This is a genomic window from Frigoribacterium sp. Leaf164 (assembly GCF_001423665.1).
Taxonomy (GTDB): Bacteria; Actinomycetota; Actinomycetes; order Actinomycetales; family Microbacteriaceae; genus Frigoribacterium; species Frigoribacterium endophyticum.
In genome coordinates, this window is the sequence record NZ_LMOX01000001.1 from 1,422,167 (window position 1) to 1,614,763 (window position 192,597).

Annotated in this window: 179 protein-coding genes and 1 tRNA gene; 77 read left to right on the top strand and 103 right to left on the bottom strand. The window is 73.6% G+C overall.

What is annotated here, in order from left to right:
- The coding region (locus ASF82_RS06395) for a biotin transporter BioY (RefSeq protein ID WP_156369981.1) at positions 1-445 on the bottom strand (445 nt) is incomplete at its 3' end.
- A 147-nt stretch (positions 446-592) separates the two neighbouring features.
- Between ASF82_RS06395 and abc-f the strand changes: the two genes are divergently transcribed.
- A complete protein-coding gene (gene abc-f / locus ASF82_RS06400) occupies positions 593-2,191 on the top strand; it encodes a ribosomal protection-like ABC-F family protein (protein ID WP_056054864.1) in 1,599 nt (532 codons plus the stop codon).
- 30 nt (positions 2,192-2,221) lie between these two features.
- Here the strand turns inward: abc-f and ASF82_RS06405 are convergent, their stop codons facing one another.
- The 3 genes from ASF82_RS06405 to ASF82_RS06415 are packed head-to-tail and all read right to left on the bottom strand — an operon-like array spanning position 2,222 to position 3,713.
- Positions 2,222-3,088 (bottom strand): SURF1 family protein, encoded by an 867-nt coding sequence (locus tag ASF82_RS06405; RefSeq protein WP_056054867.1) that lies wholly within the window; start codon positions 3,086-3,088, stop codon positions 2,222-2,224.
- Positions 3,085-3,330 (bottom strand): hypothetical protein, encoded by a 246-nt coding sequence (locus ASF82_RS06410; RefSeq protein ID WP_056054870.1) that lies wholly within the window; start codon positions 3,328-3,330, stop codon positions 3,085-3,087. Before ASF82_RS06410 ends, ASF82_RS06405 begins: the two co-directional genes overlap by 4 nt.
- Positions 3,330-3,713 (bottom strand): DUF3099 domain-containing protein, encoded by a 384-nt coding sequence (locus ASF82_RS06415; RefSeq protein ID WP_082514359.1) that lies wholly within the window; start codon positions 3,711-3,713, stop codon positions 3,330-3,332. The genes ASF82_RS06410 and ASF82_RS06415 overlap by 1 nt, the downstream gene beginning before the upstream one ends.
- A gap of 146 nt (positions 3,714-3,859) precedes the next feature.
- Between ASF82_RS06415 and fabG the strand changes: the two genes are divergently transcribed.
- Positions 3,860-4,570 carry a 3-oxoacyl-ACP reductase FabG gene (gene fabG / locus ASF82_RS06420; protein WP_056054876.1) on the top strand — a complete coding sequence of 237 codons (711 nt, stop codon included), beginning with the start codon at positions 3,860-3,862 and terminating at the stop codon, positions 4,568-4,570.
- A gap of 39 nt (positions 4,571-4,609) precedes the next feature.
- Here the strand turns inward: fabG and serB are convergent, their stop codons facing one another.
- Both serB and ASF82_RS06430 read right to left on the bottom strand, forming a co-directional pair.
- A complete protein-coding gene (gene serB / locus ASF82_RS06425) occupies positions 4,610-5,248 on the bottom strand; it encodes a phosphoserine phosphatase SerB (RefSeq protein ID WP_056054879.1) in 639 nt (212 codons plus the stop codon).
- 88 nt (positions 5,249-5,336) lie between these two features.
- Positions 5,337-6,578, bottom strand: coding sequence for a glucose-1-phosphate adenylyltransferase (locus tag ASF82_RS06430; protein WP_056054881.1), 1,242 nt, complete (start codon positions 6,576-6,578; stop codon positions 5,337-5,339).
- Positions 6,579-6,625: 47 nt separating this feature from the next.
- Here ASF82_RS06430 and glgA point away from each other — a divergent pair, with 47 nt between their 5' ends.
- The 3 genes from glgA to ASF82_RS06445 all read left to right on the top strand — a co-directional run bounded on the left by glgA (position 6,626) and on the right by ASF82_RS06445 (position 8,974).
- Complete coding sequence (gene glgA, locus ASF82_RS06435) at positions 6,626-7,810, top strand: glycogen synthase (protein WP_056055913.1); 1,185 nt, start codon at positions 6,626-6,628, stop codon at positions 7,808-7,810.
- A 10-nt stretch (positions 7,811-7,820) separates the two neighbouring features.
- A complete protein-coding gene (locus tag ASF82_RS06440) occupies positions 7,821-8,606 on the top strand; it encodes an ABC transporter ATP-binding protein (RefSeq protein ID WP_056055915.1) in 786 nt (261 codons plus the stop codon).
- Positions 8,607-8,725: 119 nt separating this feature from the next.
- Positions 8,726-8,974: a type B 50S ribosomal protein L31 gene (locus ASF82_RS06445; protein WP_043594989.1), complete on the top strand. Its 249-nt coding sequence runs from the start codon at positions 8,726-8,728 to the stop codon at positions 8,972-8,974.
- 147 nt (positions 8,975-9,121) lie between these two features.
- Here ASF82_RS06445 and ASF82_RS06450 read toward each other — a convergent pair whose 3' ends face one another.
- Complete coding sequence (locus tag ASF82_RS06450; RefSeq protein WP_156369929.1) at positions 9,122-9,934, bottom strand: 3'-5' exonuclease; 813 nt, start codon at positions 9,932-9,934, stop codon at positions 9,122-9,124.
- Between the two features lie 9 nt (positions 9,935-9,943).
- On the bottom strand, positions 9,944-11,683 hold the full coding sequence (gene treS, locus ASF82_RS06455) for a maltose alpha-D-glucosyltransferase (protein ID WP_056054884.1): 1,740 nt from the start codon (positions 11,681-11,683) through the stop codon (positions 9,944-9,946).
- 81 nt (positions 11,684-11,764) lie between these two features.
- On the opposite strand from treS, the gene ASF82_RS06460 reads away from it, so the two are divergent.
- From ASF82_RS06460 to ASF82_RS06470, 3 genes are read left to right on the top strand one after another with little or no spacing between them, the layout of a single operon-like run.
- Positions 11,765-12,670 (top strand): alpha/beta fold hydrolase, encoded by a 906-nt coding sequence (locus tag ASF82_RS06460; protein ID WP_235491175.1) that lies wholly within the window; start codon positions 11,765-11,767, stop codon positions 12,668-12,670.
- Positions 12,667-13,734 (top strand): glycosyltransferase family 1 protein, encoded by a 1,068-nt coding sequence (locus ASF82_RS06465; RefSeq protein ID WP_056054887.1) that lies wholly within the window; start codon positions 12,667-12,669, stop codon positions 13,732-13,734. The genes ASF82_RS06460 and ASF82_RS06465 overlap by 4 nt, the downstream gene beginning before the upstream one ends.
- A gap of 53 nt (positions 13,735-13,787) precedes the next feature.
- Entirely contained in the window at positions 13,788-14,168 is a 381-nt protein-coding gene (locus ASF82_RS06470) for a hypothetical protein (RefSeq protein ID WP_056054890.1), read from the top strand.
- Between the two features lie 52 nt (positions 14,169-14,220).
- Here the strand turns inward: ASF82_RS06470 and ASF82_RS06475 are convergent, their stop codons facing one another.
- Both ASF82_RS06475 and ASF82_RS06480 read right to left on the bottom strand, forming a co-directional pair.
- On the bottom strand, positions 14,221-14,862 hold the full coding sequence (locus ASF82_RS06475) for a histidine phosphatase family protein (RefSeq protein ID WP_056054893.1): 642 nt from the start codon (positions 14,860-14,862) through the stop codon (positions 14,221-14,223).
- Positions 14,863-14,887: 25 nt separating this feature from the next.
- Positions 14,888-15,727 carry a Sir2 family NAD-dependent protein deacetylase gene (locus tag ASF82_RS06480; protein WP_056054896.1) on the bottom strand — a complete coding sequence of 280 codons (840 nt, stop codon included), beginning with the start codon at positions 15,725-15,727 and terminating at the stop codon, positions 14,888-14,890.
- Between the two features lie 99 nt (positions 15,728-15,826).
- On the opposite strand from ASF82_RS06480, the gene ASF82_RS06485 reads away from it, so the two are divergent.
- Positions 15,827-16,663, top strand: a complete 837-nt coding sequence (locus ASF82_RS06485; RefSeq protein WP_056054898.1) for an RNA methyltransferase — start codon at positions 15,827-15,829, stop codon at positions 16,661-16,663.
- Positions 16,660-17,901: a D-alanyl-D-alanine carboxypeptidase family protein gene (locus tag ASF82_RS06490; protein ID WP_156369930.1), complete on the top strand. Its 1,242-nt coding sequence runs from the start codon at positions 16,660-16,662 to the stop codon at positions 17,899-17,901. The genes ASF82_RS06485 and ASF82_RS06490 overlap by 4 nt, the downstream gene beginning before the upstream one ends.
- Here ASF82_RS06490 and ASF82_RS06495 read toward each other — a convergent pair.
- Positions 17,898-18,686, bottom strand: a complete 789-nt coding sequence (locus tag ASF82_RS06495; protein ID WP_056054904.1) for an SGNH/GDSL hydrolase family protein — start codon at positions 18,684-18,686, stop codon at positions 17,898-17,900. The genes ASF82_RS06490 and ASF82_RS06495 overlap by 4 nt on opposite strands.
- 170 nt (positions 18,687-18,856) lie before the next feature.
- Between ASF82_RS06495 and ASF82_RS06500 the strand changes: the two genes are divergently transcribed.
- The 5 genes from ASF82_RS06500 (at position 18,857) to ASF82_RS06520 (ending at position 24,514) form a co-directional block, all read left to right on the top strand.
- A complete protein-coding gene (locus ASF82_RS06500; RefSeq protein WP_056055921.1) occupies positions 18,857-19,996 on the top strand; it encodes an acyl-CoA dehydrogenase family protein in 1,140 nt (379 codons plus the stop codon).
- A gap of 107 nt (positions 19,997-20,103) precedes the next feature.
- Complete coding sequence (gene dinB / locus ASF82_RS06505) at positions 20,104-21,474, top strand: DNA polymerase IV (RefSeq protein WP_082514361.1); 1,371 nt, start codon at positions 20,104-20,106, stop codon at positions 21,472-21,474.
- Between the two features lie 77 nt (positions 21,475-21,551).
- Entirely contained in the window at positions 21,552-23,342 is a 1,791-nt protein-coding gene (locus tag ASF82_RS06510; RefSeq protein ID WP_056055923.1) for a DEAD/DEAH box helicase, read from the top strand.
- A gap of 55 nt (positions 23,343-23,397) precedes the next feature.
- A complete protein-coding gene (locus tag ASF82_RS15895; RefSeq protein WP_056054907.1) occupies positions 23,398-24,234 on the top strand; it encodes an MSMEG_6728 family protein in 837 nt (278 codons plus the stop codon).
- Positions 24,235-24,259: 25 nt separating this feature from the next.
- Positions 24,260-24,514, top strand: a complete 255-nt coding sequence (locus ASF82_RS06520) for a hypothetical protein (protein WP_056054910.1) — start codon at positions 24,260-24,262, stop codon at positions 24,512-24,514.
- On the opposite strand, the gene ASF82_RS06525 is transcribed toward ASF82_RS06520, so the two are convergent.
- The 6 genes from ASF82_RS06525 to ASF82_RS06550 form a co-directional block, all read right to left on the bottom strand.
- Positions 24,463-25,002, bottom strand: coding sequence for a hypothetical protein (locus ASF82_RS06525; protein ID WP_056054913.1), 540 nt, complete (start codon positions 25,000-25,002; stop codon positions 24,463-24,465). The genes ASF82_RS06520 and ASF82_RS06525 overlap by 52 nt on opposite strands.
- Positions 25,003-25,123: 121 nt before the next feature.
- Complete coding sequence (locus ASF82_RS06530) at positions 25,124-26,140, bottom strand: glycine betaine ABC transporter substrate-binding protein (RefSeq protein WP_056054915.1); 1,017 nt, start codon at positions 26,138-26,140, stop codon at positions 25,124-25,126.
- Positions 26,140-26,901: an ABC transporter permease gene (locus ASF82_RS06535; RefSeq protein ID WP_056055925.1), complete on the bottom strand. Its 762-nt coding sequence runs from the start codon at positions 26,899-26,901 to the stop codon at positions 26,140-26,142. Before ASF82_RS06535 ends, ASF82_RS06530 begins: the two co-directional genes overlap by 1 nt.
- Positions 26,902-26,921: 20 nt before the next feature.
- Positions 26,922-28,232: an ABC transporter ATP-binding protein gene (locus ASF82_RS06540; RefSeq protein ID WP_082514363.1), complete on the bottom strand. Its 1,311-nt coding sequence runs from the start codon at positions 28,230-28,232 to the stop codon at positions 26,922-26,924.
- The gene (locus tag ASF82_RS06545; RefSeq protein ID WP_056054917.1) at positions 28,219-28,869 is read right to left on the bottom strand and encodes an ABC transporter permease; all 651 of its coding nucleotides are present in this window, start codon (positions 28,867-28,869) and stop codon (positions 28,219-28,221) included. Before ASF82_RS06545 ends, ASF82_RS06540 begins: the two co-directional genes overlap by 14 nt.
- Before the next feature lie 281 nt (positions 28,870-29,150).
- On the bottom strand, positions 29,151-30,539 hold the full coding sequence (locus ASF82_RS06550) for an LLM class flavin-dependent oxidoreductase (protein WP_056054920.1): 1,389 nt from the start codon (positions 30,537-30,539) through the stop codon (positions 29,151-29,153).
- Between the two features lie 79 nt (positions 30,540-30,618).
- Here ASF82_RS06550 and ASF82_RS06555 point away from each other — a divergent pair, with 79 nt between their 5' ends.
- Entirely contained in the window at positions 30,619-31,893 is a 1,275-nt protein-coding gene (locus tag ASF82_RS06555) for an MFS transporter (RefSeq protein ID WP_235491176.1), read from the top strand.
- Positions 31,894-31,972: 79 nt separating this feature from the next.
- Here ASF82_RS06555 and ASF82_RS06560 read toward each other — a convergent pair whose 3' ends face one another.
- From ASF82_RS06560 to ASF82_RS06575, 4 genes are all read right to left on the bottom strand, one after another.
- Positions 31,973-33,361: an NAD(P)/FAD-dependent oxidoreductase gene (locus ASF82_RS06560; protein ID WP_056054922.1), complete on the bottom strand. Its 1,389-nt coding sequence runs from the start codon at positions 33,359-33,361 to the stop codon at positions 31,973-31,975.
- Between the two features lie 91 nt (positions 33,362-33,452).
- A complete protein-coding gene (locus tag ASF82_RS06565) occupies positions 33,453-33,668 on the bottom strand; it encodes a hypothetical protein (protein WP_056054926.1) in 216 nt (71 codons plus the stop codon).
- Positions 33,669-33,749: 81 nt separating this feature from the next.
- Complete coding sequence (locus ASF82_RS06570) at positions 33,750-34,727, bottom strand: aldo/keto reductase (protein WP_056054929.1); 978 nt, start codon at positions 34,725-34,727, stop codon at positions 33,750-33,752.
- Between the two features lie 220 nt (positions 34,728-34,947).
- Positions 34,948-35,032, bottom strand: a tRNA-Leu gene (locus ASF82_RS06575).
- Between the two features lie 98 nt (positions 35,033-35,130).
- Here ASF82_RS06575 and ASF82_RS06580 point away from each other — a divergent pair.
- The 5 genes from ASF82_RS06580 (at position 35,131) to ASF82_RS06600 (ending at position 40,683) form a co-directional block, all read left to right on the top strand.
- Positions 35,131-36,468 (top strand): M20/M25/M40 family metallo-hydrolase, encoded by a 1,338-nt coding sequence (locus ASF82_RS06580; protein WP_056055929.1) that lies wholly within the window; start codon positions 35,131-35,133, stop codon positions 36,466-36,468.
- A 27-nt stretch (positions 36,469-36,495) separates the two neighbouring features.
- Positions 36,496-37,338: an undecaprenyl-diphosphate phosphatase gene (locus tag ASF82_RS06585; protein ID WP_056054933.1), complete on the top strand. Its 843-nt coding sequence runs from the start codon at positions 36,496-36,498 to the stop codon at positions 37,336-37,338.
- Positions 37,335-38,594, top strand: coding sequence for a cysteine--1-D-myo-inosityl 2-amino-2-deoxy-alpha-D-glucopyranoside ligase (gene mshC / locus ASF82_RS06590; protein WP_056054935.1), 1,260 nt, complete (start codon positions 37,335-37,337; stop codon positions 38,592-38,594). The genes ASF82_RS06585 and mshC overlap by 4 nt, the downstream gene beginning before the upstream one ends.
- Before the next feature lie 68 nt (positions 38,595-38,662).
- A complete protein-coding gene (locus tag ASF82_RS06595; RefSeq protein WP_056054938.1) occupies positions 38,663-40,000 on the top strand; it encodes a sensor histidine kinase in 1,338 nt (445 codons plus the stop codon).
- Positions 39,997-40,683 carry a response regulator transcription factor gene (locus ASF82_RS06600; protein WP_056055931.1) on the top strand — a complete coding sequence of 229 codons (687 nt, stop codon included), beginning with the start codon at positions 39,997-39,999 and terminating at the stop codon, positions 40,681-40,683. The genes ASF82_RS06595 and ASF82_RS06600 overlap by 4 nt, the downstream gene beginning before the upstream one ends.
- A 25-nt stretch (positions 40,684-40,708) precedes the next feature.
- Here the strand turns inward: ASF82_RS06600 and ASF82_RS06605 are convergent, their stop codons facing one another.
- On the bottom strand, positions 40,709-41,629 hold the full coding sequence (locus ASF82_RS06605) for a proteasome assembly chaperone family protein (protein WP_056054942.1): 921 nt from the start codon (positions 41,627-41,629) through the stop codon (positions 40,709-40,711).
- A 113-nt stretch (positions 41,630-41,742) separates the two neighbouring features.
- On the opposite strand from ASF82_RS06605, the gene ASF82_RS06610 reads away from it, so the two are divergent.
- From ASF82_RS06610 to lnt, 9 genes are all read left to right on the top strand, one after another.
- Positions 41,743-42,435: an HAD family phosphatase gene (locus tag ASF82_RS06610; RefSeq protein ID WP_235491177.1), complete on the top strand. Its 693-nt coding sequence runs from the start codon at positions 41,743-41,745 to the stop codon at positions 42,433-42,435.
- A gap of 74 nt (positions 42,436-42,509) precedes the next feature.
- Entirely contained in the window at positions 42,510-43,577 is a 1,068-nt protein-coding gene (locus tag ASF82_RS06615) for a tRNA (adenine-N1)-methyltransferase (protein ID WP_056054945.1), read from the top strand.
- 94 nt (positions 43,578-43,671) lie between these two features.
- Complete coding sequence (locus ASF82_RS06620; RefSeq protein ID WP_056054948.1) at positions 43,672-44,598, top strand: hypothetical protein; 927 nt, start codon at positions 43,672-43,674, stop codon at positions 44,596-44,598.
- 75 nt (positions 44,599-44,673) lie between these two features.
- Positions 44,674-45,717: a YafY family protein gene (locus ASF82_RS06625; protein ID WP_056054950.1), complete on the top strand. Its 1,044-nt coding sequence runs from the start codon at positions 44,674-44,676 to the stop codon at positions 45,715-45,717.
- Complete coding sequence (locus ASF82_RS06630) at positions 45,714-46,706, top strand: YafY family protein (protein ID WP_056054953.1); 993 nt, start codon at positions 45,714-45,716, stop codon at positions 46,704-46,706. The genes ASF82_RS06625 and ASF82_RS06630 overlap by 4 nt, the downstream gene beginning before the upstream one ends.
- A gap of 62 nt (positions 46,707-46,768) precedes the next feature.
- Entirely contained in the window at positions 46,769-47,023 is a 255-nt protein-coding gene (locus ASF82_RS06635) for a twin-arginine translocase TatA/TatE family subunit (RefSeq protein ID WP_056054956.1), read from the top strand.
- A gap of 75 nt (positions 47,024-47,098) precedes the next feature.
- Positions 47,099-47,854, top strand: a complete 756-nt coding sequence (gene tatC / locus ASF82_RS06640) for a twin-arginine translocase subunit TatC (RefSeq protein ID WP_056055936.1) — start codon at positions 47,099-47,101, stop codon at positions 47,852-47,854.
- A gap of 4 nt (positions 47,855-47,858) precedes the next feature.
- Positions 47,859-50,375, top strand: coding sequence for an RNA helicase (locus ASF82_RS06645; RefSeq protein ID WP_056054959.1), 2,517 nt, complete (start codon positions 47,859-47,861; stop codon positions 50,373-50,375).
- A 64-nt stretch (positions 50,376-50,439) separates the two neighbouring features.
- The gene (gene lnt / locus ASF82_RS06650; RefSeq protein ID WP_082514366.1) at positions 50,440-52,101 is read left to right on the top strand and encodes an apolipoprotein N-acyltransferase; all 1,662 of its coding nucleotides are present in this window, start codon (positions 50,440-50,442) and stop codon (positions 52,099-52,101) included.
- A 120-nt stretch (positions 52,102-52,221) separates the two neighbouring features.
- On the opposite strand, the gene ASF82_RS06655 is transcribed toward lnt, so the two are convergent.
- The 4 genes from ASF82_RS06655 to ASF82_RS06670 all read right to left on the bottom strand — a co-directional run bounded on the left by ASF82_RS06655 (position 52,222) and on the right by ASF82_RS06670 (position 55,118).
- Positions 52,222-52,587 (bottom strand): RNA polymerase-binding protein RbpA, encoded by a 366-nt coding sequence (locus tag ASF82_RS06655; RefSeq protein WP_056054962.1) that lies wholly within the window; start codon positions 52,585-52,587, stop codon positions 52,222-52,224.
- A gap of 87 nt (positions 52,588-52,674) precedes the next feature.
- On the bottom strand, positions 52,675-53,463 hold the full coding sequence (locus ASF82_RS06660; RefSeq protein WP_056054967.1) for a glycerophosphodiester phosphodiesterase family protein: 789 nt from the start codon (positions 53,461-53,463) through the stop codon (positions 52,675-52,677).
- Entirely contained in the window at positions 53,463-54,623 is a 1,161-nt protein-coding gene (locus tag ASF82_RS06665; protein ID WP_082514367.1) for an SPFH domain-containing protein, read from the bottom strand. Before ASF82_RS06665 ends, ASF82_RS06660 begins: the two co-directional genes overlap by 1 nt.
- A gap of 12 nt (positions 54,624-54,635) precedes the next feature.
- Entirely contained in the window at positions 54,636-55,118 is a 483-nt protein-coding gene (locus ASF82_RS06670; RefSeq protein ID WP_056054971.1) for an NfeD family protein, read from the bottom strand.
- Positions 55,119-55,263: 145 nt separating this feature from the next.
- Here ASF82_RS06670 and ASF82_RS06675 point away from each other — a divergent pair, with 145 nt between their 5' ends.
- Both ASF82_RS06675 and ASF82_RS06680 read left to right on the top strand, forming a co-directional pair.
- Positions 55,264-56,031, top strand: a complete 768-nt coding sequence (locus ASF82_RS06675; protein WP_056054976.1) for an SDR family oxidoreductase — start codon at positions 55,264-55,266, stop codon at positions 56,029-56,031.
- 10 nt (positions 56,032-56,041) lie between these two features.
- Complete coding sequence (locus ASF82_RS06680; RefSeq protein WP_056054980.1) at positions 56,042-56,500, top strand: NUDIX hydrolase; 459 nt, start codon at positions 56,042-56,044, stop codon at positions 56,498-56,500.
- A 131-nt stretch (positions 56,501-56,631) separates the two neighbouring features.
- On the opposite strand, the gene ASF82_RS06685 is transcribed toward ASF82_RS06680, so the two are convergent.
- A complete protein-coding gene (locus ASF82_RS06685) occupies positions 56,632-58,119 on the bottom strand; it encodes a cryptochrome/photolyase family protein (RefSeq protein ID WP_056054983.1) in 1,488 nt (495 codons plus the stop codon).
- A 41-nt stretch (positions 58,120-58,160) separates the two neighbouring features.
- Between ASF82_RS06685 and ASF82_RS06690 the strand changes: the two genes are divergently transcribed.
- From ASF82_RS06690 to ASF82_RS06705, 4 genes are all read left to right on the top strand, one after another.
- The gene (locus ASF82_RS06690; protein ID WP_235491178.1) at positions 58,161-58,673 is read left to right on the top strand and encodes a hypothetical protein; all 513 of its coding nucleotides are present in this window, start codon (positions 58,161-58,163) and stop codon (positions 58,671-58,673) included.
- A gap of 93 nt (positions 58,674-58,766) precedes the next feature.
- Entirely contained in the window at positions 58,767-59,354 is a 588-nt protein-coding gene (gene folE, locus ASF82_RS06695) for a GTP cyclohydrolase I (RefSeq protein WP_056054986.1), read from the top strand.
- Entirely contained in the window at positions 59,347-60,258 is a 912-nt protein-coding gene (folP, locus tag ASF82_RS06700; RefSeq protein WP_056054988.1) for a dihydropteroate synthase, read from the top strand. Before folE ends, folP begins: the two co-directional genes overlap by 8 nt.
- A gap of 8 nt (positions 60,259-60,266) precedes the next feature.
- Complete coding sequence (locus ASF82_RS06705) at positions 60,267-61,076, top strand: pyrimidine reductase family protein (RefSeq protein ID WP_056054994.1); 810 nt, start codon at positions 60,267-60,269, stop codon at positions 61,074-61,076.
- 68 nt (positions 61,077-61,144) lie between these two features.
- Here ASF82_RS06705 and dhaM read toward each other — a convergent pair whose 3' ends face one another.
- The 3 genes from dhaM to dhaK are packed head-to-tail and all read right to left on the bottom strand — an operon-like array spanning position 61,145 to position 63,550.
- Positions 61,145-61,831: a dihydroxyacetone kinase phosphoryl donor subunit DhaM gene (gene dhaM, locus ASF82_RS06710; RefSeq protein WP_235491179.1), complete on the bottom strand. Its 687-nt coding sequence runs from the start codon at positions 61,829-61,831 to the stop codon at positions 61,145-61,147.
- Positions 61,828-62,493 carry a dihydroxyacetone kinase subunit DhaL gene (gene dhaL / locus ASF82_RS06715; RefSeq protein ID WP_056054997.1) on the bottom strand — a complete coding sequence of 222 codons (666 nt, stop codon included), beginning with the start codon at positions 62,491-62,493 and terminating at the stop codon, positions 61,828-61,830. Before dhaL ends, dhaM begins: the two co-directional genes overlap by 4 nt.
- Positions 62,494-62,548: 55 nt before the next feature.
- Positions 62,549-63,550: a dihydroxyacetone kinase subunit DhaK gene (gene dhaK, locus ASF82_RS06720; RefSeq protein WP_056055000.1), complete on the bottom strand. Its 1,002-nt coding sequence runs from the start codon at positions 63,548-63,550 to the stop codon at positions 62,549-62,551.
- A gap of 258 nt (positions 63,551-63,808) precedes the next feature.
- Here dhaK and ASF82_RS06725 point away from each other — a divergent pair, with 258 nt between their 5' ends.
- Positions 63,809-64,486, top strand: coding sequence for an MIP/aquaporin family protein (locus ASF82_RS06725; protein ID WP_056055941.1), 678 nt, complete (start codon positions 63,809-63,811; stop codon positions 64,484-64,486).
- A 101-nt stretch (positions 64,487-64,587) separates the two neighbouring features.
- Positions 64,588-66,105 carry a glycerol kinase GlpK gene (glpK, locus tag ASF82_RS06730; protein WP_056055003.1) on the top strand — a complete coding sequence of 506 codons (1,518 nt, stop codon included), beginning with the start codon at positions 64,588-64,590 and terminating at the stop codon, positions 66,103-66,105.
- 153 nt (positions 66,106-66,258) lie between these two features.
- On the opposite strand, the gene trpD is transcribed toward glpK, so the two are convergent.
- Positions 66,259-67,314 carry an anthranilate phosphoribosyltransferase gene (trpD, locus tag ASF82_RS06735; RefSeq protein WP_056055009.1) on the bottom strand — a complete coding sequence of 352 codons (1,056 nt, stop codon included), beginning with the start codon at positions 67,312-67,314 and terminating at the stop codon, positions 66,259-66,261.
- 105 nt (positions 67,315-67,419) lie between these two features.
- On the opposite strand from trpD, the gene ASF82_RS06740 reads away from it, so the two are divergent.
- The 4 genes from ASF82_RS06740 to ASF82_RS06755 are packed head-to-tail and all read left to right on the top strand — an operon-like array spanning position 67,420 to position 71,704.
- Complete coding sequence (locus ASF82_RS06740; RefSeq protein WP_082514370.1) at positions 67,420-68,064, top strand: heme-copper oxidase subunit III; 645 nt, start codon at positions 67,420-67,422, stop codon at positions 68,062-68,064.
- Positions 68,065-68,085: 21 nt separating this feature from the next.
- On the top strand, positions 68,086-68,901 hold the full coding sequence (locus ASF82_RS06745) for a c-type cytochrome (RefSeq protein WP_056055014.1): 816 nt from the start codon (positions 68,086-68,088) through the stop codon (positions 68,899-68,901).
- Positions 68,902-68,936: 35 nt separating this feature from the next.
- A complete protein-coding gene (locus tag ASF82_RS06750) occupies positions 68,937-70,004 on the top strand; it encodes a ubiquinol-cytochrome c reductase iron-sulfur subunit (RefSeq protein WP_056055016.1) in 1,068 nt (355 codons plus the stop codon).
- The gene (locus ASF82_RS06755) at positions 70,001-71,704 is read left to right on the top strand and encodes a cytochrome bc complex cytochrome b subunit (protein ID WP_056055019.1); all 1,704 of its coding nucleotides are present in this window, start codon (positions 70,001-70,003) and stop codon (positions 71,702-71,704) included. The genes ASF82_RS06750 and ASF82_RS06755 overlap by 4 nt, the downstream gene beginning before the upstream one ends.
- Before the next feature lie 1,187 nt (positions 71,705-72,891).
- Here the strand turns inward: ASF82_RS06755 and ASF82_RS06760 are convergent.
- The 5 genes from ASF82_RS06760 to ASF82_RS06780 form a co-directional block, all read right to left on the bottom strand.
- On the bottom strand, positions 72,892-73,308 hold the full coding sequence (locus ASF82_RS06760) for a cytochrome c oxidase subunit 4 (RefSeq protein WP_056055023.1): 417 nt from the start codon (positions 73,306-73,308) through the stop codon (positions 72,892-72,894).
- 7 nt (positions 73,309-73,315) lie between these two features.
- Complete coding sequence (ctaD, locus tag ASF82_RS06765; protein WP_056055027.1) at positions 73,316-75,058, bottom strand: cytochrome c oxidase subunit I; 1,743 nt, start codon at positions 75,056-75,058, stop codon at positions 73,316-73,318.
- A gap of 12 nt (positions 75,059-75,070) precedes the next feature.
- Entirely contained in the window at positions 75,071-75,958 is an 888-nt protein-coding gene (gene coxB / locus ASF82_RS06770; RefSeq protein WP_056055030.1) for a cytochrome c oxidase subunit II, read from the bottom strand.
- A 230-nt stretch (positions 75,959-76,188) separates the two neighbouring features.
- Complete coding sequence (erpA, locus tag ASF82_RS06775; protein WP_056055034.1) at positions 76,189-76,572, bottom strand: iron-sulfur cluster insertion protein ErpA; 384 nt, start codon at positions 76,570-76,572, stop codon at positions 76,189-76,191.
- Positions 76,573-76,680: 108 nt separating this feature from the next.
- Entirely contained in the window at positions 76,681-78,096 is a 1,416-nt protein-coding gene (locus tag ASF82_RS06780; protein WP_056055037.1) for a dipeptidase, read from the bottom strand.
- A 39-nt stretch (positions 78,097-78,135) separates the two neighbouring features.
- Here ASF82_RS06780 and ASF82_RS06785 point away from each other — a divergent pair, with 39 nt between their 5' ends.
- Positions 78,136-78,714, top strand: coding sequence for a DUF3043 domain-containing protein (locus ASF82_RS06785; RefSeq protein ID WP_056055041.1), 579 nt, complete (start codon positions 78,136-78,138; stop codon positions 78,712-78,714).
- Between the two features lie 100 nt (positions 78,715-78,814).
- Here the strand turns inward: ASF82_RS06785 and ASF82_RS06790 are convergent, their stop codons facing one another.
- From ASF82_RS06790 to hisD, 3 genes are all read right to left on the bottom strand, one after another.
- A complete protein-coding gene (locus tag ASF82_RS06790) occupies positions 78,815-79,858 on the bottom strand; it encodes a quinone-dependent dihydroorotate dehydrogenase (RefSeq protein ID WP_056055044.1) in 1,044 nt (347 codons plus the stop codon).
- Positions 79,855-80,337, bottom strand: a complete 483-nt coding sequence (nrdR, locus tag ASF82_RS06795; RefSeq protein ID WP_056055048.1) for a transcriptional regulator NrdR — start codon at positions 80,335-80,337, stop codon at positions 79,855-79,857. Before nrdR ends, ASF82_RS06790 begins: the two co-directional genes overlap by 4 nt.
- A 66-nt stretch (positions 80,338-80,403) precedes the next feature.
- Complete coding sequence (gene hisD, locus ASF82_RS06800; RefSeq protein WP_056055051.1) at positions 80,404-81,714, bottom strand: histidinol dehydrogenase; 1,311 nt, start codon at positions 81,712-81,714, stop codon at positions 80,404-80,406.
- Positions 81,715-81,785: 71 nt separating this feature from the next.
- On the opposite strand from hisD, the gene ASF82_RS06805 reads away from it, so the two are divergent.
- Positions 81,786-82,304, top strand: a complete 519-nt coding sequence (locus tag ASF82_RS06805) for a flavin reductase family protein (protein WP_056055055.1) — start codon at positions 81,786-81,788, stop codon at positions 82,302-82,304.
- A gap of 6 nt (positions 82,305-82,310) precedes the next feature.
- Here ASF82_RS06805 and dnaE read toward each other — a convergent pair whose 3' ends face one another.
- The 21 genes from dnaE to ASF82_RS06910 all read right to left on the bottom strand — a co-directional run bounded on the left by dnaE (position 82,311) and on the right by ASF82_RS06910 (position 106,865).
- Positions 82,311-85,775, bottom strand: coding sequence for a DNA polymerase III subunit alpha (dnaE, locus tag ASF82_RS06810; protein WP_056055946.1), 3,465 nt, complete (start codon positions 85,773-85,775; stop codon positions 82,311-82,313).
- A gap of 98 nt (positions 85,776-85,873) precedes the next feature.
- A complete protein-coding gene (locus ASF82_RS06815; protein WP_056055058.1) occupies positions 85,874-86,797 on the bottom strand; it encodes an RluA family pseudouridine synthase in 924 nt (307 codons plus the stop codon).
- Positions 86,794-87,414, bottom strand: coding sequence for a signal peptidase II (gene lspA, locus ASF82_RS06820; RefSeq protein WP_235491180.1), 621 nt, complete (start codon positions 87,412-87,414; stop codon positions 86,794-86,796). Before lspA ends, ASF82_RS06815 begins: the two co-directional genes overlap by 4 nt.
- A 4-nt stretch (positions 87,415-87,418) precedes the next feature.
- The gene (locus tag ASF82_RS06825; protein WP_056055061.1) at positions 87,419-88,231 is read right to left on the bottom strand and encodes a DivIVA domain-containing protein; all 813 of its coding nucleotides are present in this window, start codon (positions 88,229-88,231) and stop codon (positions 87,419-87,421) included.
- 160 nt (positions 88,232-88,391) lie between these two features.
- Positions 88,392-88,682: a YggT family protein gene (locus ASF82_RS06830; RefSeq protein WP_056055064.1), complete on the bottom strand. Its 291-nt coding sequence runs from the start codon at positions 88,680-88,682 to the stop codon at positions 88,392-88,394.
- Between the two features lie 78 nt (positions 88,683-88,760).
- Positions 88,761-89,297 carry a cell division protein SepF gene (locus ASF82_RS06835; protein ID WP_056055069.1) on the bottom strand — a complete coding sequence of 179 codons (537 nt, stop codon included), beginning with the start codon at positions 89,295-89,297 and terminating at the stop codon, positions 88,761-88,763.
- 38 nt (positions 89,298-89,335) lie between these two features.
- Positions 89,336-90,034: a YggS family pyridoxal phosphate-dependent enzyme gene (locus ASF82_RS06840; protein ID WP_056055073.1), complete on the bottom strand. Its 699-nt coding sequence runs from the start codon at positions 90,032-90,034 to the stop codon at positions 89,336-89,338.
- Entirely contained in the window at positions 90,034-91,197 is a 1,164-nt protein-coding gene (gene ftsZ, locus ASF82_RS06845; protein WP_056055076.1) for a cell division protein FtsZ, read from the bottom strand. The genes ASF82_RS06840 and ftsZ overlap by 1 nt, the downstream gene beginning before the upstream one ends.
- Before the next feature lie 137 nt (positions 91,198-91,334).
- Positions 91,335-92,486 (bottom strand): FtsQ-type POTRA domain-containing protein, encoded by a 1,152-nt coding sequence (locus ASF82_RS06850; protein ID WP_200931970.1) that lies wholly within the window; start codon positions 92,484-92,486, stop codon positions 91,335-91,337.
- Positions 92,483-93,913: a UDP-N-acetylmuramate--L-alanine ligase gene (murC, locus tag ASF82_RS06855; RefSeq protein WP_056055079.1), complete on the bottom strand. Its 1,431-nt coding sequence runs from the start codon at positions 93,911-93,913 to the stop codon at positions 92,483-92,485. Before murC ends, ASF82_RS06850 begins: the two co-directional genes overlap by 4 nt.
- A complete protein-coding gene (locus tag ASF82_RS06860; protein ID WP_082514371.1) occupies positions 93,910-95,073 on the bottom strand; it encodes a glycosyltransferase in 1,164 nt (387 codons plus the stop codon). Before ASF82_RS06860 ends, murC begins: the two co-directional genes overlap by 4 nt.
- On the bottom strand, positions 95,070-96,269 hold the full coding sequence (ftsW, locus tag ASF82_RS06865) for a putative lipid II flippase FtsW (protein ID WP_235491181.1): 1,200 nt from the start codon (positions 96,267-96,269) through the stop codon (positions 95,070-95,072). The genes ASF82_RS06860 and ftsW overlap by 4 nt, the downstream gene beginning before the upstream one ends.
- 145 nt (positions 96,270-96,414) lie before the next feature.
- A complete protein-coding gene (gene murD, locus ASF82_RS06870) occupies positions 96,415-97,986 on the bottom strand; it encodes a UDP-N-acetylmuramoyl-L-alanine--D-glutamate ligase (protein ID WP_056055085.1) in 1,572 nt (523 codons plus the stop codon).
- Positions 97,983-99,086 (bottom strand): phospho-N-acetylmuramoyl-pentapeptide-transferase, encoded by a 1,104-nt coding sequence (mraY, locus tag ASF82_RS06875; RefSeq protein ID WP_056055088.1) that lies wholly within the window; start codon positions 99,084-99,086, stop codon positions 97,983-97,985. The genes murD and mraY overlap by 4 nt, the downstream gene beginning before the upstream one ends.
- Positions 99,083-100,489, bottom strand: a complete 1,407-nt coding sequence (gene murF, locus ASF82_RS06880) for a UDP-N-acetylmuramoyl-tripeptide--D-alanyl-D-alanine ligase (RefSeq protein WP_056055951.1) — start codon at positions 100,487-100,489, stop codon at positions 99,083-99,085. Before murF ends, mraY begins: the two co-directional genes overlap by 4 nt.
- Positions 100,486-102,039, bottom strand: a complete 1,554-nt coding sequence (locus ASF82_RS06885) for a Mur ligase family protein (RefSeq protein ID WP_056055090.1) — start codon at positions 102,037-102,039, stop codon at positions 100,486-100,488. Before ASF82_RS06885 ends, murF begins: the two co-directional genes overlap by 4 nt.
- A gap of 14 nt (positions 102,040-102,053) precedes the next feature.
- Positions 102,054-103,883: a penicillin-binding protein 2 gene (locus ASF82_RS06890; protein ID WP_235491182.1), complete on the bottom strand. Its 1,830-nt coding sequence runs from the start codon at positions 103,881-103,883 to the stop codon at positions 102,054-102,056.
- A 76-nt stretch (positions 103,884-103,959) separates the two neighbouring features.
- Positions 103,960-104,613: a hypothetical protein gene (locus tag ASF82_RS06895; protein ID WP_056055093.1), complete on the bottom strand. Its 654-nt coding sequence runs from the start codon at positions 104,611-104,613 to the stop codon at positions 103,960-103,962.
- Entirely contained in the window at positions 104,610-105,560 is a 951-nt protein-coding gene (gene rsmH / locus ASF82_RS06900) for a 16S rRNA (cytosine(1402)-N(4))-methyltransferase RsmH (protein WP_082514472.1), read from the bottom strand. The genes ASF82_RS06895 and rsmH overlap by 4 nt, the downstream gene beginning before the upstream one ends.
- 103 nt (positions 105,561-105,663) lie before the next feature.
- Positions 105,664-106,095: a division/cell wall cluster transcriptional repressor MraZ gene (gene mraZ / locus ASF82_RS06905; RefSeq protein ID WP_056055098.1), complete on the bottom strand. Its 432-nt coding sequence runs from the start codon at positions 106,093-106,095 to the stop codon at positions 105,664-105,666.
- A 365-nt stretch (positions 106,096-106,460) separates the two neighbouring features.
- Complete coding sequence (locus tag ASF82_RS06910; RefSeq protein WP_056055956.1) at positions 106,461-106,865, bottom strand: DUF3040 domain-containing protein; 405 nt, start codon at positions 106,863-106,865, stop codon at positions 106,461-106,463.
- Between the two features lie 96 nt (positions 106,866-106,961).
- Here ASF82_RS06910 and ASF82_RS06915 point away from each other — a divergent pair, with 96 nt between their 5' ends.
- Positions 106,962-108,083, top strand: coding sequence for a polyprenyl synthetase family protein (locus ASF82_RS06915; protein ID WP_056055101.1), 1,122 nt, complete (start codon positions 106,962-106,964; stop codon positions 108,081-108,083).
- A 46-nt stretch (positions 108,084-108,129) separates the two neighbouring features.
- On the opposite strand, the gene ASF82_RS06920 is transcribed toward ASF82_RS06915, so the two are convergent.
- Entirely contained in the window at positions 108,130-108,486 is a 357-nt protein-coding gene (locus ASF82_RS06920; protein ID WP_369814257.1) for an Rv2175c family DNA-binding protein, read from the bottom strand.
- A gap of 179 nt (positions 108,487-108,665) precedes the next feature.
- Here ASF82_RS06920 and ASF82_RS06925 point away from each other — a divergent pair, with 179 nt between their 5' ends.
- Together ASF82_RS06925 and pknB are read left to right on the top strand one after the other, a co-directional pair.
- A complete protein-coding gene (locus tag ASF82_RS06925) occupies positions 108,666-110,021 on the top strand; it encodes a LysM peptidoglycan-binding domain-containing protein (protein WP_082514372.1) in 1,356 nt (451 codons plus the stop codon).
- 105 nt (positions 110,022-110,126) lie between these two features.
- A complete protein-coding gene (gene pknB / locus ASF82_RS06930; RefSeq protein ID WP_369814262.1) occupies positions 110,127-112,085 on the top strand; it encodes a Stk1 family PASTA domain-containing Ser/Thr kinase in 1,959 nt (652 codons plus the stop codon).
- Positions 112,086-112,162: 77 nt separating this feature from the next.
- On the opposite strand, the gene ASF82_RS06935 is transcribed toward pknB, so the two are convergent.
- The 3 genes from ASF82_RS06935 to ASF82_RS06945 are packed head-to-tail and all read right to left on the bottom strand — an operon-like array spanning position 112,163 to position 115,263.
- A complete protein-coding gene (locus ASF82_RS06935; RefSeq protein WP_056055107.1) occupies positions 112,163-113,536 on the bottom strand; it encodes a class II 3-deoxy-7-phosphoheptulonate synthase in 1,374 nt (457 codons plus the stop codon).
- Between the two features lie 52 nt (positions 113,537-113,588).
- A complete protein-coding gene (locus ASF82_RS06940) occupies positions 113,589-114,278 on the bottom strand; it encodes a 1-acyl-sn-glycerol-3-phosphate acyltransferase (RefSeq protein ID WP_056055110.1) in 690 nt (229 codons plus the stop codon).
- A gap of 34 nt (positions 114,279-114,312) precedes the next feature.
- Positions 114,313-115,263, bottom strand: coding sequence for an ROK family glucokinase (locus ASF82_RS06945; RefSeq protein WP_056055112.1), 951 nt, complete (start codon positions 115,261-115,263; stop codon positions 114,313-114,315).
- A 99-nt stretch (positions 115,264-115,362) separates the two neighbouring features.
- Between ASF82_RS06945 and ASF82_RS06950 the strand changes: the two genes are divergently transcribed.
- Complete coding sequence (locus ASF82_RS06950; protein WP_056055115.1) at positions 115,363-117,216, top strand: long-chain fatty acid--CoA ligase; 1,854 nt, start codon at positions 115,363-115,365, stop codon at positions 117,214-117,216.
- Between the two features lie 25 nt (positions 117,217-117,241).
- Here the strand turns inward: ASF82_RS06950 and ASF82_RS06955 are convergent, their stop codons facing one another.
- A complete protein-coding gene (locus ASF82_RS06955; RefSeq protein WP_056055118.1) occupies positions 117,242-117,739 on the bottom strand; it encodes a peptide deformylase in 498 nt (165 codons plus the stop codon).
- A gap of 103 nt (positions 117,740-117,842) precedes the next feature.
- Between ASF82_RS06955 and ASF82_RS06960 the strand changes: the two genes are divergently transcribed.
- Positions 117,843-118,655: a ParA family protein gene (locus tag ASF82_RS06960; RefSeq protein ID WP_056055961.1), complete on the top strand. Its 813-nt coding sequence runs from the start codon at positions 117,843-117,845 to the stop codon at positions 118,653-118,655.
- An 84-nt stretch (positions 118,656-118,739) separates the two neighbouring features.
- Here ASF82_RS06960 and ASF82_RS06965 read toward each other — a convergent pair whose 3' ends face one another.
- The 3 genes from ASF82_RS06965 to ASF82_RS06975 form a co-directional block, all read right to left on the bottom strand.
- Positions 118,740-119,288 carry a MerR family transcriptional regulator gene (locus ASF82_RS06965; RefSeq protein ID WP_056055120.1) on the bottom strand — a complete coding sequence of 183 codons (549 nt, stop codon included), beginning with the start codon at positions 119,286-119,288 and terminating at the stop codon, positions 118,740-118,742.
- 157 nt (positions 119,289-119,445) lie between these two features.
- Entirely contained in the window at positions 119,446-120,144 is a 699-nt protein-coding gene (locus ASF82_RS06970) for a MerR family transcriptional regulator (protein WP_056055123.1), read from the bottom strand.
- Positions 120,144-120,668 (bottom strand): FHA domain-containing protein, encoded by a 525-nt coding sequence (locus tag ASF82_RS06975; RefSeq protein ID WP_056055126.1) that lies wholly within the window; start codon positions 120,666-120,668, stop codon positions 120,144-120,146. The genes ASF82_RS06970 and ASF82_RS06975 overlap by 1 nt, the downstream gene beginning before the upstream one ends.
- Positions 120,669-120,892: 224 nt before the next feature.
- Here ASF82_RS06975 and ASF82_RS06980 point away from each other — a divergent pair, with 224 nt between their 5' ends.
- Positions 120,893-122,377, top strand: a complete 1,485-nt coding sequence (locus tag ASF82_RS06980) for a S1C family serine protease (protein WP_082514373.1) — start codon at positions 120,893-120,895, stop codon at positions 122,375-122,377.
- Between the two features lie 121 nt (positions 122,378-122,498).
- Here the strand turns inward: ASF82_RS06980 and ASF82_RS06985 are convergent, their stop codons facing one another.
- Positions 122,499-123,431 (bottom strand): NUDIX hydrolase, encoded by a 933-nt coding sequence (locus ASF82_RS06985; RefSeq protein ID WP_235491183.1) that lies wholly within the window; start codon positions 123,429-123,431, stop codon positions 122,499-122,501.
- A 239-nt stretch (positions 123,432-123,670) separates the two neighbouring features.
- Positions 123,671-124,624: a nuclease-related domain-containing protein gene (locus ASF82_RS06990; protein ID WP_056055131.1), complete on the bottom strand. Its 954-nt coding sequence runs from the start codon at positions 124,622-124,624 to the stop codon at positions 123,671-123,673.
- 130 nt (positions 124,625-124,754) lie between these two features.
- On the opposite strand from ASF82_RS06990, the gene ASF82_RS06995 reads away from it, so the two are divergent.
- Entirely contained in the window at positions 124,755-125,900 is a 1,146-nt protein-coding gene (locus ASF82_RS06995; protein WP_056055134.1) for a glycerol dehydrogenase, read from the top strand.
- A gap of 89 nt (positions 125,901-125,989) precedes the next feature.
- Here ASF82_RS06995 and ASF82_RS07000 read toward each other — a convergent pair whose 3' ends face one another.
- Positions 125,990-126,322, bottom strand: coding sequence for a PGPGW domain-containing protein (locus tag ASF82_RS07000; protein ID WP_056055136.1), 333 nt, complete (start codon positions 126,320-126,322; stop codon positions 125,990-125,992).
- 152 nt (positions 126,323-126,474) lie between these two features.
- On the opposite strand from ASF82_RS07000, the gene ASF82_RS07005 reads away from it, so the two are divergent.
- From ASF82_RS07005 to ASF82_RS07015, 3 genes are read left to right on the top strand one after another with little or no spacing between them, the layout of a single operon-like run.
- Complete coding sequence (locus tag ASF82_RS07005) at positions 126,475-127,446, top strand: aldo/keto reductase (RefSeq protein WP_056055139.1); 972 nt, start codon at positions 126,475-126,477, stop codon at positions 127,444-127,446.
- A gap of 13 nt (positions 127,447-127,459) precedes the next feature.
- On the top strand, positions 127,460-128,338 hold the full coding sequence (locus ASF82_RS07010; protein ID WP_056055142.1) for an aldo/keto reductase: 879 nt from the start codon (positions 127,460-127,462) through the stop codon (positions 128,336-128,338).
- Entirely contained in the window at positions 128,335-128,874 is a 540-nt protein-coding gene (locus ASF82_RS07015; RefSeq protein WP_056055145.1) for a YbhB/YbcL family Raf kinase inhibitor-like protein, read from the top strand. The genes ASF82_RS07010 and ASF82_RS07015 overlap by 4 nt, the downstream gene beginning before the upstream one ends.
- A 107-nt stretch (positions 128,875-128,981) precedes the next feature.
- Here the strand turns inward: ASF82_RS07015 and ASF82_RS07020 are convergent, their stop codons facing one another.
- Together ASF82_RS07020 and ASF82_RS07025 are read right to left on the bottom strand one after the other, a co-directional pair.
- Positions 128,982-129,488, bottom strand: a complete 507-nt coding sequence (locus ASF82_RS07020; RefSeq protein WP_056055146.1) for a hypothetical protein — start codon at positions 129,486-129,488, stop codon at positions 128,982-128,984.
- 128 nt (positions 129,489-129,616) lie between these two features.
- Complete coding sequence (locus tag ASF82_RS07025; protein WP_056055149.1) at positions 129,617-130,945, bottom strand: MFS transporter; 1,329 nt, start codon at positions 130,943-130,945, stop codon at positions 129,617-129,619.
- Positions 130,946-130,998: 53 nt separating this feature from the next.
- Between ASF82_RS07025 and ASF82_RS07030 the strand changes: the two genes are divergently transcribed.
- The 3 genes from ASF82_RS07030 (at position 130,999) to manD (ending at position 134,093) form a co-directional block, all read left to right on the top strand.
- Entirely contained in the window at positions 130,999-131,868 is an 870-nt protein-coding gene (locus ASF82_RS07030; protein ID WP_056055154.1) for an aldo/keto reductase, read from the top strand.
- Positions 131,869-131,947: 79 nt separating this feature from the next.
- A complete protein-coding gene (locus ASF82_RS07035) occupies positions 131,948-132,790 on the top strand; it encodes an EI24 domain-containing protein (protein ID WP_082514375.1) in 843 nt (280 codons plus the stop codon).
- Between the two features lie 64 nt (positions 132,791-132,854).
- Entirely contained in the window at positions 132,855-134,093 is a 1,239-nt protein-coding gene (gene manD / locus ASF82_RS07040) for a D-mannonate dehydratase ManD (RefSeq protein WP_056055157.1), read from the top strand.
- Positions 134,094-134,115: 22 nt separating this feature from the next.
- Here manD and ASF82_RS07045 read toward each other — a convergent pair whose 3' ends face one another.
- The 7 genes from ASF82_RS07045 to ASF82_RS07075 all read right to left on the bottom strand — a co-directional run bounded on the left by ASF82_RS07045 (position 134,116) and on the right by ASF82_RS07075 (position 141,497).
- Positions 134,116-134,598, bottom strand: a complete 483-nt coding sequence (locus ASF82_RS07045) for a VOC family protein (protein WP_056055159.1) — start codon at positions 134,596-134,598, stop codon at positions 134,116-134,118.
- A gap of 70 nt (positions 134,599-134,668) precedes the next feature.
- Entirely contained in the window at positions 134,669-136,156 is a 1,488-nt protein-coding gene (locus ASF82_RS07050; protein WP_167259285.1) for an NCS2 family permease, read from the bottom strand.
- 65 nt (positions 136,157-136,221) lie between these two features.
- Positions 136,222-137,877: a biotin carboxylase N-terminal domain-containing protein gene (locus tag ASF82_RS07055; protein WP_056055162.1), complete on the bottom strand. Its 1,656-nt coding sequence runs from the start codon at positions 137,875-137,877 to the stop codon at positions 136,222-136,224.
- On the bottom strand, positions 137,874-139,634 hold the full coding sequence (locus ASF82_RS07060; RefSeq protein ID WP_082514376.1) for a carboxyltransferase domain-containing protein: 1,761 nt from the start codon (positions 139,632-139,634) through the stop codon (positions 137,874-137,876). Before ASF82_RS07060 ends, ASF82_RS07055 begins: the two co-directional genes overlap by 4 nt.
- Positions 139,631-140,422 carry a LamB/YcsF family protein gene (locus tag ASF82_RS07065; protein WP_056055165.1) on the bottom strand — a complete coding sequence of 264 codons (792 nt, stop codon included), beginning with the start codon at positions 140,420-140,422 and terminating at the stop codon, positions 139,631-139,633. Before ASF82_RS07065 ends, ASF82_RS07060 begins: the two co-directional genes overlap by 4 nt.
- A 147-nt stretch (positions 140,423-140,569) precedes the next feature.
- Positions 140,570-141,007 carry a hypothetical protein gene (locus ASF82_RS07070; RefSeq protein ID WP_056055969.1) on the bottom strand — a complete coding sequence of 146 codons (438 nt, stop codon included), beginning with the start codon at positions 141,005-141,007 and terminating at the stop codon, positions 140,570-140,572.
- An 88-nt stretch (positions 141,008-141,095) separates the two neighbouring features.
- Positions 141,096-141,497, bottom strand: a complete 402-nt coding sequence (locus ASF82_RS07075; RefSeq protein ID WP_056055167.1) for a hypothetical protein — start codon at positions 141,495-141,497, stop codon at positions 141,096-141,098.
- An 87-nt stretch (positions 141,498-141,584) separates the two neighbouring features.
- On the opposite strand from ASF82_RS07075, the gene ASF82_RS07080 reads away from it, so the two are divergent.
- The 4 genes from ASF82_RS07080 to ASF82_RS07095 all read left to right on the top strand — a co-directional run bounded on the left by ASF82_RS07080 (position 141,585) and on the right by ASF82_RS07095 (position 146,128).
- Positions 141,585-142,634, top strand: a complete 1,050-nt coding sequence (locus tag ASF82_RS07080; protein ID WP_056055173.1) for an LLM class flavin-dependent oxidoreductase — start codon at positions 141,585-141,587, stop codon at positions 142,632-142,634.
- A 136-nt stretch (positions 142,635-142,770) separates the two neighbouring features.
- Positions 142,771-143,802: an NADPH:quinone reductase gene (locus tag ASF82_RS07085; protein ID WP_056055177.1), complete on the top strand. Its 1,032-nt coding sequence runs from the start codon at positions 142,771-142,773 to the stop codon at positions 143,800-143,802.
- A gap of 99 nt (positions 143,803-143,901) precedes the next feature.
- Entirely contained in the window at positions 143,902-144,945 is a 1,044-nt protein-coding gene (locus ASF82_RS07090) for an MBL fold metallo-hydrolase (RefSeq protein WP_082514377.1), read from the top strand.
- A gap of 46 nt (positions 144,946-144,991) precedes the next feature.
- The gene (locus ASF82_RS07095; protein WP_200931971.1) at positions 144,992-146,128 is read left to right on the top strand and encodes an ATP-dependent DNA ligase; all 1,137 of its coding nucleotides are present in this window, start codon (positions 144,992-144,994) and stop codon (positions 146,126-146,128) included.
- Between the two features lie 59 nt (positions 146,129-146,187).
- Here ASF82_RS07095 and ligD read toward each other — a convergent pair whose 3' ends face one another.
- Positions 146,188-147,225 carry a non-homologous end-joining DNA ligase gene (gene ligD, locus ASF82_RS07100; RefSeq protein WP_056055182.1) on the bottom strand — a complete coding sequence of 346 codons (1,038 nt, stop codon included), beginning with the start codon at positions 147,223-147,225 and terminating at the stop codon, positions 146,188-146,190.
- Between the two features lie 162 nt (positions 147,226-147,387).
- Here ligD and ASF82_RS07105 point away from each other — a divergent pair, with 162 nt between their 5' ends.
- The 4 genes from ASF82_RS07105 (at position 147,388) to ASF82_RS07120 (ending at position 150,590) form a co-directional block, all read left to right on the top strand.
- Positions 147,388-148,611 (top strand): glycosyltransferase, encoded by a 1,224-nt coding sequence (locus ASF82_RS07105; RefSeq protein ID WP_056055185.1) that lies wholly within the window; start codon positions 147,388-147,390, stop codon positions 148,609-148,611.
- Between the two features lie 116 nt (positions 148,612-148,727).
- On the top strand, positions 148,728-149,207 hold the full coding sequence (locus ASF82_RS07110; RefSeq protein WP_056055189.1) for a heme-degrading domain-containing protein: 480 nt from the start codon (positions 148,728-148,730) through the stop codon (positions 149,205-149,207).
- A 40-nt stretch (positions 149,208-149,247) separates the two neighbouring features.
- On the top strand, positions 149,248-149,754 hold the full coding sequence (locus ASF82_RS07115) for a hypothetical protein (protein WP_056055192.1): 507 nt from the start codon (positions 149,248-149,250) through the stop codon (positions 149,752-149,754).
- A gap of 236 nt (positions 149,755-149,990) precedes the next feature.
- On the top strand, positions 149,991-150,590 hold the full coding sequence (locus tag ASF82_RS07120) for a hypothetical protein (protein ID WP_056055195.1): 600 nt from the start codon (positions 149,991-149,993) through the stop codon (positions 150,588-150,590).
- 66 nt (positions 150,591-150,656) lie between these two features.
- Here ASF82_RS07120 and ASF82_RS07125 read toward each other — a convergent pair whose 3' ends face one another.
- Positions 150,657-151,166, bottom strand: coding sequence for a DUF427 domain-containing protein (locus ASF82_RS07125; protein WP_056055197.1), 510 nt, complete (start codon positions 151,164-151,166; stop codon positions 150,657-150,659).
- Positions 151,167-151,280: 114 nt separating this feature from the next.
- Between ASF82_RS07125 and ASF82_RS07130 the strand changes: the two genes are divergently transcribed.
- Entirely contained in the window at positions 151,281-152,324 is a 1,044-nt protein-coding gene (locus ASF82_RS07130) for an NAD(P)-dependent alcohol dehydrogenase (protein WP_056055201.1), read from the top strand.
- Positions 152,325-152,382: 58 nt separating this feature from the next.
- On the opposite strand, the gene ASF82_RS07135 is transcribed toward ASF82_RS07130, so the two are convergent.
- Positions 152,383-153,087 (bottom strand): alpha/beta hydrolase, encoded by a 705-nt coding sequence (locus ASF82_RS07135; RefSeq protein ID WP_056055204.1) that lies wholly within the window; start codon positions 153,085-153,087, stop codon positions 152,383-152,385.
- A gap of 10 nt (positions 153,088-153,097) precedes the next feature.
- Complete coding sequence (locus ASF82_RS07140) at positions 153,098-153,724, bottom strand: helix-turn-helix domain-containing protein (RefSeq protein WP_056055207.1); 627 nt, start codon at positions 153,722-153,724, stop codon at positions 153,098-153,100.
- A gap of 80 nt (positions 153,725-153,804) precedes the next feature.
- On the opposite strand from ASF82_RS07140, the gene ASF82_RS16315 reads away from it, so the two are divergent.
- Positions 153,805-155,592, top strand: a complete 1,788-nt coding sequence (locus tag ASF82_RS16315) for an FAD-dependent oxidoreductase (RefSeq protein WP_082514381.1) — start codon at positions 153,805-153,807, stop codon at positions 155,590-155,592.
- Between the two features lie 122 nt (positions 155,593-155,714).
- Here ASF82_RS16315 and ASF82_RS07150 read toward each other — a convergent pair whose 3' ends face one another.
- Positions 155,715-158,849: a glycoside hydrolase family 2 TIM barrel-domain containing protein gene (locus ASF82_RS07150; protein ID WP_056055210.1), complete on the bottom strand. Its 3,135-nt coding sequence runs from the start codon at positions 158,847-158,849 to the stop codon at positions 155,715-155,717.
- 195 nt (positions 158,850-159,044) lie between these two features.
- Between ASF82_RS07150 and ASF82_RS07155 the strand changes: the two genes are divergently transcribed.
- The gene (locus tag ASF82_RS07155; RefSeq protein WP_056055213.1) at positions 159,045-159,710 is read left to right on the top strand and encodes a TetR/AcrR family transcriptional regulator; all 666 of its coding nucleotides are present in this window, start codon (positions 159,045-159,047) and stop codon (positions 159,708-159,710) included.
- 58 nt (positions 159,711-159,768) lie between these two features.
- Positions 159,769-161,904: an ATP-dependent DNA helicase RecQ gene (locus ASF82_RS07160; protein WP_056055216.1), complete on the top strand. Its 2,136-nt coding sequence runs from the start codon at positions 159,769-159,771 to the stop codon at positions 161,902-161,904.
- An 87-nt stretch (positions 161,905-161,991) separates the two neighbouring features.
- Here ASF82_RS07160 and ASF82_RS07165 read toward each other — a convergent pair whose 3' ends face one another.
- Together ASF82_RS07165 and ASF82_RS07170 are read right to left on the bottom strand one after the other, a co-directional pair.
- Complete coding sequence (locus ASF82_RS07165) at positions 161,992-163,611, bottom strand: molybdopterin-dependent oxidoreductase (RefSeq protein WP_156369932.1); 1,620 nt, start codon at positions 163,609-163,611, stop codon at positions 161,992-161,994.
- 76 nt (positions 163,612-163,687) lie between these two features.
- Positions 163,688-163,969, bottom strand: a complete 282-nt coding sequence (locus ASF82_RS07170) for a hypothetical protein (RefSeq protein WP_056055219.1) — start codon at positions 163,967-163,969, stop codon at positions 163,688-163,690.
- Between the two features lie 62 nt (positions 163,970-164,031).
- Between ASF82_RS07170 and ASF82_RS07175 the strand changes: the two genes are divergently transcribed.
- From ASF82_RS07175 to ASF82_RS07185, 3 genes are all read left to right on the top strand, one after another.
- Positions 164,032-165,123, top strand: coding sequence for an NAD(P)-dependent alcohol dehydrogenase (locus ASF82_RS07175; protein WP_056055221.1), 1,092 nt, complete (start codon positions 164,032-164,034; stop codon positions 165,121-165,123).
- 2 nt (positions 165,124-165,125) lie between these two features.
- Positions 165,126-165,617, top strand: a complete 492-nt coding sequence (locus ASF82_RS07180) for a MerR family transcriptional regulator (protein ID WP_082514474.1) — start codon at positions 165,126-165,128, stop codon at positions 165,615-165,617.
- A gap of 89 nt (positions 165,618-165,706) precedes the next feature.
- Entirely contained in the window at positions 165,707-166,063 is a 357-nt protein-coding gene (locus tag ASF82_RS07185; RefSeq protein ID WP_056055223.1) for a hypothetical protein, read from the top strand.
- Between the two features lie 284 nt (positions 166,064-166,347).
- Here the strand turns inward: ASF82_RS07185 and ASF82_RS07190 are convergent, their stop codons facing one another.
- From ASF82_RS07190 to ASF82_RS07205, 4 genes are all read right to left on the bottom strand, one after another.
- On the bottom strand, positions 166,348-168,852 hold the full coding sequence (locus tag ASF82_RS07190) for a glycoside hydrolase family 65 protein (RefSeq protein WP_056055226.1): 2,505 nt from the start codon (positions 168,850-168,852) through the stop codon (positions 166,348-166,350).
- Positions 168,849-169,679 (bottom strand): HAD family phosphatase, encoded by an 831-nt coding sequence (locus ASF82_RS07195; protein ID WP_082514382.1) that lies wholly within the window; start codon positions 169,677-169,679, stop codon positions 168,849-168,851. Before ASF82_RS07195 ends, ASF82_RS07190 begins: the two co-directional genes overlap by 4 nt.
- Positions 169,680-170,123: 444 nt before the next feature.
- Positions 170,124-170,720, bottom strand: coding sequence for a hypothetical protein (locus ASF82_RS07200; RefSeq protein ID WP_200931972.1), 597 nt, complete (start codon positions 170,718-170,720; stop codon positions 170,124-170,126).
- Between the two features lie 54 nt (positions 170,721-170,774).
- The gene (locus ASF82_RS07205) at positions 170,775-171,920 is read right to left on the bottom strand and encodes a zinc-dependent alcohol dehydrogenase (RefSeq protein ID WP_056055230.1); all 1,146 of its coding nucleotides are present in this window, start codon (positions 171,918-171,920) and stop codon (positions 170,775-170,777) included.
- A 204-nt stretch (positions 171,921-172,124) separates the two neighbouring features.
- Between ASF82_RS07205 and ASF82_RS07210 the strand changes: the two genes are divergently transcribed.
- The 3 genes from ASF82_RS07210 to ASF82_RS07220 all read left to right on the top strand — a co-directional run bounded on the left by ASF82_RS07210 (position 172,125) and on the right by ASF82_RS07220 (position 177,069).
- Positions 172,125-175,535 carry a DEAD/DEAH box helicase gene (locus ASF82_RS07210; protein ID WP_162240261.1) on the top strand — a complete coding sequence of 1,137 codons (3,411 nt, stop codon included), beginning with the start codon at positions 172,125-172,127 and terminating at the stop codon, positions 175,533-175,535.
- Positions 175,536-175,599: 64 nt separating this feature from the next.
- A complete protein-coding gene (locus tag ASF82_RS07215) occupies positions 175,600-176,358 on the top strand; it encodes an MBL fold metallo-hydrolase (RefSeq protein WP_235491184.1) in 759 nt (252 codons plus the stop codon).
- 159 nt (positions 176,359-176,517) lie between these two features.
- Entirely contained in the window at positions 176,518-177,069 is a 552-nt protein-coding gene (locus ASF82_RS07220; protein WP_056055239.1) for a hypothetical protein, read from the top strand.
- Positions 177,070-177,255: 186 nt separating this feature from the next.
- Here ASF82_RS07220 and ASF82_RS07225 read toward each other — a convergent pair whose 3' ends face one another.
- From ASF82_RS07225 to ASF82_RS07280, 12 genes are all read right to left on the bottom strand, one after another.
- On the bottom strand, positions 177,256-178,101 hold the full coding sequence (locus ASF82_RS07225) for a hypothetical protein (protein ID WP_056055242.1): 846 nt from the start codon (positions 178,099-178,101) through the stop codon (positions 177,256-177,258).
- Complete coding sequence (locus ASF82_RS07230; RefSeq protein ID WP_156369934.1) at positions 178,098-180,977, bottom strand: phosphoribosyltransferase domain-containing protein; 2,880 nt, start codon at positions 180,975-180,977, stop codon at positions 178,098-178,100. The genes ASF82_RS07225 and ASF82_RS07230 overlap by 4 nt, the downstream gene beginning before the upstream one ends.
- A complete protein-coding gene (locus ASF82_RS07235) occupies positions 180,974-182,215 on the bottom strand; it encodes an HpcH/HpaI aldolase/citrate lyase family protein (RefSeq protein WP_056055245.1) in 1,242 nt (413 codons plus the stop codon). Before ASF82_RS07235 ends, ASF82_RS07230 begins: the two co-directional genes overlap by 4 nt.
- Before the next feature lie 6 nt (positions 182,216-182,221).
- Positions 182,222-183,037 (bottom strand): hypothetical protein, encoded by an 816-nt coding sequence (locus tag ASF82_RS07240; protein ID WP_056055248.1) that lies wholly within the window; start codon positions 183,035-183,037, stop codon positions 182,222-182,224.
- A 2-nt stretch (positions 183,038-183,039) separates the two neighbouring features.
- Positions 183,040-183,591: a TerD family protein gene (locus ASF82_RS07245; RefSeq protein ID WP_056055253.1), complete on the bottom strand. Its 552-nt coding sequence runs from the start codon at positions 183,589-183,591 to the stop codon at positions 183,040-183,042.
- Positions 183,591-184,130 (bottom strand): hypothetical protein, encoded by a 540-nt coding sequence (locus ASF82_RS07250; RefSeq protein ID WP_156369935.1) that lies wholly within the window; start codon positions 184,128-184,130, stop codon positions 183,591-183,593. The genes ASF82_RS07245 and ASF82_RS07250 overlap by 1 nt, the downstream gene beginning before the upstream one ends.
- Positions 184,131-184,133: 3 nt before the next feature.
- Entirely contained in the window at positions 184,134-185,378 is a 1,245-nt protein-coding gene (locus ASF82_RS07255) for a toxic anion resistance protein (RefSeq protein ID WP_235491185.1), read from the bottom strand.
- 53 nt (positions 185,379-185,431) lie between these two features.
- The gene (locus ASF82_RS07260; RefSeq protein WP_056055259.1) at positions 185,432-186,010 is read right to left on the bottom strand and encodes a TerD family protein; all 579 of its coding nucleotides are present in this window, start codon (positions 186,008-186,010) and stop codon (positions 185,432-185,434) included.
- A 97-nt stretch (positions 186,011-186,107) separates the two neighbouring features.
- A complete protein-coding gene (locus tag ASF82_RS07265) occupies positions 186,108-186,689 on the bottom strand; it encodes a TerD family protein (protein ID WP_056055261.1) in 582 nt (193 codons plus the stop codon).
- 59 nt (positions 186,690-186,748) lie between these two features.
- Positions 186,749-187,342: a TerD family protein gene (locus tag ASF82_RS07270; RefSeq protein WP_056055264.1), complete on the bottom strand. Its 594-nt coding sequence runs from the start codon at positions 187,340-187,342 to the stop codon at positions 186,749-186,751.
- A 177-nt stretch (positions 187,343-187,519) separates the two neighbouring features.
- Positions 187,520-188,650, bottom strand: coding sequence for a DUF475 domain-containing protein (locus ASF82_RS07275; RefSeq protein WP_056055266.1), 1,131 nt, complete (start codon positions 188,648-188,650; stop codon positions 187,520-187,522).
- 202 nt (positions 188,651-188,852) lie between these two features.
- Positions 188,853-190,007, bottom strand: a complete 1,155-nt coding sequence (locus ASF82_RS07280) for an SDR family oxidoreductase (RefSeq protein WP_056055270.1) — start codon at positions 190,005-190,007, stop codon at positions 188,853-188,855.
- 252 nt (positions 190,008-190,259) lie between these two features.
- Between ASF82_RS07280 and ASF82_RS07285 the strand changes: the two genes are divergently transcribed.
- Positions 190,260-191,891 (top strand): threonine/serine exporter ThrE family protein, encoded by a 1,632-nt coding sequence (locus ASF82_RS07285; RefSeq protein ID WP_235491186.1) that lies wholly within the window; start codon positions 190,260-190,262, stop codon positions 191,889-191,891.
- A gap of 174 nt (positions 191,892-192,065) precedes the next feature.
- Positions 192,066-192,557 carry a GNAT family N-acetyltransferase gene (locus tag ASF82_RS07290; protein ID WP_056055273.1) on the top strand — a complete coding sequence of 164 codons (492 nt, stop codon included), beginning with the start codon at positions 192,066-192,068 and terminating at the stop codon, positions 192,555-192,557.
- Positions 192,558-192,597 lie beyond the last annotated feature (40 nt).

Genomic DNA, 192,597 nt, shown 5'->3' on the forward strand with positions numbered 1-192,597 from the left:
ACGGCAGGCCGACCACGAAGGGCACGAGGCTGGCGAGGAAGAACGCGACGACCGACAGCAGCCACTTCTTGTCCCAGTCGCGCTGGGAGAGCCAGCCCACGAGCGCCGCCGCCGGGATGAACCCGACGATGAAGCCGAAGCTGGGCTTGAGGACGCTGAGGGGGCCGCCGGTGAACTCGGCGAAGATCGGGAGGCCGACGACGCCCAGCACGAGGTAGGTCAGCATCGACAGGGCCCCACGACGCGCCCCGAGGGTCGCACCGACGAGCATCACCGCGAGCGTCTGGCCCGTGACGGGGACGGGCCAGAGGGGAACCTGCACCTGGGCGAGGGCACTGGTGAAGGCCGCTCCGCCGAGGACGAGGGCGACGTCGGTGGCCCAGCTCCTCGTGACCAGGCGGTCGGCGAGGACCGGCCGTGAGATCGGTGCAGCAGTGTTCGTCATGCAGTCTCCTAGAATGGGTAGGTTGATCGGCCGAGCGGCTGGTCGGCAGCGCAGTGCTGCGACCCCCTCCACGCGATGTCTCATCCTAGAGGCGGCCCCTGCTCGGGCTGCGTTGTGGACATCCTCCCAATCGATTGGAATACTGCTGTGCTCTCCGTGCACGACCTCGAGATCCGCGTCGGCGCTCGCCTGCTGATGGCCGACGTGAACTTCCGCGTCGACAAGGGCGACAAGATCGGTCTCGTCGGGCGCAACGGCGCCGGCAAGACCACCATGACCAAGACGCTGGCGGGGGAGACCCAGCCGACCGACGGCAAGATCGAGCGCGGCGGCGAGATCGGCTACCTGCCGCAGGACCCCCGGAGCGGCAACCCGGAGGACCTCGCCCGCACGCGCATCCTCGACGCCCGCGGCCTCGGCCAGCTCCTGCTCGGCATCCAGGAGGCGACCCTCCTCATGGGCGACCCCGACGCCGACGTCGCCGCCCGCGCCATGAAGCGGTACGGCGACCTCGACGACCAGTTCAACGCGCTCGGCGGCTACGCGGCCGAGGCCGAGGCGGCGTCGATCGCCAGCAACCTCAGCCTGCCCGACAGGATCCTCGACCAGCCGCTCTCGACCCTCTCCGGCGGCCAGCGCCGACGCATCGAGCTCGCGCGCATCCTCTTCTCGGCCGCCGACACGATGATCCTCGACGAGCCCACGAACCACCTCGACGCCGACAGCGTGGTCTGGCTGCGCGAGTACCTCAAGACGTACCAGGGCGGCGTCATCGTCATCAGCCACGACATCGAGCTGGTCGAGGAGGTCGTCAACCGCGTCTTCTACCTCGACGCCAACCGCCAGGCGATCGACATCTACAACATGGGCTGGCGGAACTACCAGCGCCAGCGCGCCGCCGACGAGGAGCGCCGCAAGAAGGAGCGCTCGAACGCCGAGAAGCAGGCGTCGGCGCTGCAGAAGCAGGCCGCGCGCTTCGGCGCGAAGGCGTCGAAGGCCGCGGCGGCCCACCAGATGGTCGCCCGGGCCGAGAAGCTCCTCTCGGGCCTCGAGGAGGTCCGTGCCGTCGACCGCGTCGCCAAGCTGCGCTTCCCGACGCCGGTGGCCTGCGGCAAGACGCCCCTGATGGCCTCGAACCTCTCGAAGAGCTACGGCTCGCTCGAGATCTTCACGGCCGTCGACCTCGCCATCGACCGTGGCTCGAAGGTCGTGATCCTCGGGCTGAACGGTGCCGGCAAGACCACGCTGCTGCGCATCCTCGCGGGCGTCGACGAGCCCGACACGGGGCAGCTCGAGCCGGGCCACGGCCTGCGCGTCGGCTACTACGCCCAGGAGCACGAGACGATCGACGTCGCGCGCAGCGTGCTCGAGAACATGGTCTCGTCGTCGCCGAACATCACCGAGATGGAGGCGCGGCGCGTGCTGGGCTCGTTCCTCTTCACGGGCGACGACTCGGCCAAGCCGGCCGGCGTCCTCTCCGGTGGCGAGAAGACCCGCCTCGCCCTGGCGATGATCGTCGTCTCCGGCGCCAACGTCCTGCTGCTCGACGAGCCCACGAACAACCTCGACCCCGCCAGCCGCCTGGAGATCCTCGACGCCCTCGCCAACTACGAGGGGGCCGTCGTCCTGGTCAGCCACGACGAGGGAGCGGTCGAGGCGCTGAACCCGGAGCGCGTGCTGATCATGCCCGAGGGCACCGAGGACCACTGGACCAAGGACTACAGCGACCTCATCAACCTCGCCTGACCGACGGGGCGGCACGCCGCCCGCGCCGGGTCAGTGGCCGGCGGCGTCGAGCAGCTCGTCCTCCGCGTCGTTGTCGGCGAGCGGCCGGGCAGCGCGCCGGCGGGCACGCTCGGCCTCCCGGACGCGGGCCTCGTCGCCGTCGGCGCCCTCCTCGTCGAGGGCCCGGTTGCGGCGCTCCTGACGGAAGACGTAGAAGAGGAAGGCGAAGGCGCCGACCGCGAACATGATCCACTGCACGAAGTAGGAGAGGTTCAGGCCCGTGTCGATCTCGGGCGCGCTCGCCTTCACGGGAGCCTCGGCCGGCGCCGGCGTCTCGCTCTGCAGCAGGCCGTACGAGGCGCTGTAGATCGTGCCGCTCACCCGGGCCTGCACCTCGCTGAGCTGCACGGTGGCGATCTGGTTCGTGCCGGGGACTCCGGTGCGCGACCCCAGGGCGGGCTCGCCCGGCTTGAGGCGGGCGGTCACCGTGACCTCGCCCTCCGGGGGAGCGGGGACCTCGTCGGGGGCGTCCTGGTCGTTGCCCGTGGGCACCCAGCCGCGGTCGACCACGAAGACGTCACCGCCGGTGACCCGGAACGGCACGAGCACCTCGAAGCCGGGCTGCCCGTTGAGGGGCCGGTTGCGCACGAGCAGGGTCTCGTCGGCGACGTACGTCCCGGTCATGCTCACCGGCTGCCACTCCAGCGCGGGGTCGTAGGAGTCGAGGGCGGGCACGGCCTCGTCGAGCGGCACAGGAGCCGCGTCGTACCGCTGCTCGAGCTGGTGGACGACGACCATCTTCTCCTCGTGGCGGCTCCACTGCCAGTGGGCGAGGAAGCCGCAGACGACGGCGAAGACGACGACCACGCCGAGGTAGCCCAGCCACTTGCGGGCGCCGGTGGTGCGCGCGTCGCTCACCGCGCCTCCTCGGGGACCCGGTCGACCGTGACGCCCGCGGCCGTCACGACGACGGGGAAGTCGCGCGCCCGGAGGAACTCGGCGAGGAAGTCGACGTGCTCGGCGCAGGCCGACCAGACCTTCACCCGGTCGAGCCCGTGGATCTTCGGGTTCCGCCAGTTGACCGCGGAGACGGCGGAGGCGGTGCACCCGGCGCGCGAGCACTGGACGTCACCGGGGCCGTCGAGACCGAGGCCGAGCATCAGCGGAGGACGCCGTCGGCACCCGCCACGGGTGCGTCGTCGTCGGGCTCGTCGTCGACGACGACCGGCCGGACGGGCTCCGGGGCGGGGGCCTCGGCCTCGGGCTGCCACGCCGGGTCGGGACCGCGGTAGAGCTCGACGCCGCCGGGGCGCTCGACCTCCTGCCCGGACTCGTGGCCCACGTTGGCCAGGACGACGGCGACGTAGGGGATGACCACGGCGCCGAGGACGGGGAGCAGCGTCCACCAGGAGAGCGGGATGACGAAGCACAGGGCGATGCACACGATGCGGATCCCGGTGGCCAGCAGGTAGCGGCGCATGCGGGAGTGGCGATCGTCGGTCGGCGACGGGGGGAGGGAGGTGATCGGCTGGGAAGTCTTCATGCACTCACGGGCTCAGAGCGCCACGGGCGGCGCGTGAGCCGATCTTAAGCCCGACAGCCGACAGTAGGCTGGTCGGCGGCCGCGAACGGCCACGACCTCCGGTCGCCCCCCACGCTGCGCCCGACGCACGACCCCGAGGAGACACCATGACCACGCCCCGCACCGTCCTCGTCACCGGCGGGAACCGCGGCATCGGCCGCGCCATCGCCGAGGAGCTCGTCGCCCAGGGCCACCGCGTCGCGGTGACCGCGCGCAGCGGCCAGGGCCCCGAGGGCACGATGACGGTCGTCGCCGACGTGACCGACTCCGCCTCGGTCGACGCCGCCTTCACCGCCGTCGAGGCCGAGCTCGGCCCGGTGGAGGTCGTCGTGGCCAACGCCGGCATCACGAAGGACGGACTCCTCATGCGGATGACCGAGGAGGACTTCACCTCGGTGGTCGACACCAACCTCGGCGGCGCGTTCCGCGTCGTCAAGCGCGCCTCGAAGGGCATGCTCAAGGCCCGCTTCGGCCGGATCGTGCTCGTCTCTAGCGTCGTGGGCCTCTACGGCGGCCCCGGCCAGGTCAACTACGCGTCGTCGAAGGCCGCGCTGGTGGGCTTCGCGCGGTCGCTGACCCGCGAGGTCGGTGCCCGGGGCATCACGGCGAACGTCGTGGCCCCCGGCTTCATCGAGACGGACATGACGGCGGTGCTGCCCGACGAGCAGCAGGCCGAGTACCGCAAGACCATCCCCGCGCAGCGCTTCGGCACCGCCGGGGAGGTCGCGAAGACCATCGCCTGGCTGTCGAGCGACGACGCCGCCTACATCTCCGGCGCCGTCATCCCGGTCGACGGCGGCCTGGGCATGGGGCACTGACCCCGACCCCCGGAGGACGGGGCGTCGCGGCGGGGCCGGTCAGCCGCGGAGCCCCATCAGGGGCAGGAGCTCCGCGAGGTCGCACCGGGCGACGACGAGGTCGGCCTGCTCGCGGACGCGGGGCTTGGCGTTGAAGGCCACGGAGAGCGCGGCGGCCCGCATCATCAGCAGGTCGTTCGCCCCGTCGCCGACCGCCACCGTGTGCTCGAGGTCGACCCGCGACTCCTCGGCCCACTCGCGGAGCGCGGCGGCCTTGCCCTCGGCGTCGACCACGGGGCCGCTGACGCGACCGGTCAGCACGCCGTCGACGACCTCGAGGCGGTTGGCCCGCCAGTGGTCGAGCCCGAGGCGCTCGGCGACCGGGTCGAGGACCTCGTGGAAGCCGCCCGAGACCACACCGATCACGCTGCCGTGGGCGTGCAGGCCCGCGATCAGCTCCTCGGCGCCCTCGGTGACGCGGACCTGGGCGACGGCGTCGGCGAAGACGCCCTCCGACAGGCCGGCGAGGGTGGCGACGCGAGCCGTGAGGCTCTCGGCGAAGTCGAGCTCGCCCGCCATCGCCCGCTCGGTGATCCGGGAGACCTCGGCGTGCGACCCCGCGGCGTCGGCCAGGAGCTCGATCACCTCGTTCTCGATGAGCGTGGAGTCGACGTCGAGGACGGTGAGGAAGCGCGGCACGCCCCCACCATAGTGAGGGCGGGCCGCCCGCCGCGGACGCTGAGGTCACACGGCGTAGCGGCCCGCCCTCCCGGAACGGCCCCGGCCCCTACTGGTCGACGCGGACGCCCTTGCCGACGACGGTGATGCCGGAGGGCGTCACGGTGAAGCCCCGGGCCCGGTCGGCCTCGGCGTCGACGCCGACGGAGGCGCCGGCTGAGATGACGACGTCCTTGTCGAGGATCGCGCGCTCGACGACCGCGCCCGGCCCGATGTGGGCTCGCTCGAAGACGATCGAGTCGACGACGCGTGAGCCCGAGTCGAGCGTGCACCAGGGCCCGAGGACGCTGCGCTCGACGTGCGCGCCCGACAGCAGCGACCCGAGGGAGACGACGGAGTCGATGGTCGTGCCGAGGTTGCCGTGCGCGTCACGGACGAACTTCGCGGGCGGCGAGTTGAGCTGCTGGCTGAAGATCGGCCAGTCGGTGTTGTACAGGTTGAAGATCGGCAGCGCCGAGATCAGGTCGCGGTGCGCGTCGTAGAACGAGTCGATCGTCCCGACGTCGCGCCAGTAGTAGCGGTCGCGCTCGGTGGCCCCGGGGACCTCGTTGCGGTTGAGGTCGTAGACGGCCGCGTCGCCCCGTGAGACGAAGTCGGGCACGATGTCGCCGCCCATGTCGTGGTTCGAGTCGGGCTTCTCGCCGTCGCGGAGCACGGCGTCGATGAGGACGTCGGCGTCGAAGACGTAGTTGCCCATGGACGCGAGGATCTCGCCGGGGGAGTCGGGCAGCCCCGTCGCGTCGGTCGGCTTCTCGAGGAACCGGCCGATGCGGGTCGGGTCGTCGCCGTCGACCTCGATGACGCCGAACTGGTCGGCGAGCGAGATCGGCTGGCGGATCGCGGCGACCGTGACGCCGGCGCCCGAGGCGACGTGCGCCTCGATCATCTGCGAGAAGTCCATCCGGTAGACGTGGTCGGCGCCGACCACGACGACGATGTCGGGCTTCTCGTCGCGGAGGAGGTTGAGGCTCTGCAGGATGGCGTCGGCGCTGCCGGCGAACCAGCGCTTGCCGAGCCGCTGCTGGGCGGGGACGGACGCGACGTACGCACCGAGCAGCCCCTCGATCGACCAGGTCTGCGAGACGTGGCGGTCGAGGCTGTGCGACTTGTACTGCGTCAGCACGACGATCTGGCGCAGCCCCGAGTTGATCAGGTTGCTGAGCGCGAAGTCGATGAGGCGGTAGTTGCCACCGAACGGGACGGCCGGCTTGGCGCGGTCCGCGGTCAGGGGCATCAGGCGCTTGCCTTCGCCACCAGCGAGCACGATGCCGAAGATCTTCTTTGATGCCATGGGGCCAGGATGGCACGATTCAGCGCCGCGCGACTACGGTGATCAGCGTGCGAGTCGATGTCATCACTAAGGAATACCCGCCCAACGTCTACGGAGGGGCGGGAGTCCACGTCTCGGAGCTCGTGAAGGCGCTCCGGTCGTCGATCGACGTGCAGGTGCGCGCGTTCGGCACCGTCGACGCCGAGCCGGGCACGACCGGCTACCCCGACCTGGCCGAGCTGGCCGACGCCAACGGAGCCCTGCGCACCCTCGGCACGGACGTCCGCATCGCGCAGGACGTCGGCGGGGCCGACGTCGTCCACAGCCACACCTGGTACGCGAACGCCGCCGGCCAGCTCGCGCAGATGCTCCACGACGTCCCCCACGTGCTGACGGCCCACAGCCTCGAGCCGCTCCGGCCCTGGAAGGCCGAGCAGCTCGGCGGCGGGTACCGCGTGTCGAGCTGGATCGAGCGCCAGGCGTACGAGACGGCCGACGCCGTCATCGCCGTCAGCGAGGGCATGCGCCGCGACATCCTCCGGTCGTACCCCGGCATCGACGAGCAGAAGGTCAGCGTCGTCTACAACGGCATCGACCTCGACGGCTGGCAGCGCGTCGACGACGCCGAGGTCGTCCGTGGGCTGGGCATCGACCCCGACCGCCCCGCGGTGGTCTTCGTGGGCCGGATCACCCGCCAGAAGGGCCTGCCCTACCTGCTGCGCGCCGCGAAGCTGCTGCCGCCGGAGGTGCAGCTCGTGCTCTGCGCGGGGGCGCCCGACACCCCGGAGATCATGGCGGAGGTCACGGCCCTCGTCCGCGAGCTCCAGGAGGAGCGCAGCGGCGTCGTCTGGATCGAGCGCGTCCTGCCCCGCCACGAGCTGAGCGCGGTGCTCTCGGCCGCCACGACCTTCGTCTGCCCCTCGGTCTACGAGCCCCTGGGCATCGTGAACCTCGAGGCCATGGCCTGCGGCGTGCCGGTCGTCGGCTCCGACACCGGCGGCATCCCGGAGGTCGTCGCGGACGGCCTCACCGGCCGCATCGTGCCGCTGGAGCAGGTGCAGGACGGCACCGGCACCCCCCTCGACCCCGAGCGCTTCGTCCGCGACCTCGCCGGGGTGCTGACGGAGGTCGTCGGCGACCCCGGACTCGCCCGGCTGATGGGCCGCGCGGGCCGGATGCGCGCCGAGGCCGAGTTCAGCTGGGGCCGGATCGCCGAGCGCACGCTCGGCGTGTACGAGGGGCTGCGTCGCTAGGCTGATGAGCATGTCGACCGTGTTGCAGCTCACCGATGTGTCCGTGGTCCGTGGAGGCTCTCCCGTCGTCGACGGCGTGAGCTGGACGGTGCAGTCCGACGAGCGCTGGGTCGTCCTGGGGCCGAACGGCGCCGGCAAGACGAGCCTCCTCCAGGTCGCCGCCGCGCAGAGCCACCCCTCGTCGGGAACCGCCGAGGTGCTCGGCTCCGACCTCGGGTCGGTCGACCTCTTCGACCTCCGCCCCCGCATCGGCTTCGCGTCGACCACGGTCGCGCGTCGCATCCCGGCGAAGGAGAAGGTCGTCGACGTCGTGCTGACCGCGGCCTACTCGGTCACCGGGCGCTGGAACGAGGAGTACGAGACCGTCGACGTCCGCCGCGCGCACCGCGTGCTGGAGGAGTGGAACCTCGACCACCTCGCCGACCGCACGTTCGGCGAGCTCAGCGACGGCGAGCAGAAGCGGGTCCAGATCGCCCGCTCGGTGATGACCGATCCTGAGCTGCTCCTGCTCGACGAGCCCGCGGCCAGCCTCGACCTCGGCGCCCGCGAGGAGCTCCTCGGCATGCTCTCGGGCTACGCGTCCTCCGACGACTCGCCCGCCATCGTCATGGTCACCCACCACGTCGAGGAGATCCCGCGCGGCTTCACGCACGCGCTCCTCCTCGACCGCGGCCACGTCGTCGCCGCCGGGCCCCTCGACGAGGTCGTCACGGCCGAGACCCTCGGCGCCGTCTTCGGCCTCGACCTGACGGTCACGTCGGCGGACGGCCGGTACGCGGCACGCGCTGCCGGCTGACCCCCGCCTCCTGCGATCCGGGCCGCCCGTCTGGTATCGTTGACAGCTGGTCCGGGGCGTTCGTCGCGCCGGGTCCCCCCGACTCACACCACCACTCATCCGCTAGACCTAGGACTCTCATGAAGACCGACATCCACCCCGAGTACAAGCAGATCGTCTTCCGCGACCTCGCATCGGGCGCCACGTTCCTCACGCGCTCCACGACGACGAGCGACAAGACCATCGAGCTCGACGGTGAGACCTACCCGGTCATCGACGTCGAGATCTCGTCCGAGTCGCACCCGTTCTACACGGGCAAGCAGCGCATCCTCGACTCGGCCGGTCGCGTCGAGAAGTTCAACTCGCGCTACAAGAACTTCGGCAAGTAAGCAGCAGCTGTCAGCCGCCAGAGGCGGTCCACTCCGGTGGGCCGCCTCTTCTGCGTCCGCCGACGGGGCGGGCCGTCGGCAGCCCCGGGGGAGTCGCGGGTCGACTGCCCGGGGGAGTCGCGGGTCGGCTGCCTGCGGGAGGCCGGCTCAGACGCCGGGCAGCGACCGGTGCGGCCACTCGCCCGACGCGGTGAAGGACGGGTCCTTCGTGCGGCGCATGTACTCCTGGAAGCTCGCGGCCTGGGTGCCGCACCAGCCGACCTGGAGGTCGTGGAGCTCGGTCGACGGGACGTCGAGACGGTCGGGGAACTTCTGGGCCATGGCCTGCGCGACCCGGCCCGCCGCGACGGCGTCCGCTCCCGCGTCGTGGGCGTCGTCGAGCACGACGCCGTAGACGCCCGCGGCGGCCTCGAGCGTGCGCTTGCCCTTGCGGTAGGTGTCGACGGCCTTGTCGATGACGAGGGGGTCGACGACGCAGCCGATCTCGCCGACGTCGCCGAGCGGCTCGAGGCCGTGGCGCCGGGCCTCTCGGTCGAGCAGGGTGAGGTCGTACGGGGCGTTGTAGACGACCAGGGGCACGCCGCGCGCGAAGACGGCCCGGAGCGCGGCGATGATCTCGGCCACGACCTCGACCGCCGGCCGCCCCTCGAGCCGGGCACGCTCGGTCGAGATGCCGTGCACCGCGCTCGCCTGCTCCGGGATCTCGATGCCGGGGTCGGCGAGCCACTCGCCGTGGGCGATGCTCGCCCCCGTGGCGTCGATCAGCCCCACGTGCGCCGTGACGATGCGCGCCGTCTCGACGTCGATCCCGGTCGTCTCGAGGTCGAAGACGCCGAGCGCCTTCCACCACGACGACGGGACGGGCCCCGGCTCGACGAGACCGGCCGCCGCGGTCGCGGTCGGCTCAGGGGCGGACGGCGCGCCCACGGAGACGGACGAGGCCTGTTCGGTGCTGCTCACGCCCCGAGCCTAGGAGGCGCCACCGACAGCCGGGCGCGTCACGACGGGCACGTCGCCGATGTGCAGCCAGAAGAACGCCTGGGTGCCGAGCGTCAGCGTCACTCGGCCCTCCTCGTCGAACGACGGGAACTGCGCTCCGCCGAACAGGTCGGTCAGCGTGCGCCCCGCGAACTCGGGTGCCGTGACCGTGACGGAGACGGGGTTGTGCGCGAACGAGAACACGCAGAGCACGTCCTCCGGCAGGTCGCCGACCTGCGAGCCGCTGCCCTCGTAGCTGCGCACGAAGGAGAGCACCGACTCGTGGTCGGACTCGACGACCTGCATGGTGCCGAGGCCGAAGGTCGGGTGGGCCTTCCGCACGTGGATGACGTTGCGCACCCAGTGCAGCAGCGAGCGCGACTGCGCCAGCTGCGACTCGACGTTCACGAGGTTGTAGTTGTAGACGAGCGACTGGACGACGGGCAGGAACAGCTTGCCCGGGTCGGCCGTGGAGAAGCCGGCGTTGCGGTCGGGCGTCCACTGCATCGGGGTGCGCGACGAGTCGCGGTCCGGCAGCCAGATGTTGTCGCCCATGCCGATCTCGTCGCCGTAGTAGAGGAACGGGCTGCCGGGCAGGGCGAAGAGCAGGGCGTGCACGAGCTCGAGCTCCGCACGGCTGTTGTCGAGCAGGGGCGCGAGTCGACGGCGGATGCCGATGTTGGAGCGCATCCGGGGGTCGTAGGCGTACCAGCCGTACATGGCCTGGCGGTACTCCTCGCTGACCATCTCGAGGGTCAGCTCGTCGTGGTTGCGGAGGAAGACGGCCCAGGCGGCGCCCGGCGGCACCTCGGTCGTCTCGGAGAGGATGCGGGTGAGCTCCTGGGCGTGCTGCGCGCGCAGCGAGTAGAAGATGCGCGGCATGACGGGGAAGTCGAAGGCCATGTGGCACTCGGGCTCCTCCTCCGTGCCGAAGAACGCGGCGGTCTCGGCGGGCCACTGGTTGGCCTCGGCGATGAGCACGCGCCCCGGGAACTCGTCGTCGACCATCCGGCGCAGCCGCTTGATGAAGTCGTGGGTCGCCGGCTCGCCCTCGCCGTTGCCCTCCTCCGTCTCGAAGAGGTAGGGGATGGCGTCGAGGCGCAGGCCGTCGACGCCCAGCGAGAGCCAGTGGCGGACGACGTCGAAGACGGCCTCCTGCACGGCGGGGTTCTCGAAGTTCAGGTCGGGCTGGTGCGAGAAGAAGCGGTGGAAGAAGAACTGGCGCCGCACCGGGTCGAACGTCCAGTTGGACTCCTCGGTGTCGACGAAGATGACGCGGATGTTCTTGTACTCCTCGTCGGTGTCGCGCCAGACGTAGAAGTCCCCGTACGGGCCGTCCGGGTCCTCGCGCGACTGCTGGAACCACTCGTGGGCGTCCGAGGTGTGGTTGAGCACCATGTCGATGACGATGCGCATGTTGCGCTCGTGGGCCTTCGTCACCAGGTCGCGGAACTCGTCGAGCGTGCCGAACTCGGGGAGGATCGCCTTGTAGTCCTGGATGTCGTAGCCGCCGTCACGCAGCGGCGACTGGAAGAACGGCGGCAGCCAGAGCGCGTCCACCCCCAGCCACTGCAGGTAGTCGAGGCGCGAGAGCAGCCCCTGGAGGTCGCCGGCGCCGTCGCCGTTGCTGTCGACGAACGACCGCACCATCACCTCGTAGAACACCGCACGGCGGTGCCACTGGGGGTCGAGGGTCAGTCCGGGCTGCTGGATCGGGGCAGTGAAGCTCACCCGGCCAACTCTAGGACGCACGGGGCCCCGGCGCGCACCCTCTCCCGCGCGTCGGCACCCGCGCCTCCGTAGACTCGGCGGGTGATCGTCCGAGAGCCCCGCGTCGTCTCGCCCTACCGGGCCCTGCTCGCCGCCGTCCCCGTCCGTGAGGACGTCGTCCGCGTGGCCGGCAGCGAGACGCACGTCTGGACGTACGACCCCCCGGGGGGCGAGGAGGCGCGGGTCACCGTCGTCGCCGTCCACGGCTTCCGCGGAGACCACCACGGCCTCGAGCCGGTCGTGGCGCACCTCACCGGCGTGCGGGTCGTCATGCCCGACCTGCCCGGCTTCGGCGAGTCGACGCCGCTCGACGGCGAGCACAGCGTGGCCGCCTACGCGGCGTGGCTCCGCGAGCTCGTGGCGGCGCTGGGGCTGGGGCCGGACGTCGTCGTGCTGGGGCACTCGTTCGGCTCGATCGTGGCGTCGGCCGCGGTGGCCGGCGGGCTCCGCGCCTCCCGCCTCGTCCTGGTCAACCCGATCGCCGCGCCCGCCCTCTCCGGGCCCCGTGGGGTCCTGACGCAGCTGGCCGTCGCGTACTACAAGGCCGGCGCGGCACTGCCCGAGGCGGCGGGCCAGTCGGTGCTGCGGAACGCCGGGGTCGTCCGCATCACGAGCCTGGCGATGGTCAAGACCCACGACCGGGAGCTGCGCCGCTGGATCCACGACCAGCACGACTCGTACTTCTCGCGCTTCGCCGACCGCCGCGTCGTGCTCGACGCCTTCCGCGCCTCCGTCTCGAGCGACGTGAGCACGTACGCCGCCGAGGTCGGCGTGCCGACCCTGCTCGTCGCCGCCGACCGCGACGACATCACGGCGCTGCCGGCGCAGCACGTGCTGCAGGGGCTCTTCCCCGACGCGCGGCTCGTCGTGGTCGAGGGCGTGGGGCACCTGATCCACTACGAGAAGCCCCGCGAGGCGGCCGCCGCGATCGAGGAGTTCCTCGCGTGAGGCTCGTCGTCGACTGCCGGTACGTGCGCGTGGGGCGCCACGACGGCATCAGCCGCTTCACCGCGGGCGTCGTCGGTGCCCTGGCGGAGCGGCACCCGCTGACCATGCTCGTCAGCGACCCGCGGCAGCTCGAGTCGCTGCCCGCCCAGCCGCACCTCCTGGTCAGCGACCCGACCAGCGTGCGGGAGCCCGCCGTGGCCCGGCAGGTCAACCGGCTGCGGCCCGACGTGGTCTGGTCGCCGATGCAGACGATGGGCTCGTGGGGCCGTCGCTACCGACTCGTGCTCACGCTGCACGACCTCATCTACTACACGAACCGGACGCCGCCGCCGGAGTTCGCGACGCCGATCCGGCTGCTCTGGCGGCTGTACCACCTCGCCTGGTGGCCGCAGCGGCTGCTGCTCGACCGGGCCGACGCGGTCGTGACCGTGAGCGAGACGACGAAGGCCGAGATCGCCCGCCACCGGCTGACGCGCCGCCCCGTCACGGTCGTGACGAACGCCGCCGACCCGGTCGACGCCGCCCCGGAGCGGAGCCGCCCCGCCGGCCGCGAGCTCGTCTACATGGGGTCGTTCATGCCCTACAAGGACGTCGCGACGCTGGTGCGCGCCCTGCCGCTGCTCGACGGCGCACGCCTCCACCTGATGAGCCGGGTCTCCGACCGCGAGCGAGCCGCGCTCGTCGCGCTCGCCCCGGCCGGCTCGCTCGTCTTCCACGACGGTGCCAGCGACAAGGAGTACCGGGAGGTGCTGCTCTCGGCCACGGCGGTCGTCACGGCGTCCCGCGCCGAGGGCTTCGGCATCCCCCTCGTCGAGGGCATGGCCCTCGGCACGCCCGCGGTGGTGAGCGACATCCCGATCTTCCGCGAGATCGGCGGCGACGCGGCGCTCTTCTTCGACGTGGGGTCGCCCGCCTCGGCGGCGGCGGCCGTGCGGCGCCTGGAGGGCGAGTGGGAGGCGCGGTCGGCGGCGTCGCGCCGCCAGGCCGACCGGTTCAGCTGGCGCCGGTCGGCCGACGTGCTCCTCGACCTGCTCGAGCGCGTGGCCGGGTCGTCGAGCCGCTGACCTCCGTCGCACGACGGATGTCGCCTCGCCGTGCGGGCTCGTAGCATCGCTGCATGACCGCGACGCCGACCGACCTCGGAGCCCGCACCGAGGAGCTCTTCCGCCTCCTCGCCGACGACGACGTGGCCGCGGTGCGGTCGCGCATGACGCCCGGCACGGCCCGCGCCCTGACCCCCGAGCGGCTCGACGGCGTGTGGAAGCAGGTCGTGGCCACGACCGGCCCCCTGCGCGCCCTGCGCGACACGACGGCCACGACGCGCGACGGCCGGAACGCCCTCGCCCGCCTCCTGGCGTCGCGCTCGACCGGCACGGTCGTGCAGACGACCCTCGTGCACGAGGCGGGGGAGTGGACGGGGCGGGCGGCGTTCGACGGGCAGGGCCGCGTCACCGGCCTGCTGATCGTCGAGCCGGGCAGCACCGACCTGCCGTTCTGACCGCGGCGCCGCGGGCCTCGTCGGTCGGGCGTCGTCGGCGGGGCCTCGTCGCTCAGGCCTCGTCGGCCGGCCCCTCGAGGGCGTTCTGGTACTCGAAGGCGTAGCGCCCCGCGCGCTCGGACTCCTCCTCGACCGGGTCGTCGAAGGTCCGCAGCTGGAGGCCGCCCTCGACGAGCACGAACGAGTGGATCGACCCGTTGCGGATCGGCACGCCCAGGTCCGCGGGCTCGTCGCTCGAGACGTGGTTGACGACCGCCCTGATGACGGCGCCGTGCGTCGCGACGACCACCGCGCCTCCCTCGCTCCGACCCGCGGCCTCGACGAGGGCGGGGAGCACGCGGGCGAGCAGCTCGCGACGGCTCTCCCGCCCGGGCACGCGGGTGCCGGCCGGGAACCTCTCCTCGACCTCGGAGCCGGTGAGGCCCTCGGCCTCGCCGTAGCGTCGCTCGGCGAGGTCCGCGACGTGCTCGGGGGCGGCCAGCCCGAGACGCGCGGCGATGATCGCCCCGGTCTCGGCGGCGCGGCTCAGCGGGCTCGCGACGACGGCGGAGACGGTGCGGCGTGCGAGCAGGTCGCCCGCCTCTGCGGCCTGACGGCGGCCGAGGTCGTTGAGGGGGATGTCGGTGGCGCCCTGGATGCGCCGGGCGCGGTTCCAGTCCGTCTCGCCGTGGCGGACGAGGTAGAGCAGCGTCATGGTGGCCTCCGGGTCGGCGCCCGCGTCAGGAGAGGCGGCGCGCCAGGGCCGTCAGCGTCTCCGACGTGCCCGCGTCGATCTTAACCGTGGCCCGGGGGTCGCCCTTCGTGACCCCGCGGTTCACCACGACGACCGGCATCTTGCGGCGGGTCGCCTGGTCGAGCAGGCGGATGCCCGAGTTGACGACCAGCGACGACCCGGCGATGAGCAGCGCGTCGGCGCCGACGACGAGCGAGCGCGCCTCGGCGAACCGCTCCACGGGCACGAACTCGCCGAAGAAGACGACGTCGGGCTTGAGCATGCCCCCGCACACGGTGCACTCCGGCACGACGAACGCGTCGATGTCGGCGACCTCGACGTCGCCGTCGGGCGCCAGGCGAACGCTCTCCGGCTCGTCGAGCCAGGGGTTCGCCGCCGAGAGGCGGGCGGCGACCACGTCGCGGGCGAACGACTGGCCGCAGGTGAGGCAGACGACCCGGTCGACGGTGCCGTGCAGGTCGACCACGCGACGGGAGCCCGCCCGCTCGTGCAGGGCGTCGACGTTCTGCGTCACGACGCCGTTCGTGACGCCGGCGGCCTCGAGCCGCGCCAGGGCGCGGTGGCCCTCGTTGGGCGTCGCCGCGCGGAACGACCGCCAGCCGAGGTGGCTGCCGGCCCAGTAGCGCTTGCGGTAGCGCTCGCCCGACAGGAACTGCTGGAAGGTCATCGGGTTGCGCACCGGGGCGCCCTCGCCCCGGTAGTCGGGGATGCCGGAGTCGGTGCTCACGCCGGCGCCGGTCAGCACGGCGACCGTGCGCCCGCCGAGGAGGGCGACCGCCTCGTCGAGGGCGGCCGCGTCGAGTGACGGGGGCGTGGCGTTCGACACGGGCGGTGCTCCTTCGGGTGCGTGACGTTAGCCTAGACGTCGTCTCTGCCCCTCCCGTCCTCGTCGGTCGACCGACCGGGCGCCGCCCCCTGGAGCGCCGTGCGCATCACCCGCATCACCGACCTCGACCACGACGCCCTCGCCGACTACGCGAGGCTCACCGACGTCGCGCTCCGCCGCGTCACCGAGCCCGAGGGCGGCCTCTACATCGCCGAGTCGTCGAAGGTGATCGAGCGGGCGCTGCGGGCCGGGCACGTGCCGCGCTCGGTGCTGATGACCGAGCGCTGGCTCGCCGACATCGAGCCGCTCGTCGCCGACCACGACGGCGAGATCTTCGTGGGCGACGCGGCGCTGCTCGAGACCCTGACCGGCTACCACCTGCACCGGGGCGCGCTGGCGGCCATGCACCGGCCCGTGCTCCCGTCGGTCGAGTCGGTGATCGAGGGCGCTCGTCGGGTCGTGGTGCTCGAGGACATCGTCGACCACACGAACGTGGGCGCGATCTTCCGGGCCGTGGCGGGGCTCGGGGCCGACGCCGTCCTCGTGACGCCGCGGTGCGCCGACCCGCTCTACCGCCGGAGCGTCCGCGTGAGCATGGGGACGGTGCTGCAGGTGCCGTGGACGCGCCTGCCCGACTGGCCCGAGGGCGCGGACCTGCTCCGCGCCTCCGGCTTCGAGGTGGCGGCCCTGGCCCTCTCCGACGACGCCGTCGCGCTCGACGAGTACGCCGCCGCGCCCCCGGAGCGGGTGGCGCTCGTGCTCGGCACGGAGGGCGACGGGCTCAGCCCGGCCGCGCTGCGCGCCTCCGACCGCGTGGTCACCATCCCCATGCTGCACGGGGTCGACAGCCTGAACGTCGCCGCCGCCAGCGCGGTGGCGCTCTGGGCCCTGCGCGTGCCGGCCCCCGCCTCCGCCGCCGGGGCGGACGCCGCGTGAGCCGCGGCGCCCGACCGGCCCGACGTCGCCGACACGGCGTCCGGGCCGTGGTCGCGGGCGCCCTCGTGGTCGTGCTGGCCGCGCTCGTCTACGTGCCCGTCGTCCTGCTCGCCCCCCTCGCCCCGGCGACGGCCGCGGCGGCGGAGTGGACGGCGCCGGCCCAGCCGGGGGCCCAGCTGATGTTCCCGAGCTACGGCGCGACCGCCGTGCAGGCCGTCGGGTGGGACGAGAGCCTGACGACGAGCGGATCGACCACGCCCCTGCCGATCGCGAGCATCAGCAAGGTCGTCACCGCCCTCGTCGTGCTCGACGCCCGGCCGCTCGACGGGGGCGAGGGTCCGTCGCTGACCCTCGACGCCGACGACGTCGCCCTCTACGAGGCCTACCGGTCGCAGGACGGCAAGGTGGCGCCGATGACCCTCGGCCAGCAGCTGACCGAGAAGCAGATGCTGCAGGTGTCGCTGATCGAGTCGGCCAACAACTACGCCGACGCCCTGGCCCGGTGGGCGTTCGGCGACACGGCCGGCTTCGTCGCCGCCGCGACGGCCTGGCTCGCCGAGAACGGCCTCACCTCGACCACGCTCGTCGAGCCGACCGGCATGTCGCCGTCGAACACGAGCACGGCGACCGACCTCGTGCGGCTCGGCGAGATCGCCCTGGCCGACCCCGAGGTCGCCGCGATCGTGGCGACCCCGACGACGACCGTGCCGGGCGTCGGCGTCATCGAGAACTCGAACGAGCTGCTCGGGCTCGACGGCGTCGTCGGCATCAAGACGGGCACCCTCGACGAGGCCGGCGCCTGCCTGCTCTTCGCCGCCGACTACACGATCGCGGGGGAGCCCGTCACGGTCGTCGGGGTCATGCTCGGCGGCGTCGACCACGACTCCCTCGACGCCGACGTGCAGCGGCTGCTCACGAGCGTCTCCGGCGCGTTCCAGACCGTCACGGCCACGACGGCCGGCGACGTCTGGGCGTCGTACGAGCTGCCCTGGGGGGCGGGCACCGAGGCCGTCGCCGCGACGGACGCGAGCCGTCTCGTCTGGGGCGACGTGACGGTGACGGCCTCGATCGAGACCGAGTCGGTGACGACGGGGGCGGCGGGCGACGACGTGGGCCGGGTGCGGTTCCAGATCGGCGACGAGGAGGTCGACGTGCCGCTGGTGCTCGACCGGGCCCTCGCCGAGCCGGACGCGTGGTGGCGGCTGACCCACCCCGACGAGGTGCTGGCGGCGGGCTAGGGCTCGTCGCGGTACAGCACCGACGCGGCCTCGGGCCGCTTGGGCTGCACGCCGTCGCCGGACGACTGGTGGCGGAGGCGCCGGACGACCCACGGCACGAGGTACTCCCGGGCCCACCGGCGGTCCTCCGTCCGAGCCTGCCGCCACGGTCGAGGCGGCAGCGGCTCGGTGCGCCAGGGCTCGAGGTCGTTCTCCACCGCGAGGGCCTGCAGCACGGCGCGGGCGATGGTGTGGTGGCCGAGCGGGCTGAAGTGCAGACGGTCGGGCGCCCACATGCGGGGGTCGCCGAGCTGACGGAGGGCCCACATGTCCGCCACGACCGCGTCGTGCCGGAGGGCGATGGCGTGCACGTGCTCGTTGTAGATGGCGACCTTGCCCCGCAGGCGGCCGAGCACGGGCGTGAGGCCGATGTCGGGGCCGGTGAAGACGACGACCGTGGCCCCCTGCGACCCCAGCGTCTCGACGAGGCCCTCGAAGCCGGCGGCGACGGCGTCCGGGTCGGTGCCGGGGCGGATGATGTCGTTGCCTCCCGCCGACACCGAGATCAGGTCGGGCCGGAGAGCGAGGGCGGCCTCGGCCTGCTCGTCGATGATCTGCTGCAGCAGGCGCCCGCGCACCGCCAGGTTCGCGTAGGCGAAGTCCTCCGTCGACGCCCCGAGCACCTCGGCGACGCGGTCGGCCCAGCCCCGGTGGCCGCCCGGAGAGCGTTCCTCCGGGTCGCCGATGCCCTCCGTGAACGAGTCGCCGATCGCCACGTAGCGCGACCACGGGTGCTGCTGAGTCATGGCCTCCACGTTACCGCCCGCCCTCCGCCCGGCCGAGGGGCTGCCGCCCGGGGCCTCGCGTGGCTAGCCTCGACCCCGTGCCCCCGACCACCCCGCCGACCTCGACCGCTTCCATCCCCGCGGAGACGAGCCCCGAGGAGACGAGCCCCGAGGAGACGAGCCCCGAGGAGATGCTGCCGGACGACCTCCTCGAGCGCTTCCGGGCCCGCGCTGCCGGCCACGACCGGGAGGGCACCTTCCCGCACGACGACCTCGCCGAGCTGCGGGAGCGCGGGTACCTCCGCGCGTTCGTGCCCACGGAGCAGGGAGGCGCGGGCTGGGGGCTCGAACGCGTCGCCGCCGCGCAGTCCCGCCTCGCCGCCGCCGCCCCGGCCACCGCGCTGGCCGTCGGCATGCACCTCGTCTGGACGGGCTGCGCCGCGGTGCTCGCGGCCCGCGGCGACCGGTCGCTCGACCTCGTGCTCGACGACGCGGCGCGGGGCGAGGTCTTCGCCTTCGGCGTCAGCGAGCCGGGCAACGACGCCGTGCTCTTCGACTCGCTCACCCGGGCGGAGCCGACGGGCGACGGGGGCTGGCGCTTCACCGGCGTGAAGTCGTCCACCTCGCTCTCCCCGGTCTGGACGCGCCTCGGCGTCTTCGGGCGCGACGACACGGACCCCGAGGCCCCCGTGCTCGTGCACGGCTTCGTCCACCGCGACCAGCCCGGCCACTCGTCGCTCGAGGACTGGGACACCATCGGCATGCGGGCGACGCAGAGCCACAGCACCCGCCTCGAGGGCGTCGAGGTGCCCGCCGAGCGCGTGGTGCGCGTGCTGCCCGTCGGGCCGAGCGGCGACCCCCTGGTCTTCGCGATCTTCGCCGTCTTCGAGACCCTCGTCGCCGCCGTGTACCGCGGCGTCGCCCGCCGGGCCGTCGAGCTCGCGGTCGAGAGCGCGACCGCCGGGCGCTCCCACAGGGCCGGCGGCGCTCCGCGCTCCCACGACCCGCTGGTCCGCTGGCGCGTCGCCGACGCGGCCGTGCTTCTCCAGGGCATCGAGCCCCAGGTCGACGCGGTGGCCCGCGACGTCGACGGGCTCGTCGACCACGGGGCCGCCTGGTCGGCGATCCTCGTGGGCCTCAAGACCCGCGTCACCGAGACCGCCCGGGCCGTCGTGGACCAGGCGGTCGCGGTCGCGGGCGGGGCGTCGTTCCGCTCGTCGAGCGAGCTGGGGCGGCTGCAGCGCGACGTGCTGGCCGGGCGGTTCCACCCGTCGAGCACGGACTCCGCCCACGCGACGGTCGCGAACTGGCTCCTCGGCCCCGACCACTGACCACTGACCACGCGGGCGACCGGGCGGCCCGGTCGTGGACGACGGCCGGACAGCCGGGGAGGCGCCCGCCGCCCGACGCTGTCGGTGGTGCGTGTGAGGATGCTCGGGTGAGCAAACAGGACGGCAGCGGGCGGCTGGTCACCACCGTCCCCACCGACGACGTGTCGGCCCCGATCCTGCACGTCGACATGGACGCCTTCTTCGCCTCCGTCGAGCTGCTCGACCGGCCCGATCTCCGGGGCCTGCCGGTCGTGATCGGCCAGAGGTCCGACCGCTCGGTCGTCACGGCCGCCACCTACGAGGCCCGCAAGTTCGGGGTGAACTCCGCGATGCCGATGGCGATCGCCCTGCGCCGGTGCCCCCAGGCCGTGGTGCTCGAGCCGCACTTCGAGAAGTACCGGTACTGGTCGCGTCGGGTGATGTCGATGTTCGACGACGTCACGCCGCGGGTCGAGCGACTGGGCATCGACGAGGCCTTCCTCGACGTCTCCGGTGCCGTCCGGCTCATGGGGTCGCCCTTCGCCATCGGCACCGAGCTCCGCCGGCGCGTGCACGCCGAGACGGGCCTGCGCTGCAGCGTCGGGGCGGCCTCCACGAAGTTCGTCGCGAAGCTCGCCTCCAGCGTGGCCAAGCCCGACGGCATCCTCGTGGTGCCGCACGACCAGACCGTCGCCTTCCTGCACCCGAGGCCGATCAGCGCCCTCTGGGGCGTCGGCGGCAAGACCGAGGAGGTCCTGGGCAACCTGGGGCTCCGCACCGTCGGCGACGTCGCCACCGCGTCGCTCGACACCCTCGTCCGGGCCGTCGGGCCCGCGGCCGGCGCCAAGCTGCAGGACCTCGCCTGGGGCCGCGACCCGCGCGTGGTCACCACCGGCACGGAGGAGAAGAGCGTCGGGCACGAGGTGACGTTCTCGACCGACGTGGTCGACCCGGAGGTCATCCGCCGTGAGCTGCTGAGGCTCAGCGACCGCGTCGGATCCCGGCTGCGCGACGCCGGTCTGAGCGGCCGCACCGTCGTGCTCAAGCTCCGCACGTCCGACTTCACCACGATCACCCGGTCGCGCACGCTGGCCGACCCGACCGACCTCGGTCGCCGCATCTACGACGAGGTGCGCTCGGTCTACGAGGCCACGGGCAAGCAGCACGAGCGCATCCGGCTGGTCGGCGTCCGCGTCGAGCAGCTCGGCGCCGGGGGAGGGGGCGGCTCGCTCGCCCTGTGGGACGAGGACGCGGGCTGGCGCGAGGCCGAGTCGACGATGGACGCCCTGCGGGCCAAGTTCGGCTCGACCATGCTCACCCCGGCCTCCCTCCTCGGCGCGCGTCGACGTGACGGGCTCTCGGGCCCCGACACGGGCGCCGACGCGCGGGCGCCGCGGCGCGGCGCCTCGTCCGGCGAGGGCCGCGACGCGCCCGGGCCCGCGGGCCGCGGGCCCCGTCGACCGGCCCCGCGGCCCGACCACCCCGGCCACGGCGAGTAAGATCGGGTCGAGTGAGCACAGCTAGCGCAACCGACCCGGCCGGGGGTGACGACACCGGCCAGCACGACGAGCTCGACCTGGGCGAGGTCGGCGCGACGGCCGGCAACTCGGCCGCCGAGCACCTCTCGCCGGCGTTCCCCGAGCGGGCTGCCTGGGGCACGGCCAGCAAGCTGCGGGCCTGGCAGGCCGAGGCCCTCGAGCAGTACTTCGCGACCTCGCCCCGCGACTTCCTCGCGGCGGCCACCCCCGGCGCCGGCAAGACGACCTTCGCCCTGCGGCTCGCCACCGAGCTGCTCTCGCGCGGCGAGATCGACCGCGTCGTCGTCGTCGCGCCGACCGAGCACCTCAAGCGGCAGTGGGCCGACGCGGCCGACCGGGTGAACCTGCGCCTCGACCCGATGTTCAAGAACGCCGACGTCACGTTCGGGCGGCACTACCACGGCGTCGCCGTCACCTACGCGCAGGTCGGCATGAACCCGCAGGTGCACGCGGCGATGACGGCGGCGGGCCGCACGCTCGTCATCCTCGACGAGGTGCACCACGGCGGCGACGCGCTCAGCTGGGGCGACGGGATCCGCGAGGCCTACGGCCAGGCGACCCGCCGGCTGTCGTTGACGGGGACGCCCTTCCGCTCCGACACCGCGCCCATCCCGTTCGTCACGTACGCCCCCGACGAGCACGGCATCCGCACGTCGAAGTCCGACTACGCCTACGGCTACGGCCGTGCCCTGGCCGACGGGGTGGTGCGGCCCGTGCTCTTCATGGCCTACGCGGGCCAGATGCGCTGGCGCACCCGGATGGGCGACGAGATGAGCGCCTCCCTCGGCGAGGCCGTCACGAAGGACATCACGGCCCAGGCGTGGCGCACCGCCCTCTCGCCCCAGGGCGACTGGATCCCCGCCGTGCTGTCCGCCGCCGACAAGCGCCTCACCGAGGTCCGCCGAGGCGTCCCCGACGCGGGCGGCCTCGTCATCGCGACCGACCACACCGCCGCCCGGCAGTACGCCGCGGTGCTGCAGAAGCTGACCGGTGAGCGGCCCACCGTGGTGCTCTCCGACGAGAAGGCCGCCTCCGACCGCATCCAGGCGTTCTCGGACGGCGACGCGCGCTGGATGGTCGCGGTGCGCATGGTGTCCGAGGGCGTCGACGTCCCGCGGCTCGCGGTCGGGGTCTACGCGACCAGCGCCTCCACCCCCCTCTTCTTCGCCCAGGTCGTCGGCCGGTTCGTCCGGGCCCGGCGACGGGGTGAGACCGCGTCGATCTTCCTGCCGAGCGTGCCCAGCCTGATGGCCCTCGCGGGGCAGCTCGAGCTCGAGCGCGACCACGCGCTCGACCGGCCGGAGACCGCGGACGACGGCATCTTCGCGCCCGAGGACGACATGATGGCGGCCGCGAACCGCGAGGAGAAGGCCTCGAGCCTGCTCGAGCAGCAGCCGTTCGAGGCGCTCGACTCGCAGGCCTCGTTCGACCGCGTGCTCTACGACGGCGGCGAGTTCGGCACCGGCGGCGAGATCGGCAGCCTGGAGGAGCTCGACTTCATCGGCATCCCCGGGCTGCTCGAGCCCGACGAGGTGCGAGCACTGCTGCGGCAGCGCCAGGCGAAGCAGGCCAAGCGCTCGGCCAAGAACGGCATGCCCACGACGGCGCCGGTCGAGGAGGCGCGGCCGATGTACCAGACCATCAAGGAGCAGCGGCAGGAGCTCAGCCGCCTCGTCTCGATCTGGTCGCGGCACTCCGCCGAGCCGCACGGCCTCATCCACGCCGACCTCCGCCGGATCAGCGGCGGGCCGGCGGTCGCGCAGGCCAGCACGGAGCAGATCCAGAAGCGCATCGACGTGCTGCGCGGGCGGATCGGCAACCGCAAGTAGGGCCGCCCGACCCGCACCCGGCCGCCCTCGCCGGGGCGCGCCTAGCGTGGGGCGGGTGCAGACGTTCCTCCCCTGGCCCGATCCCGTCGAGACCGCCAGGAGCCTCGACCAGGCCCGGCTGGGCAAGCAGCGGGTCGAGGCGCTGCAGGTGCTGCGGGCCGTCACCCTGCCCGGCTACGGCTGGCAGAGCCACCCGGCCATCGCCATGTGGCGCGGCCACCTGCCCGCCCTGACCTCGTACTCCCTCGCGATCACCGACGAGTGGCTCGCTCAGGGCCACGCCGACACCGTCCGGCCTCAGATCGCGGAGTTCGCCCCCGAGGTCGACGGCGTCCCGTTCGCGTCGCTCGAGCTGCCCCCGTGGCTCGGTGACGAGTCGGTGCACCGAAGCCACCGCTCGAAGCTCGTGCAGAAGCAGCCCGACTGGTACCGCGCGCGGTTCCCCGACGTGCCCGACGACCTCGACTACGTGTGGCCCCCGGCCGACCCGGCGGCGCCGCTCCCGTCGGACGAGCCAGCTCTGACGGCCGAGCACCGAGCCTGGGTCGTCAGGCCGCTCACCGCCCGGCAGCACGACGACTGGGTCGACGCCGGCGTCGTGACCCTCGCCGAGTCGTCGCCCCGCGGCAAGGTCGGTGCCGTGTGGCAGGCCCAGGTCGAGCGCTTCACGACCCTCCCCGACGGGTCCGAGCTGCTCGTGCCGGATCGCGCACAGCGGTCGTTCCGCCGTGGTCGCGTGGTGGGGGAGGTCGTCTCGGCCCTCGACGACGACCGGGCGCCCGTGCTCCTGCGCCGGGTCGCCTTCGACGACTCCTCGCTCAGCCGGTCCGAGCTGCCCCGACCCGCCCTCGCGCAGGACCCGCGGTCGCTCTTCCCGATCGCGCTCGCCTGACCGGCCACGTCGGTAGCATCGGAGGATGCTCGACCGCGCCGACGACGACCGACTGCTCGTCCGTGCCTCGCCGGAGGCGCCTCCCGAAGCCGTCGTCGAGAGGTTCGGCGGTGGCTGGCGCCTGACCCGGTGGTCGGTCGACCGGGGCGGCGACGAGTCGCTGGGGGTCTACACGGCCGCCGAGCTCGCCGAGGCGGCGTGGTGGCGGCACCTGGACCGCGACCGCGGTCAGCGGACCGCCACGCGCTCCGAGGCCGCCCGGCGGCTCGGCGACGCCTGACCGGCGGGCGCGACGGCGAGGGCCGCCCTCGCCGACGCCGGGGCGGGCACTCCCGTCGGGGCCGTGTCGGACGCTCCGACGTCGATCAGCACGTCGACCCCGTCGTCGGTGCAGGTCGCGACCGCACGGACGCCGCAGGGGCGGTCGTCGAGGCTCCGGAGCAGGGCGTCCCGCCACGCAGTGTCGGAGGCCCTGACCGCGCGGCTCCCGGTCCGCTCGACGACGAAGACCACGCGCGACGCCCCGAACTCGCGCGCGACGGCCTGGACGGCGTCCGCCCACCGGCCCACGGCCTCGGCGGCGGGCCGGAGCGGGATGCCCTCCAGGGGCACGACGACCGGGAGCGGGACGTCGGCGGCGTCGAGGAAGAGGGTCCAGAGCTGACGCCGGATGGCCACCGGGAAGAAGTGCGTGAGCAGACGGTGCAGGTCGGGCGTCGTCCGGAGGGGCCGGTGGAGGTCGAGGGCGGGGCTGGCGGTGTCGGTCATGGGCACAGCCTCGCGGGGGAGCAGGCCGACACTGCCGTTCTCCCCAGCCCGGCCCCTCCGGCCCGGACGAGAGCCCCCTGGGGAGGGACGGCGCGGTCCCTCCCCGGCGCCGCGGTCGGCCTCACGGCCGCGTGACGAAGCCCTTCTCGACCATCCAGTCGAAGGCCACGTCGGCGGGCTCCTCGCCCTCCACGTCCACGCGGCGGTTGAGGGTCCGGAGCTCCTCGTCCGTGAGCGACGGCGAGATGGCGTCGAACACGTCGGCGAGCTCCGGGGTCTCCTCCAGCGCCTCCGCCGAGAAGACGGGCGCGACGTTGTACGCGGGGAAGAAGCCCTGGTCGTCGTCGAGCACCGTGAGGTCGAGCGAGTCGATCCGCCCGTCGGTGGTGAACACCTCGCCGAAGTTGCAGCGACCACGGTCGGTGGCCTCGTAGACGGTTCCCGTGTCGAGGATGCTGACGTTGCTCGTCGGCACACCGTCCGCGGCGCCGAGCTCGAGGCCGTAGCGCTCGAGCATCGGCGCGAAGCCGTCGGCCCGCGAGTTGAACTCGGCCTCGACGCAGAAGGTCCGCTGCTCGACGGGCAGGGCCGCGATGTCGCTCAGCGAGTCGACGTCGCCCAGCTCGGGCACCGCCTCCGAGCGGACGGCCATCGCGTACGTGTTGTTCAGCGGAGCCGGCGGGAGCCACACGAGGCCGTTCGCCACGTCCGCGTCGCGCACGGCGACGTACTGCTCCTCCTGGTCGGGGATCCCCGCCGCCTCGCCGAGGTAGGTGAGCCACGCCGTGCCGGTGTACTCGTAGGTCATGTCGGCGTCGCCGTCGAGCATCAGCTGGCGCACGGCCACGCTGCCGGGCACGTTCGTCATGTCGGTGACGTCGAACCCCGCCGCCTTCGCGGCGAGGACGGCGATCTTGCCGAGGATGAGCTGCTCGGTGAAGTTCTTCGTCGTGACGGTCAGCGAGGCGTCGTCGGGCAGCCCTTCGATCGCCTCGATCGAGCCCGGCGCGACGGCGGGCACGAAGGCGGTGGCCGGCTGCAGGCCGCAGCCGGCGAGGAGGGCCGTCGAGGAGGCGGCCACGAGGGCCGTGAGGGAGGCGCGGCGCAGTCGGCGGCGCGGGGTCGCGGTGGTCGTCATCAGAGTCCCTTCGGACGGGCGACGTGCTCGACGACGCGGCCGAGCCAGTCGATCAGGAGCGCCAGGAGGGCGATCAGCAGGGCGCCCGAGACGAGGACCCGGGGCAGGAAGAGGTTGACGCCGGTCGTGATCAGCAGGCCGAGGCCGCCGGCGCCGATGAAGGTGGCGAGGGCGGCGGAGCCGACCAGCAGGACGAGCGCCGTCCGGATGCCCGAGAGCATGACCGGGACGGCCAGGGGCAGCTCGACCCGGAACAGCACGGCGAGCGACGACATGCCCATGCCGCGGCCCGCCTCGACCAGACGGCCGTCGACGCTCTGCAGCCCGATCATCGTGTTGCGGAGCACGGGCAGCATCGCGTAGAGGACGAGCGCGACCACGGCGGCCCAGAACGAGAAGCCCAGCCAGAACGCCAGGAGCACGACGAGGCCGATGGCCGGCGCGGCCTGGCCGAAGTTCGCGACGGCCAGGATCGGGCCCGAGACCCGGCGGAACGGCCCGCGGGTCAGCACGACGCCGAGCGGAACGGCGATCACGAGCACGATCACGGCCGAGACGAAGGTCAGCGCCAGGTGCTCGCCGGTGTAGCCGAGGAGGTCGGAGGGGTTCAGCGTCGTGCGCTCCGCCGTGGTGAGGTCGGCGGTCGTGAGCCACACGACGAACGCCCCGAGGGCGAGGAGCACGGCGACCGGCTGGACGACGAGGCCGAGCAGCCCCGGGCGGGCGGGGCGACGTCGCTCCGGCCGGGCCGGGGCGGCCACGGCGGGCTCCACGGCGGCGCTCACGCGACGTCCCGCGGGGCGGCCACGTCGGTCTCCGACCCGGCCGAGCCCCTGCCGCTGCCGGTGCCCCCGGCGACCGGCTCGGGGAGGACGGAGAGCGGCCCGGTGTTCGTGCCGACCGGCGCGTCGGTCGCGGCGATCGCCGCGGCCTTCCTGGCCCGGGTGATGGCGTCCATGACGACCTCCACGGTGATGACGCCGACGAACGCGTCACGACGACCGGTGACGAGGGCCGCCCCCGCGCTCGAGACGAGCATCGTGTCGAGCGCGTCGTTGAGGGTGGCGCCGCTGCCGACCACGGGCAGGTCGGCGTCGGGCGTCGCCGGGACGACGTCGACCCGCCGCAGCTGCCTCAGGGAGGGCCAGCTCACGGGCCGGTCGCGCTCGTCGACGACGACGGCGTGCGCGTGCCCGGCGGCCTCGACGCGGGCGACGACCTCGACACCGGGCTCCCCGGGGCGCGCGACCACCGCCTCCGCCAGGTCGACGTCGCCCACGCGGGCGAGCGTCAGCTGCTTGAGACCCGCCCCGGAGCCGATGAAGTTCTCGACGAACTCGTTCGCGGGCTCGGCGAGGATCCGCTCGGGGGTGTCGTACTGCACGATGTGGGCGCCCTCGGAGAAGATCACGATCCAGTCGCCGAGCTTCACGGCCTCGTCGAAGTCGTGCGTGACGATGACGATGGTCTTCTGCAGCTCCTCCTGGATCCGCAGCAGCTCGTCCTGGAGGCGCTGCCGCGTGATCGGGTCGACCGCGCCGAAGGGCTCGTCCATGAGCAGCACGGGCGGGTCGGCCGCGAGGGCACGGGCCACGCCGACGCGCTGCTGCTGGCCGCCGGAGAGCTCCTTCGGGTAGCGGTCGCGGTAGGTGTCGGGGTCGAGCGACACGAGCTCGAGCAGCTCGTCGACGCGCGCGGCCACGCGCTCCCTGCTCCAGCCGAGCATCTTCGGCACGATGGCGATGTTGGCCGCGACCGTCATGTGCGGGAAGAGCCCGCCGGCCTGGATCACGTAGCCGATGCGCCGGCGCAGCTCGTCGCCGTCGATGCTCGTCACGTCGTCGTCGCCGAGGACGATGCGGCCCTCGGTCGGCTCGATGAGGCGGTTGATCATCTTCAGCGTCGTCGTCTTGCCGCAGCCCGACGGGCCGACGAGCATGACGATCTTGCCGGCCGGGATCTCGAGCGTGATGCCGTCGACCGCGGGGGCGGACTGCCCCGGGTAGCGCTTCGTGACGGTGTCGAGGAGGATGCTGCGGCCGGAGACGCCGGAGTCGGCGGTCGCGGCGGCGGGGGAGTCAGTTCTGGACACGGATGCCTCTCGGGATGGTCAGGCGGCCGAGGCCGACGAGGAGGAGGTCGAGCACGAGGGCGAGGACGACGACGCCCACCACCCCGGTGACCACGGAGGCGAGCGCGTTCGCGCCGCCGAGCCGGGAGAGCCCGGAGAAGATGAAGCCGCCGAGGCCGGGGCCGAGGGCGTACGCCGCCACGGCCGCGATGCCCATCACCATCTGGGCGCTGACGCGCACGCCGGTGAGGATGATCGGCCAGGCGAGGGGCAGCTGCACCTGGACGAGCGTGCGGAACCGGCCCATGCCGATGCCGCGCGCCGACTCCACGATCGCGTCGTCGACCTCGGTGAGGCCCACGACGGCGTTCCGGAGGATCGGCAGCGTCGCGAAGAACGTCACGACGATGACGGTCGGCAGGACGCCGAAGCCGACCGGGGCGATGAGCAGGCCGACGACCGCGAACGAGGGCAGCGTGAGGCCGACCGCCGAGACGCCGTTGGCGAGGCCGCGCAGCCACGGCACGCGGTGCACGAGGGCGGCCACCGTCACGGCGATCACCACGGCGAGCAGGAGGCACTGCACCACGAGCGAGAGGTGCTGCCAGGAGGCGAACCAGATCTGGTCCCACCTGTCGCTCACGTAGTCCCACGCCATGTCGTCTCGCCCCTCGTCACCAGTAGTCGTCCCGTTCACACGAACGCCCGGCTGAGCCGGGCGGACGACTACGACCATAACCACGACGCCCGTCGCTGTCACGGTGACGGGCGCCGCCGACGGGGTGCGGACGGCGTCGTCGTTACCGAACGAGTGTCGGAGAAGCCCCGGTCAGGAGGGGGTGGGCCGGAGGGGCGGCGACCGGAGTGTAACGATGTGGGGGACAACGCCGGAGGCGCGGTGCAGGACGCCCCCCACCGCGCCTCCCGAGGGCCCCTGCCTCACTCCGCGGCGGCTCGCGACCCCACCTTGTAGCGCGACCCGTGGTGCTCCGCGGGCAGCCGGTCGCCCCGGCCGAAGAGCTTCTGGCGGAGGGTGCCCGGCTCGTACTCGGTCGGGTAGACGCCCCTCGCCTGGAGCACGGGGACGACGTGCTCGACGATGTCCTCGAAGGTGCCCGGCGTGATCGCGTAGGCGAGGTTGAACCCGTCGACGTCGGTCTCGGCGACCCACTCCTGCAGCTGGTCGGCGATCTCCTCGCCCGACCCCACGATGCGGGGCCCGAGCCCGCCGATGCCCGCTGCCTCGGCGATGTCGCGGATCGTCCACTCCTTCCCGGTGTCGCCCTCCTGGGCCTGGAAGTTCGCGAGCGCCGACTGGATGGCGTTGCTCTCGACGTCGCCGACCGGGTCGTCCAGGGAGTAGCTCGACAGGTCGACGCCCATCCAGCCCGACATCAGCGTCAGGGCGCCCTCGTGCGAGGCGTACCGGCGGTACTCCTCGTGCTTCGCCCGCGCGGCCTCCGGCGTCGCGTCCGTGATGATCGTGAGCAGCGTGTAGATGCGCGCCGAGTACCGGTCGCGCCCGGCCGCCTCGAGGGCGTCGCGGAGCTTCGTCACGGTCGCGGCGAGGCGCTCCTTCGTCGGCGCCGCGACGAAGATCGACTCGGCGTTGCCCGCCGCGAAGGCGATGCCCCGGGGCGACGCGCCGGCCTGGTAGATGACCGGCGTGCGCTGCGGGCTCGGCTCGGCGACGTGGATGCCGGGCACCTTGTAGTACGTCCCCTCGTGCCCGATGTCGTGCACCTTGCTCGGGTCGGTGAACACGCCGGTCTCGCGGTCGCGGACGACGGCGTCGTCCTCCCACGAGCCCTCCCAGAGCTTGTAGAGCACCTCGAGGTACTCGTCGGCCTGGTCGTAGCGCGTGTCGTGGTCGAGCTGGTCGTCGGCGCCCATGTTCCGGGCGGCGCTCGGCAGGTAGCCGGTCACGACGTTCCACCCGACGCGGCCCTCGGTGAGGTGGTCGAGCGTCGACATGCGGCGCGCGAAGGGGTACGGGTGCTCGTAGGCCGTGCCGGCGGTGATGCCGAAGCCCAGGTGCTCCGTCGCGGCGGCCATGGCCGACACGAGGAGGATCGGGTCGCCCACCGGCGTCTGGGTCCCGTTGCGGAGGGCCGCGTCGTGGTTGCCGCCGTAGACGTCGTACGTGCCGAGCACGTCGGCGATGAACAGCCCGTCGAACCGGCCCCGCTCGAGGAGGCGCGCCAGGGAGGTCCAGTAGCTGAGCTTCGTGTAGTCGGGCGAGCGGTCGTCAGGGTGCCGCCAGAGCCCGGGGGACTGGTGCCCCACGCAGTTCATGTCGAAGGCGTTGAACCGGATGCGTCGAGTCATGGCTCGATGGTGGTCGACGACGGCCGCGGCCGCCTCCCTCGCGACACACGGCGTCACACTCCGGCCGTACCCTGGAGTCGTGCCCCGCCCCACCGACCCCGCCGCCGCCTCCGACCCGGCGGAGGCCCGGGGCACCGCCGCCGACGCCTCCGCCGACGACACCGCCGAGTCGACGCCGACGGTCCGCCCGCGGCTCGGGCGCGACGTGGTGGTGCTCGGGGTCATCGCCTTCTTCGTCATGGTCGGCTTCGGCGTGGTCGTGCCGGTGCTGCCCGTCTACGCGCAGAGCTTCGGCGTCGACCACGTGCTCGTGGGCGCCGTGCTCTCGGCCTTCGCCCTGATGCGCCTCGTCGCGAGCCCCTTCGTCGGCCGACTGCTCGACCTCGCCGGCGAGCGGGTGGTGCTCAGCGTGGGCATCGGCATCGTCGCCCTGTCGAGCGCCCTCGCGGGCCTCGCCACCGACTACCCCCAGCTCCTGCTGATGCGCGGCCTGGGCGGCATCGGCTCCGCGATGTTCACGATCTCCGCCATGACCCTCCTGCTCGCGTCGACCCCGCCGACCCGACGGGCCCGCGCCGTGGGCTTCTACCAGGGCGGCTTCCTCGTCGGGGGCATGGCCGGGCCGGCCATCGGCGGCGTGCTCTCCACGATCTCGCTCACGGCCCCGTTCTTCTTCTACGCGGCGACGCTCGCCGTGGCGGGGCTGATCGGCGTCGTGCTGCTCAAGCCGGTGCCGCGCGGCGGGGCCGCGGAGAAGGCGGAGCCGCCGACCCCGCTGCGCGACGTGCTGGCCGACGTGCGGTTCCGCGCCGCCTGCGTCGCGAACTTCGCCCAGGGCTGGTCGTCGCTCGGGGTCCGGAGCGCCCTGGTGCCCGTGCTCGTCGTCGAGGTGCTGCGCGGGCCGACGGCCTGGACGGGCGTCCTCTTCGCCGTCGCGGCCGTCGCCCAGACGGTCGCGCTCGCGCCGGCCTCGCGCTTCGTCGACACCGTCGGGCGACGCCCCGCCGTGATCGGCTCCTTCGCGGTCGCCGCCGTCAGCCTCGCCGCGGTGCCGTTCGCCTCGCACGTCGTCGTGCTCGGCGCCCTCCTCGCGGTCTACGGCGTGGCGACGGCCTTCATGGGCACGGCTCCGGCGGCCCTCGTCGGCGACGCCGCGGGCGCCCGCGGCGGCCGGCCGGTGGCGATCTTCTCGATGTGCTCCGACGTCGGGGCCATCGCCGGGCCCCTGGTGGCGGGCCTGCTCGTCGACGTGGCGTCGTTCCCCGTCGCGTTCGGTGTCGCGGCGCTCCTGCTGGCGGCGGCCTCGCTGGCCGCCGTCCGCATCCCGCGCGAGCCACGCCCCGCCCTGGCCTGACCGACACGACGACGGAGGCGCGCCCCGGTCACCCGGGACGCGCCTCCGTCGTCTGCCTCGTCGCCCGCGGGCGACCCGGCTACTTCGCCGGAGCGGCCTTCGCGGGGCTGGCCTTCGCCGAGCCCGCCCCCGCGTCGTCGCCCTTCGGCGCCACGACCGGGGTCACCTTGAGGAACCCGGCGCGCGGGTCGGCGAGGCCGACCAGCGGCGTCTGGTCGCGCCCGCCGACGAAGTTGGTCACCCAGCCGGTGAGGATGCGCCACTTGCGGTTGACGGTCGGCATCGCGTACAGGTGGTAGCCGCGGTGGGCGAGCCACGCCGCGACGTTCTTGACCTTGACGCCCTTGAGCACGCCCGCGCCCTTGCCGATGCCGTAGCTCGCGACGGTCCCGACCGACGCGTGGCGGTACTCCGCGAGCGGGGCGCCCGAGAGGGCGGCGATCACGTTGTCGGCCACGGTCACGGCCTGGCGGACGGCGTTCTGCGCGTTCGGCGGGTAGAACGCGGGCTGCTTCTCGGCGAGGAGGTCGGGCACCTGCGCGACGTCGCCGAGCGCCCAGATGCCGTCGAGCACCTGGCCGTCGTCGGTCTGCACCTGGAGGGTCGCCTTGACGTCGACGTGGCCCTTCGGGCCGAGGGGCAGGCCGAGGTCGGCGACGACGGGGTTCGGCTTGACGCCGGCCGTCCAGACGATCGTGCCGGCGGGGATGGTCTCGCCGTCGCTGAGGACGACGTCGCCGTCGATGCACGAGGGCATCGTGGTGCCGAGGCGGATGTCGATCCCGCGGCCGCGCAGGTGGCCGAGGGTCCACTTCGAGAGCTCGGGGCCGACCTCGGGGGCGACGCGGTCGAGGGCCTCGACGAGCACGAAGCGGAGCTCGTCGCGCGACAGGGTCGGGTACTCGTCGACGGCGGCCTTGGCCGCGTCGTCGAGCTCCGCCATGGCCTCGACGCCGGTGTAGCCGCCGCCGACGAAGACGACGGTGAGCAGCTTGCGCCGGGTCGCGGCGTCCTGGACGGAGGCCGCCTCGGCGATGTTGCCGAGGACGCGGTCACGGACGTACTGGGCCTCCTCCACGCTCTTGAAGCCGACGCCGTTCTCGGCGAGGCCGGGCGTGGGGAAGGTGCGCGTGACGGCGCCGAGGGCGACGACGAGCTGGTCGTAGGGCAGCTCGGAGGCCACGCCGTCGGCGGTCGTGACCGTGATGGTCTTCGAGTTCGCGTCGAGCGCCGTCACGGCGGCCTCGACGACCTTGGTCTTCTTCAGCGCCTTGCGGAGCGGCACGGTGACGTCGCGCGGCGCGATGTGGCCCCCGGCCACCTCAGGCAGGAAGGGCTGGTACGTGTAGTACGGAGACTGGTCGACCAGCGTGATGCTGGCGCTCTGCGGCGGCTGGCGCTTCTGGAGCTCGAGTGCCGTGGTGAGCCCGGCGGCGCCGCCGCCGAGGATGATGATTCGCTGTGTCATGGTTGTGTTCCTCCCTGGGTCGACCGTACTAGAGACACGCGGCGACGACCCGCCCTCCCGGGGGAGTCGCGGGTCGTCGCCCCGGGGACCGTCAGCGGTCGGCCGGGATGTCCGAGTCGGTGTACGAACCGTCGGCCTCGCCGTCGTGCGGTCCGGTGGTCTCGCCGCCGTCGGCGGGGATGTCGCTGTCGACGTACGAGCCGTCCTGCTCGCTCGTGACGTCGGTGCTCGTCGTCTCGACGTGCTCGGTGTGGACGTGGTCCTCGTGCTGGTGGTCGGACTCGTTGCCGTGGTGCTCGGTGCCCATGCTGGCGCCCTCCGTTCTGTCAGGTCGCGGAGCGTCGTCGCCCGCGTGCGGCTCACACTAGACGCGTGGGGCCGGCGGGGGTCAGAAGCCCTCGTTCTCCCTCGTGACGTACGGTGACTCGAGGGCGTCGAGCTCGTCGTCGGTCAGCCACAGGTCGACCGAGGCGACGGCGTCGTCGAGGTGCTGCATCTTCGTGGCGCCGACGATGGGCGCCGTGACGACCTCCTGCTGGCGGACCCAGGCGAGGGCCACCTGGGCGCGGGAGACGCCCCGCGCCTCCGCCACCGTCGCGACCGCCGCCGCGACCTGCCGGTCGGCGTCCTCGCGCTGGCGGTAGAGGGTGCCGCCGAACTGGTCGGTCTCGGTGCGGGCCGTGGTGTCGTCCCAGTCCCGGGTGAGCTTGCCCCGCGCCAGGGGCGACCAGGGGATCACCCCGACGCCCTGGTCGAGGCAGAGCGGGTGCATCTCGCGCTCCTCCTCGCGCTGGACGAGGCTGTACTGGTCCTGCATGGAGACGAAGCGCGTCCAGCCGCCGAGGTCGGCCGTGTGCTGCGCCTTGGCGAACTGCCACGCCCACATGCTCGAGGCGCCGATGTAGCGGGCCTTTCCCGACTTCACGACGTCGTGCAGCGCCTCCATCGTCTCCTCGATCGGGGTCTCCGGGTCCCAGCGGTGGATCTGGTAGAGGTCGACGTGGTCCGTCCCGAGGCGGCGGAGGCTGTCGTCGATCGCGCTCATCACGTGGGCCCGCGAGAGCCCCGCGCCGTTCGGGCCGGGGCGCATGCGGTTGAAGACCTTCGTGGCGATGACGACCTCGTCGCGGCGGGCGAAGTCGGCGAGGGCGCGCCCGACGATCTCCTCGCTCGTGCCGTCGGAGTAGACGTCGGCGGTGTCGAAGGTGGTCACGCCCTGCTCGAGCGCCCGCTGGATGAACGGGCGGGACTCCTCCTCGGGGAGGCTCCACGGGTGGGCGCCGCGCTCCGGGACGCCGTAGCTCATGCAGCCGAGGACGACGGCCGAGACCTGCAGCCCGCTCGATCCGAGACGTGTGTACTCCATCGTGTTCCCTCTCTCTGTCCGGTCGACTGCGACAGTAGACCGCGCGGGGGGTCGGGAACCGGACGACGACGACCGACGCCGCCCACGACGCCCACGACGCCACCGCCGGGAACGACACGGCAGGCGAAGGCACGGCCGGGAACGACGAAGGGCCCCGCCGGAGCGGGGCCCTTGCCGTGGTGCTGCACTGTCTCAACCAGTGTGTCGATCCGAGGATCGGTGTCCGAGGGGGGACTTGAACCCCCACGCCCTATACGGGCACTAGCACCTCAAGCTAGCGCGTCTGCCATTTCCGCCACCCGGACTGGATGGTGCCTGCCGAAGCCGACCACGAAACATTAGCACGGCTCCGAGGGCCTCGATGACCACGGGCAGGAGGGGGGCTCCGGGTAGCGTGGTCGGCATGACGACGACCCCTGAGTCCGAGCCCGCCACGACCGACCGCGAGGTCGAGCTCGACGAGACGGCGACCATCGCGCGCGACCTGATCCGGTTCGACACGTCGAACTACGGGGGCGGCCGGTCGAACGGCGAGGCGGACGCCGCCGAGTACGTGGCCGACGCGCTCCGGGCGCTCGACCTGGAGCCGCTCGTGTTCGAGTCCGAGCCCGGCCGCGTGAGCGTCCTCGCCCGGGTCGAGGGGGCCGATCGCTCCAAGCCGGGGCTCGTCGTGCACGGGCACCTCGACGTCGTGCCCGCCGACCCGGCGAACTGGTCGGTCGACCCGTTCGCGGGCGTCGTCCGCGACGGCATGCTCTGGGGCCGCGGCGCCGTCGACATGAAGAACATGGACGCCATGATGCTGTCGTCGCTCGGCGACATCATCCGGGCCGGTGAGCGACCCGCCCGCGACCTCGTCGTCGGGTTCCTGGCCGACGAGGAGGCCGGGGGAGTCCTCGGCTCGCACTTCCTGGTGACCGAGCACCCCGAGGTCTTCGAGGGCGCCACGGAGGCGATCAGCGAGGTCGGCGGGTACTCCACCTTCATCGACGGCCGGCGCTCGTACCTGCTGCAGACGGGCGAGAAGGCCCTGATCTGGATCAAGCTCCGAACCCGGGGCACGGCCGGCCACGGGTCGCAGATGATCGTCGCGAACGCCGTGACGCGGCTGGCCGAGGCCGTCGCGGTGCTCGGCCGGCAGCAGTGGCCCATCGCCCTCACCGACACGACCACGGCGCTCCTCTCCGAGGTGGCGCGCATCCTCGACGTCGACCTCGAGCAGACGTCGCCCGACGAGCTCGTGCTGCACACCGGGACGGCGGCCGGCTTCATCCGCGGGTCGCTGCGGACGACCACGAACCCCACGATGCTCACCGCGGGCTACAAGCACAACGTGGTGCCCGACACGGCGGAGGCGCTGGTCGACATCCGCTGCATGCCCGGCCAGGAGGAGGCCGTGCTGGCCGAGGTCCGCGCGCTGATCGGCGACGACGTCGAGATCGAGACGATGCACACCGACATCGGCCTCGAGACCCCCTTCTCGGGCCCCCTCGTCGAGGCGATCACGGGCACGCTCGAGCGGCACGACCCCGGGGCCCCCGTGCTGCCCTACCTGCTCTCCGGCGGCACCGACAACAAGGCCCTGAGCCTGCTCGGCATCGCGGGCTACGGCTTCGCGCCGCTGCGGCTCGACGAGGGGATGGACTTCCCCGCCATGTTCCACGGCGTCGACGAGAGGGTGCCGCTCGACGCACTATCCTTCGGGAGTCGCGTCCTCCGGGACCTGCTGGCGACGTACTAGCACCCCCCGCACCAGAAGGGCCCCCGCGTGGAGCATCTCCTCCAGGCACTCCTGCTCGGCCTCGTCCAGGGCCTCACGGAGTTCCTCCCCGTCTCGTCGAGCGCCCACCTGCGGCTCGTCGGCCTGTTCTTCTCCGAGCCGGGCTCGGCCGCCGACTTCGACCCCGGCGCGACGTTCACCGCGATCACGCAGCTGGGCACCGAGCTGGCCGTCGTCATCTACTTCTGGCGCGACATCACGCGCATCCTCACCAAGTGGTTCCAGGGAGTCACGGGCAAGATCCCGAAGGCCGACCCCGACGTGCGCATGGGCTGGCTGGTCATCATCGGCACGGTCCCGATCGTGCTGGTCGGCTACCTCGCCCAGGAGTACATCCGCACCGTCTTCCGGTCGCTCTGGATCGTCGCCGTGGTGCTGATCGTCTTCGGCCTGCTGCTCGGGCTCGCCGACCGCCTCGGGCGCAAGGAGCGCTCCTTCGAGCAGATGAGCTACGGCCACGGCATCGCGGTCGGGGTCGCCCAGGTGCTCGCGCTGTTCCCCGGGGTGTCCCGCTCGGGCGCCACGACGACGACCGCGCTCGCCCTCGGCTACTCGCGACCGGCGGCCGCCCGGTTCTCGTTCCTGCTCGCCGTCCCCGCGGTGTTCGGCAGCGGCCTCTTCGAGCTCGTCCAGAGCTTCAGCGACCCCGGTCCGTACTCGCTCGGCGAGACCCTCGCCGCGACGGTCGTCGCCTTCGTGGTCGGCTTCGTGGTGATCGCGTTCTTCATGAACTACATCTCGAAGCGCAGCTTCCTGCCCTTCGTCGCGTACCGCATCGTGCTCGGCGTCGTCCTGCTCGTCCTGCTCGGCACGGGCGTGGTGGCCGCGTGAGGGCCTGGACGCGGCCGACGGTCCCGGCGCTGCCCGGCTCGGCGCCCCTCCCCGTCCTGCACGACACCGCGACGGCCGAGCGCCGCCCGACCCGCGTCGTCGACGGCGCGGCCTCCCTCTACGTCTGCGGCATCACGCCCTACGACGCCACCCACCTCGGCCACGCGTCGACGTACCTCGCCTTCGACACCCTCGTGCGGATCTGGCTCGACGCCGGGGTCGCCGTCACCTACGCGCAGAACACGACCGACGTCGACGACCCGCTGCTCGAGCGGGCGGCCGCGACCGGCGTCGACTGGCGCGACCTGGCCGCCTCGCAGACCGACCTCTTCCGCAGCGACATGCAGCACCTGCAGGTGCTCCCGCCCGACCACTACGTGGCCGTCACCGACGTCGTCTCGGACGTGGCCCGGGCCGCGGCGCGCCTCCTCGACCTCGGGCTCGCCTACCGGGTCGACACGCCCGGCTCGAACGAGGGCGACGACGTCTACTTCGACGTCCGGGCCGCCGAGCGGTCGACGAGCTGGCACCTGGGGCTCGAGAGCCGGTACGACCTCGAGACCATGACCCGCTTCTCCGCGGAGCGCGGCGGCGACCCCGACCGCCCCGGCAAGCGGGACCCGCTCGACCCGCTCCTCTGGAGGGCGGCGCGGGACGGCGAGCCCTCCTGGCCGTCCGCGCTCTCCGCCGGCCGCCCGGGCTGGCACATCGAGTGCACCGTCATCGCGCAGGCCCACCTGGCCGCTCCGATCTCCGTCAACGGCGGCGGCAGCGACCTCGTGTTCCCGCACCACGAGATGAGCGCGGCGCACGGGACGGCGATGACGGGCGAGCCGTACGCCGACCTGTGGGCGCACACCGGGATGGTCGCCTACCAGGGCGAGAAGATGAGCAAGTCGCTCGGCAACCTCGTCAAGGTGAGCGAGCTCGTCGCGGCCGGCCACGACGCCCGCGCCGTGCGGCTGGCCGTCGCGGGCCACCACTACCGGTCCGACTGGGAGTGGTTCGACGCCGACCTCGAGGCGGCCGAGGCCCGGCTCGACCGCTGGGCCCGCTGGGCCTCGGCGGCCGACGACGCGGCCGCCGACGACGAGCCGACGCCGCTCCTGGCCGCGCTCCGCCACGCGCTGGCCGACGACCTCGACACGCCCTCCGCCCTCGCGGCGGTCGACGCCCGGGTCGCCTCCGGCAGCACCGCCACCGCGGTCGACCTGGACGCGGTGCAGGCCCTCCTCGGCGTCGACCTGCGCCGCTGACCCGGCCGCGGCCCGCGCGGGCGGTGACGGAACCTCGCGACACATGACCGTCTGACATACTGACGGGGATGTCCTTCGTCGTGCCGCCTCCCCAGGACCCCGGGAGCGTCGATCGCCCGAGGCGTCGCCTCACGCGCCGCGACGCCCGGGTCGACGCCCTCGTCGCCCTCGGCCTCCTGGCCCTCGGGGCGCTCACCGCGGTGCTCGCCCTCGTCGTCGTGGACGGCGAGCCGACCGCGAGCACGGCCCCCGCCGAGACCTTCGCCTGGCTGGTCGCCCTGTGCGCCCCGGTGGCCCTGCGACGTCGACGCCCCCTGGTCGCCATGGTCGTGGTGGCCGCCGTCGTGGTGGGCGCCTCGCTCCGGGGCTACCCGGACGACCTGGCCCCGGCCCTCGCCCTCTTCCTCGTCATCTCCACCGCCAACGCCTGGGCCGCCTCCCGCCGTCGGGCGCTCGTGACGAGCGTCGTCGTCTCGGCCGCGCTCTTCGCCCTGCTGGTCGTCGGCCTCGCCCGGCGGGCGGGGGAGGTCGAGGGCGTGCCCGTCGGCCCGCTGACCGCCTCCGTCGTCTACTCCGTGGTGTTCACGGCGCTCTTCTTCGCGGGGGCCGTCCTGGTCGGCCGCTCCTCCCGCGTCTCGGCCGCGCGCCTCCACGCCCTCGAGCGGGCGGGCGTCGACCTCCGGGCGGCGCAGGAGGTCGTCGCCGACCAGGCCATCGACGAGGAGCGCTCCCGCATCGCGCGCGAGCTGCACGACGTCGTGGCCCACAACGTCGCCGTGATCGGCATCCAGGCGGGCGCCGCGCGTCGCACCCTCGACCGGCCCGACGTGGCCCGCGGTGCCCTCAGCGCCGTCGAGGCCACGGCGCGCACGACCGTCGACGAGCTGGAGCGACTGCTCCGCGTGCTCCGCACCCGCGACGGCAGCTGCGCCGCCCCGGCGGGCCTCGCCGACCTCCCGCAGCTCGTGGACGACACCCGTCGGCTCGGGCTCGACGTCCGCTGGGGCGTGGAGGGCGACGTCGCCGACGTGCCCGAGAGCACGGGGGTGACGGTGTACCGCGTCGCCCAGGAGGCTCTGACCAACACGCTGAAGCACGCCTCCGCCTCCGTCGCGGTCGTCCGGCTCCGGCGTCACGACCGCACCGTCGAGATCGAGGTCGTCGACGACGGTCGGGGCTCCGGCGACCGCGGGTCGCCCGGGACGACGTCCGCGACGGGCACCGGGCTGGGGCACCGGGGGATGCGCGAACGGGTCGACCTGCACGGCGGCGAGCTCGAGGTCGGGCCGCTGCCCCGCGGCGGCTACCGCGTCCGGGCGGTCCTCCCGGTCGCGTCGTGCGCGGTGCCCGGCCGCGAGCCCACGCCGGCGAGCCCCGCGCCCCGGTCGTCCGGGGTCGCCCGGTGACGGCCCGGCAGCCCGTCCGAGTCCTCCTGGTCGACGACCAGGAGCTCGTCCGGGCCGGGTTCCGCATCATCCTCGACACGGCCGACGGGCTCGAGGTCGTCGGGGAGGCCCGTGACGGGCTCGAGGCGGTCGACGTCGCCCGCGAGACGCGGCCGGACGTCGTCGTGATGGACATCGAGATGCCGCGCCTCGACGGGCTCGAGGCCACCCGGCGCATCCTCGCCGAGCGCCCCGTCGACGGACCCGCCGTGCTCGTGCTCACCACCTTCGGGCATGGCGACTACCTCTTCCGGGCGCTCCAGGCGGGGGCGAGCGGGTTCCTGCTCAAGACCTCGGGCCCCGAGGAGCTCATCGACGCGGTGGGCGTCGTGCACCGCGGCGACGCGCTGCTGGCCCCGGAGGTGACCCGCGACGTCGTGGCGCGCGCCCTCGCGGGGCCGGAGCGCCGCCCGCCGGCCCCGAGCCCGCGCCTCGCCCTCCTCACCGAGCGGGAGCGGGAGGTGCTCGACCGGCTCTCCGTCGGCGAGTCCAACGCGGAGATCGCCCGGGCGCTCTACCTCGGCGAGGCGACCGTCAAGACGCACGTCTCGAACGTGCTCGGCAAGCTCGAGCTGCGCGACCGGACGGCGGCGGTCGTCTTCGCCTACGAGAACGGCGTGGCCGTCCCCGGCGAGAAGCGCTGACGGCCCCGCCTCGCCGGGGCCTCGCTCAGACCGCGGGCGGGAACCGCGGGTCGTCGCGGCCGTCGCGCCCGTCGCCGGCCTTGCCGTCGCGTCGGCGCAGGTACCGCTCGAACTCCTGCGCGATCGCCTCGCCGCTCGCCTCGGGGGAGTCGACGGTGTCGCGGGCCTGCTCGAGCTGCTCGATGTAGCCGGCCATGTCGTCGTCGTCGGCGGCCAGAGCGTCGATGCCCTGCTCCCACGCGGCGGACTCGGCCTCGAGCTCGCCCCGGGGCACCTGCACGTCGGCGACCTCCTCGAGCTTCTCGATGAGGGCGAGGGTCGCCTTCGGCGACGGCGACGCGTGCACGTAGTGCGGCACGGAGGCCCAGATGGCGAGCGTCGGCACGCCCGCCTGCTCGAGGGCGTCGCCGAGCACGGAGAGGATGCCCACGGGGCCCTCGTAGCTGCTGCGCTCCAGCCCGAGCCGCGTGCGCACGTCGTCGTTGTCGCTGCTCACGAAGACGGAGATGGGCCGCGTGTGCGGGACGTCGGCGAGCATGGCGCCGAGGAAGACCACCGACGTGACGTCGTGCACGTCGACCAGGTCGACGATCTCGGCCGCGAAGCTGCGCCAGCTGCGCGACGGCTCCGCGCCGAGCAGCACGAAGACCTCGGTGCCCGGGGCGTCGACCGGGGCCGCCGCGAGCGACGTCGAGGAGTCCGGCGTGGCGTGCAGCTGGATGCGCGGCCAGACGAGGGAGCGCCCGCCGTCGTCGTCGAGCCCCACCTGGGGCCGGTTGAACTGGTAGTCGATGTACCGCTCGCCGTCGAGCTCGGCCACCGCCTCGAGCGACAGCGACTCGATCACGCTCCTGGCGACGCCGCTGGCGGCCTCGCCGGCGTCGTTCCAGCCCTCGAAAGCGACGACCAGGAGTCGTCCCGTCGCGAAGTCAGACGTGTCAGTCACCGTGTCCTCACCGAGTCGGGGAGAGGCCCTCGACGTCTCGGACCACGATAGACCGAGCACGAGGAGGCGCGGGTCGCCCGCCGGGGGAGCCCCCTCCCGTAGACTCCTCCGTCGTGACCGATCTCCTGCCTGCCGCCGTCCTCTGGGACATGGACGGAACCCTCGTCGACACGGAGCCCTACTGGTTCGAGTCCCAGGTCGCCCTGGTCGGCTCGTTCGGCGGCACCTGGACGAAGGCCGACGGCGACACGCTGATCGGCTCCGGCCTCTGGCACTCGTCGCGCGTCCTGCAGCAGCACGGCGTCGACATGTCGGAGGACGCCATCATCGACCACCTCACGACCGCGGTCCTCGAGCGCTGCGCCGTCCACGTCCCGTGGCGCCCGGGCGCGAAGGAGCTCCTCGCCGAGCTGCGGGCCGCCGGTGTGCCGACCGCGCTCGTCACGATGTCGATCCGCCGCATGGCGCTCTTCATGGTCGACGCCATCGAGTTCGACGCCTTCGACGCCGTGGTCGCGGGCGACGACGTGGAGCACGCCAAGCCCCACCCGGAGGCCTACCTCCGGGGGGCGGAGCTGCTCGGCGTCGACGTCGCCGACTGCGTCGCCGTCGAGGACAGCGTCCCGGGCCTCGCCTCCGCCGTCGCGGCCGGCGCCGTCGCGCTCGGCGTCGAGCACCACGCGCCCCTCGCCGACGACGCGGGCTACGTCCGCCGCACCACGCTGGTCGGCACCACCCTCGCCGACCTCCGCGAGCTGCACGCCGCGGGGCGCCGCCTGCGCGAGCAGCGCACGACCGACTCCTGACCCCCGGGGCGCACCCCGCGCCTCCTCGACGCCCCCGCCCTCCGGGCGCGCGCACCGACCGAAAGCAGCACCGCATGACCGCCACCCGCCGCCAGTCCGGGCCGTTCCTCCAGGGCGACAAGGTCCAGCTCACCGGCCCGAAGGGCAAGATGAACACGGTCGTGCTGACGCCCGGCGCCGTGTTCCACACGCACCGGGGCATGATCGCCCACGACGACATGGTCGGCCTGCCCGACGGCTCGGTCGTCGCGAGCACCACCGGCGACGAGTACCTCGCCCTCCGGCCGCTGCTGAGCGACTTCGTGATGTCGATGCCCCGGGGCGCGGCCATCGTCTACCCGAAGGACGCCGCCCAGATCGTCGCCTTGGCCGACGTCTTCCCCGGGGCGACCGTCGTCGAGGCGGGCGTGGGCTCCGGCGCCCTGTCGCTGTGGCTGCTGCGGGCGATCGGCCCGGAGGGCCGGCTCGCCTCCTTCGAGCGCCGCCAGGAGTTCGCCGACGTGGCGCTCGGGAACGTCACGAGCTTCTTCGGCGCCGAGCCCGAGAACTGGTCGGTGACCGTCGGCGACCTCGTCGAGAGCCTGCCCGACGTCATGCCCGACGGGACGGTCGACCGCGTCGTGCTCGACATGCTCGCGCCGTGGGAGTGCGTGGAGGCGACCACCGCGGCCCTGAAGCCCGGCGGCCTGGTGATCTGCTACGTCGCCACCGCCACGCAGCTGTCGCGGGTCGCGGAGGCCCTCCGCGCCTCCGGGTCGTTCACCGAGCCCGACGCCTCGGAGACGCTCGTGCGCGGCTGGCACGTCGAGGGCCTGGCCGTGCGACCCGACCACCGCATGATCGGCCACACCGGGTTCCTCATCACCGCTCGTCGGCTCGCCCCCGGCGCGGTGCTGCCGCAGCTCAAGCGCCGCCCGTCGAAGTCGGACTACTCCGACGCCGACGTCGAGGCCTGGACGCCCGGCGCCCTGGGCGACCGCTCGGCCAGCGACAAGAAGCTCCGCAAGACGGCCCGTCAGGCACGCACCGCCGCCGACGCCGCGATCGGGGCCGCCGAGGCCGTCGCCGCGGGCAGCGCGCCCGACGCCGAGGCCGCAGCCCCGGCGAGCGAGGCGGCCGACCCCTCGCGTGACGCCCAGTAAGCTGTCCGACGCATCCCGCGGCTCCCGGCCGCTCCTCGCGGCCCCGCCGCCCCCGAAGCACCCGCGGCCCGGCCGCACCATGGAAAGAGGCCCCGTGCGCACCATCCCCGCCCTCGTCGTCGCCGTCGGCCTGCTGGCCTCCCTGACCGCGTGCGCCGGCGACTCCGGACCGGGCTCGTCGGGCTGCCCGCCCACGGGCGACGCCGCCTCGGTGGTCACGGCCACGGGCTCGTTCGGGGAGAAGCCCGACGCCGACGTGCCGAGCCCCATCGTCACCACCGAGACCCAGGTGTCGACCCTCATCGAGGGCGACGGCGAGCGTCTCGTCGACGGCTCGCCCGTCATCATCGACTACACGCTCTACGACGGAGCCACCGGGCGCGAGGTGGAGGACAGCGGCTACGACGGCACCGCCGCCAACCCGATCACGGTCGGCGGCCAGGCCCTCGCCCCGCTCGCGGCGGCGCTCGAGTGCTCGACCGTCGGCTCCCGCGTGGTCGTGGCCGTCAAGGCCTCCGAGCTCTCCGCCTCGATCCAGGGCTCGGCCGTCGAGCCGACCGACGACCCCGATGCCGCGTACGTCGCCATCGTCGACGTCAAGCAGGCCTTCCTGCCGAAGGCCGACGGCCGCCCCGTGCCCGGCGAGAGCGGCCTGCCGGCCGTCGTCACCGCCCCGAGCGGCGCTCCCGGCATCTCCGTCCCCGACTCCGACGCGCCGACCGCGCAGGAGACCCACCTCGTCCGCGAGGGCTCGGGCCACGAGCTGACCGCCGACGACACCGCCGTCGTGCAGTTCACGGCCGTCACCTGGGCCACCCCCTCGACGGTCTCGGCCTCCACCTGGAACAACGGCGACACGGCCACGACCGTCGACCTCGGCGACCCGGCCCTCCCGGCCTCGATCCGCGACGCGCTCGTCGGCCAGCAGGTCGGCTCGCAGGTCATGACGGTCATCCCGGCCGCCGAGGCCGGCGGCGCGGACAGCTACGTGTACGTCTTCGACGTGCTCGGCTCCCTCTGAGCCCGTCCGCGGCCCCGGAGGTCGGTGCCCCGCACGGCGGGTCGCCGACCTCGGCCGTGGCCTAGGATCGATCGCGTGCCCGCCGCCCGCGCCCCCCGGATCCCCGTCGAAGAGCGCCTGTTCAGCCTCGTGCTGGCCCTGCTCGCCACCGACACCGGGCTGACCAAGTCGGAGGTCCTGTCGACCGTCCAGGGCTACCGGCAGAAGTACTCCTCGGCCGGTGACAACGCCGCCCTCGAGCGTCAGTTCGAGCGCGACAAGGACGACATCCGCGAGCTCGGCGTCCCTCTCGAGACCGTCGACGACCCCGCGGCCTCCGGCAACAACCAGCTCCTCCGCTACCGCATCCCGCGCGGCAGCTACGAGCTGCCCCTCGACATCTCGTTCTCGCCGGAGGAGACGGCCCTGCTGACCCTCGCGGCCATGGTCTGGCGTGAGGGCACGCTCTCGGGCGAGTCCCGCCGGGCCCTCCTCAAGCTCCGCTCGCTGGGCGGGACGGCCACCGTGCCCGAGCTCGAGTACGCGCCGCGCATCCGGTCCCGCGACGCCGCCTTCGAGCCGCTCCGCACCGCCCTCGACCGCGGGGTCGTCGTGCGGTTCGACTACCTGAAGCCGGGGGAGGCCCGGCCCCGCCGCCGCGAGGTCGCGCCGTTCGCGCTCGTCCAGCACCAGGGGCGCTGGATGGTCCCGGCGATCGAGCCCGACACCGGCTCGCGGAAGAACTTCCTCCTCTCGCGCATCGTCGGCCCGGTGACGGTCACCGGCCGCTCCTTCCCGCGGCCGGCGGACGCGACCGCCGACTCCGCCCTCGCGGGGCTGGAGGAGCTGCGCCGGTCGAACACCGCGCTCGTGCGCGTGGTCGAGGCGTCGGACGCCGAGACCCGGCTCTCGAAGCGCCGGGGGACGGAGTCCCGGGGCGCCGACGTGCTGGCCGTCCACTACTCCGACGCGTCCATCCTCGCCGAGGAGCTCTCCTCGTTCGGCCCGGAGGTCACCGTCCTCGAGCCCGCGAACCTCCGCGAGCTGGTCGTGCAGCGCCTGCGACGCCTCGTCGCCGACCACGACGACGACGGAGCACGGCCCGTGGGCTCCTCGATCGAGACCGGGGCCCGATCGTGAGCGACCGCCGACCCGCGCTGCAGGCGACCGACAAGCTGGCCTTCCTGCTCGCCCTCGTCCCGTGGCTGATCGACCACGAGCGCGTGAGCGTCGCCGAGGCGGCCGAGCACTTCGCCGTCAGCACGGCGGAGATCCGGCGGGCGGTCGAGCTGATCGCGGTCTCCGGCATCCCCGGAGAGACATCGCAGTACCAGCACGGCGACCTCTTCGACATCGCGTGGGACGACTTCGAGCAGAACGACGTCATCGTGCTGACGAACCTCGTCGCCATCGACGAGTCGCCGCGGTTCTCGTCCCGCGAGGCGGCGGCGCTCATCGCCGGGCTCCAGTACCTGTCGTCCCTGCCCGACCACGCCGACCGGGCCGCCGTCGCCTCGCTGACCGCGAAGCTCTCGCGGGGCGCGTCGAGCGAGCCGAGCCAGGTGGCCGTCGCCGAGAGCGAGTCGGACGAGGCCCTCGCCGTCGTCGGCCGTGCGGTGGAGGCGGGGGTCCAGCTGGAGTTCGACTACGCCGGGGTCCGCGGCCGTGCCGAGCGTCGACGGGTCGACCCGCTGCGGGTCGAGTCCCTGGACGCCGACTGGTACCTCCGCGCCTGGGACCACGTGCGCGAGGGGCTGCGCACCTTCCGCGTCGACCGGATGTCACGACCGGCGCTCACCGACGCGCCCATCACGCACCGCGCCTCCGACCTCTCCCTCCCGGACACGCTCTTCGAGGGCTCTCCCGACGACGTCGTCGTCACGATCGAGATCGACGACGCAGCCGCCGCCCTGCTCGACGACTGGTCGCCGACCGACGTCGAGCGAGCGGACGAGGGCCGCACGCGCCTCTCGCTCCGGGTGTCGCACCACGGGACGGTGGCCCGCCTGGTCGCCGGGCTGCCGGGGCGGGCCTGCGTCGTGGCACCGCCGGAGGTGCGGAGGGCCGTCGCGGAGTGGGCACGTCGTGCCGCGGCCGAGTACGACGCCGAGGGAACCGCCGCGGGCTGACCGAGGCCGCCCAGGGACGGCACGGTACACTTGCCACTCATCCGTCCCGCGAGGAGGACCTCATGCTCGGCAACCTCACCGGCTTCCACCTGATCATCATCCTGGCGATCATCCTGCTGCTCTTCGGTGCGCCCAAGCTCCCCGGGCTCGCGAAGAGCATCGCCCAGTCGATGCGCATCTTCAAGAACGAGATCGGCGACGACAAGAAGACGGCCGACGACGACGTCCGCCGTCCGACGGTCGACGACGCACCGCGGTCGACGTCCTCGACGACCACCCGCCCCGTGCACGGGGACGATCTGCCGCCGAAGCTCTAGCGCGTGGCCGCGACCACCAGCACCGGCACGAGCGAGGGCGGCGGTGCTCCCCGTCAGCGGTCCCGTGACGGCCGGATGTCGCTCGGCGCGCACCTCGTCGAGCTCCGCAAGCGGCTGTTCCGGTCCGCCCTCGCGCTGATCCTCGCCAGCGTCGCCGGCTTCGCGCTCTCCTCCTGGGTGCTCGACGTGCTCCGGGGGCCCATCACGCAGATGGCGGTCGCGCGGGGCACCGAGGCGACGCTCAACTACCCGACCATCGCGGGCAGCTTCGACCTGCGCCTGCAGATCGCGGTGACCGTCGGAGTCATCCTGTCGAGCCCCGTCTGGCTCTACCAGGTCTGGGCGTTCATCGTCCCCGCGCTCGTCCGACGTGAGAAGGTCTACGCGGTCAGCTTCATCGGCTCGGCCATCCCGCTCTTCCTCCTGGGCTGCGCCAGCGGCTACTACGTCCTGCCGCACATCGTCGAGGCGCTCACCGGCTTCGTCGCGGCGGAGGACGCGGCGATCATCGACGCGAAGCAGTACTTCGACTTCGTCCTCAAGCTGATCCTCGCGGTGGGCATCGCGTTCGTCCTGCCGGTCTTCCTCGTGCTGCTCAACTTCGTCGGCGTCATCTCCGCCGTGGGCATCATCAAGGGCTGGCGCGTCGCCATCCTGCTCATCGCGCTCTTCACCGCGATCGCGACCCCGGCGGCCGACGTGTTCTCGATGTTCCTGCTCGCGATCCCGATGGTGGTGCTCTACTTCGCCGCGGCCGGGGTCGCCTGGCTGCACGACAGGCAGGTGGCGAAGAAGGTGGCGGCCCTCGACGCCGAACTCGCGGGAGGATAGCCAGATGACCAGCAGCGACCTCAGCCCCGCCGAACGGTTCGCCGCCTCGAAGACCCGGGTGCGGTCGCCGCAGCTGCAGTCGTTCCGCTCCCGTCTCGGCTTCGCGCTCGATCCCTTCCAGGAGGCCGCCTGCGCCTCCGTCGAGGCGGGCAACAGCGTGCTCGTGGCCGCGCCGACCGGGGCCGGCAAGACCCTGGTCGCGGAGTTCGCGATCCACCTCGCCATGCAGCACCCCCGCGACAAGGTCTTCTACACGGCGCCGATGAAGGCCCTGAGCAACCAGAAGTTCCAGGAGCTCGTCGCCGAGTACGGCGCCGGCGAGGTGGGGCTGCTGACCGGTGACACGAACGTCAACTCGCGGGCGCGCATCGTGGTCATGACGACCGAGGTGCTCCGCAACATGCTCTACGCGGGCTCGGAGATGCTCGACGACCTCCGCTACGTCGTCCTCGACGAGGTGCACTACCTCGCCGATCGGTTCCGCGGCGCGGTGTGGGAGGAGGTCATCATCCACCTGCCCCTCGACGTCCGCCTGGTGTCGCTGAGCGCGACCGTGTCGAACGCGGAGGAGTTCGGCGACTGGCTGCAGACCGTCCGCGGCGGCACGGACGTCATCGTCAGCGAGGACCGTCCCGTCCCGCTCGACCAGCACGTGCTCGTCGGGGGCAAGTTCCTCGACCTCTTCGACTCGAGCGGGCAGGCCGCCACCAACCGGGTCAACCCGGAGCTCCTGCGGGCGACCTCCATGTCGCGGCGGGGCGGAGGGCCCGGCGGGCGGGGCCGCGGCACGAGCGACCGCTGGTCGGGGCGCAGCCCCCGAGGCCACGTCGTGCCGCCGACCCCGCACCAGGGCGGCCGCCTCGACCGGTGGCGGATCGTCGAGATGCTCGACGACCAGAACCTGCTGCCCGCCATCTTCTTCGTGTTCAGCCGGGTCGGCTGCGACCAGGCCGTCAAGCAGGTGCTGCGCTCCGGCATCCGCCTGACGACCGCCGAGCAGCGCGACGAGATCCGCGAGATCGTCGAGGCCCGCTGCCGCACCCTCCGCGACGAGGACCTCGCCGTGCTCGGCTACTGGCAGTGGCTCGACGGGCTCGAGCGCGGGGTCGCCGCCCACCACGCGGGCCTGCTGCCCGCGTTCAAGGAGGTCGTCGAGGAGCTCTTCCAGAAGAAGCTCGTCAAGGTCGTCTTCGCGACGGAGACACTGGCGCTCGGCATCAACATGCCCGCCCGCACGGTCGTGCTCGAGAAGCTCGAGAAGTTCAACGGCGAGGCCCGTGTGCCCATCACGCCGGGGGAGTACACGCAGCTCACCGGCCGGGCCGGCCGCCGCGGCATCGACGTCGAGGGCCACTCGTTGATCCAGTGGCAGCCGGGGCTCGACCCCCAGGCGGTCGCGAGCCTCGCCTCCCGCCGCACGTACCCGATGAACTCCAGCTTCCGGCCGACGTACAACATGGCCGTCAACCTGATCGAGCAGTTCGGCCGGTCGCGCACGCGCGAGATCCTCGAGACCTCGTTCGCGCAGTTCCAGGCGGACCGCGCCGTGGTCGACCTCGCGCGGAAGGTGCGCACGCAGCAGGAGAGCCTCGACGGCTACGCCCGCAGCATGACCTGCCACCTCGGCGACTTCGGCGAGTACACGCTGCTCCGGCGTGAGCTCGGCGACCTCGAGAAGCAGGGCGCGGCCCGCGCCGAGGCCCAGTCGCGCGGCGAGCACGACAAGCGCCAGCGGAAGCTCACCGAGCTGCGCAAGCAGCTGCGCCAGCACCCCTGCCACGCCTGCCCCGAGCGCGAGCAGCACGCCCGCTGGTCTGAGCGCTGGTTCAAGCTGAAGAAGCAGACCGACCAGCTCTCGGCCCAGATCCGCAGCCGCACCGGCGCGGTCGCGAAGGTCTTCGACCGCGTCACCGACGTGCTGCTCGACCGCGGCTACCTCGTGCCCGCGGCCTCCACCTCGGCCACGCCCACCAGCCGGGGAGGCGCGGGGCGCGACGGGCGCACCGCCGAGGTGGCCGTCGCCCCGGCCGGCCGCACGCTCCGCCGCATCTACGGAGACCGCGACCTGCTCGTCGCCGAGTGCCTCCGGCTCCGGCTCTGGGACCAGCTCGACGTGCCGTCGATGGCCGCCATGGCCGCGACCCTCGTCTACGAGCCGCGACGCGACGAGGGGCAGCTGTCGGAGCGCTTCCTGCCGCGGGGCGCCTACCGCGAGGCCCTCGACGCGACACAGCTGCTCTGGGCAGAGCTCGACGACCTCGAGCAGGAGCACCGGCTGCCCGGCAGCACGCCGCCGGCTCCCGGCCTGGCCCTGGCCATGCACCGCTGGGCCCGGGGCGCGAGCCTCGACTCCGTGCTGGAGGACGCCGACCTCGCCGCCGGCGACTTCGTGCGCTGGACGAAGCAGACGATCGACCTGCTCGACCAGCTCTCCGTCGTGGCCGACCTCCCGGTGGGCCCCGTGGCGCGTCGGGCGCTCGACGCCGTGCGGCGCGGCATCGTCTCGTACTCGGCCGTCTGAGGCACGGGGGCCGGGCGCCCGGGCCGACCCGCGCCTCCCAGCGACGGCCACCTAGAATCGCACGGTGCCCACCCGAGTGACCGCCCTCCGTCTGCCGCTCTGGCTCGCCCTCGTGGTCGCGGCCGGGTCAGGCGTCGTGCTCGACGCCGGGTTCCCCGACGGCGACGTGTGGCCCCTCACGTTCGTCGGCATCGGCCTGGTGCTCGTCAGCCTCCGCGGCCGACGGGCCGGGTCGGCCTTCCTGGTCGGGCTCGTCGCCGGGCTCTCGTTCTACCTCGTCCACATCTCGTGGACGAGCCTGTACCTCGGAGCCCTGCCGTGGGCGGCCCTGTCGACGCTCGAGGCCCTGTTCTTCGCCGGGGGAGCGGTGCTCGTCACGCTCGCGTACCGCTGGGTGCCCCGCATCTGGCCCGGGGCCGTCGGCACGACCGTGCTCCTCCCGGTGGTCGTCGCCGGCCTCTGGACCCTGCGCGAGTTCGTCGCCGGCAACTGGCCCTACGGCGGGTTCGCCTGGGGCCGCGTGGCCCTCAGCCAGTCGCAGAGCCCCTTCGGCCCGCTCGTCGCGTGGGTCGGCATCTCCGGTCTCTCGTTCCTCATGGTGGCGCTCGTGGCGGCGGTCCTCGAGCTGGCGCTCCGGGCCGACGTGCGGGCGTCGACGCGGGTCCTCGCCGGCGCGGTCGCCGTCACGGCCGTCCTCGCCGTCCCCGCGTGGCCGACGACGTCGTCGGGCACGGCCACGATCGCCGGCGTCCAGGGCAACGGGCCCGCGGGCTACTTCGACGAGCGCGAGCCCGGCGACCTGCTCAACTCGCAGGTGCTCGCCATGTCGGGGCTGCCGGCCGGCTCCGACCTCGACCTCATCGTGTGGCCCGAGGGCGGCAGCGACCGCGACCCCACCCGCGACGCCTACGGCCGCTACGTCTTCGACGCCGTCAGCGACGGCTACGACGCCCCGCTCCTCTCCGGCGTCATCACCCAGTCCGACGACGGCGAGGAGGCCTGGAACTCGTCGATCCTCTGGGAGGACGGCGCGGTCGCCGGCCAGTACGACAAGAAGCACCCCGTCCCCTTCGGCGAGTACGTGCCCGACCGCTCCTTCTGGCGGCCCTTCGCCCCCGACCTGATCGACCTCATCGCTCGCGACTACACGCCGGGCACCCGCCCGGAGGCGATGCCGATCGGCGACTTCGTCGCCGGCATCTCGATCTGCTTCGACATCGTCGACGACCAGCTCATCACGAACATGATGCGCGACGGCGCCCAGGTGATCGTCGCCCAGACCAACAACGCCGACTTCGGCGACACCGACGAGAACGCCCAGCAGCTGGCCATCACGCGACTACGGGCCCTCGAGACGGCCCGGCCCGTGGTCAGCGTCTCCACGGTGGCCTCCAGCCGGGTCATCGACGCCGACGGGCAGATCGTGGCCGGCGTCACCGACTTCACCGCCGGCACCATGGTCCACACCGTCGACCTGGGCACCGGCACGACGCCCGCCGTCGTGGCCAGCCGCGCCGTCGAGCTGTTCGTCTCGTTCCTCGGGCTGGCGGCCCTCGTGCTCGCCCGGGTCATGATCGGTGGTCGCCGGTCGCGCCGACGCCGCGCCCTCGAGACCGCGGCCTGGCCCGAGCTGGCCGACCCGCGCCTCCGCCCGGGCCGTCGGCCGCGCTCGCTCGAGGAGGAGCTGGACGACCCGAGCCAGTTCGACCTCCCTGCCCGGCGCTGACCATCCCGGCACCGACCGCCCCCGGGCACGACGACGCCCGGCCACCGTACGGTGACCGGGCGTCGTGGGGGAGCGGCGTCAGGCGCCGATCGTCGGGCGCCGAACTTCAGGCCCCGATCTTCACGCGCCGATCTTCTCCTGGCCGCGCCGGGCCCGGAGGAACGTCAGACGCTCCTGCAGCAACTCCTCGAGCTCGTCGCGTGAGCGGCGCTCGAGCAGCATGTCCCAGTGGGTACGGGGCACCTTGACGACGCCCTCCTCGATCTCGACGGGCTTGCCGTCGGCCGACAGCAGCCGGCCTTCCTGCCCGCTCTTCGGCGACTGCCAGATCTCGGGCACCTCTGCCTCAGCAGAGAACACCATGTCGAACGTCTGGCCGTCCTCCGTCTGGTAGACGGCTTTCTTCCGGGGGGAGAACTCGACTCCCTCTTCGCTCTGGAGGCTCTGACTACCGAGTCTCATCCCGCGCAAACTGCGATCTGCCATGCGTGTGGTCTCCTCTCGCGGTGCGATCTCCCGTTCTAACGTCAGAGCGTGCCGTGATGTTTCAGGTGAGAGACATTCACAGTCTGTTCACAGAGGATCGGCAGCACCCCGACCGACCTCGACGAGGGCGAGGTCGGCACGATCGGTGACGATGCCGTGCACGCCGAGCGCGAGCAGTCGGCGCATCACGGCGGGGTCGTTGACCGTCCAGACGTGCGTCTCGACGCCCACGGCCGCCAGGTCGGCGACGCGGGCCGCCGTCACGACGCGCAGCCGCCCCCAGCTCTCCGGCACCTGCACGGCGCCGCAGCCGCGCAGGACGCGCCGGAGCAGGGCGTGCCGCACGGCCGTGACCGGGACGAGGGAGGCGGCCATCACGCCCACGACGCCGGGGGAGGACGCCGAGGTGGCCACGCCGGGCAGCGCGTCCACCACGCGACGACGGATCCGCTGGTCGAACGACGTGAGCAGCACCCGGCTCTGCGCACCCACTCGACGGATCGCGCGCACGGTCGGGTCGACCGCCTCCGCCACTTTGACGTCGATGTTGAAGCGGGTCTCCGGGAACGCGTCGAGGGCCTGCTCGAGCGTCGGCACCTCCTGGTCGTCAGGCAGGCGCACCAGGCTCAGCTCGGCGAGGGTGAGGTCCCGGACGCGCACGGGCCGGCCGGCGACGCGACGGAGGTCGTCGTCGTGACAGACCACGGCCACATCGTCGCGGGTGGCGTGCACGTCGGTCTCGACGTAGTCGGCACCCGCCGCCACGGCCCGGGCGAACGCGAGCATCGTGTTCTCCGGTGCGTCGACCGCGAGGCCGCGGTGCGCGAGCACCCGGGGCCCGGCCGGGCCGAACCAGCCGGAAGCGCCCGCCTCCACTACGGAGCGGCCGGGGCCGCCGGCGGCGTGGTGCCCTCGTCGGGCGTCACCGCGTCAGGCGCGGCCGTGCCGGTGCCCGAACCCGAGCCGGTGCCCGTGCCCGTCGCGCCGGTCTCCGACCGGCTCGTGCTGCCCGGCGTGGTCGCGGTCGGGAACCCGAGGTCGGGCTCCGCCTCGAGGTCGACGGTCGTCGCGAGGTCGGGGGTGGTCGACATCTCCGAGACCTTCGTGGTCGGCTTCGGCGTCCAGCCGGGGGCGTCCGGGTTCTTCGGGGCGAAGAAGCCCTGGCCGATGCCCGACAGCGCCTCGGTCAGCTCGCTCGGGATGATCCAGAGCTTGTTGGCCGACCCCTCAGCCAGCTTCGGCAGGGTCTGCAGGTACTGGTAGGCGAGCAGCTTGGGGTCGGGGTCGCCCTGGTGGATGGCGTTGAAGACGGTGTCGATGGCCTCCGCCTCGCCCTGGGCGCGGAGCACCTGGGCCTTGGCCTCGCCCTCGGCGCGGAGGATGGCCGACTGGCGCATGCCCTCGGCCTCGAGGATCTGCGACTGCTTGGTGCCCTCGGCGGTCAGGATCGCGGCCCGGCGGCTCCGCTCGGCGCGCATCTGCTGCTCCATGGAGTCCTGGATCGAGGCGGGCGGGTCGATGGCCTTGAGCTCGACGCGGCCGACGCGGATGCCCCACTTGCCGGTCGCCTCGTCGAGGACGATGCGCAGCTGGCCGTTGATGTTGTCGCGGCTCGTCAGGGCCTCTTCGAGGTTCAGGCCGCCGACCACGTTGCGGAGCGTGGTCGTCGTGAGCTGCTCGACCGCCCCGAGGTAGTTCGCGATCTCGTAGGTCGCGGCCCGGGCGTCGGTGACCTGGAAGTAGACGACCGTGTCGATCGACACGACGAGGTTGTCCTCCGTGATGACCGGCTGCGGCGGGAAGGAGACGACCTGCTCGCGCATGTCGATGAGGGGACGGACCCGGTCGATGAAGGGCACGAGGAGGTTCAGCCCGGGGAGGAGGGTCTTGTGGTACTTGCCGAGCCTCTCCACCACGCCGGCGCTGGCCTGCGGGATGATGCGGACGGCCCGGAAGAGCACGACCAGGACGAGGACGACGACGATCGCGACGACCACGATCGTCGCGATGGTGCCGGCGCTGACGGAGGAGTCCATGCAGGGTCCCTTCTAGGCGGGGACGACCAGGGCGGTCGACCCCTCGATGGCGGTGACGACGACGGTGCTGCCGGTGTCGAGGACGGCCGGGGGCAGGGCGCCGGCGGGCGCCTTCGCCGAGCCGGTGGGCAGGAGGCGCGCCGTCCACGTGTCGCCGTTGGTGAGCTTGACCTGCCCGGCGTCGGGGCCGAGCGCGACGACGACGGTGCCGCGCAGGCCGAGGAGGGCCTCGACGTTGCTCGGCGTCGGGTCGCCGCCCCGGCCGAGGGCGCGGAGCAGGGGAGGCCGGACGGTGAAGAGGAGGAGCACCGCGAGCACGGCGGCCACGACGATCTGCAGCCACCACGGTGCTCCGAAGAGGTCGGCGAGCAGGCCGCCCACGCTGCCGATCGCGAGCATGAGGAAGGTCAGCTCGAGGGTGGTGACCTCGACCACGACGAAGAGCAGGACCAGGGCGATCCAGATGATCCACGCGTACTGGGTGACGACGTCCACGTCGGCCTCCTTCGTTCCCTCGACGCTAGCGCACGTCGCCGACATCCGTCGGGCGGTACGCTCGGACGGGTCGCCTGGCGACCCCGAGCCGCCACCCCGGCGCCGCGACCGAGCCGGTGCCGCCCCACAGACTGGAGCCCCCGCCGTGTCCAACCCCCTCGCCGCAGGATCCCTCACCGGCACGCGTGCCCTGGTCACCGGCTCGTCCCGGGGCATCGGGGCCGACACGGTGCGCTACTTCGCCGAGGCCGGCGCGTCGGTCGTCGTGAACTACCGCAACAAGGAGAAGCGCGCCCAGCAGCTCGTCGAGAAGATCGCGGCCTCGGGCGGCACCGCCTTCGCGGTGGGCGCCGACCTCACCGACCCGGAGAGCGTCGACGCGATGTTCGCGACGGTCTCCGAGCGCCTCGGCGGCCTCGACGTCCTCGTGATGAACGCCTCCGGCGGCATGGAGAGCGGCATGGCCGAGGACTACGCGCTCAAGCTCAACCGCGACGCCCAGGTCGCCCTCCTCACCGCGGCGCTGCCCCTGCTGCAGCCGGGCTCGCGGGTCGTCTTCGTGACGAGCCACCAGGCGCACTTCATCCGCACCACCGAGACGATGCCCGAGTACCTCCCCGTGGCCCTGAGCAAGCGTGCGGGGGAGGACGCGCTGCTCGAGATGGTGCCGCAGCTCGAGGCCGCCGGCGTCGAGTTCGTCGTGGTCTCCGGCGACATGATCGAGGGCACCATCACGGCGACGCTGCTCGAGCGCTCGAACCCCGGGGCCATCTCGTCGCGCAAGGAGAGCGCCGGCAAGCTCTACAACGTCGCCGAGTTCGCCGCCGAGGTCGCCGCGGCCGCGGTCGACCCGGTGCCCGCCGACCGCACGCGCCTCGTCGGCGACACCTCCGACTTCGTCCCCGTCGCGTAGGCGGCGCCTCGTGACCGAGCGGATCGTCCGGCCGACGTCGCGCCTCCTCGTCCTCGACGAGCACGATCGACTGCTGCTCATGATGACGAAGGCGCCCGACACGAGCGGCGCGGCCCGCTGGATCACGCCGGGAGGCGGCGTGGACCCGGGGGAGTCGCACGAGGAGGCGGCGGTCCGGGAGCTGCACGAGGAGACCGGCCAGGTGGTCGCCGAGGTCGGCCCCGTGGTCAGGGTCGACGACTTCGAGGTGCCCTGGGACGCCGCCGACCATACGCACGGGCACGCCGAGTTCTTCGTCGTGAGACTGCCTCATTTCGAGGTCGTCGACGACGACTGGACCGACGACGAACGGGTCGACATCCTGGAGTCGCGCTGGTTCAGCCTCGACGAGCTGGAGTCGACGACCGACCCCGTCGAGCCCGTCGACCTCGCCGCCACGGTGGCCGAGGCGCTGCGCGCAGGTCGCTGAGCGGCGTCCTGCACGAAGCGGGCTCTGACGGCGTCGACCCCACCCCTTCTGGCCGCTCTCGGTGTGACCGATAATGCACATTATGTCAGCTCGAACGTGAACGAGGAGCGCTCAGGCCCTCCCCGGGACCCTCACGGCATCTCGCGGGCCGCCTCCTGAGCGACCACGGCCTCGAGGTCGTCGAGCCCGCGCATCTGCCGCAGCGGGTTCCGCATGCGGGCGTTGTCGCGGAGCGCCGGCTCGGCCCGGTGCAGGAACGCCCAGTAGCCCGCGGTGAACGGGCACGCGTCGTCGCCGACCCGCACGGTCGGCGAGAACCGGCACGAGCCGCAGTGGTCGCTCATCTTGTCGATGTAGCGACCGCCGGCCGCGTAGGGCTTGGTCGCGACGACTCCGCCGTCGGCGTGCTGCGACATCCCGACGATGTTCGCGGGCATCACCCAGTCGGTGCCGTCGACGAAGACGTCGGTGAACCACTCGGTGAGCTGGTCGGGCCGGTAACCGCGCTGCAGCGACCAGTTGCCGAGGATCATCAGGCGCTGGATGTGGTGCGTCCAGCCGTGCCGCGAGACGACGTCGAGCGCGTCCGACAGGCAGGCCGCCTCGACCCCCGACGAGTCGAGACCCCGCCACCACACGGGCAGCTCCACCCGGGCGCCCAGGGCGTCGTTCTCGTCGACGTACGACTCCCCCAGGTGCCAGTAGAGGTGCCACACCCAGTCGCGCCAGCCGACCACCTGTCGGACGAAGCCCTCGACGCTGGTGAGCGGCGCGCCTCCCTCGAAGGCCCGCAGCACCCGCTCGACCACGTGGCGCGGGTCGAGCACGCCGAGGTTCATCGGCACGCTCAGCAGCGAGTGCGCCATCGTCCAGTCGCCCGACAGCATGGCGTCCTCGAAGGGGCCGAAGTCGCCGAGCCGCGTCTCGACGAAGTCCTCGAGCGCCGCCTCCGCCTCCTCGGCCGTGACGGCGAACCGGCGACGGTCGTCCTCCCCCACGAACGTCACGAGGCCGGCGTCGCGCCAGGCGTCGAGCTGCTCGCGTACCTCGGCGTCGATCTCGTCCTCGACGGGCCAGACGGGGTCGGGCAGGCCCAGGCCGGCCGCGCCGCGGGGAGGCGCGTGGCGGTTCTCGTCGTCGTAGCTGAACCGGCCGCCGACCGGGGCGGGCCCCTCCATCAGGAAGCCCTCGCGCCTCCGGACGGCCTCGTAGAAGTCCTCCATGAGGAGGCGGCCGGGGCGGGCGGCGACCCAGTCGGCGAAGTCGGCCTCGCTGGTGACGAAGCCGCGGCTCGGCAGCACGACGACCGCCGGGGAGGCGGCGCGCACGACCGCGCGGAGGTGGCGGCTGGGCGGGTCCACCACCTCGAGGTCGCCGCGCCCGGCGAGGGCGTCGGCGAGGCGGTCGACCCTGACGTGCTCCGCGCGGTCGCCGAGCTCGGCGACCCGGTGACGGAGCGCCGAGAGCCAGAGGTGCGCCTTGGCCCGGTGCAGCGGCCGACGCGAGAACTCGTCGAGGGCCTCGACGACGAGCACCTCTCCCCCGTCGTCGAACGCGGGCCCCCACTGGCCGGGCAGCAGCAGCCGTCGTCGGGCGGGGCGCTCCGGGGTCGTCGTCACCCCGCGGACGCTACCCGCCGCCCCGGTGGTTGGGTCGGGTCATGGACGACGAGACCGCCCCCGTGACCCCCGGCTCCCCCGACACGACGACCCGCGACTCCCCCGCGCCCGTGCCCGACGACGGACCGGACGACGCGCACGTCCGCCCGGCCGGCGTCGACGACGCCACCGTCGAGGCCCTCGGCAAGCTGTCGGAGGCCCTCGAGGCCGTCGAGCACGCCCGGGGCCTGCTCTACGGCTTCCACCGGTTGACCGGCACCGCCGACCTGGCGCTCGGCGAGGCCGTGGACCTCCTCCGCGAGGCGGGGCACCACGAGCACGCCGGCCGCCTGGAGCGCGACGTGGTGGGGCGCAACGTCGTCGAGGGCCGCTGGACCTTCCAGGTCGTCGAGGACTACGACGCCGGCTACTGGAGCGCCCTCCGGGCGGGCGAGGCGGCCGTCCGCGAGGACCTCGTCGGCGGGCGCCGTCACCTCTTCGAGTCCGAGATGAAGGAGGCGCGGCGCAGCCACGGCCGACGCCACCACGAGTCGCGCCCGGGCTCCGACGGCTGACCGCCCCAGCGGTCGACCGCCCCCGGCCGCCCCGTCGGTCGAGGACGGTGACGCCCGGCTGACGTCCGGGCGGGGGCCTGCGACACTGGCTCCATGAGCCACTCCCCCGTCGACCGGCCCCGCATCGAGGCCGCCGTGCTCGAGATCCTCGCGGCCGTGGGCGACGACCCGGGGCGCCCGGGCCTCCACGACACGCCCCGGCGCGTGGCGGAGGCGTACGCGGAGTTCTTCTCGGGGACGGGCACCGACGCGACCGAGCTCGTCCGCGCCTCCTCGGTGCCGGCCGAGCCGGGCCAGCTCGGCGAGGTCGTCGTCGTGCGCGACGTGCAGTTCCGCTCGGTCTGTGAGCACCACCTGCTGCCGTTCCTCGGCGTGGCCCACGTCGCGTACGTCCCCGGCGCCTCGATCGTCGGCCTCGGAAGCGTGCCCCGCGTCGTCGACGCCCTCGCCTCGCGGCCGCAGCTGCAGGAGAAGCTGGGCGAGGAGATCGCCGACGCCTTCGACGAGGGGCTCTCCCCCACGGGCGTGCTCGTCGTGCTCGAGGCGGTCCACGGCTGCGTGACGACGCGCGGCCCGCGCCAGACGCAGAGCTCGACCGTGACGCTGGCGAGCCGTGGCAGCCTCGGCGACGCGGCCGCCCGCACCGAGGCGATGGCGCTGATCGGGGCGCCCCGTGGCTGACCCGGCACCGCTGCCGGCCGCGCTGGGCACCGTGCCGCTGCGGGTGCCCGTGCGCCGCATCGGCCGTCGCACGTTCGACTTCTCGCGGCAGGTCGCGGTGATGGCGATCGTCAACCGGACGCCCGACTCGTTCTTCGACCAGGGGCGCACCTTCGCCCTCGACAGCGCGGTCGCGGCCGCCGTGGCCGCCGCGGGGCAGGGCGCCGACTGGGTCGACGTCGGCGGCGTGCCCTTCAAGCCGGGGCCCGAGCTCTCGGCGGCCGACGAGATCGACCGCGTCCTGCCGGTGGTGGAGGCGCTGGTCGCCGAGTCGGACGTGGTCGTGTCGGTCGACACCTTCCGCCCCGAGGTCGCGGCCGCGGCGATCCGCGCCGGTGCGTCGGTCGTCAACGACACGACCGCCCTGCACGACCCGCGTCTCGCCGACGTCGTCGCCGACAGCGAGGCGACCCTCGTGGTGACCCACAGCCTCGCGCCGCCGCGCACCGCGTGGCCGCACCCCCGCTACGACGACGTCGCGCGCGAGGTCGTCGACCTCCTGTCCCGGCGCGTCGACCTCGCACTGGCCCGGGGGGTGCCCGAGGAGAGGATCGTCGTCGACCCCGGCCACGACCTCAACAAGGCCACCGTGCACACCCTCGAGCTGACCCGGCGCCTCGGCGAGGTCGCGGCCCTCGGCTTCCCCGTGCTGGCCGCCGTCTCGAACAAGGACTTCATCGGCGAGATGCTCGACCGCGAGAAGCCCGACCGCCTGGCCGGAACGCTGGCGGCGGCGACCGCGTGCGTGCTGCTCGGCGCGCGCGTCGTGCGGATGCACGACGTGCCCTCGGCGGTGGACGCCGTCCGCATGCTCGAGGGCATCCTGGGGTGGCGGGCCCCGCTGCTCGCCCGACACGACGTCTAGGAGCCCCCGTGCCCGACCAGCCCGCCCGCGACCCGGTCGCCGACCCGGCCGCCCTCCGCCGCCTGCTGCCGCCCGACCCGACCGGCGTCGACCTCGACGACGACCAGCTGCTCGCGATGATCGACCCCGGCGACCGCGACGAGCCGCGCCTCCGCGTGAACTTCGTCTCGACGCTCGACGGCTCGTCCACGGCGGACGGCCTCTCGGGCAGCCTCGGCGGGCCGGCCGACAAGAGGGTCTTCGACCTGCTGCGCCGCGTCTCGGACGTCGTGGTGGTCGGGGCGGGCACGGTGCGCGACGAGGGCTACGGCCCGATGCGCCTCGACGACGCCTCCGTCGCGTGGCGCCGCGGGCGCGGGCTGCCCGACCACCCCGTCTTCGCGCTGGTCTCCGCGACGCTCCGGCTCGACCCCGGCAGCCCCGTCCTCCGCGACGCGCCGGTGCGCCCGGTCGTGCTCACCACCGACCAGGCGGACCCGGAGGCGCGGAGGGCCCTCGAGGGCGTCGCCGACGTCGTCGCGTGCGGCCGCGACCGCGTCGACCCGCGCCTCCTGCGTGAGGCACTGGTCGCCCGGGGCCTCCGACAGCTGCACTGCGAGGGCGGGCCGACCCTCTTCGGCGACCTCGTCGCCGCGGACGAGGTCGACGAGCTCTTCCTCACGCACTCGCCGACCCTGGAGGGCGGCGTCGGCCCCCGCATCGCCCGCTCGACGACCGGGGTCGCCGGCGACCTCCGCGAGCTCGAGCTGGCGCACGTGCTCGTCGCGGGCGACCTCCTGCTCACCCGCCACGTGCGACGGCGGGCACCCCGGGCCTGAGCCCGGGACGCCCGCCGTCGTCGTCGTCGTCGTCGGCGCCGCCGTCGTGGCGGCGTGGCGACGTCGGATCAGCCCTCGCCGAAGCCGCCCTCCACCAGGGCCACGAGGTCGTCGACGGCCTGGGCCGCGTCGGGGCCGGTGGCCATGATCGCCACCGTCGAGCCCTTGCCGAGCCCGAGGCCCATGATGCGCAGGAGGCTCTTCGCGTCGACGCCGTTCACCGTGACGTCGGCCTGGAAGCGCGACGCGTGCGTGACGAGGTCGGCGGCCGGCCGGGCGTGCAGCCCCGACTCGTTGACGAGGACGACCGAGCGCTCGACCGCGTCGCCGCCGCGGAGCTCGCGTTCGTCCCGGTGCGGGTCGGCGACCCCGGAGGCGGTGCGGGCGGCCGCGGCGACCTCCTGCAGCGTGCCGCCGGTCTCCGCCGAGACGGCCGCGGCGACGGTGCCCTCGACGACGGGCGCGTCGGCCAGCACGACCCGCGCGGCCTCCTCGTCGTCGAGGAAGTCGACGGCGGTCTCGGTGGTGAGGATCGCCGAGCCCAGGTCGCAGAGCACCACGACGCCCTGGCCCGTGTCGGCGGCCGAGAGCGCCGCGGAGATCTTGTCGAAGCTCGTGCCGAGGCCGCCCTCGTCGGTGCCGCCCGCGGCCACGAGGGTCGTGGTCGGCGCCATCTGGCGAGCGAGCTCGACGGTGCCCTCGGCGATCGCCGCGCTGTGCGAGACGACGACGATGCCCACGCCGGCCACGGTCACGCCTCCCCGGTGGTCGCGGCGGCGGCGGGGGTCGCGGCGGCCTCGGCGGCCGCGGCGAGGATGAGCGACGACGACTGCGCCCCCGGGTCGCGGTGCCCCACCGCCCGCTCGCCGAGGTAGCTGGCCCGGCCCTTGCGGGCGACGAGCGGCTCGGTCGACGCGGCGCCCTCCGCGGCGGCGTCGGCGGCGGCACGCAGCACGGCGGCCGGCTCGGCCCCGTCGCCCGCCGCGAGGCCGGCGGCCTCGACGGCCGGCGTCCACGCGTCGATCATCGTCTTGTCGCCCACCTCGGCCTTGCCGCGCAGCACGACGCCGTCCCGTGCCGCCGTGAGGAAGGCCACGACCGCCGCGGAGTCGAGCTCGGTCGCGTCGCCGAGGGCCGCGGCCCCCTTGAGGTACGCCGTGCCGAGCAGCGGGCCGGAGGCTCCCCCGACGGTGGAGATGAGGGTCGTGGCGACCATCTTCAGCAGCTGGCCGGGCGTGGCGTCCTCGGGCTGCTGGCCGAGCTTGGCCCGCACGGCCGAGAAGCCGCGCTCCAGGTTCTCGCCGTGGTCGCCGTCGCCGATCTCGCGGTCCAGCTCGACCAGCGCGGCACGCTGCTCGCGCACCACGTCGGCCGTCCGTTCGATGAAGGCGCGGGTCCAGGTCGCGTCGAGTGTCATGCGTCTCCTCCTCGTGGGGGTGCGGTGCGGGGGGCGGCGGGGCGGAGCAGCGGGCTCACCGGCCCCACCGGAGGGCGGCCGTCTCGACCGGAGCGTCCCAGAGCTCGGTCAGCTCGTCGTCGAGACGGGTCACGGTGATCGACATGCCCTGCATCTCGAGCGAGGTGACGTAGTCGCCGACGAGCGTGCGGGCGACCTCGACGCCGCGCTCGGCGAGCAGCTCGGCCGCCCGGCGGAAGGCGACGTAGAGCTCGACGAGCGGGGTGCCGCCCATGCCGTTGACGAACAATAGGACGCGGTCGCCGGAGGCGGTGCCCAGGTCGTCGAGGACGGCGCCGAGCAGGCGGTCGACGATGCGGTCGACGGGCTCGAGCGGCACGCGCTCGCGACCGGGCTCACCGTGGATGCCGATGCCGATCTCGACCTCGTCGTCGGCGAGGGTGAAGCTGGGCTCCCCCGCGTGCGGCACCACGCCGGCGGTGAGCGCGACGCCCATCGTGCGGGTGGCGGCGTTCGTCCGGCGGGCGATCTCGGCGACCTGCTCGAGGCCGTCGCCGCGCTCGGCGGCCGCGCCGGCGGTCTTCTCGACGACGACCGTTCCGGCGACGCCGCGACGGCCGGCCGTGTAGGTGGAGTCCTTGACCGCGACGTCGTCGTCGACGACGACCGTCTCCACGGTGACGCCCTCCGCCTCGGCGAGGTCGGCGGCCGTCTCGAAGTTCAGGACGTCGCCGGTGTAGTTCTTCACGATGTAGAGGACACCGGCTCCCCCGTCGACGGCCTGCGTGGCCGCGACGACCGGGTCGGGCGTGGGCGACGTGAAGACGGGGCCGGGCACCGCGGCGCTCAGCATGCCCGGGCCGACGAAGCCGGCGTGCAGAGGCTCGTGGCCGCTCCCTCCCCCGCTGACGATCGCGACCTTGCCGCTGACCGGGCCGGAGGCGCGGGTCACGAAGGTCGGGTCGTGAGACACCCGCAGGAGCCCCGGGTGGGCGAGGCCCATGCCGGCCACCGCCTCCTCGACGACGTCCTTCGGATCGTTGATGAGCTTCTTCATCGAAGTTCCTCCCTGGAACGGGCGGCGGTGCGCAGGCTCGCACCGTCCTGGTCAGAAGCTACCCCCCGAGCCGTACGCACCTGCTCCGTGCACATATGTGCATCTCGGGTGATTCGGCTACCTTCCTGAGGGTTGCCCGGGTCTATGGTGAGGCCACACGCTCACCGCGGTGGTGCACAGTCGCACCCCGCCCGACGACTAAGGAAGGTCGACGTGGACCTGGGACTGATTTTTCTCTCTGAAGTGGTGGGCACGGCCATGCTCATCCTGCTCGGTGGCGGCGTCGTCGCCAACGTGGCCCTCACGAAGTCGAAGGGCTTCAACGGCGGGACGCTGATGGTCAACTTCGGCTGGGGGCTCGCGGTCTTCGCCGCGGTCACGGTGTCGTACTCCTCCGGCGCGGCCCTCAACCCGGCCGTCAGCCTCGCGCAGCTGATCCTCGGCAACATCGACTTCGTCGCGTTCCTCGTGTACCTGGCCGCCCAGATGATCGGAGCCGTCATCGGTGCCGTCCTCGTGTGGCTCGTGTACAAGAACCACTTCGACGAGGAGCCCGACCCCGCGGCCAAGCTCGGCGTCTTCTCCACCGGCCCTGCCATCCGCAACTACGGCTGGAACCTCGTCACCGAGATCATCGCGACGTTCGCCTTCGTGTTCGTGGTCATCGGCTTCACCAACGGCGGCACCCCGGCCGAGCTGGGCGCGATCCCCGTCGCCTTCCTCGTGATCGCGATCGGCGCCTCCCTCGGTGGCCCGACCGGCTACGCCATCAACCCGGCCCGTGACCTCGGCCCGCGCATCGCCCACGCCTTCCTGCCCATCAAGGGCAAGGGCTCGAGCGACTGGTCGTACGCCTGGGTCCCCGTGGTCGGCCCCCTGGTCGGCGGCGCCCTCGCCGCCGTGGTCTCGGGCGCGCTGCTGCCCCTGGCCGCCTGACCCCCACACCGACTCACCGCTGACCGCGGCACGGCCGTGCCCACCCGAGGCGCACCCGCCGTGCCGTGGTCGACACCATCAACGACGAAGGAGAACCACCCGTGAGCGACGACTACATCCTGGCGATCGACCAGGGCACCACCAGCACCCGCGCCATCATCTTCGACCACTCCGGGTCGATCGTGGCCACCGGCCAGAAGGAGCACGAGCAGATCTTCCCGCGCGCCGGGTGGGTCGAGCACGACCCCGCCGAGATCTGGGAGAACGTCCGCGAGGTCATCGGCCAGGCCCTGTCGCGCGCCGACATCACGCGCCACAACATCAAGGCCGTGGGCATCACCAACCAGCGTGAGACCGCCGTCGTGTGGGACAAGACCACCGGCAAGGCCGTCTACAACGCCATCGTCTGGCAGGACACCCGCACCCAGTCGATCGTCGACCGCCTCGCGGCGGACGGCGGCGTCGAGCGGTTCAAGCCGATCGTCGGCCTGCCGCTCGCGACCTACTTCTCGGGCACCAAGGTCGTCTGGATCCTCGAGAACGTCGAGGGCGCCCGCGAGAAGGCCGAGGCCGGCGACCTGCTCTTCGGCACGACCGACACCTGGGTCCTCTGGAACCTGACCGGCGGCACCGACGGAGGCGTGCACGTCACCGACGTCACCAACGCCTCGCGCACCCTGTTCATGGACCTCGAGACGCTCGAGTGGCGCGACGACATCCTCGAGGCCTTCGACGTCCCCCGCTCGATGCTCCCCGAGATCAAGAGCTCGTCCGAGGTCTACGGCACCGTCGAGGCCTCCAGCCTCCTCCGCGAGGTCCCGATCGCCGGCATCCTGGGCGACCAGCAGGCCGCGACCTTCGGCCAGGCGGCGTTCGACCAGGGCGAGTCGAAGAACACCTACGGCACGGGCAACTTCCTCATCTTCAACACGGGCGAGGAGATCGTCCACTCGAAGAACGGGCTGCTCACGACGCTGGGCTACAAGCTCGGCGACGCGGCTCCGCACTACGCGCTCGAAGGTTCCATCGCTGTCACCGGCTCGCTGATCCAGTGGCTGCGCGACAACCTCGGCATCATCGGCTCGGCCCCCGAGGTCGAGGAGCTCGCCAAGACGGTCGACGACAACGGCGGCGTCTACTTCGTGCCCGCGTTCTCGGGCCTGTTCGCCCCGTACTGGCGCTCGGACGCCCGTGGTGCCCTCGTCGGCCTCACGCGCTACGTCAACAAGGGCCACATCGCCCGTGCTGCGCTCGAGGCGACCGCCTTCCAGACCCGCGAGGTGCTCGACGCGGTCAACGCCGACTCGGGCGTCGACCTCACGGAGCTCAAGGTCGACGGCGGCATGACCGGCAACGACGCCCTGATGCAGTTCCAGGCCGACATCCTGAACGTGCCCGTGGTGCGTCCGGTCGTCGCCGAGACCACCGCCCTCGGCGCCGCGTACGCCGCGGGCCTCGCGGTCGGCTTCTGGGAGACGCTCGACGACCTGCGCTCGAACTGGCAGGAGGACAAGCGCTGGACTCCTGCCATCGAGTCCGACGAGCGCGACCGCACGCTCCGCCTCTGGAAGAAGGCCGTCACGAAGACCTTCGACTGGGTCGACGAGGACGTCAACTGACGTCGGTGCTGACGACACGGTGCTGACGACACGGCGCTGACGCGTCGACGGCAGGGAGAAGGGCCCGTTCCTCGGAACGGGCCCTTCTTCCGTACTCGGGGGCGTCGACCCCGGCGCTCGGCGGGTCGAGACGGTCCGGTCAGGACCCGGGGGTCAGGACCGTCGGGTCGCTGCGACCCACTCGTCGAGCTTGGCGGCGGCGGCGCCGCCGTCGATCGCCGCGCGGGCCACGGCCAGCTGCTCACGGAAGCGGGCGACGATCGGACGGTCGCGTTCCGACTGGTCGGCCGCCAGCCGGTAGCTGACGAGGCCGGCCGCGGCGTTGAGCAGGACGATGTCGCGGACGGGCCCGGTCTCCCCCGCGAGGACGCGTCGGGCGATCGCCGCGTTGTGCTCGGCGTCCCCCCCGACGAGGTCCGCGATGCGGGCCCGCGGGATGCCGAGGTCGAGGGGGTCGAGGTCGTGCTCGGTGACCGATCCGGTCGAGACCTCCCAGATGTGGCTGTGGCCGGTCGTGGTCAGCTCGTCCAGGCCGTCGTCGCCGCGGAACACGAGAGCGGTCGCGCCTCGGGTCTGGAACACGCCGACGATCAGGGGCACCTTGTCGAGCTGGGCCACCCCCACGGCGCTGGCCTCGGGCCGGGCGGGGTTGACGAGCGGGCCGAGGAAGTTGAAGACGGTCGGCACGCCGATCTCGCGCCGGACCGCCGCCGCGTTCCCGAAGCCGGGGTGGAAGGCCGCCGCGAAGGCGAAGGTGAGCCCGGCGTCGGCGAGCACCTCCGCGACGCGCTCCGCGCCCAGCGTGAGGTCGATGCCGAGCGCCGCCAGCACGTCCGACGACCCCGACGACGAGCTGGCGGCGCGGTTGCCGTGCTTGATGACGGGCACGCCCGTCGCGGCGACGACGATCGACGCCATCGTCGAGACGTTGACCGTCCCGAAGCGGTCGCCGCCGGTGCCCACGATGTCGACGGCCATGGACGGCACGGGCAGCGGCACGGCGTGCGCGAGGACGGCGTCACGGAACCCGACGATCTCGTCGACGGTCTCGCCCTTGGCCCGCAGGGCCACCAGGAAGGCCGCCAGCTGAGCCGGCGTCGCCTCCCCCGTCATGACCTGCTCCATGGCCCACGTGGCCTCGGTGATCGAGAGGTCACGACGCGCCAGGAGGGCGTCGATGAGGGCAGGCCAGGCGAGCTCGTGGGTCATGTGCCCAGGCTAGCGTCGGGCCGGAGCACGCCAAGTAGCTCGTCGTCAACAGAAATTCCCGGCGCGGAGTTTCCTGCGCAAACCCAGGGCGACTTACCAGGCATAATGGACGGCGTGACAAGTACCTCTCTCTCCAGGCCTTCCAGCGCGCCGGTCGTCAACCGCCCGAGCACGGTCGCCGTGGGCACCATCGTGTGGCTCGGCAGCGAGGTCATGTTCTTCGCCGGGCTGTTCGCGATCTACTTCACGCTGCGCAGCACGTCCCCCGGTCTCTGGGCCGCCGAGACGGCCAAGCTCGACGTCCCGTTCGCGCTCACGAACACCATCACCCTGGTGCTCTCGTCGGTCACGTGCCAGTTCGGCGTCTTCGCCGCCGAGCGCATGCAGGCCCGCCGCACCGGTCGCCTCTTCCAGGTCGGCAGCTGGGGCATGGTCGAGTGGTTCTTCCTGACGTACTCCATGGGCGCGGTCTTCATCTGCCTCCAGGTCTTCGAGTACGCCCACCTCATCTCCGAGCACGTGACGCTCAGCTCGAGCGCCTACGGCTCCGCGTTCTACATGACGACCGGGTTCCACGGCGCCCACGTCATCGGCGGGCTGATCGCCTTCCTCCTGACCATCGGTCGCGCGTTCGCGGCCAAGAACTTCGGTCACAAGGAGGCCACGACCGCCATCGTGGTCTCGTACTACTGGCACTTCGTCGACGTGGTGTGGATCGGCCTCTTCATGGTCGTCTACGTCCTCAAATAGGCATCGGAAAGTTCGCACAGCATGTTCACCAGAAGCTCCTCCTCGCGACGCACCGCCAAGACCGGCCGCCGCAGCCCCGTCGCCACGGCGTCGCTCCTCCTCGTGGGCCTGCTCACGACCGGCGGCGCCTACGCGCTCTTCTCCTCCACCGCCACCGCTGAGGAGTCCGCCCCCGCAGCGGCCTCGCAGCAGAGCGTCGACGAGGGGCAGAAGCTCTTCGCGTCCAACTGCGCCACCTGCCACGGCCTGTCGGCCGACGGCACCGGCGAAGGCCCCAGCCTGATCGGCGTGGGCGCTGCCTCCGTCGACTTCCAGGTCGGCACGGGTCGCATGCCGATGGCGGCCAACGGCCCGCAGGCCGAGGAGAAGCCCGTCCAGTTCACCGACGAGCAGGTCTCCGACCTCGCGGCCTACGTCGCGTCGCTGGCCCCCGGCCCCGCCATCCCCGACGAGGAGTACCTCGCCGCGGACGGCGACACCACCAACGGCGCCGAGCTCTTCCGCATCAACTGCGCCATGTGCCACAACGTCGCCGGCGCCGGCGGTGCCCTGACGGAGGGCAAGTACGCGCCCTCGCTCAAGGGCGTCAGCGAGGCCCACATCTACGAGGCCATGCTCACCGGCCCGCAGAACATGCCGGTCTTCAACGACCTCAACCTCTCCCCGCAGGACAAGGCTGACGTCATCACGTACCTCAAGTACCTGGAGAAGAACCCGTCGCCCGGCGGGTTCGAGCTCGGCAGCCTCGGCCCGGTGGCCGAGGGCCTCTTCATCTGGATCTTCGGCCTCGGAGCGATCGTCGCCGTGACCATCTGGCTCACGGCCCGCTCCAACTAGCGGCCCTCCTCGTACTTCACTGAAAGGCAGCACCCATGGCACAGCACGACGACGAGGCCCCGGAGACGGGCTCGGCTGTCGAGAAGCACGAGCCCCGACGGGTCTCGGCCGGCACGGCCGTCCTGACGACGGACGTCTTCGAGAACCCGGGCGAGCCGCCGCACCGCGACCGCGTCACCGACATCGACCCGCGGGCCGAGAAGCGTGCGGAGCGCCAGGTCAGCACCTGGTTCTTCCTCTCGATCGTCGGCAGCATCGCGGCCATCGGCGCCTACGTGGCCTTCCCGATCACGTCCGGCGACTCGGGTTCCGTCCGGCTCAACAACCTCTTCCTCGGCCTCGGCATCGCTCTCGGGCTCCTGTCCGTCGGCATCGGTGCCGTGCACTGGTCCAAGACCCTCATGCCCGCCCGTGAGATCACGGAGATGCGTCACAGCACCCGTGGCACGGACGAGACGCGCGGGAAGGCCGTCGAGGTCTTCGCCCTGGGCAACCAGGAGTCCGGCTTCGGGCGCCGTGCGCTGATCCGCAACAGCCTCATCGGCGCGCTCGTCGCCACCCCGCTCCCCGCGGTCGTGCTCTTCCGCGACCTCGCTCCCGCCGAGGACCCGAACGAGGTCCTCCGTCACACGTTGTGGGAAGAGGGCATGCACCTCACCCGCGACCCGTCCGGTGCTCGCATCAAGGCCTCGGACGTCACCCTGGGCTCGGTCTTCCACGTGATCCCCGAGAGCCTGAACGAATCCGAGCACCTGCTCGAGGAGAAAGCCAAGGCTGCAGTCCTCCTCATGCGTCTCAAGCCCGAGGACCTCAACATCCCCGAGGGACGCGAGGACTGGCAGTACGACGGCATCGTCGCCTACTCCAAGATCTGCACGCACGTGGGGTGCCCCGTGGCCCTCTACGAGCAGCAGACACACCACCTGCTCTGCCCCTGCCACCAGTCGACGTTCGACGTGACCAACAACTGCGAAGTGATCTTCGGGCCGGCCAAGCGCCCGCTGCCGCAGCTGCCGATCGCCGTGGACGCTGACGGGTACCTCGTCGCGCAGAGCGACTTCCACGAACCTGTGGGCCCGAGCTTCTGGGAGCGCGCCAAGTGACCACCACCACCCCTGCACCGGGTACCGACACGACGACCCCGTCGTCGCACGGCACCACAGTCTCCGCGCCGGCCTTCGCGCCGACCCGGACGAACAAGATCTTCGGCGCCACGGCGAACTACATCGACGAGCGCACGAGCATGTCGGGCCTCGTCCGCGAGGTCGGTCGCAAGATCTTCCCCGACCACTGGTCGTTCATGCTGGGCGAGGTGGCTCTCTACTCGTTCGTGGTGATCCTCCTGTCGGGCACCTTCCTGACGTTCTTCTTCCAGCCCTCCATGGCTGAGGTCAACTACAACGGCTCCTACGTGCCGCTGAAGGGCCTCAACATGTCGGCCGCCATGGCGTCGACGCTCGACATCTCGTTCGACATCCGCGGTGGTCTGCTGTTCCGCCAGATCCACCACTGGGCGGCACTGCTCTTCGTGGCGTCGATCATGCTGCACATGCTGCGCGTGTACTTCACGGGCGCGTTCCGCAAGCCCCGCGAGATCAACTGGGTCGTCGGCTTCACCCTCTGGGTGCTCGCCATGGCCGAGGGCTTCACCGGCTACTCCCTGCCCGACGACCTCCTCTCCGGCAACGGGGCGCGGATCATCGACGGCATGGTCAAGGGCATCCCGGTCATCGGCGTCTGGATCTCGTACCTCCTCTTCGGCGGCGAGTTCCCCGGCACCGACATGGTGGGTCGCTTCTACTCGCTGCACATCATGCTGCTGCCCGCCCTCCTGATCGCCCTGCTCGGCGTCCACCTGCTGCTGCTCATCATCAACAAGCACACGCAGTTCGCGGGCCCCGGCAAGACGAACGAGAACGTCGTCGGCGTCCCGGTCATGCCGGTCTTCGCGGCGAAGGCCGGTGGGTTCTTCTTCATCGTCTTCGGTGTCCTCGTCCTCATCGCGTCGCTCTTCACGATCAACCCGATCTGGAACTACGGCCCGTACGACCCCTCCCCCGTCTCCGCCGGCACCCAGCCGGACTGGTACATCGGCTTCGCGGACGGCGCCCTGCGCCTCGTGCCGCCGGGCTGGGAGTTCGTGGCGTTCGGCTACACCGTCTCGATGAACATCCTGGCTCCCATCGCGGTCCTGGTCGTCTTCATCCTGGCCGTGCTGCTGTACCCGTTCCTCGAGGCCTGGGTCACCGGCGACAAGCGCGAGCACCACATCCTGGACCGCCCGCGCAACGCCCCGACCCGCACGGCCATCGGTGCCGCCGGCATCGTGGTCTACGCCAGCCTCTGGGCGGCCGCCAGCTCCGACCTGATGGCGACGCACTTCCACCTCAGCCTCAACTACGTCATCCACACGGTGCAGGCCTGCCTCATCCTCGGCCCGTTCATCGCGTTCATGATCACGAAGAGGATCTGCCTCGCCCTCCAGAAGAAGGACCGCGAGATCGCCCTCCACGGCTACGAGTCGGGCCGCATCGTCCGCCTCCCCGGCGGCGAGTACGTCGAGGTCCACGAGCAGCTCGACGAGTACGAGCGCTGGAAGCTGCTCAACTTCAACGAGTACGAGCCCCTCATGGTCCGTCCGAACGCCAACGGGCAGATCACGCCCGTACAGCGTCTCCGCGCCTCGGTGTCGTCGTTCTTCTTCGAGGACCGCATCGCCCCGGTGAAGCGCTCGGAGATCGAGTCCTCGCACCACGAGGCCGTCCCCTCCGGTGACGAGCGCCGGTCGATCGACCAGCACTGATCCCTGCACCACAACGAAGGGCCCGACTGCTCCGGCAGTCGGGCCCTTCGTCGTTCGTGGTCCACGGGTCTGCTGCAGCCGGCGACGGGCGCCCCGTGGCCGGTGGCCCGTGACACGCGGCTCGGGCCTGCTCGGGCGTGCTCGGGCCTGCTGAAGCCCGCTCGGGCGGAGGCCGGACAGCAGAGCGGCCAGATGACCGTTCCCTCCCCTCGCCACCGCGGCGGGTCCGTGTCCCTCGCGGCGGGTCGACGCTGACGAGCCCGAGATGACAGGAACCCGTCCACCCGTGTTCCACGGGTGACCCTCCACTGATGGGGCAGTGATGGCCACCGGCTGACGGGCTCGAGGGTCGCGGCACGTAGGCACTCACCCGAGTGCTCCGGCCCTCTCTTCCTCGACGTTCACGAGCGGGAGAGCATGGACGGCGCCTCCCGATCCGACACGAGACGGGCCCGGCGCCGTCCCTTCCACTCGGCGCAGGCTGAGCGCGCGGCGCGCACGGTCAGCCCCTGCTCCCCCAGTCACCGGACCGGAGACTGCTGACCGCGGGGGTCCGGTGTTGCCTAGGGACCCCTCGGCGGGTCCGTGTCCCTCACAGCGGGTCGACGCTGACGCGCCCGCGATGACGGGAACCAGACCCACCCGCGATGCAGCGACGGCAGTGCATCGCGTGAGCACCGGCTCAGCGGCTCACGTGGTCCTGCACCGCGGGTCCTCCGGCGTTCATGGCCAGGAGAGCATCCGCGAAGCCTAGGGACCCGGGCCGTCCTGTGTTGCCCCCCGGTCCCTTCGGCGGGTCCACGTCCCTCCCGGCGGGTCAACGGTGACGCGCCCGCGATGACGGGAACCCGCCCTACCCCTGCAACAACGGCCCCCCTGGGACCGCTCAGCCCTCGCACGCCCAGAAGCACACCCATGGAGGGGCCCGAGGAGCGGGTCGGGCTCGAAGTGTCGACAGGCAACGGGCCCGCACACGGCGTTCGCGGTCATCCTGAGCGGCCACGGTGACCGTGCGCCCTCCACCAGGGCACCGACAGGGCTCAGGCTGTAGGCGAGACCGCCCCACCCCATGGTCAGGGGTCAGAGCCTGTCGCACGCCCCGCTGCCGCCCCTGAGAGCGTCTGGGCACACGACGACGGCGCCCACCCGGAGAGGGTGAGCGCCGTCGGCGTGGTCGTGCTGAGGGACTAGTGGGCGAAGTTGCCGCGGTAGTACTCGTAGACCCAACCGACCAGCGACACGGCGATCAGCGCACCGCCGATGTAGATGATCCACATGCCGACCGCCAAGGCCAGGAAGACCAGGCCGCACGAGAAGGCCAGCAGGATGGGCCACCACGACCACGGGCTGAAGTGCCCGAGCTCGGGGTCGCCGTCGTCGATGTTGGCGTCGAGACGGTCCTCGGGCAGCTCACCGCCCTGGGCGGCGTGCGAGCGACCCATGTAGAAGGCGAGGAACACACCCAGGGCGCCAGCGAGGCCGATGCCCATGGTGCCGGCCCACTCGACGCGGTTGACGTCGATGATGTTCCACACCGTGTACACGGCGCAGAGCGCGAAGAAGAAGATCGCGAGGATCCAGAACAGCGTGGCGTTGGTCTTCATCGGGGTCCTACTTCACCTTGTCGCTGGAAGCGTCGTACGTCGGGGCATCCGGGGCGTCCTTCGCCGGGCCGATGCCGACGGGGAGGCCGGCCTCGGGGTGGTTCAGGTCGAACGCCGGCGACTCCGACCGGATGCGCGGGATCGACGTGAAGTTGTGGCGGGGCGGCGGGCAGGACGTGGCCCACTCGAGGGAGCGGGAGTAGCCCCAGGGGTCGTTCACCTCGACCTTGGGCGCCCGACGAGCCGTGATGTACACGTTGTACAGGAACGGCAGGATCGAGATGCCGAGCAGCATCGAGCCGATCGTCGAGAGCTGGTTCATCCAGGTGAAGTGGTCCTCGGGCTGGTACGTCGCGTAGCGACGGGGCATGCCCATGACGCCGAGCCAGTGCTGGATGAGGAACGTGGTGTGGAAGCCGACGAACAGCATCCAGAAGTGGATCTTGCCGAGACGCTCGTTGAGCATCTTGCCCGTCCACTTCGGCCACCAGAAGTAGAAGCCGGAGAACATCGCGAAGACGACGGTGCCGAACACCACGTAGTGGAAGTGCGCCACGACGAAGTACGTGTCGGAGACGTGGAAGTCGAGCGGGGGCGAGGCGAGGATGACGCCCGTCAGCCCACCGAAGGTGAACGTGATCAGGAAGCCGATCGCCCAGAGCATCGGGGTCTCGAAGGTGACGGAACCGCGCCACATCGTCCCGATCCAGTTGAAGATCTTCACGCCCGTGGGGACGGCGATGAGCATCGTCATCAGCGAGAAGAACGGCAGCAGCACCGAACCGGTCACGTACATGTGGTGAGCCCACACGGTGACGGACAGGGCCGCGATCGAGATCGTCGCGTAGACGAGGGTCTTGTAGCCGAAGATCGGCTTGCGGCTGAAGACCGGCAGGACCTCGCTGATGATGCCGAAGAACGGCAGGGCGATGATGTAGACCTCGGGGTGGCCGAAGAACCAGAAGAGGTGCTGCCAGAGGATGGCGCCGCCGTTGGCCGGGTTGAAGACCTGGGCGTCGAACACCCGGTCGAAGCCGAGGCCGAACAGGGCCGCCGCCAGGACGGGGAAGGCCATGATCACGAGGATCGAGGTGATCAGCGTGTTCCAGGTGAAGATCGGCATGCGCCACATCGTCATGCCGGGCGCACGCATGGTCACGATGGTCGTGATGAAGTTGACCGAGCCGAGGATCGTGCTGAAGCCCGTCATGCCGAGGCCGAAGACCCACAGGTTGCCGCCGAGCCCTGGTGAGAACGTGGTGTCGGACAGCGGTGCGTATGCGAACCACCCGAACGAGGCCGCGCCCTGCGGGGTGAGGAAGCCGGCCACCGCGATGAGCGAGCCGAAGAGGTAGAGCCAGAAGGCGAAGCCGTTGAGCCGCGGGAAGGCGACGTCGGGGGCACCGATCTGCAGCGGCATAAGCACGTTGGCGAAGCCGGAGAACAGGGGCGTCGCGAACATCAGCAGCATGATCGTGCCGTGCATGGTGAAGAGCTGGTTGTACTGCTCCTTCGTCGCGACGACCTCGAGGCCCGGCGCGAACAGCTGCGCACGGATGATCAGCGCCATCACGCCGCCGAGGCAGAAGAAGAGGAACGACGCGATCAGGTACATGTACCCGATCGTCTTGTGGTCGGTCGACGTGAGCCAGCTCACGACGACGTTGCCCTTGCGGCCGACCTTGGAGGCCCCGAAGTCCTGACCTGAGGGCGTCCCACCGGTGGTGGGACGCGTGGCGGTGGCTGTCATCGAACCGTGCCCTTACTTCTCGTCGGAGCCGGCGGCGACGGGCGCCTCGTTGTTCGGCTCGTTGGTGTTGGTGTTGTACTGGTCGCCCAGCAGGCCGGTGTTGCCCTGCTGCGCGAGGGTCGCGAGGTAGTCGTCGTACTCGGACTGCGACACGACCTTGACGTTGAAGAGCATCAGCGAGTGGTACTCACCGCAGAGCTCGGCGCACTTGCCGGTGAAGGTGCCTTCCTTCTCCGGCGTGAAGTACATGTAGTTCGTCTTGCCGGGGATCGTGTCCTTCTTGTAGAGGAAGTCGACGACCCAGAAGGAGTGGGCCACGTCGCGCGAGTTGAGGTCGATCTCGACCGACTTGCCGACGGGGAGGTATAGAACGGGCAGCTGGCTCTCGTCGATGTTGCCGTCGCCGAGCTCCTGGGCCTGGATGCCCTGGTAGTAGACGCTGTCGTCTTCGTTCTGCTGGTCGATGTAGTTGAAGTCCCACGCCCAGCGCTTGGCGTAGACGTCGATCTTCACGTCGGGGCTGGCGGTCGGCGCCTCGATGGCGGCCTGGTCGCGGGCCGTGAAGGCGAAGAAGCCGAGCACGAGGATCAGGGGCACGACCGTGTAGAAGATCTCGATCGGCATGTTGTAGCGCAGCTGGACCGGGAGGCCGGTCTGGCCCTTCCGACGGCGGTAGGCGATGCACGCCCAGATGACGAGGCCCCAGACGATGAGACCGACGATGAGCAGCACGATCCACGACGTGACCCAGAGGCCGATGATGCTGTCGACGTGGTTGGTGGTGCCCGCGGTGGTGGGCAGCCACCCCTGGAGCTGGTCGGTCGTGCAGCCTGCCAAGACCAGGGCCATGACGGCGGCCACGGGGATGGCGGCCCAACGAAGACGGCGGTTAGAACGCACTGTTACCTCTCGGATGACACGACAGCAAGGGGGATCTCCCAGTCTAGGACGGGACTTCCCTAGCCTACTCGCAGGTTGCACCGTCGATCGAACGCAGCACGCCGTTCGTTCGACATCGAGACGGGAGCCCTGCTCACGGACGACGACGGGGACCGCCCCTGACGAGGCGATCCCCGGGACCGCGGTGCTGATGGTGGCCCGGACCGGCAGCCCGGTCGGGCGGGAGCGATCTAGTGGAAGCTGTCGCCGCAGGCGCAGCTGCCCTGGGCGTTGGGGTTGTCGATCGTGAAGCCCTGCTTCTGGATGGTGTCCTCGAAGTCGATGGCGGCACCGTCGAGGTAGGGCACGCTCATCTTGTCGACGACGACCTCGACGCCGTCGTAGTCGACGGTCGCGTCGTTCTCGAGCAGTCGCTCGTCGAAGTACAGCTGGTAGATGAGCCCCGAGCAGCCGCCGGGCTGGACGGCGACCCGGAGGCGCAGGTCGTCGCGCCCCTCCTGCATCAGGAGGCTGCGGACCTTGTCGGCCGCGGTGGAGGTCAGCTGCACGCCGTGGGCGGCGGCCTCGGCCGTGCTGGCCGTCTCGACGGGGGCGGTGGTCGCGGTGTCGGTCATGGTGTCTCCGTTCGGGCGGTGGGAGTGTCGGACACTCGTCGTCGACCAGTGTAAGCAGCACTCCCCCGCTTTTGTTCCTCGTACGGCGGACGAGCAGGGAGGCGGGCCTCAGCCCCGGGCGTCGAGGCGCGCCAGCAGGATGGCCTCGCTGAGGACGGCCCGGTGCAGCACGCCGAGGTGCTGCGACTCGTTCGGGCTGTGGGCGCGCGTGTCGGGGTCCTCCACGCCGGTCACGAGGATCTGCGCCGCGGGGAAGGTCCGCACGAGGTCGGCGATGAAGGGGATGGAGCCGCCGATGCCGGTCTGGAGCGGTGCCTCCCCCCAGCCCTCGGTCATCGCCACGGTGGCGTCGGCGATGGCCCAGCCGGTGGTGTCGACCAGGAAGGGGTCGCCCTTGTCGACGTCGGTGACCTCGACGTGGGCGCCGAACGGGGCGTGCGCCAGCACGTGCGCCTCGAGCGCCTCGTAGGCGGAGTCCGCCGTCTGGCCGGGGGCGATGCGCGCGCTGACGCGGACGGAGACCTCGGGCAGGAGCGTGTTCGACGCGTTCGCCACCGACGGGGCGTCGATGCCGGTCACGGTGATGGAGGGCTGCGACCAGACGCGGCTGAGGAGGGGGCCCGTGCCGATCGGGGCGACGCCGTCGAGCAGGCCGGACTCTTCGCGCAGGGTCTCCTCGGTCTGCTCCGGGTGGTCCGCGTCGCGGCTCTCCAGGCCCGCGACCGCGACGCTGCCGACCTCGTCGTGGAACGTGCCCAGGAGGCGGACCATGGCCATCATGGCGTCCGGGACGGCGCCTCCCAGCATCCCGGAGTGCGAGGCATGGGCCAGCGTGCGGACGGTGAGGCGGAAGGTCACGTTGCCGCGGAGGCCGACCGTGATGGCCGGGACCGTCGTGCTCCAGTTGTCGGAGTCGGCCACGACGATGACGTCCGCCTCGAGGTCGTCGTGGTGCTGACGGAGGAAGTCGGCGAACGAGCGGGAGCCGAACTCCTCCTCGCCCTCGATGAAGAGGGCGACGCCGACCCCGAGGTCGTCGCCGAGCACCTCGTGGACGGCCCGGAGCGCGGCGACGTGGGTCATGACCCCGGCCTTGTCGTCGGAGGCGCCCCGCCCGTACAGCCGGTCGCCCTTGAGGGTGGGCTCGAAGGGCGGGGTCTCCCAGTCCGCGTCGTCGCCCTGGGGCTGGACGTCGTGGTGCGCGTAGAGCAGGACGGTCGGCTTGCCCTCGCGCGCCGCACGACGGGCCAGGACGGCGGGCTGCCCCGTGGTGCCGGAGTCGCCGATCGGAGCGCTGCTGACGCGGACCTCGTCGAAGAGGCCGGTGCTCCGCACGAGCTCGGCGACGGCGTCGGCGCTGGCGGCGACGTGCGACGGGTCGTAGGCGTCCCACGAGACCGAGGGGATCCGCACGAGCGAGCTCAGGTCGGCGATGGTCCGGGGCAGGCCGCCCTGCACGGCCTCCGCGAGTTCGCTGACAGTGCGGGGGTCGGTCGGGGAGACGGGATGCTGCGAGACGGTCATGCAGGTAATCTTAGGAACTCGACGAGACCCGAGGACACCGTGGCGAAGGCATCAGACAAGACCATCACGACGACGCAGGTCGCCGACCCCGAGTCGACGACGGCGGGCAAGGGCCGCCCCACCCCGTCGCGTCGCGAGCGGGAGCAGGCCAACGTCCGCCCCCTCGTGGCCAAGGGCAAGGAGGCGCAGAAGGCCCAGCGGGCTCGCCTGGCCGAGCAGCGCGACCGGGCCCGGATCGGCCTCGCCAACGGCGAGGAGAAGTTCCTCCCCGTCCGCGACAAGGGGCCGCAGCGCCGCTTCATCCGCGACTACGTGGACGCCCGGTACAGCGTCGGCGAGGCGATGATCCCGCTCATGGTGCTCGTCATCGTGATGAGCCTCGTCAACGTCACCGCCGTCCAGGCGGCCACCCTGTTCGTCCTCTGGGGCTTCTTCATCGTCGCGATCGTCGACTGCCTCGTCGCCGGCCACCTGGTCACGAAGAAGCTCACGGCGAAGTTCGGCGCCGACGCCGTCCAGAAGGGCAATCGCTGGTACGCCGCGATGCGCTGCATGCAGCTCAAGCCCATGCGCCTGCCGAAGCCGCAGGTGAAGCGCCGGGAGTTCCCCGTCCTCTGAGACGGGCCCGCGCCTCCTCGGGGGCGCCTGGACCACGACGACGTCCCGTTCCTCTCGAGGAGCGGGGCGTCGTCGTGTCGCCGGGGCGGGCGCCCCCGCGTCAGCCTCGGCGTCGGAGCGCCCGGAGGCCGCGGTTGACATGGCGGGCCCAGAGCGGACCGCGGTACAGGAACGCCGTGTAGCCCTGCACGAGGGTCGCACCGGCCCGGAGGCGGTCGGCCACGTCGCGCGCCGTGCTGACGCCGCCGACCGAGATGACGCAGACCTCGGCGGGGAGCACCTCGCGGAGCAGGCGGAGCACCTCCAGGGACCGCGCCGCCAGCGGCGCGCCGGAGACTCCCCCGGCGCCCGCGGCCTCGACCACGGACGCCGGCGTCGTGAGCCCCTCGCGGGACAGGGTCGTGTTGGTGGCGATGACGCCGGCGAGCCCGAGCTCGGTGACGAGCCCGCCGATGCGACGGACGCCGTCGTCGTCGAGATCAGGGGCGATCTTGACGAGGACCGGCGTCCGGCCCGCGGCGTCGCGCACGGCGCTGAGCAGCGGCGAGAGCCGGTCGAGCTCCTGGAGGCCGCGGAGGCCGGGCGTGTTCGGCGAGCTGACGTTCACGGCGAGGTAGTCGGCCAGGGGCGCGAGGAGGCGCGTGCTGACCAGGTAGTCGTCGACGGCGTCGTCGACGTCGACCACCCGGCTCTTGCCGATGTTGACGCCCACCACGGGGCGGACGGCGGCACGGCGGGCCCGCGTGAGCTCCTCGGCGGCCTGCTCCGCGCCTCCGTTGTTGAAGCCCATGCGGTTGACGACCGCCTCGTCGGGCACGAGCCGGAAGAGACGCGGGCGCTCGTTGCCGGGCTGTGCCCGCGCGGTGATCGTGCCGACCTCCACGTGGCCGAAGCCCAGGGCACCGAGGCCGGCGATGCCCCGCGCGTCCTTGTCGAAGCCGGCCGCCACGCCGAACGGCGACGCGAACCGGAGCCCGAGCGCCTCGACGGCGAGCGAGGGGTGGGGAGCCGTGAACCGCCGCACCACGGGGGCGAGGCCGAGGCGCGGCACGGCACGGATGACGCGGAAGGCGAGGTGGTGGGCGTCCTCCGGGTCCATGCGCGCGAACACCACGTCGAAGAGGACCCGGTACGGCGTCCTCATTCGTCCACCGACCGGGCCGGACGCGGACGCGAGGCGTGCTCGGACCGGAGCTGCGAGATCGACGCCTCGAAGTCGTCGAGGGAGTCGAACGCCTGGTAGACGCTCGCGAACCGGAGGTACGCGACCTCGTCGAGCTCGCGCAGCGGCGGCAGGATGGCGAGGCCGATGTCGTTCGCCTCGATCTGGGACGTGCCGGAGGCCCGGACGGCCTCCTCCACCTTCTGGGCCAGCAGGGCGAGGTCGCCGTCGGTCACCGGTCGCCCCTGGCAGGCCTTCCGCACGCCCGAGATGATCTTCTCCCGGCTGAAGGACTCGAGCACGCCGTTGCGCTTGACGACGTTCAGGCTCGCCGTCTCGGTGGTGCTGAACCGTCGACCGCAGTTCGGGCACTGGCGTCGGCGGCGGATGGAGGTGCCGTCGTCGCTCGTGCGCGAGTCGACGACGCGGGAATCGGGGTGGCGGCAGAAGGGGCAGAACATGGTGCCCTCAGCGTACTGGCAGCGGGGACGGCCGACGGCGGAGCGACGGCGAGGGCGGTGACGGCCCTAGGGCCGCGAGAGGCGGGCCGCGACGGCCTCGCCGTGCGCCGGCAGGAGCTCCGCCCGCGACAGGGCGACGAGCCGGTCGGCGACCTCGGCGAGGGCGTGCGGCTCGTAGCGGACGATCTGCTGGGGCCGCAGGAACGTGTAGGCGCCGAGGCCGGACGAGAAGCGGGACTGGCCGCTGGTCGGGAGGACGTGGTTCGAGCCCGCGAGGTAGTCGCCGAGGCTGACGGGCGTGCTCGCGCCGACGAAGACGGCCCCGGCGCTCGTGATGCGCGCCAGGACGGCGTCGTCGTCGGCCGTCTGGATCTCGAGGTGCTCGGGCCCGTACGCGTTGCTGAAGTCGGTCGCGGCGGTCATGTCGTCGACGAGGACGATGGCCGACTGGCGGCCGTCGAGGGCGGTCTGCACCCGGTCGGCGCTCAGGGTGCGCGGGACGAGGCGCTCGAGCTCCGCCACGACCGCGTCGGCCAGCTCGGGCGAGTCGGTGACGAGCACGGCGGAGGCCACCTCGTCGTGCTCGGCCTGGCTGATGAGGTCGACCGCGACGAGCGTGGCGTCGGCGCTGGAGTCGGCGATCACGAGGATCTCGGTGGCGCCCGCGACCGCGTCGATCCCGACCTGCCCACGGACGTGCTGCTTGGCCGCCGCGACGAAGTTGTTGCCCGGCCCGGTGATGACCTGGACCGGCTCGAGGCCGATCTCGGGCACGCCGTAGGCGAGGGCCCCGACGGCGCCGGCCCCGCCGACGGCGTAGACCTCGTCGATGCCCAGGAGCCCGGCTGCCCCGAGGATGACGGGGTGCACCCCTCCCCCGTGCTCGCGCTGCGCCGGCGAGACCAGGGCGATCGACCGCACGCCGGCGACCTGGGCGGGGACGACGTTCATGACGACGCTCGACGGGTAGACGGCCTTGCCGCCGGGAACGTAGACCCCGGCGCGGTCGACCGGCTGCCAGCGCTGCTCGATGACCGCGCCGTCGGCGGGGCGGGTGACGCTGCCGGACGGCACCTGGGCCCGGCTGGCCTCGGTCACGCGGACGATCGACTCCTCGAGGGCGGCGCGGACGAGCGGGTCGAGCGCGTCGACCGCGGCGCGGACCGCCTCGACGGGCACCCGGAGCTGCTCGGTGCGGACGCCGTCGAACCGCTGGGCCTGGTCGCGGAGCGCGGCGGCCCCCCGCTCGCGGACGTCGAGGACGAGCTGCGCCGCCGACTCGGCGGCGGCGCTGACGTCGACGTGCGAGCGGGGCACGAGGGCGAGGAGGTCGGCGTGGGTAGGCTCGAGGCCCCGGAGGTCTGTGGTCTGGATCATGGCCCGGCCAGCCTAGTCACCCGCGCACGGCGGTGGCCCGGCCCGGGCAGACCCGCAGGAGGACCTCCCCCATGACCGACCAGCCCGTCCCCGAGCCCCCCGTCTCGCACGACCTCGACGCTTTCAAGCAGGCGTTCCGTCGACACGCCGCCGGGGTGGCCATCGTCACCGCGCGCGACGCGGGCGGCTCGCCCGTCGGCTTCACCGCGACGTCGCTGGCCTCCCTCGCCGCCGTGCCGCCCCTCGCGACCTTCAACATGGCGCGGACCGCGAGCTCCTGGCCCGCCGTCGCGGAGACCGACCACGTCATCGTCCACCTCCTGGGGCTGCGCAACCGCGACCTGGCGGCGAAGATGGCCGGCCCCGCCGCCGAGCGCTTCGTCGGCGACCACTGGGAGGAGGGACCTCACGGGCTGCCCCTGCTCCGCGGGGTGACGGCCTGGATGTCGGGCCGGGTCGTCGAGCGCTTCCCCGTCGCCGCCAACGCCGTCGTCGTCGTCCAGGTGGAGCAGGGCGACGTCGGGGTGGACGACGACGCCCTGCTCTACCACGACCGCCGGTACCTGCGGCCCCTGCACCTGGACGAGTAGCCGGAGCTAGACCAGGCAGCCAGGGCCGAGGAGGCTCTTCAGCTCGCCGAAGAGGTCGGCGGTCACGTCGACCGGCATCGGGATCTCGAACATGCGGGCGAGGTCGCCCTTCACCAGGCGGAGGCGGACCTCGGTCGAGCCGGAGTGCCGACCGAGGACGGCCGCGAGCTCCGTCACGGTGTCGGTCGTGGCCCGGTGCTCGGGCATCTGCAGGACGAGCGGGCCCTGGTTCACGCCGACCCCGAGATCCGGCGTGAACATGCTCGCCGCGTGCATGTTCATGCCGTCGTCACGCACGCTCACGCGGCCCTTGAGCACGATGATCGAGTCGCCGACCAACGACGGCCCGAACTCCTGGTACGTCTTGCCGAGGAACATCGCGGAGATCTCGCCGCCGAAGTCCTCGACGGTGATGATGCCGTAGGGGTTGCCGGAGTTGCGGGCCACGCGGTGCTGGACGCTCGTGATGAGCCCCGCGATGGTCACGGTCTCGCCGTCGATCGTGGCGGGGTCGCTCGACAGCACGTCGGTGACGGTGGTGCTGGCGTGCTTGGCCAGCGGCAGCTCCAGGCCGGCGAGGGGGTGGTCCGAGACGTAGAGGCCGAGCATGTCGCGCTCGAAGGCGAGCTTGTCGCGCTTCGTCCACTCCGGGCGCTCGGGCACGTGCTGCACGTCCTGCGGCTCGTCCCACAGGGAGTCGAAGTCGAAGCCGACCTGGCCGTTCGCCTCGGCCCGCTTCTCGCTGACGGCGGCCTCGACCGCGGACTCGTGGATCTCGACGAGCGCGCGGCGGGTCGACCCGAGGCTGTCGAAGGCCCCGGCCTTGACGAGGGACTCCACCGTGCGCTTGTTCGCGACGGGCAGCGGGACCTTGCGCAGGAAGTCGTGGAACGACGAGAAGGCGCCCTCCTTCTGCCGCGCTGCGATGACGTGGTCGACGACGTTGAAGCCGACGTTGCGGACGGCGCCCATGCCGAAGCGGATGTCGTCGCCGACGGCGGCGAAGAACCCGATCGACTCGTTGACGTCGGGCGGCAGCACCTTGATGCCCATGCGCCGGCACTCGTTGAGGTAAAGGCCGAGCTTGTCGCGGGAGTCGCCGGTCGAGGTGAGCAGGGCGGCCATGTACTCGGCGGGGTAGTGCGCCTTGAGGTAGGCCGTCCAGTAGGAGACGACGCCGTAGGCCGCCGAGTGGGCCTTGTTGAAGGCGTAGTCGGAGAACGGCAGCAGGATGTCCCAGAGCATCTTCACGGCGTCGGGTGAGAAGCCGTTGTCGAACATGCCCTGCTCGAACCCGGCGTACTGCTTGTCGAGCTCCGACTTCTTCTTCTTGCCCATCGCGCGGCGGAGGATGTCCGCCTGGCCGAGGGAGAACCCGGCGACCTTCTGCGCGATCGCCATCACCTGCTCCTGGTAGATGATCAGGCCGTAGCTCGTCGAGAGGATCTCCTTCAGGGGCTCCTCGAGCTCGGGGTGGATCGGTGTGATCTCCTGCGCGCCGTTCTTCCGCAGCGCGTAGTTGGTGTGCGAGTTCGCGCCCATGGGCCCCGGGCGGTAGAGCGCGATGACGGCCGAGATGTCCTCGAAGTTGTCGGGCTTCATCAGCCGGAGCAGCCCCCGCATGGGGCCGCCGTCGAGCTGGAACACGCCGAGCGTGTCGCCGCGGCCCAGGAGGTCGTAGGCCGCGCGGTCGTCGAGCTCGAGGTCCTCCAGGACGAGGTCGAAGCCGCGGTTCGTCCGGATGTTGTCGAGGGCGTCGTTGATGATCGTGAGGTTGCGCAGCCCCAGGAAGTCCATCTTGATCAGCCCGAGCGACTCACAGGCCGGGTAGTCGAACTGCGTGACGATCTGGCCGTCCTGCTCGCGCTTCATGATCGGGATGATGTCGATCAACGGGTCGCTCGACATGATGACGCCCGCGGCGTGCACGCCCCACTGGCGCTTCAGCCCCTCGAGCCCCAGGGCGGTGTCGAAGACCGTGCGGGCCTCGGGGTCGGTCTCCACGACCGTCCGGATGTCGCCCGCCTCCTTGTAGCGGTCGTGCTGCTTGTCGAAGATCCCCGTGAGCGGGATGTCCTTGCCCATGACGGCGGGCGGCATCGCCTTGGTGAGCTTCTCGCCCATGCCGAAGGGGAAGCCGAGCACCCGACTGCTGTCTTTCAGGGCCTGCTTCGCCTTGATCGTGCCGTAGGTGACGATCTGCGCGACGCGCTCGTCGCCGTACTTCTCCGTCACGTACTGGATGACCTCGCCCCGGCGACGGTCGTCGAAGTCGACGTCGAAGTCGGGCATCGAGACGCGGTCCGGGTTGAGGAAGCGCTCGAAGATGAGCCCGTGACGGAGCGGGTCGAGGTCGGTGATGCGCATGGCGTAGGCGGCCATCGAGCCGGCGCCCGACCCGCGACCGGGGCCCACCCGGATGCCGTTCTCCTTCGACCAGTTGATGAAGTCGGCGACGACGAGGAAGTACCCGGGGAACCCCATGCCCGTGATGACGCCGATCTCGTACTCGGCCTGCTTGCGCACGTCGTCGGGGATGCCCGCGGGGTAGCGGTACACCAGGCCCTTCTCGACCTCCTTGATGAACCAGGTCTCTTCGGTCTCGCCCTCCGGCACCGGGTAGCGCGGCATGTAGTTCGCCGAGGTGTTGAACTGGACGTCGCACCGCTCGGCGATGAGCAGGGTGTTGTCGCAGGCCTCCGGGTGGTCGCGGAAGAGGTGGCGCATCTGCTTCGCGGACTTCAGGTAGAACTCGTCGGCGTCGAACTTGAAGCGGTTGGGGTCGTTCAGCGTCGAGCCGGACTGGACGCAGAGCAGGGCGGCGTGGCTGGTCGCGTCGTGCTCGTGCGTGTAGTGCAGGTCGTTCGTGGCGACGAGGGGCAGACCGAGGTCCTTCGCGAGGCGCAGCAGGTCGCCCATGATCTGCCGCTCGATGCCGAGGCCGTGGTCCATGATCTCGGCGAAGTAGTTCTCGCGGCCGAAGATGTCGCGGAAGTCGGCCGCGGCCTTCACCGCCTCGTCGTACTGGCCGAGGCGGAGGCGCGTCTGCACCTCGCCGCTCGGGCAGCCCGTCGTCGCGATGAGGCCCTCGGAGTACTGGGAGAGCAGCTCGCGGTCCATGCGCGGCTTGAAGTAGTAGCCCTCGAGCGATGCCCGGGACGACAGCCGGAACAGGTTGTGCATGCCGGTCGTGTTCTCGGAGAGCAACGTCATGTGCGTGTACGCACCGGCGCCGGAGACGTCGTCACGCCCGCCGTCGCCCCAGCGCACGCGCGTCTTGTCGCCGCGGTGCGTGCCGGGCGTGATGTAGGCCTCGGTGCCGATGATCGGCTTCACGCCCGCCTCGGTCGCGGTCTTCCAGAAGTCGTACGCCCCGAACACGTTGCCGTGGTCGGTGACCGCGACGGCCGGCATGCCCTGGGCCGCGGCCTCCGTGATGAGCGGCTTGACCCTCGCCGCCCCGTCGAGCATCGAGTACTCGCTGTGCACGTGCAGATGGACGAATGAGTCTTCGTTCGAGGCCACTCGGCTCCCCGTCTCCTGGTGTTCCTGACTACTGGAGGAACAGCCTAACCGGCACGGAGGACATCGAGCGCGTGCTGCAGGTCGGCCGGGTAGGTCGACCGGTAGACCACGGGCTCACCCGTGCCGGGGTGCCGGAACCCGAGCTGGACGGCGTGCAGCCACTGCCGCGTGAGGCCGAGCTTGGCGGAGAGCGTCGGGTCCGCCCCGTAGGTGGCGTCGCCGACGCAGGGGTGCCGCTGGGCGGCCATGTGGACGCGGATCTGGTGCGTGCGACCTGTCTCGAGGTGGATCTCGAGGAGGGACGCGGAGGGGAAGGCCTCCACGGTCTCGTAGTGGGTGACCGACGGCTTGCCGTCGACCACGACGGCGAACTTCCAGTCCGACGACGGGTGACGCCCGATGGGCGCGTCGACCGTGCCGGTCAGGGGGTCGGGGTGCCCCTGCACGACCGCGTTGTAGATCTTCTCCACGGTGCGTTCGCGGAACGCCTGCTTCAGCTCCGCGTAGGCGCGTTCGGTCTTCGCGACGACCATGAGCCCGCTCGTGCCGACGTCGAGGCGGTGGACGATGCCCGCACGCTCGGCCGCGCCCGAGGTGGCCACGGTGAAGCCCGCGGCGGCGAGGCCGCCCAGCACGGTCGGCCCCGTCCAGCCCACGGACGGGTGCGCGGCGACGCCCACAGGCTTGTCGACGACGACGATCTCGTCGTCGTCGTGCACGATGCCGAGCCCGGGCACGTCGACCGGGACGACGGACGGCGCCTCCTTCGGGGCCCACGAGACCTCGAGCCACGCGCCGGCCTCGAGGCGGTCGGACTTGCCGACGGTGCGGCCGTCCACCTCCACGCCGCCGCTCGAGGCGACCTCGGCGGCGAAGGTCCGGCTGAAGCCGAGGAGCTTGGCGAGGGCGGCGTCGACGCGCTCACCCGCGAGGCCGTCGGGGACGGGCAGGGACCGCTGCTCGCTCATCGGGGCTCCGTCGTCGGGGTGGCCGCGACGTCGGCGTCGCCCGGGGAGGCGGTGGCCTCGCCCTCGACGGCGCGGTCGTCGGCCTCGGTGTGGCCCCCGCGCGGCGTCCGGCTGCCGTCGAGGCCGACGCCGAGCAGCGTCAGGAGGACGAGGAGGCCCATGCTGGAGACGATGAAGATGTCGGCGACGTTGAAGATCGCCGGCAGCAGCTTCGGGAAGTACAGGAAGTCGACGACGTGCCCCTGCCCGAACGACGGCTCCCGGAAGAGCCGGTCGGTGAGGTTGCCGAGGGTGCCGCCGAGCAGCATCCCCAACATGATCGCCCAGGCGACCGACCTGATGCGCTTCGCGAAGACGACGATGGCGACGACGACAGCCGAGGCGGCGAGGGAGAAGACCCACGTCGTGCCGCTGGCCAGGGAGAACGCCGCGCCGGGGTTCTTGACGAAGAGGAGCTGGAAGAAGGAGCCGAGCACGTCGACCGCCCGGCCTTCGACGAGGTCACGCGTGACGAGGTGCTTGGTGCCCTGGTCGAGGGCGTAGGCCACGACAGCGACGAAGGCCAGCGCCGCGATGACGCGGACGCTGACCTTCGCAGCGGGATCTCGAGGTGCCAAGACCCTAGTTGGAGCCGAAGCCCTGCGCGCTGGCGGGCTGGGGCTCGGAGGCGCCCTCGCCGTCGAGCTCGTGCAGCTGGCCCTCGATGTAGCTCTTCAGCTTCTGGCGGTAGTCGCGCTCGAAGGTGCGGAGGTCGTCGATGCGACGCTCCAGGCCCGTGCGCTCGCCGTTCAGCTGCTCGAGGACCTCGCGGCGCTTGGTCTCGGCCTCGCTCACGACCTCCCGCGAACGGGTCTCCGCGTCGGCGACGACCTCCCGCGAACGGTTCTCGGCGTCGCCGACGAGCTCCGCGGAGCGCGCCTCGGCCTCGGCCACGACACGGGCGGCGGTCGACTGCCCCTCGGCGATGAGCGCGTCGCGCTTCTCCGCGCCTTCGCGGACGTGCTCCTCGTGGAGGCGACGTGCCAGCTGGAGCAGGCTGTTGGTGCTCTCGGTCTCGTCGGCCGACGGGCCGGCGAAGGCCGGGACGGGCGTGACGGCGGCGGGAGCCGCGGTGACCGGAGCGACGGGCTCCGGGGCTGCCACCGGCTCGGCCTTCTCGAGGACCGGCTCGGGCGCGGACGCCGGCTCGGGCACCGACGCCGGGGCCGGAGCGCTGGCGACCGGGGCCGCGACGGCGGCGTCACGCTGACCGTCGCCGGCGGCGGACTCCGCCGAGGCGAGGCGCTGGCGCAGCTCGTCGTTCTCCGCGCCCAGGCGCCGGAGCTCGGCGACGACCTCGTCCAGGAAGTCGTCGACCTCGTCCTGGTCGTAGCCCTCGCGGAACTTGGTCGGCTGGAACCGCTTGTTGACTACGTCTTCCGGCGTCAAAGCCATTGCCGTCACCTCGTGAATCTGTTGGATCGTGTGATCGTGGTCTGGGTCGTGCACTACACCGTAGCGAACGATCGCCCGTCGGGACGGGGAGGGGCACCGAGGCCCCGCGGAGAGCCTACCCTCTCGGGCGGCGAGGACGGGCGTCGCGCGCGGCGCCGTGTCAGATGCGGGCGAAGACGCCCATCAGGACGACGACCGCCAGCATGATGAGGCTCCAGCCGAAGTCGAGCGCGACCGAGCCGAGCCGGACCGGGGGCAGGACCTTGCGGACGGCCTTGATCGGCGGGTCGGTGACCGTGTAGGTCACCTCGGCGAGCACGAGCACGGCCCCCCGGGGCCGCCAGCCCCGGCTGAACGACTGGGCGAGGTCGAAGACGAACCTCGACCACATGAGCAGGAAGAAGACCAGGAGCGCGTAGTACACGATCGAGGAGATCAGGGAGACGATCATGGGGGTGTCATCAGCTCGCACGAGTCGGCGCGGCGGAGGCCGCGGGAGGGGGGCGGACGGCGGCTCGGCCGCACCCGGTCAGGACTGCGAGAAGAACGACGCCTCGATGTCGGACTCTACCTCAGCCTGCTCACCGCTCACTGCGATGTGGGCGGGCGACAGCAGGAACACCTTGTTCGTGACGCGCTCGATCTTGCCGAAGAGCCCCTGCGAGAGGCCGCTGGCGAAGTCGACGAGGCGACGAGCGTCGGCCTCCGTCATCTGGGAGAGGTTGATGATCACGGGGATGCCGTCGCGGAAGCTCTCGGCGATCGCCTGGGCGTCCTTGTACTCCCGGGGGTGGACGGTGAGGATCTCGTTCATGTCGTGGGGCACCGTGTTCTTCGTGGTCGGGGTCGTGGCGCGGCGGAGCGGCGTCACGGGGGCGCGAGTGGGGGTCGGGGCGGAGGCGGCGGCCGGCACGGCGACGGGGGCGACGGGCGACGGCGCGGCGGCGGGCGCGGCCGACCGTGCGGCAGGCTGGGCAGCGGCCTGCTGGGCGGGCTGCTCGTCGTACTCGAGCTCTTCGTCGGCGAGGCCCAGGTAGACCATCGTCTTGCGCAGGGGGTTGGCCATGGGGGTGTCCTCCGGATCGTGGATCGTCTAGACCGACATTAACCAGCGTCGGGCCGAGAACCCGTGATTGCCGTGCCGATGCGGAGGTGTGTCGCGCCCTCGGCGATCGCGTCGGCGAAGTCCTGCGACATCCCGGCCGAGATCTGATCGGCGTCGGGCGCCACGGCCCGGACCCGCTCCGAGACGAGCCGGAGGCGCTCGAAGGCCGGGCGGGCCGGTGCGTCGAGGGGCGCGACGGCCATGACGCCCCGGAGCCGCAGGCCCGGGGTCGCGAGGACCCGCTCGACGAGCGCGTCCACCTCCGCCGCGGCGACGCCCCCGCGGCCGGGGTCGTCGGTGAGGTTCACCTGCACGAAGCCGTCCACCCACGTCCCGTCGTCCGACCCGAGTGCGTCGACGACGCTGGCGCGGTCGAGCGAGTGGACCGCCGCGGCGTAGCGCCGTGCCTGGCGGGCCTTCTTCGACTGCAGCTGGCCGACGAAGTGCCACCGGAGGCCCTCGAGGTCGGCCGTCTCCGCCGACTTGGCCTGCGCCTCCTGGTGTCGGTTCTCCCCGACGTCACGGACGCCGAGCGCGTGGAGCTCACGCACGAGCGACGCGGGGTGGAACTTGGTCACGACGATCGTCATGACCGAGGCCGGGTCGCGTCCGGCCGCCCGAGCCGCGTCGGAGACGCCGGAGGCGACACGGGCGAGTCGCTCGCCCGTGTCGCCTCCGCCGAGGGGGTCGCCCGTCACTACTTCAGGAAGTCGGGGACGTCGAGGTCGTCGTCGCCGTCGTCGAAGGCGGGGTCGGAGGCGCGAGTGGCCGCGGGCTCCTCCGGACGACGCCACGAGTGCGAGTCCGAGCCGGCACCGCTGTCGGCGATGGCCGAGACGCCGGGCACCGCGGCGGACGAGGAGCCCTCCGACTCGACGAAGCTCGAGCGACGCTCCTTCGACTTGGCCTGGGGCTCTCCGCCGTCGAAGCCCGCGGCGATGACCGTCACGCGGACCTCGTCCCCGAGGGTGTCGTCGATGACGGCGCCGAAGATGATGTTGGCCTCGGAGTGGACGGCCTCCTGCACCAGGCGGGCCGCGTCGTTGATCTCGAAGATGCCGAGGTTCGAGCCGCCCTGGATGGAGAGCAGCACGCCGTGCGCACCGTCGATGCTGGCCTCGAGCAGCGGCGAGGCGACGGCCAGCTCGGCCGCCTTGATGGCCCGGTCGGCACCGCGCGACGAGCCGATGCCCATCAGGGCGGAGCCCGCCCCCTGCATGACCGACTTGACGTCGGCGAAGTCGAGGTTGATGAGGCCGGGGGTCGTGATCAGGTCGGTGATGCCCTGGACGCCGGCGAGGAGGACCTGGTCGGCGGTGCCGAAGGCCTCCACCATGGAGATGCCGCGCTCGGAGATCTCGAGGAGGCGGTCGTTCGGGACGACGATGAGGGTGTCGACCTCGTCCTTCAGGGCTGCGACGCCCGCCTCGGCCTGCGCCTGACGACGCTTGCCCTCGAAGCCGAAGGGCTTCGTGACGACGCCGATCGTGAGCGCGCCGATCGACTTCGCGATCCGGGCCACGACGGGTGCGCCGCCGGTGCCCGTGCCGCCGCCCTCGCCGGCCGTGACGAAGACCATGTCGGCCCCGGCCAGGGCCTCCTCGATCTCCTCCGCGTGGTCCTCCGCCGCACGGCGGCCGACCTCGGGGTCGGCGCCGGCGCCGAGGCCCCGGGTGAGCTCGCGGCCGACGTCGAGCTTGACGTCGGCGTCGCTGAGCAGGAGCGCCTGGGCGTCGGTGTTGATGGCGATGAACTCGACTCCGCGGAGCCCGAGCTCGATCATGCGGTTGACGGCGTTGACGCCACCGCCGCCGACACCGACGACCTTGATCACGGCTAGGTAGTTGTGGTTCGTTGTCACGTCCGGGCCTCCGCTGGAACCTTAACTCTGTGATTGAAGGTCAAGGTTGTACATTGTATTCGAGTGGGTCAGTCACAAGGTATGGGTCGCGCCTCACCGCCGACCACTCCGAGACGGGCGTGTCGCGAAGGCCGGTCTCAGCGAGTGCGGATGATGCCGTTGTCGGGCGCTGAGACGTCGTACTCGACCGAGGCCGCCGGGTCGCGCTTCGCCTGGTCGGCGACGAGGCCGGCGAGCACCTGCGCCTTCTTCTCCGAGTGCTCGGCGCTGCCCCAGACGACCTGCTCCCCTGAGGTGAGGGCGAGCGTGACGTCGTCGGCCGTCGACGCCGTGACCGTGTCGACGGTGCTGCGGAGCGTGAGCGGCAGGGCGAGGAGCACCTCCGCCGCCGACCGGAAGGCCGTGCCGTCGAGGGGTGCGCCGCCGACGTCGACCTGCGGCACGCCGTCCTGACGACCGTCGAGGCGCTGCACGACGATGCCCGCGGGGTCGACCAGGTCGACGCCGTCGGCCGTCGCCACCGTGGCGATCGGCTGGCGCTCGGTCACGCGGATGACGAGGGTGTGGGGCGGGGCGGTCTCGGTGACGTAGCTCGCGATGAGGGGGAACTGCTCCAGCTCGCCGGTGATGCGGTCGAAGTCGACGAGGGCCAGGGGCGTGCCGAGCTGGTCGTCCACGGCGGCCGTCACGGCGCTCGCGTCCACGCGGCTCGTGCCCTCCACCCGGATCTCCTGCAGGGAGAGGAGCGGCGAGAAGACGGCCACGGTCACCGACGCCACGAGGACGACGACGACCGCGCCGACGGCGGTCCAGGTGGCCCGCCGATGGCGCGAGCGGCGCGTGAAGCGACGCACCTCGGACTTCTCGACGCGGCGACGCTGACGCGACGCCCGCCGGGCCGCACGACGCGCCTCCGCGGCTCTCTCGCGCGCGGCGGCCGCCGTCGTGTCGGCCGGCCCGATGCGCGGGGGCTCGGCCGGGTGCACGGCCTCGGGGCGGCCGTCCCCCGGGCGGGCGTCCGCAGGCCGAGCGACCTCGGGGCGCGCCGCGGCAGGGCCGACGGCCGCAGGTCGGCCGGTGCGGGCCGAGCGGGAGGCGCGGGGAGGCCCGGTGACGACGGACACGGGGCCCGTGTCGACGTCGTCCGAGGCCCCGGGAGCCGACGCCGGCGTCTCCGCGCCGCGGCGGCGCCGCGCCAGCCGGTCGGCGAGGGACGGTCGGCCGTGGCCGTCCGCCGGCGGCTCGGGGGCGGGCTCCGGGGGCGGCTCGAAGCCCTCGGGGCGCTTCACGCTCCGGTCTCCTCCGCGGTCGACGGGTCGGGGGCGGTGGCGGCGTCGAGCGCGCCGAGCAGCTGGGGCACGATGCGGTAGACGTCGCCGCAGCCGAGCGTGATCACGAAGTCGCCCTCCCGAGCGACCTCCGCCGTGCGGACGGCCGCGGACTGCCAGTCCGGCACGAAGTCGACGCGCTCGGGGTCGCGGAAGGCCCCCGAGACGAGCGCGCCGGTGACGCCGGGCTCGGGGTCCTCACGGGCCCCGTAGACGTCGAGGACGATCGTGTGGTCGGCCAGGCGCTCGTAGGTCTCGGCGAACTCGCCTGCCATCATCCGCGTTCGGCTGTACAGGTGCGGCTGGTGCACGGCGATCAGGCGCCCCTCCCCCACGACCGACCGGGCGGCCTGCAGCGCCGCGGCGACCTCGGTCGGGTGGTGGGCGTAGTCGTCGTAGACGCTGACGCCCCGCACGGTGCCGTGCAGCTCGAAGCGTCGCTCGGTGCCGCCGAAGGCCTCGAGCCCGCGGACGGCGGCCTCGGCCTCGACGCCGAGGCCCACGAGCACCGCGAAGGCGCCGGCCGCGTTCACCGCGTTGTGGAGGCCCGGCACGCGCAGCTGGACGGGCAGGCTGCGGCCGTCGTGGTGGAGCGTGAACGACACCGGCCCGCTCGACGCGACGTCGGTGATGCGGACGTCCGCCGACCCGTCGAGCCCGAAGGTCACGACCCGCGGGTGGTCGAGCGCCTCCGTGACCCGCCGGGCGCCGGCGTCGTCGCTCGAGATGACGACGAGCTCGGAGGCGGCGCCCGCGAACTCGACGAAGGCCCGGTCGAACGCCTCGTGCGACCCGTAGTGGTCGAGGTGGTCGGCGTCGACGTTGGTGACCAGCGCGATCGCCGTGTCGTAGAGCAGGAAGGAGCCGTCGGACTCGTCGGCCTCGACGACCACCAGCTCCTCCGAGCCGCCGGCGGCGCTCACGCCGAGCGACTGGATGACGCCGCCGTTGACGAAGCTGGGGTCGCGCCCGGCGGAGAGCAGCGCCGTCACGATCATCCCGGTCGAGGTCGTCTTGCCGTGCGCGCCGGCGACCGAGACCAGGCGCTGGCCGCCGATCAGGGAGGCGAGGGCCTGCGACCGGTGCAGCACGGGCACGCCGTCGGCGAGGGCCCGCTGGTACTCCGGGTTGTCCTGCCAGAGGGCGCCGGTGACGACGAGGGTGTCCGCGTCGCCGACGTTCGCGGCGTCGTGGCCGATCGCGATCTCGGCGCCGAGCTCGCGCAGGGCCGAGACCGACGCCGACTCGCGGATGTCGGAGCCGGTGACGCGGTGGCCCGCGGCCAGGAACACCCGGGCGATGCCGCTCATGCCCGAGCCGCCGATGCCGACGAAGTGGACGGCCCCGAGGTCGGAGGGGATCTGCTGCTGGAGGTCTGGCTTGATCATGCGTTCTCGGCGTCCGTCTCGGAGGGGCTGGTCGGGGTCACCGTCGATCGGCCGCGCGCGTGGGCGGCGGGGCGGGACGACGAGGAGGCGCGGTCGACGGCGTCGAGGACGAGGTCGACCGTGCGGTCGGTCCCGTCCAGCACCCCCACCGTGGCCGCGCGGACCGCCATGTCGGCGATCGCGGCGCGGTCGAGCAGCAGGCGCACGAGCTCCCGGTCGACCCACTCCGGCGTGAAGTCGGCGTCGGCCACCAGCAGGGCGCCGCCCGCCTCGACGACGTCGGTGGCGTTGAAGCGCTGCTCGCCGTTGCCGACGGGGTACGGCACCAGGACGGAGGGCAGGCCGAGCGCGGTGAGCTCGCTGACGGTCGCCGAGCCCGACCGCGACACGACGAAGTCCGCGGCCGCGAGGGCGAGGTCCATGCGGTCGCAGTAGCGGAGCAGGTGGTGCCCGGCCAGCCCGGTCGACCGGAGGTCGGACTTCTCGCCGGTGATGTGGAGCACCTGCCAGCCGGCGCCGACGATGCTGGCGGCGGACCGCGCGACCGTCTCGTTGAGGCGACGGGCTCCGCTGGAGCCGCCGGTGACCAGCACCGTGGGCAGCGCGGGGTCGAGGCCGAACTCGGCCAGCGCCTCCTGACGTCGTGCCCGACGGTCGAGCGTCTCGATCTCGTCGCGGAGCGGCATGCCGACGCGACGTGCCCCTCGGAGCTTCGTCGACCGGAAGACGACGCCGACGTGGGGCGTGAGGAACGAGCCCAGCACGTTCGCCATGCCGGGCTTCGCGTTCGCCTCGTGCACGACCAGCGGGACGTGCTCGCGACGCGCGGCGACGTAGGCGGGTGCCGAGGCGTAGCCGCCGAAGCCGACCACGACGTCGACCGCGTGCTCGCGGAGCAGGCGACGGACGCCGTCGACGGCGCCCTTCAGCGCGGCCGGGAAGCCGAGCGCCGCCCGGGAGGGGCGTCGCGGGAAGGGGAGCCGCGGCACGGTGAGCAGCTCGTAGCCCCGCTGCGGGACGAGCCGGGCCTCGAGGCCCTCGGCGGTGCCGAGGACGAGGATCGTCGCGGTGGGCTCGCGACGCCGCAGACGGTCGGCCACGGCCAGGAGCGGGTTGACGTGCCCGGCGGTGCCGCCGCCGGCGAGGAGGTACGTGGTCATCGGAGAGACCCTACCCGCTGCCCGACGGGGGGCATGGGCACGGTCGGGTCCTCCGGACGACGGGCGAACGACAGGACGACGCCGATGGCGGCGAGGGTGACGATGAGCGCCGAGCCCCCGGCGGAGATGAGCGGCAGGGGGACGCCGAGCACGGGCAGCAGCCCGAGGACGACCGCGATGTTGATCAGGGCCTGGCCGATGATCCACGCCGTGACCGCGCCCGTGACGACCCGCACGAACGGGTCGTTCGTGCGGCGGATGATCTTGACGAACCCGACGGCGAGCACGACGAAGAGCGCGAGGACGACGATCGCCCCGATGAGACCGAGCTCTTCACCGACGATGGCGAAGATGAAGTCGTTGTCGGCCTCCGGCAGCCACGACCACTTCGACTTCGAGTTGCCGAGGCCGACGCCGAACAGGCCGCCGGAGGCCAGGGCCCAGGTGCCGTGCAGCGACTGCCAGCAGGCGGCCTGGTAGTCGCTCGAGTCGGTGCAGCCGGACATCCACGCGGCGATCCGCTCGTTGCGGGAGTCGGAGCCCGAGGCGATGATCGGCACCACGGCGAGCAGGAAGAGCACGGGCACGGCGAGGAAGCGGAGGCGCACCCCGGCGAACCAGACGGCCGCGAAGACCAGGAGGAGCATGACCATCGTCGTGCCGAGGTCGCCGCCGAGGATGACGAGGCCCACCGACACCCCGACGACGGGCACGAGCGGGATCGCCAGGTGCTTCCAGTCGTCGAGGAGGTCGCGTTTGACGCTGAGGATCATGCCGAGCCAGACGGCCAGGGCGAGCTTGACCGCCTCGGACGGCTGCGCACTGAAGGAGGAGCCGAGCTCGATCCAGTTCCGGTTGCCGCCGACCTCGTAGCCGAGGGGGGTGAAGACCAGGAGCTGGAGGACCACGGCCGCCAGCAGGATGTGCCAGGCCCAGCGCTTCCAGAACCAGATCGGCACGCGCGAAGCGATCAGCATGAGCGGCACGCCGATCGCGGCGTACATGCCCTGGCGGATGAAGGCGCCGAAGAAGGAGGTGTGCTTCGACGAGATGTACTGCTCGACGCTCGACGAGGAGAGCACCATGACGAGGCCCAGCACGACCATGAAGAGGGTCGTGCCGAGGATCAGGAAGAACGAGCCGGTCTCCGCGGCGAAGAGCTTCTTGACCGCGACGACGGCGGCGGCCTGCCGCACGTCGTGCGGGTGCGCGCCGTGCTCGCCCTCGCCGTGCCCCCGAGCCCCGCGGGCGCCCGGGGGGCGGACGGACGGCGGGGCTGCGGCGGGGGCCGACGGGGCGGCGGACCGGGTGCGCGGCGCCGCCGCGCGGGGACGCGACGCGTCAGTCGGTCGCCGGCGCGGGAGGCTGGACGGCAGGTCGGCCATCGGCGTCACCCCTCAGGTGCTCGTGGACGGCGGCGGCCCAGGCTCGGCCGCGTGCCGTGTAGTCGGTGAACTGGTCGAAGGACGCCGCGGCCGGTGCCAGCAGCACCGTGTCGCCCGGGAGCGAGGCCTCCGCCGCGAGGCGGACCGCCGTCGGCATCACCCGCTCAGTGTCGGCCTCGTCGACCTCGAACACGGGGACGTCCGGCGCGTGTCGCCGGAGAGCCTCGAGCACGACCTCGCGGTCGACGCCGATCACGACGACGGCACGGAGGCGGTCGGCGACGTCGGCGACGAGCGGGGCCGGGTCGACTCCCTTGAAGGTGCCGCCGACGACCCAGACGACCGAGGGCGCTGACGTCAGCGAGGCCCGGGCCGCGTGCGGGTTGGTGGCCTTGGAGTCGTCGACGAAGCGGACGCCCCCGGCCTCGGCGACGAGCTCCGTGCGGTGGTGGTCGACGCGGAAGCCGAGCACGGCCTCGCGGACGGCCGCGGGGTCGACGTCGACGGCCCGCACGAGGGCGGCGGCGGCGAGGACGTCGGCGACGAGGTGGTCGGCGCCGAGGCCGACCGCGTCGAGCTCGGTCGTGGTCGCGAGCTCGAGGGCCCGGTGACGCCGGTCGTCGAGGAACGCCCGGTCGACGAGGACGCCGGCGTCGTCGTCGCCCGCGACGACCCCGAAGTCGCTCGGGCCCGGTGCGGAGAGCCCGAAGCCCACCGCGCGGCAGCCCTCCTCGACGTCGGCCTCCTCGACCATGCGCAGCGTGGCGTCGTCGGCCTTGTTGTAGACGCAGGCGACGACCGTGTTCTCGTAGACCTTGGCCTTGGCGTCGCGGTAGGCGCGGGCGCTCCCGTGCCACTCGAGGTGGTCGTCCTCGAGGTTGAGGCAGACGGAGGCGCGGGGCCGGAGGGCGCCCGGGCCGGCGGTCGGCAGCTGGTGCAGCTGGTGGCTCGACAGCTCGACGACGAGGACGTCGAACCCGTCGGGGTCGCGGACGGCGTCGAGCACCGGCACGCCGATGTTGCCGCACGCGGCGGCCCGGCGACCGCCCTGGGTCGCCATCGCGGTGGCGAGCTGCGTCGTCGTCGTCTTGCCGTTCGTGCCGGTGACGAGCAGCCAGTCGGCCACGCGCTCCGTCTTGTCGCGCAGGCGCCAGGCGAGCTCGACGTCGCCCCAGACGGCCGCGCCGCTGGAGGCCGCCCAGCGCGCGAGGGGGTGGTGCGGGGCGAAGCCGGGCGAGATGACCACGAGCTCCGGGGCGAGCTCGACGACGGCGGCCGGCGGCTCCTCCATCGCGGGGTCGAGCACCAGCTCGGCGCCGATGAGCGACAGCAGCTCGGCCCGGTCGTCGTCGACGGTCGGGGCCAGGACGACGACGCGCGCGCCGAGCTCGGCGAGCGTGTCGGCCACGGAGAAACCGGTCACGCCGAGGCCGAGGACGAGCACGCGGAGGCCCCGCCAGTCGGCGTGCCAGCTGCTCAGGCCGTCGAGGCGCGCGGCCAGGGCGGGGTCGAGGGTCGCGTCGCTCACGAGGTGCGCGAGATCCACTCGAGGTAGAACACGCCGACGCCGGCCGCGACGAACAGGCCCGCGATGATCCAGAACCGCACCACCACCGTGACCTCGGCCCACCCCTTGAGCTCGAAGTGGTGGTGCAGGGGGCTCATCAGGAAGATCCGTTTGCCCTTGGTGATCTTGAAGTAGGCGCGTTGCAGGATCACCGAGCCCGTGACGACGAGGAAGAGGCCGCCGATCAGGACGAGGAGCAGCTCGGTGCGGCTGAGGATGGCGAGGGCGGCCAGCGCGCCGCCGAGGCCGAGCGAGCCGGTGTCGCCGAGGAAGATCTGCGCGGGCGAGGTGTTCCACCACAGGAACCCGATGAGACCGCCGCAGATCGCGGCCGCCACGACCGCGAGGTCGAGCGGGTTGGCCACCGTGTAGCAGGCCGACCGCGTGGTCTCGTCGAGGCGCGTGCTGAAGCACGACTGGTTGAACTGCCAGAAGCCGATGAAGATGTACGACGCGATGGCGAGGATGGACGACCCCGTCGCGAGGCCGTCGAGGCCGTCGGCCACGTTGACGCCGTTCGAGGTGCTCACGGTGATGAGCACGACCCAGATGAGGAAGAGCCCTCCGCCGATCACGCTGCCGAACACCATGAAGTCGAGCCACGAGATGTCGCGGATGCCGGAGATCGCGGTGGAGGCGGGGGTCAGGCCGTTCGCGTTGGGGAACGACAGCGCGAGGACGGCGAAGACGGCCCCGACCACGACCTGGCCGGCGATCTTCGCCCAGCCGCCGAGCCCGAGGCTCCGCTGGTTGCGGACCTTGAGGAAGTCGTCGAGGAACCCGACCGTGCCGAGCCCCACCATCATGAACAGCACCAGCAGCCCGCTGAGCGTGAGCTCGTCGCGCGCCACCAGGTGGCCCAGGAAGTAGCCGATGACGGTGCCGAGGATGAGGACGATGCCGCCCATGGTCGCCGTGCCGCGCTTGGTGTGGTGCGACTGCGGGCCGTCGTCGCGGATGAACTGGCCCCAGCCGAGGCGGTGGAAGAGCCGGATGAACAGCGGCGTCATGAGCAGGGTGAAGACCAGCGAGAACCCGCCGGCGATCAGCAGCGCGATCACTCGGTCACCCCCGCGAGGCGGTCGCCGAGGAAGCGCAGGCCCGCCGACTTCGACGACTTGACGAGCACGACGTCGCCCGGGCGCAGCTGCTCCCGGAGCAGCTCGTAGGCGGCGTCGACGTCGTCGACGAGGACGGACTCGCCGTCCCACGAGCCCTCGAGCCCGGCCGCGGTCGAGATGTGGCGGGCGGCGTGGCCGACCACCACGAGCTGGCTGACGTTGAGCCGCACGACGAGGCGACCGACACGGTCGTGCTCCTCGCGCGCGGCGTCGCCGAGCTCGGCCATCTCGCCGAGGACGGCGATCGAGCGGCCGCCCTCGGGAACGATCTGGACGAGGGTCTTGAGCGCGGCGGCCACGGAGTCGGGACTCGCGTTGTACGCGTCGTTGACGACGGTGACGCCGTCGCCGCCGTCGAGCACCTCCATCCGCCAGCGCTCGGCGCGGGCGACGCCCTCGAGCACCGTCGCGGCGCGGTCGAGGTCGAGGCCCCACTCCCCCGCGACCGCGAGGGCGGCGAGGGCGTTCATGACGTGGTGCTCGCCGAGGATGCGCAGCGACACCCGTCGGGTCAGGTCGCCGTGGGCGAAGGTGAAGGAGGTGCCCTCGGCCGTCACGTCGACGTCGGAGGCACGGTAGTGCGCCGACGAGGAGAGCCCGAAGGTCACCACGCGCGCGGCCGTGACGGACGCCATCCCGGCGACGCGGTCGTCGTCGGCGTTGAGGATGGCCGTCCCGGTCTCGGGGAGGTCGGTCACCATCTCGGACTTCGCGGCGCGGGTGCCCTCGATGCCGCCGAAGCCGCCGGCGTGGGCGAGGCCGACCTTGAGCACGACGCCGGTGTCGGGGCGGGCGATCTCGACGAGGCGGGCGATCTCGCCGGGGCCGGAGGCCCCCATCTCGACGACGAGGTACTCGGTGTCGTCGTCGATGCGGAGCATCGAGATCGGCGCACCGACGTGGTTGTTGAACGAGCCCTGGGGAGCGACCGTCGCGGCGACGTCGCCGAGGACGGCGCGGAGCATGTTCTTCGTGCTCGTCTTGCCGTTCGAGCCCGTCACGCCGACGACGCGCAGGGCGCCGCGGCGGCGGACCCGCTCGACGACCGCGGCGGCCAGGCGGGAGAGCGCCGTGACGCCGTCGTCGACCACGACGACGGGCACGTCCACGTCGACGGCAGCCTCGGCGACGACGAGGGCGGCGCCGCGCTCGACGGCGGACTCGACGAACAGGCGGCCGTCGGTGACCTCGCCGCGCAGGGCGACGAAGACCGAGCCGGGCTGGACCAGACGGGAGTCGGTCTCGACCGAGCCTGACACGACCTGCTCGGCCCGCGACTCCTGCCCGGGGGCGAGGGAGCCGCCCGTGATCTCGACGATCTCGGCGACGGTGAGGGCGATCACTCGGCCCACCCGGCCTCTCGCAGCGCCGCTCGCGCCTCGTCGCGCGCCGAGTACGGCGTGCGCTCGCCCCGGATGTCGCGGTAGTCCTGGTGGCCGGGCCCGGCCCAGAGGATCGAGTCGCCCTCGTCGGCCAGGCCGACGGCGGTGCGGATCGCGGCCTCGGGCGGGCTGACCTCGTGGATCTCATGCTCCGGGAAGGCGGCCCGGGCGGCCTCGACGAGCGTCGTGCGGATCGCCTGCGGGTCCTCGAAGCGGGGGTGGTGGTCGGTGACGACGAGGACGTCGGAGCCCGCCGCCGCCACGCGCGCCATCTCGGCCCGCTTGGTCTTGTCACGGTCGCCGTCGGCGCCGAACAGCATGATGACCTTGCCGGGGGTGAACCGGCGCACCGCCGCGAGCGTGGTGAGGAACGCGTCGGGGCTGTGCCCGAAGTCGACGTAGACGCTGGGGCCCCGGTCGCCGGAGACGCGCTCGGTGCGGCCGGGCAGGTACGCCACGATGCCGTCGTCGGCCGCGAGGGCCTGCTCGATGGCACCGAGCTCGAAGCCGGCCTCGACCAGCATGACGAGCGCGAGAGCCGCGTTGGCGACCATGTGCCAGCCGATCAGCGGCACCCGGGTGACGAGCTCGCGGGACTCGGGGCCGGTGAGGCGGAACTCCGTCCACGCGGCCTGCTCGTCGAGGATCTCGACGCGCCAGTCGGCCTCGACCTCGGGGAGGATCGTGATCGTGGTCAGCGGCACGCGCGCGCTGTCGACGACGCGCTGCCCCCACGGGGAGTCGAGCGAGATGACCGCGCGGCGCGAACGGTCGGGCTGGAAGAGCGGGAGCTTCGCCTGGAAGTACTCCTCCATGTCGGCGTAGTCGTCGAGGTGGTCGTGGCTGAGGTTCGTGAACGCGGCCACGTCGAAGACGAGACCGTCGACCCGGTTGCGGCTGAGCGCCTGGGCGCTGACCTCGACGGCGACGGCGCGGACCTCGCTCTCGCGCATGCGGGCCAGCAGGGCGTGCATCTCGCTCGCCTCGGGGGTCGTGAGACGGCTGACGACCGTGAGGTCGCCGATGTGGCGCTCGGCGGTGCTGCTCAGCCCCGTCACGAGGCCGAGCTGACGGAGGACGCCCTCGAGGAGGTAGGAGGTGCTGGTCTTGCCGTTGGTGCCGGTGACGGCGAAGAGGAGGGGCGAGTCGGTGCCCTCGCCCGTGCGGTAGATCCAGGCGGAGACGTCGCCGAGGGCCGCACGCGGCGAGTCGACGAGCACGACCGGGAGCCCGACGTCGCGCGCGATCTCGAGGCCGCGGCGGTCGGTCATCAGGGCGACGGCGCCGCCGTCGCGGGCCTGGGCGGCGAACTCGGCGCCGTGCCGGTGCTCGCCGGGCACGCCGACGTAGAGGTCGCCCGGGTGCAGGTCGCCGGTGCTCAGCGTCACGCCGGTCACCTCGACGCCGTCGAGGGAGCCGTCGTGCTCGAGTCCGAACTCGCTGACCAGCTGGCCGAGCGACCTCGCGGACGGATGTTCCGGTCGGAGGACCGGGGGGATCCGGGCGTTCAAAGAATCCTCTTCTCTCACCAGGTCTGGGGGATGACCGGTGCGGGCTCCGTCGACGGAGGGACGCGGTACATCTCGAGGACCTGGGACATGATCTTGTTGAAGGTCGGAGCCGCAGCAGCCGACGTCTTGATGGTACTGGGCTTGGTGAACGTCACGACGACGACGTACTGCGGGTCCTCCGCGGGGGCGAGGCCGGCGACCGAGACGATGCGGTCGGAGCCGTACCCCGTGCCGTCGGACTTCGCGACCTCGGCGGTGCCGGTCTTGGCGCCGACGCGGTAGCCAGGGATGGTGAGGACGTCCTTGAGGTCGCCGTCGCTGACGACCTTCTCGATCATGTTCACGGTCGAGTCGGCCGCCGCGGGAGAGACCGCCTGGACGCCCTCGGTGCTCGGGGCCATCGTCACGGTGCCGTCGGGAGCGGTGCAGCCCTCGACGAGGGAGGTGGGGAGGCGCAGGCCGTGGTTGCCCAGGGTCTGGAAGATGCCCGCGACGTGCACGGCCGTCGTCTGGACGCCCTGGCCGAACATCGTGTTGATGCTCGTCTGCTGGTCCCAGTCGGAGGCGGGGCGGACGCCCGAGGTCGGCTCGCCGAGGAAGCCCACGGCGGTGGGCTCGTTCAGGCCGAACTTCACCATGTAGTCACGGCGCTGCTCCGCCGACAGGTTCTGGCCGAGCAGCGAGATGCCGACGTTCGAGGAGTCGCGGAGCACGCCCGTGAGGGTCAGCTGCTCGGTGGGGTGGAAGGTCGCGTCGTGGATCTCGCCGCCCCACGGGAAGGTGCGCGAGTAGGGCACGGTCACCCGGCTGGTGGGAGCGGCCTTGCCGGAGTCGAGGAGCATCGCGGCCGTCATCGCCTTGAAGGTGGAGCCGGGCTCGTAGGACGACGTGAACGCCTTCGAGCCGAGGTCCGCGACGTCCTTCGTGAGGTTCACGTCGTTGGGGTCGACCGCGGGCCAGTCGGCCACGGCGAGCAGCTTGCCCGTCTTGACCTCCTGGACGACCGCCGTGGCCGACTCCGCCCCGATCGCCTGGGCCTGCTCGGCGACGGCCTGCTGCGCCATGTACTGGAGGTCGGAGTCGATGGTGAGCGCCAGGGTGCCGCCGGGGGCCGCCTCCTGCGTGGTCACCGTGCTGCCGGGCAGCTGCACGCCGTCCGCGCCGCGCTCGTAGGTCTGGAGGCCGTCGGTGCCGGCCAGGCACTGGTCGGCGCTCAGCTCGAGCCCCGCCTGGGGGCCGTCCGTGCCGATGAAGCCGGTGAGGTTGCCGGCGACGGAGCCGTTCGGGTACGAGCGGGCCGACTGGCGCTCGTAGTAGAGCCACGAGACGCCGCTGTTCTTCAGGTCACGGACCGCGCGGAAGGCGTCGACGTCGACGCCCTTCACCAGGTAGGCGAAGTTCGCCTCGGGGTCGTCGGAGATGCTCTTCTGCATCGCGGCCTCGTCGCCGCCGGTGATGTCGGCGACGCGCGCCAGCACCTGCTCGACGGTGAGGGGCTGCTTGGAGGTCGTCCCGTCGGCCGCGGTCTCCGTGACCGTGACGTCCTCGGCGAAGGCCGGCGCGGCCGTGATGTTGTAGCGGGTGACGCTGCCCGCGAGGACGGTGCCGTCGGAGGAGACGATGTCGCCCCGGTCGCCGTAGGTGACCTGACGGATCTCGCGCTTGTTCAGCGACTGGGCGTTCAGCTCGGAGGCCTGGACGATCTGGATGTCGGCCAGCCGGACCACGAAGACGCCGACCAGCGCGATCACCACGGCCATCGCCAGGGTCGCGCGGAGTCGGCGGCTGCGGAGCTCGCTGTGCGGTCGGCCGCGACGGCCGCCGGTGCGGGGAGCAGGGTTCACGAGAGGTTCCTCACCGCGGACGGGCCGTCGTGCACCCACCGCTGTCGTCGTCCGGCACGCCCTCGCGGGCGCGCCGCTAGCGGGTCTCGGGAGCCGCCAGCTGGTTCGGGGCCGAGGCTACCGACGCATCGGCGTTCTGCGCGCCCGCCGCGCCCGGCGCGGCGGAGTCGGCGGCGGGAGCCGCTGCGGCGCCCGTGGCGTCGGCCGGGTCGGCCGTCGACGAACCGGCGGCGGCGCCGTCGGCGGCCTCGGCGGGGGCACCCGCCGGCGGCTGGGTGACGAGCGGGACGCCGTCGAGCAGCGTGTTCGGGATGAGGTTGTCGGTGCCGTCCGCCGCGCCGTCGGCGGGGGCGGGGACGCCGTGCACCGCACCGGTCGCCGGGTCGAGGTAGACCGGGTTCGAGTTGCGCACCATGCCGAGGCGCTCGGCGTTGTTCGCCACGTTCTGCGGCGACGACAGCACGTCGAGCTGCTCGGAGTACTTCTGCTGGTCGCGGGTCAGCTCGGACTTCTCGGCCTGCAGGTCGGAGATCGTGTAGGCGCCGTCGCTCAGGGCGATGCTGATGGCGAGCTGCCCGAGCAGCAGGACGAAGAGCGCCGCCGTGGCCACGAGCGCGTAGGCGATGCGCGGGCGGGCCCGGCGCTGCGCCCGGGTGGTGACGATCTCGACCGGAGCCCGGCGGGGGGCGCGGGCGGGCTGCGGGATCGGGCTGACGGCCGCGGTGCTCATGCTGCTCTCCGGATTCGTTCGGCGGCGCGGAGCCGCACGGGTCGTGCTCGGGGGTTCTCGTCGATCTCGGCGTCGGTGGCCAGCTCGGCACCCCGCACGAGGAGCTTGAACTCGGGGCGGTGCTCGGGCAGCTCGACGGGCAGCCCCTGGGGGGCCGTCGACGTCGTCCGGGCCGCGAGCTCGCGCTTGACGAAGCGGTCCTCGAGCGACTGGTACGCGAGGACGACGATGCGCCCGGCCTCGGCCAGGCGGTCGAGGGCCGCCGGCACCGCGGCCTCGAGCGAGGCCAGCTCGCCGTTGACCTCGATGCGCAGCGCCTGGAACACGCGCTTGGCCGGGTGACCGGCCCGCTGCAGGGCCATGGGCGTCGCCGCGATGAGGAGGTCGACCAGCTGGCCGCTGCGGACGAGCGGCGCCTCGAGGCGCTGCTCGACGATGCGGCGGGCGTAGCGCGGGGCCAGCTTCTCTTCTCCGTACTGGTAGAAGATGCGCCGCAGCTCGGACTCGGGGTACTCCGCGAGGATCCGCTCGGCCGTCACCGGGGCGGTCGGGTCCATGCGCATGTCGAGCGGGGCGTCCTTGGAGTAGGAGAAGCCGCGCTCGACCCGGTCGAGCTGGAGGGACGAGACGCCGAGGTCGAAGAGGACGGCGTCGACGGTGTCGTAGCCGAGGCCGTCGAGGGCGTCGGCCACCCCGTCGTAGCGGGTGTGGACGAGGCGCGCCCGCCCGCCGAAGCCGGCGAGCCGCTCCCCCGCGATGGCCAGCGCCTCGGTGTCGCGGTCGAGGCCGACGACGGTCAGCTCGGGGAACCTCTGCAGCATCGCCTCGCTGTGCCCGCCCATGCCGAGGGTCGCGTCGACGACGACGGCGCCGGGGCGAGACAGGGCGGGGGCGAGGAGCTCGAGGGTGCGCTCGAGGAGGACGGGGGTGTGGATCTGTTCTGCCATGGCGACGACGGTCTCGGGCTCCCGGGGCCTGATCCCCATCCCTCACGACCTGGCACCGGGGAAGGTGCGCCAGGGCGGACGGCTGGGAGTCAGACTCGAGGAACTAGAAGAGGCCGGGGATCACCTCCTCCGTGGTGTTGGCGAACGCGGCCTCCTGGGCCTCGTAGTAGGCGTCCCACGCCTCGGTGGCCCAGATCTCGGCACGGTTGCCCGCGCCGATCACGGTGAGCTCACGGCCGAGGCCGGCGTAGTCGCGCAGCTGCGCGGGGACGGTGACGCGGCCCTGCTTGTCGGGGACCTCGTCGCTGGCACCGGAGAGGAAGAGGCGCATGTAGTCGCGGCCCTCCTTGCTCGTGATCGGTGCCTGTCGGATGCGGTCGTGCATGCTCTCGAACTCGGCCTGGCTGAAGACGTAGACGCAACGCTCCTGGCCCCGGGTCATGACGAGGCCGGAGGCCAGCTCGTCACGGAACTTCGCGGGGAGGATGATGCGGCCCTTCTCGTCGAGCTTGGGCGAATAGGTGCCGAGGAACATGCCCTCTCCCCCTTCGCCCCCGCACCCGGTGGCACGTGCCTCCACTTTACTCCACAACGCACCACTCAGCAACGAGAAACGGCCCCGGAGGCGCGGGTCACCCCCTTCGATCCGCTCCAGTTCGGGGGTCACGAGAGTGGAGGACATCGGGCGTGCCCTGGGCGCGGCGGCGGGCCGGGAGCCCTCGAGCGGCCGCGGGCCTGCCCGCCGCAGGCGTCGGTGGAGCGAAGTGGAGGCGGGGTGGACGCGACGTGGAGACCCGTGGCCGGAGGCGACGCGCGCGACGACGCCCCCGGACACGACGAAGGGGCCGGCCCGGAGGCCGACCCCTGAGGTCGTGGTGCGCCGCGTGCGCGGGTGGGGCGTTACCGCCGGTCGCCGTCCTGTCGACGGTCCCAGCGGTCAGAGAAGCGGTCCATCATGCTGCCGCCACCGCCGCGCTGCGGGCGAGCCGCCGACGGACGAGCCGAGGTCGTGGGGGCCGGGGCGGGCGCGCCCCTGCGGCGAGGAGGTGCGATCGCGAACAGCGCGCCGGCGACGAGGATGACGAAGCCCAGGACGCCGACGAGCGGCCCGATCGGCGGGGTGCGGAGGATGACGCCGGTGACGATGACGGCGATGCCGACCAGAGCTGCGAGGACGCCCACGACGACCATCGTGTAGTTGGGACGGCCGCGGCCGCCGACCGTCGCCACGAAGTCGGAGTCGTTGCTGTAGAGGCTCCGCTCCATCTCTTCGAGGAGGCGCTGCTCCTGCTCGGAAAGCGGCATGGTGTTGTTCCCTTCGAACACAGGCCCCTCGGCCTCGGGATCGGCGCGATCGGTACGTGCGAGTGTATGCCTGGCCCCTGTGGCTAGGCTAGGCGCGTGGCTGAGAGTACGCGGTTAGTGGACGTCGTCCAAGAGCGCATCGACGCGTTCCTCGAGGGGCAGCGTCCTGCGCTCCGGAGCATCGCTCCGGACCTCGACCCGTTCGCCCTCTTCTCGAGCGATCTGCTCCGGGGCGGCAAGCGGTTCCGCGCGCTGTTCTGCTACTGGGGGTGGCAGTCGGTCGCCGGGCTCGACGTGGGCTTCGACCCGCTCGCCCGCAGTGTCGACGAGCGCTCCCTCGACGCCGTGATGGCCGCCTCCGTCGGCCTGGAGTTCTTCCACGCCGCCGCCCTCGTCCACGACGACATCATGGACAACTCCGACACCCGGCGCGGGCTGCCCGCGGCGCACCGCCGGTTCGAGGCCCTGCACCGCGACGGCGCGTGGCTCGGGTCGCCCGGGGCGTTCGGCACCTCCGGCGCCCTGCTGATGGGAGACCTGCTGCTCGCCTGGAGCGACGAGCAGGTGAGCGCCGCCCTCGACTCCCTCGCCTCCCGCGACGCTGCACGCTCGGCTCGCCGCGAGTTCAACCGGATGCGGACGGAGGTGACGGTCGGCCAGTACCTGGACATCCTCGAGGAGGGCGCGTGGCGGAGCGTGCCCGACGCGGAGCTCCTGCCGCGCGCCCAGCGCGTCATCGTCTACAAGTCGGCCAAGTACAGCGTGGAGGCGCCCCTCACGATCGGCGCCGCCATGGCCGGCGGGAGCGACGAGGCCCTCGCGGGCCTGCGCGCCTTCGGCCTGCCGCTCGGCATCGCCTACCAGCTGCGGGACGACATGCTGGGCGTGTTCGGAGACCCCGCCGTCACCGGGAAGCCCGCCGGGGACGACCTCCGCGAGGGCAAGCGCACCGTCCTGGTGGCGACCGCACGGCGCGAGCTGCCGTCGTCGGCGGTGCGGCTGCTCGACGAGCTGCTCGGCGACCCCGACCTCGACGACGACCAGATCGGCGTGCTGCAGGCCACGCTCCGCGAGAGCGGGGCGGTCGACGCGGTGGAGCGATCGATCTCGGACCAGGTGGAGCGGGCCCTGCAGGCCCTCGACCGCGCCGACCTGGCGCCGTCCGCCCGGTCGCAGCTGGCACGTCTCGCGGAGACGGTCACCCGCCGCGACTACTGAGCGTCCGTCGCCGACCGGGAGGGCCCGCCAGCCGGGCGCGGCCGCGCTAGAGCAGGCTCTGGGCGACGCGCCGCACCTCGGCCTTCCGGCCGGCGCGCAGCGCGTCGACCGGGCTGGTGCCGAGCGACTCCTCGACGGAGAGCATCCAGTCGATCGCCTCGTCGTCGGTGAAGCCGTTGTCGGCGAGGACGGTCGCGGTGCCGCGCAGCTCGTGCATCGGCTCGCCGTCGACGACGAAGACCGCGGGGACCTTCGTGACGCCGCCGACCTTGGTCGCGAGCAGCACGTGCTCCTCGACGAGGCGGTGCACGCGGCTGACGCTGACGCCGAGCATCTCGACGAGGTCGGGGACGGTCAGCCACTCGGCGTCGGCGAACCAGGGCTTCTGGGAGAGATCTGTCACGTCACAACCTTGCCACGGCCGAGCCGCGGAGGGGAACGTCGTGCGCGCCGAGTCACATCCGTCACTCCCGTCACACTGATTGACTTGGTTCTCCTTCTGTGTCAGCTTGGTGCGATCGAGACATGTCGCCGGGGGCCAGGCCACGGCCGTGTCGGACTCCCCGAGCCGAGGATCACCTCATGAACGACAACGCCCCGACCGGCACGACCGCCGCCGCCACGACCACGGCGGGCACGGCCTTCGCGCGGCCCGCGCTCGTGCCCGACGACGGCCGCGCGATGAGCAGGGTCGCCCGGTCGATGCTCAACACCGTCCCGATCGTGCTCGCGGGCTCGATGGCCCTCGGGCTCACCGGCCCCGTCGCCTCGGTCGACCACGCGCCGCGCCCCGTGAAGGAGCCTCACGCGACCCCCCGCCCCACGCTGCCGACGACTCCCCCGGTGGCCGAGGCAGCGCAGGAGGCGGTGGTCCAGACCGCGGCCGCGACCGCCCCGTCGAGCTACACCGTGAAGTCCGGCGACACCGTCGCCAGCATCGCGGGCTCGTTCGGCCTCAGCACGGCCAGCGTCCTCGCGCTCAACGGCCTGAGCTGGAAGTCGACCATCTTCCCCGGGCAGACGCTGAGCCTGGTGGCCGGCGCCGTCGCGGCCCCCAGCGTCCCCGTGAGCAGCACCCGCGCCTCCTCGTCACCGACCCGCTACACGATCGCCCGCGGCGACACCCTCAGCTCCATCGCGGGAGCCCACGGCGTCAGCACGAGCGCGCTCCTGCAGGCGAACGGGCTCTCCTGGTCGAGCATCATCTACCCCGGCCAGCAGCTCGCCCTGCCCGGTGCCGCCGCCCCCGCACGCAGCACGCCGGCGCCGACCACCTCGACGCCGCCCGCCGCGTCGACGGGCTCCTCGTCGTACATCATCCGGTCGGGCGACACCGTGGCGTCGATCGCGGCCCGGACGGGCGTCAGCACGAAGGCGCTCCTGGCCGCAAACGGCCTCAGCTTCACCAGCACGATCTACGCCGGGACGACGCTGACGATCCCCTCCACGAGCAGCACGGCGAGCGGCACGACGTCGGCGCCCGCGACGACCGTCGTCGCCACGTCGGCGACGCCCCTCACGGTCGGCACCGCCCTCACCGCCGAGCAGCAGGGCAACGCCCGCACGATCATCCGCGTCGGCCGGGAGCTGGGCGTGGGCGACCGCGCGATCGTCGTCGCCCTGGCCGCGGCGGCGCAGGAGTCGAGCCTCCGGAACATCGACTGGGGCGACCGCGACTCGGTGGGCCTCTACCAGCAGCGCCCCAGCACGGGGTGGGGCACGGTCGCGCAGCTGACCGACCCCGTCCACGCGACCAAGCTCTTCTTCGGCGGCCGCACCAACCCCAACGTCGGCAAGACCCGGGGCCTCCTCGACGTCAAGGGCTGGTCGGGCATGTCGCTCACGGCGGCGGCCCAGGCCGTGCAGCTGTCGGCGCACCCGACCGCGTACGCCAAGTGGGAGGGGCCCGCCGCCTCCTGGCTCGCGACCCTGGGCTGAGCCCCGCCGGCGCGGGCGTTGTTGCGACCCCGCCGGTGAGTCCGCGCTGCCGGGACGGGGCGAGTCCGTAGAATCTGCGGGGTGAGCGTGAACCAGACTGACCCGATGATCGGCCGTCTCATCGACGATCGTTACCAGGTCCGCTCTCGCATCGCCCGGGGCGGCATGGCCACCGTGTACCTCGCCACCGACCTGCGGCTCGAACGTCGCGTCGCGATCAAGATCATGCACGGCCACCTCGCCGACGACGCCTCCTTCAAGGAGCGCTTCATCCAGGAGGCCCGCTCGGCCGCCCGGCTCGCCCACCCCAACGTGGTCAACGTCTTCGACCAGGGGCAGGACGACGACAGTGCGTACCTCGTCATGGAGTACCTGCCGGGCATCACGCTGCGCGAACTGCTCCAGGACCACTCCGTGCTCACGAGCGAGCAGGCGATGGACATCCTCGAGGCGGTGCTGGCCGGCCTCGCCGCCGCGCACCGCGCCGGCATCGTGCACCGCGACCTCAAGCCCGAGAACGTGCTGCTGGCCGACGACGGCCGCATCAAGATCGGCGACTTCGGGCTCGCTCGCGCCGCCACCGCGAACACCGCCACCGGTGCGGCCCTGCTCGGGACGATCGCGTACCTGTCGCCCGAGCTGGTCACGCGCGGCATCGCCGACACCCGCAGCGACATCTACGCCCTCGGCATCATGCTCTACGAGATGCTCACCGGCGAGCAGCCCTACAAGGGCGAGCAGCCGATGCAGATCGCCTACCAGCACGCCAACGACACGGTGCCCGCACCGAGCCTCGTCGCACCGGGCGTGCCGGTGGAGCTCGACGAGCTCGTGCTCTGGGCCACGGCCCGTGACCCCGAGCACCGCCCCCGCGACGCCCGCGCGCTGCTCGAGCAGCTCGTCGACGTGCAGCGGGCGTTGGCCGACCCGGCGGGCGCGAGGCCCCCGCAGCGCACGATGGTGCTGCCGCCCGCCCCCGCGACGTCGCCGACCTCGGCGACGTCCGTCCTCCCCCACGGGGCGACGGGCGAGACGCACGTCCTCCCCCGGGCGCGCCACCGGACAGGGCCCGTCCCGCCCCCGCAGGCCGCGAACGTCGACAAGCTCGCCGCCGTGGCTGCCCGGCGGCGGCGCCGAGGCGCCGTGTGGCTCTCACTCGTCGTCGTGCTCGCCCTGCTGGCCGGCGGCGCCGGCTGGTGGTTCAGCGCCGGCCCCGGCGCGCAGGTCGCCGTCCCGGACGTCGCCGGCCAGGACCCGGCCACGGCGACGAGCGCCCTGCAGGCCGCGGGCCTCACCGTGGCGGGCGACCAACGACCCGACTTCTCGCCCACCGTCCCGGCGGGCCAGGTCACGGGGACCGATCCGTCGGCCGCCTCGCGCATCACGCGGGACCGCCCCGTCACGCTCCTCGTCTCGCAGGGCCCCGAGCAGCTGGACTTCCCCGTGGTCGTCGGACTGTCCGAGGACGACGCCCGCTCCGCCCTCGGGCAGTTCACCGTCCAGGAGTCCGCCCGGCAGTTCGACGACTCCGCCCCGGAGGGCACCGTGCTCGCCGTCAGCGGCGTGGACGCCGCCGGCGCGCCCGTCGATCTCGCCGCCGCCCCGCAGTACGGCGATCAGCAGCCGGTGACCCTCACGGTCTCCGCCGGCGCCGTCCCGGACGTCAGCGGCCAGCCGCTGGCTGATGCCCAGGCGGCCCTCGCCGCCGTGTCGCTGACCGGGGTCGAGGCGGGCACCGAGTTCAGCGACACCGTCGCCTCCGGCTCGGTCATCCGCAGCGCGGCCCAGGGCGAGGGCGCCGTCGTCCCCGGCGCCTCGATCGACCTCGTCGTCTCGAAGGGGCCGGCACCGGTCACCGTCCCGGACGTCACGGGCAAGACCATCGACGACGCCGTGGCCGACCTGCGTGCCCTCGGCCTCCGCGTGACCTACGACAAGTGCACGAACTTCACCTGCGCCTTCTTCGACTGGGAGGCGCGCCTCACCGTCACCGCGACGGACCCCGCCGCGGGCGCCACCGCCTCTCGCGGCTCCACCGTCACCCTGAGCTACCGGGTCGAGTAGCTCGCCCCCGACGCCTGACGCCCCGCCCTCTCGAGGAGGACGGGGCGTCAGGCGCAGGGGGATGCGGGAGGCGCGGGTCAGACGGCCGCCAGCTCCTCCGCGACGAGGAACGCGAGCTCGAGCGACTGCATGTGGTTGAGCCGCGGGTCGCAGAGCGACTCGTACCGCGTCGCCAGGGTGGCCTCGTCGATGTGCTCGGACCCGCCGAGGCACTCGGTCACGTCGTCGCCGGTCAGCTCGATGTGGATGCCGCCGGGGTGGGTGCCCGCGGCACGGTGCGACTCGAAGAAGCCCTTGACCTCGTCCATGATCTCCTCGAACCGACGCGTCTTGTAGCCCGTCGGCGTCGTGAGGCCGTTGCCGTGCATCGGGTCGCTGACCCAGAGCGGCGTGGCGTCGGCGGCCGTGATGGCCTCGAGGAGGGGCGGCAGGGCGTCGCGGATCTTGCCCGCGCCCATGCGCGTGATGAAGGTCAGGCGGCCGGGCTCGCGGTCGGGGTCGAGCACGTCGATCAGCCGCAGCATGTCGTCGGGGGTCGTGCTCGGGCCGAGCTTGACGCCGATGGGGTTGCGCACCCGGGAGAGGAAGTCGACGTGGGCACCGTCGAGGTCGCGCGTCCGCTCACCGATCCAGACGAAGTGCGACGAGAGGACGTAGGGCGTGCCCGTGCGACTGTCGATGCGCGTCATGGGGCGCTCGTAGTCCATCAGCAGGCCCTCGTGGCTGGTGTAGAACTCGACGCGCTTGAGCTCGTCGAAGTCGGCCCCGGCGGCCTCCATGAAGCGGATGGCCTTGTCGATCTCACGGGCGAGGTTCTCGTACTGGGCGTTGGCGGGGTTCCGGGCGAAGCCCTTGTTCCAGCTGTGCACCTGGCGGAGGTCGGCGAAACCGCCCTGCGTGAAGGCCCGGATGAGGTTGATGGTGGACGCGGAGGTGTGGTACCCCTTCACGAGCCGTGCGGGGTCGGCACGCCGGGACTCGGGCGTGAAGTCGTAGCCGTTGACGATGTCTCCGCGGTACGCGGGCAGGGTCACGCCGTCACGGGTCTCGTCGTCGCTCGAGCGGGGCTTGGCGAACTGGCCGGCCATGCGGCCCATCTTGATGACGGGCATCGAGGCGCCGTAGGTCAGCACGACCGCCATCTGGAGGATGGTCTTGACCCGGTCTCGGATCTGGTCGGCTGTGGCCCCGGCGAAGGTCTCGGCACAGTCGCCGCCCTGCAGCAGGAACGCCCGCCCCTGCGCCGCCGCCGCGAGGCGCTCGCGGAGGGTGTCGACCTCGCCGGCGAAGACGAGGGGCGGCAGCGTGGCGAGCTCGGCCGAGGCGGCCTCGACGGCCGCGCCGTCGGGCCAGCGGGGCTGCTGCTTGATCGGCAGGGTGCGCCAGCGGTCGAGGCCCTCGAGCACGTCGGCGTCGGCGATGGCTGCGAACGGTTCAGGGGGCTGGACCACGGTCGTCCTTGCGTCTCGGCGGGGCGGAGCCAGTCGGTTCCGACGAGCGAGCTTATCGCGAAAGGGCCGCGCGCTTCTCCTTGACCGAGGAGGCGTACACGTCGGCGTACTCCTGGCCGCTCAGGGCCGCCAGCTCGTACATGATCTCGTCCGTGATGGACCGGAGGATGAACCGGTCGCCCTCCATGCCCTCGAACCGGCTGAAGTCGAGCGGCTCGCCGAAGACGACCCCGACGCGGCGGATCTTCGGGATCTTCGTGCCGGTCTGCATCACCTTCTCGGTGTCGATCATGGCGACCGGCACGACCGGCACGTGCCCCTCGAGGATCATCCGGGCGACGCCGGTGCGGCCCCGGTAGAGGCGGCCGTCGGGGCTGCGCGTGCCCTCGGGGTAGATGCCCAACTGCTCGCCCCGCGCCAGGACCGCCAGGCCCGTCGCGAGCGACGCCTCCGACGCCTTGCCCCCCGAGCGGTCGATGGAGAGCTGGCCGGTCGCGGTGAAGAAGAGCCGCATGGCCCAGCCCTTGACGCCGCGCCCCGTGAAGTAGTCGCTCTTGGCGAGGAAGGAGATGCGGCGCTCGAGGGCCAGGGGAAGGAAGATCGAGTCGACGAACGACAGGTGGTTGCTCGCGAAGATGACGGCACCGGTCGCGGGCACGTTCTCGAGGCCGCGCACCCACGGGCGGAAGACGGTGAGGACGAGCGGGCTCGCCACGAACGTCTTGAGGAACCAGTACAGCATCGGGCGGAGCCTCTCTTCTCTGAGCGGTCGGAGCCTAGCGGCTCGCGGCGTGCACCCGCGCGAGGTCGGCGGCGCCGACGACGCCCGCGTCGTTGACGAGCTCGGCGATGACGAACTCGGGCTCGGGGTGGTAACCGCGCGCCGGCAGGTGCTCGAGGTAGGCCGCGCGGACGGGGGCGAGCAGCAGTTCGCCGGCCTGGGCGACGCCTCCACCGAAGACGAAGACCTGGGGGTCGAGGATGGCGCTCAGCGACGCCGCGGCCTGGCCCAGCCAGGTGCCGAGCTGGCGGAGGGCCTCGAGGGCGCCCGGGTCCCCCGCCGTGAGCAGGTCGCTGACGTCGTGGCCGGTCAGCTCGCCCTTGCGCGTGCGCACCTCCGCGAGGGCGCTGCCGACCCCTCCCTGGTCGGCGACCTCGCCGGCCATCCGCAGGAGGGCCCGCCCCGAGCCGTACTGCTCGATGCAGCCGCGGGCCCCGCAGCCGCAGGGCAGCCCGTCGGGGACGATGCGCATGTGGCCGAGCTCGCCACCCGTGCCGAAGCCGCCGCGCATGAGGCGGTCCTGGGCGACGACCGCCCCGCCGACGCCGGTGCCGATGGTGAGCATGGTCATGTCGCTGGCGAGGCGCCCGGCGCCGAACCGGAACTCGGCCCAGCCCGCGGCGTTCGCGTCGTTGTCGATCGTGATCGGGAGGTCGATGCGCTCCGCCAGGCGGGCGCGCAGGGGCTCGTTCCGCCACGCGATGTTCGGCGTGTAGTAGACGGTCGACTGCGAGGCGTCGATGAAGCCGGGGGCGGCGACGCCCGCGGCGACGACGTCGGGGTGGGCGGCGCGGAGGGCGGTGATCATCTCGACCACGGCGTCCACGATGGCGGCGGAGTCGCCGGCCGGGGTCGGCACGCGACGCTCCTCGACGATCTCCCCGAGTTCGGTGACGACGCCACCCGCGATCTTCGTACCACCGATGTCGATTCCGATTGCCTGCACGAACAGGGAGTCTAGCCTCGCCCCGCCCCCGGGCTCGCCACCGGACGGGCCGGTCCGGCTAGGGTGTGGTGACCGTCGTTCGGTACCGAAGGAGCTGCCGTGAACGAGCACACCACCCCCCTGGCCGTCGAGCCGGACCCCGCCGCCAACGCCACCGACCTCCTGGTCGAACGAGCGGCCCTCACCCCCGACGCTGCCCTCTTCGCCGTCCCCGACGGCGTCGGCGGTTGGCGTGACGTCACCGCGGGCGACTTCCTCGCCCAGGTCCGGGCCCTCGCGAAGGGCCTGGTCGCCGCGGGCGTCGAGCCCGGCGAGAAGATCGGGCTGATGTGCCGCACTCGCTACGAGTGGACGCTGGTCGACTTCGCGACGTGGTTCGCGGGCGCCCTGCTCGTGCCCGTCTACGAGACGAGCGCGCCGAGCCAGGTCCACTGGAACCTCAGCGACTCCGGGGCCACCGCGGTGATCGTCGAGACCGCCGACCACTTCGCCAAGTTCGACGAGGTCCACCCCGAGCTGCCCGACGTGCGGCACGTCTGGCAGATCGACCTCGGCGACCTCGAGAAGCTCGCGGCGTCGGGCGGGGGCGTGCCCGACGAAGAGATCGAGCGGAGGCGACGCCTGGCCACCGCGGCGGACGTCGCGACCATCATCTACACGTCGGGGACGACGGGCCGACCCAAGGGCTGCGTGCTGACCCACGGGAACTTCGTCGAGACGAGCCGCAACGCCGCCGTCGCCATGGGCGAGGTCGTCGCACCCGGGTCGTCGACCCTGCTGTTCGTCACCACCGCCCACGTCTTCGCGCGCTTCATCGCCGTCCTCTCCGTGCACGCGGGGGTCAAGGTCGGGCACCAGGCCGACACGAAGCAGCTGCTCCCCTCCCTCGCGTCGTTCCGGCCGACCTTCCTCCTCGCCGTGCCGCGGGTCTTCGAGAAGGTCTACAACTCGGCGGAGCAGAAGGCGGAGGCCGGCGGGAAGGGCGGGGTGTTCCGGCGGGCCGCGGCCGTCGCGGTGGCCCACAGCAAGGCGCTCGACGCCGGCGAGGTGCCCCTCGGCCTCAAGCTCCGCTTCGCCCTGTTCGACCGGCTCGTCTACAGCAAGCTCAAGAAGGCGATGGGCGGCCGGATCCGGTACGCGGTCTCCGGCTCCGCCCCGCTCGGCACGCGCCTCGGGCACTTCTTCCGCAGCCTCGACATCCGCGTGCTCGAGGGCTACGGCCTCACCGAGACGACGGCCCCGGCGACGGTCAACCTCGTCTCGCGCTTCAAGATCGGCACGGTCGGCCCGGCGCTGCCGGGGGTCTCCGTCCGCATCGACGACGACGGGGAGGTGCTCGTGCGCGGCGAGAACGTCTTCGCCGGCTACTGGCGCGACGAGACGGCGACCGCCGAGGTGCTGCGCGACGGCTGGTTCCGCACGGGCGACCTCGGCAGCCTCGACGACGAGGGGTACCTGACCATCACGGGTCGGAAGAAGGAGATCATCGTCACCGCGGGCGGGAAGAACGTCGCCCCGGCGGCCCTCGAGGACCCGATCCGGGCGAACCCGCTCGTCGGGCAGGTCGTCGTCGTCGGCGACCAGAAGCCGTTCGTCAGCGCCCTCGTGACCCTCGACGCCGAGATGCTGCCCGTCTGGCTCAACAACGCGGGCGAGGCGGCGGACATGCCGCTGGCCGAGGCCGCCCGGCACCCCAAGGTGCTCGCCGAGGTGCAGCGGGCCGTCGACGTGGCGAACGACGCCGTCTCGAGGGCCGAGTCGATCCGCAAGTTCGTGGTGCTGCCGGTGGAGCTCACCGAGGCCGCGGGCCACCTGACGCCGAAGATGAGCGTCAAGCGCGCGGTGGTCGTGCGCGACTTCGCCCAGGAGATCGCCGACCTCTACACGGTCTTCCCGACCACGGAGTCCGTGCGCACCGTCCCGGACGCCCCGACGGGGCGCCGGGGCCGCTGACGACCCGGGCCGGCGGCGCCGCGAGCTACGCGCGCCACCAGTCGCTGGCCCGGATCTGGCGCATCGCGTCGCGCTTCGTCTCGGGCTCCAGGGTCATCACGTAGAGGGTGCCGGCCAGGTGGTCCGTCTCGTGCTGCAGCGCCTGGGCCATCAGGCCCGTGCCCTCGAGCACCACGCGGTCGCCGGCGAGGTCGACCCCCTCGACCCGGGCGTACGACCACCGCGGGGTGGGGAACCAGAAGCCGGGCACCGAGAGGCAGCCCTCGTCGACGAGCTCCCGCTCGCCGGAGGCCTCGACGACCACGGGGTTGAGCACGTAGCCGACCTCTCCGTCGACGTTGTAGCTGAAGGCGCGCAGGTCGACCCCGATCTGGGGCGCGGCCACGCCGGCGCGCCCCGGCTCCCGCACGGTGTCGAGGAGGTCGGCGACGAGGGAGTCGAGCCGGGGGTCGCCGACGACGACGGGGTCGGCCGGGGAACGGAGGACGGGGTCGCCGAAGAGGCGGATGGTTCTGACGGTCACCCCCCTACTCCACCATGCCGCGCCCCCTCCGCGCGTCCACCCGCCGCGTGCCGCGCGGACGACGTGCAGGCGTCTCGACGCCGGGGACGGTATCGTCGTGGTCGTGCATGTACTCAGCGTCAGTTCTCTCAAGGGCGGCGTCGGCAAGACGACCGTGACGCTCGGGCTCACGTCGGCGGCCTTCGCCAAGGGCCTCCGTACCCTGGTGGTCGACCTCGACCCGCAGTCCGACGTCTCGACGGGCCTCGACATCACCGTCGCGGGCCACCTCAACGTGGCCGACGTCCTCGCCTCCCCCAAGGAGAAGACCGTCCGCGCCGCGATCGCGCCGAGCGGCTGGACCAAGGGCCGCCAGGGCAAGATCGACGTCATGATCGGCAGCCCGTCGGCGATCAACTTCGACGGCCCGCACCCGTCGATCCGCGACATCTGGAAGCTCGAGGAGGCCCTGGCGAACGTCGAGGCCGACTACGACCTCGTCCTGATCGACTGTGCCCCGTCGCTCAACGCGCTCACCCGCACCGCCTGGGCCGCGTCCGACCGCGTCACCGTCGTGACCGAGCCCGGCCTGTTCAGCGTGGCCGCGGCCGACCGCGCGCTCCGGGCCATCGAGGAGATCCGTCGCGGGCTGTCACCGCGCCTCCAGCCCCTCGGCATCATCGTCAACCGCGCGCGCGTGCAGTCCATCGAGCACCAGTTCCGCATCAAGGAGCTCCGCGACATGTTCGGCCCCCTCGTGCTGAGCCCCCAGCTGCCGGAGCGCACCTCCCTGCAGCAGGCCCAGGGCGCCGCGAAGCCGCTCCACGCGTGGCCCGGCGAGAGCGCCCAGGAGATGGCCCGCAACTTCGACCAGCTGCTCGAGCGCATCATGCGCACGGCGAAGATCGGCGACTACGCGGAGCCCGCGGCCCGCTGATCGACGGCGCCCCTCCACGACGACGGCCCCCTCGCACCTCACGGTGACGAGGGGGCCGTCTCGACGTGGAGGCCGGCGGGCCGGTCAGCTGGCGCGGGTGCCGCGACGCGCCGCGAGCTCGTCGGAGGGGTCGGCGGCGGGCGTGCTGTCGAGCTCGACGAGACTGGTCTCCACCTCGCGGAGGACCTTGCCCACGGCGATGCCGAAGACGCCCTGGCCGCGGCTGACGAGGTCGATGACCTCGTCGTCCGACGTGCAGAGGTAGACGCTGGCGCCGTCGCTCATCAGCGTGGTCTGCGCGAGGTCGTTGACCCCGGACTCGCGGAGCTGGTTCACGGCCGTCCGGATCTGCTGCAGCGAGATGCCCGTGTCGAGGAGGCGCTTCACGAGCTTGAGCACGAGGATGTCGCGGAAGCCGTAGAGGCGCTGCGAGCCGGAGCCGGCGGCGCCGCGGATGGTGGGCTCGACGAGCCCGGTGCGGGCCCAGTAGTCGAGCTGGCGGTAGCTGATCCCGGCGGCGCGGGCGGCGACGGTGCCGCGGTAGCCGCTGTCGGAGTCGAGCTCGGGCAGGCCGTCCGTGAACAGGAGTCCCAGCTCGTAGCGGGAATCCTCGGGGGACCCTGACTCACTCATGCAGCTGCCTTCCACTGTTCTTCGTCCAGACCCGTAACGTTCAACATCGGGTTGATGGTTTGACCAAGACCCAAGGTACCCACACGAGGCGTCGGACGAGGCGACATCCGCCCGGAGCAGTCGGCGTGTCGAGGATATTCCTCCGCCGCCCCGCCGTCTACGTGTCGAGGCGCTCGAGGGCGGTGCGGAGCAGCGCGCCGCGGACGACGTCGAGCTGCTCGGTGATCTCGCGCGAGAGCTCGGCGACACGGGCACGGCCGGCGGCGTCGCGGCGACGAGCGACCGACGAGAGCGCGTTCTCGACGAGGCCCAGGTCGCGTTCGACGGAGGATCGGACGCCCCGGAGGTGCCTCGGCTCGATGCCCGACCGCGACAGCTCGACGAGGGCGGAGAGCATCGTCACGGCGTCGTCGCCGTACACGTCGGACGGGGCCACGAGGGAGGCGCTGATCGCGTCGTCGAGGAGGCCCGCGGAGGCGCCGGTGCGGTCGAGCAGCTCGTCGCGCGTGACGCGGCGGGGGTGCGACACGATCGACACGGGGGCCGAGCCGGTGGGCAGCGAGGTGGGGCGGCCGGCGTCGAGGTCGTCGAGGTGCTGGCGGATGACCTTGAGCGGCAGGTAGTGGTCGCGCTGCAGGCCGAGGATGAAGCGCAGGCGCTCGACGTCGGCCGGCGAGAACTTGCGGTAGCCGGAAGGCGTGCGCACCGGCGTGACGAGCTGGCGCTCCTCCAGGAAGCGCAGCTTGCTGTTGCTGAGGTCGGGGAACTCCGACTTGAGCCGCGCGAGCACCTGGCCGATGGTGAGCAGGTCGACGGGACCCGACTCGGCGGAGCGAGCGGCGGAGGAGCGGGGCACTACCCGATCGCCAGCTTGGCGAGGTCGACGCGCGAGGCGTAGAAGGTCAGACGGAACTTGCCGACCTGCACCTCGGCGCCGTCGCTGAGCAGGGCCTCGTCGATGCGGGTGCCGTCGAAGTACGTGCCGTTCAGCGAGCCGAGGTCACGGACGGTGAACGTCGTGCCCGAGCGGCGGAACTCCGCGTGCTTGCGGCTGACCGTCACGTCGTCGAGGAAGATGCCCGCGTCGGGGTGGCGACCGGCCACGGTGACGTCGGAGTCGAGGAGGAACCGGGCGCCGATGTTGGGGCCGCGGCGGACCACGAGGAGGGCGGACCCGGAGGGGAGGGCCGTGACGGCCTCGCGCTCGTCGGTGGAGACGCCGCCCTCGAGGGCGGCGAGCTGCGCCTGGAACTCCTCGTTGAAGCTGAGGGTCGTGTCGACCCCCGACGGTGCCGGGTCGGACGCGTGGCCCTGGTGAGCACGGGTGTGAACGTCGTCACCGTCGTGCGTGCCGGGGACGTTGTTGTCGGGCTCTGCCATCGTGGACCTCCTTCGGCGTCCCAGCGTATAGGAACTCGGACCGCCGACGGGAACCGGATCCGCCCTCGGAGGCCGCCCGGGGGCGACGGGGCGTCCGAGGGCGACGCCCTTCACGGCTCCTCCTCATGCGACTCCCGACGCGTTCATGGACTCGTCATCGGGAACGGACAGGGTGCCGACGTCTGATGGGGGCACGTCACCACGACAGCCACAGGAGGCACCCCATGGACCACCCCGAGCGCGACGAGAACGCCCGCACCGACGCCGTCACGGACGACGTCCGCCAGCCCACCCCGACGACACAGCCCGCCCCGACGCCGTCGGCCGCCGGCGACGGCTCGCCGACCGCCCACGTCCTCCCCCACGTCACGGGCTCGTCGGACGCCCGGTACGTCTCCGCGGCCCGCCCCGTGGCCGACGACGGGCACCAGTCGTACGACGCGGCTCCCGGCTCGGCCGTCCCGCCCACCTTCGCCGGGCCGGGCGCGTCGCCCGTCGCCGCGGGGGGCCGTCGACGCTCGCGGCGCTGGCTCGCGCTGACCGGGGCCGCCGCCGCGGTCGTGCTCGTGGCCGGCGGCGCCGGTGCGGGAGCCTGGGCCGTCGGCCGCACGGCCGGCGAGGCCGCCGCGGCCTCCGCGGCGGCCCAGCGGCAGGCGCTCGAGCTCGCTCCGCAGCTGCTCGGCCCCCGCTCGGGCAGCACGGGCGGCTCGGGGAGCGCTCAGGGCGGCACCGGCAGCGCGCTGCCGGGCGACGGGACCCAGGGCGGGACGGGCACGACCGAGTCGTCGGCCGTGCCCGCGACGGAGGCGGAGACCGCGGGCGTGGTCACCATCGTCTCGACGCTGAACTACGACGAGTCGTACAAGTCGGCCGGCACGGGCATGGTCCTCACGGCGAACGGGCTCGTGCTGACCAACAACCACGTCGTGCAGGGGTCGACGAGCATCCAGGTGACCGACGAGGCCTCCGGGCGGACGTACACGGCCGACGTCGTCGGCACCGACGCGACGAACGACGTCGCCGTGCTCCAGCTGCGCGACGCGAGCGGGCTCACCCCCGTGACGTTCGACGACTCGGGCGACGTCGCCGTGGGCGACGCCGTGCACTCGACGGGCAACGCGGGCGGCACCGGAGACCTCGTGACGGCGACGGGCACGGTCCTGTCGACCGACGAGTCGATCCAGGTCCAGAGCGAGTCGGGCACGGGGACGGAGTCGCTGAGCGGGCTCATCGAGCTCCGGTCGGACGTCGTCTCGGGCGACTCCGGCGGGCCCCTCCGCGACGCCTCCGGCGACGTCGTCGGCATCGTGACCGCCGCCTCCTCGGGGACCACCCCGATCACGGGCTACGCGATCCCGATCGACGACGCGCTCGACATCGCGCGCCGGATCGAGTCGGGCACGTCGAGCTCGACCGTCCAGATCGGCCTCCCCGCCTTCCTCGGTGCCGAGATCGCCAGCACCGCCACGGGCGGCGTCGCCGGCGTGCCGATCGCCGGCACGGTCGACGGGAGCGCGGCCGAGTCGGCGGGCCTCGTCGCCGGCGACGTGGTGACGGCCCTCGACGGCACGCCCGTGACCACGGCCGAGGCCCTGACCGCGGCGGTGACGGCGCACGCCTCGGGAGACCGCGTGACGGTCACCTGGACCGACGCGACGGGCACCTCGCAGACCGCCACGGTCACCCTCGGGGACGGCCCCGCGGCCTGACCCGTGCGGCACCGCCGACGCGACGCCGTGGTCGCCCTCCGGGGCGACCACGGCGTCGCGTCGGCGTGTGCGGCGTTCGGTGGGCGGCGTGCGGTGGGTCGCGTGCGGCGCCGCCGGCGCCTCAGCTCGCGGGCAGCGCGTCGAGGGCCGCGAGCAGGCGGCCCGGGCCCACCACGTCGGCCCCCCGGGCCCGTACCCTGTCGCCGAGCTCGCGGTCGGCCGTCACGACGACGACCTGTCCGCCGCCGGTGCGCAGACGGTCGACGACCTCGACGATCGCGGCGTCGCCGTCGGCGGGCGCCCGCACGACCGTGACGGGGTGGGCCGCGGTGCCCGAGGTGCGGGCCTCGGGGCCGTCGGCGGTCTCCGCCGCGCCCCGCGCCTCCCCCTCGAGGACGACGGTGACGTGCGGCCACCAGGAGGTCGCGGCGCCCGCCCCGGTCGGGGGCTCCGCCAGCACGAGGTCGGCCGGCAGGCCCGTGCGGGCCGCGGCCGAGAGCGCCCCGAGGAGGCGCGTGGCGGCCCCGGCACGGTCGCGCCACCAGCCGTCCGGGCGAGAGCCCACGACGTTGGCCGCGTCGACGACGAGGTGCGGGGCGAGGTCGAGCTGGGCCTCGAGCCCCGGCCAGGACGCCGCGAAGCCGGGGTGCAGCGGCAGGGCCGCGACGTCGGCGCGGGGCACCCAGGCGAGCTCGATGCTCTCCGCGTCGGAGATCACGGCCTCGAACGGCCGCTCGACCCGGGCCACGACGGTCGTGTACGACCACGGCGGCACCTCGAGCACGGACTCGAACACGAGCCGCAGGGCGTCGCCGGGCACGGCGGCCTCCTCGCCGCTCTCGCGGAGGGCGCCCTCGACCGCGGTCTCGTCGAACTGGCGGGCGCCGCCCGGCAGACCCCAGGTGCCGCCGTGGTGGCTCCACTCGACGCGGTGCTGCAGGAGGACGCGGTCGTCGGCGTCGACGACGAGCAGGCCGGCGGCGCCCGCTCGGCCCCAGAAACGTCGGCCGTCGGAGGTCTCGACCCAGCCGTCAGCGGGTCCGTGGATGGTCACCCCGCGAGCTTGCCACACGCCGCCGGGAGCGGACCCGGCGAGGTGGCGGGCACGACCCATCCGATCCGGCGGAGGCTCCGAACGAGAACCCGGGGGCTGGTCCGGAACCCGATGTCGGACCATCCCCCACCCTCCCGCCCGGGGCGGGGACGACGAGGTCGCCGCCCGGGGCCGGGCCAGGGCCGCTGGTCGACGCGTCAGCCGGGCGTTCCGTGGAACGACCGGGCGGCCGCCACGGCCTAGACGAAGCGGATGGACTGCTGCAGTCGCTCGCGCACCTCGAAGACGTCGCTGATCGAGGTCCGGTCGCCGAGCTCGGGCCCGTACGTCAGGACGTGCGCCAGCAGCGACCGACGCAGCACCCAGGTGGAGCCGCGTCGACCGCGGCCGACCTGCTCGAGGGCCGGCGGGAAGTCGTCGTCGGGCACCACGATCAGCTGGTGCGTGAACGAGACGCGCGTGGCACGTCGCACGGCGCGGGCCTGGCGGGTGAGGTCGCGCACGGGCTGCTCGTGCTCGGGCACGCCGCTGCCGACCAGCTCGCCCCGGGAGACGACGAGCTCGCTCCCCCAGTCGGACGACTGGACGGCGAACAGGCCCGACGGGCCGAGCACGACGTGGTCGAGCTTGCCCTCGTCGCCGGCGTCGACGTCGCTCCAGATCGTGTAGCCGATGCCCAGGCCCGTGACCACGGCCACCGTCGCCTCCTCGGCGAGCGCGTCCGCCAGGACGTGGCGGATCTCGGGCGGGGCGGTGCGGACGAGCTGCTCGTCGTAGGGGTCGTCGAGGGGCACGCCGCGACCGACCCACTCCCGCATGAGGTCGAGGTACCGCTCGCGGTTGGCGCCCCCGGGGTGGCCGTGCACGCGGGCACGCGGCTGGGAGCCCGTGCGCGGAGCGTCGCGGGCCGGAGGGGCCCAGCTGAACGGGACGCCGCCGGCGGTGCCGGGCCCCGGGGCGCGGGACCCTGACGTGGCGGGGCCGCGGCGGCGGTCGTAGGCGGCCCGCGCCTCCGGAGTCCCGACCTGCTCCCAGGCGAGCTGGAGGGAGCGGAAGGCCGCCGCGCTGCCGCCGAGGTCGGGGTGCGTCTCGCGCGCGAGGCGGCGGTAGGCGCGGCGGAGCTCGTCGTCGCTGACGCCGGCGGGCACGCCGAGCACCTCGTACGGGGTCGCGGAGGCAGGGCTGGGCGTCACCTGACGGACTTTACCGGGAGGGGCCTGAACCGCGGGTCCCGGCCCGCCGGGAGGCGGCTGGGCGTCGCCAGGGGCCGTCCAGAGCCGCCGCGTACCGTCGGGCGCGACCCCGTCGAGAGAGGAAGACACGATGACCACACCGGTCCGCACCGTCATGAGCCCCGCCCGCTACGTCCAGGGGAAGGACGCGATCACCCGCCTCGGCGAGTTCGTCGCCGCCATCGGCTCGTCGCCCCTGATCGTCTCCGACGACGTCGTCTGGGGACTCGTCGGCGACGCCGTCGAGACGAGCTTCGGCGGCTCGGAGCTGCGCGTCGAGAGGGTCGGCTTCGGCCGGTTCGCGACCCCGGCCGCCATCGACGAACTCGCCGGGCAGATCCGGTCGACCGAGGCCGACGTCGTCGTCGGCATCGGGGGCGGCAGCGCCATCGACGCGGCGAAGGCGGCGGGCCACCTCGCCGGCGTCCGGTGGGTGAGCGTGCCCACGGTCGCCTCGACCGACGCCCCGACCTCCGCCCTCGCCGTCGTGTACTCGGAGGAGGGCGAGTTCCTCGAGTACCGCTTCTTCCCCCGGAACCCGGACCTCGTGCTCGTGGACACCCAGCTCGTCGCGAACGCCCCGGAGAAGTTCCTGGTCGCCGGCATCGGCGACGCCCTGGCGACCTGGCTGGAGGCGCGGGCCTCGTCGCGGGCACACGCCACGACCATGGCGGGCGGCCTGGCGACGAAGACGGGCGTGGCGCTGGCCCAGCTGTCGTGGGAGATCATCCACGAGAACGCGTTCTCGGCCCTCGAGGCGGTGCGCGACCACGTCGTCACGCCGGCCCTGGAGGACCTCGTCGAGGCGAACACGCTCCTCTCGGGCCTCGGCTTCGAGTCGGGGGGCCTCGCCGCCGCCCACGCGATCCACAACGGGCTGACCGCGGCTCCGCAGACGCACGGCCTCACCCACGGGCAGAAGGTCAACGTCGGCTCGATGACGCAGCTCGTGCTGGAGGGCGCTCCCCGTCAGGAGATCGAGGAGTTCGTCGTCTTCACCACCCGCGTCGGCCTTCCCAACACCCTCACCGAGATCGGGCTCTCCGTCGACGACCACGACGAGCTCCGGGCGGTGGCGGAGGCCGCCACGGTGGAGTCGGAGACGATCCACTCGATGCCGTTCCCCATGACGGCCGACGACGTCGTCGCGGCGCTCACCGCGATCGAGCGGCTCTCGCGGAGCATCCGCGCCCAGGCCGGCCTGCCCGAGCCCGTCGCGTACGTCGCTCAGCACTAGCCACGCCGACGACGAGGGGCCCCCTGCTCAGGCAGGGGGCCCCTCTCGTGCGTCGGCTGGACGGACGGGCGCGCAGCCTGCGCGGTGCGTCAGGCGGCCCGGGCGGAGCGGGCGACGCGCCAGGCCCGCCAGCGCAGGTGCAGCCGGCGGCCGAGCCGTCGCACGGCCTGCGTGACCCGGTGGGCCGCGGGGAACTCCGTGCCGAGCACGGCCACCCCGACGAAGACGATCAACCACCCCGGGCCGGGCAGCGGGACGAGCACGAGCCCGAGGGCCACGACGAGGAGGCCCACGAGCGCGACGAGCACCTTGTAGGCGACGCGGAGGCGCGGCCACGCGTCGAGGCGGGCCCTGGCCGCGACGTAGCGGTCGCGGGCCCGGGCGCGTCGGGTGCCGGAGGCGGTGGTGCTGCGGGTCGACATGCCCCGACGGTAGGCGGTCGGGCTGGCAGGGCCCGCCGTGCCGCCTGCCAAGCGCCTGGGCACGCGGGGGTCAGCGGGCCCGCGGGCCGGCGCAGGTGGGGATCAGGCACCAGCTGTGAGCGGTCACCGGCCCGAGGGCGTAGCCAGGAGCCATGGACTACACACATCTGGGACGCACGGGGCTGTCCGTCTCGAGGGCGGTGCTCGGCACGATGAACTTCGGGCCGCAGACCTCCGAGGCCGACTCCCACGCGATCATGGACCGCGCCCACGACCTGGGCGTCAACTTCTTCGACACGGCGAACGTCTACGGCTGGCAGAAGGGCGAGGGCGTCACCGAGCAGATCATCGGCCGCTGGTTCGCCGGCGGCGGCGGCCGCCGCGAGAAGACGGTGCTCGCCACCAAGCTCTACGGCGACATGAGCGACTGGCCGAACGGCGGGAAGCTCAGCGCGCTGAACATCCGGCGGGCGCTGGACGAGAGCCTCACGCGGCTGCAGACCGACCACATCGACCTCTACCAGTTCCACCACGTGGACCGGGAGACGCCGTGGGAGGAGATCTGGCAGGCGATGGAGGTGGCCGTGCAGCAGGGCAAGGTGCTCTACGCCGGCAGCAGCAACTTCGCCGGCTGGCACATCGCGCAGGCGCAGGAGGCGGCGAAGGCCCGGCACTTCACCGGCCTCGTCAGCGAGCAGTCGATCTACAACCTCATCGTCCGCGACGTCGAGCGTGAGACCCTGCCGGCGGCCCGCGCCTACGGCCTGGGCATGATCCCGTGGTCGCCCCTGAACGGCGGCCTGCTGGGCGGAGTCGTCCGGAAGGCCGACCAGGGCGTCCGGCGCCTCGAGGGCCGGGCGGCCGAGTACGTGGCCGAGCACCGCGAGCAGCTCGAGCGCTACGAGGCCCTGGCCGACGACCTCGGCCACGCCCCGGGCGAGCTCGCCCTGGCGTGGCTGCTGCACCAGCCGGGTGTCACCGGGCCCATCACCGGCCCGCGCACGATGGAGCAGCTCGAGTCGGCCGTCGCGGCCGTCGACATCCGACTCGACGACGACGCCCGCGGGCGTCTCGACGAGATCTTCCCCGGGCACCGCACGGCGCCCGAGGACTACGCGTGGTGAACAGGAGAACAGCATGAGGACACGGACCATCGGAGACGTCACCGTCAGCGCGATCGGCCTCGGGGCGATGCCCCTGTCGATCGAGGGCCGGCCGGAGGAGAAGCAGGCGGTGGCGACGATCCACGCCGCCCTCGAGCAGGGCATCACCCTGATCGACACCGCTGACGCCTACCACCAGCCCGGCGCGCACGAGGTCGGCCACAACGAGTCGCTCGTCGCCCGGGCGCTCGCGAGCTACCACGGCGACACGTCGGACGTGCTCGTCGCGACCAAGGGCGGCCACCTCCGCCCCGGGGCCGGCGACTGGTCGCAGAACGGCGACCCGGCCTACCTGAAGGAGGCGGCACGCGCGTCCGCGCAGCGCCTCGGCGTCGAGACCATCGGCCTCTACCAGTTCCACCGCCCGGACCCGGCCGTGCCGTACGCGGACTCGATCGGCGCCCTGGCGGAGCTGCTCGACGAGGGCGTGATCCGCATGGCGGGCATCTCGAACGCCGACGTCGACCAGATCCGCCTCGCGAACGAGGTGCTCGACGGCCGTCTCGTGTCGGTGCAGAACCAGTACTCGCCGGCCTTCCGGTCGAGCGAGGTCGAGCTGGCCCTCTGCGACGAGATGGGCATCGCCTTCCTGCCGTGGAGCCCCCTCGGCGGCATCACCGACGCGGCTGAGCTCGGGTCGAAGCACGCCGTCTTCGCGGAGATCGCGAACGCGCGGCGCCTCAGCCCCCAGGTGCTGACGCTCGCTTGGGAGCTCTCGAAGAGCGAGCTCGTCGTGCCGATCCCCGGCTCGCGACGACCGCAGACCATCATGGACTCGGCGACGGCGGCCACGGTCAAGCTGTCGGCCGACGAGATCCAGCGGCTCGACGCCGCGGCAGGAGGAGACGAATGAGCGACCCGCGCACGAACCCCTACGACAGCATCTCCGAGGTGCCGTCGTTCACGTTGACGAGCACCGACCTGGTCGACGGCGGGGTGCTGTCGACGCCCCAGGTGAGCGGCATCTTCGGCGCGGGCGGCGAGGACGTCAGCCCGCAGCTCTCGTGGTCGGGCGCCCCCGAGGGCACCAAGGGCTACGCGGTGACCGTGTACGACCCCGACGCCCCGACGGCGGCCGGCTTCTGGCACTGGGCCGTGGCCGACCTGCCCGCGACGACGACCTCGCTGCCCTCCGGGGCCGGTGACGACGACGGCTCGGGGCTGCCCGAGGGCGCCTACCAGCTGCCGAACGACGCGGGCCTCCGCCGCTTCCTCGGCGCGGCCCCGCCGCAGGGCCACGGGCCGCACCGCTACTTCGTCGCCGTGCACGCGCTCGACGTCGAGACGACGGGCGTCGACGCCGGCGCCACCCCCACGCTGCTGGCCTTCACGATCCGCGACCACACCCTGGCCCGCGCGGTGGTGCACGCCACCTGGGAAGCGGCCTAGCCGCACACGGGCCCTCGCGGCCCGCTCGAGGAGGCGCGACCCGGCACCCGGCCGGGTCGCGCCTCCTCGTGTCCGTGGCCGAGCAGCGCTGGTGGTCGGGCCGCCGCTCAGTGGTGGGGGTTGCGCATCATCACCGGCCGCTGGTCGGGCAGCAGGCCGGCCATGCCGTCGGGCAGCACGTGCTCGGCCAGCTCGCCGCTGAGCGGGCGGGCCGGGGCGAACCCCGACGGCGACCGGTGCACCTGACCGTGCAGCCGCAGCCCGCCCGACGCCAGGCGATCGGAGACCCCGCGGGCCCAGGTCGAGACGGCGAGGTCGTCGAGGTCGGACTCGAGGGCCCGCTGCCAGACCAGCGCCAGGCCGCGCGCGCGACAGGCCGACGCCTGGTCGCGGAGCAGCCGCTCGAGCACGTCGACGTCGCGGCCGTACGGGAGGCGGGGCTGGCCGCGGAGGCGCAGCACGCTCTGGCAGGGCTCGCGCGCCACGTCGACGAGGACGACGTAGAGCAGGTCCTCGTCGCAGGGCTCGTCGCAGACGACGGCAGCCCACTCCTCCAGGGTGGTGGCGGAGTCGCGGTCGGGCAGGCGGGGGACGGTTCTCTCGGTGGGGGTCATGCCGACCACCGTGGCGGCCCGGAGCCGAGGGAGGCGGTGGCCGGCGCGCGCCCTGGGGACCACCCGCGCGGCGCCCCGGTGTGGAGGGACGCCGCTCAGCCGCCCTGGGGAGAGACCGCGGGGCCTGCCTACGCCTGCCCGGCCCGGGCCCCGGCCCCGCGCCGCCGGTGCTCGGCGTCGACGGCGTCCGCCCGCAGCTCGGCGAGGCGGGCGCGACGGGCCACGCGCTGCAGCACCGCCGCGACCACGGCGGCGAGGACGACGAAGGCCCCGTACGCACTGAGCACGGCGTCGAGCCCGTCGACGGGGACGAACACGCCGGCGAGCACGCTCGGCACGCCGAACGCCAGGTAGCTCGCCACGTAGACGCTCGACAGCACGCCGGCCCTCGCGTCGACGGGCGCCTCCGCGAGCACGAGCCGCAGCGCCGCCTGGAACCCCGCGCCGAACCCGACGCCGCCGACCACGGCCGCCACGACGAACAACGGCACGGAGGCCGTCCAGAGCGCCGCGACGATGCCGATCGGCCCGACGACGAGGGCCACGACCCCGACGCGCAGCGCCTTCGCGGCGTCGACGCGCTGGATGGCGAGCCCCGTCAGCGCCCCCGAGCCGGTGAAGAGCGCGATCGCGGCCCCGGTCAGCGCCGGGCTCGACACGTCGAAGGTCGTCCGCAGGATCGTGCCCGCGAAGGCGAGGAACATGCCGCCGAGGCCCCAGCTCGCGATCATGCAGCCGACGACCGCGACGAAGACGCGCCGCGCCTCCCCCGGCACCGTGACGGTGGGCACGAGCGACCGCAGGGCCCCGGAGGCGCGGGGCACGCGCTCGGGGACGAACGCCACCGCGACCCCGCACGCCACCATCGCGGCCGCCAGCACGAGGAAGACGAGGCGCTCGGGCAGCGGCCCGAACTCGACGAGGAGCCCGCTGGTCAGCGCCCCGACGGTGAGCGCGACCGGCGGGGTCACGCCGTTGAGGAAGGCCGCGAGGGCGGGGCGGGAGGCCGGCTGGTGGTCGATCATGCCGGCGCCGAGGGCCCCGGTCGCGAGGCCGATGGCGAGGCCCTGGAGCACGCGGGCGACGACGAGCGCCAGGTCGCCCGTGGCCACGGAGAAGACGAGCATCGCCGACACGGAGACCGCGAGGCCGGCCAGCACGAGGGGCCGACGCCCGACGTGGTCGGAGAGCCGGCCCGCGGTGAGCAGGGTCGCCAGCAGGCCCGCGACGTAGACCGCGAAGACCACCGTCAGCGCGAGCGGCGAGAGCGACCACTCCTCCTGGTAGATCGGGTAGAGCGGCGACGGGGCCGAGCCGCTCGCGACGAGCACGAGCAGCGTGAGGGCGTACACGACCAGCCCCGCCGACCCTCCGCCGCCGCGGCCGCCGGACCGCCGGGAGGCGCGGGGGCGGGGGACGCTGCCGGTGGCGGGCTGGGCTCGTTCTGTCGTCTGCACGGGGAGGGCCAACCGCCCGGCCCGCCCGCGTGTTCCCGGCGCAGACTGGTCGGGTGACCACGACCGCCCCGCCCACCGTGACCTTCCCCGACGGCCGCACCGCCCCCGCCCTCGGCCAGGGCACCTGGTACCTCGGCGACGACCCGCGCCGCCGCGCCGCCGAGCTGGAGGCCCTCCGCACCGGGCTCGACCTCGGCCTCACGCTCGTCGACACCGCTGAGATGTACGGCGACGGGGCCGCGGAGGCCCTCGTCGGCGAGGCGATCGCCGGCCGCCGCGACGAGGTCTTCCTGGTCAGCAAGGTGCTGCCGGGCAACGCCAGCCGCCGCGGCACCGTCGACGCCTGCCACGCGAGCCTCCGACGCCTCGGCACCGACCGTCTCGACCTCTACCTGCTGCACTGGCGGGGCGGCCACCCCCTCTCCGACACGGTGGAGGCGATGGAGGCACTGGTCGAGGAGGGCGCCATCGGCGCCTGGGGCGTCAGCAACTTCGACGTCGACGACCTGGACGACCTGGCCGTGGCGACCGGCTCCGGCGGCCCGGCCCGCGCCTCCGGCCCCCAGACCGACCAGGTGCTCTACAACCTCGCCCGCCGCGGCCCCGAGTTCGACCTGCTGCCCCGGCTGCGCGCCGACGGCGTGCCGCTGATGGCGTACTCCCCCGTCGACCACGGCGAGCTGCTCGACCACCCGGTCGTCGTGTCGGTCGCCCACGACCTCGGCGTGACGCCGGCCCAGCTGGCGCTCGCCTGGGTGCTGCGCCTCGCCCCGGACGTCTGCGTCGCCGTGAAGGCCGGCAGCGCCGCCCACACCCGCGAGAACGCGGCGGCGCTCGACGTCGACCTCGACGACCAGGCGTTCGTGCAGCTCGAGCGGGCCTTCCCCGCCCCGACCGCGGCCGTACCGCTCGAGGTGCTCTGACCCGTGACCGGTCCGCGACCGGCCCCCGACCGACCCGACCGACCCGGCCCGCGTCGGCGACGCCCGGTACGCTCGGCCCATGTCGGTCGTGCGCGAGTTCGGGTCGGGCGCGGCCCTGCTCGGCCGCGGGCTGCGCCTCTGGGGCACGTCGCCGCGCCTGATGCTGCTCGGCGCCGTCCCCGCCGTGATCGTCGGCCTCGTCTTCGTCGGGCTGCTCGTGCTCGTCAACGGCTACGCCGACGACGTCGCCGTGGCGCTCACCCCGTTCGCCGACTCGTGGCCCGAGTGGGAGGCCCAGGTCGTCCGCCTCGTCATCGGCCTCGCCGTGGCGGCCCTCGCCGTGCTGCTCGCCGTGTTCACCTTCACCGCCGTGACCCTGCTGGTGGGAGACCCGTTCTACGAGAGGATCTGGCGGCACGTCGAGCGCCGCGAGGGCGACGCCCCGGCCGACCTCGGCACCGGGTTCTGGCGGGGGCTCGCGAAGAGCGTCGGCGACTCGCTGCGGCTGCTGCTCGCGACCGCCTCGATCGGCCTCCTCCTCTTCGTCGGCGGCTTCGTGCCCGTCGTCGGGCAGACGGTCGTGCCGGTGCTGGCCGCCGTGACCGGCGGGTGGTTCCTCACCGTCGAGCTCACCGGCTTCGCGTTCGACGCCCGCGGCCGGACCCTCCGCGAGCGGAGGCGCGCGCTGGGCCTCCGACGGGCGCACACGCTGGGCTTCGGCACCGTCACCTGGCTCTCGTTCCTCGTGCCGTTCGGAGCCGTGCTCGTGATGCCGGCCGCGGTGGCGGGGGCGACCCTGCTCGCGCGGGAGGCCGACGCGGCCGCCCGCGGTGCGGCGCCCGCGCTGTCCGCACCGCCCACGCCGCCGTCTCCGCCCACCCCGCCCGTGCCGACCGCGCCGCAGAAGGGCCGAGCGGGCTGACGCCCGGCCGGGCGGCCTGCCAGACTCGGTGGCACCACGCCCGCCGACGAAGGAGTCGCCCCGCATGAAGATCGACAAGGCCGAGGTGATCGTCACCAGCCCCGACCGCAACTTCGTGACCCTCAAGCTCACGACCGACGACGGGGTCACCGGCCTCGGCGACGCCACCCTCAACGGCCGCGAGCTCGCGGTCGTCGCCTACCTCTCCGAGCACGTCGTGCCGCTCCTCCTCGGCCGGGACGCCGCCCGCATCGAGGACACCTGGCAGTTCCTGTACCGGAGCGCCTACTGGCGGCGCGGCCCCGTCACGATGGCCGCGATCGCCGCCGTCGACGTCGCCCTCTGGGACATCAAGGCGAAGGTCGCCGGCATGCCGCTCTACCAGCTGCTCGGGGGCGCCTCCCGCACCGGCCTGCTGGCCTACGGCCACGCCTCCGGCAAGGACCTCCCCGAGCTGTTCGACAGCGTGCGCGAGCACCAGGAGCAGGGCTACCGCGCGATCCGCGTGCAGACCGGCGTGCCCGGGCTCACGTCGATCTACGGCATCGCCTCGAACGCCACCTTCGACGCCAACGCCGGGGTGCGCTACGACCACGAGCCGGCCCAGCGCGGCGCCCTGCCGAACGAGGAGGACTGGGACACCCGCTCGTACCTGCGCCACGTGCCCACCGTCTTCGAGGCCGTGCGCGCCGAGTTCGGGCCGGAGATCCCCCTCCTGCACGACGGCCACCACCGCATGACGCCGATCCAGGCCGCGTCGCTCGGCAAGAGCCTCGAGCCCTACGACCTCTTCTGGCTCGAGGACGTCACGCCCGCCGAGAACCCCGAGGCCCTGCGCCTCGTGCGGCAGCACACGACCACGCCGCTCGCGATCGGCGAGATCTTCAACACCGTCTGGGACTACCAGCAGATCATCCGCGAGCAGCTGATCGACTACGTGCGGAGCGCCGTCACCCACACCGGCGGCATCACGCACCTCAAGCGGGTGCTCGAGTACGCCGCGCAGTACCAGATCCGGTCGGGCATGCACGGCCCGACCGACATCTCGCCGGTGGGCATGGCGGCGGCGATGCACCTCGGGCTGTCGATCCACAACTTCGGGATCCAGGAGTACATGCAGCACGGCTCGCGGACGGACAGCGTCTTCCGGCAGTCGTTCACGTTCGAGGGCGGCATGCTGCACCCGGGCGAGCAGCCGGGGCTCGGCGTCGAGCTCGACGTCGACGAGGCCGGGAAGTACCCGTACGAGAAGGCGTACCTGCCCTACAACCGCCTGGCCGACGGCACCATCCACGACTGGTAGCCCCGGGGAGGCGCGGGTCGGGTCAGGTGCCCGCGTAGGCGGCTCGCAGGTCGTCGACCACGAGCCGGCCCATGCCCATCATGGCCGCCATGGCCCGGGCCGCCCCCTCCGGGTCCGGGCCGCCGAGGGTCTCGCCGAGGGCGCTCGGGACGATCTGCCAGGAGAAGCCCCAGCGGTCGGTGAGCCAGCCGCAGCGGCCCTCCTCGCCGCCGTCGGCGACGAGGGCGTCCCACAGGCGGTCGAGCTCGGGCTGGTCGGAGACCGGCACCGAGAACGACACGGCGTCGGAGGGGGCGTGCCCCGGCCCGCCGTTCAGCCCCTGGAAGCCCTGGCCGTCGAGCTCGAACTCGACCACGAGCGCCTGGCCGGCGAGGGCCGGGTCGGGGAAGTCGTCGGGGTACCGGGAGACGTCGGTGACACGGGAACCGGGGAAGAGCGAGACGTAGAACGTCGCGGCGGCCTCGGCCTCGCCGTCGAACCAGAGCACGGGGGTGATGCGGGGCACGGTGCGCCTCCTCGGTCAGGGGCGGCAGCGTCGTCGCCGCCGCGTGCCGCCCACGGTACCGCCGCCCCGCTCAGCCGACCAGGGCCTCGATCGGGCCGCGCACGAAGTAGACGAGGAACCCCAGCGACACGATCCAGAGCAGCGGGCTGATCTCGCGCGCCTTGCCGGAGGCGGCCCGGACGATCACCCAGCTGATGAAGCCGACGCCGATGCCGTTGGCGATCGAGTAGGTCAGCGGCATGGTGATGATGGTGAGGAAGACCGGCAGGGCGACGGAGAAGTCGGTCCAGTCGACGTCCTTGATCTGCGAGACCATGAGCGCGCCCACGATGACGAGCGCGGAGGCGGCCACCTCGAGCGGCACGACCTGCGTCAGCGGCGTGAAGAACATGGCGAGCACGAAGAGCAGGCCGGTGACGACCGAGGCCGCGCCGGTGCGGGCGCCCTCGCCGATGCCCGAGGCCGACTCGACGAAGACCGTGTTCGACGACGAGCTGGTGGCGCCGCCGGCGATCGCGCCGACGCCCTCGATGACGAGCGCGCTCTTCAGGCGGGGGAAGGTGCCGTCGGGTCGGGCGACGTCGGAGGCCTTGGCGAGGCCGGTCATCGTGCCCATCGCGTCGAAGAAGTTCGTGAAGACCAGCGTGAAGACCAGCATCACGGCCGAGAGGACGCCGATGCGGGCGAAGGCGCCGAAGCTGATGTCGCCGATGAGCGACAGGTCGGGCAGGGCCACGATCTGGGTCGGCATGACGGGGGCGTTGAGGTTCCAGTCGTCGAGGTTCTGCCCGTTCGACGTCGGCACCTGGAAGATCGCCTGCAGCACGATCGCGATGACCGTGGTGGCCACGATGCCGATGAAGATCGCCCCGCGCACGCGGCGGGCCATCAGCACGCCGATCACGACGAGCCCGATGACGAAGGTGATGGTCGGCAGCGTCGCGACGGAGCCGGCGGAGCCGAGCTGGAGGGGCGGCGACGCGGAGCCGCTGGTGCGGACGAAGCCGGAGTCGACGAGCCCGATGAACGCGATGAAGAGGCCGATCCCGACCGTGATCGCCGTCTTGAGCGCGGCGGGGACGGCGTTGAAGATCAGGCCGCGGAGGCCGGTGACGGCGAGGATCGTGATCACGAGGCCGTTGATGACGACGAGGCCCATCGCCTCGGGCCAGGTGACGTCCTGCACGACGGTGACCGCGAGGAACGAGTTGATGCCGAGGCCGGCCGCGAAGGCGAACGGGAGGCGCGCCACCGCCCCGAAGAGGATGGTCATGACGCCCGCGGTGAGGGCGGTGACGGCGCCCACCTGGGCGTTCTGCAGCCAGCCGCCCGCGACGTCCTGCGCGGCCTGGTCGGCGCTGAACCCGCCGAGGATCAGCGGGTTGAGGATGACGATGTACGCCATCGTCACGAAGGTGACGACGCCGCCGCGGATCTCGCGGGCCCAGCTGGAGCCGCGGGCCGTGACCTCGAACCAGGAGTCGAGGCGTCCGGCGACGCCGGAGCGGGGTGCCGGCGCGCCCGTGGGCGCGGACGACGACGAGACGGGAGAGGACATGGCGGCGGCTCCGGTGGTGCGGGGGACGGTGCGGGCACGCGCTCGGCTCTGGGCGCTCTCCCAGCTTACGGGGCCGTGACGTGTCCCCCGTCGTCGGGGCGGTCGACGGGGTCGTCCTCGCCGACGACGGCGGCGACCATCGCGGCCACGACCTCGACGTCGGCCAGCTCGGCGGGCAGCACGACGGGGACGCGGCGGCCCGCCACCTCGACCCAGGTGCGCAGGACGACGGGCGTGGCCCGCGCCTCCGGCGTCCGGACCGCGAGGCCGTCGAGCCAGGGGCACTCCGTCTCGATCCAGCGGGTGTGCACGGTCGGGGCCTCGTCGCCGGGCGGGGCGAAGGCGGGGTCGTCGAGGAGGCGTCGGTGGAAGGGCGCGGAGGTCGCGGGGCCGTCGACGACGAGGTCGTCGAGGGCGCGTCGGGAGCGGCGCAGCGCCTCGTCACGGTCGCGGCCCCAGACCGAGAGGGTCATCAGCAGCGAGTCGCGGCCGGGCGGGACGTCGTCGCCGGGGGCCACGCCGGCGTCGACGCGGACGCCCGGCCCGCCGGGGAACTCGAGACGGGCGACCGGGGCCGGAGCCGGCAGGAAGCCGCGGCCCGGGTCCTCCGCCGTGACGCGGAACGAGAGGGCGTGCCCGAGCACCGGCGGGGCCGCGGCGACCTCGAGGGGCCGCCCGTCGGCGAGCAGCAGCTGCTGCCGGACGAGGTCGACCCCGGTCGTCAGCTCGGTGACGGCGTGCTCGACGGACAGCGCCGTGCCGACCTCCAGGAAGGACACCTGGCCGACCTGCGAGACGAGGAACTCCACGGTGCCGGCGCCGCGGTACGAGACGGCCCCGCAGACGGCCGTGCTGACGTCGACGACGACGGCCAGCTGCTCGTCGGTGAGGAAGGGCGCCGGGGCCTCGGCGAGGAGCTTCTGGTGCCGGCGCTGCACCGAGCACTCGCGCGTGCCGACGACGACGACCCCGCCCTCGCCGTCACCGAGCACCTGGGCCTCGACGTGCCGGGGCCGGTCGAGGTACTGCTCGACGAAGCACTCCCCGCGGCCGAAGACGGCGACGGCCTCGCGCACCGCGCTGTCGTGCAGGTCGGCCACCTCGTCGAGGCGACGCGCGACGCGGAGCCCCAGGCCGCCTCCCCCGTTCGCCGCCTTGAGGGCGATCGGGAGCCCGTGGCGCTGGGCGAACGCGACGGCCTGGTCGGGCCGCCGGACCGGCCCGGAGGTGCCCACGACGAGCGGGGCGCCGACCGAGTCGGCGAGGGCGCGCGCGGCGATCTTGTCGCCGAGCACCTCCATCGTCGCGGGGTCCGGGCCGACCCAGGTGAGCCCGGCGGCGACGACGCGGCGCGCGAACTCGGCGCTCTCGGAGAGCGGGCCCGCGCCCGGGTGCACCGCGTCGGCGCCGCTGCGCACGGCGGCGTCGAGCATCGCCTGCATGTCGCGGTAGGCGTCGGGCCGGCCGACCGGGAACGCGCCGGCGGAGCCGCCGCCGGGCGAGCCGCCGCCGGGGCCGACGGCCGGGTCGGCGCCGAGGGCGTCGGCGGCGTTGATCGCGTCGGCGGGCTCGAGCGCCCAGGCCTCGTCGGCCGCGCGCACGTGCAGGGCGGCCGCGTCGTCGGCCGTGTAGACGGCGACCGAGGGCAGCTGGAGGTCGGCGCAGGCGCGGGCGATGCGCACGGCGACCTCGCCGCGCTCGGCGATGAGGAGCTTGATCACCGTTCCGTCCCCCGCTCGGCCGCGAGGCGCTCGTCGAGGTGGTCGTCCTGCCGGTCGCCGCGGCGGCCCCGCCCGAGGTCGGGCCCGGGCACCACCCGGAACCGCACGCGGGCGCCGATCGGCACCTGGGCGGCCCGGTCGAGCTGGTCGCCCACGACGCACGCGACGACCGGGTAGCCGCCCGTCACCGGGTGGTCGGCCATGAAGAGCACGGGGTGGCCGGAGGGCGGCACCTGCAGGGCCCCCGAGACGGTCGCCTCGCTCGGCAGCTCGGCGGGCAGCCCGTCGGCGACGAGGCGCTCGAGGGGCCGCTCGCCCTCGAGCCGGAGGCCGATGCGGTTCGACTGCGCGGTGACGGTGAAGCGCTGCTCGGTCAGCAGCTCGACGGCCTCGGGCGTGAACCAGTCGTCCCGCGGCCCGAGCACGACGTCGAGGAAGGTCACCTCGTCGGGCGCCGAGACCGTGCGCTGCACGTCGGGCGCCGCGGCGGCGACGCTCTCGGCCCAGGCTCGGCCCACCGCGAGCTCGTCGCCGGGGCGCACCCGCTGCGGGCCGAGCCCGGCGAGCACGTCGCCCGAGACGCTGTCGAGCACCGGCTCGGCCTCCCAGCCGCCGCGGACGGCGAGGTACGAGTAGACGCCCCGGGGAGGCGCCCCCACGGTGAGCACGTCGCCGTCGTCGAGCGCGAACGCGGCGCCCACCACGGCAGGGCGCGGGCCGGCGGGCCCGGTGACCGTGATCGGCACGGGAGCGCCCGCCACGGCGAGCACGAGGTCGCCGCGCGCCGTCGCCTCGAGGCCGCCGTAGGCCAGCTCGAGCGCGGCCGAGCCGGTGGCGGCGCCGACGAGGCGGTTCGCCTCGCGGAGCGCCCGGTGGTCCATCGCCCCGGAGCGGGAGACCCCGAGGCCGGATCGGCCGGGGCGGCCGAGGTCCTCGAGGATCGTGTGCGGGCCGGGGCGGTCGACGAGCAGGGCCCGGTCGGGACGGGGCGGCGGCGCGACCGGCGACGACGCGGCCCGGGTCGACGCGGAGCGCACCACGGCCCCGTCGGCCGGCGCCACGGCCGCGTCGGGCCGGTCGCCGGTGCTCGCTGTGACGTCGACGAAGCGCACCCGCATGCCCGGCTGCAGCAGCGCGGGCACCCGCTCGGCGAGGTCCCAGAGGGCGACCTCGGTGCGGCCCACGATCTGCCAGCCGCCCGGGCTCTCGCGCGGGTAGACGCCGCAGAACTCGCCCGCGAGGGCCACGGCGCCGGCGGGCACGTGGGTGCGGGGCACGGCCCGTCGCGGCACGGCGAGGGCGGGGTCACCGCCGGAGAGGTAGGCGAAGCCCGGCGCGAAGCCGGTGAAGGCGACGGTGTGGACGGCGCCGGTGTGGCGGCGGACGACCTCCTCGACCGTCAGCCCGCTGAGCTCGGCGACCTCCGCGAGGTCGTCGCCGTCGTAGTGCACCGGGATCTCGACGAGGCGCCCCTCGGTCGCGGCGTCGCGCGAGCTCGGCAGCGACCGGATCACCGAGAGCAGGGAGGTGACCGGCAGCAGCGCGGGCAGGAAGCGGACGGCGACGGTGCGCGGCGCGGGCACGACGTCGAGGATCCCCGCCACGGGCTGCGCGAGGAGCGCGCCGAAGAGGGCCAGCGACTCGTCGAGGTCGGCGGTCTCGATGAGGACCCCGTCCGTGCCGAGGGGCAGGATGCGCGGCTCCCGCGGGAGGCCGCCGTGCCGGTCGGCGGAGCCGGAGCGGTCGTCGCCGCTCACGCCGACGCCCCCGGGACGGTGACGAAGGAGTGCAGGGCGACCCCCGCCTCCTCGAGGCCGGTGCGCACGGCACGCGCGACCTCGACCGCGTCGGGCGAGTCGCCGTGCACGCAGACCGTGCGCGCGTCGACCTCGACCTCCTGGCCGTCGACGGAGGTGACCCGCCCCGTCTCGACGAGCTGGAGGACGCGGTCGCGGATCTCGGCGGGGTCGTGCAGCACCGCCCCGGGCTCGCGACGGGGCACGAGCTCGCCCGACGCCGTGTAGGCGCGGTCGGCGAAGGCCTCGGGCACGGTGACGAGTCCCGCGGCGGAGGCGCGGCGGAGGAAGGCCGACCCGGCCAGCCCCACGACGGCGAGCGCCGGGTCGACCCGCAGCACGGCCTCGACGACCGCGTCGGCGTGGGCGGCTCCGCGGTCGTCGTCGCGGGCGATGGTCGTGTAGAGCGCCCCGTGCGGCTTGACGTACCGCACGGCCGTGCCGGCGGCCCGGGCGAGGCCGTCGAGGGCGCCCACCTGGTAGGCGACGTCGCCCACGAGCTCCGCGGGCGAGGCGTCGAGGTAGCGGCGCCCGAAGCCGGCGAGGTCGCGGTACGACACGTGCGCGCCGACGACGACACCGCGCCGGTGCGCCTGCCCCACGACGCGGAGGAGCGACTCGGGGTCGCCGGCGTGGAAGCCGCAGGCGACGTTCGCGCTCGTGACGACGTCGAGCAGGGCCTCGTCGTCGCCCAGGGTCCACCGGCCGAAGCCCTCGCCGAGGTCGGCGTTGAGGTCGATGGTCGTCATGGTGGGGCCTTCCGTGCGGCGGGGCCGTCGGTGGGGGGCGGGGTGGGCGGCGTGCGGTTCCTAGCGCCGGGCGGCCGGGCGGTGGTCAGCCCGGTCGGTCGGCGTCCACCGTACCGGCAGGTACGGTCGCGCCCGGTGGGAGCGCGTTCAGCCGGCCCGCCGCACGAGCAGGGCCCGCGTCACGAGCGGCACCTGGAGCGGCAGGCGCACGAGGGTCACGACGCGGCGCACGCGGGAGGCGCGGGCGCTTTGCAGGGACCGCGTCGCCATCGACACGTTGGCCGGGAACACGGCGACGAACAGGGCCGCGGCGAGCGCGCCCCCGACGCGGCGGGTGGGGCGGGAGGCGAGCGCGGCCGCGACGACGATCTCGGCGACCCCGGAGGAGACGGTCCAGAAGCGGGCGGGGCCGGGCATGCTGCGCGGCACGACGGCGTCGTAGGTCGCGGGTGCGACGAGGTGGAGGACGCCGCTGCCGCCGAGGGCCGCGGCGAGGAGGCGGGCGGTGCGGGCGGCGGAGGCGTGCTCGGTGCGGGCGGCGGCGGTGCGGCCGGGGCGACCGGGGCGGGGGCGTCGGGGGCTCATGCGGTCCATCTTCCTCGCCCGCGACTCCTCGGTGCCTGCCCCGTGCCCGCCCGTGCCTGCTCCGCGCCGGCCCGTGACCGGGGCGTGCTCAGACGGCGGGGGTGCGGCCCGAGCCGCCGAAGCGGATCGAGACGTCGAGGCGCCAGGCCTTCGGCTCGCCCGTGACGTGGGTCGTGCCGACGAAGCGCAGCCGGTCGCCCGCCCCGAGGCTCAGCACGCCGTGGACGTCCTCCCGGCCCTCGAGCCAGAAGGCGATGTCGTGCTCGTCGAGCAGGTCGTCGTCGACGGTCGCGCCGAAGGTGGCCCCGTCGAACTTCAGGGGCACGTCGCGGAAGTGCAGGCGGGGCGGGGCGTCCGACCAGTCGACGTCGGCCGGCAGGCGCTCGGCGACCACGGTGGCGTCGACCACCCCGTCGCTGCCGAGCGTCACGGACGAGGCGCGCAGGTCGATGCCGAGGTCGTCGCCGTCGACACGGAATCGGTTCTCCACCCCGCCCACGCTAGCGGCGCGGCCCCGTCTCGTCACCTGTGCCGTCATGACGGAATGGGGGCGGGGCCCGCGGGGTTGGCGCTGAGCATGGAGAAGAGCATCGGGTTCCTGTCGTTCGGGCACTACCAGGACGTCCCCGGGTCGAGGACCCCGACCGCCCGGGAGGCGCTGGTCCAGTCGATCGAGCTGGCGGTCGCCGCCGAGGAGATCGGCATCGACCAGGCGTCGGTGCGCGTGCACCACTTCGCGAAGCAGCTGGCCAGCCCGTTCCCGCTGCTGGCCGCCATGGCGACGCGGACGAGCCGCATCGAGCTCGGCACCGGCATCATCGACATGCGCTACGAGAACCCGCTCTCGATGGCCGAGCAGGCCGCGGCCGCGGACCTGATCAGCGCGGGTCGCCTCCAGCTCGGCGTGAGCCGGGGGTCGCCCGAGACCTCGCTGCGCGGCTACGAGGCGTTCGGCCACGTGCCCGCCGACGGCGAGACCGACGCGGACATGGCGCGTCGCCACACCGCGCTGTTCCGCTCCGCGATCGCGGGCGACGCGGTCGCGACGAGCGACCCCCGCATGACGGGCTGGTCGAGCCCGCTCGCGATCGAGCCGCTCTCCCCCGGGCTCGGCGAGCGCATCTGGTGGGGCTCCGGCACCCGCGCGACGGCGACGTGGACGGCCGAGCAGGGCATGAACCTGATGAGCAGCACCCTCCTGACGGAGGACACCGGCGTGCCGTTCGACGAGCTGCAGGCGGAGCAGATCGCGCTCTACCGCGAGGCGTGGGCCGCCGCCGGGCACGCCCGTGAGCCGCGCGTCTCGGTGAGCCGCAGCGTCATCCCGATCACCACCGACGAGGACGTCCGGTACTTCGGCGTCCGGGCCCAGCAGGACTCGCGCGACCAGGTCGGCCTGCTCGACGGGGTGCAGTCGCACTTCGGCAAGAGCTACGTCGGCGAGCCCGACGTGATCGCCGCGCAGCTCGCCGGCGACGCGGCCGTCCGGGCGGCCGACACCGTGCTGCTCACCGTGCCGAACCAACTCGGGGTCGACTACAACGCCCGGCTGCTGCGCACGGTGGCCGACCACGTGGCGCCCGCGTTCGGCTGGGCGCCGGCGCACGCGGCGACGCGCCCGCGCTGACCGCCGCGCGTCGAGGTGACTCGTCCTGCGTCCTCACCGGCGCAGGGGCCCCGGGACGGGTCACCTCGACGGGGACGACGACGTCGGAGGCGCGTGGCTGGGAACAGCGCCGGGCCCGGGGTCGTTGACTGGCCCCATGAAGTCGATCATCTACACCGAGACCGGTCCCGCCTCCGACGTGCTGCACCTCGTCGACCGCGACGTGCCCGAGCCCGCCGCCGGCGAGGTGCGCGTGCGCGTCGTCGTGTCGGGCGTCAACCCCACCGACTGGAAGTCGCGCCAGGGCTCCGGCCCCGGCGAGGCCACGCCGTACCCCGAGGTCACCCCGGACCAGGACGGCGCGGGCGTCGTCGACGCCGTGGGCGAGGGCGTCACCGACCTCGCCGTCGGCGACCGGGTCTGGTCGTTCATCTCCGCGAACGGCCACGCGACCGGCACTGCGCAGCAGTACACCGTCCTCCCCCGCGAGCGCGTCGTCCCCCTCCCCGACGGGGCCTCGTTCGACCTCGGCGCGAGCCTCGGGGTCCCCGCCATGACGGCGCACCGCGCGCTCACCGTCCACGAGGACGGCCCCAGGCGCCTGTCGCCCGGCGCGCTCGACGGCGTCACCGTCCTGGTCTCGGGAGGCGCGGGCGCGGTCGGCCACGCCGCGATCCAGCTGGCCGCCTGGGCCGGAGCCACGGTGATCACCACGATCTCGAGCGACGAGAAGGCGGCCCTCGCCCGCGCCGCCGGAGCCCACCACGTCGTGAACTACAGGGAGCAAGACGCGGCCGCCGAGATCCGCCGCCTCGCCCCGGACGGCGTGCAGGTGGTCGTCGAGGTGTCGATCCGGCAGAACGCGGAGCTGGTGGCCGCGGTCGTCGCGCCCCGCGCCTCCGTCGCGATCTACGCGAACGACGGCGGCGACGAGGTCTCGCTGCCGCTCCGCGCCAACATGGGCACCAACACCCGCTACCAGTTCGTGCTGCTGTACACGGTCGGCGAGGACGCCCTCCAGGCCGCCGCCGAGGACGTCACGGCCGCCGTGCGCGACGGGGCGCTGCCCGTCGGCGAGGAGGCCGGGCTGCCGCTCCACCGGTTCCCGCTCGAGCGGACCGCCGCCGCGCACGAAGCCGTCGAGGCCGGCGTGACCGGCAAGGTGCTGGTCGACGTCGCCCCCGAATGAGCTGACGCACGGCGAGGCGCCCCGTCCTGGGCCCGGGGCAGCCCCGGCGGCCCAGGACGGGTCACCTCGGGGGTGCGGCGCCAGCGTTAGGCTCGCCGGGTGCCCGCTCCCGCCCCGATCAGCCCCGTGCAGGCCGAGGCGCTGCGCCCCCGCACGCTCCCTCCCCTCGAGGAGGTGCGGCACGGCGTCTGGTCGCTGTCGTCGACCGTGGGCGACCGCGTCGAGGGCCACTCGTTCAGCTACCTCGTCGAGGGCTCCGACGGCTCCCTCGCGCTGATCGACCCGGGCTGGGCCGGGCCCGACGCCGTCCCCCGGCTCGAGGCGGCGCTGCGGTCGGTCGACCACGAGCTCTCCGACCTGACGCTCGTCGTGGTCACCCACCTGCACCTCGACCACCTGGGGGCCGCTGACGACGTGCGCCGCGCCTCCGGGGCCCGCGTCGCGATGCACGCCCTCGAGGCCGCCGCCCTCGACCGGCGCGCCGCCGACGGGGCCGCCGCCGATGCCGACGTCGCCCGCTGGGGCGCCCCCCGGGAGCTGACGGAGGCGCTGGTCGCCTCCTGGGGGTCCGGTCGCGCCCTGCCCGCGGTCACCCCCGACCTGCTGCTCGCCGACGGCGACGAGCTGCCGGTCGCGGGCCGCCGCCTGCGGGCCGTGCACACGCCGGGCCACACCGCCGGCCACCTGTGCGTCGTGGAGCCCGAGCAGCGCCTCGTCTTCACCGGCGACCACGTGCTGCCGACGATCAACCCCGGCATCGGCCTCGGCGGCCGCACCGCGTCGAACCCCCTCGACGACCACCTCGCCTCGCTGCGGGCGATGGTCACCCTCGACCGGCCCGGAGCGGACGCCCTCGAGGTCTGCCCCGGCCACGAGTACCGGTTCGTCGGCCTGGCCGAGCGGGCGGAGGCGCTGGTCGCGCACCGCGCCGACCGCACCCTCGACGCGGTGACCGCGCTCGACGCCCTGCACGCCGGGGGCGCGGGCGCGGCCTCCCCCACGGTCTTCGAGGTCGCCGAGCACATGACCGGCTGGCGCGGCGGCCTCCGGTCGATGACGGGGTTCGTGCTCGCCTCCGCGCTCGTGCAGACGGAGTGGCACCTCCGGTCGGCCGGACGCGGCGACGAGCTCGCGACGGGCTGAGGACGCCTCCCGGGCCGGAGTCGACGACCCGGGCCAGACTCGGCGCATGACCACCGACTCCCCCGCTCGCGACGCCGACGCCGGCACCGGCACCGGCACCGGCTCTGACGCCCGCGCCGCCGCCGCCGTGCCGTCGATCACCGACCCCGTCGCCCCGATGCTCGCGAAGGCCGTCGCGACCATGCCCGACGCCGACAGCGTCGAGGGCGGCCTGTCGTACGAGCCGAAGTGGGACGGCTTCCGCGGCCTCGTCTACTTCGACGGCGAGACGGTCGAGCTCGGCAGCCGCGGCTCGAAGCCGCTCACCCGGTACTTCCCCGAGCTCGTGGCCGCGCTCGCCGAGGGGCTGCCCGGCCCGTGCGTGCTCGACGGCGAGATCGTGCTGCGGCAGGGCGAGCCCGGCGACGAGCGGCTCGACTGGGACGCCCTCTCGCAGCGCATCCACCCCGCGGCCTCGCGCATCGCGACGCTCTCGGTCTCGACGCCGGCCTCGTTCGTCGTGTTCGACCTGCTCGCCGAGGGCGACGAGAGCATCTCGGAGCGCCCCTTCGGCGAGCGCCGGGCCGCGCTCGAGCGCCTCCTCGCCGACGCCGCTGCCCCGCTGCACCTGAGCCGCACGACCACCGACGCCGAGGTCGCTCGCCGTTGGCTGATGGAGTTCGAGGGCGCCGGGCTCGACGGCGTCGTCGCCAAGCCCCTAGCGAGCCCCTACCGGCCGGGAAAGCGCACGATGCTGAAGGTCAAGCACCACCGCACCGCCGACGTCGTCGTGCTCGGCTACCGGGTGCACAAGAGCGGGCAGGGCGTGGGGTCGCTGCTGCTCGGGCTGCACGACGCCGACGGCGAGCTCCGGAACGTGGGAGGCGCCTCCGCGTTCTCGGACGCCCGTCGCCTCGAGCTCGTCGACGAGCTGGCCGACCTCGTCGTGCACGACGACGACGGCGGGGTCGCTCACGCCGAGACCGACCGCAGCCGATTCTCGTCGGGGAAGGACGTCTCGTACGTCCCGCTCCGCCCCGAGCGGGTGGTCGAGGTGCGCTACGACCAGATGGAGGGGCAGCGGTTCCGCCACACGGTGCAGGTGGCCCGGTGGCGGGCCGACCGCGAGGCGCGCTCGTGCGGGTTCGACCAGCTGGAGGTGCCGACGGCGTACGACCTGGGCGAGGTGCTCGTCCGGGCCTGACGGGTCGGCGAGGCGCCTGCGGGGGCCGACCCGCGACTCCTGCCGTCCTGCTCTCGGGCCTACTCGACCGGCGCGACCTGGTCGCCCTGCGGCGCCGCTTTCGCCCGGCTGGGCTGCACGCGGGGCGGCTCGCCCGGCATCTTCGGGAAGTCGGGCGGGAAGGGCAGCTCGCCGAGGCCCGCCTCGACGTCGCGCTCCCACCAGCTGAGCAGCGCGTCGATCGTGCCGGGCTCGTCGTGCATGTGCTCCCACGGATCGCCCGTCGCGGCGAGGCGGCCCGGCACGGTGAGCACGGTGTGCACCGCCGGGTCGGTCGCGTCGAGCTCGCTCCACTCGAGCGGGGTCGAGACGGAGGCGCGGGCCAGCGCCCGGGGAGACCAGGCACCCGCCATGGTGCGGTCGCGGTTCGCCTGGTTGTAGTCGACGAAGACGCGGCGGCCCCGCTCCTCCTTCCACCAGTTCGTGGTCACGGCGTCGGGCATGCGGCGCTCGAGCTCGCGCGCCGCGGCGATCACCGCGTGCCGCACGTCGAGGAACTCCCGGGTCGGCTCGATCGGCGCGAAGACGTGCAGGCCGCGGTTGCCGCTCGTCTTGACGAACGCGGTCAGCCCGGCGTCGGCCAGCACGCGCCGGAGCTCGTGCGCCGCGGGCACCGCGTCGGAGAAGTCGGTGCCGGGCTGGGGGTCGAGGTCGACCCGGAGCTGGTCGGGCAGGTCGCTCGCCCCGGCCCGCGAGGCCCAGGGGTGGAAGACGACCGCGTTCATCTGCGCCGCCCAGACGGCCCCGGCCGGCTCGTCGATGACGAGCTGGGGGTGCGAGCGGGCGCTCGGGTAGGTCACGACGACGCTGCGCACGTGGTCGGGAGCGCCGCGGGGCGGGTTCTTCGAGAAGTAGTCGTCGCCGTCGACGCCGCCGGGGAACCTCTGCAGCGAGATCGGGCGGTCGCCGTTCGCGCGGACGAAGGCGTCGCCCACCTCGACGAGGTAGCGCGCGAGGTCGAGCTTCGTCACGCCGAGGTCGGGCCAGAGCACCCGGCCCGGGCTCGAGATCCGGACCTCACGGTCGCCCACCTGCAGCATCGTCGCCTCGCTCGCCATGCCTCACCCTAGCTCCGGGGCCCGGGGCGGGGCCGGGCGGGGCGGGCTCGGCTGGGCCGGGCGAGCGGGGCCGGGCGAGCGGGGCGGGGCGAGCGGGCAGGCAGGGCCCGGCGGGGGCGAGCGGCGCGGGGGCGCCCGCCGCGGGGCGGGTACGCTCGGGCGGTGACCTCCCCCCTCCGCATCGCGCTCGTCTCGCTGCACACCTCCCCCGGTGCCGAGCCCGGCTCGGGCGACGTGGGCGGCATGAACGTCGTCGTCCGCAACCAGGCCGAGGCCCTCGGCGCAGCCGGGCACCGGGTCGAGATCCTCACCCGGCGCTCGTCGCCCGACGGGCCTGACACCGTCGAGCTCTCGCCCGGGGTCACGCTGCGCGTCCTGACCGCCGGCCCGGCCGAGCCCGTCACGAAGGGCCGCCACGAGGAGTTCGTCGACGAGTTCCGCGAGCGCCTGGCCGAGCAGGGCCCCTGGGACGTCATCCACTCGCACCACTGGTTCAGCGGCGTCGCCGCGCTGCCGGTCGCGCGCGAGCGCGGCGTGCCGCACGTGCAGAGCTTCCACTCGATCGCCGCGGGCGACGAGACGCCCCTCTCCGACGGCGAGCGTGCCGAGTCGCCCGGCCGCCTCGCCGGCGAGGCCCTGCTCGCGCGGGAGAGCGACGCGGTCGTTGCAATCAGCCGCGCGGAGGCCGAGACGGTCGCCACGCGGCTCGGCGGCGACCCGGCCCGGCTCTGGGTCGTGTTGCCCGGCGTCGACGCCGAGCTCTTCCGGCCGGCGACGCCGGGCGAGCCCCGCTCCGACCGGCCCTACGTCGTGGTCGCCGGTCGGCTCGAGCCGCTGAAGGCGCCCGACCTCGCCGTGGCCGCGGTCGCGGCCGTCCCCGCCGACCTGCGCCCCGAGCTCGTGATCGCCGGCGGAGCCAGCACCGAGCACGCCGGCTACGAGCACGAGCTGGAGGACCTCGCCGCCCGCCTCGACCTCGACGTGCGCTTCCTGGGGCCGCGGACGCGAGCGGGCCTCGCCGCCCTGCTCCGCGACTCCCGCCTGGTGCTCGTGCCCTCGCACTCCGAGACGTACGGGCTGATCGCCCTCGAGGCCGCCGCGAGCGGCGTCCCGGTCGTCGCCGCCGCGTCGGGGGGCCTGCGCGAGTCGGTCGTCGACGGCGTCACCGGCGTCGTGCTCGACAGCCGCGACCCGGCCCGCTGGGGCGAGACGCTGACCCGCCTGCTCGGCGACGACGCGACCTGGCAGCGCCTCGCGACCGCCGCCCGGGAGCGCGCCCTCCAGCACCCGTGGTCTCTCTCCGCCGCCGAGCTGGCCGACGTGTACTGCCGCCTCACCGGCAGCGACGACTGCACCGAGCTCGTGGCCGCGGGCGGGCGGCGCTGACCTCGCCGCACCGCGCCGACGCCCAGCCGGACGGCGCTCAGGCCGCCCTCCGGCCCGCGGCCCTAGGCTCGGGGCGGGCGACGACGCCCGCACCACCCGACTCCCCGGAGGCACCCATGACCGACGACACGCTGCTGCGCACCCTCGAGGAGCAGGAGGAGCGCCTGACGTTCCGCCGCTTCACGACCGAGACCGCCCTCGACCTCGGCGCCCACGTGCTCGCCGAGGCCCGCCGCCGTCAGCTGCCCGTGGCGATCGCGGTGATGAAGGGCCGGCAGCGCGTCTTCCACGCCGCCCTGCCCGGCACCTCGCGCGACAACGACGAGTGGCTCGACCGCAAGGCCCGCGTCGTCGAGCGCTGGGGCCAGAGCTCGTACCGCGTCGGCGAGACCTTCCGCGTCGCCGGCTCGACCTTCGACGAGAAGTCGCGGCTCGACCCGGGCGTCTACGCCGCCCACGGCGGGGTGTTCCCCGTCATCGTGCGCGGCGTCGGCCCGGTCGGCTCGGTCGGGGTCTCGGGCCTGCCCCAGGCCGACGACCACGCCCTCGTCGTCGAGCTCGTCGAGGACTTCCTCGCCCACGGCTACGACAGCTGACCCGACCGACGACGGCACGACACCGACCGAGGGAGGCGCGGTGAGCGACGACGAGGCCACGCGCGCGGCCGTGGCCCTGGCCGGGCTGCTCGACCGCACGGTCGCCGAGCTGGCGGCCCGCGACGCCCGCCAGGAATCGCTCGCGACCGTGAAGGCGTCACGACGCCTGCTGCTCGTGCACACGTCGGCGTCGCTGCTGCCCGCGGGCCGGGCCTGGCGCCTCGGGGTGCTGCTGCTCGGCCCCGAGGGGCAGGTCTGGGCGACCGGCACCATCACCCGCGCCACCGAGCCCAAGCGCGAGCAGCACCTGTCGGCCTCGGTCGAGGAGCGGCGCGACGCCCGACGGGCCGCGTCGCGGAAGTTCGCCGAGGGCGAGGTCGTCAACTACGGCCACGTGCCGGTGCGGACCGACGCCGAGGCCCTGCGCTCGGGCGCGGCCGAGCCCCTCGTGCTCGTCGGCGACGCCGTGCACGTGCGCTGGGGCCGCGGCCCGGGCGAGCTGCGCGAGCTCGGCGCGTACCTCGCCGACCGGGCCGACCTCCTCTGAGCCGCGGTCGCCCGCGCCCGCCCTGCCCCGCGCGTCCGCCGCCCTGCCGCTCGGGCACCACGTCTTCGCAGGCGAACCACGCCGCGGCGTGGTTCCGGTGCGAGGACGTGGTTCCGCACGAGACGGAGCGACGGGCTCAGCCCGTGGGCTGACCCGCGCCCGGCGCTGCCGCGGTCTGCCAGCTGCCTCGCCTAGCATCGGGGGCGACCCTGGCCCGACCCCCTGGAGGACGCACCGTGCGCCGTCTGCTCATCGCCGCCTCCGTCGTGTTCTGCCTCGGGGCCGTCGGGCTCGTCGTCGCGGTCGCGATGGTCGTGTCGTCGCTGAGCGCACCCCGTGACGAGCCGACCGCCGCCGCGGTCACGAGCCAGCCCACCTGCCCCGACGTGCCGCCCGTGCAGATCGGAACGATCTCGGTGCCCGCCGGCCCCGTCGCCGGCTACTGCCAGGACCGCCTCGTCAACGCCGCCTGGATCATGGAGGCCGCCAAGGCGCAGGGCATCGGCACCCACACGCAGGCCATCGGCGTGATGACGGCGATGGGCGAGTCGAGCCTCCGCAACATCGACCACGGCGACGACGTCGGCCCCGACAGCCGTGGGCTCTTCCAGCAGCGCGACAACGGCCTCTGGGGCACCTACGAGCAGCGGATGGACCCGTACACGGCCGCCACGATGTTCTTCACCAAGCTCGTGCGCATCCCCGGCTGGAAGGAGCTCTCGCCCACCGAGGCCGCCCACGCCGTGCAGGTCAACGCCGACCCCGACCACTACACGCGGTGGTTCGCCGACGCCGAGGTGGTCGTGGCCGAGCTGACGGCGCGCACGACGCCGTAGCCGCCGGACGCGGCGACCCGCACGGGGCCGCCGGCGCCGCCGGGGCCGCCGGGGTCGCCGGCGTCGCTACCAGCCCATCGTGCCGGGCGCGCCCTTGAACGGGCCGACGACCGACGCCGTGATCCAGCCGCCGTAGAAGTCGCCCTCCTGGGCCTGGACGACCTCGCCGTCGATCTCGCACGAGTCCATCCGCCCCGGGTAGAGCGCGACGTGGTCGACGAGCACCTCGTAGCCCGCCCACGGGCTCGGGTACGTCCAGCCCGCCGAGGAGGCGCGGGCCCCGCCGCCGACCACGTCGACGTACTTCGCGCGGCCCTTGTACTCGCACATGCTCGTGCCGGAGGCCGGCTGCAGGGCCCCCTCCGTGAAGGCCGTGCGCGGCAGGTACCAGACCGGCGGGTGGCTCGTCTCGAGCACCCGATACGCCGCGGTCGTGTCGGCGACGACCTGGCCGCCGAGGCGGACGACCACCCGCTCGGAGCGGGCCTCGACCCGCGGGGGCCGGGGGTAGTCCCAGACGGACTCCTGGCCCGGGCCGGGCTCCTGACGGCGGACGGGCTCGCGCTTCGCTCTCATGCCGCCATCATGCTCGCGGCGGCTCGGAGGCCGCTGCCCGGGCACCTGAGCTTGGGCTGCAGGTGTCGCACATCGGGCGGACCACCTGGTTCGGTCAGGTCTACCGTGCACCCCATGAAGGCACTCCAGTACACCCAGGTCGGACAGCACCCCGTCGTCGTCGAGGTCGAGAAGCCCTCGCCGGGGCCGGGGCAGGTGCTGCTCCGCGTCACCGCCGCCGGCGTCTGCCACAGCGACGAGTACGTCATGAGCCTCTCCGAGGAGGACTACACGGCGCAGGGCTACCCCCTGCCGCTCACGCTCGGGCACGAGGGCGTCGGCGTCGTCGAGGAGCTCGGCGAGGGAGTCGAGCACGTCTCGGTCGGCGACGCGGTCGCCGTCTACGGGCCGTGGGGCTGCGGGCGCTGCCACCAGTGCGCGCAGGGCAAGGAGAACTACTGCGTCAACGCCGCCGCCGAGGGCATCAAGCCCCCCGGGCTCGGCGCCCCCGGCTCGATGGCCGAGTACATGATCGTCGACGACCCGCGCCACCTCGTGCCGCTCGGCGACCTCGACCCGGTCGAGAACGTCTCCCTCACCGACGCCGGCCTGACCCCGTACCACGCGATCAAGGCGTCGCTGCCGAAGCTCGGGGCCGGCACCTTCGCCGTCGTCATCGGCACGGGCGGCCTCGGGCACGTCGGCATCCAGATCCTCAAGGCGCTCTCGGGCGCGCAGGTCATCGCCCTCGACGTCAACGACGAGAAGCTCGAGCTGGCGACGCACGTCGGCGCCGACCACGTCGTGATCAGCGACGAGCACGCCGCGGAGGCCGTCCGCGCCCTCACCGGCGGCGTCGGCGCGAACGCGGTGTTCGACTTCGTCGGCGCGCGCCCCACGATGGCCACGGCGGTCGCGGTGGCGGCGACGGAGGCGGACGTCACGATCGTCGGCATCGGCGGCGGCACGGTCGAGCTCGGCTTCGGCTCGATCGCGTACGACGCGGCCGTGCGGGTGCCCTACTGGGGCAGCCGCAGCGAGCTGATCGAGGTGCTCGACCTCGCGCGCGCCGGTCGGGTGAGCGTCGAGACGCAGCGCTACTCGCTCGACGACGCCCCGTCGGCCTACGAGGCGCTCGCGGCCGGCACGGTGCGCGGCCGGGCCGTCATCGTCCCGTAGGGGCGGGCAGGTCGGGGTCGGGCTGGCTGGGCGGGCCGAGCTCGACGGGCCGGTGCGGTCAGCCGGCCCGGCTCGGCCGACCGAGCTGGTCGTCGAGCCACTCGGCGCAGTCGCGGGTCCACGCCGCGGCCGGCCCGGCGCCCTCGGCGAGCCCGAGCCCGTGCCGCCCCGACGCGTAGACGTGCAGGGCGTGCGGCACTCCGGCCTCGGCGAGGGCCGCCCCCATCAGGTACGCGTGCTCGACGGGCACCGTCTCGTCGTCGGCCGTGTGCCAGACGAAGGTCGGCGGGGAGTCGCGGGTCACCAGGGCGTCGAGCGACGTCGCGGCCCGGAGGTCGTCAGCGGCGTCGAGGCCGATCAGCGCCGCGCGCGAGCCGCCGTGGGTGGGCGTGCGCATGGAGACGACCGGGTAGGCGAGCACGACCAGGTCGACCCGCGCCTCCCCCGTGGCTCCGGGAGCGAGGGCGGCGAGCCCCGCGGCGTGGCCGCCGGCGGAGAAGCCGAGCAGACCGACGCGCTCGTGGCCCGCCCCCCGGGCGGCCCGGACGGCCTCACGCACGTGCAAGAGGGGGCCGGGGTGCCGCGTGTCGAGCGGGTACCGGACGACCTCCGCGCTGTGCCCGAGAGACCGCAGCCACTCGGCCACCGGCTCGCCCTCGTGGTCGGCGAGGTGCTGGTAGCCCCCGCCGGGCAGGACGAGGACGTGCAGCGGGCGGGCGGTCGGCTCGGGGCTCCGGGCGTCGGCCGGGCGGTGGTCGGTCACGGGCAGGACGCTACTCGAAGCGGCCGGGCGGCGCCGCCCGGACGTGCATGCGCTCGCCCTGGCGGCCGAAGAGGCTGAGGAACTCGACGTCGCCGGGCCCCACCCGGCCGAACCAGTGCGGCGTGCGGGTGTCGAACTCGGCCGCCTCGCCCGCGGGCAGCACGAGGTCGTGCTCGCCGAGCACCACGCGGAGCCGGCCCTTCAGCACGTAGAGCCAGTCCCAGCCGTCGTGCGTGCGCAGCTCGGGGGTGCCCTCCGGCACCGACGCCGGGATGACGTGCTTGAACGCCTGCAGGCCGCTCCCCCCGCGCGACAGCGGCAGGATCGACCCGCCGCGCCAGGCGACGGCCTTGAGGTGCACCCGCGGGTCGCCCGTCTCCGGCGCGCCGACGAGCTCGTCGAGCGGCACCCCGTGCACCCGGGCGAGCGGCAGCAGCAGCTCGAGCGCGGGGCGGCGCTGCCCCGACTCGAGGCGCGACAGGGTGCTGACCGAGATGCCCGTCTCGGCGGAGAGCTGGTCGAGGGTCGCGCCCCGGGCGGTGCGCAGGGCGCGGAGGCGCGGGCCGACCCCGGCGAGGACGGCGTCGGTGTCGTCGGCCGGGGCGGGGGCGGTCGGGCCGTGTCGGTGCGGGTCCATGCCCGCATCTTGCCACTTCGGCAAGAGAGCTTGTCACCGGCGGAGGCGCGGGGCGACCATCGAGGCAGGAGGTCACCACCATGACGAACGACCACAGCACCCCCGCCCCGAGCGGCTCCCCCGACCCTGCCCGTGACGCCGGTCACGCCGGTGACGCCCCCGACGTGGTCCGCGACGTGCTCGTCGTCGGCGGCGGCGCCGCCGGGCTCAGCGCGGGCCTCACGCTCGCCCGCGCCCGCCGCGACGTCGTCGTCGTCGACGCGGGCGAGCCCCGGAACGCCCCCGCCGCGGGCGTGCACGGCTTCCTCACCCGCGACGGGATCGCCCCCGCCGAGCTGACGCGCCTCGGCCGCGCCGAGGTCGAGTCCCACGGCGGCGAGGTCGGCGCCGGGACGGTCACGGCCCTCGACCGCGTCGAGCCGGCCCCGGGAGTCGCGGCCCGCTTCCGGGCGTCCGTCACGCACGCGGGCGGCCGGGTCGAGACCGTCCTCGCCCGGCGGGTCGTCGTGACGACCGGCGTCAGCGACCAGCTGCCTCCCATGGCCGGCCTCGCCGAGCGGTGGGGCCGGGACGCCGTGCACTGCCCGTACTGCCACGGCTGGGAGGTGCGCGACCGGCTGATCGGCGTGCTCGGCGGCGGGCCGCTGTCGGTGCACCAGGCCCTGCTCTTCCGGCAGTGGAGCGATCGCGTGGTGCTGTTCCTCAACGACGCGCTGGAGCCCACGGAGGAGGAGTGGGAGCAGCTCGCCGCGCGGGGCATCGGTGTCGTGACGGGAGCCGTCACCCGGGTGCTCGTCACCGACGACCGGATGAGCGGGGTCGAGCTCGCGTCGGGGCGCACCCGCCCGGTGGAGGCCCTGGCGCTCGGGGCTGCCCTGCGCGTGAACTCGGACCTGCTGACCGGGCTGGGCGTCGAGCAGGAGCCCCACCCGCTGGGCGTCGGGCTCGTCGTGCCGTCCGACCCGGCCACCGGCGCCACGAGCGTCCCGGGCCTCTGGCTGGCGGGCAACGTCGCCGACCCGATGATGCAGGTGGTCGCGGCGGCGGCGTCCGGCGTGAGGGCGGCCGCCCTCGCGAACGCCGACCTCGTGGCGGAGGACACCGCCCTCGCCGTCGCGGCCCGGCGGGCTCCGTTCAGCGCGGCCGCCGAGTCGGCGGGCACCGCCCGGCTGCTCGGCGAGCGGCGGTACGGGGTCGCGCCCCGGTCCGGCGACGCCGACGGGCCCGCACCGGGCCGCCCCGAGCAGGAGGTCTTCGACCGCGCGTACTGGGAGGAGCGCTACGGCTCGGAGGGCTTCACCTGGAGCGGCGAGCCCAACGCCCAGCTCGTCGCCGAGACGGTCGACCTGACGCCCGGGCGGGCGCTCGACGTCGGCAGCGGCGAGGGCGGCGACGCGATCTGGCTGGCCCGCCGGGGCTGGACGGTGACCGGCACCGACATCGCCGAGGCGGCGCTCGCCAAGGCCGCCCGTCGCGCCGAGGCCACCGACCCGGCCGCCGCCGCCCGGATCACCTGGGAGCAGCACGACGTCACGACCTGGGCACCCGAGCCGGGCGCCTTCGACCTCGTCTCGGCCCAGTTCATGCACCTCGCCGACCCGGAGCGGGCCGTGCTCTTCCGGGGGCTCGCGGCGGCGGTGGCTCCCGGCGGGACGCTGCTCGTCGTCGGGCACGACCTCACCGACGACCCGGAGCGCATGGCGCACCGGCGTGACCTCATGTTCACGGTCGACGACGTCCTCGCCGCGATCGAGGGCGAGGGGCTCGAGGTCGAGGTGGCCGGGTCGCGCGAGCGAGCCGCCACCTCGGCGCACCACGGGGGCGGCCCGATGCGCGACGTGGTCGTCCGCGCGCACCGCGCCTCCTGAGCCCGGCCACCGAGTGGTCGCGATCTGCTGCTCCCGGCGGGGGGACGAGCCGTTCGCGACCACTCGGCGTGCACGGTCCCGACCGACCGACCTCGCGTCGCCCGGGCTGCCGGGCTGCCGGGCTAGCCCAGCGCGCTGAGGCGGAGGCGCAGCGCGTGCGCGCCGGGGCGCAGCACGTGGGGCGCCGACACGTCGGGCCCGCAGGCCCGGGAGCCGAGCCCGTGCTGTGCGGCGTCGAGCCACAGGTGCGTGGCCGTCGGCGCCGGCAGCTCGTGCGGGTGAGCGGCCGCGTCGACCTGCTGCGCGGTGTGGCGGCGCAGCGTGAAGCCGGGGCGACGACCCGCCGTGTCGGGCAGGGCCTCGACGCGCAGCCACGCGCCTCCCTCGGCGGTGGCGAGGTCGAGCTGTCGGAGGTCGCTGCGGTGGCCGCTCTCCTGCGGGCGGGCGTAGTCGACGACGAGGTCGTCGACCGCCGACTCGAAGCGGCCGACGACGGCGGCGTGCCGCGAGTCGGGGTACGACTCGGCCGGTCCGGTGCCGAACCACGACGCCCGCTCGACGTCGACGGGCAGGTCGAGCCGCACGCCGACGCGGGGCCAGGTGACGTCCCAGCCCGCGGTCGGCACGAGGTCGAGGGCGAGCCAGACGTCGTCGCCGTCGAGCGTCCAGCGCTCGTCGACGGTGACGGCCTGACCGGCGTCGGCCGCCGCCCAGCGCGTGCGGACCTGCACCGAGGTCGGCGTCGTCGAGACGGCGAGCACGCGGCCCGTGAGGCGGTCGAGGCCGGCGCGGCGCCAGACCGTCTCGGCGCTCGGCTCGAGGCTCTCGAGGTAGCGGTCGCTGCGGTGCCGGTCGCGCATGACGTCGGCGTCGCGGTCACGAGGTGCCCACCAGTGGCCGCGGTCGTTGTCGGTGGGGGCGCGCCACAGCTCGAGGCGGGGCCCGTCGACCGGCCGGCCGGCCAGGGCGACCAGACGGCCGTCGACGAAGCTCGCGGGGCCGAGGTCGAGCCGACCGGAGGCGATGCCCGCCGCGGTGTCGAGGGCCGTCGCCACCGTGGGCCGCGGCGCGGCCGACGCGACCGGGGCGGAGCCCGGCAGCGTGAGGTCGAGCTGCGCGGTCGAGACGACGTGGCCGGCCGGGGACCAGGCCGCGTCGGCGACGGTGACGACCTCGATCGTCAGCCAGGTCTCGCCGAGGGCCGCGACCGGCACCTCCGGCAGGGCGAGGCGCGCGACCTCGCCCGCGGCGAGGGCCCCGCCGCCGAGGCCGACGACGTCGAGCACGCCCGAGGCCGCCTCCACGCCGTCGTGGGCGACCGACCAGCGGAAGGCCACGTCGGAGGCGTCGGCCGAGTGCCGCCGGTTCGACACGACCACGACGGCCCCGCCGCCCTCGACGGCCTCGAACCGCACCCGCAGGGGCGCGACGACCTGGGCCCACTCGGCGAGGCCGGGCGACGCCGTGTCGTCGCTGAGCACCATGCCGTCCATCACGAAGTTGCCGTCGTGCACCACCTCGCCGAAGTCGCCGCCGTATCCGAAGAACTCGGTGCCGTCGGCCGCCCGCGTGCGGATGCCGTGGTCGCGCCACTCCCAGACGAAGCCGCCGTGCAGGCGGGGGAACTCGTCGACGAGGTCCTCGTACTCGTCGATCGCGCCGGGGCCGTTGCCCATCGCGTGGACGTACTCGCAGAGGAGGAACGGCTTCGAGCGCTGGCGGGCCGCCTCCGCCGCCGTGGTGCCGAGCAGGGGCACGCTCTCGTCGCCGGCGCCGATCGCGCGCGTCTCGTCGACGAACGAGTACATGCGCGAGTAGACGTCGGTGTAGGCGCCCGTGTAGTCGCCCTCGTAGTGCACCGGGCGGCCGGCGTCGCGGGCGTGGGTCCACGCGGCCATCGCGGCGAGGTTCTGACCCGTGCCCGCCTCGTTGCCGAGCGACCACATCACGATCGACGGGTGGTTCTTGTCGCGCTCGACCGTGCGCACCATCCGGTCGACGAGGGCGTCGTGCCAGGCCGGGTCGTCACTGGGGTTGCCGACCCAGGCGCCGCGCTCGAAGCCGTGCGTCTCGAGGTCGTTCTCGAGCACGACCCAGAAGCCGTACTCGTCGGCCAGGTCGAGGAGGCGCGGGTGCGGCGGGTAGTGCGACGTGCGGATCGCGTTCACGTTGTGCCGCTTCATCTGCTCGAGGTCGCGGCGCGACCACTCCTCGTCGAACACGCGGCCGCGGTCGGGGTGCGTCTCGTGCCGGTTCACGCCGTGGAACACGACGCGGCGGCCGTTGACGGTGAAGAGGTCGCCGTCGACGCGGACGGTGCGGAAGCCGAGGCGGAGCGAGATCGTCTCCGCTCCCCCGGCGCTCGTCACCGTGGCGTCGTACAGGCGGGGCGTCTCGGCGCTCCACGGCGCGACGCCCTCCGCGATCTCGACCGGGGCGACGTCGGCGGGCGACGACCAGGTCACCTCGACGCCCAGCTCGGGCACCGAGAGCCCCACCGGCCAGGCCGCGGGGCCGGCCGTGACCTCGGCGACGATCGACGCGCCTCCCTCGGGCTCGCCGGCGGCGCCGTGCCACGGCGTCTGCAGCCAGACGTCGTCGAGGCCGCCGACCGGCCGCGCCTGCAGCGTGACGCTGCGGAAGATGCCGGGCAGCCACCACTGGTCCTGGTCCTCGACGTAGCTCGACGCCGACCACTGGTGCACGCGCACCGCGATGACGTTCTCGCCGGGGCGGACGACGTCGGTGACGTCGAACTCCTGCGCGAGGCGGCTGCCGACGCCCATGCCGACCTCGACGCCGTTGACCCAGGCCACGTAGCGGGACTCGACGCCCTCGAAGCGGAGGAGCACGCGCTCGGCGCCGGCGAAGCTCGCGGGCAGCGTGAAGCGGCGGCGGTGGTCGCCCGTCGGGTTGGCGTCCGGCACGGCGGGCGGCTCGGTCGGGAAGGGGAACTGCACGTTGGTGTAGATCGGCAGGCCGCGCTCGCCGTCGCCGGTCAGCACCCAGTGCGACGGCACCGCGACGGTCTCCCAGCCGGAGTCGTCGTGGTCGACCGCGGCGAAGTCCGTCGGGCCCTCGCCCTCGGGCAGGACGCCCCGGCCGCCGGGCGTGCCGGGCGCGCCGGCCAGCAGGCGGAAGGCCCACTCGCCGTCGAGCGAGAGGGTCGGCGCGTCGGTGTGCAGCGCGGAGCGGGCGGGGCTGCGGAGGCCCGTGCCGGGGCCCGTGTCGGTGAGGTACGAGGCGGTGTTCGTCACGGGACGAGTCCTTCCGGGGCCGCCGCGGGAGGGCGTCGACCGTGCTGAGGGGGCGGGCGGGGCGGCCGTCGACGACGACCGGGGCGCAGGCGCGGGCCCCCGGCGACGTGGGCGGGACGCGACGACGCTAACACAGTGTCGAGTGGTCGCTCGAAATTCGCGGGGCACGTCGCCGGGCGTCGTAGGCTGCCCCCCATGACCGCCTCGCCCGCCGACCCCGCCGACCCCGCCGCCGCGCCGGGCAGCGCCGACGCCCCGCGGGCTCGCCGGGGCCCGTACGCCAAGTCGGCGGAGCGCCGGGCCGCGATCGTCGCGGCCGCGTTCGAGGTCTTCGCGGCCCACGGCTACGCGGGGGGCTCGCTGCAGAAGGTCGCCGACGTCGTCGGCATGAGCCAGACGAGCCTGCTGCACTACTTCCCCACCAAGAGCCACCTGCTGCTCGCCGTCCTCGCGCGCCGCGACGAGGTCTCGGCGGGGCCGATGCCGGCGACGCCCGCCGAGGGCTCGATGGTCGAGGCCGTCGTGCGACAGGCCCGCGCGAACGAGTCCGTGCCCGGGGTCGTCGAGCTCTACGCGGTGCTCTCGGGCGAGGCCGTCACGGCGGGCAACCCGGGTCGTGACTACGTCTCCGCCCGCCTCGCCGGGCTCCGCCGCGAGTTCGGCGACGCCTTCCGCGGGCTCGAGGCGGCCGGGCTCCTGCGGGCCGGCGTCGACCCCGACCGGGCCGCGACCGCCCTCGTCGCCCTCTGGGACGGCCTGCAGCTGCAGTGGCTGCTCGCGCCCGACGAGGTCGACGTGCCGGGGCAGCTGCGCGACCACCTCGAGCTCGTCGTCGTGCCGGAGGCGCCCGCCGCCCCCTGAGGCCGGCGTCGGCCGGGCCGGGGCCGGCAGGGTCGGTGGTGCGTGGCACCATGGCCCGATGACCGACACCGCCGCCCCCGCCGTGACCGACGTCGACGCCGAGGCCCTCGAGCTGCTGCGACGCCTGACCGGACGTGACGACGCCGTCTTCCACGACGGCCAGCTCGAGGCGATCCGCGCCCTCGTCGCCGACCGCCGACGCGCGCTCGTCGTGCAGCGCACCGGCTGGGGCAAGTCCGCGGTCTACTTCATCGCCACCCTGCTGCTGCGCCGTCGCGGCACGGGGCCCGCCCTGCTGGTCTCGCCGTTGCTCGCGCTGATGCGCGACCAGGTGGCCGCGGCTGCCCGGGCCGGCGTGCGGGCAGTGGCCCTCAACTCGGCGAACGCCCACGAGTGGGCCGACGTGCAGCAGGCGCTGCTCGCCGACGAGGTCGACGTGCTGCTCGTGTCGCCGGAGCGCCTCAACAACCCGAGGTTCCGGGACGAGCAGCTGCCGCTGCTGGTCGACCGGCTCGGCATGCTCGTCGTCGACGAGGCGCACTGCATCAGCGACTGGGGGCACGACTTCCGCCCCGACTACCGGCGCCTCGCCGAGCTCATCCGCACGCTGCCGGCCGGTGTGCCCGTCCTCGCCACGACGGCCACCGCGAACGAGCGCGTCGTGGCCGACGTCGAGGAGCAGCTGACCGAGGGGCCGGAGACCTCGGTGCTGACGATCCGCGGCTCGCTGGCCCGCGCCTCCCTGCGGCTGGGGGTGCTCGACCTGCCCACCTCGCGCGACCGGCTCGGCTGGCTGCTCGCCCACCTCGGCGACCTCGCGGGCAGCGGCATCATCTACACGCTGACCATCTCGGCGGCCGACGACACCGCCCGGCTGCTGCGCGAGGCCGGCCACGACGTCCGCTCGTACACCGGCCGCACCGACCCGGAAGAGCGCGAGCAGCTCGAGCAGCGCCTCAAGACCAACGACCTCAAGGCGCTCGTCGCGACGAGCGCGCTCGGCATGGGCTTCGACAAGCCCGACCTCGGCTTCGTGGTGCACCTCGGCGCGCCGTCGTCGCCGGTCGCCTACTACCAGCAGATCGGCCGCGCCGGGCGCGCGACCGACAACGCCGACGTGCTGCTGCTGCCCGGGCGGGAGGACCGCGAGATCTGGCAGTACTTCGCGACGGCGTCGATGCCCTCCGAGGCGCGCGCGAGCGCCGTGCTCGCCGAGCTGGGCGAGACGCCGCTCTCGACGCCGGCACTGGAGGCGCGGGTCGACATCAAGCGCACCCCGCTCGAGCTGCTGCTCAAGGTGCTCGACGTCGACGGCGCCGTGCACCGCGTACAGGGCGGCTGGGTCTCGACCGGGCGGCCGTGGGTCTACGACCGCGAGCGGTACGACCGGATCGCGACCGCCCGGCTCGCCGAGCAGGAGTCGATGATCCGCTACGAGGAGGGCGCCACCTGCCGCATGCAGATGCTGCAGCTCGACCTCGACGACCCCGCCGCGGTGCCGTGCGGTCGGTGCGACGTCTGTTCGGGCCCCTGGTACCCGAGCGACGTGACGAGCGACGCGGCCGCGTCGGCCGCCAGCTCGCTCGACCGCGTGGGCGTCGAGGTCGAGCCACGGGCGCAGTGGCCCACCGGCGCCGACCGGGCCGGCGTGCCCGCCAAGGGCAAGATCGCGCCCGACGAGCGCGTCGAGCAGGGGCGGGCCCTCGCGCGCCTCACCGACCTCGGCTGGGGCACGACGCTCCGCGAGGTGTTCGCGCCGTCGACGCCCGACCAGCCCGTCACGCGGGCGCTCGTCGACGGCTGCGTGCGGGTGCTGGCCGACTGGGGCTGGGCCGAGCGGCCCGTCGGCATCGTCGTGATGCCGTCGCAGGGGCACCCGCAGCTCGTGGCCTCGCTGGGCGAGGCCCTCGGCCACGTCGGGCGGCTGCCCGTGCTCGGGCAGCTCACGCCGACCCGCCAGCGCTCGTCCGACGCCCCGCGCGGCGGCGGCAACAGCGTCTACCGCCTCGCCGACGTGTGGGGGTCGGTGGAGGTCGGCCCCGAGCTCGCCGCGGCCCTGGCGGCCACGCCCGGGCCCGTGCTGCTCGTCGACGACCTCGTCGACAGCCGGTGGACGGTCACCGTCGCGGGGCGCGAGCTCCGTCGGGCGGGTGCCTCCGCGGTGCTGCCGTTCGCACTCGGGGTCGTCGCGTAGCGCGCGGGCCGGGCGTCGGGCCCGCCGAGCGCCGGGCCCGACGAGCCCGACGAGCGCCGCGCTGGCCAGGCTCGGTGAGCGGTGGTCTCAGCGCACCGTGACCTGGTGCTCGTCCCAGCCCTCGGCGCCGTTCGGGGCGGGGGCCATCCGGGCCTCCCGCTGCACCTCGCCGTCGACGCCGGTCGCCCGGACCCTCACGGTGTGCCGCCCGCTCGTCGCCTCCCAGCGGTGCACCCACTGCACCCAGGTGTCCGCCGAGACGGAGTCCGCGAGCTGGGCGTCGACCCACGGCTCCTCGTCGATCTGCACCTCGACGCGCGCGACGCCCGTGTGCGGGTGCCACGCCACGCCCGCGATCGGCACGGTGCCCGCGTCGACCGACGTGCCCGACGCCGGCACGTCGACCCGCGACTCCAGCTTGACCGGGCCGAGCGCGTCCCAGCCGCGGGGCGTCCAGTACCCCTCGGCGTCAGCGAAGCGGGTGACCTCGAGGTCGACGACCCACTTCGTCGCCGAGACGTAGCCGAAGAGGCCCGGCACGACCATGCGCACGGGGAAGCCGTGCTCCTGCGGCAGGGGCTGCCCGTTCATGCCCACGGCGAGCAGGGCGTCGGTGCCCTCGTCGGTGAGCACGTCGAGCGGGGTGCCCGCGGTGAAGCCGTCCTCGCTGGTGGAGAGCACCATGTCGGCGCCCGCCGTCGGCACGGCCCGGGCGAGCAGGGTGCGGATCGGGTGGCCGAGCCAGAGGGCGGTGCCGATCAGGTCGCCGCCGACCTCGTTCGACACGCAGCTGAGGGTGGCGAGGTGCTCCTCGAGGGGCAGGGCGAGCAGCTCGTCGAACGAGACGACGATCTCGTTCTCGACGAGGCCGTGGATGCGCAGGCTCCACTCGGCGGGGTCGATCGAGGGCACGCGGAGAGCCGTGTCGATGCGGTAGAAGTCCTCGTTCGAGGTCACGTAGGGCGTGATGCCGGGCACGTCGAGGGAGGCGCCGGCCGGCACGGGCTCGGCGGTGACGGCCGCCTCCGGGAGGGCGATGCCGTCGCGCAGGGCCGCGACGTCGGCGCGGCCCGCGTTGATCACGCGGGCGCCGGCGCCCACGACGACCGCGACGGCGCTCGTGAGCCCGATCGCGGTGAGGAAGCTGCGGCGCTCGACCGGGGCTCCGCCGAGCGGCGGCGTGGGCTCGGTCGCGGCGGCCCAGCCGGGGGTGGTCGAGAGGCGCCAGCGCCACAGCCGTCGGAGCAGGCCGGGCAGCACCACGACCGCCACCACCGTGCCGATCACAGCCGGGGCCGCGTCGAGGCTGCCGCTGCCGGCCCGGGTGAGCACCGCGGCGACCGCGAGGGCCCCGCCGACGCCGAAGACGACACGGCCGAGCGGCGGGCGGTGCTGCTCGGCGACGCCGGCGAGGCCCGTGACGATGACGAGCACCACGGCCATCAGCACGCCGAGGGCGACCTTGTCGCCGGTGCCGAACAGGCCCACCATCGTGTCCTTGGCGGCGGCCGGCGCGAGGTCGATCACGGCGGAGCCGACGGCGGGCAGCGGGCTGCCCCCGGGCCCGGTGACGACGGCGGCCGCCTCGGCGGCGCCGGCCCAGGCCACGAACGAGACGACGCCGGCGAGGGCGGCCCACCCCGAGGAGGCGCGGGGCGGCATCCCCGCGGAGGCGGGCTCGACGGGGGTCTCCAGGCGCACGGACATGCCCCGAGGCTAGGCCCGGGGACGGGGAGCCAGCTGACGGCGGCGCGAGCCGTCAGCGGTCGCGACGCCCTGGGGCTCAGTCCTCGTCGACGAGGCTCTCGGTCAGCTCGACGATGAAGGCGGCCGACGACTCCGACCCGGCGGCCGGCTCGACGTCGTCCGGCGCGTCGACGACGAGCAGCGGGATGCCCGGGCCGAGCAGCAGCTGCGCCATGTGGGCCACGCCGTCGAGGCGGCAGGCGACCGGCACGCGGAAGGTGCGGTCGTCGTCGCTGAACTCCATCGCCGCGGCCAGCAGCACCTCGGCCAGCTCGTCGGTCACGATCAGCTCCTGGCCCGCGTAGTACAGAGTCTTCATGCGCCCACCCTACGGGCGGTGGCCCTTGCGCTGGAGCGCACTCCAGCTCGTACGGTCGACCCATGAGGACCACGACCGCCCACGCCCTGCTCGCCCCCGGCGCCCCGCTGCAGGAGGTCGCGCTCGACCGCCGCGACCTCCGCCCCGACGACCTCGCCGTGCGGGTCGACTTCTGCGGCGTCTGCCACAGCGACCTGCACGCCCTCGAGCAGGCCCGGCCCGGCCAGCTGCCGCTCGTGCCGGGCCACGAGTTCGTCGGCGAGGTCGTCGCCGTGGGCCCGGCCGTCACCGGGTTCTCCGTCGGCGACCCGGTCGCCGTCGGCAACATCGTCGACTCCTGCGGCGCGTGCGAGAACTGCCTCGCCGACGAGCAGTCGCTCTGCGTGGAGTTCCCGACCCTCACCTACGGCGGGCGCGACCGCCACGACGGCAGCCGCACCCAGGGCGCCTGGTCGGGCGAGTACGTCGTCCGCGAGTCGTTCGCCTACCACCTGCCGGCGGGCCTCGACCCGGCGGCCGTCGCCCCGCTGATGTGCGCGGGCGTGACGACCTGGGCTCCGCTCGCCCGGGCGGGCGTGGGGCCCGGCGACCGGGTCGGCGTCGTCGGGCTGGGCGGCCTCGGCCACCTCGCGGTGAAGTTCGCCGTCGCCCGGGGCGCGGAGGTCTCCGTCTTCACGACGTCGCCGCGCAAGCGGGCCGACGCCCTCGCGCTCGGCGCCGTCGAGGTCGTCGTCTCGACCGACCCCGCGGCCATGGCGGCCGCCGCCCGGCGCTTCGACCTCGTCGTCGACACCGCCTCGGGCGACCACGACCCGTCGCCGTACCTCGAGACGCTGCGTCGCGGGGGCACCCTCTGCATGCTCGGCATCCCGCCGCGGTACAGCGTCTCGGCGATGAGCCTCCTGCCCCACCGATCGCTGACCGCCTCGGGCAGCGCCGGTCGGGCCGACACCCAGGCGATGCTCGACTTCGCGGCCGAGCACGGCGTCGTCGCCGACGTCGAGGTGCTGCCGGCCGCCCGGCTCGCCGCGGCCCTCGACCGCCTCGCCCACAACGACGTGCGCTACAGGTTCGTCCTCGACCTGCGACCGGGGGCTGGCCCGCAGGCGGCCGCGGCGGCCTCGGGCGGCCGGGAGGACGGACGTACCCTGTGACGATGACGCTCGCGACGCCTCCCCCGCTCCGTCCCCTCGACGGCGCGGGTCGCGCCCACGACGCGGCCGACCTCGACGACGTCCTCGAGGAGGCGCGGGTCGCCCCGGTCGGCATCGGTCGCGTCGCCGAGGCGACCGGCCTCAGCGTCGACGCCCTGCGCTGGTACGAGCGGGAGGGGCTGCTCCCCCTCGTCGGGCGGGGCGGCGACGGCCGACGCCGGTACGGCCCGGCCGCGGTGCGCTTCGTGCGGCTCGTCCAGGCGCTCCGGCGGACGGGCATGCCCGTGGCGGACGTGCGCGCCTTCGTGCAGGCGGGCCGGGGCGAGCTCGCGACGCACCCCGTGCGGCTGGCCCTGCTCGAGGCCCAGGTGACCGCGATCGAGCAGCAGATGGCGCAGCTCCGGGCCGACCTCGGCGTGCTCACCGCGAAGTGCGACGACTACCGCGGCCTCATCGCGCGCGGGCTCGACTGCGAGGACGAGGTCGGGGACTGAGCGGGAGCGGGGCGGAGTGCGACGCTGCGGAGTGCGACGGCGCGGCCCCGGCAGCGCACGGCCTCGACGCCGTGCCGTAGCCTCGGCCCATGGCTGACGAACGTGCACCGCAGATCGTGACCGGCGACCCCGACGTGACCCGCGCCTCCCTCGAGCTGAAGCTCCCGGCCGCGCTGCTGCCGGGGCTCGTGCGCCGGGCCGTGCAGTCGACGCCCGGCTTCAGCGTCACCTCGGCCGACGAGGAGGGCGCCGAGCTGCTGCGCCGCAGCGCGACGGCGAGCGACCGCGACGTCGTGCGCCTGGTGTTCACGCCGACCGACCAGGGCATCCGCGTGACCGGCGAGGTGCACTCCCCCGCCGGCACGATCGGCGCGAGCGTCAAGAAGCGCGACGCCGACACGACGGCGCTCTTCCAGGCGATCGCCTCGGCGGCCGGGCCCTTCTAGGCCGGGCTCCGCTTGCACGGAGGCATCGGCGCACGGGGCCGCGATCGGCCGGGACCGATCCGCACCGCGGGCCCAGCCCTCGACGCGACCTCGGGAGACCCGCCAGCATCGCTCATCCACTCCGGAGTGGATCAGCGATCCGGGCCAGCACCTCCCGCCGGCCCCGGGCCCGGGCCGTCTCGGTCGCGGAGCAGCCGTGGCTCGGGCCACCGCCAGCCCCCGGCGGGAGCGTGTCCTCGCCGGCCGGTCAGCGCCCGCCCGGCCGGGAGGACGGCGACCCGCCGCTACGACGTCGTGTCGTCGTCGTCGTAGCGGTCGATGCTGATCGTCGGGATCGACGCCGTGATGACCGATCCGTCGGCGCGCATCAGGCCGCGCAGGTCGCTCGTCGTCGGCACCTTCGTCGTGATGCGGGGCCCCTGGTCGTCGAGCGCCACGCGCACGGGGAGCTCGCCGACCTCCACCCGCTCGCCGCGGACGCCGACGCTCACGCCGGTGCCCTCCTCGACCGTGAAGACGATCTCGTGCTGCGCGAGGTCGACGCGCACCCGCGAGCCGTGGATGGTGAGCTTGAAGCTCAGCTCCTCCCAGTCGGCGGGCAGGCGCGGGTCGAAGGTGATGTCGCCGAGGTAGTCGCGCATGCCGCCGTAGCCGCTGACCAGCGCGCTCCAGATGCCGCCCGTCGAGGCGACGTGCACGCCGTCGGACGTGTTGCGGTGCAGGTCGGCGAGGTCGACGTACAGCGACGACAGGAAGTACTGCTGCGACAGCTGGTGGTGGCCCACCTCGGCCGCGATGATCGACTGCACGACGCCCGAGAGGGTCGAGTCGCCGGTCGTCAGCGCGTCGTAGTACTCGAAGTCGCGGAGCTTCTGCTCGGCGGTGAACTCGTCGCCCTGGAGGAAGAGCGCGAGCACGACGTCGGCCTGCTTCAGCACCTGGAAGCGGTAGATCACGAGCGGGTGGTAGTGCAGCAGCAGCGGGCGCTTGCTGGCCGGCGTCGACTCGAGGTCCCACAGCTCCTTGTCGAGGAACTGCGCGTCCTGCGGGTGGATGCCGCGGTGCTCGTCGTAGGGGATCTCCATCGCCTCGGCGGCCACCTGCCAGCCCGTGACCTCGTGGTCCTCGAGGTCGAGGCGGGTGACCATCCTCGAGTAGGCGGCGGGCGACTCCTCGGCCAGGCGGGTCACGTAGCGGACGGCGGCCCGGAGGTTCGCGCGCGCCATGACGTTCGTGTAGAGGTTGTCGTCGACGACCGTCGTGTACTCGTCGGGGCCGGTGACCCCGTCGATGTGGAACCGCTGGTCGCCGTTCGAGCGCCAGAAGCCCAGGTCGGCCCAGAGCCGGGCGGTCTCGACGAGGATGTCGACGGCGCCGCGCTCGATGAAGTCGAGGTCGCCGCTCGCCTGCACGTACTGGCTGAGGGCGTGGCTGATGTCGGCGTCGATGTGGTACTGCGCGGTGCCGGCGGCGTAGTACGCCGACGACTCGAGGCCGTTGATGGTGCGCCACGGGAAGAGCGCGCCGCGCTGGTTCAGCTCGACCGCCCGGTCACGGGCCGCGTCGAGCATGCCGAGGCGGAAGCGCAGGGCGTTCCGGGCGACGTTCGGCGCCGTGTAGGTGAGGAAGGGCAGGACGTAGATCTCGGTGTCCCAGAAGTAGTGCCCGCCGTAGCCCGAGCCGGTGACGCCCTTGGCGGCGACGCCCTGGCCGTCGGTGCGCGCCGTGGCCTGCGCGAGCTGGAAGAGGTTCCAGCGCACGGCCTGCTGCACCTCGGGCTGGCCGCCGACGACGACGTCGGTGCGGGCCCAGTAGTCGTCGAGCCACGCGCGCTGCGCGTCGAACATCGCCGACGGCGGCTCCTCGGCGACGCGGTCGAGGGTGCGGTCGCAGCGGTCGGCGAGCTCGCGCGGGGGCACGCCGCGGCTGGTGTGGTAGGTGATCGTCTTGACGATGCGCGTCGAGACGCCGGCCTTGGCCCGCACCCGGTAGACGTGCTTGGCGAGGTCGTCGTCGATCGACGACGACTCGTCCCACTCGTTCTCGGTGTCCATGACGTGGTCGGCGCCGACCGCGATGGTCATGCCCGAGTTCGTCGTGCGGTAGCCGAGCACCGCCCGCGTGCCGCCGTTGCGCTTCAGCACCGGCTGGAGCACGCGCGAGTCGAAGGCCTCGGCACGGCGCGGGTCGAAGGCGCCGGCCGCGGCTCGCATGCCCGCGTGGTACTCGTCGCCCATGTCCTGTCGGTTGAGGATCTGGCTCGAGATGAGCAGCGACGCGTCGGCGTCGAGCACCGTCACCTCGTACTCGATGATCGCGAGGTGGCGGTCCTCGAAGCTGACCAGGCGACGGCTCGTGACGAGCACGCGCTTGCCCGAGGGGGTGCGCCACTCGACGTCGCGGGTGAGCACGCCGTCGCGGAAGTCGAGGCGACGCGTGTGGTCGAGGATGTCGGCCTCGAAGAGCACGAACGGCTCGTCGTCGACGTAGAGGCGGATCACCTTGGCGTCGGGCACGTTGACGATGGTCTGGCCGACGCGGGCGAAGCCGAAGGCCTCCTCCGCGTGGCGGATCGGCCACGTCTCGTGGAAGCCGTTGACGTAGGTGCCGAACGAGTGGCCGCCGCGCCCCTCGTCGGGGTTGCCGCGGAGGCCCAGGTAGCCGTTGCCCACGGCGAAGATCGTCTCGGTGACGCCCTCGTCGCCCTGCACGTACTCGTCCTCGACGAGCGCCCACTCGTCGACCGGGAAGCGGTGCCGGTCGAGCGGGTCGGTGGTGATGGTGTTCACGAGGGGTCCTCTGCGTCGCTGCTGGTCGTGTCGCTGCTGGTCGTGTCGCCGGAGCTGCCGGAGCCGGCGGAGTCGCGGGTCGCGCCGAGCGCGTCGACCACGTCGCCGAGGTCGTCGACGACCACGTCGGCGCCCGAGGCGAGCAGGGCGTCGTGGCCGGCCCCGCGGTCGACGCCCAGGACGAGGCCGAACGACCCGCGCCTCCCGGCCTCGACGCCGGAGGTGGCGTCCTCGACGACGACGCAGTCCTCCGCGGTGAGGCCGAGGCGGCGGGCGCCCTCGAGGTAGGTGTCGGGCGCGGGCTTGCCGGCGATGCCCTCGGCCGCGGCGACGGCGCCGTCGACGACGACCTCGAAGCGGTCGCGGAGGCCGGCGGCCTCGAGCACGGGCACGGCGTTGCGCGAGCTCGAGACGACGGCGACGTGCACGCCGAGCGCGATGGCCCGGTCGAGGAAGGCGACGCTGCCCGGGTAGGGCTCGACGCCGTTCTCGGCGAGCTCGGCGGCGAAGACGGCGTTCTTGCGGTTGCCGAGGCCGCGCACGGTCTCGGTGTCGGGGCTGTCGTCGTCGTGGCCCTCGGGCAGGGTGACGCCGCGGGCGGCGAGCATGGCGCGGACGCCGTCGAAGCGCGGTCGCCCGTCGACGTGCTCGAAGTAGTCGGCGTCGGTGTAAGGGCCGAGGTCGTGGGCGGCGAACCACTCGGAGAAGAGGCGCGACCAGGCCCGCATGTGCACCTCGGCGGTCGGCGTGAGGACGCCGTCGAGGTCGAACAGGAGGGCGCGGAGCTCGCCCAGGCGCGAGGAGTCGCGGGGCAGGAGGGAGGACATGGCGCGGTTCCTTCAGTGGATCGATGTCGGTCGGGGCAGATGCGCGGGAACGACGTCGGTCCGCGGCAGCTCTCGGTGCTCCGGCAGGGATCAGGCCGGGGTCGACGAGCACGGGGTCGGACTCGTCGCGACAAGTGTGGCACCCCGTGAGGGGCCCGCGCGCCCACCCGGCCGAGGGTCGTCCGCCCTCGGGACGACGACAGGGCACGACCGCGCCGGCGGTCGTGCCCTGTCTGGCGCTGGCGTCGCCCTGCGACTGAGCTTCACGGGCAGGGGTGCAGTGCGACACCGGCCAGTGGGAGCGCTGAACGCTTCCAGCCCGTGGAACGGTACGCCCTCACCCGCGGTGTCACCCAGGTCGCGGTCAGCGGGGTACGCGGCGCGCCCCGCACCGCCCCGAGCTGTCCCCCGTCGCGCTCTCGGGGTCTCACTCGGGGTGCGTCCTCAGCGGAGGGCGCGGACGACCTTCGCGACGCCCCGCACCGCGACCACCCCGGTGACGACCCACGGCCCGGCGACGATCAGCGGGTCGAGCCAGCGGTGGCGGCGGTCGACGCGGGTGCGGTCCCGCGACGTGGCCCGCGCCTCCTTCCGGGCCTCGGCCGTGACGCCGGTCTCGCGCAGCAGGTCGTCGGGGCGGCCGCCGACCTGCGACCGCAGGTGGGCGCCGGTCGAGTCGACCCGGTCGCCGACGACGAGCAGGAGCCAGTGCGCGAGCCGGCCCTCGCTGTAGCGGTCGTACGCCACGCGGCGGATCGCGCCCGAGAGCCCGTGCAGAGGCTGCGCCGTGCCGAAGACCGGCGTGACGAAGGCGTGCTCGATCGAGCGCTCCCGCCCCTCGCCGCCCGGCTGCCGCTCGGGGAACTCCCAGTGGGCTCCGGAGGCGCCGGGCGCGTACTGCAGCTTCGGGTGCGACGGGCGGTCGGCCGGGTCGAGGTCGGCACCCCAGCCGGGCACGCGGGCCCGGAGCTGCTCCTGCGTCGGGACGGCGCGGGGTTTCGAGGGGAGGTAGGCGAGGGGGACGTCGTCGTGGTCGCTCATGGGGGGCCTCCGGGTGCGGGGATGTCGGTGGGTCGTGAGGGTCGGGGGGCGGGGTCAGGCGCCGGGGACGACGAGGGTCTTGATGTTGCCGTCGAGCTTCGCGGAGAAGAGGTGGTACCCCTCGGCGATGTGCTCGAGCGGCACCCGGTGGGTGACGACGTCGCTCGGCCGGAAGTGCCCGGCGCGGATGTGCTCGAACAGGCGCGACCACTGGCGCTTGACCGGCGCCTGGTTCATGCGCAGCGTGAGGCCCTTGTTGAGGGCGTCGCCGAACTTCACGGCGCTGGGGATGGGGCCGTAGGCGCCCAGGACGGAGACGGTGCCGCCCTTGCGGACGCCGTCGATCGCCCAGTTCAGAGCGAACGGAGACCCTCCCTGCAGCTTGGCCTTGGCGCTGGTCAGGTGCTGCACGAGGTCGCCGTCGGCTTCGGCGCCCACCGCGTCGATCACGACGTCGGCGCCGAGGTAGTCGGTCTGCTTCTTCAGCTCGACGACCACGTCGTCGTGCTCGGCGAAGTTGATCGTCTCCGCGTGGGCGAACGTGCGGGCCTTCTCCAGTCGGTACTCGACGTGGTCGACGACGATCACCCGCGCGGCGCCCATGAACCACGCCGAGCGCGCCGCGAAGAGGCCCACGGGCCCGGCGCCGAGCACGACGACCGTGTCCCCCTGGCTGATCTCGCCGAGCTGCGCGCCGAAGTAGCCGGTGCTGAGCGCGTCGGTCATCAGCAGGGCGTCCTCGTCGGCGATGTCGTCGGGGATGATGCTCGGCCCCACGTCGGCGAACGGCACGCGGACGAACTCGGCCTGGCCGCCGTCGTAGCCGCCCGTGGTGTGCGAGTAGCCGTAGATGCCGCCGACGGCCGTGGCGTTCGCGTTGACGTTGTGGCAGTTGGACCACAGCCCGCGCGCGCAGAACCAGCACGAGCCGCAGTAGATGTTGAAGGGCACCATCACGCGGTCGCCCCTCTTCAGGGTCTCGACCGACGACCCGACCTCCTCGACGACCCCGATGAACTCGTGGCCGAAGGTGTGCCCGATCCGGGTGTCGGGCATGAGCCCGTGGTAGAGGTGCAGGTCGGAGCCGCAGATCGCCGCCAGCGTCACCCGGACGATCGCGTCGTTCGGGTGCTCGATGCGCGGCACGTCCTTCTCCTCCACGCGGATCTTGTACGGCCCCCGGTAGGTCATCGCTCGCACGGCTCGTCCTCCCTCGTCGTCGGGCCCGGCCCCTCGGCGCGGCGCCCCTGGTCGACGCCAGTGAACGACGGGAGTCGCGGTGAGGGCCGACCGGGCCGGGGGCCTTGCCTCCGGCGCACGTCCCCGGTTGCCATCCGCGGCGGCCCCGCGGGGGCCGGTGCGCGGCGGCGGCCGGTGTCGGCGGTCGCTGCGAAGATGGTCGTCATGCCCCTCCTCGACGTCGCGCCGCTCGTCGACGCCGTCGACGTCATCCGGTTCGTCGGCCCGCGCCCGTTCGCCAAGGGGCGGCAGTACTCGCGCGAAGACCGGGTCCGCGACATCACCTACGACCCCGTCGACCAGGTCGTCACCGGCACCGTGCGCGGCAGCAGCGCTGAGCCCTACCGGTGCGAGATCGTCCTCCAGCCGACGCGCGGCGAGCAGAGCCGCCCCTCGCGCAGCACCTGCACCTGCCCGCTCGGCGGCGACTGCAAGCACGTCGCGGCCGTGCTGCTCGCCAACAACGCGGCGGCGCTGGCCCCGCCCGCGGCCGCGCCGCTCGGCGGCGACGGCGACCTCCCCTCGCCCCGGGCCGGCGGCGGCGCGGCCGGCGACGCGGCCCCGTCCCCCGACGACTGGCGCGCCCGGCTCGGCGGCCTCACCGGCCGGCCGGCGCCCCGCGACGCCCGCACCACCTCCATGGGCCTGCTGTTCGAGCTGCGGCCGCGGGTCGCCCCGCTCCGCAGCGCCCGGTGGGACGCCCCGCGCGTCGACCGGCATGAGCGCTCGACGGGCGGTCTCGGCGGGGGCCTCGTGAGCGGCAGCTCCCTCGCGGGCGCGGGGGGCGCCTCCCCGGCTCCGGTCCGGCCGTCGGGGGCGGCGAGCTGGCGTCTGGGCGTGCGGCCGGTCAGCCTCAGTCCGACGGGCAACTGGGTGCGGGGCGACCTCACCTGGACGTCGCTGCCCTACCAGATGAACCGGCTCGCGATCGGGGCGGAGCAGCACGCCTGGTTCGGGCAGTTCGCCGCCCTGCACCGGTCGGTGCACGCCTCGTACGTGCCGGGCGAGGCCGACTGGCTGATGCTCGACGACTTCACGAGCCCGCTGCTCTGGCCCCTGCTCGCCGAGGCCCGCCGGCTCGGCGTCGCCCTCGTCACCGGCAAGCGCGCCACCGACGTCACGGTCGCCGCCGGGGCCCGCGTCACCGTCGACGCGCGCACCGTGCCGGGCCGCGGCCTCGTGCTGAGCGCCGGGGTCACGGTCGACGGCGAGCCGCACGCCGCCGCCGACACGGGCACGATCGGCGACCACGGCGTGTACGTGGCGACGCCCCAGCCGCACCTCGCCGTCGTGCTCGCCCCGACCGTCGCCCCGCTGGCCCCCGAGCAGAGGCAGCTGCTGACGAGCACGGCCGAGATCACGGTGCCCGAGGCCGACGCCGAGGAGTTCCTCCGCGACTGGTACCCGGGCCTGCAGCAGGCGGTCGCCGTGACCAGCCGTGACGAGTCGGTCGCGCTGCCCGAGGTGCTGCCTCCCCAGCTCGTGCTCACGGCCTCGTTCAGCGCCGGCGACGCTCTCGCCCTGACCTGGCGCTGGGTGATCGCCGGCCGCACCGAGCCCTTCTCCGCGCACGAGACGTCGCTCGACCTGGAGGCGCTCGGCGTCCCCGCGCGCGGGGCGACCCTGAAGGGCGTCGCCGCCGCCGAGTTCGTGGCCACCCGCCTGCCCGAGCTCGAGGCGCGCGACGACCTCCGCGTCGTCGTCGACGGCGAGCGCCTCGACTACCGCGAGCTCACCGAGGCGCCGCACCTGACGGTCACCACGGTCGAGACCGACAAGAGGGACTGGTTCGACCTCGGGGTGCTCGTCACGGTCGAGGGGCGGACGGTGCCGCTCGTGCCGCTGCTCACGGCCCTCGCGAGGCGGCGCGACAAGATGCTGCTCGTCGACAAGTCGTACCTGTCGCTCGCCCACCCCGCCTTCGACGAGCTGAAGCGCTTGATCGACGAGGCCACCGGCCTCGACGAGTGGGAGGCCGGGCCGCGCATCAACCGCTACCAGGCCTCGCTCTGGTCGGAGTTCGACGACCTCGCCGACGCGACGGTGCAGGCCGACGCCTGGCGGAGCGCCGTGGGCGGCCTGCTCGAGCTCGCGGCCGGCGACCAGCTGCCGGGCGTGGCCGACACCCCCGTGCCGGCCGGCCTCGACGCCGAGCTGCGGCCGTACCAGCTCGACGGCTTCCGCTGGCTGGCGTTCCTGCACCAGCACGGCCTCGGCGGGGTCCTCGCCGACGACATGGGCCTCGGCAAGACGGTGCAGACGCTGGCGCTCGTCGCGCATGTGCGCGAGGAGGAGGCGCGCGGGCGGGAGGCGCGGGCCGGGTCGGCGGGGCGCCCGCCGTTCCTCGTGGTCGCGCCGACCTCGGTCGTGCCGAACTGGGCGTCGGAGGCGGCGCGCTTCACCCCCGGGCTCCGCGTGCACGTCGTCACGGAGACCGAGGCGAAGAGCCGACGGCGGCTCGCCGCGGCCCTCGCCGGCGGCGACGTCGACCTCGTCGTCACGTCGTACGCGCTGTTCCGGCTCGACGCGGCCAGCTACTCCCAGCACGCCTGGGCGGGGCTGGTGCTCGACGAGGCGCAGTTCGTCAAGAACCCCTCCTCGCAGGCGCACCGCTGCGCCGTCGAGCTCGACGCGCCGTTCAAGCTCGCGATCACGGGCACGCCGCTCGAGAACTCGCTGACCGACCTCTGGGCGCTCTTCCACGTCGTGGCCCCGGGGCTGCTGTCCACGCACGTCCGCTTCTCCGACGACTACGTCAAGCCGATCGCGACCGGTGAACGACCGGAGCTGCTCGCGCGGCTGCGGGCGCGCATCCGGCCCCTCATGCTCCGCCGCACGAAGGAGCTCGTCGCCGCCGACCTGCCCGCCAAGCAGGAGCAGCTGCTGCGCGTCGACCTCGCCCCGGCGCACCGCGAGCTGTACGACGCGTTCCTCCAGCGCGAGCGACTCAAGCTGCTCGACCTCATCGACGACCTCGACCGCAACCGGTTCATCGTCTTCCGGTCGCTGACGCTGCTGCGCATGCTCGCGCTCGACGCGGCGCTGATCGACCCCGAGTACTCCGACGTGCCGTCGGCGAAGCTCGACCAGCTGCTCGACGAGCTCGACGACGTCGTGGCCGAGGGGCACCGGGCCCTGGTCTTCAGCCAGTTCACCTCCTTCCTCGGGCGCGTGGCCGAGCGCCTCGACCAGCGGGGCACGGCGCACGAGTACCTCGACGGCTCGACGCGGCGACGGGGCGAGGTGATCGAGAGGTTCAAGGGCGGCGCCTCCCCCGTGTTCCTGATCAGCCTCAAGGCGGGTGGCTTCGGGCTCAACCTCACCGAGGCCGACTACGTGTTCATGCTCGACCCGTGGTGGAACCCCGCGTCGGAGTCGCAGGCCGTCGACCGCACGCACCGCATCGGGCAGACGAAGAACGTCATGGTCTACCGGATGATCGCGAACGACACCGTCGAGGAGAAGGTCCTCGCGCTGCAGCAGAAGAAGGCCGCGCTCTTCGACGCGGTCGTCGACGACGACGCCGTCTTCAGCTCGGCGCTGACGGCCGACGACATCCGCGGGCTGCTCGACTAGGCGGTCCCGCCCCGCCGTGTCAAGGCGTCACCGGCCCGCGCGCCCCGGTGCTTGCGTGGCAGCCATGTCTCCTCTGCGCCCCCGTGCCGTGCTCGACCGCGACGTCGCCCCCGGGGTGCACCGGCCCGAGCACGCCGACACGAACCTCTACCTCGTCGAGCACGGCGACCGCGTGCTCATCGTCGACGCGGGCCTGCCGGGGGTGTGGCCCCACCTCGTCGAGTCGCTCTTCGAGCTGGGCCACGGCCTCGGCGACGTCGACGGCGTGCTGCTCACGCACGCGCACTTCGACCACGTCGGCACGGCCCGGCGGCTGCGCCAGCAGTGGGGACTGCCCGTCTGGGTGCACCCCGACGACGCCCGGCTCGCGCGGCACCCGTACTCGTACCGGCACGAGCGGCCCCGGTGGCGCTACCCGGTCGAGCACCCCGCCGCGGTGCCCGCGCTGACCCGCATGGCCCTGGCCGGTGCCCTCTCCGTGCCCGCCGTGCTCGACACGCGCCCGATCACGGAGGCGGCCCTGCCCGAGGGCGCCGTGCTGCTCGAGACCCCGGGGCACACCGACGGCCACGTTTCGCTGCACCTGCCCGACCGCGACGCGGTCATCGTCGGCGACGCCGTGGTGACGCTCGACCCGTACACAGGCCGGCGGGGGCCGCAGATCGTCGCGGGCGCGGCGACGGCCGACAGCGAGCTAGCCCTGGCGTCGCTCGACACGATCGCGGCGACGGGGGCGCGGGTGCTGCTGCCCGGCCACGGAGCGCCGTTCCGGGGAGGCGCGGCGCAGGCGGTCTCGGAGGCCCGGCGCCGCGGGGCGCACTGAGGGCCCGAGCGCGCTGGGGTCCCGAGCGCGCTGAGGTCTCGGACTCGCTGACGTCTCGGACTCGCTGAGGCGCGTGCCGGGGCGACCGACCACGGGTCGCCGCTCCGCGCCTCCGAGGACGCCGACAATGCGAGGGACCCTCCGCGTAGCGTCACGCGCATGGACTCCGACGACTCGACCGCACCGCGCACGCCCGAGCAGGACGCCGCCGAGCTCGCGCTCGCGATCGTCTCGCACGCCACCGCCATCACGCAGGAGGACGACGCGGCCCTCGACGCGAGCGACGAGAACCTGCGGGAGGTCGTGGCGGGGCAGACCGACCAGCCCCTCACGGAGCGGCAGCAGGAAGTCGTCACGACCCTCGGCACGGCCGGCGGGGCCCTCGCGGCCGGCCTGAGCCACGCCCTGGCCGACGCCCGCGGCGTCGACGCCGCCGAGGTGCTCGGCGCGACGGCCCGGTCGGTCGTCGCCCACGCGCGCGACGGCGAGGCGCTCGACGACGCCGTGCGTGACGCAGCCGACGACGAGCTGGAGGCACGTCGCGGCGGCGCCTCGTCGCCGTCGGACGACGACCTCGAGGCCGCCGACCCGCGCCGGGGCACGCTGCCCGCGGGCGAGGCCGACCGCCGTGACCTCCACGACGCCGGCGACCAGGGCCAGCGCTCGTCGGGCAGCGAGCGCCAGCACGGCGAGGGCGACTCCCCGCGCTGACGCTGCTCCCCCGGGTCGCCGGCCGAGCGCCCGGCCCACCCCGGTTCCGCCCACCGGACCAGTCCGCCTAACCACCGACTGATCAACGAACCACGTCGTTGCGTGGTTCGTTGATCAGTCGGTGGTTCGCCGGCGTGACGAGTGGGCCGATGGCGGACGAGGGGCGGTGGGCGGCGGGGCCGGGCGCTACGCGGAGACGGGTGCGGGGGCGCGGGCCGCGTCGGCGACGACGGCCGACATCCGCCGCAGCAGCTCCTCGCCGGCCAGCACGCCGTCGGCGTCGGTCACCGTGAGGTGCGACGCCGTCCAGCCGAGGTCGTGCAGCTCGCCGTGGGCGGGGCGGAAGGCGTGGTCGGCGACCTCCAGCATGGCCTGGTCGAGCAGCGAGTCTCCCGCGGCGAGCACGAGGTCGGCGCCCGTGCGGGCCCGCACCTCCTCGAGGGCCGCCGCCTTGGTGACCGGGCTCGGCACGCAGTAGACCTTCCGGCCCTGCACCGAGACCGTCCAGCCGAGCTCGTCGCAGCGCGCGGCCAGATCGGCCACCGCCGTCTCGGGCATCTCCGCACGGTCGACGACCGCGTAGACGAAGAGGTCCTCCGCGACCTTGACCGAGAGCGTCCACGTGCTCCAGTGCGCGTCTGTGAGGAGGGCCTCGACCTGGGCGAGGGGCGCGCACTCCTCCGCGACGCGGGCGTCGAGCCGGCGTCGCCAGTCGAGGTCGGGCACGCCGTCGACGAGCAGCGCGCCGCCGTTGGTCGTCACGGCGTGCGTCGGCCGGACGCCCGGCAGCCGCACGCGCTGGTACTGGGCCACGGTGCGCGTCGTCACCGGGACGAGGTGCGCCGCGGCCGCGAGCGAGACGAGCAGCCCCTCGGAGGCGCGGGTCGTGAACGAGATCGGCACGCCCCCGTAGACCTCCGCCACGAGCAGGTCGGGCGCGTCGCGGTCGTCGCCCTGCAGGCGCAGCGCGGCGGCGGAGTAGATCAGGGTGCGGTCGAGGTCGCAGGCGACGACCACGGGGGCGCGGCTCATCGGGCACCTCCGTCGGTCGGGGCGGTCGGGGCCGGGTCGGCGCGCACCGCACGCCCGTCGGCACCGGTCGCCCCGGCGGTGTGCACGGGGTGGATCAGCCCGACGCAGCTGTAGGGCAGCTCGTCGACGACCTCCACCGGCACGCCGCGCTGCTCGGCCAGCAGCAGCACGTGGCGGACCTCGTCGAGGGCGTCGGCGCGCACGAGCACCTTCCAGGGGACGCGCCGCAGCAGCACGCGGGTCGTCTCGCCCACGCCGGGCTTGACGAGGTTCACGTCGTGCACGCCCTGCTCGTCGCTGATGCGCTCGACGGCCTCCCAGCCGGCCCAGGTCGGGCCGGCGGCCCGGTCGGGCTCCGTCGCCGCGGCCGCGACGCGGCGGTCGACCTCGTCGACGACGGCGTCGAAGCGCGCCGAGACCGTGTCGACGAAGGCGCGCGACACGTCGGTGTCGGCGAGCTCGGAGTAGAACTTGCCGCCGTGGAAGTCGTGGTCGCCGATCAGCCGGCGGTTGTAGACCGTGCGCGACACGAGGCCCGAGACCGTCGAGTTGAGGCAGGCGGACGGGATGAGGAAGTCGTCGCGAGTGCCCCAGGTCGACGCGCAGCGGCCCGGGTCGGCGAGCACGGCGAGGTCGTCGCCGAAGCGCACCCCGTCGGTCTCCTCGAAGCGCGCCAGCGCCTCGGTGAGCTCGCGGGTGATGGCGCCCTTGCCCGTCCAGCCGTCCACGAAGACGACGCGCGCCGGGTCGTGGTGGGCGACCAGCCAGCGCAGGGCGACCGGGTCGAGGCCCACGCCGCGCACGATGCTCATCGTGAGGTGCGGGGCGTCGACGCCGCGCACGCGGGCGGCCCAGCGGCGCATCAGCACCCCGACGGGGGTGCCGGCCCGCGCGAGCGAGACGAGCACCGGGGCCTGGTCGCGGGCGGCGAGCACGAGGTCGGTGACGACCCCGACGGCCGTCGCGACACGGTCCGCCGACCGAGCCAGCGCCTCCTCGTACAGGGCCTGGTACTCGGGGGTGGGCTGGTACTCGATCGGCAGCGACTCGGCGTAGTTGGCCGTCCCGCCCTGCAGCGTCGCCTCGCGCTCGTGCGCGGGCGCCTCGAGCTGCGCGTCGCCGAGGTCGGTGAGCAGCCACGAGACGTCGTCGGCGTCGTACGAGCCGAACGCCGGGCCGACGAGCGGCTCGGGCAGGCCGGGGCGCTCGGCCAGCTCGGGCAGCTCGTCGGCGGGGCGCGACGCCCCGGTCGGGGCGGCAGGGGCGGTGGAGGCGGGGCTGGGCTGCACGGCGGATCTCTCGGTGAGGCGGTCGGCGGGGCGGGCGGGCGCGGGGGCGGGGGCGGGGGCGGGGGCGGGGGCGTCGTCGGCCGCCGCGAGCAGCACGACGAGCACGTGCTCGGCGACCTCGCGGAGCGCCTCGGTGACGCTCCCGGCGCCGACGAGCTCGGCGGGGTCGGTGCCCGGCTCGGGCATCAGCACGACGACGCGCGGCCGCGCGCCGGCCCGCGACAGGTTGTAGGCGTGCCGCGGGCCGGGGCCGTCGAGGGTCACATCGTGGCTGCGGAAGGTGACGCCCGAGGCGACCGCGTAGTCGGGGCGGTCGAGCACGGCGATGGGCGACCGCGTGGTCGACGAGGCCCGTGTGGGCACGTGCCCGTCGAGCTCGTGCGCGACGGCGAGGGGGACGGAGAGGAACTCCTCGGTGCCGAGCACGACGACCGGGTCGTCGCCGCGGACGCCCTCGCGCAGCTCGGCCGGCAGGGCGTCGAGCACGGCCGCCACGACGCCGCGCACGTCGACGTCGGCCGTCGCGGCCGGGGCGTCGACCCCGAACCGCTCGCTCCGCACCGGGGCGACCACGTCGCGGAGGTCGAGCAGCGCGACGGCGTCGGCCGCCGAGGCACGGCGGAGGGTGGGCACGGCCTCGCCGAGCCCGGCCGCCACGTCGGCCCCGACGGTCAGCACGTCGGCGGGCAGCTCGACGCGCCCCTGCCCGAGCGCCACGACGTCGACGCGGGTGCCGAGCTCGCGCGCGACGGCGTCGAGCGCCGCCCGGTCGTCGTCGCCCCGGAGGTCGACGAGGGCCGCCACGACGAAGCGCTCCTGCGGCACCCGCGCGTGCAGGTCACGGACGGTGTCGACCACCGTCGCCCCGGTGCTCAGCTCGTCGTCGACGAGCACCACGGTGCCGCCGGCGCGGAGGCGCGACGGGTCGGTCGGCAGCAGCCGGTGGCTGGTGGCGTGCGAGTGGGCCTCCTCGAACGCGCCGAACGCGACCGCGCCCGCGGGGTCGTGCCGGGTCGAGTGGAGATACCAGGAGCCGAGGGCGTCGGCGACGAGGCGCCCGAGCCCGGTCGCCGTCTCGGCGTAGCCGAGCGTCGCGACGCCGGGGTGCCCGGTGCGGAGGGCGGCCAGCTCACCGCGCAGGGCGGCGAGGTCGCCCCGGAGTCGCGCCCGCGCCTCCCCCTCGGCCTCCCGCTCGGCCAGCAGCCTGGTGAACTCGCCCGCCAGCCGCCGGAGCTCGGCACCGCGGGCGCCCGCGTCGCCCTCGGCCAGCGCGAGGTCCGCCGCCGTGCCGAGCAGCTCGCCCGCCACCACGGCGAGGCCGGGGACGGTCGGCACGTGCTTGGCGAGCACGGTGGAGACGAGGAGGTGCGCCCGACGGGGGTTCCGGCGGAGCGCGAGGCCGACGAGGAGCTCGACGGGCACGAGGCCGTCGCCCTCGGAGCGCACGACGATGCCGACCCGGTCGTGCACGAAGCCGCTCTCGAGCGACATCGGCAGGGCGGGCGGCGTCGAGGGGGCGGCGGGTGCGGCGGCGGCGGGCGCGCCGGACCGCACCGCCTCGGAGACCGGGCCGGGGCTCGCGCTCACGCCGCGCCTCCGGCCAGGCTCAGCGAGGTCGCCCGCATGCTGAGCTCGAGCAGGTCGACGTACGTGGTCTCCTCCGCGGCGACCCCGAAGGCCGCGGCGCGCAGCAGCGTGCGCTCGGCCCAGGCGCGGTGCGGCTTCATCTCGTTCATCTTGTTGCGGTAGGGCGAGGCGACCGCGCCGCCGCCCTGGCGGCCCGTGATCGCGAGGGCGTCGTGGTACTCCTCGTGGCTGACGACGCTCATGGCGTGCACGAGCGCGACGTGCGACGGGTGGATGACGGTCTTGCCCGTGATGCCGTTCGCCTGGTCGAGCGCGATCTCGCGCAGCAGGCCGTCGAAGTTCTCGAGCAGCAGCCGGCGGCGCAGGTCGACGTCGTCGGCCTCGACGAAGGGCGTCATGCGCAGCTGGGGGCGCAGGAGGCGCTCGGTGTCGGCGTAGTGCTCCCAGACCGGGCCGCTGATGACGAAGCCGCGGTCGTGGCGCCCCAGCCGGTTGACGATGTCGGCGATCATCGACGCGACGACGCCCACGTCGTAGATCGTGAGGTCTCGCGACCGGCGGAGGCCGAAGGCGCTCGAGAGATCGGTCGCGCCGATCCGGACGGCGAGCACGTCGTCACGGTGACGCTGCAGCACGTCGGTGATGCCCTCGAGCGCCGCGGTGCGCGTCTCGGCGTGGATCATCACGGGCGACTCGAGGATGGGCATGACCCGGAGCCGCCGACGGGCCGCGTCGCCGCCCTGGTCGAAGCGCTCGTGGATCTCGTGCAGCACGGCGAAGAAGCGGTCGGCGTAGCCGTCCTGGTTCTCGAACTTCGGCAGCACGAAGCCGCTGAGCACGTCGAGCGCGGAGCCCGACCGCTCGGCCACGCGGAGCATCTGCTCGGGCGTCCGCACGCGCACGAAGAGCAGGGGCGCGGGCAGCGGCGCCGCGTCGGGCGCGAGGTCGCCGGCCTGCTCACGGTGCAGCTCGGCCAGGGCCGCCACCACGGCGTCCTCGGCCTGGTCGACCTCGTCGTCGGCGACGCTGTCCTCCAGGCAGAGCACCATGCTCATCACGCCGCGGGCCGCCTGCTTGTGCACCGCACCGACGAGGTCGGGGCGCGTGCCGGGGCAGTAGAGCGTGGCCCCGAGGGCGACCGCGAGCAGCGGCGCGGGCGACGAGAGGTCGAGCCGCTGCGGGATCGTGTGGAAGACGAGCGACAGCTGCTCGTCGCTGAGGAAGCCGAAATGGCGCATGGGCGATCATCTCCCGTTCGGGGCGCTGTCACCGGGACGCTCGGGGATCGAGTACCCGAATCTCTGGTGGACGAGAGGTGGCGTGAGGGTGTCCGGCAGGGTCACCCGGCGCAGCTCGAGGAGGCCGTCGACGACGAGCATCGCCAGCGCGACCCGCTCGCCGGGCTCGGCCGGGTCGACGGAGAGGCGGCGGTCGCCGGGCAGCTGGACCTGCAGCCAAGCGCCGTCGCCCGCGACGACCAGGGCCCGGCGCAGCTCGCGCACGTGCCGCAGGGTGACGAGCACCTCGTCGCCGTCGAAGGCCACGAGCGGGCGGTTGCCGCTGGTCGTCACGACGTCACCCATGCGCTGGCCGGTGGAGAACGCCGCCCCGTCGACGAGCTCCGTGCTCTCCCACACGGCGTGCACGCCGCCGGTGACGACGAGCGTGCCGATGGCCGACCGCCGCGGCGAGAGCCGCACGACGGGCTGGTCGCGGCTCAGCTCGCGGACGTCGGTGACGTCGGGCGCGGGGAACGGCGCGGGGCGCGACGGGCGAGCGGGGCGGGCGGGGCATGTCGGGCCGGTCGCACCGGACGCGCTCGACGCGGCGGGCGGCGTCGAGCTGCGGGGGCCACCGAGCGACAGGCCCGAGGAGGCGCGCCCCGGGTCGCCGACCCGCGCCTCCGGAGCCGGGGCGGGACGAGCCACGGAGACCGGAGCCGAGACCGGCGCCGGTGCCGGCGCCGGCGCCGGCGTGGCGGGGAGGTCGGGCACCGCGACCTGCGGCTTCACCCGCCGTCGCAGGAAGACGAGGTCGGTGCGCGTCGGACGCTCGGCCACGGCTAGAGCGTGACCTTGTAGTCGCGGGCCACCCCGGCGAGGCCGGTGGTGTAGCCCTGGCCGAGGGCGCGGAACTTCCAGTCGTCGCGGTGGCGGTAGAGCTCGCCGAAGAGCATCGCGTTGATCGCGTGGTTCTCGTCGCTCGGCACGACGAAGCGGACGAGGTCGCGGCCGTCCTTCGTGGCGACGCGCATGCTCGCCTGGCGGACGGCCCCGAAGGTGCCGAGGCCGCGGCGGTCGGGGTCGACGTAGACGACGAAGACGATCTTGGCCACGTCGTCGGGCACGAGGGCGAGGTCGACGTCGATCTGCTCCTGGTCGGCGTCGCCGTCGAAGGCGACGGCGCCGTCGGCCGAGACCAGCTGGTTGAAGAAGACGACGTCGTCGCCGGTGCGGGCGGTGCCGTCCGCGCCGCAGAGCACCGCGAGGGGCACGAGCTCGGGCTGCGGGCCGCGGCTCGGCGTGGTCTGCCACGAGAAGCCGACGAGCAGCTCGTGCACGTCGGGGTTCTCGGCGGTCAGCGCGGCGTTGCTGCCGGGCACCATCTCGCCCATCAGGGTCCTTCCAGTCGGAGGGTCGGCTCGTCGAACTTGGAGCGGAGGAAGCGGCCGTGGGTCGACAGCTCCTCGATCGCGCCGAGCCTGACCTGGTTGGTGAAGTCGAGCACGGTCCCGTGGACGATGCCTAGCTGCTCGACGAAGAGGGCGGTGGGGCGGGAATCGTCGGCGCGGTCGGCCGCGGGCAGCGAGAGGTAGCGGCCGAGCGGCGTGGGCACGTGGTCCTCGACGAGCTGCTCCATGAGCACCCGCTGCTCGGTCGAGGCGCCCTGCGACTCGATCAGGGCCGCCGACTCGCGGAGCACGTCGACGATCTGGAGCAGGCGCGAGGTGACGAGGGTGGGCAGGCGGCCTCCGCCGGCGTCGATCGAGCGCGACAGCTCCTCGAGCCGACGGGCCTCCGGCGTCGTGGCGCCCTGCCCGAGCGCCGACGCGACGGCCTCCCCGGCCGCGGCCACCGCCTCCCCCGGGGTCGACGACGGACGCGCCGGGACGGAGTCGTCCCGGTCGCGCCCGAAGATCCTGCCGAAGACCATCGGCTAGGCCGAGGGGCCGCCCAGCGCCGGGCGGGCGGTCGCGCCGCCGAGCTCGGCGGCCTCGCCCTGGCGGCTGCGCTCCAGGTAGGGCTTGGCCCGGGTGATGCCGGCCTCGAGGGCGGCCACCGTGCCGGACATGTTCTGCGCGGCCTGCGAGCGGAAGGAGTCGATCGAGTCCATCGTCGCGAACACGTTGTCGAAGGCCTTCTGCAGCGTGTCGACGCTGACGCCCGACGACGACGCCTGCTCGTGGATGCGGGCGGTCTGGTCCTTCAGCATCTCGCTGGTCTGCAGGATCATGTTGTTCGTCGTGGTGTTGATGGCGTCGATCTGATCGAGCACCATCTTCTGGTTGGCCAGGGCCGCCGCGACCGTGACGGCCGTGCGGAGGGCGGCGATGGTCGTCGTGCGGGCCCGGTCGACGCCCTTCACCAGCTCGACGTTGTTCTTGCGGATGAGGTCCATGGCGAGGTAGCCCTGCACCGACACCGCCAGCTGCGTGAGGATGTCCTGTCGGCGCTGGCGGATCGGGAAGAGGACGTCGGCCTCGAGCTTCTGCGCCTGCTCCAGCTGGCCGGCGGCGCGCGCGGAGTCGATCTTGGCGGTCGCGGCCTGGTCGAGGGCGTCGGCGAAGACGGCGTACTCGCTGAGCTGCCCCATCGTCTCCCAGAGCTGCTGCTTCTCGCCAGCCAAGGCGGCGTTGTCCTTGAGCAGCTCGTCCTTGCCCGACATGAGCGACTTGATGATCGCGTCGAGCTGCGTCTGGGCCGACTCGTACTTCTGGAAGTACTTGGCCAGCTTGTTCCCGCCCGGGATGAACCCGAGGATCTTCCGGCCCACGCCGAGGTCGGCCTGGTTCGGCGTGAGGTCCTCCACCGTCGACCGCAGGTCGCCCAGGGTGTTCGCGACCTTGATCTGCGCGCTGTCACCGCCGCGCTTGGCCCCGGCGACCGACGAACTCGACCGCTCGAGCATGCGCGTCGAGTAGCCGCTCGACGAGGTCATCTCGGCGCTGGCGAGGCTCGAGATGCCCTCGACCTTCTCGGTGAACTCGGGCGCCCGCGGGTCGAGCGTCGACACGTCGCGGATGAACTCCTGCGCCTGGCGCCGGATCTCGACCTGGCGCTCCTCCGGCACGGGGATCATGCCGGGCGCCGTCTCGGGCTCGACGATCGCCGGCGCCTCGGGTGCGCGCAGGACGAGCTCGCCGCTCTCGTCGGGGTCGGGAGGGGTGAGGGTCATGCTCATGGGTGATCCGATCCTGAGGTGTCGACGGGGTGGAACCGGGTGGTGGGGGCGGCTCAGCCGAAGGTGACGCCGAAGTCGCCGGCGATGCCCGCGAGGCCGGTGGTGTAGCCCTGGCCGACGGCCTTGAACTTCCACTCCGAGCCGCTGCGGTAGACCTCGGCGAAGACCATGGCGGTCTCGGGCGCGGCGTCCTCGCTGAGGTCGAAGCGCACGATCTCCTTGTCGTCCTGGTCGAGCACGCGGCAGTAGGCGCCGCGGACCTGGCCGAAGTTCTGGCGGCGCTCGTCGGCCTGGTCGATCGAGACCGCGATGACGACGCGGTCGACGTCGGCCGACACGCTCTGCAGGTCGATCGAGATCTGCTCGTCGTCGCCGTCGCCCGCGCCGGAGCGGTTGTCGCCGAGGTGCTTCACCGAGCCGTCGGCGGCCTCGGTCTGGTTGTAGAAGATGAAGTCGGCCGACGAGCGGACCTTGCCGGCCGGGCCGACGAGGAGGGCCGAGGCGTCGAGGTCGAAGGCCTCGCCGCTGGTGGTGCGCGGGTCCCAGCCGAGGCCGACGGTGGCGACGGTCAGCCCGGGGCTGGTCTTCGTGAGCGAGAGGTTGTTGCCCTTGGCGAGCGAGAGTCCGGCCATGGTGTCGTCCTTATGTCGTGGTGGTGCGCGTACGGGGTGCGGTGGTGCTGGCGGTGCTGGTGCTGGTGCTGGTGGTGCAGGGCGGTGCGGCCTTGGCTCAGTCGAGCACGATGCCGAAGTCGGTGGCGATGCCGTAGAGGCCGGTGGAGTAGCCCTGGCCCACGGCGCGGAACTTCCACTCGGCGCCGTGCCGGTAGATCTCGGAGAAGATCATGGCCGTCTCGGAGGCGGCGTCCTCGCTGAGGTCGTAGCGCACGACCTCCTGCCCCGTGTCTTCGTTGACGACGCGGCAGAACGCGTCGCGCACCTGCCCGAAGTTCTGCCGACGGACGTCACCCTGGTCGATCGTGACGCAGATGACGATGCGGTCGACGTCGGGGGGCAGCAGCGACAGGTCGATGCGGATCTGCTCGTCGTCGCCGTCGCCCTCGCCGGTGCGGTTGTCGCCGAGGTGGGCGACGGAGCCGTCGGGGGTGGCCAGCTGGTTGTAGAAGATGAAGTCGTCCTGCGACCGGACCTTCCCATCGGCGCCGAGCAGCAGCGCCGAGGCGTCGAGGTCGAAGGCCTGGCCGGCGGTGGTCCGCGGGTCCCAGCCGAGGCCGACGACGGCACGGCTCAGGGTCGGGTCGGCCTTGGAGAGGGAAAGGTTGTGGCCCTTGGAGAGGGTGAGGCTCGCCATCGATGTGTTCCTTCCGTGCGGGGTGCCTGGTGCGGGGCGCTGTCGGCTCGGCCGACGACCTAGAGCGCGGCGGCGGCGGGGCCGACGAGCTCGGGCACGGCCCGGCCGTTCGCCCGCTCGCCGATGGCGGTGAAGGTCCAGCCCTCGGGCGTGCGCGCGACCTTGGCCATGATCATGGCGGTGTGCGTGCCCGAGTCGGTCAGCTGGTAGCGCGCGACCTCGGGGCTGCCGGCGGTCGAGTCGTCGACGACGCGGCAGAACGCGTTCTTGACGAGGTCGAAGGTCTGGCGGCTGTAGCTGCTGATGACGAAGACGATCTGGCTGACGCTCGGCGAGACGCGGGTGAGGTCGATCATGATCGTCTCGTCGTCGCCGTCGCCCTCGCCGGTGAGGTTGTCGCCGGTGTGCCGGGCCGAGCCGTCCTTGCTCGCGAGCTGCTGGAACCAGACGAGGTCGAGCACCGCGCCGTTCGCGTCGAAGAAGATCGCCGAGGCGTCGAGGTCGACGTCGGCCTCCTTCTTGAGGCCGCCGAAGAAGCCCTTCTTGGCCGGCGTCGCGCTGTCCCAGCCGAGGCCGAGGCGCACCTTCGACAGCTGGCCGCCGTCGGCCTTCTTGAGGCTCAGCGACTGGCCCTTCTGCAAGCTCAGACCCATGATGTTCTCCTTCGATGATCGTGGTGGAGAGCTGCCGCGAGGCCCGCTCCTCCTGTTCGTTGCCTGTGTGACTGGTGACATCCTGTCCGAACGACCTGGGCTGGTGCTGACCGCGGGCGATGGAGCAGCTGTCGGAGCCCTGTGACCGGGGAGGCGCGGAACGGCCCCCGGAGGCCGCTAGCGGGAGGCCGTGACCGGCGCCTCCGCCGCCTCCTCGCGCGCCACGCGCCGGTTGCGCACCAGCGACGACGCGAACGCGGCGAGGATGAACACGACCCCGATGAGGCCCGTGACGACCTCGTTGACGTGGACGCTGATCGACACGAGCAGGATCGTGGCCAGCGCGCCGATCGCCCAGTGGGCGCCGTGGTCGAGGTAGACGTAGTCGTCGAGCGTGCCGGCCCGGACGAGGAAGACCGTGAGCGAGCGGACGAAGATCGCGCCGATGAGGCCGAGGCCGAGCGCGATGAGGATGGGGTCGCTCGTGATGGCGAACGCGCCGATGACCCCGTCGAACGAGAACGACGCGTCGATGACCTCCAGGTAGAGGAAGAGCAGGAAGGCCGCCCGGCCCACGACCTTGCCGCCGGTGTTGCGCGGCCCGCCGGCGCTGATGCGCTCGGCGCGTGCCGCGACCTCCTCGGGGTCGATGTCCTGGTCGTCGTCGTCGTCCGACACGTCGAACAGCGCGCCGAGGCCCGTGACGAGGAAGTACGCGACCATGCCGAGCGCGCCGGCGACGAGCACGACGGCCTGCTTCTCGCCCGCCGCGAGGGAGGCGACGACGAGGGCGACGAGGCCGATGACGACGGAGGCGCTGCTCAGCTTGCCGACCCAGGCGAACGCGAGCTCGGGGATCTTCAGCCAGCGGATGTCGCGGTCCTCGAACATGAAGTCGAGGAAGAGCATGAGCAGGAAGATCCCGCCGAAGGCCGCGATCTGCGGGTGCGCGTCGTTGAGGATGTACGCGTAGGTGCCGGGCTCCTCGATGCTGCCCTGCTCGAGAGCCAGGCGGATCGCCTCGACCGGGTTCAGCTGGGCCGTGACGGCCACGATCAGCAGAGGGAAGAGGATCCGCATGCCGAGCACGGCGATGAGGATGCCCACGGTGAGGAACATCTTCTGCCAGAAGGCGCTCATGCGCTCGAGGATGCGGGCGTTGACCACCGCGTTGTCGAAGCTGAGGCTGATCTCGAGGATGCCGAGCACCGCGACCAGGATCAGCGCCTCGACGCCGCCGTACACGAAGCCCACCGCGAGGGCCAGCACCGTGACGACCAGCGACCCCGCGAACGTCTTGAAGAACACCTGGCGACTCCCCCTCGGCCGGTCGTGCCGGCCTGCTCGTGACCGTGCGGGCCCGGGCCCCCACGGGGTGCCCCGGCGGTCGGCCCGGGCACCCGCCGAGTATATGGGCGTGCCGCGGGCTCGGCACGGCGGTCGTGCACATCGTGCAGCCGGGCGGGGCCGGTGGTCGGCCGAGGCCGGCCGGGCCCGCCGGAGCGCGGGGCTACGGGATGAGGCGCGCCTCGCGGTAGCGGGTGAAGAGCCGGGCGAAGGCGGTCTCGGTGCGGACGAAGCCGAGGAAGCCGGCCTCGCGGCTCTTGCCCATGTCGGTCACGACCTCCATCTCGCGGCCGAGGTCGGCGTCGGTGTGCCACCACGAGGCGACCCGGGAGAGGTCGGCCTCCGCCAGGCCGAGGCGCCCGGCGATCTCGGCCCAGTCGGCCTCCCGCCCCGCGAACTGCTGCTCGAAGGGGCGCGGCGCCCCCTCGTAGCCCTGCACGAGGGCGGGGTCGACGCCGAGGTGCTCGGCGAGGCGCGGCCACATCCAGCGCCACCGGAACACGTCGCCGTTGACGACGTTGAACGGCTCGTCGGCGCCGGCCGGGTCGGTGGCGGCCCAGACCATGTGGTCGGCGAGCAGGCCCGCGTCGGTCATGTCGGTGAGCGAGTTCCACTGCGTCTCGCTGCCGGGGAAGGTGAAGGGCAGGCCGAGCTCTCGGCTGAGCGTGGCGGCGGCCGCGACGGTCAGCCCCATGTTCATGGCGTTGCCGACGGCGTAGCCGATCACCGTGTGCGAGCGGTGCACCGACCAGGTGAAGCCCTGGCGCTCGGCGGCCGCGAACAGCTCGTCCTCCTGCGCGTAGTAGAAGTTCGGGGTGTCGAGCCGCGGCTCCTCCTCGTGGAAGGGCGTGTCGGGCATCTCGCCGGCCGCGTACGCCTCGAACGGCCCGAGGTAGTGCTTGAGGCCGGTGACGAGGGCGACGTGCTGAAGGGGCGCGTGCGCCAGGGCCGCGAGCAGGTCGCGCACCATGCCGGCGTTGACGGCGATGTTCTCGGCCTCGGTCTCCTGTCGCGACCACGCCGTGAAGAAGACGTGCGTCGGCCGTTCGTCGCGGAGCGCCTCGGCCAGGCTCTCCGCGCTGCGCAGGTCGGCGGCGACGCCGCGCACGCCGGGGGCGGAGGAGGCGCGGCGCGAGAGCGCGAGGACCTCCCACCCGTCGCGCGTGAGCGCCTCGACGAGCGCGGTGCCCGTGATGCCGCTGGCGCCGACGACGAGCGCGGTGCGGTCGGCCTCGCCGGAGGCGCGGGCGGGGCCGGGCCCCGCCTCGCCCTCGGTCGACGGGCCGGTGGTCGTGGGGGTGGTCGTGTTGTCGGTCACGTGTCGTGAAAGTACGCGGCGCCGCTCCGTGTTCCCCCACAGCCCCGCCCGGGCGCGTCGCCCTACCGGCCGCCCCACGGTCGACGACCCGTCCCCCGGTCGCGCTTACAGTGGAGGGACGCCCCCGGGCCGACCCGCCAGACCGATCCGCTCGGTCGCCCGACCGAACGGAGCGCTGATCGCGCTGAGCACCACCTCGACGACCCTCGCCGGCCTCGGCGGCCCGACCCGCGCCTCCTCGGGGGCCCGGCCGTGAGCGACGGCCCCCGCGCGTACGACCCGCCGCCGCGGCCGGTCGCGCCCGAGACGTCCGCGCCCTCGCCCGCGACCGCGGTGACCCCGGCCTCGGGCGCGCCGCTCCGCGACCCGTCGGCGCCGCCGCCCCCGCGCCGCCCGGACGCGGCCGCAGCCGTGGGCAAGCCCGCCGCCCGCCCGGCCCGCCAGCGCCGCCGCCGGGTGAACCCGCAGGAGATGCGCGACGTCCGCGCCCGCCTGCGCGGCACCATCTACGAGGGCACGACCCCGCAGCACGGCCGGCTCGGCGACCTCTACTCGCCCCGCCAGATCGTCGACTTCTGCCTCGACCTCGGCGAGGTGATGCTCGCCTCCGGCGCCGACGTCCGCACGGTCGAGGTGGCCATCGTCGCCGTCAGCACCAAGTGGAACCTCGCCCCGCTCGAGCTCGACATCACGGGCACCGCGATCACGCTGCAGTACGCGCCGGCCGAGGGCCCGCCGCTCGTCAAGATGCGCGTGGTGAGCGCGGAGGGCAGCGACCTGCACCGGCTGTCGCTCGTCTACCAGATCGTCGACGAGCTGCTGCACGACGACCGCGACATGACGAGCGCCGTCGAGGGCCTGGTCGAGGTGCTGCAGTCGCCGCCGCGGTGGCCGTCGTGGATCACCGACGGGGCCATGGGCCTGTTCGGCGTCTCGGTCTCGCTGCAGGCCGGCGGCTCGATCGTCGGCGCCGTCGGGGCCTTCGTCCTGATGATCGGCGTCATGACGCTGGGGCGCTGGCTCGCGCGCAAGGGGATCCCGCAGTTCTTCGCGGTCGTGCTGCAGTCGGCCTGCGTCGCCGCCCTCGGCACCCTCGCGATCTGGGCGGGGGCGATGCCCGCGGGCAGCGCGGCGGCGATGGTGGCCGCGGTGGTCGTGCTCATCCTGCCCCACGTGACGATCGTCACCTGGGCGCAGGACGCCATCTCGGGGTTCCGGGCCATGGCCGTGTCGCGCGCGCTCGTGATCGTGCTGATCGTGGCGGGCATCGTCGTGGGGATCCCCGGCGGCCTCGCGCTCACCTCGGGCGTCGCGCTCGAGGTCGACCCGACCGACATCACCCTGCGGTCGCTGCCGATCTGGCTGTTGCTCATCACCACCTTCTTCGCCGCCGCGGCCACCGCGGTGACGCAGGGCGCCAACGCGCGCGTGATGCCGGTCGCGATCGGGGTCGCGATCGTCGGCACCGTGTCGCTCTGGGGGCTGAAGCAGCTCGGGCTGCCGCTGCTCGGCGCGACCTTCCTCGTCGCGGTGCTGCTCGGGGCGCTCAGCACGGTGGTCGCGGCGCGGCTGCGGGTCTCGGCGACGGCGATCGCGGTGCCGGCGTTCTGCGGCTCGCTGCTGCCCTCGCTGGCGGTGGCGTCGGCACTGCTCAACTTCATGGCGGGCACCGACGGCGCGGCGGTCGACTTCGTCGCCTCGATGTCGACGACGCTCGCGATCGGCGCCGGGCTCGTGCTCGGCAGCCTCCTCGCGACGCCCGGCGCGCGCCGCTACCTGCGCCGCCGCACGAAGCGCGTCGTCGTTCAGTCGCAGCGGCTCGACACGTCGCCGATCGCGATCGTGCCGCCGGCGCCGGCCGTGCCGCCCGTCCCGCCGACCTGAGCGCGCTGCGCGGCGCGGCGCGGCGCGCGGCGGCAGCGGCAGCCCGCGGGCCGGCGGGCCGGGCTGGGCTGGTCGTCAGGCACCACGGGCCGGGTCCGGCCGGGCCGGGCAGCGGGGTCGCTAGCCTGGCGTCGGTCGTGCACCGCGGCGCGGCCGGACCCCCAGGAGGCGCTCGTGACCACCCAGCTCCGTGCCGCGACGGCCGACGACGCCGAGTTCCTGGCCGAGGTGCTGTTCCAGGCCTTCACCTGGCGGGGCCAGCCCGACGGCCTCGACCGCGCGGGCCTCCGTCAGAGGCCCGAGATCTGGCACTACGTGGCGGGCTGGCCGCGGGCCGGTGACGCCGGGCGCGTGGCGGTCGTGGACGGGCACCCTGCCGGTGCCGCCTGGTGGCGGACCTTCGACGAGCGCGACCGCGGCTACGGCTGGGTCGCCGACGACGTCCCCGAGCTCAGCATGGGCGTGGCGCCCGCGCACCGTGGTCGCGGTCTCGGCGGGCAGCTGCTCGACGCCCTCGTCGCCCACGCGCGCGAGGCCGGCCTGCCCGGCCTGAGCCTCTCGGTCGAGGACGGCAACGACCCGGCGCGTGCCCTCTACGAGCACCGCGGCTTCGTCCCCGCCGGCCGCGACGGCGACTCCGACACCCTCCTGCTGCGCCTGCGGTGATCGGGGAGGCCCGCAGAGCGGGTCTCCCGCGGCCCGGGCG

Excerpts from the sequence above, each read along its gene's own strand:
- ASF82_RS06410 (WP_056054870.1), bottom strand. The coding sequence starts at position 3,330 with ATGCTCGGCCTCGGTCTCGACGGCCCCGGTGACGTCCAGTGCTCGCGC.
- ASF82_RS06415 (WP_082514359.1), bottom strand. The coding sequence starts at position 3,713 with ATGAAGACTTCCCAGCCGATCACCTCCCTCCCCCCGTCGCCGACCGAC.
- fabG (WP_056054876.1), top strand. The coding sequence starts at position 3,860 with ATGACCACGCCCCGCACCGTCCTCGTCACCGGCGGGAACCGCGGCATC.
- ASF82_RS06430 (WP_056054881.1), bottom strand. The coding sequence starts at position 6,578 with ATGGCATCAAAGAAGATCTTCGGCATCGTGCTCGCTGGTGGCGAAGGC.
- ASF82_RS06440 (WP_056055915.1), top strand. The coding sequence starts at position 7,821 with ATGTCGACCGTGTTGCAGCTCACCGATGTGTCCGTGGTCCGTGGAGGC.
- ASF82_RS06445 (WP_043594989.1), top strand. The coding sequence starts at position 8,726 with ATGAAGACCGACATCCACCCCGAGTACAAGCAGATCGTCTTCCGCGAC.
- ASF82_RS06470 (WP_056054890.1), top strand. The coding sequence starts at position 13,788 with ATGACCGCGACGCCGACCGACCTCGGAGCCCGCACCGAGGAGCTCTTC.
- ASF82_RS06475 (WP_056054893.1), bottom strand. The coding sequence starts at position 14,862 with ATGACGCTGCTCTACCTCGTCCGCCACGGCGAGACGGACTGGAACCGC.
- ASF82_RS06495 (WP_056054904.1), bottom strand. The coding sequence starts at position 18,686 with ATGACTCAGCAGCACCCGTGGTCGCGCTACGTGGCGATCGGCGACTCG.
- ASF82_RS06500 (WP_056055921.1), top strand. The coding sequence starts at position 18,857 with ATGCTGCCGGACGACCTCCTCGAGCGCTTCCGGGCCCGCGCTGCCGGC.
- ASF82_RS06520 (WP_056054910.1), top strand. The coding sequence starts at position 24,260 with ATGCTCGACCGCGCCGACGACGACCGACTGCTCGTCCGTGCCTCGCCG.
- ASF82_RS06525 (WP_056054913.1), bottom strand. The coding sequence starts at position 25,002 with ATGACCGACACCGCCAGCCCCGCCCTCGACCTCCACCGGCCCCTCCGG.
- ASF82_RS06530 (WP_056054915.1), bottom strand. The coding sequence starts at position 26,140 with ATGACGACCACCGCGACCCCGCGCCGCCGACTGCGCCGCGCCTCCCTC.
- ASF82_RS06545 (WP_056054917.1), bottom strand. The coding sequence starts at position 28,869 with ATGGCGTGGGACTACGTGAGCGACAGGTGGGACCAGATCTGGTTCGCC.
- ASF82_RS06550 (WP_056054920.1), bottom strand. The coding sequence starts at position 30,539 with ATGACTCGACGCATCCGGTTCAACGCCTTCGACATGAACTGCGTGGGG.
- ASF82_RS06560 (WP_056054922.1), bottom strand. The coding sequence starts at position 33,361 with ATGACACAGCGAATCATCATCCTCGGCGGCGGCGCCGCCGGGCTCACC.
- ASF82_RS06565 (WP_056054926.1), bottom strand. The coding sequence starts at position 33,668 with ATGGGCACCGAGCACCACGGCAACGAGTCCGACCACCAGCACGAGGAC.
- ASF82_RS06570 (WP_056054929.1), bottom strand. The coding sequence starts at position 34,727 with ATGGAGTACACACGTCTCGGATCGAGCGGGCTGCAGGTCTCGGCCGTC.
- ASF82_RS06580 (WP_056055929.1), top strand. The coding sequence starts at position 35,131 with ATGACGACGACCCCTGAGTCCGAGCCCGCCACGACCGACCGCGAGGTC.
- ASF82_RS06595 (WP_056054938.1), top strand. The coding sequence starts at position 38,663 with ATGTCCTTCGTCGTGCCGCCTCCCCAGGACCCCGGGAGCGTCGATCGC.
- ASF82_RS06615 (WP_056054945.1), top strand. The coding sequence starts at position 42,510 with ATGACCGCCACCCGCCGCCAGTCCGGGCCGTTCCTCCAGGGCGACAAG.
- ASF82_RS06635 (WP_056054956.1), top strand. The coding sequence starts at position 46,769 with ATGCTCGGCAACCTCACCGGCTTCCACCTGATCATCATCCTGGCGATC.
- tatC (WP_056055936.1), top strand. The coding sequence starts at position 47,099 with ATGTCGCTCGGCGCGCACCTCGTCGAGCTCCGCAAGCGGCTGTTCCGG.
- ASF82_RS06645 (WP_056054959.1), top strand. The coding sequence starts at position 47,859 with ATGACCAGCAGCGACCTCAGCCCCGCCGAACGGTTCGCCGCCTCGAAG.
- ASF82_RS06655 (WP_056054962.1), bottom strand. The coding sequence starts at position 52,587 with ATGGCAGATCGCAGTTTGCGCGGGATGAGACTCGGTAGTCAGAGCCTC.
- ASF82_RS06665 (WP_082514367.1), bottom strand. The coding sequence starts at position 54,623 with ATGGACTCCTCCGTCAGCGCCGGCACCATCGCGACGATCGTGGTCGTC.
- ASF82_RS06690 (WP_235491178.1), top strand. The coding sequence starts at position 58,161 with ATGGACGACGAGACCGCCCCCGTGACCCCCGGCTCCCCCGACACGACG.
- folE (WP_056054986.1), top strand. The coding sequence starts at position 58,767 with ATGAGCCACTCCCCCGTCGACCGGCCCCGCATCGAGGCCGCCGTGCTC.
- dhaL (WP_056054997.1), bottom strand. The coding sequence starts at position 62,493 with ATGACACTCGACGCGACCTGGACCCGCGCCTTCATCGAACGGACGGCC.
- dhaK (WP_056055000.1), bottom strand. The coding sequence starts at position 63,550 with ATGAAGAAGCTCATCAACGATCCGAAGGACGTCGTCGAGGAGGCGGTG.
- ASF82_RS06725 (WP_056055941.1), top strand. The coding sequence starts at position 63,809 with ATGCTCATCCTGCTCGGTGGCGGCGTCGTCGCCAACGTGGCCCTCACG.
- trpD (WP_056055009.1), bottom strand. The coding sequence starts at position 67,314 with ATGACCCACGAGCTCGCCTGGCCTGCCCTCATCGACGCCCTCCTGGCG.
- ASF82_RS06740 (WP_082514370.1), top strand. The coding sequence starts at position 67,420 with ATGGACGGCGTGACAAGTACCTCTCTCTCCAGGCCTTCCAGCGCGCCG.
- ASF82_RS06745 (WP_056055014.1), top strand. The coding sequence starts at position 68,086 with ATGTTCACCAGAAGCTCCTCCTCGCGACGCACCGCCAAGACCGGCCGC.
- ASF82_RS06750 (WP_056055016.1), top strand. The coding sequence starts at position 68,937 with ATGGCACAGCACGACGACGAGGCCCCGGAGACGGGCTCGGCTGTCGAG.
- ASF82_RS06760 (WP_056055023.1), bottom strand. The coding sequence starts at position 73,308 with ATGAAGACCAACGCCACGCTGTTCTGGATCCTCGCGATCTTCTTCTTC.
- ctaD (WP_056055027.1), bottom strand. The coding sequence starts at position 75,058 with ATGACAGCCACCGCCACGCGTCCCACCACCGGTGGGACGCCCTCAGGT.
- erpA (WP_056055034.1), bottom strand. The coding sequence starts at position 76,572 with ATGACCGACACCGCGACCACCGCCCCCGTCGAGACGGCCAGCACGGCC.
- ASF82_RS06780 (WP_056055037.1), bottom strand. The coding sequence starts at position 78,096 with ATGACCGTCTCGCAGCATCCCGTCTCCCCGACCGACCCCCGCACTGTC.
- ASF82_RS06790 (WP_056055044.1), bottom strand. The coding sequence starts at position 79,858 with ATGAGGACGCCGTACCGGGTCCTCTTCGACGTGGTGTTCGCGCGCATG.
- nrdR (WP_056055048.1), bottom strand. The coding sequence starts at position 80,337 with ATGTTCTGCCCCTTCTGCCGCCACCCCGATTCCCGCGTCGTCGACTCG.
- hisD (WP_056055051.1), bottom strand. The coding sequence starts at position 81,714 with ATGATCCAGACCACAGACCTCCGGGGCCTCGAGCCTACCCACGCCGAC.
- ASF82_RS06805 (WP_056055055.1), top strand. The coding sequence starts at position 81,786 with ATGACCGACCAGCCCGTCCCCGAGCCCCCCGTCTCGCACGACCTCGAC.
- dnaE (WP_056055946.1), bottom strand. The coding sequence starts at position 85,775 with ATGCTCGACGGGGCGGCGAGGGTCAAGCCGCTCATCACGGAGGCCGCG.
- ASF82_RS06815 (WP_056055058.1), bottom strand. The coding sequence starts at position 86,797 with ATGAGCGAGCAGCGGTCCCTGCCCGTCCCCGACGGCCTCGCGGGTGAG.
- ASF82_RS06825 (WP_056055061.1), bottom strand. The coding sequence starts at position 88,231 with ATGGCTTTGACGCCGGAAGACGTAGTCAACAAGCGGTTCCAGCCGACC.
- ASF82_RS06830 (WP_056055064.1), bottom strand. The coding sequence starts at position 88,682 with ATGATCGTCTCCCTGATCTCCTCGATCGTGTACTACGCGCTCCTGGTC.
- ASF82_RS06835 (WP_056055069.1), bottom strand. The coding sequence starts at position 89,297 with ATGGCCAACCCCCTGCGCAAGACGATGGTCTACCTGGGCCTCGCCGAC.
- murC (WP_056055079.1), bottom strand. The coding sequence starts at position 93,913 with ATGATCAAGCCAGACCTCCAGCAGCAGATCCCCTCCGACCTCGGGGCC.
- ASF82_RS06860 (WP_082514371.1), bottom strand. The coding sequence starts at position 95,073 with ATGACCACGTACCTCCTCGCCGGCGGCGGCACCGCCGGGCACGTCAAC.
- ASF82_RS06895 (WP_056055093.1), bottom strand. The coding sequence starts at position 104,613 with ATGAGCACCGCGGCCGTCAGCCCGATCCCGCAGCCCGCCCGCGCCCCC.
- rsmH (WP_082514472.1), bottom strand. The coding sequence starts at position 105,560 with ATGGCAGAACAGATCCACACCCCCGTCCTCCTCGAGCGCACCCTCGAG.
- mraZ (WP_056055098.1), bottom strand. The coding sequence starts at position 106,095 with ATGTTCCTCGGCACCTATTCGCCCAAGCTCGACGAGAAGGGCCGCATC.
- ASF82_RS06910 (WP_056055956.1), bottom strand. The coding sequence starts at position 106,865 with ATGCCGCTTTCCGAGCAGGAGCAGCGCCTCCTCGAAGAGATGGAGCGG.
- ASF82_RS06925 (WP_082514372.1), top strand. The coding sequence starts at position 108,666 with ATGAACGACAACGCCCCGACCGGCACGACCGCCGCCGCCACGACCACG.
- pknB (WP_369814262.1), top strand. The coding sequence starts at position 110,127 with ATGATCGGCCGTCTCATCGACGATCGTTACCAGGTCCGCTCTCGCATC.
- ASF82_RS06940 (WP_056055110.1), bottom strand. The coding sequence starts at position 114,278 with ATGCTGTACTGGTTCCTCAAGACGTTCGTGGCGAGCCCGCTCGTCCTC.
- ASF82_RS06965 (WP_056055120.1), bottom strand. The coding sequence starts at position 119,288 with ATGAGTGAGTCAGGGTCCCCCGAGGATTCCCGCTACGAGCTGGGACTC.
- ASF82_RS06975 (WP_056055126.1), bottom strand. The coding sequence starts at position 120,668 with ATGGCAGAGCCCGACAACAACGTCCCCGGCACGCACGACGGTGACGAC.
- ASF82_RS06980 (WP_082514373.1), top strand. The coding sequence starts at position 120,893 with ATGGACCACCCCGAGCGCGACGAGAACGCCCGCACCGACGCCGTCACG.
- ASF82_RS06995 (WP_056055134.1), top strand. The coding sequence starts at position 124,755 with ATGACCACACCGGTCCGCACCGTCATGAGCCCCGCCCGCTACGTCCAG.
- ASF82_RS07000 (WP_056055136.1), bottom strand. The coding sequence starts at position 126,322 with ATGTCGACCCGCAGCACCACCGCCTCCGGCACCCGACGCGCCCGGGCC.
- ASF82_RS07005 (WP_056055139.1), top strand. The coding sequence starts at position 126,475 with ATGGACTACACACATCTGGGACGCACGGGGCTGTCCGTCTCGAGGGCG.
- ASF82_RS07010 (WP_056055142.1), top strand. The coding sequence starts at position 127,460 with ATGAGGACACGGACCATCGGAGACGTCACCGTCAGCGCGATCGGCCTC.
- ASF82_RS07015 (WP_056055145.1), top strand. The coding sequence starts at position 128,335 with ATGAGCGACCCGCGCACGAACCCCTACGACAGCATCTCCGAGGTGCCG.
- ASF82_RS07020 (WP_056055146.1), bottom strand. The coding sequence starts at position 129,488 with ATGACCCCCACCGAGAGAACCGTCCCCCGCCTGCCCGACCGCGACTCC.
- ASF82_RS07035 (WP_082514375.1), top strand. The coding sequence starts at position 131,948 with ATGTCGGTCGTGCGCGAGTTCGGGTCGGGCGCGGCCCTGCTCGGCCGC.
- manD (WP_056055157.1), top strand. The coding sequence starts at position 132,855 with ATGAAGATCGACAAGGCCGAGGTGATCGTCACCAGCCCCGACCGCAAC.
- ASF82_RS07050 (WP_167259285.1), bottom strand. The coding sequence starts at position 136,156 with ATGTCCTCTCCCGTCTCGTCGTCGTCCGCGCCCACGGGCGCGCCGGCA.
- ASF82_RS07065 (WP_056055165.1), bottom strand. The coding sequence starts at position 140,422 with ATGACGACCATCGACCTCAACGCCGACCTCGGCGAGGGCTTCGGCCGG.
- ASF82_RS07070 (WP_056055969.1), bottom strand. The coding sequence starts at position 141,007 with ATGAGCCCCCGACGCCCCCGCCCCGGTCGCCCCGGCCGCACCGCCGCC.
- ASF82_RS07080 (WP_056055173.1), top strand. The coding sequence starts at position 141,585 with ATGGAGAAGAGCATCGGGTTCCTGTCGTTCGGGCACTACCAGGACGTC.
- ASF82_RS07085 (WP_056055177.1), top strand. The coding sequence starts at position 142,771 with ATGAAGTCGATCATCTACACCGAGACCGGTCCCGCCTCCGACGTGCTG.
- ASF82_RS07095 (WP_200931971.1), top strand. The coding sequence starts at position 144,992 with ATGACCACCGACTCCCCCGCTCGCGACGCCGACGCCGGCACCGGCACC.
- ligD (WP_056055182.1), bottom strand. The coding sequence starts at position 147,225 with ATGGCGAGCGAGGCGACGATGCTGCAGGTGGGCGACCGTGAGGTCCGG.
- ASF82_RS07110 (WP_056055189.1), top strand. The coding sequence starts at position 148,728 with ATGACCGACGACACGCTGCTGCGCACCCTCGAGGAGCAGGAGGAGCGC.
- ASF82_RS07125 (WP_056055197.1), bottom strand. The coding sequence starts at position 151,166 with ATGAGAGCGAAGCGCGAGCCCGTCCGCCGTCAGGAGCCCGGCCCGGGC.
- ASF82_RS07130 (WP_056055201.1), top strand. The coding sequence starts at position 151,281 with ATGAAGGCACTCCAGTACACCCAGGTCGGACAGCACCCCGTCGTCGTC.
- ASF82_RS07140 (WP_056055207.1), bottom strand. The coding sequence starts at position 153,724 with ATGGACCCGCACCGACACGGCCCGACCGCCCCCGCCCCGGCCGACGAC.
- ASF82_RS16315 (WP_082514381.1), top strand. The coding sequence starts at position 153,805 with ATGACGAACGACCACAGCACCCCCGCCCCGAGCGGCTCCCCCGACCCT.
- ASF82_RS07155 (WP_056055213.1), top strand. The coding sequence starts at position 159,045 with ATGACCGCCTCGCCCGCCGACCCCGCCGACCCCGCCGCCGCGCCGGGC.
- ASF82_RS07160 (WP_056055216.1), top strand. The coding sequence starts at position 159,769 with ATGACCGACACCGCCGCCCCCGCCGTGACCGACGTCGACGCCGAGGCC.
- ASF82_RS07165 (WP_156369932.1), bottom strand. The coding sequence starts at position 163,611 with ATGTCCGTGCGCCTGGAGACCCCCGTCGAGCCCGCCTCCGCGGGGATG.
- ASF82_RS07170 (WP_056055219.1), bottom strand. The coding sequence starts at position 163,969 with ATGAAGACTCTGTACTACGCGGGCCAGGAGCTGATCGTGACCGACGAG.
- ASF82_RS07175 (WP_056055221.1), top strand. The coding sequence starts at position 164,032 with ATGAGGACCACGACCGCCCACGCCCTGCTCGCCCCCGGCGCCCCGCTG.
- ASF82_RS07180 (WP_082514474.1), top strand. The coding sequence starts at position 165,126 with ATGACGCTCGCGACGCCTCCCCCGCTCCGTCCCCTCGACGGCGCGGGT.
- ASF82_RS07185 (WP_056055223.1), top strand. The coding sequence starts at position 165,707 with ATGGCTGACGAACGTGCACCGCAGATCGTGACCGGCGACCCCGACGTG.
- ASF82_RS07195 (WP_082514382.1), bottom strand. The coding sequence starts at position 169,679 with ATGTCCTCCCTCCTGCCCCGCGACTCCTCGCGCCTGGGCGAGCTCCGC.
- ASF82_RS07200 (WP_200931972.1), bottom strand. The coding sequence starts at position 170,720 with ATGAGCGACCACGACGACGTCCCCCTCGCCTACCTCCCCTCGAAACCC.
- ASF82_RS07210 (WP_162240261.1), top strand. The coding sequence starts at position 172,125 with ATGCCCCTCCTCGACGTCGCGCCGCTCGTCGACGCCGTCGACGTCATC.
- ASF82_RS07215 (WP_235491184.1), top strand. The coding sequence starts at position 175,600 with ATGTCTCCTCTGCGCCCCCGTGCCGTGCTCGACCGCGACGTCGCCCCC.
- ASF82_RS07220 (WP_056055239.1), top strand. The coding sequence starts at position 176,518 with ATGGACTCCGACGACTCGACCGCACCGCGCACGCCCGAGCAGGACGCC.
- ASF82_RS07225 (WP_056055242.1), bottom strand. The coding sequence starts at position 178,101 with ATGAGCCGCGCCCCCGTGGTCGTCGCCTGCGACCTCGACCGCACCCTG.
- ASF82_RS07235 (WP_056055245.1), bottom strand. The coding sequence starts at position 182,215 with ATGCGCCATTTCGGCTTCCTCAGCGACGAGCAGCTGTCGCTCGTCTTC.
- ASF82_RS07245 (WP_056055253.1), bottom strand. The coding sequence starts at position 183,591 with ATGGGCGAGATGGTGCCCGGCAGCAACGCCGCGCTGACCGCCGAGAAC.
- ASF82_RS07250 (WP_156369935.1), bottom strand. The coding sequence starts at position 184,130 with ATGGTCTTCGGCAGGATCTTCGGGCGCGACCGGGACGACTCCGTCCCG.
- ASF82_RS07255 (WP_235491185.1), bottom strand. The coding sequence starts at position 185,378 with ATGAGCATGACCCTCACCCCTCCCGACCCCGACGAGAGCGGCGAGCTC.
- ASF82_RS07260 (WP_056055259.1), bottom strand. The coding sequence starts at position 186,010 with ATGGCCGGACTCTCGCTCGCCAAGGGCAACAACCTCTCGCTCACGAAG.
- ASF82_RS07265 (WP_056055261.1), bottom strand. The coding sequence starts at position 186,689 with ATGGCGAGCCTCACCCTCTCCAAGGGCCACAACCTTTCCCTCTCCAAG.
- ASF82_RS07270 (WP_056055264.1), bottom strand. The coding sequence starts at position 187,342 with ATGGGTCTGAGCTTGCAGAAGGGCCAGTCGCTGAGCCTCAAGAAGGCC.